The following is a 171,943-nucleotide window of genomic DNA, read 5'->3' as shown; positions in this document are numbered from 1 at the left end:
CTCAACAGAGCTTCGACGCGCAGAGCTCGCCGATCGCGCGCCGGAGCCGCTGAGAGACCGCCGACTTCGAGACACCGAGTCGGTCGGCCAGTTCGTCCTGGGAGATGCCGCGGGGAACGTCGAAGTAGCCCTCCTCGTGGGCGACGGCCAGCAGTTCCTCCTGTTTTTCCGTCAGAGCGACGACGCAGTCGTCCTCGTCGTCGGAGAGTCGCAGATGGTCGACCGTGACCGAGATGTCGCGGTCGCGGCAGTGGTTGTTGAACGAGACGAGATCGTCTCGGTTCGGGAACTGAAGCTGGACGCGCCAACCGTCATGGGAACTCGAGAGGTCCAGCAGTCGGCCGCCGACTTCGGCCGTCGCCGCGATGAACGTCACCGCTCGGTCGGTGAGTTCGACCCGGTAAACGCGCCGGTCGGGGTAGCGGTCCGCGAGCACCGGATCGGTGACCGTCGGATCCAGTTCGAGCGCCGACTCGAAGTCCTCGAACGAGTCGCCGGAGACGCTACAGAAGACGAGCGTCCGACCCGCGCCGACGGTGGTCCAGTATTCGGGCTCGACGGTGACGTCGGTCGCCCGTCGGAGGGTCGGTCGCAGGAACAGCGACGAGTGGTCGAGGCGGAGCTGGGTGACGATGCCGCCGTCGGCCTGGGACCGAACGCTCGTGCGATCGCTCTCGTATTCGGTGACGTCGATGCTCACAGGTCGATCCCTCCTCTCGGATCTCGGCTGTAATTCCTCGTTACCGCGAACTCGCTCATCGACTACTGAATTCGGCCGCGAGTACATGATGGTAGACGCTATACACGGAACCGGCGTCGGCGGGACCCGCTATATCTATTCACGCGTCGTCGTTCCGGTACGTTACCGAGTGGAAGAAATTGCGCCTTACGCTCCGATTCGTCGGTTTCGGGCCGCGGTAAGACACTAATACCCACACGAGGGTTGATACTATTCCTCGGCAGCGTCGGGTCGCTCGTCGAACAGCAACGCGAAGACCTTCCGCTGGGCCAGCCGCAGGTGGCGGCTGAACGTCGGCTGGGAGACGCCGAGCGAATCGGCGATCTCCTCGCCGGTGCTCTCGCGGGGCCACTCGAAGAAGCCGCCATAGTAGGCGGTCTCGAGGGTGCGGAGCTGTCGCTCCGAGAGCCGCGCGCGGAGTTCGGTGTCGAACGCGCGGGCGGGCTGAACCGATCGGTCGCGTTCGCGTCGGGCGACCAGATTCGCCCCCGGTTGGCGGCGCTCGATCAGGCCGACGAACGACCGGACGTCGACCGTGCTCGAGAGGTCGACGACGAGTCGGGTGCGATCGTCGACCGGAACGACGGAGCGCAACACGCCGCCGTGCTCGGCGAGGGTCGTCGCGAGCGTCGACGTCGTGAGGACGAGTTCGAGCAGCGACGCGTCCGGCCGCTCGCCGACGAGCCGTCCGGACTCGACGCCCGACACCGGTTCGACCGCCGCCCGGAGCGCGTCCTCGGTGACGTCGGTCGCGGTACAGAACACCGTCGAACCGGCCGAGGAGCGCGGGACGACGGCCTCGACGTCGAGTCGGCGCTCGAGTCGGTGGGCGACCGCCGACAGCGGCTCGTCGGCCCCCTGCAGGACGATCTCGAGTTCGGTGACGCGCTCGGAGAGCAGCGCTCGTTTGCGCTCGACGGCGGCGATCGCGTGACTGGCGACCGCCGCGAGATGGGTACAGACCGCTCGCGTGGCGTCGTCGAACGCCACCGGCTGCTCCGCGTAGACGGTGAGGGTCCCGTAACAGAAGTCGTCGATCGCCAGCGGGACGCTCAGCGCTGATCGGAACTCGCGCTCGGCGGTCCGGCGGTCCCACGCGCCGGTCGTCTCGTCCGCGTGATCGTCGGCGTCGATATCCACAGCGGCGGTCGGTTCGAGCGCCGTCGCCGCTCTCGCGGTCGGATGCGTCGACTCGTCGTCCCCGTCCATCGGAACCGACATCGACTCGATCGCGTCGCCGTTCCGCCCGGCCCAGGCGTCGGGCGTAATGTGGTCGGAGCCGGCCGAGACGTCACCGATCCAGGCCAGATCGATCGCCCCGGGTTCCTCGTCGAGCGAGAGGGAGACGAGCGCCTCGCAGAGCGAGGACTCGATCTCGCGGCGCGTCTCGCCGGCGAGCAGCGTCCGCTCGATCTCGCGGAGCCGGCGACAGCGGTCGACGACGTACTCGAGGCGTTCGAGGTCCGTCCGACACGATCGCACCGCCGCCGCGCCCTCGAGGGCCTCGAGGGCCGTCGCGGCCGCGGCGACGACGGTCTCGAGCGGGAGTCGGTCGCGCTCCCCGAAGGCCATCGGCTCGGTGCTCGTCGCGAGCACCACGCCGCGGTCGCCGACCGGAACGGCGACGACCCGTTCGGCACGGATTCCGGCGTTCGCGAGCACGGACTCGAGTTCCGACCGGTCGAATGCGACGGCGGGTCCGGCCGCGTCGGTATCGGTCTCGAATCCGGGCTCGTCCTCGGTCGCGGTCTCGGCCTCGGCGAGGCGCTCGAGCAGCTCGGTCTCGGCGGGATCGATCGGCGGCAGGTCGACCGAGCCGGCGGTCGACGCCGTCTCCACCGCCGCCGGCCTGAGGCGGTCGTCCTCGCGGAGGTACCACGCGGCGAGGTCGGCGCCCGCGCAGGTCAGCGCCGCGTCGACGGTCGCCCGCCGAACGGCGCCCGGCGAGTCGGCGGCCCGGATCGTCGCGACCGTCTCGCCGACGGTCGACAGCGCGGCCGCCGCCGAACGGCGCCTGTCGCGGACGACACAGAGGACCCGGTCGTCCGAGAGCGGCGTCACGAAGACGTCGACCGCTCGTCCGTCGAGGGCGAGCGTCCCCGAGAGCGGCTCCATCCACCTGGCGACCGTCGCCGACGCCCGCTCGCGGACCGCCGCGGCGAGCGCGTCGTCGAAGAGCGCGTCGAGTTCCCGGCCGACCAGCGGCTCCGCGTCGGCGGACTCGAAGAGACCGGCGCTGGCGAAGCGGATCGTCGACCCCTCGAGCACGACGAGTCCGTCCTCGACGGCGTCGACGACCGACTCGAGGAGGTCGAGCCGCTCGCGGTCGACGGGAGACGCCGCGGGGTCCGCCTCGCGCGCGTACACGGTGACGCCGTTCGCGCCGGGATGGACGGACACCGACAGCCGGCTCTCGAGCGACGAATACGGAGTCTCGAAGGTGACGACTTGCTCCGTCGCGGCCGCCTCCTGGAACCGTTCGGCGAACCGGCCGCGGACGGCGTCGTCGAGGAGGTCCCAGACGATGGTTCCGGGCTCGGCCGATCCGTCGGCGTCGAACAGTCGGTCGGCGGCCGCGTTGGCGTAGCGGAGCTCCCAGGCCGGCCCGAGGGAGAACACCGCCTCGTCGAACCGGTCGAGTGCCCGTCGAGCGGGGCCGTCCGATTCGCGGACCGACGCGGGCTCGAGCGTGCAGACGAGCCCGTCGACGTCGCGGTCACCGAGCCGGTTGGTACAGCGCAGGTCGTAGACGCGCCAGGTCCCGTCGGCGTGGCCGATCCGGACGGTCCCGCGCTCGGTCGTTCCGAACGCGGTCGCCGCCGCGGTCTCGAGGAGGTCGGTCGCCGACTCGCGGTCTTCGGGGTGGACGAGCCGCGTCAACGGCGTCCGCTCGAGTTCGGTCGGCGTGTACCCCAGTCGCGGTTCGACCGCCGAACTGACGGTCTCGAGGTCGCCGTCCGCGTCGACCACCCAGACGAGCGCGTCGGAGCGCTCGAGTACCGACCCGTCGCGGCGCTCCGGAGCGGTCTCGAGACGGTAGCGATCGGCCAGGTTCCTGACCCGCGTCGCGACGAGCGACGGCGGATCATCGGCCTCGACGACGTCGGTCGCGCCCGCCTCGAGGGCCGCTTCGGCGGCGCGTCCGTCGGCGGCCGCACCGTCGACGACGGCGACGACTGGCACCTCGCCGTCCCGGTCGCGGACGGCCGCGAGCGGCGACGGATCGGCCCCCGTCTCGAACGGACAGACGACGCAGTGGATCGCGAGTTGCGCGAGCCGCTCGAGGGCGGTCGCGAGCGTCCGTTCCCTAACGATCGAGATCGACTCGAGCTGCGAGGAGAGCGCGTCCGTCGCGGCGTCGACCCGCCGCGCGTCGCCGACGACGAGCACCCGAAGGACGTCGCCGGCGACGGTCGCGGTCCCGTCGCTCATCGTCCGACCGCCTCCGCCGGCGGACACGGGAGACTCGAGTTCTCGAAACCGAACCGGAGCGATCGGCAGCCCGGCCGATCGGCCGCCGAGCGCCCGCGGGTCGTCGGAAAACGTACCGCCACGATAGCGGGAATTCAGGATCGCGTGGGTTAATTATCGATGCCGTATCTGCGGGGTAATCCGCCATTAGCAGCGGGCGACCGCCCGGTTCTCGGCGAACGGCGGACGAAAGCCGTCTCGAGGGGGCCGCCGCGTGCGTTCTCGCCCGAGACGCTACGACTACTCGCGAACGGTGACGACCGGCACCGTCGCGTTCCGAACGACCTCCTCGGCGACGCTGCCGGTGACCAGGTGATCGAGTCCCGAGCGGCCGTGGGTCCCCATGACGATCAGATCGATCGCGTTCGTCTCGGCGACGTCGATGATCTCCTCCTGGGGGACGCCGTGACGGACGACCGTAGACGTGTCAACCCCGTGCGACGAGGCGGTCCGTTCGGCCTCCTCGACGGCCTCGTTGGCCTCCGCCTGGTGGTCCGTCCGCATCTCGTCCTGTTTATCCGTCGCCTGGGGGCCGTCCTCGGACACCGAGAGGAGGTGCAGCTTGGCTCCGAGCTGATCGGCGAGTTCGATCGCGTGTTCGGTCGCCCGACGAGCGGCGTCGCTCCCGTCGGTCGCGAGCAGAATGTTCTGATACATCGTGTGGCTGAACAGTCAACAGACAGGCGGTTACATATCGCACTTGCCGTTGCCGGCCAAGCGTCCCGACCGCCTCAGAGCTGGGGCTGCTCGCGCCGTTTGGGCTGTAGCGCGCCCCGGGTGGGCGAACTGAGCCGGTCGATGGACCCGCGGGAGAGGGCGACCTCGACGAGCAGATCGGAGAGGTTCACCAGCTCGGCGACGTACTCCTGGCGACGGCGCTCCCAGCGTTCGCCCGCGCCGTCGTCCGTGAGGATCTCGATCGAGCGGTCGCGAACCGCGGCGTAGTCGTCGAACTGCTCGGCGAGGCCGGCGCGCTCGAGTTCCTGAAATTCGCCGTACTCGTGGTCGTCGGTGCCCCGGAAGCGGAACGCGGGCGTTCCCAGAAGCGCGGCCTCGTTGACCATCGTCCCCGTGTCCGCGACTAGCAGGTCGGCCTCGGCCATCGCGTCGTGGATCATGGCGGGGTGGAGGTCGTACGGCCGCGCGGGGAGCTCGCTGAGATCCATCTCGTCGCCCTCGTCGGAAACGAAGACGGTCGCGTGTTCGCTCAGGCGCTCGATCAGGTCGCGGCGCTGCTCGGGCCGGAACCCCTCGAGGTCGGTGTCGTGGAGGGCGTCGAGGGCGTTGAACCGGACGAGGACGTACGGTTCGTCCGGATCGACGCCGAGGAACTCGCGGACGTTCGCGTCGGGTTCGAAGACGTCGGGGTGGAGGTACGCGCACTCTTTGAACCCCGCGAAGGTGTAGTGATCGTCGCCGAGATCGCGTCGCGTGACCGCAGGCGAGAGGATGCAGTCGGCGAAGGGTCGGGAGACGGTGTGGTTGAAGTCGCCCGGCTCGTCGTCGAGGACGAGGACGACCGGCGTTCGGGTCAGCGTCCCCGCGTACGCGGCGTAGGGGCCGCGACCGAAGACGACGTCCGGATCGAACCGCAGCGCCTCGCGACCGATCGTGTAGAACTGACCGCCGAGCTCGCGGGCGAATTTGGCCATGGAGTAGCCGTCGGTCTCGTGTTCGCCGTACACCCGATACGGCATGCCGAAGAACTCGAGTAAGTCCGTCGTACAGGCGTACTCCCGAGTCAACACGAGCACGTCGTGTCCCGCGTCCTCGAGGCGGTCGACGGCGTGTCGGTACAGATGGACGTGTGCGGGCGTATTGGCAAAGACGAGGATCCGCATCGACAGAACGTAGCCCGGAGCGACGCTTTGTAATAGGACGGCTACGTCGCTCGGGTCGGTGAGAGCGACGATCGTCGCCGTCGCGAGCCTCGCGGCGCGCTTCTCTCGGCGAACCGCGGCTCGCGGAATGTTGCGTACCGGGAAGGGGTGTGACGAGCACGCGAAATCAGTGATCGACTACCGATCCGGTGTCGATCCCGGCCCTCCGCAACGGACGGGTTCTGGCGGGTTGAAGGGGCGGTTTTGTGCCTCAGTACATCCGTGGAAAATATATAAGAGTAGATGAAGATAACTCGAGCGCTAGCGACCATTGCGTCGTCGGGGACGGAATTCTCAGGCCGATTACCGAACGTATACGGGGATTGATCGAGCCCGCGGCGCGGCTGACCGCTCTATAACAAAACGCCGCCGCCCGGTAGGTTCGGGGAGAGTCGGCAATGGACGTCCTCACCCTCACGGCGAACGCCGACGCACCGTTTATGAACCAGCAGATGGCGGCGCTCGAGGAGCGCGGCGTCTCCTTTACGACGCTGCCGGTCGCCGGGGAAGTCGCCGCCGACGTCGACCGCAGTCCGATCGACTACCTCCGGACCGTCCCCGACGTGATCCGCGAGGCGGGCAACGGCTACGACCTGATCCACGCCCACTACGGGCTGACGGCGCCGATGGCCCTCGCCCAACTGCGCACGCCGGTGGTGCTATCGCTGTGGGGATCGGACGTTCACGGCCCGGTCAAACCGGTCAGCAGCGTCTGCGCGCCGCTTTGCGACGAGGTCGTCGTCATGTCTCGAGAGATGCGCGACGAACTCGGCCGCGACTGTCGGATCATCCCGGACGGCGTCGATCTGGATCGGTTTCAGCCGGAACCCCGAGAACGGGCCCGCGAGAAGGTCGGGTGGGACGACGTCGGCGACGCCTATCAGGTGCTGTTCCCCTATCCCCCCGAACGCGGCGTCAAGAACTACCCGCGGGCGAAGCGGATCGTCAAGGCGGCCGACGACTTGCTCGAGCGACCGGTCGAACTCCGGACCGTCTACGGCGTCGACCACGACGCGGTCCCCGACTACATGAACGCCGCAGACGTCCTCCTGTTGACCTCCGACAGCGAGGGGTCGCCGAACTCGGTCAAGGAGGCACTGGCTTGCGACCTCCCCGTGGTCGCTCTCGACGTCGGCGACGTCCGGGAGCGGCTGGCCGGCGTCGACCCCTCCCGCGTCGCGACCGACGACGCCGAACTGGTCGAGGGCCTGGTGGACGTCCTGCGACGCGAGGAGCGCTCGAACGGCCGCGAGGCCGCCCGCGAGGTGAGCATCGAACGGACCGCCGATCGGATGCTCGACGTATACGAGACGGTCGCCGGCGAGCCGGTGACGACCCGGCCCGCTCGAGAGGCGCCGGAACTCGAGTGAATCGACGCTCCGAGGACGTACAACGGACTCGAAATTCTGGCAAAAGACGCGAACGAAAACCTTCCGTCGCCGCTGTCACTCGCCGATAGCTGCCGGCTTCTCCGTTCGGCGTGCCTACGCTTCCGTCCGGTACCACTCGAGTGTCTCCGGCAGGTGGGCCTCGATCGGCTGGTACTCGTAGCCCAGTTCCGCCTCGGCCTTCCGCGAGGTGTAGAAGAGCCGCTCGGTCGCCAGCCGGGCCATTTGGCGGTCGAAGGGGAACATGCGCACGTCGGCGACGGCGCTGGCCGCCTCGGCGACCGGGCCGGCGGCGTGGATCGCCGTCGCGGGCACCTGGATCCGGGCTGGAGAGCCGTCAGCCGCGTGGGCGATCCGCGAGACCGCCTGCCGGTAGGTGAGGTTCTCGCCGCCGAGGATGTAGTGGTCGCCGCTGGCGCCCCGCTCGGCGGCCAGCAGTAGGCCGTCGACGACGTCCGAGACGCCGACGATGCTCAGGCCGCCGGGGAGGTAGGCGGGCATCGTCGGCTCGAGCCCCATCGAGAGCAACTGGACGGTGAACTCCTCGTCGCCGGGGCCGAAGATCGACGTCGGGTGGACGGTGACGGCGTCGCCGCCGTCGGCCGCGTAGTCGTCGACCAGCCGCTCGGCCACCGCCTTCGACTCCTGGTAGGCGCCGATTGGTTCGGTGACGTCCGTCTCGTCGGCGAACGCCGCGTCGCCGTCGGGCCGGCGGGTCCCGGACGTGCTCGTGAAGACGAGTCGCCCGCAGTCGGCGTCCCGGCAGGCCGCGAGGACGTTCTCGGTGCCGTCGGCGTTGACCCGATAGACCGTCTCGGGGCCGGCGGTCCAGAGCCCCATTCCGGCCAAGTGGAAGACGACGTCGACGCCGTCAACGAGTTCGTGCAGCGTCGGGACGTCGAAGAGGTCCCCGACGTACCAGTCGATATCGGTTCCCTCGAGGTCGCCCCGGTCCGACGAGGGACGGCTCAGGGCACGAACGTCCCAGCCGTCGGCGAGCAGCCGCTCGCAGAGGTGCGTGCCGAGAAAGCCCGTCGCGCCGGTGACGGCTGCGGTTTGGCCTCCCGTCATCGCTGCTCGAGCTGTGGCGGAACGGCGTCGCCGGCCACTGCGGCGTACAGTCTGAAAGCGGTCGTGACGGCGGGATGGGTATCGTCCCGCGGCGGCAGTTCGCCCTCGGGCAAGCGGCGTCTGAGCGCCGTGAGGTCGACGTCGGACTCGGGATCGTCCGCGGCGCGTTCGAGGGAGACCGACGGCTCGTCGCCGTGTATCTGCCGAAGCACGGGGTCTTCCTCGATCGGTCGCTCGAGCAGCGACGAGCCGATCGCGTCGACCTGCGGCGTCGGCCCCGCGAACAGCGCGTCGGCCGCGGCCGGCTCGCCGCTGTAGACGGTCGTCGCGTCCAGTACGGAGAGGGTCGGCTCGATAGCCTGCGTCGCCGCGACGGCGGTGGGGTCGGCGTCGGCGACGCTGCTCACGAGCCGACCGAGCGCGCGGCTGCCGCCGGCGACGGGGCCGGCTTCGGTCGGCCGCAGCGTGGGCACGACGACGACGGTGCTCTCGACGAGTTGGTCGGGGACCGACACCGACACCTGCTCGTCGTCGACGGTGGCGATAATGTTGCGCCGGCCGCCGTCCGCGAGGTCGACGAGGTCGACGTCGAACCGGTCGGCGATGGCCGGATAGTCCAAGTAGGCGGCGGTCCGATCGAACGCGATCCGCTCGTCGCTCGCGCCCGCGATGGCGACGTCGGCGTCGGTCCAGATCCCGAGCTGTCCGGCGATCGAGCCGACGACCGCGGGGTCGGTGACCATCCCCGACGACGGATGGAACGGGTAGTGGGCGTCGGGGACGAGCGTGATCCGGTCGGCCGCCGTCAGCGAACTCACGTAGGGCTCGAGGACGGCTCGAACCGGCGACTCGAGGGTCGCCAGCCGGCGGTCGACGTCGGGCGTCCAGCCGCCGTGTCGGTCGGGATCGTCGACGCCGGTCACGTGGACGCTCACGGCATCACCTCCGGCGTCTCGATCTCGGCGTCGTCGCTCTCGGCGGCCAGTTCGTAGGCGGCCTCGGCGAGTTCCAGCGTCCGCCGGCCGTCGGCGCCGTCGACCGGGGGTGTCTCGTCGTTGCGGACGGCTTCACAGAAGTCTTCCAGCGCGTCGTAGTGGGCCTGCAGGTAGAAGGTGGGGCCGAAGACGTCGGGCTCGTCACCGGTAAACCGACTCGCGACGTTCGACAGGGCGGATTTGGCCGCACCCGCGTAGAAGTTGTTCGGGATGTGGTCCTTGTTGCTGACCGTCCCCGTCACGCCCTCGAGGCGCAGCCGGGTGTTGACCTCGGGGAGCTGTTCCCACTGGTAGGTGCCGCAGTGAAGCGTGATCGTCGTCTCCGTCTCCGGCGCCCGGAGTAAGACGGTCGCGGCGTCCTCGGCGGGAATTTCGAGGGTCTGTCCCATCGTCGCGTCCCGGACCTCGAGGTCGCCGAACAGCCACTCGAGGACGTCGAAACAGTGGACGCCGAGTTCGATCAGCGAGCCGCCGCCGGCGGCGTCGGGGTCCATCGGCCACTCCGGAGGCGCCTCGTCGGCCGGCGGCTTCCCCAGCGGGTGGTCGTTGAGCCGCGTGATCGAAGCGTAGGGGACGTGGCCGACGCTGCCCTCGTCGTACTCGTCTTTCACGCCGACCATGTCGGGCTGGTAGCGCAGCGTGTGGTCGACGCCGACGGCGATCCCCGCCTCGCGGGCCGTCTCGAGCATCCGGTCGGCCTCCTCGGTCGACCGCGCCAGCGGTTTCTCGACGAAGACGTCGACGCCCGCCTCGGCGGCGCGTTCGACCGCGTCGGCGTGGAGAAACGGCGGCAGGGCGACGATCGCTGCATCGAGGTCCTCGTGTTCGAGCAGCGTCGTGTAGTCGTCGTACGTCCGCGCGACGCCGGCGCTGTCGGCCCGGTCGCGGTTTTCCGGAACCGCGTCGGCCGCCGCGACGACGTCCACGTCGGGCATCGAAAGCGCCGACTTCAGGTGAACCATGCCGATGTTCCCGACGCCGAGCACGCCGAGTTCGAACGCGCTCGAGTCGGTCCATCGACTCAGAACTGTCGGTGGCATCTGCCCGAAAACGGGCCGGGAGCAGGCTTTGTTATCGTCGGCATACCCGCGGTCCGAGGACGGTAGCAGCCCCCTTCACGCGAGGGCCTCACGGCGGTACCGCGGTGGATCGGTCGGCGTCGGTCAGTTCGATCGAACCGTCGCCTGGCCGTCGACGCCGTCGGTGGCGCCGTCGATTCCAGTCTCGCTCGCTCGCCGGACGCGGCGCGCGACGTCGCCCATCGTTTCGACGGTGAGGTCGGTCTCCGATCGGCGCCGCTCGAGGTAGGAAAGGATCGACCGCATCCGCTGGTCGTCCCGCTCGCTCGTGAGGTTGTTCGGGTGGAGCCACATGTGGAAGACGCCGTCGGATCGGACCGCCTCGTCGATCCCGCGGCGGGCCAGTTCGAGCATGGGGTCCGTCCAGATCGACTCCGCGACGGTTCGGGCGGGCCCCTCGAAGCCGAAGAGGAACAGCGAGGCCGGCACATTGACCAGCCCGTGCTCGTCGGTTCGGGGGGTTGTCACCAGCGACTGATCGCGGACCGTCGAGTCGAAGACGCCGCGAACGCCGTCCCGGGTCGGCGACCGACCGCGGTACGCCGAGACGTCGTACTCGGCCAGCACGTCCCGATGGCCCACGTCGTTGCGTGGGTAGACGAACGAGTCGATGGACTCGCCCCACTCGGCGGCGATGTCCGTGGCTCGATCGAGCTCGGCGGCGGCGAGTTCCCGATCCGTCCTCGGATCACCGAAGAGGACGTGCGAGAAGGTGTGACTGGCGAGTTCGTGGTCGGCGTCGGCCTCGAGAACGCCCTCGACGAGGTCGGGACCGAACCGGAGGTCCGCCCGGTCGGCCCACGCGCCGCGCTCGCGATCGAACCAGCCCGGCGGCGCGGGATGATCCTCATGAACGCCGTCGCAGGACTCGAGCATGAGGTGACCGACGACGGCCCACGTCGCCGGAACGTCGAACTCGTCTAGCAACTCGAGCATCACCGACCAGCCGCGGCGGCCGGACTCGACGCGGTCGGCCGGCGGCTCCGGGAGATCGTGGAAGCCCCAGCCGAGTTCGGCGTCGAGGGAAACGACGACGCTACCCACGGCACCCACCACCGGTAGCCACTCGGATGCGTCTCATATACGATTCCTGATGAACGAACCGTTTTGTTATGGATCACCTGTTTGGGCTACGGCGGGACATAACGGCGTGTGTATGGTCAAGGTACACAAGCCACACCTGTGAAACTGGCCCCGAACGCGACACCGGGAATTCGACAGCGAACCGACCGTATCAGCCCGAATACTAGTGAAATCTCCCCATAACAAAGCCCCGAACCCATCATTCTCAGGACAGCAGGCGTCTTCGACGTCACACCTATCCAATCATGAGCAGGTCTTCCCCGACAGCCGAGCGCGCGTTCGTGCTCGGGTTCGACGGCGTACCGTGGAGACTTATCGACCAATGGAGCGAGGAGGGGGAACTCCCGAACTTCGCTCGGATGCGCGAGGAGGGCGCCGCCGGAACCCTCGAGAGCACCCAGCCAGCGACGACGCCGCTAGCGTGGCCGTCGATCGCGACCGGCGTCTGGCCGGACAAACACGGGGTCTACGGTTTTCAGAATCTCTCGTCGGACTACACCCACGAGATGTACACCAGCCACGATATCAAACAGCCGACCCTCTGGGAGCAAGTCACGCCGGCCCACGTCGGCAACGTCCCGATGACGTATCCGGCCCAGGAGATCGACGGCACGATGGTCACCGGGATGATGACCCCCTCGACGGACAAGGAGTACACCCATCCCCCCGACCTCAAGGACGAGATCGAGGCGCGGATTCCCGACTACGACATCAGTCTCGACTATCCCGACTACGCCGACCGACTCGACGAGTTCGAGGTGGCCGTCGACGAGATGCTCGAGACGCGCCGCGATCTGATGCGCCTCCAGATGGATCACGCCAGCGACGACTGGCGGCTGTTCTTCTTCGTCTTCACCGCTCCCGACCGGTTCCAACACCTCATCTGGGACATGGACCGGCTGCTGGCCCACTACAAGGAACTCGACGCGGTCCTCGGGGAGGTGATGGAGTACACGGACGAACACGACGCCGATCTCTACGTCGTCTCCGACCACGGGTTCGGCCCGATCGAGGAACTGGTCTACGTCAACACCATCCTGGAGCAGAACGGCTATCTCTTCGAACAGGAGGACGAGGGCACCCGCGGCGCGCTCGCGAGCCTGGGGATCTCTCGAGAACGCATCACCGACGCGCTCAACCGGGTCGGGATCTCCGAGGAGAAGATCGTCTCGACGCTGCCCCGGTCGCTCGTCGACACGGTCGCCGAGCAGATCCCGGGCGATCACGCGCTCTACGACGTCGACTACGACCGGACCGTCGCGTTCGTTCACGGCGCGGGCTGTCTGTACGTCAACGACACCGAGCGCTTCGGGAAGGGCGTCGTCGATCCGAACCAGATCCCCGCACTGAAGACCGAACTGACCGATCTGCTCGAGTCCGTCACCGACGAGGACGGCGAGCGGATGTTGAGCGTGTTCGACGGCGACGAACTGTTTCCGACCGACGACGAGGCGCCCGACCTGATCGTCATCGGGAACGGCGTCTACGAGGCGCGCAACGCCCTCACCGACTCGGTGACCGGCGACACCGGCACCTACGACGCCAGTCACCGCAAGGAGGGGATCGTCCTCTGTCGCGGGCCCTCGATCGACGCCGGCGCGGAGCTGCGGGGCGCTCGCGTCGTCGACATCGCGCCGACCCTGCTCCACGGGATCGGCGAGCCCGTCCCGAAAAACGCCGACGGTCGCGTCCTCTTCGACGCCTTCGACGAGGACGCGATCCCCGCATCGACGAAAGTCGAGCGGACCGGAGTCTCGAAGGAAGATCGCGACGGTGACGTCGACGACGACTTCGACGACGTCGAGGACCGGCTGAAGGGCCTGGGCTATATGGAGTGAGCGACCCGACTCGAGGCGTCATTGCGATCGGATCGACGTCGGAGACGGACGGCCGCTCGCGGCTGCGTTGTCGGTGAAATGCGCCATATTTTGACCGTAGCTGTCGACACACTGTCGGGGAAACGGATACAGCCTCGTAACTGACATCGGTCAACAGCGATTATCGACGTCCTGTAGCGTATTCAGGCTCAATCTCTTTTGGTCCGTCTCCTGAAATAGGAGTATCGAGCGCGCCGGGATTGCGACTGTCACCGGTGCGACGGGTCCGTCCATGAAAGATCTGACATCGAAGCCCTCGACGTCGTCGTGTCGGGTTCGCCCCTTCGAGCCGAGCGATCGGGCGGCGCTGCTGGGGCTGTACGAGCAGGTGTTCGGCCGGGAGCGAAGCGTCGACTGGTTTCGCTGGAAGTTCGAGGACAACCCCTACACCGACCACGTGCCGATCATCGTCACCGAACGGGACGGCGATATCGTCGGTTGCCGGGCGTTTTTCGCCCAGGAACTGCGCATCGACGGGACCGAACGGGTCGCGTTCCAGCCCTGCGATACGATGGTCCACCCGGACCACCGCAACGAGGGGCTGTTCAGCCGCATGAACGAGTACGCCCTCGAGCGGTACGCCGGAACCGACGGCCCGCCGGCGTGCTGTTTCAACTTCCCGAACGAGAACTCCAAACCAGGGAACCTCAAACACGGCTGGCGGGAGATCGGGACCGTTCCGGTGTACTACCGGCCACAGGATCCCATCGGGAGCGTCAAGGCGTTGACCGACGGTGAGGACGGTCCCGAGGGGAGCGACGGCGCCGCGACGCCCGACGGCTTCGATCGGAGCGCGAGCGGCGAGGAGTGGGTCGTCGCCGACGAGTTCGATTCGGGCGTCGACCGCGATCTGCCCGGCGGCTGCGATCCGTCCGAGGGCGCCGAGACGAGCGTCGCGGACGCGCTCGCCGAGATGATCACGAGTTCGCAGCGAGCGGGCGACAGACTCGTCACCGACTCCGACGGCGAGTTCGACGTCGTCCGGTTCGAGACGCCGCCCGCGGACGTCCTCGAGGAAATCTATCGACGGTCGATTCCGCCGGGAATCCACACGAATCGGACCGCCGAGTTCTACCGGTGGCGGTGTGCGAACCCGGCCCACACCTATACGGCGTACGTCGCGGTACGAGACGGCGAGACGCCGGTCGCCGCGCTGATCTGCTCCGAGGTCGACGAGCACTTGCGGATCGTCGAGACCCTGCCGCGGGAGATCGGGGCCGAGGCGACGGCGATCGACCGCCTGCTGGCGACGGTCCTCGCGGACCGGTCGGACAACCACTACGTCACCGCCTTCGGGGAGACGCTGCCGTCGCCGCTCCAGTACCGGTTCTATCCCGACACGCGCTTCCCGCTGTCGACGCTGATCCGACCGAGCGCGCGGACGCTCCTCGCTCGGGACTTCGGCGGCGCCGACGCGATCGAGGAGACAGCGGTGGACGACTGGGCGCTCTCGCGGCTCGATCTGGACACCTCCTGACCGTTCTCCCGTCGACGCGAGCAGAGACGGGCACTGTACCGAGCGATAGCCGAAGCAGTGTTCCCGCCACTGCAACTCCCGTGCCGTGATACCACGCCTCTACCGGGTCATATCGGCCGTTCGTATTCGTGCGATCCCGAACGAGACCTCCGCAGTTCGGTGCCTGACTGGGTATCCGTCCGGCTGTATTTCTCGAAAAGCTACCATTAATTCGACAAGAAAGCTTATACCGTGAAGGTCGGCTTATCGAAGTATGGCACGTGACACTCCGGTACAGAACGACGCTGCCAGTACAGACGCGGAACCACTCCCGAACCTCGTGACCATCGTCGGCCGGGGCGTCCCCTCGAGTTTCGAGATCACCGTCGACGGTGAGATCGAGATGGACGCGGCCGATCCCGTCGAGGAAGCGACGATCGTCTCTGGGAGCGTCGCGGAGGGAACGATCGACGTCGGCGTCCAGCGGTTCCGATTCGACGGGCAGGTGACCAACGTCCACGTCGTCGACTGGAACGGGAACGCGGTGCCCGAGTCGTCGAGCGTCCCGGACGTCCACGTCGATTACGGCGTTCCCCAGCGGTAATTCATCGAACCCGGGTAGGGGTGCGGTTTCTGCGGCCGTCGATCCGATCGCCCAGCGGTTGCTGTGGCGTGAGTCGATTCTCGAGGGGAGCAGTAGCGACGGCGCGCTCACGAACGCTCCGTCCTACGTCCCCGCTAGCGGCCGTGCCGAACGCGGCGCAGACCAGACTTCGCCGTCGCCCAGGCGGGATAGACGGCGTTGTAGACGCTGGCCGGAGCGTTTCGGGCGCCGGCGCGGAGGAGCCGATGCGACAGCGGCGGTTCGGACTCGGAGACGAGTTCGTCGAGATCGACCTCGTCGAGCCACGCGAAGAAGGCCGCCTCGGCCGGCGACGACGGGTCCGTCTCACGCGCGCGCTCGCGAATATCTTCCCACATGTACTTCTCGTCCTGACCGAGCACCCACCGCCCCTCTTCTAAGGCGGTCCGGATCTCGCGGTAGTCCTCGTCGCCGAACGGGTAGCCGTGGTCGGTCGGCTCGAGTCCCGAGAGTCGCAGGCCGACGGCCGTCCGGTAACACTTCTCGCACTCGCCGCAGTTGCCGTCCATGCGGTCGTTGCAGGTCTGCAACTGGAGGTCCGGCTCTTCCTCGCGGATGTAGTCGGCGATCGCGTCGATCCGCTCCTGACGGGTCAGTTCGTAGCCGTCGTGGTGACACCGCGTCCCCGCCCACCGGACGTGATCGTCGATGTCGGGACGCGACCCCCACTCGAGGTCGATTCCCTCCCAGTGGGTCGCGGCGACGTAGAGGTCCTCCATGCCCCGCGCGTAGGCCATCGGGGCACAGAGCCCGAGCAGGCCCAGCCCGTGGCCCACGGAGCTGTACCAGGCGCCGTCGACGTAGCGCTTGTAATGGGCCAGGAGCATGGGGTGGTCGAGGAAGGAGAGCATGTTCGACTCGACGAAGGCCGTCTCGAGGCCGTGCTCGTCGGCGAAACCGGTGACGCGCTCGCGGAGCGCGTCCCACTTCTCGTCGTCGGCGGAACTGGGCGTGATGGTCCAGCCGCGGATGCTGACCAGCGTCGGCTCCTCCTCGCGGTGGCGGACGTACGAACACGTCGAGTCGACGCCGCCGGTGAAGAGCAGGCCGCTCTCGCCGCTCACGTCGGGGTCGGCGTCGATCGTCTCCTTCGCGTAGAGGGTCCCGCCCTCGAGGAAGTCGTACATCTCCCGCAGCGACGCCTCGACGTCCCCCAGCGCTGCGGCGAAGGTGGCGTCGACCTCGTCGACGTAGACGTCGGCCCCGTTGGCCCACGCCACGGGACAGACCTGCGCGAGGACGGGGATCGCGAGCACCCCCTCCGGGACGTCCGCGATCGGGACGTCGTACTCGGTTCGGAACGATTCGGTGGTGAAGAACCGCTCGAGGTCGCCGGACGTTCGAACGTCCGCCTCGAGGGTCGTACCGTCGGCCTGGATGTGATCGATGACGATGGATGACATAGCGTATGGAAGTCGTGATCGGCTGTCGCTGCGGCGCGCTGTTCGTGTCGGTTCGACCGAGCACGAACGGGTACAAAAACCATCAGAACCGTTGATCGTTCGGAAATCGGGAATGCAACGCATATCGACCGGTCGCGATCGATAAGCGGTGATTACGGCCGGGCCGCCGGAAGCGGGACGGCCGACGCGACCGGCAATCGAACCGTACGCACCCGAGGACGGCGGCCCGACCCGGAGAGAGGCTCGAACGTCGCTGCGGGGCTCGAAGACCCCTGCGAACGGATCGGTCGATGGTCGTCGACGGCCACAAAGCGACGGGAGCGAATTGAGCGCTGACGAACGCTCCCGAGAAATGGCCCCAGTGGGATAGGAGCCGTATAACAAACGTCGCTATCGATGACCCTCCGGTCAACACATGCGTATCGACATTGGACCGGACCGTCACCGTCTCGAGCGAGCATGAAGCGGACGACGTTCAACGGCCTCGTTGCCGGCGGATTCCTCGCGGTCGCGATCGGGATCCTCGTCGCGAGAGCGAGCCCGGCGACGAGCTACGAACCGTCGATATACACGGGAACGCCGACGCTCACGTGGATCGGATTCGGGATCGCCCTCGCCGTCGCCGTCAGCGCGGCGCTCGTCTGTCGCGGCCGCGAGCAGGCGCTGGGAATCGCGCTCGGCGGGACGACGGTCACGGCGATCGTCAGCCTGCCGGTGATCAGGAACTATCGGTTCCTGGGGATGGGCGACGGACTCTCCCATCTCGGCTGGACGCGGGACATCGTCGCGGGGCAGATGGCGCCCCACGAACTGTTCTACCCCGCCGTTCACACGATCGCGGCGGCCTTTCACTACGTCGGCGGCATCCCGATCGAGCGCGGACTCCTGTTCAGCGTCGTCATCCTGTTCGTCCCGTTCCTGATCTTCGTCCCGCTGATCGTCCGGGAGATCGCCGGCGACGGACTGGCGATCGGGATCGCGGCGATCGTTTCATGGATGGTGTTACCAATCAACAACGTAGCGACGCACATGGGCGTGCACACGAACTCCAACGCCCTCTTTCTGGTGCCGGTCGTCGTCTTCGCGTTCGTCGCGTACCTCCGGCGCCGGGCGACGATCGAGCGCCTCCCGCTTGGGCTGTCGCCGTTCAGCCTCCTGATCTACCTCACGGGGCTCGGGCTCTTACTGGTCCACCCCCAGCACATGATCGGCGTCATCGTGTTGATCGGCTCGATCGCCAGCATCCAGTATCTCGCCCGGCGACGGTACGACGATCATCCCATGCTCGATCACCCCACGATGTACGCCCACACGGTCGTGCTCAGCGCCATCTTCACCGTCTGGGCCGTGAGCAACCAGCGGTTCCGCGACGCCTTCGCCGGCCTCATCATCGGCATCTTCGAGGAGGACATCGGCGGTGGAGCCGAGGTCGGACAGCGCGAGTCCTCCCTTCAGGAGATCGGCGGCAGTATCGCTGAACTGTTCGTTACGATGTTCCTCGAGCTGGCGATTATCGCGCTCGCCGTCGGCGTCTTCGTACTGCTGGTCTGGCTCGGGCGGACCGCGCTCGATCCGGAGACGAAATCCCAGATCAACTATCTCTCGCTCTCGCTGTTCCCGCTGACCGGACTGTTCTTCCTCTACTTCGTCGGGACGCCGACGATGGCGTTCCGGCAGGTCGGTTTCATCGCCGTCCTGCTGACGGTGCTGGCGGGCATCGCGCTAGCCCGCGGTGTCGGCGCGCTTTCGGGTGTCATCACGCGCCCGGGCGCCAGCGCCGTCACGGCGCTCCTCCTCGGCGGCTGTCTCGTCCTCGGGCTGATGACGGTGTTCGCTTCGCCGATCATCTACAGCCCCGGCCAGCACGTGACCGACGAGACGTTCAGCGGCTACGAATCCGCGCTGGACCACTCGAGCGAGGACACGCCCCTCGTCGGGATGGGACACAACCCGTACCGGTACGACCACGGGCTCAACGGTCTCGAGGGAGAGGGCACCCTCTCGGCCGGCTCGTCCACGACCGGGACCGTCGATCCGGAGACGTTCGAAGCGGGCGACTACGACGAGGCGTATCGCGGCATCGACTACAACTTCGTCGTCACCGAGTACGACCTCACGCGCGAGCTCGAGGTCTATCAGGAGCTCCACTACAGCGACGAGTCCATCGAGGACTTCGAGACCGACTCGAGCGCCAACAAGGTGATCTCGAACGACGAGTTCCGGATGTACACCGTCGACGGCGCGGAAGAAGAGTAACCGCACCGCTTTCCGAACCGTTCCGTCGAACCGGTCGCCGCTTCTCTCGCGCGCGTTAGTCTCTTTGGATGCAGACCGAGTCGATCAGCCCGGCCGTTCCGACCCGTCACTCGTTCGGCCGCGTCCGCGTTCGGCCCCGCACACGGGTTCGGCCGGTGGACGGCGACTCGAGAGCGCCCGCTGTCCGGACAGAGTGAGTTCGCGGTGCGAGCGGTCGCCGCGCGTATCGCCGGGGTAGTCACGTCCGCGACCACCGTGTCGATCGGCCGATCGAGGCGCCTCGGTACCGACGCTCGAACGAGTATCCCTGATCCGCGGTCGCTGCCGATCGACGAGACGGCATCATATTGTCATGAACGTCCGAATAATCGTCGAACAGTCGCGGCGGTTCGGTTCCGCCACGTCGAGTAACCAGTCAGATTTCGTGTCTCGAATCGACCGCTACAAGACCTCACACCCAGCGTAACGACGCATTTCCGCGCTAAAATCCTGTTACTGGACGGTCTATTACCCCGCCATCATTCATAATTTCTTGATAGAATAGCCATATATTCTGTCTTATTCGTCAGAGTTAGAAATATATTCTGTAAATTTAATCCATATCCCCAAGGAAAAGTTTATGAGTGCAAGCCCAGGTTACGCAAGTGTATGGCGCAGAACCCCCGTACGTCCGAAACGGACACCACGCCGACTACAGGCCGTAACGACGGATTAAGCCGCCGCAGCTACGTGCGCTCGGTCGCCGCCGCCGCCGCCGCGGTGACGTCGTTCGGCGCAGCCGGCACGGTTGCCGCCCAAGGCGACTACGAGGTTATCGAAGCCAGCGGCCAGACGATCACCGTCGGCGACGGTGAGACCTGGGAGAACAAACTCCTCGATCTGACGAACGGCCAAGACATCGTCGTCGTCACCGAGGGAAGTGACTGGACGATCCGAAACGTCGGCGTCAAAGGCCGCAACACCTCCGGGACCGGCTCCTCGATGTTCGGCATCTCCGACGCCGGCGGCTCGAGCACCATCGAGAACGTCTATCTCGGCGACGGCTCCGACGAGCGAAACGGGAGCTCGAGCGGCCACGGGCAGACGGCCTTCTGGGCCAACCCCGAACACTCCGGTCACATCGACATGAAGAACGTCAACATCCAGAACTTCGCGGACAACGCGGTCTACGGCTCCGCGCCGGGCAACGCCGGCGGCGGGACGATCCACATCGACCGCTGTTACGCCGCCAACTGTTACGTCTCCCACTTCCGTCTCGCGACCGAGGGGAGCAAGGTGACGAACTCCAGCGTCCTCGTCGACGACGAGGGCTACGCCGGCCGCGGTATCTGGGCCTGGGCGCCCGGCACGATCGAGGTCGAGAACTGCCAGATCTCGATGAACGGCCAGAACACCGCGATCGCCGCCGGCGCCAACGGCAAGGGGACCGAGGTCGTCCTCCGAGACACCGACTACGACGAGACCGCCGGCATCGCCGAACACGCCGGCTCGAACGTCCGACTCGAGGGCGACTCGGGCACCGACCCCGAGGCGTTCATGCCGAAGGGAACCCCGACCAGCGCCGAGGAAGCCGCCTCCGGTTCCAACTAACGCCCCTCGCTGACGCGACGCGACAGCCCCCTCCCCGATCGCCCCCACGATCGGTTCGCCGCCGCCTCCGCTGACGCCCCCTCCTTCCGCCGACGCAGCCGCCCCCTCCCCCGCTGACGCTTCCCCTCCGCTCACCCCGTTCGTTTTCCCCGCTGATTCGGCGTTTCGTTCCCGCGCGTTCGTCGACCTCTTCGTTCGACTCGAGTCGACGCGATCTGGATCAGGATCCTATATGTGACAAGTACTAGCACACATCAGAGTTCCTTCCGAACTCGAGCTTCCAAACACACCAGTGTCTCGGGACGAGCCGCTCGCCGAACGGCCGAAATAGGCCGGTAATACGGTATTACTCGCCTCTGAGTGGCCATCGAGAGCCGGTCAAAGTCCTTCAGAGTCGCTGCGTCGGTGGGTAATACACTGTTACTACCAGTCGAAAGCAAATATTCGATAATACAATATCGCACGTATTTCTCCGAATAGTTTTGTTGATTCACACTCACGAAATAACTATCGTCTGTAAATTTTAAGTATGTCAGAGGAGAAAGTTTATGGTGGTAGTATCGGATTACCTGATTGCATGGCACGCGACTCTTCGGTAGCGGACGACGATCGGTGCGTCGGCGAGGACGCGCCGACGACCGACGACGGATCGGACGGATTGCTCCACCGGCGATCGTACATGAAACTCGCTGGTGCAACGACGGCGGCAGCGACGTTCGGGACGAGTGTCAGCGCCGCCGAGGACTACGAGGTCATCCGCGCGAACGGACAGACCGTCCGGATCGGCCGCGGCGAGACGTTCGAGAACAAGCTGATCGATCTCACGACCGGGAACAGCTTTCTGCTGCTCGTCGAGGGAGCAAACTCCGTAATCCGAAACATCGGATTCGAGGGGCTCTACCGCGGCGACCAGTTCCTGATCTCGATTCAGGCCGACCGCGGCGACGTCCTCTTCGAGAACATCTACATGGGCGACGGCGCGACCAAGGAAGGCGCGGACTTCGTTCACGGACCCGGCGCGGTCTTCATGCACAAGGAAAGTCAGGCGAACCTGACGTTCCGCCGGTGTAACGTGCAGGGATTCCCGAACAACGGCTTCTACTGTTCCAACACCGCGTCCGGACCGAGCAGCGTCCACTTCGACACCTGCTTCGGCAAGAACAACGGCGTCACGACGTTCCGCTGTGCGAGCGGCGACGACGTGATCGAGAACTGCGTCGCGTACAACGACGACACGGACTACGGCCGCGGCTACGGCGGCTACACCGAGACCAACGGCCGCCCCGTCTGGGTCTGGTCGGGCGGCGACGTCACGATTCGCGACTCCCACTTCGCCGACGGCCCCTACCCCTACGCGATGGTTGCCGGCGCCAACGGCTCGGCCGGTCGCGCCACCTTCGAGAGCGGCGGCTACCGCGGCACGATCCAGCGAGCGAGCGGATCGACCGTCACCGTCGCCGACGCCGTCTCGAGCGATCCCGATCTCTCCGTCCCCGACGGCGTCCCCACATCGGCCGAAGCGGCCGCCTCGGGCGACTCGAGCGCCGCCTCGATCGGCAAAGCGAACGCCGAAAGCGCCGCGGGCGACGAGCAACTTCCCCACGTCGTGCTCGTCGACGGCGACGCCGCGGACGTGACGCGCTACGAATTCAGCGTCGACGGCGCGGTCGAGGCCGCGAACCACGAGGGAGCCTCGATCGACGTCGGCGACGAGATTACGGACGGGCAGGTTCACGGCATCGTCGCCGACTGGAAGGACGCCTTCCGGTTCGACGGCGACCTCGCGGAGCTCACCGTCGACGGCCCGGGAAGGGTCCTGGTCGACGGCGAGGAAGTCGATCCGACCGACTACGGCGAGGAGCACCCGCACGTCCTCGAGGTCGCGGGTCGCGGCGTTCCGACGAGTTTCGAGATTTCGGTCGAGGGCGAGATCGAACTCGACGGGGAGGACGACGTGACGACGATCACGGAGTCGACCGTCCAGAGTTCGGTCACCGACGGCACCCGGACGTTCCGGTTCTCGGGCGCGGTGACCGACGTGACGATAATCAACGGCGGCGCCGACGTCAGCGTCGACGGCGAAGAGATCGATCCGGCCGACTACGGCGACCACGAACTGCTCCCCCACGCGCTGGTCATCGACGGGACGGACGCCGACGAGCCGAGCGCCTACTCCTTCGAGACCGACGGCGCGGTCGTCAAGTCCACCCATAGCGAGGCCACGATCGACGAAGACGACGTGATCGAGGACCGAGCCGTTCGCGGCGTCGCCGGCAACTGGGCCGACGCCTACTGGTTCGACGGCGATATCGAGGACTTCACCCTGCGCGGTCACGCGACCGTCGACGTGCAGTACAACGTTCGCAAACAGTAATTCGCGCCGTCCGGTGATCGTCCCGTTCCGGATCGGTCGCGCGGGCGGCGGGGCGAGAACGGTCGCCCGCTCGCAGCGTATCGACGGCGGACGGTCGACGATCGAAGTTCATTTTGACTGTTGCATTCCTTGTTACTGACCGGTACGTATCGAGTACGTTCGGTACGAGCAGTATAACAATCCATTTGATAAGCCATCGTCGTGGTATGAACATCGGTTTCTACCACGATGCCGCCGGAACCCGCCACGCCGGCGGGATCGCCGTCTACACGCAGCAGATGGCGGCCGCACTCAGTCGATCGAACGACGTCTATCTCTATACGCAGCGCGGAGAGCCCGCACCGATCGTCCGCGAGTCGGACGTTACCGTCATCGAGACCCCGTCCTTCGACAGCGACTGGCCGGTCTCGCTCGAGGAGGCGCTCCCGCTCGGCTCCCAGGACTGGACGAAAGCCCGAATGACGCTGTGGGCCGAGCGAAACGGCGTCATCGACCACATCGACGACACCCTGGACGTGCTGTTTACCGCCCACTATCTCGACGATCTCCTCCTGTCGAATCTGGTCGACGTGCCCACGGTCTACACGTACCACCGGCTCTCGGATATCGGGGTCGGTGCGAAACTGCAACACGCGTTCTCCGCGACGGAGCTGATTCTGGCCAACTCGCCGGAAACCGCGGACCGAGTGGAATCGGCGTTCGACGTCGCGGTCGAGGAAATCGTCTATCCGGGCGTCGACACGGACCGGTTCCGGCCCGACGCCAAGCCCGTCATCTCGAGTTCCGATCCGATCATCCTCTTCGTCGGCCGACTGGTCGAATCGAAGGGGATCGACGAACTGCTCGAGGCGGTCGCCCGACTCGAGGGCGACCAGGAGCTTCATGTGGTCGGGCGCGGCGACCAGGAGCGGATCCGCCGGCGGGCCCGCGACCTCGGAATCGCGGAGTCGGTGGTGCTCCACGGCGAAGTTCCCCACCCCGAACTGCCGGGCTACCACGCCGGCGCCGACGTGTTCTGCCTGCCGAGTCACGACGAGAGCTTCGCGATGGCCAACGTCGAGGCGATGGCCTGCGGGCTGCCGGTCGTGACGGCCGATCTCGAGGCGATCCGGACGTACCTCGCCAACGGCGACAACGGACTCCTGGCTCGAGTCGGGGACTCACAAGACCTAGCTGACAAACTCAGGCTCGTACTCGAATCGTCGACGTTGCGGGCGCGGCTCGGCGAGCAGGCTCGTGCGGACGCGCAGGCGTTCGGGTGGCGAACGCAGGCACGTCGACTCGAGGCGTTCTGTTACGACGCCCTCGACATCGAGGAGTCGGTCGAAGAGGGTCGGCCCGACCAGCCACACCCGAGCACGGTTTAACCGGCGACGCCGCGGCTCGCCGAGCGCAACAGACATCGACGATACAATTTTTCCTCCCCCGAGCGGTGGTTTCGTCCCCTCGAGCAGCGGCGGTAACGTTTCGTGCGGCTCTCGAGCGAGCGTCGAGATGACTGTGAAGGTGGCTCCCGCGCCTGAATCGGAAACAGATGCTGGCACGCGAACTGCTCCGGTACGGATGACGGTCGTCGGGAGCCACTCGTCCGTTCGAGTGCCGTGAATAAAAGTCCTTCTTACCTGCCACCGAGAGAAGTCGTGACACCCGTTGTGAGAACCCGCAATCGTCGACGCCTCGAGAGAGCCGTCGACTCATTCCCGAACGAACGGTCACTCGATCCGCGATAACTTGCCGTCGACGTTCCGTTCGCGCCGTCGATTCGACACGGCGTGGGCCACCGAGAGAACGAAGAAGGCGACGACGACGACGCCGGCGAGCCCGAGCGTCGGGACGGCCGACAGCGGTGGAACGCTGAGGAACGCACCGGTGACGAGTGCCGCTCCAACGACGCTCAGGGCTGCGTACCACCGATCCCAGCGATCCTGCTGGTGGGTATCCGTGTCCAGATACATCATCAGCAGGTCGGCGTTGTCCGAAAGCGAGATCAGCCCCCGATCCTGGTCGTACTCGACGATCCCGGCGTCGTCCATCTTCGGCAGATGGGTCTGGTAAAGGGCGACGTACACGCGCTTGCGTTGGTCGGAGCTAAGCGCGCTGACTTCGGTATCGTTCTCCCAGGCCGCGATCTGTTCGGCGAGTTCGCCGAGGGTGACCGTATCGTCGGCCTCAAGTAAGTACGCGAGGACTTCGCGCCGACGCCGGTTCTTCAGGAGTTCGAAAATGATGTCTTTCGACAGGCGTTGCTCCTCGTCCGAATCGGCGACCGATGCGATCTCGTCGGGAAGGGACGTATCGATCGACGACATTACGATCGACCCCCTGACGCCGGGATCGTGCTCCGGTCCGATTCACACTGGTTACCGTACACGAAACGGCGGCCAAATTGTCGAATCGACGGAAGCCGCTGTCCGCTCGGTCGGCAAGTCGCAGTCACGATTGACACACCAAGTTGTACACCAATACTGAAACTCTTAAGGACGGCCACGTTTCGCACCGGCTGCAAAGCGGGTATGGAGCGACTTCGAGCGTTCGCTGACGGCGGAGGGCACAGAGGCGATGTCGGCCGATTTCGAGGATCGGACGGCGTGATCAGTATTGGACGATTGTTCGACTGTACCGGGCGCGTACGCGCGCGACCAGTGCGGTAGCGGAGGCGTGAGTGGGGCCGAGGGACTGAACTGAGACACGACACTGGTTCGAAACGTTTGGTGCCGGCGACATAAAGGCGAACGACAGTTCGCCGACGAAAGCTATATTTACGCGATGAACACGTGATTTACGTCCCGCTCGTGGGGAAACGATGGCCACGTTTCATGTAGTATGTTCACTATGGACACAGAGGGTGGCGGCGCGACGCGAAGCGCTGCGCCCGAACGCGACCGATGGGACACGGTCTCGACACGGTTCGATCGACGCCTCACAGCAGCATCGGCGGCGACGTGTCGCTTCTCTCATCTTCTCTCTCGCACTGACGAACGGCCGACTCGTAAGTCGGCGTTTCCCGCGAAACCATGTTAACCCCTTACAGTGCCGGCACCGATTCCTCCACTACTGATGACGCGGTCCATTATCGATCACACCACGAGCGAATCAACTGAGACAGAGACCGGTCTGTGTCCGGACTGCGAAACCGATACGATCGTCCACGACCCGGACCGCGGCGAGCGAGTCTGCGAGGAGTGCGGACTCGTTCTGACTGAAGATCCGATCGATTACGGCCCCGAGTGGCGAGCCTTCAACGCCCAGGAACACGACGAGCTCTCCCGAGTCGGCGCGCCGCTGACCCAGTCGATGCACGACCGGGGGTTGACGACGACCATCGACTGGCGCAACAAGGACGCCAACGGCCACTCGATGTCGGCCGACAAACAGGGCCAGCTCCACCGGCTTCGCGTCTGGCAGGAACGCATCCGCACGAAAAACGCCGGCGAACGCAACCTCAAGTACGCGCTCTCGGAAATCGACCGCATGGTCAGCGCGTTAGGGGTTCCAAAGCCCGTCAAAGAGACCGCAAGCGTCATTTACCGGCGCGCGCTCGAGCAGGATCTCATCCGCGGCCGGTCGATCGAGGGCGTCGCCACCAGCGCGCTGTATACGGCCTGTCGTAAGGAGGATATTCCGCGGAGCCTCGAGGAAGTAACCTCCGTTTCCCGAGTTGACCAGCGGGAGATCGGCCGGACGTATCGGTATATCGCCGACGAACTCGACATCAATCTGGAGCCGACCAATCCGCGCCAGTTCGTCCCCCGCTTCTGTTCGGAACTCGACGTCGGCAAGGACGTCGAGACGAAGGCCGTCGAGATCATCGACCGCACGACCGATCAGGGCCTGCACTCGGGAAAGTCACCGACCGGCTTCGCCGCCGCCGCCATCTACGCGGCCGGCCTGCTGTGCGACGAAACGATTCCCCAGCGGGCCGTCGCCGACACCGCCCAGACGACCGTGGTGACGGTTCGGAACCGGTACCGCGAACAACTCGAGGCGATCGACCAGCAGCCGGCGACGACGTGATCAGCCGCGGCCGCGATCACATGATCGAACGCTCTTCTTCTGGATGGAAGTCCTCCAGCGCGTGGAGGTTCGCGTACGGCACGAACGCGACGAACTCGTCGTCCTCGTCGTAGAGTTCCACGCCGTTCTCGGTGTGATCGTATCGGTCGCACTGGATCTGCCCTTCGGGGAGGATTGCGCGATACATACTCGGATAGACGCCGTCCACCCAGATATAGCTGGGCGGTGGTTTCGGTCGCAGGGAGCGGATTTCGCGTGTTCTCGCATCCGCCCGCAACCACGGCAACGAGCTGCTACCGTGAGGCAATCGTTACAGTGATGACACTACGGTGTCGAACGGAATTCAGAATGAGTGAGGATACCGAGGTCGACGTCGAAGTCCACGAGGACGTCACGTACGCGACGCGCGACGCCGGCGAGCTGGGGCTCGATCTGTTCGTCCCCGCGGTCGACGATCCGCCGCTGGTCGTCTACGTCCACGGCGGCGGCTGGGTCGCCGAGACCCGCGACAACGTTCCGGAGCCAGAACGGTACGCGGCCGAGTGGGAGTGTGCGATCGCCAGCGTGAGCTACCGATTGGCCGCGATTCCCGACGCCCTCGAGGACGGCGTCGAGTTCGCGATCGACCCGGCGAACGACACGCCGCGGGGCGTCTTCCCCGACCAGTTCGTCGACGTGAAGGCGGCGATCAGGTGGCTGCGGGCGAACGCCGACGAGTACGGCTACGACGCGACGGACGTCGCGGCGTGGGGCGCATCGGCCGGCGGTCACCTGGCCCTCCTCGCGGGAGTCGTCGACGACGTCGAAGCGCTCGCGGGGGACGCCTTCTCGGAAGCGGACCTCGAGAAGGCGGTCGCCCCCGACGAGTCGGGCGCCGTCCAGGCGGTCGTCGACTGGTACGGCGTCGCGGATCTCACGCTGGTCCCGGACGACCCGACCGATCCCGCCTCGCTGCTCATCGGCGGCCCGAAATCGGAGCACGAGGCCGCGTTCGCGCAGGCGAGTCCGGTGACCCACGTCTCCGCGGAGACGCCGCCGGTCCTCTGTATGCACGGTCGCGACGACACGGTGGTTCCGATCGAACACAGCCGCGTCCTGTTCGACGCGCTGGACGAGGCCGGCGTCGACGCGGCGCTGTACGAACTGCACGACCGCAACCACGTCTGGGTGACCGGCGGTGTCGAGGAGATCGAGTCGGAACGGGTGGCGATGGAGTTGCTGACCGCGGATCCGACGCCCGCACAGTCGATCACCGAGACCGTCCACCTCGAGGAAGGCGGCTCCGCGACCTCGCTCATCGACGGAACGCCCCCAGCGGGACCGGACGCGATCGAGCGGTTCCTCGAGCGTACGCTCGAGTAATCCGGAATCGGCGTCCGGTGGCTAAATCGGGAGCAGCGGACGCCGGTCGTATACGCGAGAGACGCTCCTTTCCCACTCCCCTGCGTCCGCATACTTCCGGACGGGAGCGCAGCCCCGTGAATCAGCGACGAGTCGGACACCCCGCTATCGATGTGTTCGGCGTTATTTGGTGAGACGGAGAGAGTGGATTTCGTGTGTTCTCGGTCTCGAGTTACACCTGATACCGAGTGACCTCACCAGGATTCCACCGATAGGTCGTTTATCAGCTGATTTGACGTGCTTTATACGAGGGTCAACGGGCAGACACACACCCGATACCGAGTGTAATGAAAGGAGACGCCGATCTCATCGAGCGCGGCGTTTTTCGAGGACAGGAAGAGTAGATTTCGTGTGTTCTTCTTCGCGCGTCCGAAGTCATCATACTTCACGGGGGGAATTTCGACTCGAGGAGCGATAAACACCTCACACCGAGTGAACCGGGTAGTATGAACCTATCAGACCGGTTATCGACTATTCCAGTTCTCATTATATTGGCTCGGACGGGAAAACACACACCCGATACCGAGTGTAGCAGACACTCCGCGATCGATATGTTTGATGTCTCTCCTCGAGACAAAGAGAGTGAATTTCGTATGGTCTCTGACTTGAATCGCACCATGTGAAAGGGATGAAATCGGAATCATGTGAGAGGCGAAGATAACAGACGAACCCCAGTTTTCCGTTCCTGTTTGCCCTCTGTTCTCATAATCAGTTATCGAATCGGAGAAAAGAACGAACCAACTGACGGCTATTCCGCTTCCTCGAGCGCCTCGAGAACAATTTCGGGGTCACGAAGCAATCGGTGTTCGAGATAGCTCCCTTCTCCTTGGCCTCCGCCCGTGTGTTCGCTCTCGGTAATGCCGAGGAACGACTGTTCTTTTAGCAGTCTCGAGACTCGGTCGTAAGACAGCGGATCAGTGGCTTCTTTCTCCGCAATCCGCGTATAGATGTCGTATATGCCCGCTGTCCGGAACTGCTCTCGGTCCTCTGATTTAGTAAGTAACGCTAGCGAGCGTAGTATCAGCCGCACGTGAGGCGTCTGCCCCTTCACGAGTTTCTCGAACCGGTTCACTTCCGCACGCTGAATCGCCGCATCGACGTGTTCCTCAGTAACCTCGTCAGAGCCCTGCTTCTCAGCGAGACGGCCGGCCTCGTAGAACGTGTCCACAGCCTTTCGAGCGTCTCCGTGCTCTCGAGCGGCCAGTGCAGCAGTTCGCGGGATAACGCTCTCCCCGAGAACGCCCTCGACGAAGGCATCCCGACGGTTCTCGAGGATGTTACGGAGCTGACCTGCGTCATAGGGATCGAACACTAGTTCATTGTCCTGCAGGCTCGAGTCGACTCGTTCGTTCAATCGCTCTCGATATTCGATCTTGTTACTGATACAGATAATTCCGATGTGCGTATCGATCTTCCCGCTTTCTCGCGCCCGCGAGAGACTTCGAAGGAGTTCGTCGTCGGAGAGTTTGTCGATCTCGTCGAGTATTACGACAAAGGCATCAGCATCCGTTTCTTCGAGCAATTCCCACGTAATATCCCGATAATCGGCGGCACTAATTCCAATTCGAGGGATCGATGTTTCCTCTCTCACGTGGTCATCGAGATCATCAACAACATTATCAAATAGCTGACGGGCCATCTCTCGACTCGCTTTCGCCTCCGTTTGATAGTCCGAGCAGTCAACGTATGCGTGTTCTAGGTCGACAGCGTTCTCTGCAGCGCGTTTACGGGCCTCTCTGGTTACACATCGTGAGACCAGTGATTTGCCCGTCCCCGTTTTCCCGTAGATAATCGTCGTCTCCGGGGGACCCCCATGGATCGCAGGACCGAGAGCAGCGCCGACCTCACGAACCTCTTCGTTTCGTCCCACGACGCGATCTAACTCCGGGACGTGACCAACTCGAACTAACTCCCGATTCGAGAAGATATTACCGACTTGAAATATGTCCTCCGAATCATCGAACGGGTCTGAATCAGCCATAGTTACAGTGTACTCGGTATGTTCAAAAACCTTCCCTTACCTCGTGCCGAGTGACCCCCTCAAAATATGACCTACAGGAGTTTCTACGGGCGATAAGCTATCCATTATATTTAGAAGGTAGAGAACAGACACACCTCATACCGAGTGTAAGCAACGATAGACCTCTCTCGCCCTTCAGAAGTCAACGAGAGATAGGTAGCGAGGACTCGTCAATCAGCAACCCACACCTCGTACCGAGTGTATTGTCGTAGAAGTACCGGCCCGAGATTAACCAACGAGAATTATCTTATAAATACTCGTTATAGAAACCGTTGGTTAGTCTAGGCCGCTATTCCATCTTGCGATGTCTGAAAGTAATATAGAAAAATTTATCTATAAGATTATTAACAGCTTCCAGTTAGCAACGGTGAAGAGATAGCTGTAATGGAACTGGGTCATCTTTCCCTTCTCTCTGGTTCTGTTCGAGAAGGATCCTCCTGTCTATTTCGTGCAAAGTACACTCGGTACGAGGTGTGTGAGTACTCGATACTGGCACTCCTTATCCCACTCTACACTCGGTACGAGGTGTGGGTATGAGTATGAACTTCCAGTCCGAAGTCCTCACCTGTTCACTCGGTACGAGGTGTGAACCAGTGCTACCGAGGTGGCGATTCATACATTTTCACTCGGTACGTGGTGTATGGCTTTCTAGTCCAGCGCCACTAAATACGACTCGACCGAATATTCCGATCGTTCACCATCCCGTGGACAGCCGTCGTCTCCGGCCAGCACTCGCTGGCCCGTCTGCGGGATCGACCGCCGACGACCGCTCGAGTGACGGACCCAGAACTACCGAACCCAAGCGAACACCCGCGAGCGGTTACATCGCGTGTCGGTGGAACCGTCTCGAGTCCCGGTCGGGGACTAGATCACCCGCGCTCGAGGGCGGGCGTGGTCGCGTGGACGGCGCTAGCCGTGGACGCCAGTTGTCTCCGGGTCCGGTCGATCCGACTCGCCGGCCTCGTCTCGGGTCGCCGTCGCGCCGTCGCGGCTCCCCGCGCCGGGGATCGAGGCGTCCGCGGGGAGGAGCAGCCGTCGTTCGGTGTACTCGAGGCCGTTCTTGCGTTCGGTCTGCCGGCGCACCGCGAGCCGGTTCTTCGAGAGGTCCAGGGCGGCGTCGATCGTCCGCGAGACGAGCTTCTTCGCGTAGCTCTCGGAGATGCCCGGCTCCCGGCGGCGGATCCAGTGTCTGAGGTCGCTGGCTTTCACGTACTCGGCGACGTCCTTGCAGCCGCGCTCCCACGGATCGTCGCCGACGCTCGGGTCGGTCCGGGCCCGCCAGAGCTTCGCGGCGAGCCTGGTGGGCATCGAGTTCGCCGCGGCGCGGCGGCGGTCGTCGTCCATCCGCGCGAGCTGCTGGATCGGGAGCAGGTCGCCGAAGGCCAGCGAGACGTCGCCGCCGCGCTCGAGCGGGTCGGCGCTCTCGGGGAGGCGGTAGTAGGCGTGCCCGTCGTCCTTCGCGATGCGCTCGAGGCGGCCGTCGGCGACGGTGACCGCGCACTCGTCGACGTTGTCGGTCTCGAGGTGGGCGCCCTTCTCGAGTTCGCGGGACTGGAGCTCCGCGACGCGCTCCTTGTTGGCGTTGGCCTTGTTGCACGCGGCTTCGGTGAGGCCCTCGAGTTCGGTGGTCTCGGTAGCGAGGTCGGTGGTTCGTTCCTCGAGAACAGCGGCCTCGTCCTCGAGATCATCGGTGCGCGCTTCGAGGTCCGCGTTTCGCTTCACGAGTTCGTCGACGGTCGCCGCGAGCCGATCGCGGTCGTGCTCGAGGTCCGCGATGCGGTCGTCCTTGCGCTCGAGTTCGGCCTCGAGGGACTCGAGGCGCTCGCGAAGTCGTTCGAACGCGCCGTTGTGGGCGGTCTGGTCAGGGTTGTTCGACGGCGATGCGTCCGTGTCAGGTGCTGACGATGGCATTGAACTGTCTGGTGTGGGGCTGGATGGTCGGACGGCGATACGACGGCTCGAGCGACGCTGCGGGCGGCGTCGAACTCAGGTCGAGTCCCGCAGCTCGTCGTCGGCGTGGGGGTGATCCCGAAGCGCGAGCGTCAGCGGGTGGAGCTGGGCCCGGATCTCGCGTAAGTGACGCCGCGCCCGTGCGCGCGTCGGCTCGTCGAAGGGCTCGGTCTCCGCGATCGACTCGAGCAGCCGTTCGGTCTCCGCGTCGAGCGCCTCCAGACGCTCGAGATACTGTCGGATGAGCATTGACTCGAGGCGCTCGCGATCGGTCGGGACCCGCGGCTCGTCGGTCATCAGCGGTCACCTCGCCGTTTGTGGGTGGTCGGGTCTCGAGAAGAAGTCCGATTGCTCGCGCGTGCGTGCGAGATGTAACAGTACGTTTTCAACGTGTAGTGCACGTCACCATCGTCGTGATGGACGGCCGCTACGCCTGACTCGTGAGCCCTACAGTTATGGGCCCGTGGGCTTTCTTGTCGCATGGCTTCTGAAGTCCCTGGTGTGGGATCGGAAGCCGTGTCCGACGTGCTCCAACACGTCGGGCAGTTCTCGACGAGTGCCCGAAGGACCGGCTTCCGTACGTCTCATTACAGCGTGACAATAAATAGCTTACTCACTATCTCTGCGTTATAGCGCAGGATTTCAGTCTAAGTGATCATGGTTCGTGAGTGTTTCACACACATCGTAGCGCATATGAATACACTTCGTAATACTGCAAGCGTGGTTCGACAACCTGCGGAATGGATGCAACCCGTCGACGACCGAATCCTCGAGATCTTCCGCGACCACGGAAATCTCACCCCCGCGGCAGTCGAGAAATTCGGTGGTCCCTCGAGTAGCCACGCCAGCCGCAGGTGCAAACAGTTAGCTCGGTACGGCCTCCTCGAGCAGATCGTTACCGGCCTCTATGCGATCACCGAAGAGGGAGAAGCGTATCTCGATGAGGAGTTCGATGCGAGCGAACTCGAGGTATCAGCCGAGACTTCGTAGCAACTTCCCGTGCGACGATTGAGATACTGTCTCTTTACTTCATATCGAATTTGTGATCACGAACCCGCTCTTTCCGATCATATCATCATTGGCATCTATGATATCGAGAGCTGGAAGTAGATAGAGAGGCCTCAGTTCTGGAGATAAACGGCAAATCGGAATATGAACACGGAAAACCCGTTCTCGTGTTCATATTCGGGAAATTGATCCTCCTGGTGTTCAACTACAGGGAGTCGTACCGAAACCTGGTTTCTCAGAGTTCTATTCAAGCAGAGCTAGTATAGACCCCGCGGTAAGTACAGATGCGAATGCAATACTGGACAGTGCTTAACTACGGCTGGTACGAAATCTCATCTATGAATGACGCTCCAAACGCACCGACTCCTCCAGAGGGGTTACCCGAACAACTCGTTTCGGACTTGAACGGACTCACCGTCGAGGAACTCCACAAGACGATTATTCACGCGCAGGAACTGCTCAATTTCCAAAACGAAGATCCCTTTGAGATTGAGCCGCAGCCCGGTGATGACATCCTTCAGGTCACCGAATACGACGGATATACCGAAGTGGTAAAACAGATGTACTGCGGCGAGAACTGTGACGACTGCCCGCACGGTCCGTACCTCTACCGCGTTACTCAGGAACGCCATCCCGATGGCACGACATCGCCATACTGGAGATTCATTGGGGACGTTCAACTTGACGACGAGTGAAGCAGGAACGGTCGATCGAACGCCGGATGACCAATCCGCCGAATCATTATAGTGTAGGATTCCCTCAAGTCTCGTATGAGCAACACGAGCGATTCCACTCAGCGTGATCTCCTCGCTCACGTTCTCGTCCCGGTCGCACACGAGGACGATGCCTTGAAGACGGCGAGAGCACTCGAACCGTACGATCCCAACCGTGTGACGGCACTTCACGTCGTCGAAAAGGGAGAAGGGGTGCCAGACAAAACACCCGTTGAGCAATCGGAGGAGTTAGCCGCGGAGTCGTACGCCGCCGTCCGGCAAGTGTTCCCTGACGCCGACGATCATACCGCTTACGCTCGCGACGTCGTCGGAGCGATCTTTGAGGCTGCCGACGATGTCAACGCGAGCGCCATCGCGTACCGTGCCCGCGGGGGTAACCGGATTATGCAGTTCCTCTCGGGAGACCTATCGCTTAAACTCATTACTCGGGGAAATCGGCCCGTCATTGCCCTGCCGCGAACAGAAACGAACAAGTAACGGCTAAACGATCGAAGACGCCATATTTCTCCTGAATCGCTTGTGAGAAACGATCAAAATTCGTAATGAGCGATCTCGTGTGACTTACAGAGGGGGCACTCGCCAATGTCTCTGTCGAGTTTTGCTCCGCAATCTCGGCACTCGTACAGGTCTGTCTTGCTGTGTGAGTGTCGCAGTGTTTTGAGTACCCCCATCCTGAGTAGAGATAGTACATCCACCAGCATTAATCCTGTTCACAATCACAGACCTGTGATAAATCCTTAGTCAACACTGAGCAATTCATAAGTCACCTGTACTTACCGCTTGAGCTGGTCTAGTTTTCACCCTCCTAAGCGGACTCGACAAGGTTGGTTATCGAGGTCCCATTGCATCCTACCAGTGAGGGAGCGCCGTTCTACCGTCTCAAATCCGCCAGTCTGTCTTTGCGTTAGCGCGGCGCGCGCTCTGCGCGCCGCGCAATTACCCTGCCCCCTTAGGGGCATTACGGCCGTCATACGGATATTTGATCATTCAATAATATACTGATATTGTATGGTCAGTGTAGACTTGCCTACGGCAGTAGTAGCTGTCCTAGTGAGTGTCTTTCTAGGATTTTTCAAAGATAATGCGACTGAGATAATACAGTACGGACTAAGTGAGAGAAGGCGGCAGAGAAAAGAGAAAATAGAGTGGTACAGGGAAGCTAAAGCCATTTGTGAGGAAATTGTCCTATTTTCGTCAATGATAAAATCGGAGTTTGACGCTATTCAAGAAGTGTCATCAGGACGGATGGATGAGATAATGACTGAACTTAATGAGATCAAAATGGAAAATGTAGATGATAAGGCCGACTTTGTAGAGAAACTGCAAAATGTAGGCGACAATATTGGGTTTGAGGTCCATGATGTACCAGAACAAGCTATCAGTTTTAATGAGGAGAATGGTGGGAGTACGGTCAACAAATATACTATAGAACTTAAGTCTCAAGAAGAATTTGCCCATTATCAGGAGAAAGTGAACGACAGGATTGAATCTGAAATGTATGACTATTACAAAGATCTAGTAACCCACTTTGCAAATAGGCCCTCTGGCGTTGGTGAGAACGTGTTTGATGCATATACTGGACTTATGATTAAATGCTTTTTTCAGGATTATGAGAAAGATGGATATGAAGAATACCATAGTGAACTATTTGAATTAGGTGGGGATTTAAAGGATATATGTGATGGTGAGATTGAACGGTTAGACAAAGATGGAACGTTCTAATTAGACATCACACCCCCGTTTCATGTGCTTCAACTGGAGTTCTGCTGTACAGAGGTAAGGGTGGAGCGCTGTAATTTTTTGGCGCTGTCCCCTTGGGGACACCTCAAACAAGTCAATACTATACAATCACCAACTCTCGTTGATGAGAGCTAACTTCGTGATCGGATGACGACGTACGGACTCAAGGACGAAGCCGAGAGTCTGCTTCGGCAAATCGCTATTGTAGTCAGGCAATGAATCCAGTGCCACAATTCCTCAACTACAGTGCGCGTTACTCATGGGGGGGATCGGGCACGATAGCCCTCTTACTTGTGGCCATTATATTCGACTATTCGAGCGCCTCGAGAGCGTTGCTGGTTGGACTCCCGACGACGATCGTCTGGTACGTTTTCGACCCTCGTCTCCTCGCTAACGCAGATTGAGCAACGACTCTCGGCCACACGGCCCAGTCTTCGTTCTCCGTCCTGGTCTGCTCCTGAGCGAATAATGATAGTGCGAAGACAGTTAGTAAGTCGTCTCGTAGATGTCGCATACGCTCGCAACTGCGATTTCACTGAGACCCCTCGAGGCGTATTTGACAACTACAGTTGTCGATATACCAACATATCCGACTAGCAGGGTCCACTCGTCTGGCGGGACGTCGAAACGGAGTCCCGACAGTTCGTTCCGGCCGATACTCCTCAGAGATCGCAGTAAGAACGGGTGTTACAGCAGCCCTAAGAATACTTGTGAGACAGGAAAACGAGAAATTCCGTTTAATTTGGATAGAACCATCAAATGCAGGCGAACTCGAACGAACCGAGATACGTCCTTTTAGCTGTATAGTCCGAAACCGGTGACATGGGTGAAGGGGCTGTGGAGAGCGTGGAGATCCTCTTAGTCGAGGATAATCCCGGAGACGTTCGGCTGGTCGAAGAGGCACTTCAGGGGACCGACAGTACCCTTCATATCTCGAGCGACGGGAGGGAAGCGCTCGACTTCCTTCACCGACGGGACGAATTCACGGACGTTCCGCGCCCGGACATCGTTCTGCTCGACCTGAACCTGCCGCAAGTAGACGGCACGCAGGTCCTCGACGAAATTCGAAGCGATCCCGAACTGAAACGGCTTCGAGTGACCGTCTTAACCAGCGTGCCCGAGGAATACGCCTCTCCCGAACTGGACGAGCTCGACGCGAACGACTTTTTCGCCAAACCGGCCGATCCTGACGAATTCATGGCCCTCGTCCGGTCACGTGTCGGAGATCTGTAATACGACGACTTCCTCGCCGGGACCGCGACGGCGATCGACGACGACTCTGTCACGAGTCGCCGAGCCGTCGCATCCGTTCGCGCCGCTGCTGCTCGTCCGTCTCGCGCTGCTCACGGAGACGATCGGCCTGCTCGTCCGCGAGGGTCCCGAACCCGTCGTCGAACTCGGACTCGGTGTCGTCCGGCACTCGCTCGAGGAGGTCGGTGTGACGCTCGATCGCTCGTGTTCGGCGCTCGAGGTCGCGTCGCACCCGTTGGCTGACGCGGATCTGCCCACCTGCAGAACCCATACGTTGGGGTCCCCGTATTGATGCTCCGTCGTCGTTTGCGCTGCGGGAGATAGCAGCGAATCGCGCCTGTAACATTTCTCGAAACCGCTTTATAAGTACTATTCGTGTTATGTTACACCGTGCTCCGGAGCAGCGAACTCGAGGTTCTCGCCACGATCGAACGAGGCGACACGATCGCCGATCTCGCGAATAGACTCGAGTACAGCGAGAGTTACGTCTCCCGCGTCGTGGCGGACCTCGCCGCGAAGAACCTGCTCTATACGGACCGCGACGGTCGCCGAAAGCGAGTCCGGCCTTCCGATTCCCGGGCTGTCGAGACGTACCGCGATCTCGTCCGGCAGTATTCCCACGTCGACTTCCCCGAGCTACTGACCGGGAAGACCCTCGAAGCGTGCTACTACCTCGATCGACCGCGAACGGTCGCCGACATCGCTGAGCGAAGCGACAACTACCGGAATACCGTCAATCGCGTACTCGGGAGCCTCCGGGACCGTGGGATCGTCGGCACCGACGACGGGCGCTACGGTTTCAACGGCGACTTCGATCGGCTCCACGAGTTTGCTCGCGCACTCGTCCACCACCTCCATCGACAGCGACTCGAGGCGGTCGCGCCGAGCGGGACGATTCTCTGGGAAGATCACGACGAGTTCCTGGCCCAGACCGCGACGGAGGTCGACGCCGACGGCTTTCACGAGACTGGCCTCGCACGATTCGCGGCCTTCGGCCTCCAGTTCCTGCTGCCCAACCGACGCTACTACTTCTACTCCGAAGGTCTGGAATCGATTCCGCCGGCGGACCTGTGCTGTCACACGCTCCTGATCGACGACGACACCCGTCACCGGTCCTATTGTCTGCTCCTGCTCAGTCGCGTCGACGTCGACGAGGACGACCTCCGGGAGCGAGCGGCGACGTACGGACTCGAGGACGAAATCGATGCCCTGCATCGGTATCTCGAGACCGGCGGCGATGTCAGGAACGCCCACCTCCCGGAGTGGTCCGAGTTCCGGGAGCTGGCGGCGGACTACGAGGTGACGCTCTCCGCATGAGACCGACGTTCGGACGTGAGTACATCGAAGGCGAGTTTCAGCGGATCGCCGACGGACTGTCGGATCCGCTCACCGTCTACCTGATCGGCGGCGGCGCGATGTCGCTCCGCGATCTGAAGGCCGCAACGAAGGATATCGACCTCGTCGTCCCCGACGGCGATGCGTACGGCCAGTTCTGGGCCGTGCTGATGGAGCTCGAGTATTCGGAGGTGCAGTCGCTGGATTCCGACTACCGGGCGCTCGGCGCGACGAGTTGCGTCGAGAACGACGACGGCTGTCGCCTCGATATCTTCAACCAGCAGGTCGCGAACAAGCTCGTGCTGACCGAGGGAATGGTCGACCGCAGCGAGCCGTTCCTCGAGACGGAGCCGTTGACCGTCCGCCTCGTCAGTAGCGAGGATATCTTTCTGTTCAAGCTGATCGCCGGCCGCGACGACGACATCGGGGACATGAATACGCTAGTGCAAACCGGCCTCGACTACGGCGTCGTCAGCACCGAGCTCGAGGCGCAAATCGACCGGCTCGGCGACGACCGGTTCGCTACGTTCGCGAACGACGCGCTGGTCGATCTCGACGAACGATACGGAGTCACTACGCCGATCGAGGATCGCGTCCGCGAACTGACGACCCGGTACTACCGCGGGCTCGAAGTACTCCAAGCGCTCGATGAACCGAAAACGATCGACGAGCTAGCAGGCGATCTCGAACTCGCCGTCGCCGAGATCCGGGATCGAGTCGCATATCTCGAGGAGTTCGATCGAGTGACACGGGAAAACCAGCGAATCAATCCAACGGAATAGCGCAGCAGACCCTAAGCGGGCGACTCGTCGCCACCCTCGTCCTCGAGTCCGCTCCCGATATCAGATCCAGCCCCGAGATCGATCTCGCCACCGAGCGATGCCCCGCTCTCGAGCACCACCGTCTCTCCAGCCGTCATCGAGTCACCGTTCTCCACCGAAATATCCTCGAGGTCCACCTCGGGCGGAAACAGCACGTCGACCCGACTCCCGAAGGCGATGTGACCGAGCCGCTCGCCGCGCTCGAGGTCGTCGCCGGGCTCGACGTAGGGGAAGATCCGGCGGGCGAACGCGCCGGCGATCAGCGTCACTTGGGCGTCGAAGGCCGGTTCGTCGGGCCTCGAGTGGGGGTCCTCGGCGTCCGCGTCCTCGAGATCGGCGCCGGCTTCGGACTCGGGCAGGTTCGACGACTCGGTCTCACAGCGAACGTGGACCCGCTCGTTGCGGTCGGACTCCTTCGAGAACGCCGGCCGGTTCGCGCCGGAGACGTGCTCGAGGTCGATCACCGACGCGTCGAACGGCGAGCGGACGACGTGGACGTGCCAGACGTTCATGAAGACGCCGAGTCGGACCCGGTCGCCCTCCTCGCGGAGGACGGAAACGGTCCCGTCGGCCGGCGAGACGACGCCCGTCGGCGGCGGGGTGCGGTCGGGATCGCGGAAGAACGCGAGCGTGCCGGCCCCCACCGCGAGGGCGATGAGGCTCACCGTCGCGCTGAACAGCAGCGCGAACGGCGCGGCGAGCAAGGCCGGAATCGCGTACTTCCAGGCCCCCGGAGCGAAGTTCATACCGAAATCAACGCGGTCGATTCGTATGGCCGTTACGGTGTCAGCGGCGGCTGCTCGCCGATTCCGAGCGCCGATAGCGGCCGACAGTCGATCGCCGAGAACCGATCGCCGGCGGCCGACCGCCGACGCTACGCGTCCGCGTTGGCTCGAGGCAGCGTAAACGAGAACGTCGCTCCCTCGCCGGATTCGCAGTCGACCCAGATATCGCCGCCGTGGCGCTCGACGATGCGCCGGCAGAGCGCCAGCCCGATGCCGGTGCCGTCGTACTCTTCACGGCTGTGCAGGCGCTGGAACACCTGAAAGATCCGGTCGGCGTCCTCGGGATCGATCCCGATGCCCTCATCTTCGACCGAGACCCGCCACGTTCGGCCACACCGTTCGGCCTCGAGGTGCACCCGCGGCGGCTCGTCCCCCGAGTACTCGATCGCGTTCGACAGCAGGTTCTGCAGTAACTGCCGGAGCTGCGTGGGATCGCCGCGGACGGTCGGCAGCGATTCGGCGGTGATCTCGGCGTCGGACTCCTCGAGCATCATCTGCAGGTCCGTCAGGACGTCCTCGAGAACGGTCTCGAGATCGACGGGCTCGAACGGTTCACCCTGCGTGTCGATCCGGGAGTACTCGAGCAGGCCGTCGATCATCTCGCGCATCCGATCGGCGCCGTCGACGGCGAACTCGATGAACTCCATCGCGTCGTCGTCGAGCTCGTCGGCGTACCGACTCTCGACCAAGCCCAGATAGCTCGAGACCATCCGCAGGGGCTCTTGGAGGTCGTGACTGGCCGCGTAGGCGAACTGCTCCAAGCGCTCGTTCGAGGCCTCGAGTTCGTCGACCGTCTCGCTCAGTTGGCGTTCGTACGCCTGGCGTTCGAGCGCGGTCGCGATGATCGTCGCGGCGCTCTCGAGGAAGTCGACGTCGTGGTCGGCGAACTCCCCGTCCCGGCCGTCGTAGGCGACGAGGACCCCCCACGGGTCGGTGATCGGACCGATCGTCACGCCGAGCCCGCTGTGGATCCCCTCGTCGGACAGGTGGGGCGCGTCGATCCGGTCGTCGGTCGCGACGTCTTCGACGACGATCGGCTCGTCCGACGCGAGCGTGGCGCCGGCCAGCGACTCGGTCGACGCCGATCGCTCGCACTCGCGTTCGAGCACGGCCTCGTCGCAATCGGTGGTCGCGCGAACCCGAAACGCGTCGCCGTCCGAGCCGGCCATCCGGATGCCGACGTCGGCCGTCGGAGCGCCCGATCCGACCGTCCCGGGGGCGGTTCCGATGCTGTCGTACTCGAAGGCGACGCAGCAGTCGACCTCGAGGGCCGCGCTGGCCAGTTCGGTCGCCTTCTCGAGGAGGTCGTCGGCGTCGCCCTCCTCGAGCGCGTGGCGGCCGAGGTAGGCGATCGACTCGAGCTGGGCGACCTTGGCCTTGAGCGTCCGTTCGGCCTCCTTTCGCGGCGATATGTCCCGGAAGAGCCCGACGAAGTAGCGGTCGCCGTCGTAGGTGAAGTCGTTGAGCGAGACGCCCAACGGGACCTCGTGGCCCGACTTGTGCTGTCCGGGCAGCTCCACGTAGGTCCAGTTTAAGTTCCGCTCGCCGGTCTCGAGGTAGTTCTGCAGGGCGTCGAGGTGGGCCTGGCGCAGGCGCGGCGGGATGATGTTGACCTTGCTCGAGCCGACGAGTTCGTCCGGGGCGTGGCCGAGAATCCGTTCGACGGCGGGGTTAGCGTACTGGACGTCGCTGTTCGTATCGAGGACGATGATGCCGTCCGGGAGCGCGTTAGCCAGCGCCTCGAACGTCCGACCGTAGGTGAGATCCGAGTCGGAAACCGACTCCGTGGAAGTCGGCCGCCGGTTGACGACCCCGGCGAGCCGGGGCCCGTCGTCGGTCTCGCGAACCTCGAGGTGGACGTCGACGGCGATCGACGTCTCCGCGTTCGTTCGGATCGAGACCTGCGCCGAGAGCGGGCCCGCCCCGGCAGCCTCGTCAACGAGCGACTCGAGCGTCGGATCGTCGGCCGCCGTGAGCTCCGAAAACGGCGTTCCGAGCAGTTCCGAGCGGTCGTGGCCGGTCAGCGACGCGAAGGCGTCGTTGACCGCGGCGATCGTTCCGTCCGCTCCGACGCGAAAGGCGGCGACATCCGCTGCGGCGAGCAACGCTCCGGTGCCGAACTCGCTCGCGGACGACTGAGAGTCCGTATTCCCGGCAGAGGGCGCCGACGGAGGACCCGATTCCATTGCCCGTCATTGGCCGGTCCAGATAATAAGGGCTGGGTTCGCGAGATCGCCGGCTCGTCGGAAATATAACTTCTTCGCTTCCGAAACGGAAGATCAGGAATATCAATCCAATGCGGCTCGAGCGCACCGCTTCCAACGAGTGACGGTCGAGATCCGGCTCAGTCCCAGAACGACTGCGTGCGCGCGTACTCGCGTTCCTTCGAGAGGATGTCGCGGTAGAACTCGTCCTCGTCCTCTCGGAGTTTGTTGATGATCTGGGCGGCGTTGTGCGGACCGACGCCGCGGGCCGCCATCGCGATGACGGCCTGCCTCCCGTGGCTCTGGACGAGACTCGCGCTCCGATAGGCGCGCTCGGTCATCTTCTCCTGTTCCTCGTCTTTCTCCGCGGCGCGAACCGCGTCGACGACCTCGTCGGCCCACGGGTTCAGCGCCGCGATCCGGGTCGAGCCGCACTCGCCGCACTCGGGCTGGTCGGCCACGCGGCGGACCTTCGTCTTCGCCTTCCACTCCTTGCAGTGGGTACACAGCAGGATGATCCGGTCGTTCTGCAGGCGCTCGCGGACCGTGTTGATGACGCTCGCGTCGGCGTTCTCCGGCGCCAGCAGCTCCTTCCCGCCCGACGAGCGGCCGCCCTGCCCGACCGGCGTCCGACCGCGGTGGGTCACCAGTTCGATCTCGCCCGACTGGATCCCCTCGAGGACCGCGCTCGCCCGCTCGACGTCCAGATCTTCGTGGAACACCTCGCGGATCGACTCCTGGTACATCGGCGTGTCCTCCAAGGCCGCGAGCAGTCGTTCGTTCGAGAGCCGACCGGAACCGTTGCTCTGCCAGCGCTTGAGCGCGCCGAACTTCGCCGAGACCTGCGCCAGCCGGAAGGCCAGCGCGTCAGAGTTCTTCAGTCCGAGTTCGACGATCGCCTCGACGTGGCCGGGATCGGTCTCCTCGAGCACCGCCAGAATGTCGCTGGTCGCGACCGAGTTCGGCACCTCGAGTTCGATCCGGTAGGGGTCGGTCTCCAGCCCCACGGAAGAGCCCGCCTGCTGGCCGAGCAGCGAGGAGAGCACGCGACCGAGCGTCTCGTTGGCCGTGTGCCCGAAGGGCGCGTTCAGGACGACGGTCCGACCCCGTCGCTCGAGGACGAGCCGATCCGCCGTCGGCATCGGCGTCTCCGCGTCGACCTGACGCTCGAGTTGCTCGCAGGCCTCGGTCAGCGTGTACTCGTCGCCCGGATACCGATGGGCCAGCTCGCGGCCGACCGCGGCGGCGTCCGCCCCCGCCGACAGCTGCGGCTCCGCGACGGCCCGAATCTCCCCCACTTCGCCCGCCACCGCAGCGGGGACGGGGATTTCCTGACCGATCCACGACGGCACCTCGCCGGCGGGATCCTCGATCGGACTCACCTTCACGCGGGCCTCTTCGTCGTCGATCTCGGCGATGCGCCACATCTCGCCGCGCTGGATGAAGACCTCGCCCGGCTGGGCGAAGTTGACCACGAACCGCTCGTCTAGGGTCCCGATCTGCTGGCTCGAGGCGATGTCGTGGACCTCGTAGGTCTCCTCGTCGGGGATCATCGAGAGGTTCGAGTAGACGTACTGCCAGGTGCCGCCGGTGGTCTCGAGGCAGTCCTCTCCCTCGTCGAACCAGATGATTCGGTTGCGGTGGAGCTCCGAGGCGACCTCGCGGACCGTCTCCTCGGGCACGTCGCGGAACGGATACGCGCGCGTGATCGTCTCGTAAGCCTCCCGAAAGCGGGTGTCGCCGCGGCTCTGGACGATCCCCGGAAGCTGGTTGGCCACGACGTCCAGGCTCCCCTCGTGGATCGCGGCCGGTTCGACCTCGCCGTCGCGGGCGCGGCGAGCGATCGAAAGCGCCTCGAACGTGTCGTCCGGCCGGGTCGTGACGATGGTGCCGCTCGAGACCTCGTCCTGCCGGTGCCCCGCTCGTCCGATTCGCTGCAGCAATCGCGTCACTTGCCGCGGGCTCTTGTACTGGACGACGTGGTCGACCCGGCCGACGTCGATCCCCAGCTCCATCGAAGACGTACAGAGCAGACCGTCGAGCTCGCCCGCTTTGAACCGGTCCTCGACCTCGATGCGGGCCTCCTTCGAGAGCGAGCCGTGGTGGACGCCGATCGGGAGGTCGAGTTCGTTGAACCGCGATCCCAGCGCCTCCGCAGTTTGGCGCGTGTTGACGAAGATCAGGGTCGACTCGTTCTCGGCGACGATATCGCGGATCAGCCGGACGTGGCTGGCCGTGTCCGGCTCGGTCATCAGTTCGCCCGCGAGCCGCTCGTCCTCCGCAGTGATCTCCGGATTACGGACGGCGACGTCGACGTTGCTGCCGACGTCGATCTCCCGGATCTCGCAGGGCCGGCCGCCGGTCAGGAACTGCCCGACCTCCCCCGGATCGCCCACCGTGGCCGAGAGGCCGATCCGCTGCATGTCGCCCGCCAGATCGTGCAGGCGCTCGAGGCCGATCGCCAGCTGTGCCCCTCGCTTGGAGGCCGCGAGTTCGTGCACCTCGTCGATCACGACGTGGGAGACGTCCTGCAACGCCTCGCGCAGACGCTCGCCGGTCAGCATCGCTTGGACGGTTTCCGGCGTCGTGACCAGGACGTCCGGCGGATCCTCGGCCTGTTTGCCCCGCTGATACTGCGTGGTGTCGCCGTGGCGGACGTCCACCTCGAGATCTAAGTACTCGCCCCACCACTCGAGGCGTTCGCGCATGTCGCGGTTGAGCGCCCGCAGCGGGGTGATATAGAGCGCTCCGAACCCCTCTGGCGGTCCGTCATCCGCAACCAGATGGTCGAAAACGGGCAACATCGCCGTCTCGGTCTTGCCGCTCCCGGTCGGTGCGATCACGAGCGTGTGCTGGCCGGCCGACAGCGGCGGAATCGCCAGTCGCTGCGGTGCCGTCGGCGTCGAGAAGCCGCGTTCGGACAGCGCCCCGCGAACGGTCGGTCCGAGGTGCGTAAACGCCGCGACGTCGCCCTCACTCATCACTGCGCGCTATGGGCGAGAACCGGATAAGCACCACGTTCCCGGTAGGACCGGCTGGCGTTCGGACGGCCGATCGAGGGATTCGAGCGCGAGTGTTCGAGACTCGGTTCGGGGACTCGAGTGGGTGATACCGACGTCGATTCGGGGACTCGAGCGTCCCGCACAGATTCGACCGAGGGGAGAACACGCGCCGTGCGTTCGATACACCGGCGAGCACCGCTACTCCTCGTCGACGTCCGATTCGTCCGTCGCCGACTCGTCAGTATCCGATTCGTCAGCGTCTGATTCGTCAGTCTCAGACTCGTCAGCGTCTGCTTCTTCGCCGTCCACGTCGTCGACCAGTTCCTCGACATCCTCGTCGACCGCCATCTCGCCCGGTTCGGCCGGTTTGTCCTGAATCTCCTCGCTGGTCCCCGAGGAGACCTTGGTAGGCGACGGCTCGTCGGCGAGATCGGCGTTGACGTCCGACTCGTCGATCGGTTCGGCGTCACCGCCGGCGTCGTCCTCCTCGGACTCACGGCCGCCGATCGGGATCGGCTGTGACTCGGTCGGAACGGCCGCTGCAACCCGCTCCTCGACCGCGTCCGGAACGGCCGCCGCGGTCCGATCGCGAACCGTCTCGAGCGACGCGTCGACCCCCTCGCCGTCGCCCGACGAGCGGAGTCGCGAGAGGACGTACGCGACGGCGGCGGTCCCGGCGGCGACGAACAGGAACGTTCGAAGGGGCGACGTACTCGAGGCGGATTCGGTCGCGTCCGGTGGCGATTCACGCGTCGATTGGTCGGCCTCGCCGGCGGCGGATCGAAAGCGCATCTGATAGCGTACGAACGCGATCCGGAAGTCGGTTCGGCCCGCGGACGCAAGCGGATCGAGACTATCAGTCAGCCGTATCGCCCGTCTCGGCGGCCGTACCGGCGTGGAGATCACCGACTACCGACCGGTAGGTGACACATATACAATCCTAACGTTCCGGTACGCAATTCATATAAAAACCGATGACTGTGGGAATCGAATTCGATGACACGGCCCCGCTTACACGCACCACGGCGGTCCCGCTCGAGGACTCGAGCGGACGAATCGCCGGTGTTCGGAGATGCAACTGACGAACGAGCGATGACGGTCGCGACTCGCGCGGAGGGCGGTGCATGATTCCGTCGAAAAACGCCGTCGCCGCCGGACTGGTCGCGCTCCTGCTGGTCGGCTCGCTCGGCGCGGTCGGGATGACCGCTGCGGCGAGCGGTGCTCCCGCGGCGGACGCGACCGCCGGCGCGAGCGCACAGGAGGACGACACGGCCCAGAACGTCTCGGAAGAGGCGTACGTCGAACCGGCGCCCGAAGAAGGCGAACTGTACTACGAGGCCAGCAACGGTGACTGGGTCAGCTACGTCAACCCGCGGGACGAGTACCGGTCGCCGTACCTCGGCGACGGCTCCGGGAAGATCGGCGTGACGCTGCTCAACGAGGCGGGCGAGCCGATCGTCGGCGAAACGGTTCCCAACACGACCGTCACGATCCCGACCGGCGAGACGACGTCGTGGCACTCCCACGCCGATCCGGTGACTGTCCAGCTTCCGCTGACCGAGCACTACGATCGACCGCTCGACGCCGATCAGTTCGGCACGACCGACGATCTCCCGCAGGGCGACGGCTACATGGACTCTCACACCATCGAGATGCACGGTCACCCCGAGGACGCGACGATCGAGTACGGCGAGGCGCAAGTCAGCGGCGAGCACGCCGACAAGATCGAGGTCGTCGGCTACATCCAGAAGGCCCACGACACGTGGGAGACCGACATCGACCCGCTCGAAGCCGCCGAGCCCTACGAGGAGGCCGGCGGCGGCTGGACCTACCGGCCGAACGCCTCGCACGGCCAGGTCATCGTCGTCCTCCAGCTCGATAGCGACGTGACGGGTGCCGACGGCGGCTCCGTCGTGGACGACGGTACGAACGACGGCGACGGCACCAATGCGACCGACGACAAGAATACCAGCGATTCCAACAACGAGACCGAATCGCCGCCCGCGGACGAGACGGACGGTGACGGAAGCGACGACGGGAGCAGCGAGATGCCCGGGTTCGGCGTCCCCGCGGTCGTCGTCGCGCTGACGGCCGCAGCGCTCGTCGCCGTCCGGCGGACGGGCTGACGACGAGCCGCTGGCGCAATTCCCGTCCGACCCCCAACCAGTGCGATTTTGACGGTGCGCTCGAGAGTAGCGGACATGACAGCTCCGAACGACTCGGACGACCCGCAGGTACCGATCGTCTGCCCCGAGTGCGAGACGACCTCGCGCGTGTCGCTGCCGGACGTCGCCGACGCGGTCGAGCGACACAACGCACAGCTCCACGACGGCGAGGACGTTGCGACCGTCGACCCCGACATCGCCGACCGCATCGCCGATCTGGCCGCCGACGATCTCGGATTGCTCGAGGAGCCGTAATCGTCCGTCTACCGCCGCAAAAGACTGCGCAGGCGTTCGAGCAGCGAATCGGAGCGAGACGTCGCGGACGAGTCGTCCCGTTTCGTCACGATCCCTTCTTCGCCGGGCGAGTCGTCCAATCGAACGTCGGGTCGTTTGGAATCCATCCTCCCCGCGTACGGGCACGAGCGCAACGACGGCTCGCCTTGCGTGTGAATGGCATCCGAGTCACGGAGCACGGCTGCGACTGGGGAACCACCCCGCCGACGATCAGATGACGTCGAGGACAACGACGGCGAGGTACAGCTGGCCGACTCCGGCGACGATCATGACGACGCCCGCGAGTCGCTCGAGGAGCCGACTGTGGGCGGCCAGTCGACCGGCGCCCGCGACCAGTCCCATTCCCGTCGCGACGGTCAGCGAGACCATCAACACGACGACGCTGCCGATGTAGGTGCCGACGATGAGCGCCGCCTCGAACGGCGGAAGCGAGAGCGCCTGCGCGACGACGCCGATAAACAGCGGCGCCACACAGCCCGCCGCTGCCAGCGCGTAGCCCGCGCCGAAGACCGCGAACCCGAGCACGCTCGAGCGGCGTTTGGGTAACGCCACCGAAAGCGAGGGCGCCCGATCGAGGACGATCAACGCGCCGAACGCGATCAGGATCGCGCCGACGATCGGTTCGAAGAGGACGATCCCCGAGAGCCTCGAGTGGCCGATCCAGTAGGCGGCGACCAGAAGCGCAGCGAACGTCCCGAGGACACCGACTCCGGCGACGAGACCGCGACCGAGCGCACCGGAAAGGGAGGCCTCGTCGTCCTCCGTCTGACTCACGTAGAACCCGACGTAGCCCGGCAAGAGAGGGTACGAACACGGCGAGAAGAACGTCGCGATCCCGGCGGTCAGCGCGAAGGCGATCGGCGTGAGCAGCGACGCGTCGGGAATCATGCCGATTCGACGTCGCTTTCCGCGATCGCCTGTTCGATCCCGGCGACGAGTTCGTCGGCGCTCTTGGTCCCCGTACTCGACCACTGAACCGATCCTCCGTCATCGATGGCGACGGCCCGGGGCACGCCACCGGGATATTCCGAGGAGAGTTCGGCCGCGGGATCGATACCCACCGTCCAGCTCCCGCCGTGCTCGTCCCACCAGTCGGCGAGCTCCGCCTCGGAGATCGACTCGTTGGTGACCGAACAGAACAGGACTTCGTCGCCGAACTGCGCGGCGGCCTCGCCGAGCGCGGGCATCTGTTCGATACAGGGGCCACACCAGGTGCCGAAGAAATCGACGAACGTCACGCGACCCAGGTCGGGGATCGGAACCGTTCCGGCGTCGCTCCCGGGCGCGTCGATCGTCTCGATCTCGATCGGCTCGCGCGAGTCGTCCTCGTTCTCGTCGAGGAGGCGATCGACCGACGGGAGTCCGTACACCGCGGCGGCGCCGCCACCGACGACTACGCCCGCGCTACCCAGCCCAGCGAGGAGTTCTCGCCGGCGCATCCTCACTCCACCCCGACGACCGTACCGACGTCCTCGAGGAGTTGGTCCTTGGTCACAGCCATTTCGGACTGGACGGCTTTCGGATAGGCGCGCTCGACGTAGCCGTCCTCGTTGACGAGCGTGATCCGTTTGCTGTGGATGATTTGAGTGTGACCGGCGTGGGCGCCGTCGCCGTGGCTCTCGTTGCCGTCGTGGCTCTCATTGCCGCTGTGGCCGCCGTCGTCGTGACTCTCGTTGCCGTCATGACTGTCGTCCTCGGAGCTTTCGTTGCCGTCGTCCGCTTCGTCGGCGGTCGTGATTGGCATGCCGAACTTCTCTTCCATGATCTGTTTCGCCTCCTTGTTAGTCTCGGGGCGGAGGAAGTGGAAGTTGTCGGCCTCGTAGTCGAGGTGTTGTCCCTCGGCGTGGTCTTTCAACGCCTCGGCGGTGTCGTTTTCGGGATCGAACGTGAACGCGAGCAGGGCGATATCGTCCGCGTAGTCGCGGTCGGCGGCGTCTTCCTGGACCCACTGCAGTCGCGTCAACAGCGCCGGACAGACGCCGTCCGGACACGAGGTGTAGAAGTACGTCAGCAGGAAGGAGCGCTCGCCGACGAAGTCCTCGAGCGAGACGGTCGTTCCGGCGACCGGGTCGGGGATCGAAAACGACGGGAACTCATCACCGTGGCTCGGATAGCTGGGATCGGACGGATGATCGTCGGCCGGTTGGAGGGCCGTGTTGCTGTCTCCGAGACCCAAACTGTTGAGACAGCCGGCGATACCCGCGAAACCTGCGACTCCGAGTGACCCGAGATATGTCCGCCGTTCCATACGAGGGACGTAGCAGCGCGCAATCAAAGGTTCGTTGGTTCACTCACCGAATACGGCGCACGACGACGCGCGGATGGACACGGATCAACGCGACACGCCGGCGGCGGATCGACCGACGCCGACGGGCTGATCGATACCGCGGACGACGCTGACGAGCCGACCGATACGCGCGTATGAAACAATAAGTGAGGGTGATGTGCCGTCGAAAAGCCTCGAATCCCGCGATTCGAGCGGTGAACCAACAGGGGTTTTGTCGCTGCTACCCCAAGACGGGACCAATGAACCGTCGGGCCTTTCTCCGTGGTACGGCCGTCGCCGGCACCGCCGCTATCGCCGGCTGTCTCGAGCGTCTGGGTTTCGAAGAGGAGTCGGCCTGGGACAACCCGCCGCTCGTGGAGGATCGCCCCGACGCGGTCTATCTGCCCGCGGGCAAAGAGGAGATGGGCCACTACGGTCGCGCGAGCGACGGCGAGTACGCCGTCGAACTCTCCTATACGATCCCCCACCGGTTCTGGACTGTCTCCGGCGACACCCAGCGGGTCGACGTGGACACCGACGACAGCATGCACCTCATGCTGACCGTCTGGGACGAGGAAACGGACACCATCCTTCCGGTGAATACCGACCTCGAACTCCAGCGTGAGGACGGCGAGGTCGTCGAGCAGCTGACGCCGTGGTCGATGCTCTCCCAGCGGATGGGGACCCACTACGGCGACAACGTCACGCTCCCCGAAGAAGGCGCCTACACCGCCCGCGTCCGGGTCGGTCCGGTCACGACCGACCGAACCGGCGCGTTCGAGGGTCGGTTCGAGGAGACGAGCACGCTCGAGGTCGAGTTCGAGTTCGAGCGCTCGGACATCCACGACCTCGAGTTCAACATGGTCGACGAGGAGCGGCGGGGCGCCCGCGAGGCCCACACACTGATGGACCCCAGTGGACACGACGGGCACGGGGATGGCGGGCACGGCGACGGCGAACCCGGACACGCCCCGACATCCGACGGGCCGCCGGTCGCGGAGCTTCCCGGCGACCGGCTCGGAACCGAACGCAGCGCGGACGCGAAGATCACCGCGATCCGGGCGAGCGCCGAACGGGTGGCCGGCGACGGCGACTATCTCGTCGTCTGTCCCCGAACGCCGTACAACGACGTGAGCCTCCCGTCCGCGACGCTGCGCGCTACGGTCGAGCGCGACGGAACGACCGTCCTCGAGGGTGAGTCGCTCGCAGAGACGATCGATCCCGAGTTTGGCCACCACTACGGACTCGATCTCGAGGCCCTCGAGAGCGGTGACGAACTCACCGTCGCCGTCGACCGACCGCCGCAGGTGGCGCGCCACGACGGCTACGAAACCGCGTTTTTCGACTTCGACGACGTGCGGTATACCGTGTCCTGACGCGATCGGCTGACGGACCGACTGCGATCCGTTCCGAACCGTTCATTTCGTGTAAATTCGATCCTACACCGGTGAAACGATTCAAATCCGACGCTGAAATCGTATATGGGTGGTATAACTATGCGGAATTCCCCCCAAATCCAGAGCTATGTCGCAATCAGACCGCTCAGAGATGCGTATCGGTTGTCCCGAGTGTGAGGCAACGGTCGACGCATCCGTCCCACCGGGGCCGGGAATCCACGACGATCACACTACGAACCGTCTCCAGGGTCGGGAGACGGCGTGTCGGAACTGCGGTCACGAACTCGAACTCTATTACTACTGAACGACGGCGGCGGCGTCGACCGACGTCCCGACGCGAGTAGTCGCCGCTCGATAGCCCACACACCACGTTTCCGGTGAAATTACACGTCGCTGAACCGTTGACTCTCGGTGCGGTGTCGCGCCGTGGTCAGCCTCGCAGAGACACACCATGTTTCCGGTGAATACGGACGATGCGACGGGAGACGATCGTGGAGAGGCAAACGGACGGTCGGTCGCGCCATCCACTCCACGAACACACCACGTTTCCGGTGAATGCGTGAGTAGCGGAGATTGATATCCAATTAAGTAGTGACATCGCGGCTCGAACCGACCCGGCTCGAACTGGCTCGGATCGATTGGGTCGTTCAAGGATGCGTATTGCTTCGGATTACGGATCGGAAACGTGAACAGCGGCGATCCGTGACGACAGGTCCTGTTGCTAGCGCGCGCACACCACGTTTCCGGTGAAACAGGGTGAGAGGGGGGGTGGGGTGGGAGGGAGAGCGAAGACACACACACCACGTTTCCGGTGAAACGGGGTCCGAAGGAGGGGGACCGGACTCAGAACTGCAGCGATTTCTGGAAAGAGAAAACACCGATAACGAGAGAGAAGATTGCCATCTCGACAGTATTAATCCATCTCCATAGAAGAAAACCCACACAGAACCGTTTCCAGACAATATTCTTAATTCCCATTGAGTGGTTCTCTAATCCTAGAGTTTCTCCTCGCTTTATCATTAGATATAAAATACTACACGGCAAAAAGTCCATTGAGTAGAACCAAAAAAGGAAGCCGACGTGAGTCGGCAACAACTCTTTCACCGGAAATCCTTCTGTCGCTCTCTCCCTCTGCCACGGAAGATTTCTCTGAAGCGTCGATAGAACCCTTCCTATGGATGGTTTCGACTGCCTACTCGTGTCTACCCTTCTTGGTCCTTTCTCGAGTCACATCGAGAACCAGTGATCTGACTCGAGAGAACGTCACGATCGGAGAGTTCCACAAATGCAAGCGTAACGAGAGTAGCGACTACCCGATACTCCCTACATAGCGGCTGTACTTCCGCTACTACCCCGATATAGTGACTACTCTAGTCGACTCCTGTCCGCCATGAGTTCGACACCACTCCGGGTTTCCGATGAAATAACCCCCGTTTCAACTGGAACCCCCATCCCCCGATTTTCCCCTTTCACCGGAAACGTGGTGTGTGTGTCTTCTCCCGCCAATTCCGCTACCCCAATTATTATATATTCGCTCAAAACCCTCTCTTCTCCCCGTAATTCACCGTTATGAGCGACGGAGCCACCTCGAGTCCAAACAATAAAGACGTTTCACCGGAAACGTGGTGTCTACGATCATGTCGAGTTCCGGCGACGACCTGTTTACCCGTGACGACCCGATCTTCGAGAACAAGGAGCTGCTCGAGATCAATCACCTCCCGGAGGAGGGGCGGATCGTCGGCCGGGACGACGAGATCTCCGATCTCGCCAACGCCGTCAACCCGGCGATCTTCGGGCAGAGTCCGAGCAACCTGCTCATCTACGGGAAGACGGGCACGGGGAAGTCTCTCTGTGCGAAACACATCTCCGAACGGCTGGTCCGCGTCGCGACGGAGGAGGGCGTCACCGCGGAGTTCGCCTACGTCGACTGCGCCCAGGACAGCACGGAGACGCAGGCGGTCCAGACGATCGCCTACTCGCTGAACGATCCCGAGCGGACCGATATCAAGATTCCCGACAAGGGGCTCAGCACGTCGACCTACTATAAGCGCCTCTGGACGGTGCTGGACTCCCAGTACGAGGTCGTCCTCATCATCTTGGACGAGGTCGATAAGCTCGACGACGACGACATCCTCATGCAACTCTCGCGCGCGGGCGAGGCCGGCAAACTCGATGACTGCAAGATCGGCGTCATCGGAATCAGCAACAAGATCAAGTACAAAGACCGAATGGACGAGCGGGTCAAGTCCAGCCTCTGCGAGCGGGAGTTCGTCTTCCCGCCCTACGACGCCAACCAGCTACGGGACATCATGCAGGCCCGCAGCGACGCGTTCAAGGACGGCGTCCTCGAGCCCTCGGTCATCCCTCGAGCCGCCGCCCTCGCAGCACGGGAACACGGCGACGCGCGGAAGGCGATCGACATCCTTCGCTACGCCGGCGAGATCGCCCAATCGAACGGCAGCGAGACGGTTCGCGAGGAGTACGTCGTGCAGGCCCGCGAACGCGCCGAGACCGATCGGTTCCGGGAACTCATTCGGGGCTCGACGCCCCATTCTCGGTACGTCCTGCAAGCTCTCGCGGTCCTCGCGCTCAACACGCCCGACGAGGACGGCTTTCGAACGACTAAGATCTTCGACGTCTACGAGGAGATCTGTCGACAGGAGGGGTCGGACACGCTCTCCTTGCGCCGCGTCCGCGACCTCCTGAAGGAACACGCCTTCCTCGACATCATCGAGCAGTCCCGCCAGAGCGGCGGCAGCGCCGAGGGGAGCTACACCGAACACCAACTGCTCGAGGACCCGGACGTCGTCCGGAAGGTGCTCGTCGAGACCGACGACGCGTAGTGCCCCGCTGTTCGACTCGACCCTCGCGATCGACGAGCGGAATCGTTCGCTCTTTCTCGAGGTCGTTCACCGGAAGCCCGGTGTCCGTTCCGGCGTCTTTTGGCGGTGGATTCACCGGAAACCCGGTGTCCGCTGCTACGAGTGGATTTCGCCGGTCTCCCACCCGCGGGACGACTCGTTCAGCCGCTCAGCGCCGTCCTCGGTGACGACGACCAGGTCTTCGATCCGGACGCCGAACTCGCCCTCGAGGTAGATCCCCGGTTCGACGGAGAAGACCATCCCGGGCTCGAGTTCGCGGTCGTTGTCCGCGACGATGTAGGGCGGTTCGTGGACCTCGAGGCCGACGCCGTGACCGGTTCGGTGGACGAATTCGTCGCCGTAGCCGGCGTCCTCGATGACCGATCGCGCCGCCCGATCGACCGCGCCGGCCGTCACGCCGGGTTCGACGGTCTCGACGGCGAGCTGCTGGGCCTCGCGGACGACCTCGTGTACCCGATCGTACCGCTCGTACTCGTCTGCGGGCTCGTCGCCGACGACGATCGTCCGCGTCTGGTCGCCGGGATAGCGGCCCGTCCCGTCCTCGAGGTCGGCGTCGACGAACGCCCCGAAATCCAGGACGATCGGGTCGCCGCGCTCGATCTCCCGGTCGCCGCTGTGGTGGTGGGGTCGGGCGCCGTTGGGTCCCGACGCAACGATCGTCTCGAACGCCGGCTCGCCGCCGCCGTACTCGGCGAGCAGCCCCTCGATCTCGTTCGCCAGTTCCGCTTCCGTTCGCCCGACCAGCTCGGTTCCACGGGAACGGATCTCGAGCGAGACGCGGTCCGCGATCTCGCCGGCCCGCCGGAGCGCCGCGAGTTCGACGTCGTCCTTCCGGATCCGGAGGTCCTCGAGGACACGACTGGCGAGGTCGAACGTCGCCGCCGGCGCGCACTCCCGCAGGTCCTGTGTGAACGTCGCCCACATGCGGTCGTCGACGAGAATCGTCGGCGCGTCGTCCCGAGACGAGCCGGATCGCTCGTCGTCCGCCGGCAGTAGCTCCGCCAGCACCGCCTCGATTTCCTCGAGCGGGTCGTCATCGTCGTCCCACAGCCGTACCGCGAGCGTTTCGATCGGCAGCGTCCGGAGCTGGGCGTCGTACATCGCCGGCGCGACGACGACCGGATCGCCGACCTGCGGGACGAACAGCAGCAGGTGTCGCTCCGACGGTGATTCCTCGAAGCCGGTCAGGTAGGTGAGATTCGGGCCCGGAACGAGGACGGCCAGCGCGGCGTCGGTGCGCTCGAGTCGGCGTTGACACGCCTCGAGACGGCGTTTGAACGGGGATCGCATACGCGAGGATTCGGTCGGCCGGGGAAAGAACGTTCGGTCGGAACGGCGACCTCGGTCTCGAACCGGCGCTCTCGAGATGGGGGAGCGACGCGAATCGATACCGGCCGCGACCGGCCCGAAATCGCCGTGCAGCGCCCGTCAACGGATATCGATAGGTAGCAGCGCGTATATGGCTTCCATGCGGTTGCAGGCCGCGGACCGACCCGCGACGAGGTTGTCAATAGCAGCGAATGCGATTTACCGATGCGCGGTTGCCGTCGACGCATCCGAGCAATCGTCAGTTACGGGCCGACGGATACGGCCGCTCGACCGCGGATTCGCGGTCTGACGGGTCCGTCTGTCCCGGTTCTCTAATCGTTGTTTCGAACCGCCAGCCGTACCGCCACGAGTACGATTCGGCGTTCGAGGACGCCGATAGCGACGACCGATCGACCGGCACATCGTCGATTACGGTCGACGAACCGACCGGCGGCCTGACGGCCGGTCTCGATCCCGTGGTCCAGGCCTCCGAGGGAACCTGGATCGCCTGGGGCGACGGCGAGGCCGACTTCGACGTCGCCGACGACGACGGCTGTATCGCGGTGCCGCCGGACGACGAGTCGTACACCCTCCAGCGGATCGATCTCTCGGAGGAGGCGGTCGACTCCTACTACTACGGGTTCAGCAATCGCGTGCTCTGGCCGCTCTGTCACGGCTTCGTCGATCTCGTCGAGAACCGGTCGAACGATTTCGAGTGGTACCGGACGGTCAACGAGCGCTTCGCCGACGCGGTGGCCGAACACGCCGAGCCCGACTCCGTGGTCTGGGTGCAGGACTATCACTTCGGTCTCGCGCCGCGGATGATCCGGGAGTCGGTTCCCCGATCGACGACCGTCGCCCAGTTCTGGCACATTCCGTGGCCGACGCCGGCCTCGTTCCAGCACTGCCCGGGCGGGCGGGCGATCCTCGAGGGCCTGCTCGGCAACGACTTGCTCGGCTTTCACATCGACCGCTACGTCGAACAGTTCCTCGACTGCGTCGAGCGATACCTGCCGGGGGCCGACGTCGATCGAATCCAGCGGACCGTCGCCTACGACGGGGGAACGACGCGGGTCGTCGCGACGCCGATGGGCGTCGACGCGCCGACTCACGACGGGAACGCGCGATCGGTCGAATCGGACCAGCTCTCGTCGCTGTTCGACCGCTACGACATCTCCCGCGAGAACGTCATCGGGCTCGGCGTCGATCGCCTCGATTACTCGAAGGGGATCCCCGAACGGCTGGCGGCGATCGAACGGTTCCTCGAGCGAAATCCGGGGTGGCACGGCGAGTTTACGTTCCTCCAGACGGCGACGCCGTCCCGGACCGATATCGACGCCTACCAGCGCCACGGCAACCTCGTCAGGAGCGAAGTGACGCGGATCAACCGGCGGTTCGGAACCGACGACTGGGAGCCGATCGTCTACACCGAAGACTACCTCTCGAACGAGGAACTGTCCGGGCTCTACCGCCGCGCCGACCTGATGGTCGTGAGCCCGCTAGTCGACGGGATGAACCTGGTCGCCCAGGAGTACGTCGCCGCGAACGTCGACGGGGACGGTGTGCTCGTCCTGAGCGAGGGAACCGGGGCCCACGATCGGCTCGGGTCGCACGCGCTGACGATCGATCCGACCGACGTCGACGGCTTCGCGTCGCAACTCGAGGCGGCGGTTACGATGGCGCCCCGCGAGCGCCAACACCGGATGAACACGCTCCGGAACCGGGTCTTCGACGGTGACCTCGAGTGGTGGATGGAGACCCAGTTCGACTGGATTCGCCGGATCCACGCCGACGAACGACGCGGCGGCGGGGCTCGCGGCTCCGACGCCGATTCCGATCGCGACCCTGATTCCGACGCCGGTTCGGATACCGACGCAGGCCGGAGCACCGACCGCGGAGGCGACTCTCGATCGGACTCTCGGTCAAGTTTGGACGGGGACACGAACGAACACCCCTCGACAGTGTGATGTCGGACGAAACCCCTCCCCGTCCAGTTGACGAGGCGCGGGACCGGATCCGTTCGCGACTCGACGCCGGCACGAGGCTGTGTTGCTGTCTGGACTTCGACGGCACGCTCGCGCCGATCGTCGAGGATCCCGACGCGGCGGCGCCGACGGCGGAAAACGAGGCGGCGGTCGCGTCGCTGGCGGCCGATCCGTCGGTCTCGACGGCGATCGTCAGCGGCCGCGCGCTGGCCGACGTTCGCGACCGCATCGACGGCCCGTCGATCTACGCTGGCAATCACGGGCTCGAACTCGAGCGAAACGACTCGCTCGCCGTCCACCCGGTCGCGCGCAAACGCGCGGCGCGCATCGACGAGGTGTGCGGGATCCTCGAGTCGGTCCTCGAGCCGATCCCGAACGCCCGGATCGAAAACAAGCGATTGACGGGGACGGTACACTACCGGTCCGTGCCGCCGGCGATGCGGCCGACCGTCCAGCGGCGGACGCACGCGGTGGTCGACCGCTTCGGCGGCGACGCCCTCGAGGTGTCGTCCGGGAAGCGCATCCTCGAAATCGGGCCGTCGATCCCGTGGGGGAAGGGGAACGCGGTCGCGTTAATCGCGGCTGATATGCCGCCGGGGGCCGTCCCGCTCTATATCGGCGACGACGTGACCGACGAATCGGCGTTTCGGACCGTCGAACCCGACGGGATCGGGATACGCGTCGGCGGCGACGAGCCGTCGGCCGCGTCCTATCGGCTCGACTCGCCGGACGCCGTCGCGCGGTTCCTCGAGTGGCTCGAATCGATCGCGACCGAAACGCTCGAGCGGAGCGTCTCGAAGGCGAGTGCGCCGGCCGAATCTGCGATCGGCGCTAGCGGATCGATCGACGGGCCGTTCCGAACCTGACGACCGACCGGCCGACCCGCTCCCGTACGGTTCATTTCCGCGGTCGTGGCGACTACCGACTCTCGCACGAATGTAGGCCGACTGACAATCAGATGGTTTGAAACGAAAGCCGTGTAAGTCGACGCTAATATGTTCGAATGCGTTCAATTATTCGGCTCTATATTCTGTTTTCAGTATCCTTTGGAACTGATAACCCAAACGGGAAAGCCGAAAGTATTAGTTACCACTGGAAATATAGTTCATCCCGAGAGTGAACGATAGTGAAACTGCGTCAACCTACTGATTTCTTGATCCTTGAGGCGCTCGAGGAGAAAGGCCGGAACGTCGCAACGAATCTCGCCGAACACACGGGGAAGAGTCGTAAGAACATCAACACTCGATTACCGGTACTCGAAGATTACGGACTGGTTCGCAAAATCGGTCCTGCCGAGCGGTCCGGGCTGTACGAGATTACGTCGACCGGAAAGGCGGCGCTCGTCTATCGCGATCAGTACGACGAGGTTGACGACTTCGACGCGCTCATCGAAGGCCCGAGCGCCGGCGGGGTCGACGACAACGGGGACCCACAGGCGAGTTTCGTCCGCGGCGAGGACGAGAGCGACGACGACGAGTAATCCGTTTCTGCCCCGGTTCGTCCGGACGATCCGTCTCGAAGCTGCGAGTAGCGTGGCGTTGTACCGCCGAGAGCCGGCGGTCGATCGTTGTCGGTGGCCGACCTCGAGGACGGTCGGAGACGATCTTCGGTTTCCGCGTTGCTGTTATCCTCTCCTCTCCTCATCTATCCTTGCTTATCCTCGCCTATCCGACCCTGCTGCCGCTGTACGCGGCGAGTTCGCGTCGCGCACACGAGGAGAACGCCAGACTGAGCTTTCGCGGGCCATCCGCTGGCTCCGGATACGATCGTCCGCACGCCGAGCGTTCGACGTCAGCGTCGCCGTTCCAGGCGTAGCTGCTCAGCATCGGCGTCGCGACGATCGCGTTGCCGTCCCGGAAGGAGATCCCGTGTTCGTGATCCAGCCCGAGCGCGTGGCCGATCTCGTGGACGAGCACCTGCATCGAGCGCGTCGCCGGTTCCTTCGGCACGATACCCCGCTCGGCGTTCGCCGCCGGCCTCGAGAGGAGGTCGTCGAACGACTCGAGCGAGGCGACGTGCCGGGCGCCGCCGACCGACGCGACGTGCGGGAGTCCGTATCCGGTCGGCGTCCGTCGCATCTGTCCGTCCGTGACGAGCAGGTTGACGTCGGCGACGGGGGTGACCGCGTGCGCTCCCACCGCGCCCGCCGCGAGCATCAGCGGCCACTCCCCGCTGCTCGTGACGCGCGCCCCGTCTTCGGTCGAGACGTCGACGGTGCCGCCGACCGAGCACTCGAGCGTCCAGTACTCGAGATCGCAGATCCGCTCGAGGTACTCTCGAATCCGCTCGCCGACGCCGTCGTACGCCGCGGCGCCCCTCGAGAGCCAGACGCGGATCTCGAGGGTTTCGACCGGCTCTCGAGTCGTATACGCTAACGTGCCGACGGAGGTAAGCGAGCCGACGGCCCCGAGAAACACGCGTCGCTTCACACCGACGGCTCTCGCGGCCGACGGCCAGTTCCTATCGGTTCACATATTCGCCGCTTATCGGTGACCCGCCGCAGCTGTCAAAATCGCTGGCGGCGACTACTTCGGCAGCGACCCGTTCGGGACCGGCCGCCGCGTGTCGACGACGCGAGCGCCACGGTCGTCGATTCGGAGCTCGGCCCACGCGGGGAGGTCGTCGGTCGGCGTCAGCAACAGCAGCGAGCCGTCGCGCGTTTCCACCAGTCGTCGGTCCGGATCGCGCTGTCGAATGCACGGCGCCCAGCGGTCGGTCCGAAGCCGCCGCCTGAGCTGACAGTCGGTGTAGTAGCGACCGTTCGACCCCTCGTAGAGTCCTTCGATCGGCACGTTCGCTGTCACGTCGTTGCACCCTCCCCTGAACAGCGGCTGCTTGCCGTCGGACTGCTCGTCGTTCCCATCGCAGTTGGAGGACGGCGACGCGCTCGCATCGTCGCTCGGGTTCATATGGATCTCCTTTACCATCTCGTGAGTATCGACATTCGTGACGTATTCGTCCTCGACTTCCGGTGGGGCCTACGCAGTGAGCGCGTCGATGACCGGTGGGTACCTCCGGTCGAGTGACGGTCGACATGCCGTCTCTGCTCCGTACCGGTACCTTTCGACCGCAAGGTCGGATTTCGGCTCGACACACCGAGTTTCCGGTGAACGAACGTGGTGACCGACCGCCGATCTTGCCGAGCGGTCCGCCGGTCGACTGCCGCTCAGTTCAGCTCCGGGCCGCCGCCGGCTTCGAAGAACTCCTCGAGGACCGCCTTCATCCCTTTCCGGAGGTGCTGGTGCATCGTCGGCGGCGAGACGTCCATCGCCTCGGCGATCTCTTCGCCGGTGCTCTCGCGGGGCCACTCGAAGAAGCCGCTGTAGTAGGCGAGTCGCAGCGTCGTCAGCTGTCGATCGGTCAGTTGATCGAAGACGCGATCCCGCCGCTGGGCGGCGGTTCGAACCGGACGGTCGATCTCGCGGCGCGCGACGAGTTCGGTGTTCTCGTAGATCACGGTCAACGCCTTCGCGATCTCGCGGACGTTCGCGTCCTGGGAGACCTCGATCAGACAGGTTCCCACGCCGTCGTCGACGGTGACCTCGCGGAACGTCGCGCCGTGGTTCGCGAGCGTCCGGACCCCCGACTTCGCGAGGCGCATCTCGACCGTGCAGCTCTCGCAGCCGTCGTGAATGAGCCGACAGTTCTCGATCGACGGGTGGGCGTCGGCCTCCTCGAGGACGGTCTCGCCGTCGAGGCCGTCGATCGTGACGTACTGGACGGTACGGCCGTCCGTCGTCGTCCCGGCCCACTCGAGCGAGACGGTACAGTCGTACCGCTCGGAGAGGTCGAACGAGAAGGTATCGCCGCCGTCGATCCGGAACTCGAGTTCGACGACCGTGTCGGAAAACAGCAGCTGGCGGTTCTTGACGGCCATGATCGTAAAGCCGATCGTCTCGCCGAGCAGGCCGAATCCGGATCGCTCGCTCTCTCCGAAGGCGTCTTCGCGGCCCGCGAGGACCGTCAGCACGCCGTAGACCGAGTCGTTGTGACTGATCGGAGCGGCGATCGCGGATCGGACGCCGTCCGCCCGGGCGGCCGCCCGAAGCGGTTCGGGTATCGAATCGCTCGTCGGAATCTTCGTCTCCGTTTGGATCTCGCCGGTCTCGACGGCCTGCTGGACCAGACACTCGTGGCCCTCCTCGAGTTCGTTCGCGCAGTCGAGGTGCGCGTCTACGTCGCCGGCGCCGGTTCGGAAGGCGAGGGTTCCCTCGCCCGTTCGCTCGGTGATCCAGGCCCCGCAGTACAGTTCCGACTCGACGAGCTGGTCGCAGACCTCCCGTTCGATGGCCTCCCGGGAGGGGGCCTCGACCAGCGTATCGATCACCCGTCCGACGACCGCGCTGATCCTGTTGAGCGTCTCGAGTTCGTCCCGTCGCGATCGCAGTTCCCGCTCTCGCTGGATCCGCTCAGTAATGTCTCTGGCGAGCCAGACGACGGCCTTCCGGCCGTCGATCGGTTCGTCGATCGGGACGACCCGCCCCTCGTACCGTCGGCGGCCGTCGGTCGTCTTCGCCGCATATTCGATCGACTGTATATCGCCGGTCCGGAGCGTTCGATCGATACACGCCTGTAACTCCTCGGCGTCGTCGTCGGGAAACACCTCCATGAGTGTCTTCCCGGGCAGTTCGTCGGCCGTCGTCGTGTAGAGATCGGCGGCGTCGGGCCGGACCTTCGCCTCGAGGTAGGTGCCGTCGGCGGCGATGACGAAGGCCTCGTCGGGTAACTCGTTCGCGAGGATGCGGTGGTACTCGCCGGTCGATTCCGTCGACGGCTGTCTCTCGACCGGGGCTGTGGAGGCGCCCACTGCCGGGCCTGCACCGTTCGCCGCCGTCGGTTCGCCGTCGCTCTCGTGGGCGCTGGCTGCCTCGTCGGCCGTCCCGCGAGGCGGTCGAATCGCGTCGAGGATTCGCTCGACCGGATCCCCGTCGCCGTCGAGGGGCGCGTACTCGTCGGCGTCGCCCCGCAGCGCCGCCGCCGCGAGCGCTTCACTGCCGGTCGGCGGAGCGACGACCGTCGGCGCGTCCAGCCACGCTCCGGACAGTCGCTCCAGGGCAGTCCGTACCCGTTCGGGAGACTCGAGTTCGAGGACGATCCCGACGGGAACCGACGGCTCCGCGTCGGACTCGTCTTTCGCCCTCGACTCGTCTCTCCCGTCGGAGACGGCCTCGAGATCGTCCTCGTGAGTCGTCGGTGGCATCGAGCGAACGTCAGATGGCGTCGCTTCGCGAAGCCGTTCTTGGAGCGACTCCGAGTGAGACGTCGAGAGGTGTATGATCGGGCCGGGACGGTTCTCGGGGGACATTCGATGAGGGGACGTGGATTTCGCAAGCGCCTGAAAGCGTCATTTCGGTAAAAGATCTCCACGGAATAAAAGCGTACTGGTACTGGATATCCCGAACGGTTACGAGGTCCGCACAGCGACTGCCGCGTTCGACGACCGCTGCGATCGGTGTCTCGAGGCGTTGCTCTCCTACCCGTCTCTCGACGATAGTGTTCGCTCTCGTCTGGCCGTCTCGGACGATTCATCCGCTCGCGCTCGCGATGAAGTATCGGCAGCACGAACACCGCTTACACATTCTAGACGGTGCACACATTCTAAACCGTGCTAGTGACCAGAACTACGCCTCTGCTACGCAGCGTTCGCTACTGTCCCGACTCAGCGAGAACCCGCTCGAACTCGCTAGAGCCGGCGCATGAACTTCGGCAGGATCCCGCGCTCGCTCGAGTCGGACGCGGCGGCCGGTTCGGCGCCCGGATGGTCGAACTCCGCCCCGTCTTCGGCGGGCTCGGTACCGGCGGGACTCGAGGCGGTACTAGTAGGGCTCGAGGTGGTTCCCGCGGCGGCCGTTCCCGGCGCTGTTTCGCCGGCGGCTGCCCCGGGATCGGCGACGTCACTATCGGCGGTTTCAGTATCGGCGGCTTCGGCGTCGACCGGCGATCCCGCGGCGACTTCGGTCTCGAGGACGGCCTCGAACTCCTCTTGGGTCCGCGGGCCGAAGTAGAAGGGCTGATCGGGCCGGAGGTACTCCCGGAACTGGTAGTTGGCGTACCCCGCCCCGGCCAGCGCGAGAACGACCAGCGGTTCGAGGCCGATTACGGTGGGGCCGGCGGTCAGAATGACGAGAAAGACCGACAGCGGCGAGTAGACGTAGTAGGCGAGCAGCCGAAACCAGGTGGCGACGTAGCCGTCGACGACGTAGGCGTACAAGCCGTAGGCGCCGACGGCCAGCCCCGCGTCGGCGTAAATGGAGACTAGCAGGCCGGCCTCGCCGGCGACGAAGATGTGGATGTGCGTCGCGAGCGCGCCCATCAGGACCGTCGTCCGGTTGACGTAGGTCTCGTCTAACGCCATGCCGACGACGAGCACCGCGAGCTGGACCAACGGCGCCGCTAACCACCAGGGGAGGGAACTGAGGATGAACCCGAGGGACACGTCGATCACAGCTGTTCGTCCGGAGGAATCCGTCCTGCGTCCTTTAACGTTCGTCCCGTTTCGAGATTCGATACGAACCGCGAGTTCGTCGCCAGCTCCTGTAAATGCAGACACAATTCTTCGAAACAATCATTAGTCCGCAGCGAACATCATAACGGTATGGCCAAAGATACCGTCAGGTACCCGGACGAGGTCGTCGAGGCGATCGACGAACTGGTCGACGACGGTATGTTCGAGAGCAAATCCGAGTTCTATCGCTTCTCCGCGGAGTACGTGCTCACGCTGCTCAACAACGATCACGATGTGAAGACGTTCAACTTCGACGAGATCAAGACCGAACTCGACATCTCCGAGGAGGATCACGCGAAGGCGCTGGGTGCCGACGGTGGAACCTTCTTCCTCGACGCCGTGATCACCGTGCGCAAACACGGGCTTCGAGGCGACTACGAGGCCGCCGAGCGGTTCATCGACACCCACTATGAGTCGACCGACCAGGAGTGTATCATCCTCGAGGAGCTGCTCGGAACCTACCGTTCGGAGCCGACGTAACCCGACGCGACGCCGTCGTTGTGTCGACGTCGCCCCGTCATCGCCGCCGTCCGTAGCGATTCGCTCGATTATCCGTGCCCAGACTCACGAGTCGAACGGCGGGCCGAGCGCCTCGAGAGCGATGTGCTCGCCGACCAGTGCCGCAGCGCGGTCGTACGGCGTCGATCCGGTCGTCTCACCGTTGCGACGCGGGCGGTCGATTCCCGCCTCCGACGCGACGGCCTCGAGAAACGCCGTTCGGACCGCCTCGTTGTCGAACAGGCCGTGGAGGTACGTCCCGAGCACCCGTCCGCGGGCCGCACTCGAGTCGCCGAGCGGGCGGGCGATTTCTTCGGTTTCTCCCTCGAGTACTCGCGTTCGTCCGGCGTGGATCTCGTAGCCCGACGCGGTGCCGTCGGCGCCGGCCAGCAGCGGCGACGCCTCGCCGTCGACGGGAACCGTCGTCTGCTCTAACCGCTTGGTCCCCTCGAACCGCGTTTCGACTGGCAACAGCCCGAGGCCCTCGACGACGGCATCGTCGCCGGTCCCCTCGAGATCCGCGTTCGTAATCCGTTCCCCGAGTAGCTGGTAGCCGCCGCAGACGCCGACGATCGGCCCGTCGAACGCTGCGAGCGCGTCGGCGAAGCCGGCCTCGTGGAGCGCCAGTAGATCGTCGACCGTGTTCTTGGTGCCCGGTACGACGACCGCGTCGGCGTCGACGGCCGCGAGGGGATCGGTACTGATCGCTCGCTCCTCGGCCGTCGGCCCCGCTTCGACCGGCACGAACGCGACCGAGACGCCCGGCTCCGCGGCCAGCGCCTCGAGGTCCGTCGCGTTCGAAATCCGGGGGAGTCGGGGGACGGCGATCGTGAGTCGGCGTTCGTCGGGAACGCCGTCGTCGTCGCCCAGCACGCCGCGCTCGCTCCGCGACGGCAAGCCGACGCTGTCCTCCTCGGGCAGGCCGGGGTCGTCGTATGGTAGCACGCCCAGAACCGGCACGCCGGTCTTCGACTCGATCTCCTCGATACCGGGCTCGAGCAGCGACCGGTCGCCGCGGAACTTGGTGATGACCGCGCCGACGACCCGCTCGCGCAGCGAGTCCGGCAGGAGCTCGATGGTGCCGTAGAGGCTGGCGAAGGCCCCGCCGCGCTCGATGTCGACCAGCAGGAGGATATCGGCGTCGGCGAACGCGGCGGTCTCGACGTTCGCGAGGTCCCGATCGTGGAGGTTGATCTCGCCGATGCTGCCGGCGCCCTCTGCGACGATCACCTCGTGGTCGGCCGCAAGCCGTCTGTAGGACTCCTCGGCGGCCTCGCGGGCCTCGTCCCAGAACTCCTCGTAGTACCGGCTGGCCGGGACGTGTTCGTGGGCCCGACCCTGCAGAACCAGCTGACTCTCCCCGTCGCCGCGGGGTTTGAGCAGGACCGGGTTGCAGTCGGTCGTAGGGGTGATGCGGGCCGCTCGAGCCTGCACGAACTGCGAGACGCCGATCTCGCCCCAGCGGTCGGCGTCCGTTTCGGTTCCGTCCTCGTTTTCGGTCGCGAGTTCTCCCGGCTCTGCGCCCTCGGGCCGGACGACCACTCGAGCGTTGTTGCTCATGTTCTGGCCCTTGAAGGGGGCGATGTCGACCTCGCGGTCGGCGAGCAACCGACAGAGGCCGGCGGCGACCGTCGACTTGCCGACGTGGCTCGCGGTTCCGGCGACGAGCAGCGTTCTGGTCATTCGTGTGGGTCTCATTCGCGCGGCGTTCGGTATCGTCCTATCGGTTCGGTTCGCTACTCGTCGTCCGATTCCAGCGGCGAGCCCCTCTCGAGGTCGACTTTCTCGCCACGGTGGTGTTCGATACCCCTCCGTGAAGCAGGGAGGGTTCTCCAACCACAGAGCAGTGACATACTCGGCACTCACGGATATTCTGGTAACGAGTGGAATCGAACACAGACACACACCAGCGCTGCAAGTGAAACCGTTTCCGAGTGCCCACCGACGTTCGCTATCCGACAGATCCGGGGTGGGGGAGAGGGAGGGGGTTCCAGTGTAAGCCCGATACATTCGACCGGTAGATACCGCTCAACCTGCTGGATTCATATTCAAGTGGTGAGTTCGCTTTCTCGGGCGGTTGAGCAGTTCTACTCGCATATCGAATCGGTCGTCGACTCGAGCGAACGGCTTCCACAGTTCTTGTCACTGCACCCTGAGAGATTATGAAGCACGAGAACCCCCAGTTCCAGTGTACGGGGGTATTCCAGTGTAGACGTTATCTGTTCATCTCGCGGAGAATTTCCGCGACGCTCTCGAGATGTGGGTCTTCTGCAAACGCTTCGATCGCGAGCTCGGGATCGATTAAAATCGAATAGAAGTTCGACATCCCGTGGCCCTGTCCACGACCGCGACGGGACTGAGACAGGATCTTCTGGTGGGAGAGATCGTTAAGTTTCTCTCGTACTATTCGCTGTGAGACTTCCCCCTATCGATTTTTGTCCTCTTACGAAGCACGGACCAACCACTGTCTAGCGAAAGTCTCTTCTAACGATCTCGCTTGGCAACACTAGGGTTCCCCTCTAATTGCTCACTGATGAGAGAGACACCACCCATCCAAACGTTTTCACATCTTTTCTAATATTACGTGTAGTGGGTATGTAGCCTCTCAACTGCAGATCTTCACTTGAATCCGTGGGGTGTCTGTTCCCGAAGGATTTCAGACTCGAGGAGAGCAAACCGATGTCGTGTCTGTCCACTCTACACTGGCAAACTGTCTTCGCGAATCGAAAGTTCCGGAAACAGTGTGTGTGTGGATTGGCGTCTTTCTGTATCCTTCTGAGAACAAAAGCTTCGGAAATAGTGGTGTGTGGCTGGTATCTTTTCGCGCCGTTCTGGAGGGCCAAAAGCTCCGGAAACAGTGGAGGGAGGGAGGGGATATCCGTGTCGCAGTTCCGTCAGGGGAGTCTTCTCACGAAGTAGTAGCAGCATCCAGAGAGACGGTTCCGCTATCTGAACCGCTCCCACAGTCGTTTTCTGCTCGCAGTCTCTCACAAAGCTACGTTGTAGAAATCGTCCACAGTACCGACTCAAATCCGGCGGCTTCACATGTAACGGTGGGGTGTCTCTTCGATGTAGCATCTAAAGAGTCGGTCTCCGCGATATCGATAGTCGATTCGAGCGGATGGGGATTCAGACCAACACTCACACACCACTTTTGCAAGTGAAGCCGTTCTGAATGGGATGTGATACCCGTCGTCGTAACACTCAGTGGGAGGGGGAAGGGGCTTTCCAGCGTAATTACGAGGATTTCCACCGATAATGACGGTCAGAACTCAGATTAGGAAATTTCCTATCTGCATAATCAGTCGAATTGATCGTCGATGGTGTAGATTTCGGCGGCTACGTCGGTAACTGGTTCCAACTGCTATGGCTTCGAACTATTCAGCCACATTACTATTACAAGTAAAAATTCAGATGGACCAATCGGAGAATAACCGGGTCGCTCGTATGATTATGTTACTCTAATCTATACATGTATATTATATAATATGTGCGCTGATTGGATGTAATAGTGGTGTGTTGTCTTCGGTGGATACTGCGTCAATGGCTTCACTTGCAAGAGTGGTGTGTCTCTGTTCTTCACTTGAACCAGATGAAAGAGTGGTTTTATATTACCTTAGTTGAATTCATTACACATGAGTCGGTTCGAACGTAAGAGAACGATATTCCGAAACAAAGACGCACTGGGTGAATCGTACCAGCCACCGGAGATCGAAGAACGAGATGAAGAAATCGCTGCGTACACAGACGCGCTCCAGCCGGTCGTAGATGGGTGGGAACCGAACAATATCTTCATCTACGGAAATACGGGCGTCGGGAAGACTGCTGTCACTGAGTACCTCCTTGAGGAACTCCAGACCGATATTGAACGGTACGATGACGTCGATCTCTCTGTTATTTCGATCAACTGTAAAACACTGAACTCCTCCTATCAGGTAGCAGTTCGGCTGGTCAACGAACTTCGTCCATCCGGCAGTGAAATCAGCTCGACCGGCTATCCGCAGCAGACGGTCTTCTCGAAACTTTACGACGAACTTGACGCTATCGGCGGAACGATCCTCATCGTTCTCGACGAGATCGACTCCATCGGTGATCGAGACGAACTCCTCTATGAACTCCCACGAGCTCGATCGAACGGCTATCTCGAGACAACGCGAGTCGGTGTCATCGGTATTAGCAACGATTTCAAATTTCGCGAGCAGCTCGATCCTCGAGTTCAAGACACGCTCTGTGAACGAGAACTCCAGTTTCCTCCGTACGATGCCGCTGAATTAGGGAATATCCTCGCCTCTCGAGCAGATATCGCGATCGCAGACGATGCGTACGAAAACGGCGTTCTCGAGCTTTGTGCTGCACTTGCCGCTCGCGACAGCGGGAGTGCGCGTCAAGCACTCGATCTCCTCCGGCTTGCCGGCGAAATCGCGGAAAGCACGGACGCCGATAGTATCCGAGAGGATCACGTTGAGGCCGCACGCTCGAAACTTGAACAGGAACGCGTCGAAGAGGGCATGCGAGAACTCACAACTCACGGTCGCCTTACACTTCTCGCAGTGATCTCTAAGGCAGCAAAGGATGAGACTCCGTGTCGTACTCGAGAGATTTACCAGGAGTATCTCGACCTCTGTGAGTCCTCTGAAACAGATTCTCTCGCACAGCGATCAGTTTATAATCACCTCTCTGACCTCCGTATGCTTGGGATCCTCTCGGCAGCAGAGAACCGCAGCGGGTCCCGTGGAAACTATTATAGTTATAGTCTCAATGTTCCCTTCACTAGCGCTATCGAAGCGATGGCTGATGTGCTGTATCTCGATCGGGAAATCAAAGTCATTCGCGATATCGCAGACATGAACGATATCTCCTGATCCGTTACGTCGAATACTGGGATGCAACATCTTGTCTGACTTCACTTGCAAAAGTGGTGTGTCTCTCCCAGCAAATCGTTCTCGACTCTTCGATTAGTGCTCGAAATAGCATCGGAAATAGTGGTGTCTTGGTGGTATCTCAGTTATTGATCTATCCGGTGGAATCGTCGCTATCAGGTCTTTTGCTTCCCGTCTTCACTTGCAAGAGTGGTGTGTCTCATTAGCCTCATTAGAATCCTCTGCCAGCGATACTCCTCGAGAGTGGGACCTGATATCTCTCAGTTTCACTTGCAAGGATGGTGTGTCTCTGTGTCGACTTGGAACGAAAACTACCCTTCAACGAGTATGGATCGTTCGTAGGTCGGACGCGGAAACTTGAGATATTCGGGCGGTAGACACCACTTAGTTTCTGTCTTCACTTGCAGCGATACTGCGTCCGAGTTGGCTATCGTAGCCACTGAAACGATTTACACACTAATCGCAACGACATCCTGCGATCAGATGTGCATTGACTTTCAGTGGCTACGATACTGTCTCTGATGGGGAGTGTTCCCCAACTTCGAATCAATAGTCGACTCAAGTGAGATCAGACTCCGTTGATTGACTACCCTGACACGCCATGAGCCATGAGAACCCCGGTTCCAGTGTACGGGGGGCTCCAGTGTAGACGTTATCCGCTCATCTCATAATCCAACGCCCTATCGCGATTCACCACGGCCGGAGCGTTCGGTTCTCGAGAGAACGGAGACAGGCGACCCTCACACACGACTGTTTCTGAAGTTAGTGAACGGTCTAGTATTCGATCGCTCTCGAGAAGTTCAAACTAAAAGATCAGAAAACGAGATATCGGTTGCTTACTTTACGCGACGAACTGCCTTCGAGATAGCTCCGGAAATAATGGTGTGTAAGTGGCACCTCGAATTCTGTCGATTCTTCGAAAGCAGTGGCGTAACAGAGGCTACCCACCCACCACCCGTTCAAACGTTTTTTCATACGATATTGCGCTCAGTGAGTGTTCGGTCTCTTAACTGCAGATCTTCACTTGAATCAGTGGGGTGTCCGTTCCCGGAGGATTTCGGACTCGAGGAGAGCAAACCGATGTCCTGTCTGCCCACTCTACGCTGGCAAATCGTCCTCGCGAACCGAAAGCTCCGGAAACAGTGGTGTGTGGGCGGTAGCTTTCCATGCCATTTTGGGAACAGAAGCTTCGGAAACAGTGGTGTGTGAGTGGGAGCTTTTTGTACCCTTTCGAGAACCGAAAGCTCCGGAAACAGTGGAGGGAGGGGAAGGATATCTGCGTCGTAGTTCCGTCAAGAGAGTCTTCTCGCGAAGTGACAGGCAGCATCCAGACGGACGATTCCGCTATCCGAATCGTTCCCACAGCTGTTTTCTTCTCGCAGTCTCTCACGAAGCAACGTTGTAGAAATCGTCCACAGTACCGACTCAAATTGCGTTCTTCACATGAAGCAGTGGGGTGTCTCGGAGGCGCTATCGAGACGTACTTCGACTACCGTTTTTCAGATAGCTGCAGCCTGAATCCGGCGGCTTCACGTGCAATGGTGGGGTGTCTCGAGTCCCGGCTGTTCACTTGCAAAAACGGTATACCCGGTCTCCGCTGTTGACAGCTCCCTCGCTTTCAGTCGCCATCTCGAGACCGCTGCTCCCACCGCGGTCCGGCCCGACTCGAGAGAACCAACCCGACGACACCGAATCCGACCCCACCAACACCCAGCGCCGCCGCGACGGCCCCGGTAGGCGGCACCACGACGAACCCGGCGACGAGCGTCGGCACGAGTGCGACAGCGACGCCGAGGGTGAACAGCGAGAACCGCACGGCGTCGAAGAGGAACTCGTTGGGATCGAAGCCGGCGATGTAGACGGTCAGCCCGTAGTAGTACAGCGCGTAGCCCGCGAGCAAGATCGCGCCGACGACTGCGTCGACCAGCGTCGCCTCGAACCAGAGCACGGCCGCGAGGTACGGCACCGCGACCGTCGGCGCGCCGACGAGGACGAATGCGATCCGTTTCGCCCGGAAGACGTCGTCGATCGAGACGGGATAGGCGAGGTAGGCCTCGAGCGAGTCGAACTGGGTCAGCCAGTTGTACGTGGTAAATGCGGTCAGCCCCAGCACGCCGCCGAAGAAGACGCCCGGTGCCGGTGCGATCCCGGTGATCGAGTCGACGACGCCGACGAGCGCGGCGACCAGCGCCAGCAGGATGGCTGCGGAGACGAACGGCTTCATGACGCCGCCCGAGGAACGGGCCAGATCGAGCAGCGTTTTCGAGACGAGCGCGCTGTCGGCGCCGACAACCTCGTCCGGCAACGCGTCGCTGAGGCTGGCGAACCGATCGCTGGCGGTCCGCGACGGCCGGCCGTAGGTCGGATCGTACAGGGCGAGCGACGCCGCGCCGACGACTCCGGTTCCGACCGCCAGTCCGAGCGCACTGGCTGGTTCCCCCTCGATCGGCACGAACGCGTTCCAGACGGCCCCGCCGGTTCCCGTCAGCCACGCCGCGCCGGCGACGACGACGGTCGCACCGGTAATCGCCCACGTCGGCACGCCGCGGGTCCGGACCGCGATCAGCGCGACGGTCAGGGCCATCCCGGCGGCGAACACCAGTGACAGCGAGAGCCACAGCGCTCCCACCGCGACTGGCGCCCCCGCGAGACGGTCGGCCAGTACGGCGTTCGAGAGCGCCATCGGCAGGACGAACGCGACCGCGTAGAACAGCGCGTCCTTCAGCAGAAAGACGCCCAGCAGGCGCCGTCGGGACAGCGGGAGCGTCGTCGACGACGAGAGGAGCAACGAGAGCTCGCCGAACACGTTCTCGAGCATATCCGAACCCGCGAACCCGGCGGTCCCGCTGTAGAGGCCGAAACCGAGCGCGAGGACGTGAAGCCCTATCAGGATCGTTCCGTCCGCAGTCCCCGTCTCCCGCAACGCCACCGTCGCACCCACCGCGAGCACGGCGATGACTTCCGGGAAGAGCGCGAACCGCCAGCCGCCGAACAGCTGGGTGTGGAGCCGCCACTCCTCGCGGAAGAGCACGCCGAGCAGCCGCCGCGCCGAGGGGCCCGATCGATCGGTCGTCGCTGTCCCGCTCATGCGTCGATCCGCTCGAGCGAGGGCAGGTCTCGGGCGTCCTCGCGTTCGACACGCTCGAGGAACACCTCGAGTAGCGATTCGTCGCTGTCGTGCTCGCCGTCCTCAACGCCGCCGTCTCCGCTGAGCGACCGCTCGGTCACGATCCGACCGTCGGCGACGATGCCGACCCGCGTACAGATCTCCTCGGCGACGTCGATGTTGTGCGTTGAGACGAAGACGGCGTTGTCGCCGGCGGCGTAGGAGACGAGAAACCGCTTGACCTGCTCCTGGACCAGCGGGTCGAGGTTCGCCAGCGGCTCGTCGATGAAGACCACGTCGGGCTCGTGGAGGAACGCCTGCGTGATCATTACCTTCTGCTGTTGGCCCCGTGAGAGGTCCGTGTGCAGCGTGTCGAGTTTGTTCTCGAAACCCAGGCGCTGAGCCCAGTCGGCCGTCCGCTCGGCGACCCGGTCGGAATCGAGGTTGCGGACGTCGCCGACGAACTCGAGGTACTCGCGCGGCGTGAGGAAACTCGGCGGCGACTGTTGCTCCGGCAGGATCCCGACTCGTTCCCGGGTCTCGGTCGGCTCGGTCGCCGGATCGGTCTCGAGAACCCGAACCGTCCCCGCGTCCGGCTGTATCTGGCCCGTCAGCGTCCGGATCGTGGTCGTCTTCCCGGCACCGTTCGGGCCGAGAAACCCGTACAACTCCCCGCACTCGACGGTGAAGCTCATGTCGGCCACCGCCTCGACGGCTCCGTAGGACTTGCCCAGTCCGTCTACCCGAATTGCACCCATTGAACGTCGATACGTTCTCAGGAATTGATGATAATTGTGTTGGTAGGTGAATAGTAACAGGATCGACGAAGCGGACGTTCGTTCGAGCGACCGTCGCTTTCGCGCAGAATCGCCGCTATCGCTCAGAACTCGGTTCCGCGCCGGGCCCGCTGGCCGTCGTCGATCGGATGTTTCACTTTGCGAACGTTCGTGACGAGATCGGCGCGGTCCTCGAGGTACGCCGGCTCCGCGTGGCTCCCAGAGAGCACCAACTCGAGGCCGTCGGGTTTCGCGCCGATGAGGCCGTGGACGTCATCCTCCGAGAGCAGGCCGCGATCCGCGGCGTAGAGCACCTCGTCGAGAATTAGCATGTGCATTCCCGCCTCCGGCTCCGCGTCGAGGCCGATCGGGGCCTCGAGATCGGCCTCCCCGGCCGCCTCGAGTAACTCGTGAGCGCGGTCGAGGCCCGCCTGGGCCTGGGCCGCGTGGTCTTCCTCGTCGCTGCCGTCTTCCATCCCGTGCCAGCCGTAGTGGCCGAGGTTCTCGTAACTGATCCCCGGCAGCGCCGCGATGGCGTTGTACTCGCCGCGGACGGCGTCGACGCTCGAGGCGCCGCCCTTCATAAATTGGAGCATGTGGACGCGGTAGCCGTGGCCCGCGGCGCGCATCCCCATGCCGAGCGTGGCCGTCGTCTTCCCCTTCCCGTCGCCCCACCAGACCTGTACGAGGCCGAACTCCTCGGGAGCCGCGGGTTCGATCCGTTCCGGTTCGGGCGTTCGTCCCTGCCCCGGCGTGTTCTCGACCGTCGAGTCGGGCGTCTCGTCGCTCATACGCGGCCCGTCGGGCCGATCCTACATGTAGTTGGCCCACCCGTCACGACTCGGGGCCGACACGTCCGGTGCTTTCGGGACCAAACGTGTCTTTAGGCTTCGCTCCTAACGTGGTCGCAGTCTATGCCACTCGAGTTCTCATCGTCCGACGACGCCGCCGATCTCGCGGGCGTCGTGGCCGTACTGGACGATGCTGACTGTCGGGAGATCATCGCGATTCTCGAGGCACCCAAGACCGTTCCCGAGATCGCCGAGGCGGTCGATCTCCCCCTCTCGACGACCTATCGCAAACTCGATCGGCTGACCGACGCCGGACTCGCCAGCGAAACCGTCGGCGTTCGGCGGGGCCGCCACCACGCGTCGCGGTACGTGGCGACGTTCGATCACATCGGAATCAGCCTCGACGACGACCACGAGTTCCGGGTCGATATCGACTGTTCGAACGATCAGTCGCTCGGCATCTGGTCGAACGTGCGCGAGGAGTTTTGAGTTTGAACGCGCCGGCTTCCAGTCTCGATTCTGATCCCGTTTGACGGGCTAGCGACGGCTCGCGGAACGACGCGGGACCTCCACCCGTCGCCGCCGTCGACCCACCGTCGTTAGGGACGCCGCTTACTCCGCTGGCGGTCCCAGTAGGTTCGATGCCAGACGTTGCCGTACTCGGCGGCGGAATCGGCGGTCTCACCGCGGCCCAGGAACTCGCTGAGCGGGGGCTCGAGGTGACCGTCTTCGAGGCCACTGACCGCTTCGGCGGCAAGGCACGGTCGATTCCGATCGACGACGGGCCGACGCCGTTGCACGGCGAACACGGCTTCCGGTTTTTCCCCGCGTTCTACCGCCACGTCATCGACACGATGGACCGCATCCCGGACGGCGACGGCACCGTCGCGGACAACCTCGTCGAGACCGAAGCAACCCTCGTCGCGAGCACGACCGGACCGGGGCGGATCGCCGAGACCCGAACGCCGGACACGGTACGGGGCTGGCTCGAGGCGCTGCGCCCGGCGTTCGCCGAGGACCTGCCCGCCGACGACGTCCGCTTTCTGCTCGAGCGGCTCCTGTACTTCCTGTCCGCCTGCGAGCGGCGTCGAATCGAGGAGTTCGACGACATCTCGTGGTGGGAGTTCATCGACGCCGAGAACCGCTCGCAGGCGCTTCGCGACCGGCTCGCCTACGCGACGCAGGCGCTCGTCGCGTTGCGGCCGCAGGTCGGCAGCGCCAGGACGATCGGCACGATCTACCTGCAGTTGCTGTTCGGCCAACTCGATCCGACCCGCCCCACCGAGCGGGTGCTGAACGCGCCGACCAGCGAGGCCTGGATCGACCCGTGGGTACGCCATCTCGAGTCCCTCGGCGTCGAATTTCGGCCGAACGCGCCGATTCGGCGACTCGAGGCCGACGGTCGCCGCGTCACCGACGCCGTCGTCGGCTCCGAGCGCGACTCCGGTGGAGACGCCGCCGAGCGGATCGAGGCCGACGACTACGTCCTCGCCGTTCCCGTCGATGTCGCACCTCAGCTGCTCACCCCCGAACTGACGCGAACCGCGCCCGCACTCGGTCGGATCGAGCGCCTCGACACCGCCTGGATGAACGGGATTCAGTTCTACCTGACCGAAGACGTCGCGCTGTCGCGGGGCCACCAGGTCTACGCCGACGCCCCGTGGGCGCTGACGTCGATCTCGCAGCGCCAGTTCTGGTCGGGTTCGGAGTACGACCTTGAGGACCGCGACGACGAGGTCGCGGGCGTCCTCTCGGTGATCGCCTCCGACTGGGAGACGCCGGGGATCCTGTACGAAAAGCCAGCCAGACGGTGCAGCCGTGAGGAGATCGCCGCGGAGGTCTGGGAACAGCTGAAAACCCACCTGAACGGCTCCGACGAGCGGCTGCGAGACGAGATGCTCGTCGACTGGTTCCTCGATCCGGCGATCGTCGAGACCAGCGTTGCGTCGGAGACGCAACGGGAAGACGGCGACGCCGTCGTCACCGGCGTCGAGAATCGCTCGCCGCTGTTGATCAACACCGTCGGCTCGCTGCGAAACCGACCGCCGGCCGACGTCGGTGTTCCGAACCTCGCGCTGGCCGGCGATTACGTCCGAACGAATTCGGATCTGGCCTCCATGGAATCGGCCAACGAGGCCGGTCGCCGCGCGGCCAACGCCGTCCTCGAGCGCCGCGGCGTCCGCGCGTCGCCGGCGCGAATCTGGGATCTCGAGGAACCCGTCGTGTTCGACCCGCTCAAACGGGAGGACCGGGTTCGCTACCGGCTCGGACTCCCGCATCCAGCGGAAGTGACGCAGTCGTTGCGGACGGTCACGCGCGGACTCGTCGGCGGTCGCTGACGCGATTCTCTAGGTCGCGGCCGATACCGACGTGTCAGCGACCGGCGCCGACGAGATCCGCGTCCGTCGGCCCCTGCCCGTCGAACTCGCGAACGTACTCGTCGAGCGTCGACGGCTCCGACGCGCCCGGGAGTTCGGTCGTCGCCGTGGTCGACTCGGCGTCGACGCCCAGTCGTTCGCAGACGAGATCCGCGGTCGCCTCGGCCATCCGACGGTAGGTCGTCAGCTTTCCGCCGACGATGCTGGCGAAGTTGTCGACGCCGTCGGACCCCAGCGCCGGTGGGGACGATTCATCGCTCCCGTCGGCGGCGTGATCGAGCAGATGGAAGCCCCGCGAAATCCCGCGCCCGCCTCGAGCGTCCTCCTCGGGTTCGTACAGCGGCCGCACGCCCCACCACGTCCGGATCCGTTCCGCCTCGGTGGCGGCCGGGAGGATCGTCGCACACTCCTCGATCGTTCGCTCGACCTCCCAGTCGGCCCGCTCGTAGTCGTCCGGATCGTCGACCGGAACGCTCGTCGTTCCCAGCACGGCCTCGTCCTCGTGGGGGACGACGATGTCGCCGTCTGCCGGATCGCGACAGCGGTTGAGCACGGGCTCGAGGCCGTCGTAGTCGACCGAGACCATGACGCCCCGCGTCGGGCGCATCGGAACGGTGACGCCGGCCATCGCCGCGGTTCGGCCGGCGTGGGCGCCCGTCGCGTTCACGACGTAGGTCGGTTCGATGGTCCTCCCGGCGTCGCCGCCGAGCGAGACCGACGCGATTCGGCCGTCGTCGACGGTCATGTCGGTGACGGGCGCGTGCGGCAGGATGTCGGCGCCGCGGTCGCGTGCGGCCGCCGCGTTGGCCGCGACCAGCCGCGACGGGACGACGACCGCGTCGGGGACCCACATCGCGCGTTCGACCTCGTCGCTGAGTCCCGGAACCGCGTCTCGAGCCGTCTCGCCGCCGATCACGTCGACCGAAATTCCGACGTCCTCGCAGGCCGCGCGCTTTGCCTCGAAGTAGTCCGGATCGTCCTCGGCCAACTGGACGAACAGCCCGCGGGTCTCGCGGACGCACGCGCCGCCGATATCGCGGAGGATGCGATTCTCCTCGAGGCACTCGCGGGCGCCCTCGGGATCGCTCTCGGCGTAGCGGGCGCCGCTGTGCAGCAGGCCGTGCGAGCGCCCGGAGGCGCCCGCCGAGAGCCCGTCGCGTTCGGCCAGCGTCACGTCTACGCCCCGCAGCGCGAGGTCCCTGGCGAGTCCCGTGCCGGTCGCGCCGCCGCCGATGACGAGGACGTCCGGATGGGTCGATCGACTGTTCATAGTCGGACCACGTGCTGGAGCGGGAGGTACCTTTCACCGTCCGGACGGCGGACGGAGCGACGCGCGGCGTCGGGACGGAAAAAACGAGGGCCGCTACGGACTGTAGTCGGGCGACTGGGCTTCGATCGTATCGGCGACGTTGTCGAGCTCCTCGCCAATTGTCGCGATCAGGTCGTCCAGCGTCGCGATCCCGGCCAGTTCGCCGTCGTCGTCGACGATCGGGAACCGGCGCACGTTGCGCTCTTTGATCGCTTCCGAAATCGCGAGCGGATCGTCGTCTTCGTGGACCGTCGCCGGGTCCTCCGCCATGATCTCCTCGACCGAGAGCGAGCCGACGTCGTCGTGATCGTGGATCGCGAGCGCGGCGTCGCGGTCGGTGAGCATCCCCACCGGCTCGTCGTCCTCGGTGACGACGAGCGCGCCGACGTTTTCGTTCTCGAGCGTCTGCGTGGCCTCCTCGAGGTTGCTGTCGGGGCTAGTCGTGACAACGTTTTCGGGGCCGAGTTTGCCGATTGACATGATCCGTCGGAACGGACGCCGAGAGGGGTATTCAATCTGGACCCTTCGAGTGAATACAGGCCGAGGCAGCCGCGCTGTGGTGGCGTCGGGTCTCGAGGGAGACGCCACCACGCGGCGACTACAGCCGTTGTACGGCAGCTACTGGCGCGTCCGAAGAAATAGTGACAGCCGAGGATTGTAGCATGGTGTCAGGGTTGGGTACCGGCGTGTCGTGGGATCCACAGAGGTACAGTGTCACAGGACCACGATGGGTACGTCGTGGTTATCGTTCGTCTCGGTATCTGTTATCATCACCACCTCGATTATGGCTATGGTCTATCCAATAATAAAGGTTTTTGACCGAGCAATACCTATATGTAGGTGGATATTTTGGAACGAATGTTTGGAAAACCTCCTATAGGGTTGATTGTTGATTTTGGGACTCGGGGAGGAGCTCTTCAGTGGTCGTTTTCCAAATTGGACTCCGGGCGGCTGCTCTCGGGACGATTCTATCGCAGCCGGCCTGCCGCGAGAACACAGTCGCTGGTGAGTGTGGGGGGGGGGGTGGGTCAGGTTACGGACACAAAATGCGGACACAGCAATTGGCTTCGAAGTTGTCCGGAGAGAGGGTCTTTTCCGACCTTCTAGCCGCTTCGCGACTCGAGTACCGAGCGTCGGTTCGGCGTCGCGACCGTTACGCCGACGTCGGTTCGCCCTCGACGTTCTCGGCGAACTTCTCCCGAACTTTCTCGACTTTCGGGGCCGCGTGCATCGTACAGTAGGCGTCGTTGGGATTCTTCTCGAAGTAGTCCTGGTGGTGCTCCTCGGCCTCGTAGAACGTCTCGAGCGGCTCGATCTCGGTAACGATCCCGTCGTAGAGGCCCTCGTTCTCGAGTTCCTCGGCGAACGCCTCGGCGGTCTCGAGCTGGTCGTCGTCGTGGGCGTAGATCGCCGACCGGTACTGGCTGCCGACGTCCGGGCCCTCGCGGTCCTTCGTGGTCGGGTCGTGGATCGTAAAGAAGACCTCGAGCAGGTCTACGTAGGCGATCGCGTCGGGATCGTACTCGATCTGGACCACTTCCGCGTGGCCCGTCTTTCCGGAACAGACCGCCTTGTACGTCGGGTCCTCGGTATGGCCGCCGGCGTAGCCGGAGGTGACCGACTGGACCCCCTCGAGTTCCTTGAACGCCGCTTCGACACACCAGAAACATCCGCCGCCGAACGTGGCTCGTTCCATGGACTCGAGTAGGGCGCGCTCGAGGAAAGATGTGACGGGTCCGGACTCGACGGTCGCTTTCGTTCGCGCTTGCGGACCGAGACTTCCGCGGTGCCAAGGGATTTCACCGGGGCCGATGAATCCCGGCGTATGTCCTGGCAGACCGTCGAACTCGAGTGGGACGGAGACGTGGCAACGATAACGGTCGACCGACCCGAGGCGCTCAACGCCCTGAACGTCGAGACTCTCGAGGCGATGGGCGAGGCCATCACCGAGGCCGCGGACGACGACGCCCACGCGCTCGTTCTGACCGGCGCCGGCGACGACGCGTTCATCGCCGGCGCGGACATCGGCTACATGCAGGATCTCTCGACCGCTGAAGCTCAGGAATGGGGCGCTCTCGGTCACGACGTCGCCGACGCGCTGGCGGCGTTCCCGGCGCCCACGATCGCCGCGGTCAACGGCTACGCGTTCGGCGGCGGCTGCGAGATGGCCATCGCCTGCGACCTTCGGGTCGCCAGCGAATCGGCCGTCATCGGTAACACCGAGATTGACCTCGGCATCATCCCGGGCTGGGGCGCGACCCAGCGCCTGCCGGAACTCGTCGGTGACGAGACCGCCCGCCGGATGATCTTCCTCGGCGAGCGATTGGATGCTGAATCCGCGGCGGAGGCGGGCCTGTTCGGCGAAGTGGTGGCCGACGACGCCCTCGAGGAGACCGTCGACGAACTGGCCTCGCGGATCGCCGCGAAGCCGGCCGTCGCGATGCGCGCCGCGAAACAGGCGCTCAATCAGCGCTACGAGGGGTCACAGACCAGTGGACTCCAGTACGAGAAGCGGGCCTTCGCGAGTCTCTTCGGAACGCCGGATCAGCGCGAGGGGATGGAGGCGTTCGTGGAGGATCGAGAGCCGGAGTTTGAGTAACCTCCCTGTTGGGTAGTATTCGTTCCCTCTCACACAGCGGTTTTCCTAAGTTATTGATCCGAAATCGGACCTCTCGAGTCGTGATCGGTTGCTGTCACTATCACGATGATCCTGTTTCTTTCCGGACGCTCCCGGGTCCCCCTCCCCCCGAGGACCTCCCTGTGCGAAACGACACACGAAAACTGGAGTGCGACGACCGGGAGCCAGCACTCAGTCCTCTACCGTCCACCGCAGCAAGGCCCCGTCGTCCAGTCGCTCGAGATCCTCGAGATGCAACAGCGGAAACTCCTCGACGAACCCCTCGCCGTCGGCCAGCGTCGGCGCGTCGCGGCCGCCGATTACTTTCGGGCCGACGAACAGCCGCAACTCGTCGACCAGTCCGGCCTCGAACAGCGAGAAGATGAGCTCGCCGCCGCCCTCGACCATGATCCGCTCGAGGCCTTGCTCCTCGAGCGCCGCGAACGCCCGCAGGAGGTCGACCCGGTCGTTGCCGGCGGTCACGAGCTCCGCGTGGTCGACCAGGTCCATCCGCGAACCGACGGGGGCGGCCTCGCTCAGGCAGACGTAGGTCGTCGCCGCGTCGTCCAGCACCGCGGCGTCGGTCGGGGTGCGCCCTTTCGAATCGACGACGACGCGGGCCGGCTGTTTCGGCTCGCCCCGCTCGAGGCGTTCGTCACACAGCGACTCGTCCTTCACCGTCAGGTGCGGATCGTCGGCGAGGACGGTGCCGACGCCGACGACGACGGCGTCGCTGTAGGCTCGGAGGCGGTCGACGCGCTCGAAGTCCGCCTCGCCGCTGATCGCGATCTGCTCGCGGCGCCGCGAGGAGAGTTTGCCGTCCGCGCTCGTAGCGGCGTTGACGACGACGTGCATAGGCCTCCTGCGTGGCGGACCGTAAAGAAACACCGTGTACTGACCGTGCCGTGCTCGAGCGACTCGACAGTCGTTTCGCCGGTCGCGACTGTCGTCGGTCACGACCGCTCTGTCGATCGATTACTGGACTTCGATATCGCCGTTCATCGTCGCTTGGTGGGGTTCGCAGACGTACTGTGCCATTTCGCTGGTTACCTCGTCGATCTCGAGCGTCTGGGTCTCACCTTCCTCCGACATGATCTCGGTCTCGTAGTCGTCGACGACCTCGTCATTGTCGTCGAGAATCTGGATGTTGTGGCCGGCGCCGTCCATGTTCTCCCACGTGATCTCGTAGGCCTCCCCCTCTTGGAGGGTAAGCGTCGGATTCTCCTCGCCGGCGATCTGTTCGGGGATGGCGCCCTGCCAGGCCTGCGTCTGGCCGCCGAGTCCGATCTCACCGGGTTCCAGCGCTCCGCTGCCACCGCCGCCTTCCGACTCGTTCGTTTCGTTGCCGCCTTCCGATTCGTTTGTTTCGTTGCCACCCTCTGTTTCGTTCGTTTCGTTGCCGCCTTCCGTTTCGTTCGTTTCGTTGCCGCCTTCCGTTTCGTTCGTTTCGTTGCCGCCCGCCGACTCGTTCGTCCCCTCCTCACCGTTACCCGATTCATTTTCCTCGCTGTCGTTTCCACCGGGACCCCCGCCGCCGCCACAGCCGGCGAGAATGGCCGCTACGGCCGTGCTTCCGCCGAGTTGAAGCACTTTCCGTCGTGACCGCGGATCGTCTCGAGACATGGATCCCTCTGTGATATGTTGACAAGTATTATAAGGCAATTCCCGGAAGATGCCGGGTCTCGGCCGATTTAGACCGCGAGCCCGACGTCGACGATGACCATCACGACGAAGCCGACGACGAACGTCAGCGTGGCCTCGTCGGCGTAGCCGTGGCCGTGGCTCGCGGGGATCATCTCCCGGAAGATGACCGCGAGCATCGTTCCGGCAGCGAAGCCGGCCGCCACCGGGAAGAGCCCGGTGACGACCGCGACGAGGGCGAAGCCGAGCGCGGCCGCGGCCGGTTCCGGGACCGCTCCGGAGAGCGTCGTGTAGAGGATCGTCTTCGGCTTCGAGAGGCCGGTCCGACTCGCTGGAATCGCCATCGCGAAGCCGTCGGGGACGTTCTGGACCGCGATCGCGATCGCCAGCGCGATCCCGACGCTCTCGAGGCCGCCCGCGAAGGCGATGCCGATCGCCAGCCCCTCCGGGACGTTGTGGATGGTGATCGCGCTGCCGACGAGGGCCGCCTGTCGGAAGTCGTCGTCCGGCGCGGGAACGTCGTCCTCGTCGTGCGCGTCCGCGCCGTCGGCTGTCCTCGCGTCGGAGGTCCCTCCGCCGGACGGCGACTTCGGCTTGGCCTCGAGTTCGACTTCCGACCCCGAGATCGGCGGGTAGGTCCCGTTCGCTTCGCCCGTGATGAGCAGGTGGATGTGGGGAATGAGTCGGTTCGCGGCCAGCAGGAAGACGCTCCCCAGGAGGACGCCGCCGACGACCTCCCACAGCGAGCCGAACTCGAGGCCGGGTACGACCAGCGCGAAGACGGCCGCGCCAAACATGATCCCGGCCGCGAGGCCGAGCGCGGCGTCGTAGAAGCGGTGGCTGATCCGCTCGGTCACGTACACCGGCAGCGCGCCGATCCCGGTCGCCGCGCCGGCCAGCGTTGCGATCATTACGACCTCTCCGAGCGTGCTCACGAGTACCTCGACATCGCGGTTGCTGGGGGAAAACGTTCACGATTGCTGAAACCCGCCGACCGAAGGCGTTCGGACGGGTCACTCGAGGCGACGGGGGTCATCGCTCGATCCGAGGAGGATCCGGTAGACGAGGTAGCCGATCAGCAGGGCGAAGGCGAACGTGGCGACGGTTTCGCCGAACAGGACGGCGGCGTACAGCGCTCGTGTCAGGATCCGAATGACGACGAGCCCGCCGAAGAGGGCGACGACGAACGCCGCGCCGCCCAACGCTGCGCCAGCGCGGTTCATACGACTCCGTTCCTCGAGTATCGAAATGAAGCTACTGCCGGCTCGTGACCTGCAGCTACTGCCGGCTTACGACTCGCGACTAGCGCGGCTGGCGACCCGCGGTGTCTCGAGTCCGAGGCGTCCGATATGGGCTCCGCTCGGGAACGCTTTTTACGGTCCCGTTCGAACTGCGAGTGATGGAACTCGATGATCATGCCGAGGATCTCGCCTCCGACCTCGGTGTCGACAAAGAGGAGGTCAAATCCGACCTGCAGAACTTGGTGGAGTACAGCGTTCCAGTCGACGAGGCCAAACAGAGCCTGCGCCGGAAGTACGGCGACGGCTCGAGCGGCGGCGGCGCTCCCTCGAGCAAGGATATCGCCGAAATCACGCCCGAAGACGGCAACGTCACCGTAACGGGCGTGGTCCTAACGTCCGGCAAGCGATCGATCCGCTACCAGGGCTCGGATCACGTCATCGTCGAAGGCCGACTGGCCGACGGGACCGGCGCGATCGACTACACCGCCTGGGAGGACTTCGGACTCTCGGCCGGCGACACGATCACCGCGGGCAACGCGGGCGTCCGCGAGTGGGACGGCGAACCCGAACTCAACCTCGGCGAGAGTACCTCGCTGTCGTTCGAGGACGAGTCGCTCGACATTCCCGCGGCCTACGCCGACGAGATCGGCGGCGACGCCCAGTTAGCCGATCTCCAGACCGGCGACCGCGCGGTGAACGTCGAGGTGGCCGTCGTCGAGTGCGAGCGGCGGACGATCGACGGCCGCGACGGCGAGACCGAAATCCTGAGCGGTGTCTTCGGCGATGAGAGCGGCCGGCTGCCCTTCACGAACTGGGATCCCGCTCCCGAAATCGAGGAGGGCGGAGCCGTCCGAATCGAGAACGCCTACGTACAGGAGTTCCGCGGGGTTCCCGAGGTCAACGTCTCGGAGTTCTCGACGGTCACCGCCCTCGACCGCGAGATCGAGGTCGGGGCCGATTCGACGACGATGGACGTCGGCGAGGCCGTCCGGACCGGCGGCATCTACGACGTCGAACTCGTCGGTAACGCCATCGCGGTCCGCGACGGATCGGGACTGATCCAGCGCTGCCCCGAGTGCTACCGCGTCATTCAGAAGGGCCAGTGTCGCACTCACGGCGACGTCGACGGGATCGACGACCTCCGCGTGAAGGCAATCTTAGACGACGGTACCGGCGCCGTCACCGTCGTCCTCGACGACGAACTCACCGAGGATGTCTACGGCGGGACGCTCGAGGACGCCTTAGAACAGGCTCGCGAGGCCATGGACCAGGAGGTCGTCGCCGACACGATCCGCGAGCGAATCGTCGGAAAGGAGTATCGCGTGCGCGGCCACCTCTCGGTCGACGAGTACGGCGCGAACCTCGACGCCGAGACCTTCGAGGAGAGCGCCGACGATCCGGAGGCGCGTGCGACCGCCTTCCTCGAGGAGGTGAGAGCATGAGCGCGAACGGCAACGGCGAGGACGACGAGGAGATTCCGGGACGCGAAGTCGCCTACCGACTGTTCGCCGCCGAGTACGACGACGCGTCGTTCTCCTACGCCGAGAGCGACGAGGAACGGGCACCAAACTACGTCATCTCGCCGACCGGCGCGCGGCTCAACCGCGTCTTCACCGTCGGAACACTCACCGAGATCACCGCGGTCAACGACGAGATGGTCCGTGCCCGCGTCGTCGATCCGACCGGCGCCTTCGTCGTCTACGCCGGTCAGTACCAGCCCGACGAACTCGCGACGCTCGAGCAACTCGAGCCGCCCGAATTCGTCGCGGTAACCGGGAAGGCCCGAACCTTCCAGCCCGACGACTCCGATCAGGTCTACACCTCGCTCCGTCCGGAGAGCATCGCGACGGTCGATGCCGACACCCGGGACCGCTGGGTCGTCAGCGCGGCCGAGCAGACTGTCGAGCGCGTCGGCACCTACGCCGCGGCCGCAGAAAGCGACGCGAGTGGAGACGCCCTGACCGACGCGCTCCTCGAGGCCGGCGTCGACAAGGGCCTCGCGGCGGGGATCCCGCTCTCTCAGGACCACTACGGGACGACGCCGGACTACCTCGCGGCCCTGCGCGACTGCGCCCTCGAGGCCGTCGAGGTCGTCGCGGGCGAGCGCGATCAGGTCGAGGCGTTCTCGCTCGCGCCCGACGGCTCGGGTCCCGACGCCGACGCCTCGTTCGCGTCGCTGGCCGACCTCGTCGACCTCGATCTCGGGGGTCTCGAGTCGGCCGCTGCCCCCGAGGCCGAATCCGCAGCCGAATCCGTGCCCGAGCCGGAACCGGCCGCCGCCACGGCCGGCACCGGTTCCGCCGCGGGGACGGCGACGAGCACCGACCGCGAGTCCTCGTCGGCCGACGTCGACGTCGACTCCGACAGGGCGGACGCCGCCGAGACGGAAACCGAGCCCGAGACCGAGACGGAGACGGAGCCACCGACGGAGTCGACTCCTGAGAGCGCCGAGCCGGCCGCTGAGACCACTGAGGCGACTGCCACCGGTACTGGGGTGACGGACGTCGAAGCAGATGCGACCGCTGACGTCGCCGATTCCGACGAACCGACTACCTCCGACTCCGAACCGGCCGAATCGACCGCCGCGTCCGACGAGACGGACGTCGGCGACTTCGAGACGACGAGCGACTCCACCGAGACCGATGCCGACCTCGAGACCGGCACCGAAGCCGACGACGAGGAACTCGGCGACTTCGAAGCCGACGACGTCGACGACGGCGGGATGTACGAGATGGACGAGGAGGAGCGCGAACAGCTCGAGGAGGAATTCGGCGCCGAGTTCACGACCGGCGCGGAGGTCGAGGAACCCGGTGAGGCCGACATCGACGTGCCCGAACCCGACGACGAGCCCGTCGACGAGTTCGAGACCGAAAGCGAGGCGGCTGCGGACGCCGCGACGACCGATGAACTCGACGCGTCCGACGAAGCTGCAACCAAGTCGGCCGACGACGACCTCGGTGCGCCGCCGGCGTCGGGACTCGAGGCCGACGCGGAACCCGCGGAACCGAACGAAGACGAGGAACCCGACGAACCGTCGGAGGGGGGATCCGAAGAGGCCACGGCCGACGAACCCGCGGACGAGGAACCCGCCGAGGACGTCGATCTCGAGGAGTACGTCGTCGAAACGATGGAGGACATGGACGACGGCGACGGCGCCGACCGGACCGAACTCGTCGAGCGAGTCGCCGACGAGACCGGCGCGTCCGAGGACGAGGTCGAGGACGCGATCCAGGACGCGCTGATGGGCGGGCAGTGTTACGAGCCCAACGACGAGACCCTGAAGGCGATCTGAGCGACGACTGATGTCCGACGAGCGCCGCCGTTCCGTTCCCGACGCGCCTCGCGGTTCGGCACCGCCCCGCGTCGAGCCCGTCCCCGGCGAACCGGCCGCGACCGCCACCGTTGGAACCGAGCGCGTCCTGCTCGTCGCCGACTACCACGCCGGCTACGAGGCCGGCCTGCGCTACGAACGTGGCGTCGACGTGCCCAGCCACGCACCCGAGCGCCGAGAGCGGTTGCTCCAGCTACTCGAGCGCACCGACCCCGACCGCCTCGTCGTCCTCGGCGATCTGATGCACTCGATCGGCGACCCGGGCGGCGCCGAGCGCGGCGAACTCGAGGTGCTCTTCGAGGCGTTCCCGCCCTCGTTGTCGGTGACGGTGGTGAAGGGCAACCACGACGGCGGGATCGAGGACTGGCTTACCCCCGAGAGCGAACGCGAAATCGCCGCTCTCGACTTCGACCCCGAAGCCGTGACGGTCACGCCCGGCGCCGGCGTCGCGCTCGGCGACGGCGCCGTCGGCGTCTGTCACGGCCACACGTGGCCCGCCCCCGAGGTGCTCGAGTGCGACGTCGTCTGTCTGGGCCACGAACACCCCTGCGTCCGCCTCGAGGACGAGGTCGGCGGCAGCCGCGTCGAACGGACGTGGCTGCGCGGCCGGCTCGAGCCGGCCCCGTTCCGCGAGCGTCCCGAGTACGCGGGGGTCTCGTGGCTCAAGGGGGACGACGCGCCGCCCCAGTCGCCGCGGGTCGTCGTCGTTCCCGCGTTCAACGACCTCGTCGGCGGCACGTGGGTGAATCTGGCGAATCAGTCGTTTCTCTCTCCGTTCCTGCCTGCGGGACTGGTCGACGGCGAAGCGTATCTGCTCGACGGGACGCGGCTCGGGCCGTACGACTCGGTGTAGTCGCTCCCAGAGTCGGCCGCGACACCGCCAGCGCATGTAGGCCGATCACCAACACGGGACCGTGCGAACGGGACGTCTGCCCATGCGAACGTACCGGCTCGAGTTGCGCGAGACGGGGACGAACGGGATCGATGCCGACGTCTACGCCGACGACGTGATCGAGGAATCGACTCGCGTCGCCTACGAGAACCACGACCTCGAGCCGCCGGAATCGCGGGACGAGGGCCCCTCTTACACCGAGGAAGTCACTGCGGACGTGACGACGCTGAATCTCCAGTACGAGCGCGACGACGGGGCTTCGAGTTCCGGCTACTGGGCGATCGAGACGAACTGACGCGCGTCCGAATCGACGACAAGGAGTGGAACCTGAACTGAGAGGTATACGTCTGCGATCGGTCCCGGCGACCGACCGGCGGCTCAGGCCCGCTGGGTTGGGTCGGGGAAATTGAGTTTCCGGGCGACGAGTTCGGCGAGCTGCTCGCTCAGCGGACTGCGGTCGATATCCGCCGTTCGGTGGTACAGAGCCTGGACGAAACAGGGAAGTGCGGCGGTGAGGCTCGCGATGCCGCTCACCGCCCAGACTGTGCCACCAGTCAGGAGCCACGCGAGGCTGCCGACGCCGACGAGACAGCAGAACGCGCCGCTGGCGGCGTACGCCCGCCAGAGTCGCGGCGCTCGAGCCTGCTGCTCGTCGGTGTACGAGCGCGTCTCGGAGGCACAGAAGACGCCGCCGACCACGAGGACGAGCGAGAGGAAACCGAAGAACACGTCGAGCATATCCGATCGTTCTTTTCGGGCCCACATAATTGTTCCCCGGCGAACACGTGGCGCCGCCGAAACCGGACGCCGTTTCGCGGGGCGGAATATCTCGCTCTCACCAACTGCCGTTCTTTCGTTGGACCGTCTTCGACTCGATCCGGTCTCCGTCACGCCACTGGTAGTAGTAGTAGGTCGTGCCGGCGATTTCCTTGACCGTAACCGTCGCTCGATCCGGGACGTCCTTGGGGTACTCGTGGTCGTCGCCGATCTCGTCACCGGCATCGCCGCTGCGGTCGCTCGCAGCCGGATCCGTCTCCGCTCGTTCGTCCGAATCGTCCGCGGCCGATTCCGTCCACTCCGCGAGTTCCTCGAGATAGGCGGCGATAGCGCGGAGGTCGTCGGCGTCTCGATCCTCGAGTCGCGCCAGCGCCTCCCTGGCGTCGCGGTCGAGATCGGACGGCAGCGTCGGGCGATCGCGATCGTTCGTCATCGGGTCGTCTCGAAAGTGGGTCGACACCCGTAAAACCCCCGTCGGTTCCGACCCGTTCCTCGACGGATCGGGCTTGGCCGCACCGATTCGGAGTCGCCTCGGTTGTCGATCATCATGTTTGCCATCACCAACCATATTTCCCGCTCGACGAAATTATATCGAACCCTGTACTGTACTCCTTTACTCGATATATACACAATCCACGTGTGGATTTATATACACGAATGGGGACGGCCCTGGTGACAATGAGTTCACAGAAGCAGCGATCGGAGCCCCGGATCGAACCGATTCCCGACGAGCTCGACTCCGCGCAGGCGAAACTCGTCTACCTCTGTCTCGAGGCGACGGGCGGCGCGACGGCCGACGATCTGGGCGACCTGCTGGCGATGAAACAGCTCTCGATCCTGAGTCTGCTGAACACGCTCTCGAGCGAAGACCTGATCGAACGGCGCGGTGAGGAGTACGTCGTCGCGAACTGAGCAGGACGTCGTGGCCCGTCGTTACGATCTCGATTTCGTGACGTCTGGTGGGTTTCTCCGACGGGTCGCTCTCGAACCCAGCCTCGAGTCGATACTCACGTCCCCATTCTCGCGAAAACCAGGTGAGGTGTACAGCCGACGCTCGAGACGGATCTCTCCGCTCGAATCCACTACTGTCCTCGAGACCGCTCGGACACCGACGACTGCAACAGCGACACGCGCTCGAGACAACCCGAGAAAAACAAGCGGAACGAAACTGAGGGCCGATGACGGTCGTCAGTACTGCTCGAGGTAGCGGTCGAGTTCCCACTGGGAGACGTCGACGAGGTACTCCTCGAACTCCTGGCGCTTGGCCTCGACGAACTTCGGCGCGACGTGCTCGCCGAGCGCGTTGTAGATGACTTCGTCCTCTTCTAAGGCCTCGACGGCTTCGCCGAGGTTCGACGGCAGCGTCTCGATGCCGTACTCCTCGCGTTTCTGTTCGTCGAACTCGTAGATGTTCTCCCGGACCGGGTCGGGACACTCGAGGTCCTGTTCGATGCCGTCGAGACCGGCGTGGATCATGACGGCGAAGGCGAGGTACGGGTTACACGAGGGATCCGGGGAGCGCAGCTCGATGCGCGAGGCCGCGGGGACGCGGGCGGCCGGCTTGCGGACCAGCGCCGAGCGGTTGCGGTCCGACCAGGCGACGTAGACCGGCGCCTCGTAGCCCGGCACCAGGCGCTTGTAGCTGTTGACCGTCGGGTTCGCGACCGCCGTGATCGCCGGCGCGTGCTCGAGGACGCCCGCGAGGTAGGAGTGGGCGGTGTCGGAGAGGTTGAACTCGTCGTCCTCGTCGTGGAAGGCGTTCTCGCCGTCCTCGGTCATCAGCGACATGTGCGTGTGCATCCCCGAGCCGTTGATCTTCGGGATCGGCTTGGGCATGAACGTCGCGTGCAGGTCGTGTTCGGCGGCGATGGCACGAACGACGGTACGGAAGGTGGCGACGTTGTCCGCGGTCGCGAGCGCGTCGTCATACTCGAAGTTGATCTCGTACTGGCCGCGAGCGACCTCGTGGTGGCTGGCTTCGATCTCGAAGCCCATGTCCTCGAGGCCGTAGATGATGTCGCGGCGGACGTCGCTGGCGAGGTCTTTCGGTGCGAGGTCGAAGTAGCCGCCGTGGTCGGCGGTCTCGGTCGTCGCGTGGCCGTCCTCGTCCTCCTCGAACATGAAGAACTCCGGCTCGGGCGCGAAGTTGACGTCGTAGCCCATGTCGTTGGCGCGCTCGATGGCCCCTTTGAGGACGTTGCGCGGGTCGCCCTCGAAGGGCTCGCCCGTCGAGGTGTTGTAGACGTCACAGATCATCCGGGCGGAGGCCCCGTCCTCGCGCTGTCTCCAGGGCAGGACGGCGAACGTGTCCGGGTCGGGAACCAGACGCATGTCCGATTCCTGAATGCGGACGAAGCCCTCGATCGAGGAGCCGTCGAAGTAGATGCCCTCGGTGAAGGCCTTCTCGGCCTGGCGGGCCGGCACGGAGACGTTCTTCACCGTCCCCAGAATGTCGGTAAACTGCAGTCGAAGGAAGTCGATATCCTGTTCTTCGATCTCGTTCAGTACCTCCTCTTCCGCGGACGTGAGATTTCCGCTTGTCATCTTCTGCTCGAATAGTGCATTGGATCATAGCACTAAAGTTCTAATGATGTTGGCGAATACTACTATAGCGGAGTAAAAATAGACGAATGTGGTTTAGTAAAGGGTGTATCAGGGGTTACGACTGACAACGACCGAAAAACGTCGGGGTAAACTGAATAGTCGTGTAGAGGCTACCGAGCGTCCGTGACGAACGGAGCGGAGACCGACACTGACCGGGACACCTATCCGACAGCGATCGAGACGCCACGCTGTGGCCGCACGTGAGTGGTAGGAGAACGACTGCGACTCACGGCGGTAGCCGACCGAGTTCGATCGACGTCAGCGTCGCAGTCGCTCGCCCGGCGTGACCGATATCGCCGCGACGCCGGTCAGTCCGATGTCGATGGTCGCTCGCCAGACCTGGATCGTGGTTCGAATCGTTCGCTGCCACGTCGCGGTCGGTCGAGCGGTCGATCGATCGGCCGACTCGTCGTCGGGAAGCGGCCGCTTCGTAAGCGTCGTCTCGCAGACGGGGCAGTCGTATTCGACGTGTCGGTCCCGCGTCCGACGAACCCAGTCGCCGTCGATCGGATTCGCGTGGTCGCACTCCCAGCAGAACAAGGTCGATTTCCGGGGTACTAACGGACTCTCGTCGGTGGTTGCGGGCCGAGTCATCGACTGATCCGACGAAGCCGGCGCGTAAAGCCATCGGTTACGGTTCGAATCGTCCACGCGAGTCGTCATCTGTATACGGACGATTTCGTGCGAAACGGTGCGATCCTCTCGGTTCGAAAACCGCCGCGTCGGCGGCGGCTGCGGAGCGGCTACGAGGACCGACGACATCCGTCGGCGCGGTCGCCTCGAGGCCGCGCTCCCGGAACGCTTCAAACGAATTCATCCGAGTAGATCGGCGGCGAGTCCGTTCATCGCGTCGGATCTCTCCGCTGACGCGTCCCGTCGTTCGCCGACGTCACCGATTTCAGCGCGAAGCCGATAGGACCGGTATGGACGACCCGACCAAACCGACGCACCTCGAGACCGGCGACGACCTCGACGCCTTCCTCGAGCGCCACGACGTTGCCCTCGTCGAGTTCTACACCAGCGGCTGTTCGCTGTGCCAGGCGATGGAACCGGTTCTGGGCAACGTCGCCCGTGCGACCGGGATACCGGTCGCGTTGATCAACCCTGGAGACGATATCGGACTCGTCGAGCGATTCGAGATCCGCTCGGTGCCGACGCTGATCCTGTTTTCCGACGGCGAGGAGATCGATCGCCGCGCCGAGGGGTTCGTCGGCGCCGACGACGTCGTCGCGATGCTCGAGGATGACGTTCCCGAGGCCGTCGACGCGGCGTAGCTCCGGCTTCTGCGAGGGCGTCCGTGCGTCACCGCGCCCTCGCGCCACCCGTCAGCCGCGCGTCACTCGTCCTCGGGCTCGAGATCGCTCGGATCGACCTCACCCTCGAGGTATCGCTCTCCCAACTCCGTGATGTCGTACATTCCGATGGCCTGTTTCACCAGCAGGCCGCGCTTGCTAAGCTCTCGACAGCGGTATGCGGCGTGGGGCGCGCGGCAGACGCCTTCCGTTTCGATGTGGTCGGGATCGAAAATGTAGCTCTCTCGCATCAACTCGAGGATTCTGTCGTCGACGGGGTCCATCCAGTCGGCGGCGACGTCCGGCTCCTCGTCGCCCTCGTCTGCGTCCGGGGTGTTCGCGTCAGGTACCCCGTCACCGTCGTCCGCGTTCGGGGTGGTTGCGCCCGGTTCCTCATCACCGTCGTTCGCGTTCGGTTCGGTCATGCTGGTTCTCCCCGTGAATACGATCGCGTTGGCCGGAAAAACGCAGTCGGGCTACAAGATACTGTTGCATCGCACTGTCACGCTCGAGACCGGGCGAGCTACGACCGTGACTCCTCGGGGGCGGCGTAGTCCACGTGGACGTTCGGGACGGCGGTCGGGGACAGGCCCGTGATCCGACGGTCGACGAGCGTCACGTCCACGAGGTCGCCGGTAAACCGGAACCGGAGCGTCCCGGATTCGATCGTCCCCTCGAGGGTCGATCCCGAGAGGACGGTCGCCGACTCGCTGTCGTCGTCGACCAGTTCGATCGTCCCGTCGACCGTAATTTCGAAACTCGAGGGGGTGCCGTGCCCGATGATCGTCAGCGCGTTCGCCGACGAGTCGGCATCTCGAGCGGTCGCGGCGATCGTCGCTGTCGTCGGTTCGGCCGTTGCCGCTGCGGGCGGTTGATCGGCCGGATCGACCGCGACCGATCGATCGTCGCCGGTGGACTGTGCGTCGCGGGTCGCAGACTTCCGTTCCATATACCGGATGAAGTAGAGTAGACATGCATAAACTTTCCCACCTAACTAACGATTGGATTTGGTGAAATATGCGCTTCTATTCCCGTTTCAATCGCTATTTTCATCTATGAGTGATGGTCGTGGTGCTTGACTAGACAGCCGATCGCGAAACACTTATGCCCGAATCGAAAGAAGCACTGGTAACTGAGTTCTATGTCACTCTCTCGCCTGCTCTCCGGTCTCTTTACCGGATCGGAGCCCACCACCGAGTCACCCGCGACGACACAGCAAAGCGGCGAGAGCGACCCGTCGCCGACGGTCATCTACGAGTGTCGCACCTGCGGAACGACCGTCTCGGCGGACACGGTCAGATGTCCGGCGTGCGAGGACGACGATATCGTTCGTTACTCGATCGACTGATCGGGCGTCTCGACCTCGGTTCTCGTGCCGCTGTACTCGTATCTGGTCGTCTCGAGTGATTCGTTTTCGTCGAAGTCGAGGTAGATCGCGAACCCGAGCGCGATCAGGCCGACCAGGAAGGCCACGAACGAGCTGATCGCCCCGGAGTACCCGTCCTTTCCGCGGAGGGTTCGCACGAGCGAGTTGCCGAATCCGGCGCTGCCGCCGAGGAGTCCGGTGGCACCGGCGCTGTAGAGGACGACGGCGGGATGGAACTTCTCGACCACGTAGCGGGTCTTCAGCCGCCAGACGAAACTCCGGAGCAACAGCAGCGAGACGAACCGCACGAACGGGACGTAGCGGATGCTGCTGTTTTCCTCGCCGTAGACGGCCGACATCGAGACGTCCGCGACACGACACTCGTTGACGTTCAGGTGCGTCAGCAGGTGGTTGAGAAAGCCGTACCGATCGGTGATCTCCTCGAGGTCGAGCCGTTCGATCGTCTCCCGCGAGATGGCGGTGTAGCCGTTCTGCGGATCGCCGACGGTCCAGTAGCCCGAGGCGAACTTCGAGAGGCCGGTGAGCAGGGCGTTGCCGAAGAACCGAAACGTCGACATCCCCTCGCGGTCCTCGGGATGGAGCAGCCGGTTCCCCTTCGCGTAGTCGGCCTCGCCCTCGACGATCGGATCGATGATCCGATCGAGGATCGCGGGATCCATCTGGCCGTCCCCGTTCATCACGGCGACGACGTCCATCTCGTCCTCGGCGGCGTGTTTGTACCCCGTCTTGACCGCCGCGCCGTAGCCGCGGTTCTCCTCGTGGCGGATCGGTACGACTCGCCGGGAGTCGCCGCCGTCGGCCAGCGCGAGCGCCGGCTCGGGCTCGGCGTCCTCGTTGATCCGCGCGGCGACGTGCTGGATCTCCTGCCAACTGCCGTCCGGCGAGGCGTCGTCGATGGCGTAGATCCGGTCGACGAAGTCCGGAACCGTCTCGATGACGGTCCCGACGAACGACTCCTCGTCGTAGGCCGTGACGACGACGCCGATTCGTTTGCCCTTATACATCGTCTGCCCCGGGGTTCTCGAGGGTGCCGCCGGTTTCCGTCAGTCGCTCGTCGGTGCCGCCGTCGGCGGTCAGCGAGCGTTCGTCCGCCGCGATCGCGTCCGCGCCGCCGTCGTCTCGCGGCGGCCGTCCGTCCGCCGTTCCGCCGAGGGTGTATCTCCGGTGTGGCGTTCCCGAGAGGTCGACCGCGTCCCGGCCGTCGACGACGACCATCGGCTCGAGGTCGGCCCACGGAATCGATTCGAACTCGGCGTGGGGCGTCACGACGACCGCGGCGTCGAACGACTCCGCTGTGAGGTCGTCGATGTCGACCGCTCGCGCGCCGTAGTCGGCGGGATCGACCAGCGGATCGACCCCGGCGACGTCCGCGCCGGCCTCCTGCAGCGCGTCGATCACGCCGATCGCCGGCGACGCGCGCGTCTCCTCGACGCCGGGACGGTAGGTAATTCCCAGCACGACCACGGACGCGTCCGCGAGGTCGTCGCCGGTCGCCTCGAGCTCCCGCTCGAGTCGGCCGACGGTGACGGCCGGCATCTCGTCGTTGAGTCGGCGGGCCGTCCGCGTCAGATCCATCGGCTCTTCGGCCTGCGAGAGCAGGAAGTGGGGGTAGAAGGGGATGCAGTGACCCCCAACGCCCGGACCGGGATCGTGGAGCTGGCACATCGGCAGATCGTTGGCCGTCCCGATCGCTTCGCGGACCGAGATGCCGAGTTCGTCGGCCAGCCGACCCAGTTCGTTGGCCAGCCCGATATTGACGTCCCGGTAGACGCCCTCGAACACTTTGACGGCCTCCGCGGTCGTCGCGTCCGAGACCGGGTGCACCTCGTTGCTCGAGAGTTCGTCGTAGACGACCGCGGCGGCCCGGGTGCTCTCCGAATCGATCCCGCCGACGACCTTCGGATACGCGCCGCGGATGTCCTCCAGCGCGCGGCCGCTCGACGTCCGCTCCGGACAGAACGCCAGTCCGAACTCGTCGCCGTCGAGACCGCTTTCCTGTTCCAGATGCGGCTGGATAACGTCTCGACAGCTCGTCGGCGGCAGCGTCGACTCGGCGATGACCAGATCGCCCGGCGCTAGTCCGGCAGCGATATCGTCGACGACCGACTCGACGGTCGCCAGGTTCGGATCGTCGTCGTCGTCCAGCAGCGTCGGCACGATGATCACGTGGATCCGCGCGTTCGCGGCCGCCTCGGGGCCGTCCGTCGTCGCCTCGAGCTGACCGGCGTCGACCTGCTCGGCGACGAGGTCGTCAAGTCCCGGCTCGCCGATGACGTGGCTCTCGCCGTCGTTGATCCGGTCGACGACGTCGGGGTCGATGTCGACGCCGGTGACGTTCCCGGTCGTCTCGGCGTAGACGCCCGCCAGCGGCAGCCCCATCTTTCCGAGGCCGTAGACGGCGACCGGAATCTCGCCGTCGGTGAGCAGTTCGCGCTGGCGTTCCGGCGCAATATCTGCGTCGTAGAGCCCAACGTCGCTCTCGTCGCCAGCGGAGTCCTCGCCGGCCATCAGGCCTCCACCTCCCGTTTCTCGGTCTCTTCGGTAACCAGCGAGTCGATCGACTGGACTATCTCGAGGGCCCGGATGCCGTCTTCGGCGGTGACGACCGGTTCGGATCCGTTCCGGGCGGCCTCGACGAACGCCTCGAGTTCGTGGCGAAGCGGCTCGCCGTTGTCGACGCGGGGACGTTCGACGACGCTCTCGTGGCGGTACCGACGCTTTCCGTCGTCGGTGAGGTACTCCGGATAGGAGTCGCGGTGGATCAGCACCGACTGCTCCAGATAGTCGACCTCGACGAGACACTCGCGAGCGGTGACGGTCAGCGTCCGGACTTTCTTCTGCGTGACGCGACTGGCCGTCAGCGAGGCGACGACGTCGTCGAACTCCAGCGTCGCCGTCGCGTACTGCCCGCCCTCGGTTCCCGTCGCGGTCACTGAGTCGGGCCGGTCGTCGAGCAGCGCGGCGACGATATCGAGATCGTGAACCATCAGGTCGAAGACGACGTTGCCCAGCGCGGTCCGATCGAGCGGCGGACCGAGCCGGTCGGCCTCAACGCTGATGACGTCGAGGTCCTCGACTAGGTCCGTCACCGTTTGGACGGCCGGGTTGAACCGCTCGATGTGGCCGACCTGAAGGACGAGGCCTCGTTCCTCGGCCAGTTCGGCCAGCGCGCGGCCCTCTTCGGTCGTTTCGGCGATCGGTTTTTCGACCAGAACGTGGACGCCGGCGTTCAGACACTCCGAGACGACGTCGTAGTGGGCCCGCGTCGGGACGGCGACGGTGACGACGTCACAGCGCTCGAGTGCGGTCTCGAACGCGACGGCGTCGGTGGCGTACGCGTCGGCGACTCGCTGCGCGAGCTCCTCGTCGTGGTCGGTGACGCAGGCGAGGTCGACGTTTTGTAGTTCACTGTACACGCGCGCGTGGTTCTCGCCCATGGAGCCGACGCCGATGACGCCGGCCCGAATCGGTTGTGAAGGTGTTCCGTTCATTGGGAGTGGAAGTGGTCGGTTACTGCTTCGACGACGGTTCGTCGATCGCGCTCCGAGAGGGTCGGATGCACCGGCAGCGAGAGCACGGTCTCGGCCGCCCGCTCGGCCTCGGGGAGCGTCGCCGCGGCCGTACTCACCGTCTCGTAGGCCGGCTGCCGGTGGATCGGCGTCCCGTAGTAGATCCCGGTGTCGACGCCTCGCTCGTCGAGCGTCGCCGCCAGCTCGTCGCGCTCGTCGGTCCGGATCGTGTACTGGTGGTAGACGTGTCGGTAGCCCTCGGGTTCCGTCGGCGTCTCGACCGGCAGCTCGGCCAGCCGCTCGTCGTAGTACGCGGCGTTTTCCCGACGCGCCCGGTTGAACTCGGGCAGCCGCTCGAGTTGCTCGCGGCCGATGGCGGCGGCGAGGCTCGTCATGCGGTAGTTGTGGCCGAGGTCGACGTGTTCGTAGCTGCCGCCCTCGCCGACGTCCCGGCCGTGGTTGACGAAGCTCGCGGCTCGATCGGCGAGGTCGTCGCGATCGGTCGTGATAATCCCGCCCTCGCCGGTCGTCATGTTCTTCGTCGGGTAGAACGAGAAGCAGGCTGCGTCGCCGAACGAACCGACTCGCTCGCGGTCGATCGCCGCGCCGTGGGCCTGGCAGGCGTCCTCGAGCACGAACAGGTCGCGCTCGTCGGCGATCTCGCGGAGCCGCTTCATGTCGGCCGCAAGCCCGTAGAGGTGGACCGGAAGCAGGCCGACGACGTCGTCGCGCTCCTCGAGGACCCCTTCGACGGCGTCCGGATCGAGCGTGTACGTCTCCGGATCGATGTCGGCGAAGACCGGCTTGCCGCCGGCGAGTCTGATCGCGTTCGCGCTCGCGACGAAGGAAAACGGCGACGTGAGCACCGCGTCGCCCTCCTCGAGGCCAAGCGCCTCGAGGGCCGCGTGCAGGGCGGTCGTCCCGTTGGAGGTCCCGACGGCCCGGTCGGTGCCGCAGTAGGCGGCGTACTCGTCCTCGAAGGCTCTGACTTCCGGCCCGTCGGCGAGCATGCCGCTCTCGAGGATCGATTCGACTCGCTCGACGGCGTCGTCGCTGAGCGTCGGGTTCGCGATCGAGACGGAGTCGCTGGTCTCGGCGCCCTCGTCGCTCGGCTCCGGCGCCGACGCGTCGCTCTCGGTCTCGGCCTCGGCGACGCCACCGTCGGCCTCGGTGACCGGCCCGGTATCGGCGTCGGTTCTGGACTCCCCTTCGCTGTCGGGATCGGTGTTCGGGTCAGTCATGCGATCTGGTTTGCTCCCTCGAGCGGTTCGGGCAACGCCTGAACCGTCGCCGGCGTGCCGACGGCGAGCGTGTCCGGCGGGACGTCCTCGGTGACGACCGCCCCGGCGGCGACGAAGGCGTTTTCGCCGATAGTGACGCCGGGCAACAGCGTCGCGTTCGCCCCGATCGATGCGCCGTCCTCGATCGTCGGCCCCTCGAGGCCGTTGTCCGTCCTGATCGGGTACTCGTCGTTCGTCAGGGCCGCGCTCGGCCCGATGAAGACGTTATCCCCGATCGTCGTCTCGGTCGGAATGTAGACGTTCGTCTGGAGGCTGACGTGGGAGCCGATCGTCGTCTGACCGTCGATGACCGTCTTGGTGCCGACGAGGACGTCGTCGCCCATCGTCGTCCCTTCCCGGACCAGGACGTCGTGACCGGTCGTGAACTCGTCGCCGATCGTCACGTCGCCGTAGACGATCGAGCCGGCCCTGATCGTCGCGCCGTCGCCGACTCGCGTCGGCTCGTCGAACTCGCCGTGTCCGACCGTCGCGTCGTCGTCGACCGTGCAATCCTCCCCGTGGACGAACCCGCTCACGGCGTCTCACCTCCGGAACCGTTCCTCGAGACCGTGCCGTGAGTACGGAACTGTCGTGTTGGATGATACATCGTTGAGTACTCGATACCCGCGTGGGCAATCGTGCTGATACAGCCGGTAGCACGGCTTTGTTATCCCTGCCCTGAGGCCGCCGTAGTCACGAACTATACACGAGATGGTGGTCGACGTGGCGAAATCACCTCGATAGAGGTGGCTCCGCCCGTGCTCAGTCGATCCGGACGGTAGTTCGCGGAGAAATGTCGGCTTAGATGTCAGTCACAGCCGGAAGCTGGTATAAATCCCTTTCGCACGGGTAGCCGAGTGATAGTAAAGTGCCAATCCGTCCCATTCGGTGACGTGAGGTATCCGAATAGCCCCGGAAACCGGATTCGGAAACCGGTTTGGGAACGCGAGGACGCCTATGTCTGAACACGAACTGACACAGGCCGAACTGTTCGACGTCTTCAGCAACGCTCGTCGGCGACGGACCGTCCAGTATCTCAAGCGGCAGGGCGGCGCCTGCGATCTCGCTCCGCTCGTCGAACAGGTCGCTGCCTGGGAAAACGACGTCGACCCGGACGAAGTAACGCGCACGCAGCGTCGGCGGGTGTACATCTCCCTCTACCAGACTCACCTGCCGATGCTCGAAGAACACGGAATCGTCGACTGGGACCCCGACGATCACACCATCGATCTCCTCCCCCACGAGGACGTCTTCGACCCCTACCTCGATCACCGACTCGAGGATCAGCGGGAGTGGCACCGGCCGTACGTGACGGTAACGGCGCTAGGCGTCCTCGGACTCGTGATCTCGTGGCTCTCGATCGGTCCCCTGACGGCGGCCGCCGCGCCGGTCGTCGCACTGACGCTTTGCTTGCTCGTTCTCGCCCTCGCAGTGGTCCAGCACGTCTCGCGGCGACCCGACCTCGAGTTGCCCCTTGGCTTGACGAGCTGACGACCGTTAGGCCTACGCCGCCCGACTGGTTCTACGCGTCAGTTGATCCCACTGAGACTCGCGTGTCCCGCTCCGGCCGGGAGCGCTCGCTGGCCTTCCGGTCTCCCGGTGCATCGTCGCGGTTCTCGCTCACTCTTCTCGCTCGCGCCGTCGCTCGGACCTCCGAACCCGATTCGCTCCCGTCCGTCTGCTCACGGCAGCGAGGCCGCCGGCCCTGTGCCGGCGCAACCAGTTGCGTTACCACGACCGCTCGCTCTCGTCCTCACGCACGATGCCGAGTATAAGACTGTATTACCACCTCATTTCGACAGCGCTCTCATTCTTTCTCATTGACTCGTCTCTCAGTGTGGACGTCGACGCTCCAGCGAGTACCCGCCGGCGAACGGCGAGGGATCCAGTGGACGAACGGTGACTGAAAAGCTCTCGTCGAGCGTACAGCGCCGATCGACGGCCGGCCGCCGCTCTCGACTGGTGGTCTCGGTTCGCTCTCGAGATACTCATCCCGGATCGGCTATCGAGACGCTCCCGAAGCAGTCGCGCTCCGGTCAAAACGGGATCGACGCAGTGCGGTCGGAGCGGAGCGTCCGATGACCGCTCCGTCACAGCGACGTGCCGTCGCTATCAGCGCTCGAGACTGATAGACGAATCGCGACCGTCGCGTCTCCGGCGTCGGAGACGCGTTACTCCTCGACGGTCACCCAGAAGTAGGTGTCTTCCTCGGCGTTCTCGTTCGTCGGCTCTTCCGGCGGCTCTCCCTCGTACAGGAGGACGCTAATCCGGACGGTTTCGCCCTCCGATGCCGTCGGCGTGACGCTCAGTTCGCCGGTCCCCGTCGTCCCGTCGTCGAGGGTGGTCTCGAGGTCCTCGAGCCGCGTCCGTTCGACGACGCTGTCGTCTTCGATCACCTGCTCCTGGACGACGACCGTGTAGTCGGTCACCTCGCCTTCCTGATTCGTGATCGAGACGGTCACCGGGACGGATTCGCCGGGCGCGACCTCGTCGGTGATGTTGCCGGCGACCAGCTCCTCGCCGCCGTCGTCGCTGTACAGCGCCAGTTCGGTGTAGCCGCCGGTAGACGGCGGCACGAGAAAGCCGAACAGGAGCGCCCCCGCCGCCGCCCCGATCGCGAGCACGACCAGTATCGAGGACGCCGTCGCGACGGCGCTCTCGTCGCGCCGGAGTCGCGCGAGCGACGCGAGCGGGGAGACGGTAAACCGCTCAGATGCCGGCGTTCGGAACCGCCTGATGACGCCGAGCTGGGCGAGCACGACGGTGACGACACAGAGCGTCGCCGCCGTCGAGACGGTCGTAAAGCCCCATTGGGTAAACGGCAGGGCGATCCCGACAATCGGCACGACCGCAAGCGAGAGCGCGACCGCGAGTCCCAGTCGTTCGAGGACGTCGATGCCGCGGGATTGTCGATCGAGCGGCGTCGACGTCGCTTCCCGCTCGCTTCGATCGGCCGCCGGGAACAGGACCGAGACCAGCGCATACCCCGGGAGGAAGAGCACCAGCGGGAAGGTGACGAGCAACCGCACCGCGTTCCCGTCCGGCGTGGCCGTTGCGATTCCGTACGCCAGTATCGCGGCGACCGAAACGACGGCGAGATCGAACGGATACTGGCGGATGACGCCGACTCCCGTCAGGCGACTCGTTCCGTGACTCATCGGTTAGCCACCGGGTGTTGATCGGGAGGGCGTAATCCGTTTGGAGACGACACGTAGAGCATTCTCGCTTCGTTCTCTCTGTCGGGAATCGCTTTGTTATGGTCGGGTTACCGCCTCGGCGGTCAGCTCGGCCGTCGATACCGGTCGCGTGCGTGATACGTTTTTGCAGGCCGACCACCGGCAGACCCTGGTCGGCTTCCCACGCGCGGCTCTCGGGAGTCTAGAAATCGACGTACTGCTCTTCCCACTCGCGACGCTCCTGGATTCGCTCGTGGCCCGTCTCCGTGATCGCGTAGTAGTTCGTCCGCCTGTCGAGTTCCCCTTTCTCGACGAGTTCCTTGTTGACGAGTGTATCGAGGTTGGGATACAGTCGTCCGTGATTGATCTCGGAGCTGTAGTACTTCTCGACTTCGTCTTTGACGGTCTGTCCTGACGGTTGATCTGCGCCTGCGATCACGTACAGGAGGTCCCGCTGGAAGCCGGTCAGATCGTGCATTGCTCAATCACAGTGACCATTCCCCTGAGTAGATATTTGTTATCCGTATCATACAGGGATGTTAGAACTCCTTTCAGGACATATTCGCGGAACTAAAGTGCACGTTCCGGCGATTCTCATTCCAGAGAGACGGTCCGTACCTGTGCGTCGGGCGACAGCTGTCGTTCACTTGCCTCCCGGCGCCCCCGTCGACCTACTCGGTCGGGCAGCCCCCACACTGTGATCGATTGCGTCGCCCGCACTCACTCGTCGGTGGACGGCATCGAAACGTCGATCCCGTCCGCACAGATCTCTACCTCGAGCGTTTCGATCGTCGCTTCGTAAGCCGTCGTATGCGAGCCGTCGTCGTCGAAGCGAACGCACTCCGAGAGGAGTCCGCTCTCGAGGAGGTTATTGATCCGTCGATACACCGTCGCCGACGAGCTGTCCGTCCGCTTCGTTAGCTCCTTTGCCGTCTTCGGACCGTCGCTCGTGGCGACGAGAATCATTCGTGCGCACTCGTCGCCGAGCACGTCGAGCTGGGCGGACGGGTCGGGCGCGGATTCCGTTCGTGTATCGCTTGCTTGCATTGACATCGTCGTATTCACTGAGTTCGTGGAGATCGACTTCGTTCGCTCTCGCGGGAGAGGGTTCGGTACGGATCGACTGGGCGTGGTCCATCCCGGTCGCGGACACCACCGTTACATTCCAGCACGACGATCGGTAAGCGATAGTGGTATTTTATAACGATGCACCTTATTCCGCGGAAATATCAGTATTCGACGCCGAAACTCGACGTTTCCTCCTCGAAATAATGAATTTCGATCCGGCTCGAGTCGCCCAATACGGTCTTTAAACGCCGAATGCGGGCAAAGCCATCTGAATTCACTGTCCCAATCGTCGGGACGAAATCCAGCCAGGCGGTTTCTCGGGGCCGTACGGCACGCTACGGGGCCGGAAACTGCGTATTTCGCGGTTCTCGAAACCGCTCGAGAGGTGAACGGTCTCCGTCCTTTATTCGTATCTGCTCCCCTCGATAGGATGTCGTTCGGACGAGTGCGATGGTCTCGCGGTCGGATCCGCCGCTATCGGCCCGTCTCGACGCGCCCCAATTCGGCGCGCCGATCGGACCGAGACGGCGACCGCCGCAGTGTACCACTGCTCGTCCGCGCACCATCCCCCAACCATGAAATCCACCCAACAAGACTGGAAGCCCATGGAATCGTCGACGGCAGGCGCTCGCTGTCGAAACTGCGGCACCCACGTCACACAGCAGTTCGCACGCGTTTTCGGTGATAACGGTGATATCGTCCACGGGTGTCCGGCCTGTACGACGTACCGCGAAATGCAGTCCGGCGGCCACCTCCCCGGTGAGTAACGCGCCGGGCTCCGGCTGCGACGTTCCGTCCGCGGTCGACTGTTTTCGGCGACGCGTTCCTCGAGATCACTAGTCCTATCGCCGGAGGACCCTCCCGAACTGTGGACCCGTTCGATTCCTCCGTCGGTGGCTCGGTGACACGAACCGACCGTACCTGAGAGAGACGTGATCGTGTCACGATACGACTGGGCCCCTCGAGTGCGACATTACGGTCCCGGTGTACCCTCGCCTTACTCGCTAGCCTGCGTCGCCGCGTGTCCTCGCCGCCGAACAGCGACTTCCTAGCCTGCAAAAGTTAAAGTCAGTGGTCTGCGAAAGGCAAGCGTGCATGGTAGCTGGTGGTGGACTGTTCGTGGAGCACGCGTTCGCTTTCTGATCGATGTCTGTCCAAACGAATCGAACTGAGTCGCTCGAGGAAAGTGAAGTATTTCACATTCTCGGGAACGACAGACGGAGAGCGATCGTACAGTTGCTCGCTGAAGAGGCCGGACAGGTCGACGTCTCGGATATCGCCTCGGAGATCGCTGCCAGCGAGACGGATACGACCCCCGTTCCGAACAACCTCTACAAGAGCGTCTACGTCTCCCTACAGCAGACGCATCTCCCGCAGCTACAGGAGGACGCCGTCATCGAGTACGACTCCGACTCGAAGACGATCACGCCGGGGCCGAACTTCGAGGACGTCTTGCAGTACATCGACGGCCACGGCGAGTTGCAGGCCTCGGTCCTGCAACTCCACCTGGCCTGCTGTATCGTCGGCCTCGCGATCATCGCGCTCGCCGGCCTCGGCATTCCGCTCATCTCGAGCATCGATCCCGTGCTCTCGAGTGTCCTTGTACTCCTGATCGTCGCCGCGAGCAGCCTGTATCGTCTGCTCAGCTGATTGTCCCGCCGATCTGCAAGGGTCCGTCGTCACTTCTCCTGTCGTCCGTTCGAAAAAAGTGCGGCCGCCTGCATCGCGCGACTCAGCTCAGTTCGCGGCGGTGATGCCGGCCGTCGCGTTGGTGCTCTCGTTGACGGTGACGTTGGTCTCTCCGTCGACGGTCGTGTCGTTCTCGAGGTCACCTTCACTCTCGAGGTCGCTGTCACCGCTCGTCGCCGCGGTGATCTCGATCGCGCTGACCTCGCCGGAGAAGTCAGTGAGGACCATGTGGACGTACTGTCCGGGCTCGATGTCGCTCGTGTCGACCTCGAACTCGACGTCAGTGGTCTCACCGGCTGCCAGCGTCGTTTCCTGCGCTTCGACTAAGTCACCGTCCAGACGGAACTGGACCGCTTCGGTTCGCTCCTCGTCCGTCGGGTTCGTGACCGTTGCCGTGACGGTGAGCGGCTCACCGGCCTCGGCGGTGGCGGGAGCCTGAAGGTTCTCGACCGTGAACGAATCAGCGGTTTCTTCGTCCTCAACTGGCTCTTCGGTTTCGTTGGGTTCCTCAACTGGCTCTTCGGTCTCGTTCGATTCCTCGATGATCGTCTCTCCGGTTTCTTCGTCCTCAACTGGCTCTTCGGTTTCGTTGGGTTCCTCAACGATCGGTTCTTCGGTCTCGTTGGGTTCCTCAACGACCGGCTCTTCAGTCTCGTTGGGTTCCTCAACGACCGGCTCTTCAGTCTCGTTGGGTTCCTCAACGACCGGCTCTTCAGTCTCGTTGGGTTCCTCAACGACCGGCTCTTCAGTCTCGTTGGGTTCCTCAACGACCGGCTCTTCAGTCTCGTTGGGTTCCTCAACGACCGGCTCTTCAGTCTCGTTCGATTCCTCGATGATCGTCTCTCCGGTTTCTTCGTCCTCAACTGGCTCTTCGGTTTCGTTCGGTTCCTCAACGATCGGCTCTTCAGTCTCGTTCGGTTCTTCGACCGGCTGTTCGGGGAGCTCGCCGGTGTCCCCGATGAACACGAAGACGGTCGCTTGCTCGATGACGATATCGGCGTTGCCGTTATCGGCCGCTCCGGGCTGTGCCTCGATCGGTGATTCGGTCTCGTTGGACTGCTCGTGGACCGACTCGCCCGTTCCGGCATGGTGATCACTCATTCCGGACTGGTGCTGGCTGACCGGAACGACCGTGACCTGGCCGAGCGTGACGTCTATCTGCTGCTCGCCCATCTCGAACGTGCCCTCAGTCGCAGCGCCGGTTTCGGTACTCGTATCGGTCTCGTTAGCAGTATCGGTACCGTTCTCGACGGAGATTCCGTCTGTGTTGCACCCGGAGTAGCTCTCATTGGCTGCGGGCATGTCCGGGTGGTCTCCGAGGAACACGAAGACGGTCACGTTTTCGATGTGGACGCTTATTCTGCCGTCATCGGTCTCGTTGGGCTCCTCGATGACTGGCTCTTCAGTTTCGTTCGGCACCTCAACCGGTTCTTCTTCTTCGACTGGTTCTTCGGTCTCGTTCGGCACCTCAACCGGTTCTTCGTCGACCGGTTCTTCGGTCTCGTTCGGTTCTTCAACCGGTACCTCGTCGACCGGTTCTTCGGTCTCGTTCGGTTCTTCAACCGGTACCTCGTCGACCGGTTCTTCAGTCTCGTTCGGCTCCTCGGCTGCCGGCTCGCCCACGGTGACGACAGCCTGATCGGTGACCGGATCATCCTCTGCCGTCAGGTACGGAGCGTCGGCTGCACCCTCGGTTTCGACGAAATCGTACGTCTCGTTCGCGTTCGTGTCGCGATGGGGCATCGCGATCAGCGTCTCGTCTTCCGTGAGCGGTTCGTCGAACGTCACTTCAACGTTCTCGTGCGTTCCCGCCTCGAGATATGCGGACGTCCCGATGACGCTCGAGAAGACGTTTTCGCCGCCGGCCAGCAGGCTGCTGTCGTGAATCACGACGAATCCACCGCTCGCCATGGTCACGTTATCGATGACGACCGTCTCGCCCTCGGTCGCCTGATCGCTGAAGTTGACGTAGGCGTCTTGCTCGCCGTCGACTTCCTCATCGATCAGTTCTTCCGACTGGTTTTCCTCCCCAGTCGGTTCTTCCGCATCGCTGTCGTTCGATTCCTCCGCGACACTATCGGTGGTGTCCTCGGCTGTCGATGTGTCGTTCCCTTCCTCGGGTACGTCGGTCTCATCGTCGTCGACCTGAGTGTGCTCGTCGACGGTTGTCGGTGCCGCACCGACGACCATCGCCCCGCTCGAGCACACCAGCATCAACGCGGTGAGTACCGCAAGTAGCTGATTGCGTGCGTTCATGTCTGTGCCGTGATGGCACCGATTACTCCGTCCGTTCGCCGCATAAACCGCCACAACCATTTCGTCACGTAACAGGAAACTACGGCCACAGGAGCCGGATTCCGGCTTCGAGCCGGCTCAGGAAAACAATGGTTGTTGATAGCTTCGCCTCTCTCATTCGCTTTTCGGCTTCTCGGGCGACTGGGAGGCCGTTGGTTCGTGGCCCGGCAAACAGACCAGGTTTTCGCGGCCGAGCCGGAGTTTCGTGATGCGTCCCTCCTCTTCGAGTTCGGCGAGCAGTCGGCTGACCTTCGCTTTCGACCAGTCGACGTCGTTGACGATCTTCGACTGTTTCATCCGCCCGCCGTTCTCGCGGATGAGCTGCTGGACGTGCTCGCGATCGGTGAGAAACTCCTCGCGGCGCGGTTCCGGATCGGCCACGAAGGCGTTCTGTTGATCGAACCGGTTACGGGCAACGAGGACGCCGCCCAGGAGTGCGAGCGCAACGATGCCCGCAAGCGCCGCGACGTGCGGGCTCCACTCGATCTGGAGTGGCCGAGTCAACGGCGTGACTCCACCCAGCGACTCGAGGGAGGGTGTTGATACGGGTGGCTCGATGCCGATGCTACTCGGTCCGAAGGCGGCGATCATCGCGAGACTAACTCGGAAGTGAATGCTCATGTGGATTGGATGGGACTTGATTCGCTCACGCTCACGTTTCCCTGTACCGTCGATACCGCTCCCCAAAATGTTTTTTATCGATCATTTATCGTTCCTGTAGGGTATTTCACGATCGGTGATGCGGTCGTTTGATCGGTGGCTCGTCAGGGTTCCCGCCGCGGTTAGCGATCCCTACACGCCCGGTGCACGCCTGTTCCAGCGTCCCGCCGGTCCGCGCGATTCCCCCGTGGACGGCCGTCGCAGCCGATCTGATCTCGGCTGCCGAACCTGTCGGCGAACCTGACGACGATGGGAGGCGCAACGGTGCTTCGAAGAGCCGTAGACCGAGGGTTCGAATAAACTCGGTCGGACGTTTGAAACGACTAGCCGGGATTCGTTCCGATTCAGCCGGTAAGCAATCAATTCGGTGATTGTCTCGAGAATCGGAATCAGTTGAACGCCGATCGATCGGAGTCTCGGGCCGCCTCCGCACCGATCCTGCGTGTGCCGTTTCTCTCACTCGAGTCGATCGAACAGGGTGCGACGAGACGACTCGTCGCGGGTCGTCCGAACACTCCTTTCGAGCAGTGCTCGAGACAGTCCCGTCTCCTGACAGTTCGAGCGAGTCGCGACGGAGACCGGAACATGCAGCTATGGGACCACTGTGCCACGAGTAGTATCGTGCCGCGAGAGTGCTACGGTGGAATTCAGTCGCGCTCGAGGTGATTCGCGCGAGGGCTCGACCGAGGTTGCGCGGAACGGCGGCGGACACTTATCGCGAGAGCGGACAGTCAAGCGACGACGCTGGCGCGGGCGGCTCTCGTCCGCTCTAGAAGCCCGGCACGCCGGCGGCCTCGAACCCGGTAACGCCGATGAGCGCGAGGACGTAGAGGACGACCAGGACCGACAGCCAGGCGACGATCGTAATCGCGGCGGCGTCGATCCAGCCGCCCGGATACCGGGCGTTGATCACCGCGAGGTAGGCGACGAAGACCAGGAGCGGGCCGAGCAGCGGAATCCAACCGAGGAAGAACCCGACGACGCCCCAGACGACCGCCCCGATCAACGCCGTGACGAGCGCGTACGTGTAGTCCTCGGCGTCGACGATCACCTTCGCGCCGACGTAGATGCCGATCGCGCCGATCAGCAGGCTGACGGCGAAGACGACGAGACTCTGTACGGGCGTTGCGCCGCTCTGGCCGGGAACCGTGGCGACGCCGGCGAGACTCTCGATCATACCCGTTCGTGAGGCGGCGTATTCCGTTAGTTATCTTTCACCTACACTCACGGAAACGCCGTTCTATCCGCTACTAACTCTGTTTTCGATCGTCTCTCGAGACAGGTGACGACTCCTTGGTAATTGGTACCAAACAATCTTCTGATAGCGTTTGCGAGCCCGCACGCCGCCTTCAGCTGATGGTTCGTTCTTCTCGACTCGATTCGACGTCGGTGTCCGCCGGCAGCAGCCGCGTCCCGTCAACGAGCGATTGGATCCCGCTCTCGAGGCTCACGCGCGGCTCGAACCCGAGCGTTCGCCTGGCTTTGGAGATGTCCGCGCCGCTGTGTCTGATGTCGCCGGGGCGGGAATCGCGGTGGACGATCGGCGAGTCGGAGCCGGTCGCGTCCGTGATAGTCTCCGCCAACTCCTCGATCGACGTCCGGCTTCCCGTGCCGATGTTGTAGGCCTCGCCGACCGCATCGGTCGTCGCCGCCTGGAGATTCGCCCGGACGATATCGCTGACGTGAACGAAGTCCCGAGTCTGTTCGCCGTCGCCCTCGATCGTAATCGGTTCGCCCGCGCGCGCCTGCTCGAGGAACGTCGAGATGACGCCGCTGTAGGGACCCTGCTGGCGCGGTCCGTAGGCGTTGAAGTACCGCAGCGCGACCGTCTCCAGATCGTAGAGATCCGCGTAGCGGCGAGCGTACTGGTCGACAGCGAGTTTCTGGATGCCGTAGGGCGAGGTCGGTTCGGTCGACGCGGTTTCCGAGACGGGGAGTTCGTCGGGGTGGCCGTACACCGCGGCGCTCGAGGCGACGACGACGCGGGCGTCCTCCTGGCGGGCCTGCTCTAAGACCAGCAGGCTCGCGTCGAGATTCGTCTCGTTGCTCCGCCGCGGAGCGTCGACGCTGCGGGAGACGCTGACGAGCGCCGCGTGGTGAAAGATGACGTCGACGCCGCGGGCCGCCCGCTGGAGGGCGATCGGATCGCCGATATCGCCCTCGACGACCGTCACGCTGTCGGGGAGGTGGCGCCGGTCGCCCGAGGAGAAGTTATCGAGGACCCGGACCTCGTTGTGCGGCGCCAGCGCCTCGACGAGGTGACTTCCGATAAACCCGCCGCCGCCGGTGACGAGCACCGTTTTGTCGCGAATCGCTGCTGTATCCATTGGACCGTTCTACCAGCCACCCGCTGTTTAGTATCCGATTCGTACCTTCGCGGTTCCGTCTGCTCGCTCCCGTAAACTGGTGCTTACGGGGACGGATCTGTCGGTCACGGTCCGGAATCGCATTGCCCGCTCCGGAGAATGGTGTGCGATGCACCCGGGATTCGCGGACCGGGCGCGATTCGTTTGGGGAAGCTATATGCGCGCCCCTCAGCAACCTCTCGGCAATGTCCGTTGATCTCGTCGTACGCAACTGTACCGTCGTCACGCCGGCGGGCCGCTCGCCTGACTCGGGCGTCGCCGTCGAGGACGGTGAGATCGTCGCCGTCGGCCGCAGCGACCGGCTTCCCGATGCCGAGCAGGTCGTCGACGGCGAGGGTAACGCGCTGGTGCCGGGGATCGTCGACGGCCACATCCACAACCGCGAGCCCGGCCTCGAGTACAAGGAAGACTGGGAGTCGGCCACGCGGGCCGCGGCCGCCGGCGGCGTGACGACCGTCGTCGGGATGCCCAACACGGATCCCGTCATCGACCGGCCGGAGCACCTCGAGTTGAAGTTCGAGCGCGGCGAGGCCTCGGCCCACGTCGACTTCCAGAGTTACGCGGTCGTCACGAGCGAGAACCTCGATACCATCCCCGATATCGACGCGGTCGGCCCGCTCGGGTTCAAGATCTTCCTCGGGTCGACGGTGGGCGACGTCCCGCCGCCGAACGACGGCGAGATCATCGAGGCGATGGAGACGATCCGCGAGACCGGCAAACGGCTGGGCTTCCACGAGGAGAACGGGGAGATCATCGACCACTACACGGAGCGGTTCAAGGCCGAGGGGCGAAACGACCCGATCGATCACTCCCACTCCCGGCCCGTGATTGCCGAACAGGAGGCCGTCGAGCGGATGATCACCTTCGCCGAGGAGACCGGCGCAAAGGTCCACATGTTCCACGTCTCCTCCGGCTCCGCGGCCGAGGCCGTCGCTCGCGGCAAGGAACGCGGCGTCGACGTCACCGCCGAGACGACGCCCCACTACCTCTGGTTCACCGAGGAGGTCATGCGCGAGAAGGGGAACCCGGCGCGGATTCAGCCCCCGATTCGGGACGCCGAGGAGCGCGAGCGGTTGTGGGAGGTCGGTATCGACGAGGGCGCGATCGATACCATCGCGACCGATCACGCCCCCCACACCCCCGAGGAGAAGAAAGTCGACGACCCCTTCGGCAACACCTGGGACGCCGTCTCGGGCTTCGTCGGCCTCGAGACCGAAATTCCGGTCATGCTCTCCTTTGTCGATCAAGGCCGGCTCTCCCTCGAGGAGTGGGTGCGACGGCACTCGGCCCGTCCGGCGCAGATCTGGGGGATGTACCCCCAGAAGGGATCGCTGCAGGTCGGCACCGATGCCGACTTCACGATCGTCGACCCCGAACATGCGTGGACGCTCGAGGATAGCGACGAACTGCACTCGAAGAACTGCGTGACGCCCTTTATCGGAGAGTCGTTCACCGGCAAGGCAGTGACGACCGTCGTCCGCGGCGAGGTCGTCTACGAGGACGGCGAGGTCGTCGGCGACTCCGGCTACGGGACTCGCGTCGCCGTCGACGACGTGTAGCGACGACGACTCCGCCGACGTCGAACAGTGACCGTACCTGTCGCTTTCGATTACGCCGTTCGTCTGGACGGGAACGGATGTCGTTGATACCGACGATTCTCATTTCGTGAAAGTGGCGGGGGGTTTATATTCACCGCCCGATCCATCGGATTCGATGAGGGTCACCACCCATGACCGAATCCGAATCCGAGGCAGACGAGGACCGAGAGACGGACGAGGCAGACAAGACGGCGGAGCTTCGGTCGGTGTACCTCTCCGTGACCGACGGTGACACCGATCCCGTCGTCGAGTCCCAACAGGAGGACTCGACCTCCCGCGAGATCCGTGAGGAACGCGCCGACGAGGCCGTCGGCCCGGCGGAACTGCACGGACTCGACGACGCGATCGACGACGCCGAACCCGCCGACTAACCGTCGGCGCCGCCCCCGTTCGGCGTGAGTCGCCCGTCGCTACGGTGGACCGCTATATCCGCCGCAGCGGATGCTCCCCGCTACGCCCGTTCCGCGAGGGCCGCCCTCGCGACTCGAGGATCATAGCCATCGGTCCGCGCCGCGACGCTACTCGAGATCGGCGCCGACCGCGTCCTCGACCGACGAGAATCCGTCGCGCTCGAGCAGGTCGACCAGTCCCTGGTTGATCCGCCCGGCCGTCGACGGCCCCCGGTAGACGAACCCCGTATAGAGTTGCACGAGCGACGCGCCCGCGCGAATCTTCTCGTAGGCGCTCGCGGCCGAATCGACGCCGCCGACGCCGACGATCGGGAGTTCGCCGTCCGTGTGCCCGGCGATCGTTCGGATCACGTCGGTGGATCTGTCTTCGATGGGGGCGCCGCTGAGTCCGCCCCACTCCTCACGGGCGGGCGACTCGAGCCCCTCGCGAGCCGTCGAGGTGTTCGTCGCGACGATCCCGTCCAGACCGAACTCCTGAACGATATCGACGAGATCCAAAATCGCGTCCTCGGGCTCGTCGGGACCGATCTTCACCAGCATCGGCACGTTCCCGTCGTTCTCGGCCTCGAGGGTTTCGAAGATCGCCCGCAGATGCTCGGGCGAGGCCTCGTTGAACTCGTCGGGCGTGTTCGGACAGGAGACGTTGACGACGACGTAGTCGGCGAACGGCGAGACCCGATCGAAGACCCGTCGGTAGTCCTCGATCGCCTCCCGTTCGGTCGAGGAGTTCATCTTCCCGATGTTGACGCCAAGCGGGAATCCCGGCGTGCCGTCTTCCTCGAGTCGTTCCTTGACGGTCTCCATTCCCTGCCCGTTGAAGCCCATCCGATTGATCATCCCCTCGTCCTCCCGCAGCCGGAATAGCCGGGGACGGTCGTTGCCTTCTTGCGGATAGGGCGTGACGGTGCCGATTTCGACGAACCCGAAGCCGAGCGCCTCGAGGGCGTGGGTCACCTCGGCGTTCTTGTCGAAGCCGGCCGCGATCCCCACCGGGTTCGGAAACGTCGAGTCGAACAGGTCGACCTCGAGCGCGGGATGGTCATACCGATAGGCCGCGGCGAGGGCTCGCCGCGTCGGCCACGTCGACTGGGCCGCCCGGAGCGTTCGCTTGCCGAGGTCGTGGGCCGTCTCGGCCGGCAGCTTGAACGCGAGGGGGCGAACCCGCGAGTACAGCGTCATTTGCTGGTAGTCGGAACGGCCGATAAGTAAACGTCTCGAAGACGGGACCGTCGACTGAGGTCTCGAGCCACGATCGGTCCGGAGGGACGGTTTCCGTTCGGTCGTGGCGGGTGCGTTCGGACGCGATCAGTAACTCTCGAGCAGTCCCATGATCGCGCCGCCACCGCCGATGCTCATCCCGACGAAGCCGCGCTCGATGTCGGGATCGTCACGGAGCTGGTAGGCGAGACTTGCCGCGAGCATCCCGCCGGAGGCGCCGATTGGGTGGCCGAACGCGACCGCGCCGCCCTGCGGATTCATCTTCTCGCGCGGGATGCCGACGCGATCCATGACGTAGACCGCCTGCGCGGCGAAGGCCTCGTTGATCCAGTAGGCGTCGACGTCGTCGACCGCGAGGTCGTTGCGCTCGAGGAGGTTCTCGACGACGTCGCCGACGGCCTCGTTGAACCGGTCGGGATCGCGGTAGGCGGTGGCGTAGTCGACGAGTCTCGCCACTGGCTCGAGGCCGCGTTCGTTGGCAGCGGCTTCGTCGGCCAGCAGCACGGCACCCGCGCCGTCGCTGAGTTTCGAGGCGTTACCCGGCGTGATCGTCCCGTTCTCGTGGAACGAGGTCGGCAGTTCGGCGAGTTCCTCGAGCGTGGAGTCGGGTCTGGGACCCTCGTCGGTCTCGACCGTCTCGCCGTCCGTCTCGACGGGAACGATCTCGTCGTCGAACGCGCTCGAGTCGATCGCCTCGGCGGCCCACTGGTGGCTCTCGAGGGCGTACTCGTCCTGTGCCTCGCGGGAGACTCCCTCGCGGTCGACCATTCCTTCGGTAATCTCGCCCATGTGGACGTCGAGGTTGACGTCCCACAGCGCGTCCAGCAGCATCGAATCCTTGATCTCGACGTCGCCGTACCGGCGTCCTGTCCGGTAGTCGGGGAGGATCCACGGCGCGTTCGTCATCGACTCGAACCCGCCCGCGACCGCCAGGTCGGCGCGGCCGGCGTCGATCCGATCCGCCGCGAGCGTGATCGCACTCATTCCGGATCCCGAGGCCTCGTTGATCGTCGTCGCACGCGTCTCGTTGGGCAGCGCGGACTCGACGACGACCTGTCGGCCCGGCACCTGACCGATTCCGGCCTGGATGGCGTTCCCGAGACCCACCCAGTCGATATCGCCTGCGTCGATGTCGACGCGCTCGAGGAGGCCGTCGATCGCTGTGCGGCCGAGTTCGACCGCCTCGACGCCCGCGAGCGAGCCGAGCAGCGTTCCGTGGGGTGTTCGCGCGCCGTTGACGAGGATAACGTCGGTATCAATCCCGGAACCGGACATGGGAGAGCAGTCCACACGGACCCAGATTAACCTTGGTCGTGGGTCGCAATTCGCGTGGGAGAAACGGTCGTGCTCGAAACTCGAGGGCCAGTCTCGGATCTAGCGAAGAACTGCCGACTGTAATTCCCCATTCTAGACATATATCTAGTTATAAGCTAGCAAATTAGACATATGAACACAAAGTATTTATTGGACTGGACGACAGAATCGAGTGACAGTCACGGATGTCTGTATTAATCGACCTCTTGAATTGGATCGGCGACGCTCGGAGCGGCGCCGAACGGACCAACGTCCATTACGAGTGTCGTCGCTGTGGAACGACGCTCTCGACAGACGAAGCGAACTGCTCCTCCTGTGGCTCCACAGAGATCGCTGCTATCCCCCTGTAGAACGGACTCGGACGCCGCCGCCCGGGCGCAATACGTGTTCGATTTCTCGCTCGAGTTCCCTGGTGTCGTGAACACGTCGCCGGCGCCGTCCCCGAGACTGCACACCGGCTCGGCCGCGAACTCGAGTGCATTCGATCTGCTCTCTCCTGCTGTTGTGCCGTTGGGTGGCGCCTATTCCGCTGTCTCGTGAACGACGACGACGGTCATCGGGGCGCGTCGCACGACCGTTTCCGCGACGCTTCCGAATAGCAATCGATCGACGCCGTGCCGGCCGTGGCTCCCCATTACGATCTGATCGAAGTCGTTCGTCACGGCGTATTCGACGATCTCTCGCGCCGGATCGCCCATCTCTATCGTCGTTTCGATCGGATGGTCGACCGACGCTGCGCGCTGCTCGGCCGCGTCGAACAGTTCGCGAGCTCGCTCCTCCGCTCGCTCGTGTCCCGGGAACTCCGCCTCCGATTCGACGAACAGGGACCAGTATCCTTCCGGGAGCTGAACGACGTGTAGCACGGTGATTTCTGCGTCCGGGAACTCCTTGAGCGCGTACTGAAGCGCCGCTTCGGCCTGCGGTGACCCGTCGACCGGAACCAACGTCTTCCGCGTCATGTGTCTACACACCACTCAATATCTCTTAAGATGGATTCATCGGAAACTGCTAATACACGGCCGACAGGATGTCACTCCGGGACGCTGCAGGGCTCGAACTCTCCGCCAAGGCTCGAGAATCACTGCAATAGTGACCGTACGAACGCGTTGGAACAGAAAAACCGTCGCGTCGCGAGGAACGTGGCTCGACTCCGTCGTACCGCGAGAGCGCGAGCGACCGAGCCTCACTCGTCGGCCGACGGATCGTCCGTTCGTCGCCGATACTCCTCGCCAACCCGTTCGGCGTCGGGTCCGAACTCGGTCTCGAGCAGGTCGGGCACCTCCGCCGGCCGGACGTCCGAGTACCACTCGTCGCGGGGCTGGATCGCGATCGCCGTGCCGTCCTCGCTGCACAGGCCCAGACAACCGGTTTCGATCACCGAGATCGGGTTCCAGAACGCGTCGCGCTCGCGCAGCCAGTCAGTGACCGCCTCGAGGGTCGCCTGCCCGCCGACGTCGGCACAACAGACGTACTCGGAGTCGCGGTCGTTCGTACAGACGAACACCTGTGCGGCGAGTCGGTCGCGCTGTCGGTCGGTTTGGCGTTGCATCTCGAAAACTTAGGGATTCGTCGTCAGCTGGTCGCGTGAGTTCGCGTCCGATGCATCCGTGGCGTCGACCGCGGGTTCGGCCCGCCGCCGGAGCCGATTGAACGTGCCCGCGATCAGCACCCAGATCGCGGCCTGGCTCAGCGCGGCCAGCGCCTGGTACGCCGTGACGAGCTCGCCGGCGACGTCGGGCTGGGTGACGACCGTCGGCGTGACCAGCGGCAGCACGATCGCAACCGCGGCGATCGGCACTGCGGCGGCGAGCACGCCGAGTGCCGGATTCCGGGGTGCCTCTCGCCTGTACGCGAGGATCGCCGCCGCCGAGACCACCGCACCGAGACCGACGAGACCGACGTAGATGCCGATTCTCGCGTCAACGCCGTAGAGGTGGTCGGCGCCCGGCGCTGCGGGCGGGACGACCAGCCACGGCGTCGCCGAGACGGTCAGGAACCCAGCGCCCGCGAGGACGTACGACTCGAGTCCGTCGCGGCCGGGCAGCGCCGGTTCGAAGAGGTACAGCGCAACGGCGAAGAGCCCGCCCAGCAGGATCGCCCAGAGGACGCCGCTGCCGACGCTGACGAGGGCCGTCGTCGTCTCGGAGACGACGTGTTCGGCGCCCTCCTGTGCGTGGCCGTGATCGCCGGCGCCGTGGTCGTGACCGTGTCCGGCGTGGTCGTGGCCGGCGTCGTGGACGTACTCGGTGAGGGGGTTCGCGACGAAGGCAATGTACAGTCCGTACGCGAGGCCGGCGACGACTCCCGCGAGGACGCCGCGTTGCAGATAGTCTGAGAGCATCGCTCAGTGACAGACGATGCCGGCGCCGTGGCGGAAGTTGTGCATCGCGTCGTGGGCGAGGGGATCCTGAAGGAAGAGCAACGTGAACGCGATCGCCGCCGCGAACAGCAGCCCCGTCGCGACCTGCATCGGCGTCAGTTCGGTGCGTGCGGTCTCGATCCGACCGTAAACGGTCTCGTTCGTTGCCGTCATGAAATTCGAATTGCGATAGAACAAGTATAGTTGTAAAAGTATCGGTCGGGCGGTTGGCCCGTCGTTTGACCGGCGTCACAACCGCAACAGAAAATACGGTCGTTCGTCATGAACAGCCCGTGAAAACCCAGCAAATCGGCCGGCAGTCTGGCAGATAACGAAATCGTTTTCCTACAGGTGACGCTTGACTCGACTAACGACGAGTCTCATGAATATCCATCGACGGTCACCGGGAGTGATGTGCCGTGGCGGCTGAACGCGTACTCGTACCGCTGTCGGACACCGTGACCGTCCGGCAAACGGTCGGCTACGCGGTTCAGTCGGGCCTCGAGACGGCCGACTCCCTCGAGTGTCACCTGGTCATCGCACTCCCCTACGATGTCGATCTGCCCGAAGGGAAGCGGATGAGCGACGGGGCAGAGGAGCTGCTCGAGCGGGCGGAAAACTGGGTCGAGGAGGACGCCGACGGGGCCGACGTGACGATCGAAACGGCCGTCCTCGGGACCGACGAGTACCTCTTCGGTCCCCGGGATTACGCCGAGATCTTCCGGGCCTACGCCGACGACCACGGGATCGATCGGCTCGTGCTCGATCCGGAGTACAGTCCGGGCGTCACCGCGTCGATGCTCCAGCCCTTAGAGCGGGAACTCGACCGCGTCGGGATGTCCTACGACGAGGCGCCAGTCGAGCGGGCGGCCCGTCACGGTCGTCTCGTCCTTTCCCACACGGGGTTCGATCGCCTGTTCGCGACGTTCTGGATCTCCTTCGGCTTCTATCTCGTCCTCGGAGATCCGTTCTACTGGTTCGATCTCCTCACCGGCGCGGCGGTCGCCGGCATCGTCTCGGTCTCGCTGGCCCACGTCACCTTTTCGATGCCCTTGGACAGGGTCCAGTCGCCGCTGCGGGCCGTCCGGTTCGTCTTCTATATCCCGTATCTGCTCTGGGAGATCGTCAAGGCGAACATCGCCGTCTCGGCCGTGATCCTCCGGCCGTCGATGCCGATCGAGCCGACGCTGACTCGAGTCAACGCGCGGGTCCGCAGCGGCCTCCCGCTGCTCGCGCTGGCCAACAGCATCACGTTGACGCCGGGGACCCTGACGGTCCGGGCCAACGACCAGCAGCTGCTGGTCCACACGCTGATCCCGTCGGCTCGCGAGGACCTCTTCGACGGCGGCCTCGAGAAGGCGATCCGCTTCGTCTTCTACGGCCGCGAGTCGGCGGCGATCCCGTCGCCGAAAGAACGCGACGACGCCGAGATCGTCGGAGGTGACGAACTGTGACGCCCGTTCCGCTCGAGGACGTCTTCCTCGCGGCGGCGGCGCTGTTCGTCGTCCTCGCGATCGTGCTGTTCTACCGCGCGATCGTCGGCCCGACCACGCAGGATCGGCTGCTGGCGGTCAACGTCATCGGGACGAACACGGTCGTCATCCTCGCCCTGCTGGCGGCGGGGCTCGATCAGTCGTGGTTCCTCGACGTAGCGCTGATCTACGCCCTGCTGAACTTCCTGATGTCGATCGCCATCTCGAAGTTCACCGTCGACCGGGGTGGTGTGCTGTGATCGAGCCGATCGCGCTCCAGTCGACCCTCGAGACCGTTCGGTTCTGGGCGATCGTTGCCTGTCTCGGACTGGGCGTGTTCTTCACGCTCGTTTCGACGGTCGGCGTCCTCCGGCTCCCGGACATCTACGCTCGGGCCCACACCGCCTCCCAGACGGACACGCTCGGTGCCGGCTTCGCGCTAGCCGGCGTCGCGCTCGCGTTCGGCTGGCAGCACGCGGCGGTCTACACCGTCTTGCTGCTGTTTTTCGTGTTCATCACGAATCCGACGGCGGCCCACGCCATCGCCCGCTCCGCGGCGGAGTTGGACGTCGAACCCGTCCTCGCCGAGGACGGGGGAACGGACGACACCGAGGTCGAAGCCGGAACGGAGGGCGAGACCCGATGAGCCTGTTCGCCTACTCCCTCGCGGTCTTCATCCTCGTGACGGCCGTCGCGACGGCGCTGTTCCGCGACGTGCTGTCGGTGATCATCGTCTTCGGCGCCTACAGCCTCGGGATGGCCATCCTCTATACGTTCCTGCTGGCGCCCGACGTCGCCATGACCGAGGCGGCGATCGGCGCCGGCGTGACGACGCTGCTGCTGTTGCTGACGATCGCGCGCACGACTCGACCCACGACCGACCGGCTCAGAGAGCGCATCCACGTGCCGGGCGTCGTCGCCGTCGGCGCGTTCGTACTCGTGCTCTGTACCGTCGTGCTCCCCGAGATGTACCCCGTCGGGAGCCTGGAAACGCCGGTCTGGTCGAACCCCGAGGTGACCCAACACTACATCACGGAGACCTACGAACAGACCGGCGTCGAGAACGCGGTCACGTCCGTCCTCGCCGCCTACCGTGGGTTCGACACCTTCGGCGAGGCGGTCGTCGTCTTCGCCGCCGGCGTCTCGACGCTGGTGGTCCTGAAACGCGAGGTGTTCGCCTAAATGCCCGAATCCTTCGACGATACCTACACCGAGAGTCAGGTGATCATGACCGCCGTCAAGATCATAGCACCGTTCACGCTCACCTACGGGCTGTTCATGACCTTCCACGGGGGCGACGCCCCCGGGGGCGGCTTCCAGGGCGGAACCATCGTCGGCGTCACGATCCTCATGCTCGCGTTCGCCTTCGGAATCGAACCGACCCGCCAGTGGCTGCGAAATTCCCTGCTCGTCGGCCTCGTCACCGGCGGCGTCATCATCTTCGGTGCGATCGGCCTCGGGATGGTCGCCCTCGGCGGGGACTTCCTTGAGTTCACCATGCTCAAAGAGGTCTTCCACATCAAGCCCAAGTGGGGGCTCGAGGCCGTCGAGATCGCCGGCATCTCGCTGATCGTCTCGGGGGTCATTATCACCCTCTTCTTCGCGATGGCGGCGGGGTTCGAACCCGACCGTCCGAGCGGTACCGGCGGTCTCGAGAATCGCCACGACTCCGCCGACGGGGAGGTGAGCGACGATGATTGAACTCCTCGCGAGCCGCTACACGTACGTGTTGATGTTCGTCCTGCTGGGCATCGGGATCTACATGGTGATCGCCAGCGAGAACCTCGTGAAGAAGCTGATCGGGGTGAACCTCTTCCAGACGGCGATCTTCCTGTTTTTCATCTCGATGGCCTACATCGACGCCGACGGCGCGTCGGCGCCGATCGTTCCCCACCACGGCGAGCCCGGGGAGGTCATGGTCGCGAGCCCGCTGCCCCAGGTCATCGTCCTGACCGCCATCGTCGTCGGCATCGCGCTGACGGCGGTCGGGCTGGCGCTGATCATCCGCATCTACTCGGAGTACGGAACGCTCCGCGAGGATACCCTGCGGGAGGTGCGTGCCGATGAATAGCAGTGTCGTCGAACTACTCCCGCCGCTGCTGATCGTCGCCCCGATTCTCGCGGCGACGCTCCCGATCGCGCTCGGCCTGCGGTTCGACCGCACCGGGTGGTCCGTCGCCGCGATCACGACGGCCGCGCTGTTCGTCGCCGCCGGCTACCTCGCGAGCGCCGTCCACGCCGGCGGCAGAGTGGTCCACACCCTCGGCGGCTATCCCCGAACGTACGGGATCCAACTCGTCGCCGACCAGTTCTCGATACTGGTCGTCCTGCTCGTGACCGGGGTCGCCACCGGTGTCCTCGCGTACACGCGACGCGGGGGCCCGCGCGGGAACACGTTCTACACCGCCTACCTACTGTTGGTCGGCGGACTGCTCGGTATCTCGCTGACTGGCGACGTCTTCAACCTGTTCGTCTTCCTCGAGATCTCGAGCCTCGCGACCTACGCGCTCGTCGCCAGCGGCGACGGCCCGGAATCGGCGGTCGCCGCCCTGAAGTACCTCATCTTGGGGACCGTCGCCGCGTCGATGTACCTTATCGGCGTCGCGTTCGTCTTCATGGCGACGGGGACGCTCAACATGGTCGAGTTGGCCGAGGCGATCCCGAACGCGGAACGCCAGACCCTGATTCAGGCCGGGTTCGCGTTCATCGTGGTCGGCTTCGCGACCAAGGTCGCCCAGTGGCCGCTACACACGTGGCAACCGAGCGCCTACGAGCAGGCCCCCGACGGAGCGACGCCGCTGATCGCGGCGCTGGTCTCGACGGCCTCCGCGTACGCGTTCGGGCGGCTGATCGTTACCGTCTTCGAGGTCGACTATCTCGCCTCGATGCCGCGGGCGGCCTCGATCGTCCTCACCGTCGGCTGCGTGAGCGTCCTCGCCGGGACCGTCCTGGCCGTGATCCAGCGCGAGGTAAAGCGGATGCTCGCCTATTCGTCGGTCTCGCAGTTCGGCCTGGTGATCGCCGCCTACGGCGTCGTCATCGCTGGCGGTTCCGAGACGGCGTTTACCGGTGCCGCGATCCACCTGGTCGGCCACGGGATTCTCAAGGCCGGCCTCTTCCTGTCGGCGGCGATCGTCGCGACGAGCTACGGCGCTCGCACCGTCAACGAGTACGCCGGCCTCGCCGAGCGGCGGCCGGTCGTCGCCGGCGCGATGGCCGTCCTCCTGTTCGCGCTGGTCGGCGTCCCGCCGGCCGTCGGCTTCGTCGGCAAGTGGTACATCGCGCTTGGCGCCGTCGAGGCCGAACTGTGGCCCGTCGCGGCCGTGATCTTCCTCAGTACCATGCTCACCTTAGCCTACGCCGCTCGCCTGCTCGAGAAGATGTACTTCACGCCGGCCCCCGGAGTCGAGTCTACCCACGGACACGGGCCGGGAGCGGTCGCGACCGACGGTGGCGACGAGAGCGCTGGCGATGCTCGCGAGAATCCAGCGTCGGACGACGGCGCGATCGAGACCCCGCTCGCGGCCGGCGTCTCGTACGATCCGTCCGGCGGTCCCGGTCGTGACGGTCACGGCCGATCGACGGACCCGGTCTCGAGCGGGATGGTCGCGGTGGTCGTCATCGCGGCGATCGTCGCGGTCGCGCTCGGCTTCGCTGGTGGAGCGTTCGCCGACTTCCTCGAGCCGTTCCTCACGGAGGTGTTCAACTAATGGTTGCAGACCTACGACCGCTCGCCGCCGTGTTGGTGTCGGCGGTCGCGATCGTCCTGATTGTCGCGTCGCATCGCCGTCCGAATCTCCGCGAGGGCTGGTCCGTACTGGCCGCGCTCGGCAAGTTCGGAATCGTCGCCAGCATGCTCCCCGCGGTCATGTCCGGTACCGTCTACTCGTGGAGCCTCTACGAGAGCACGGGGCTTCGGTTCCTCCCGGGCGTCGACTTCGCGCTGCGGGCGGATCCGCTGGGGATCCTCTTTGCCTTGCTGGCGAGTTTCCTCTGGATCTTCACGTCCTTCTACGCGGCGGGCTACATGCGCGGGCTCGACGAGCACGCCCAGACCCGCTTTTTCGCCTCGTTCGCGGCGAGCCTCTCGGCCGCGGTCGGGATCGCCTTCGCCGCGAACCTGGTGACGATCTTCGTCTTCTACGAGCTGCTGTCGCTCGTAACCTACCCGCTGGTCGCCCACAACGAGGACAACGAGGCCCGGATCGCCGGCCGGAAGTACCTCACCTACACGTTCTTCGGCGGCGGGGTCTTCCTGCTGGCCGGGACCGTGATGGTCTACTGGCTGACCGCGTCGATCAACGGCGATCCGACGCTGGCCTTCGAGTCCGGCGGGATGGAGGCGCTCGCGACGGCCGCGCAAGCCGAACCCGGCTTCGCGCAGGCCGCGTTCTTCCTGCTGATCGCCGGCTTCGGCGTCAAGGCGGCGCTGATGCCGCTGCATTCGTGGCTCGCGGACGCGATGGTCGCGCCGACGCCGGTCTCCGGGCTGCTCCACGCGGTCGCGGTCGTCAAGTCCGGCGCCTTCGGCGTCGCGCGGGTCATCTTAGACGTCTACGGACCGGGACTGATCCACGACCTGCCACTCGACGTTCCGGGGATCGGCGAGGTCGGGCTCAACATCCCCGTCGCGATCGTCGCCGCGTTCACGCTGACCGCGGCCTCTATCATCGCGATGCGCAAGGACCACCTCAAGCGCCGGCTGGCCTACTCGACGACCGCACAGCTGTCCTACATCGTGCTCGGGCTCTCGATGTTACACCCCTACGCGATGGTTGGCGCCTTGTTCCACATCCCCGCCCACGCGTTCGCGAAGCTCACGCTGTTCTTCTGTGCGGGGGCGATCCACGTCGAGACACACACCGACTACATCAGCGACATGGCCGGCATCGGCAAACGGATGCCGCTGACGATGGGTGCGTTCACGATCGGCGCGGCCGGGATGGCCGGCCTCCCGCCGATCGCCGGCTTCGTCAGCAAGTTCTACATGCTGATCGGCTCCGGCTACATGGGCGGCGAGTACTGGATCTTCGCCGGCACGCTGCTCCTCTCGGGCGTGCTCAACATCGCCTACTTCTGGCCGGTCGTCTACACGGCCTTCTTCGAGAGCGAGGACCGCCACGACGCCAAACCGGTCCTTGAGTTCCCGCGCGGCGGGATCTTCGAGTCCTACGGTGACACCGCTCGGGGCCAGAAGGAAGGCGTCGCCACGGACGGCGGCGCCGATCGGTCCGAGCGGGAAGCCCCGGCGGACGTGGACGACGAGGGCGCCGACGCTGACGCGGCTGCCGTCGACGACGAGAACGGGAACGAGGACTACGAGTACGCCGTCGATCAGTATCCGAGCGACCACACCGTTCCCGACAACGAGCAGGGCGAACACGTCAGCTCCGTCGACCACCACGGCGACCACGACGACCACCTCACCGGCGGACCGCCGGCCGGCGGCTGGCAGCGACAGTCGCCGTTCGGCGAGAGCACGTGGCTCATGCTGGCGCCGATCGCGATCATCGCGACCGGCGCGGTCGTCCTCGGGGTCGTCCCCGACCACGCCGTCTTCCTCGACCTGATCACGCACATCGTGGAGGGCGTCTTCGGCGTCGACTCCTTCGACCAACTGCAGGGCCTGTCCCTCGAGGAGGCCCTGGAGGTGATGTCCGAATGATCGAAAGCGATCTCCTGACGATGGCTTACCCGCCGCTGCTGGTGTTCGCGGCGGCGTTGCTCGTGCTCGTACTGCCCCGAATCGCCGGCTTCGCCGCCGGCGCGCTGAGCCTCGCGGGCGTGTTGGCGATCTCGGTGTACGCCCCCGAAGGGAGTTACCTCACCGGCACCTTCCTCGGGTTCGACGTCGTCGCCTTCCACGTCGACGGCTTCTCCCAGATGATCGGCATCGGACTGGGCTTCCTCGGGATCTGTTCGGTCATCTACGCCTACTCGAGCGGTGCCAGCCGCGAACTGGTCGCGATCGCGCTCACCTACGTCGCCTCCTCGCTCGGGGCGGCGTTCGCCGGCGACTGGCTCGTGCTCGTGTTCATGTGGGAGCTGATGGCCGTGACGAGCACGCTGGTCGTCTGGCACTACGGCGGCGACGCCGTCCGGGCCGGCTTCCGCTACGCGTTGTTCCACGGCACCGGCGGCGTGATCGTGCTGCTTGCCGTCGCCGCCCACTACGTCGAGGCCGGGACGTTCGTCTACGACGGAACCGGGATCGCGTCCGGGCTGCCGGCGATGCTCGCGGTGCTCGGAATGGGCGTCAACGTCGGCTTTATCGGGCTCCACACGTGGCTGCCCGACACCTACCCGCGGCCGCACTTCGCGGCGTCGGTGTTCCTCTCGGTCTACACCACGAAGACGAGCGCGTTCGTCCTCTACCGGGCGTTCCCCATCGGCGCCGAGAGCGAACTGGGAATCTACATCGCGTACATGGGCGGACTGATGTCCGTCTACGGGGCGACGTTCGCCCTGTTGCAACACGACATGCGGGCGCTGCTGTCCTACCACATCCAGGCCCAGCTGGGCTACATCGTCGCCGGAATCGGGATGGGCGCCTGGATGGTCGAAACCGAGATCGCCACCGCTGGGGCGATGAGCCATCTGTTCAACAACATCCTGTTCAAGAGCCTGCTGTTCATGGCCGTCGGCGTCGTCATCTTCCGCACCGGCGAGGAGGACCTCTACAAACTCGGCGGGCTCTGGCGCGAGATGCCGCTGACGGCGATCGGATTCGGCCTCGGCGCGCTCTCGATCACCGCGATCCCCGGCTTCAACGGGTACATCAGCAAGGGAATGCTCTTCGACGCGGCCGATCCCCACTACTACGGGGTCCACGAGTTCGAGGCGCTGTACTGGCTGCTCTGGATCGGCGCGATCGGGACCCTCCTGTCGTTCATCAAGCTCGGCTACTACGTCTTCTTCCACGGAGAGAGCGACATCTCGGTGCCCGACGCCAGACCCGGCCAGACGATCGCCATGCTCGGACTGGGTGGGGCCTGCCTGCTCTTCGGCGTCTGGTGGCAGGGACTGGCCGACCTCGCGCCGACGATCCACGCCCACGGCGGTGAGTTCTCGTTCGTCTACCCGAACGACGGCGAGGGCCACCTCCACCCCTATAGCTCGAGCCACCTCGAGACGGCGGGAATTCTGACGGCAGTCGCGCTCGTCACCTTCGCCGTCGTCCGCAAACCGCTCTCGAAGCTCGATCTGGGCGATCCGGCGCGGGTCGTCTTCCCCGCGGGCTACTACGTCGGCCGGTGGTCGATGCTCGCGACGACCGAACTCTACCGGGTCGTCGACGCCGCGGCCGTCGGCCTCGTCAAGCGCTGCTACTGGATCGGCAACAACCCGGTGCTGGCCGTCGACGCCGCCGCTCGCCGCGTTCCCGGGGTCGACGTCGAGGATCGGCAGCCGACCGATGGCGGTCGACCGTCGACGATTCACCTCCGGGCGAGCATCGGGACCACCGTCCTCCTGCTGACGGTCGTGCTGACGGTGATCCTCCTGTTGCTCCTCGTCTAAGGCCCCTCAGGGAGCTATCTGTTCTCGAGAAAAACGCCAGCGCAGTCGACTCAACCGTTTTCCGATGGATCGTCTTTCCCGCTCGAGTCGATCGGATCGACGTCGATCACGACCGGCTGTTCTTCCGGGACGGCGATCGCCTGCTCGAGTACCGACGCGCGTAGTGCTGGTTTCGCGTCGGTCGCTTCGCGCCGATAACCGGTGGCGTCCTCGCCGTCGCCGGTGCCACGGACGCCCCGCGGCGTCAGGTAGTCGCCGTCGACGTCGACATCGGCGGCCTCGCAGAGGCGTTTGAGCACCGAGCGGGCGCCCTCGGTCGTGATCGCCGGCGGGGCGATCGTCCGCTCGCGGGCGAGTTGCGTCGCCGTCCGCTCGTCGAGCAGCGATTCGATCCGTGTCTCGTCGTGGCCGCGCTCGGCCAGCACTTCCCTGACTCGGCGAGCGATCGAGGGCGCGTGACGGGTCGGAAAGAGGGGCCAGTCGTTCGACGGCGGATCGAGGACGACACGGTACCGTCGCAGCGGCGTCCGGGCCGGTGCCGGCAGCGGCACGTCCTCTAAGCGCTGGGACTTGCCCAGCACGCGGACCGTCCCGGTATAGAAGTCGACGTCGTCCCACGTCGCCCCCGTCCGACGCTCGTCGTCGGGGACGCGAAACAGCTCGGAGCCCCGAACCCCGGAGTGAGCCAGCAGCGCCACCAGCGCGTACTCCCGGAGTCGGTTACAGCGTTCGTCGCGGTCGATCGGCTCCGTCGCGGCCTCGAGGGCTCGCTCGCGGACGTGAGTCTCGAGGCGCCGGCGCTGGTCGGCCGTCCAGAACTCGCTGTCGGGTCGCTCCTCGGCGGTCGGCAGGGCGGATTCGGCCGCGTCGGTCGCGGCCGGGTTCGTCTCCAGGATCCCGCCGCGGACGCACCACGAGAGAAAGGCCCGGACGACCGCGTAGTAGGTGCCAGCGGTAGAGGCGGCGTACTCGCCCCGGTCGGCTCGGGCCCGCAACTCGTCGGCGTACGATCGCATGTGCTCGACCTCGAGAGCGAACAGCGACCGGACGCCGTGTTCGCCCTCGAGCCAGTCGGCCCAGCGGCGCAGGATCGATTCGGCGTTCGAGGCGTAGGTGCCGGCGCCCGGGCCGTCCGGGTCGCCGACCGCCTTCCGCTGGAGGTAGGCGTCGACCGCGTCGATCACGGCGACGTCAGTATCGGCCTCCGTCTCGGTGTCAGCGCCGGAGTCGGTCACGACTCGATCACCCGCAGCAACCGCCTCGTGAGATCGCCGCCGCTGATCATCTACTCGTACGATACTGCGCCACCGCCCTAAATCTGTGTTTCGGTCCCACAGAGTCGAACCACTCGCGGCGCCGTCAGTTCGTCACGCCGAACCGGCGCACGTCGGCGTAGTCGCTGATCAGCCCGTCAACGCCGGCCGCCGCCAACTGGTCGGCCTGGTACCAGGTCTCGAGGGTGAAGACGTTCACGTCCCGCCCTTCCTCGTTGGCGACCGCGAGGAGGTCGATCTCGTCCCAGCCGGCGTCCTCCGCGTAGTGCTGGTCGGCGTAGAACGGCGTATCGCGGATCATATCGTACGGCGGATGGATCGCCTCGGCCTCGTAGCGGCGGGCGACCTCGAGGCCGGCTTCGACGGAGTCCCAGAGCAGCGGCGCGACCGGGTAGTCCGACGCCTCGCGGGTCGTCGCTAGCGCCGCCTCGTAGAACGACGAGAAGAGGTACTCGTGGTCGAAGTCGTCGACGACCGCGAGCACGTCGGTGACGAACGGCTGCCAGAGCTCTTTCTGCCCCGCGAGTTCCTCGCTCGAGAGCGACTCGGCGAATCGAACGTCGAACGAGCCCGGGTTCTTCAGCTCGACGTTGACGCCGACGTGGGACGGAATCGCCGCGAGAGTCTCGCGCAGTCGGGGAACGGTCTCGCCGCTCTCGAGCACTTCGGCGCTCGTGACGGTCTCAGTGTCGGTCTCCCAGACGACGCCCTCGGTGTCGGTGAGGCCGCGCTCGCCGCCGTCGCGCTCGGCGAGACGGTCGTCGTGGAAGACGACGACGTCGCCGTCGGCGGTCGGAACGACGTCGATTTCGATCATGTTCGCCCCGCGGGACGGCGCGTACGGCGACCGGATACCGCGGGCCGACGCCTCGACGGCGCCGACGGTGTTCTCGGGGTAGAGTCCGGCGAATCCGCGGTGGGCGATCAGATCCGGCTCGTCGGTCCGATCGACGAACCCGCGTTCGCGCGATCGGTTGCGCTGTCGATTGTCGGAGCCGGCGGATCGATCGCGCTCGGTCCCGCGGCCGCGATCGGCGCTCGCAGCGCCGACCATGCCGATCGCCGACGCCCCCGCAGCGGCGATAACGGACCGCCGCCGGAGCGCGGACCCCGAGGTGTCTGGATGGCCGGTTCGTCTCTCGTCGCCGTTGGGATCGGACATCTGTACGTCAGCGGACCTGAAACACAACTAATACATCTTATATTTCTAATTCGTACTAACCCGTGGCAGTATCCGTGTCAACGTCACGCACTGGGACGCCGGGAAGAGCTATGATCGTCCACGGGATGAACTGCGGATCGAGCGGAAGTCGACGACCGATCGGAGCGGCTGACTGTCGGTCCGACCGAACGCTCTCCGCCGGTGACTGTCGCCATTATATCGGCCGATGAAGTACGTCAGAGTATGACTCCCACGACATCGCGACGGTCGATCCTGGCTGGGATCGCCGTCGGGACCGTCGCAGGGGTGGCCGGTTGTCTCGCGGACGGCCGCGATGTCGAGGAATCGGTCACCGAAACGCACTCCGCGAGCGACCTCTCCGCGGTGTCCGTCTCGACGGCCATCGGCGACGTCGACGTTCGCTCGACATCCCGAGACGAGGTCGTCGTCGACGGCCGAAAGGCCGCCGTCAGCCCGGACGACCTCGAGACGATCGGGCTCGAGACGGTCGCCGACGGCGACTGCCTCGAGGTGGCGGTCCAGCGGGACGACTCGCGGATGCTCTTCGGTCTCCGTCCCGTTCCGGTCCTCGATCTCTCTGTCGTGGTCCCCGATCGCCTCGCGGTCCGCGACGTCGACACGAGGACGGGTGAAATCGACGTCAGCGACGTCCGCGGCGATCTCACCGCGGTCACGGAAACCGGCGACGTCCGCATCGAAGCCGTCGACGGAACCGTCTCGGCGACGACCGACGCCGGAACGATCGAACTTGTCGATCCAGCGTCGATCGAACACCTCGAGACCGACTCCGGCGACGTTACGGCGACACTGCCGGATATCGAACGGGACGCGACGATCGAGACGTCATCCGGCGACGTCGAACTCCGCCTGCCCGATCGACTGGATCTGACGCTCGACATCACGACCGATTCGGGCAATATCTCCGTCTCCGGCGTAGCGGATCTACCGAAGATGGCCGGCGATTCGCTGATCGAGGCCGTCGTCGGACAGGGAACGCATCGACTCGAGGTGCGGACGGAGACGGGGACCGTGACGGTGACCGGGCGGGAATAATCGGCTGAGTAGCGCGGCGCTCGTCGTTATAGTAATCGCGCCTCTCGAGCAAAGTTCCGGACTACTTCTGGATGGTCCCGGCCGGCGCCTCTGGGACGAAAATTCCGTATATCGATATATGGTTTATTTCTACAACGCATCAATAGGATCAGATTTCTCCAATCCGGGTTGTCTCATGCAGACAACGCAGTCACCAGTAGTTTTACGGTATTGTCAGTTGTAGCGAAACGTGTGAAAACGAGGGTCTTAGAATACTCCCAACTCGGAGCAAACGGCCTTCTCGAGTGGGTGAGACGATGAGTAGCGGTGAGACGATCAACTGGTCTCGGATGGATCTCCGAGAACTCCAAGCGTTTTGGAACACGGAGATCGAACCCGTCCTCGCTCGAGAGGGGCTTGACCTCGAGACGCGACCAACCTACACGGAGATCGCCGAAGCCGGCTACTCGGGAATCACCTACGCGCTTCGAGAACATCACGAGCTGACGCTCGCACAGTTCCTCGCGACGGTCGGCTATCCAGACCCCGATACTGACGACGACTACCCGTGGGGTATCGACGATGAAACCACCATCCACGAACTCGAGTTGTACCTCGAGACCTACCTTCGCCGGCAGAACCTCGCGGACAGTACGATCGACTCGAAACGCGCCCGCCTCGCGAAATACGTCCGAACCTACGGCGACCTCCACAGCCGGGACGATATCGTCACTCCGCTCCGGAACGACGACGAACCACGGCGAGACGAGAAACAGCGGGTGCGGGACGTGTTCGACGTACTCGACGGCGACCTCTCGAGCGCCGAATCGAAGTACAAACACCTGACCGACGTCCGACAGTGGTACGAGTGGCTGGCCGGCGATCGCGACGCTGCGTACAATCCAGCCCGCGGCGCTCCACACGAACGCGCATGGAGCGAGGAGACGCCCGACGCCGAGGACCGCAACCCGGACGCACTCGAGCCCGACGACGTTCGGGCGCTCGCCGACGCCTGCGAAGCCGTCAGCGACCGCCTGCTAGTCGTTGCGACGTGTGCATGGGGCCTTCGTCGCGGCGAGGTCGCGGCGCTGTCGACGGCCCAGTTCGAACCGCGGACCGACGATGGCGGATTCGACTTCGACGCCGACGACCCGCGGATCGTCTTCGAGACGCGAAAAAACGGACCCGGAACGGTCTCAGTACACTACGGCCTCGAGACGCTGGCCGATCGGTGGGCGCAACTCGCCGACCGCGACGAGTGGGACGGCGAGTATCTGTTCCCGAGTACCGCGGCTGCGAGCGGCCACGTCCGGCCGGACACGGTCACGAATCGCTTCAAGCGACTCGCAAAGCGAGCTGGTCTGGATGACGGCGATGAGACGCCGACGCCTCAGTACGGCCGCCGGTTCTGGTATCGGACCTACGCCGACGCCGTCGAACGCCTCTCGAGGCAGATCGAAGCGGTTGCGGACGAACAGGGCAGCGACGACGCGCAGGTCGTCGTCGAGAACTATCTCGGCGAAGAAGAGGCCCGGCGGCGTCGCCGGGAGTTCATGCGGGAGGAGCTTGCGGACGCGTTTGAACGGTGATTACAATGTGGACGATTCAATTCAGAAAGCGACTCTCAGGATTGATTTGGCCCCCTCACGGACCGCGTTCTCTGACCGGGTAGCGACACGCCCCCGTGGGATAACTGGCGATCAGATTCAGCTCTGGACCTAAGCGAGTCGACTCGTATCCCTCGAGTAACATCACTGTGAGGACTGCTGTATCCGCGGTCGCTCTCGAGTCGTTCGAGTCCCGGACGAACCCGTGTCCGTCCGGCGAGGTCTCCGATTCGACGGTCGGGAGGGACCGATGACCGACGCCGAAATCAGACGCAGTTGGCTCGTCTCCGCCGCATCGCTCGCGCTGTGGGCCGTCAGCGCCCTGTCGCTCGTCGGGTACATGCTCGCTATCGGCCCCGCGAGCGTCCAGCGACAGGTCCCTAACGGACTTTCCCGGAGCGCCCTCGAGTCGGGTGTCGAACCGCTGGTCGTCCTGTTGGGAGCGACGGTCGCACTCGGCGCGCTCGCGGTGGTCTCGCTGCTGTACTACAGCTACGCGCAGTGGCGACACGTGGAGCGGCGTCGGCGTCGACTCGAGTCCGAATCGACGTCTGACTCCGACCGCGGTGTCGAACGGGCGTAACGCGACGCCCGAAACGTCTCAGTCGTCCTGCTCCGGGCCGGCGGTCGCGTTTTCGTCGTCGCTGTCGTTCTCCTCGCTCTCGTTGGCGTCCGGGGCGTACCCCGTCGGCTCGCCTTCTTCTTCCATGTCGTCACCGACCTCGTCCGGGTGTTCGGCCTGTTCGTCGTCACTCGCGTTACCGTCGCCGTCGCTCTCGTTGGTCTCGGTCTCGTTCTCGTCACCTGACCCGCTGTCGCTACAGCCAGCCAGTAGCGCCATCGATCCGACCGCGCCGAAACCCAGTTCGAGCGTCCGTCTGCGGGAACAATCCATCGTCGTCTCTCGGGGAATATTCGGGACGGGAGTATATCGACGATGCTTGCGATACCGTCCGAATGCCGTCACGTCGTTGTTTCGGACCCGCCGACGTGAGCCGAATCGGACGGCCGCGTTAGGACGGGTGCTGGTGTCTGACCTTCTCGGCGATCTGTCCCGGCACTGGCGTCCCGCAGTCCGTACACTTCCAGCTGGGCGTCGCGATTCCCGGCTCCTTTTCGAGGTCCTGCTTGAACTCGAGGAGGGCGCCGCAGGTACAGCGGTAGGTCGTGCGGGTCATAGTCGATAGATTGCGCCGATCGGAAGTAAATGGTTGGCCGATGGCGGTCCTTCGCCCCGCTCGAGACCCACAACCGGCGTGAAACGGCAACGCATACGGTCGCGACCGTCCTGCGATCGACCGATGACCGAAACGGAACACCGCGTCACCGTCGCCGACGGGGAGACGGTCGCCGCCGTCCATCACGAGGCCCCCGGCGACGACTGGATCGTCTTCTGTCACGGCTTTCTGAGCGACAAGACCGGGAGTTACGAACGCCGGTGTCGGCGGGCGGTCGAGCACGGCTACAACGCCGTCCGGTTCGACTTCCGCGGCTGCGGGGCGTCCGACGGCCGGTTCGTCGACCAGACGCTGAGCGACAAACTCGCGGATCTGCACGCCGTCCTCGAGTACGTCGCGCCGCCGTCGATCGTCCTCTTCGGCTCGAGTTTCGGCGGCAAGGTCGCGTTCCACGCGGCCGTCGACGACGAGCGAGTCGAAGCTGTCGCGACGAGAGCGCCCGTGACGTACAACCGCGCGTTCGACGAGTATCGGGCGATCGTCGAGCGCGAGGACGAACCGAGTGGGACCTCGAACAGGCGAGCGGGAGCGAAGCGACACGCGAGCCGCGAGGGTCCCGATGGAGCGAGCGGTGAAACCGCGAGCGAGGAGCGACACGCGAACTGCGCGGGTATCTACGAGTTCGAAACCGGTGACCGAATCGACGCGCGATTCTTCGACGATTTCGAGACCTACGAGTTCGACGACGTCGCCGCCTCGCTGTCGGTCCCGGTCGCGATCTTTCACGGGCGCGACGACGACTCCGTCGACATCGGAGACAGCGTCGACGCCGCGGCCGCCCTGGAGACGGACGTCCTCCTCGAGGCGTTCGCGACGGAGGGCCATCGGTTCTCGGCCGACGCGGAGGATCGGCTGCTCGAGCGGCTGTTCCACTGGCTCGAGACGCAGTGATTTCGGACGTCCTCCTCGACTGTTTCGGGGTGGCACGATCTGTGGTAAACCTTATATCGGTATATAGAATGGGTGCTGTCGAGACGACAGCGGTTGGACGCGGCTCCTACATATCGATTCACTCGAGAGCGAATTTTCTCGATCAGAAAAACCGGACCGTTTTTGATACTAATAGGGAAACGAACAGGTAGCAGTGAGTGAGGATACCGATTTATCGACGGTGCTCGCCGTGCTCGACGACGAGTACGCACGTGACATCCTCACCCATACGAGCGTCGAACCCATGTCTGCTAGTACCCTGAGCGAACGGTGTGATGCGTCCCTGCCCACGATCTACCGACGGCTCGATCGTCTCGAGGAGTGTCAACTCGTCTCCGAAGAGACCGAACTCGCCCCCGACGGCAACCACTACAGCGTCTACAGCGCGAACCTCGAGTCGCTGGAACTCTCCCTCGGCGACGGCGAGTTCGAACTCGAGGTTACGTACCAGGACGAAGAGGACGTCGCCGACAAGTTCACCCGCATGTGGGAGGGGATGCGATGACCCGGGACGTCGTGCGAATCGATCAGGCGCCCCTGTTCGAATTGTTGACCGTCGCGAGCCTCTTCCTCGTCGCGCTGATCGGGACGCTCATCGCGTACCAGGCCTACCGCGGCTACCGCCGCAACGACGCGTCGTCGATGCTCTATCTGGCCGTCGGCCTGCTCTTTCTCACCCTCTGTCCGTTTCTGATCAACCTGACGGTGACGACCGCGTTTCAGGCGGACCAGGTCGTCACGGTCTTTCTCGAAAACGTCAGTCGACTCGTCGGATTGCTCGCGATCATGTACTCGCTGTACGGACAGCATTAAGGGTTCGACGCGGCGGAAATCTATCAGAACGCGATCCTCCGTGGGCCGAAGCGAACTGCGGGGAGAGGGGACGGATGGATCAGGACGGCCCGGATGGGGAAGGCCGCCTGACGATCAGGGTGGGGCTAGACGATGGGGATGGGATGATCGGATTCGACGGGGAGAGTGCCGTCGAGAGTCGGGTGCTCCGCCCCAGTCACTCCTTTCGGCTGTCCCCTAATAGTGCTACGAGTGCGTTTTCTGGGTCGGAAAATCCTCACCAGTCGGTATCCTGACGACGGAGACTGGTGGTAGCACGGTCGCTGACGGCTCGAAAGCCGTTCCACAGATTCTTTGGACCGCCGCTCGAGGAATCCGATATGCACTATCTCGTCGGAACGACGTCCGTCCACACGGCGGCAGCGATCTGTGACTACCTCGACGAGCGGGCGACGGCCGACGACACCGTCTCGGTCGTCGCCGTCGCGCCAGCCGACGACGCGACGGCCCGTCGGGACGCACGGGAGGCGCTGAACGTCGCTCCCGTCAGACTGGCGACTGTCGGGGAGGTCCGGACGGAGCTCCGCGAGGACGATGACGGGGACGACCCGGCTGCGGTCCTGCTCGAGGAAGCGGCGACCGCCGAGGCCGACGAACTCCTGATCACGCCGCGCGAGGTGGCCGCAGACAGTTCCTCGGGCGTCGGAACGACCGCTCGCGCGCTCCTCGAGGAGTCATCGCTACCCGTCGTCGTCGTTCCGGCACCCGAACTGTAACGCACAGAGCGAACGCGAGCGACGGTCGTGACGCCGGAACGCGGATCGGCGTCCGCAGCCGTTCGCTTCGTTTGACTCTCATAACTCTCGAAACGAGTGCCTTCGCCGCGGTAGCGGACGGCTACTTAATCCATTCTTCCGTGAATCGGGCACGTAATGAGCGACGAGATTCCGCTATTCGAAATCCCGTGGGACGAAACCGACGTGACTAACGCCGTCGATTCGCTCACTCGAGGCTCGTACTGGGCAAACGGGCCGTACATCGAGGAGTTCGAGCGCGGCCTCGAGGAGTATCTCGGCATCGAGCACGCGATCACGGTCAACTCCGGGACGACGGCCCTGGTCGCCGCGCTGACGGCCCACGGGATCGGCGAGGGCGACGAGGTGATCGTGCCCTCGTTTACGTTCATCGCGACGGCGAACGCCGTCCGACTCGTCGGCGCACGGCCGGTATTCGCCGACATCGAGCGGGAGACGTACGGGATCGATCCGGAACACGCCGCGACGCTGATAACCGACGATACGGCCGCGATCGTCCCCGTCCATCCGTACGGCGCCCCCAGCGAGATCGGACTGCTCGAGGATATCGCCGCCGACGCGGATCTGACGCTGATCGAGGACGCCGCTGAGGCGTTCGGCTCCGATTACCGCGGTCGAACGCTGGGAACGATCGGCGACTCCGCCGCGCTGAGCTTCTGTCAGAACAAGATCCTGCCGACCGGGGAGGGCGGAGCCGTCGTCACCGACGACGACGACGTCGCTCGTCGACTCGACCGGTTTCGCTCACACGGTCGTGCCTCGGACGACTACTTCGACTCGAGCGACAGCGGCGAGTACGTCAGCCTGGGAACGAACGTCCGAATGTCGGACCTCGTCGCGAGCATCGGCTGTTCGCAACTCGAGAGGGTCGAAGACCACATCGCGGACCGGCGGCGCGTCGCAACGCGCCTCTCGGAGGGACTCGCGGACGTCGACGGCGTCGAACCACACACGGCGGCCGGCCGCGGCCGACACGTCTACCAGCTCTACACCGTTACCCTCGCGGAAAGCATCGATCGAGACGTCGTTATCGACACGTTATCGTCCCGGAATATCGCGTCGAAGATCTACTGGGAGCCGGCCGCTCATCTGACGCGGAGCTACCGCGACGAGTACGGCTACCAACGGGGTTCGCTCCCCATCACGGAGGAAATCGGGGGACGCGTCCTCTCGTTACCGATGCATCCGGAACTCGCCGCGGACCAGATCGACCGTATCACGTCGGCCGTCGAAGCCGGCGTCGAACGCGGGCGGGAAGTCGGGACGGTGGATCGGCCCAATCCGACGAACTGACCACTTCTGGGCGCTGTTTCGAGGCGACGACCGTCTTGAGACGAGGACACTGAGCGGACGCGGCGCTCGTTCGAGACCGACTGACTGTCTAGAAAACCGATCCATAACAAAGGGGAACAATCCGGTCTGGATGAGTAGGCCGCGCTGACGTCGGTGCGAGACCGCGGACGCTGCGGCAGTTGGGGTCAAAGTCACCTATGAGATGGCCAGTTACAGCCGATGCAGGGACGTCGATCCGGACGGCGATCGCGCGGATCGACCGCTCCGAGTACAGAGGTATCGTTGTCGTCGACGACGACGACCGACTTGTCGGAACGGCGACGGTCGATCGACTCAGAGGAGCCCTCCGCGACGGCGCCGCGCCCGACGCACCGGTTGCGACTGCCGTCGACGAGGAGCCGACCGTCGTCGATGAAGACGGGACCGTCATCGACGTCACGACCGCCGAGCACTTCGACGGATCCGCGGCCGACGCCGAACCGACGGCTACCGGCGTCGAGCGGGTGCTCGTCGTCGGCGGCGCGGGATACCTCGGCTCCGTCCTCTGTCGACAGCTCCTCGACGACGGGTTCGACGTCCGCGTCCTCGATCCGCTGTTTTACGGCGACGCCGGGGTCGCCGAGCTTACCGACGACGATCGGTTTACGCTCTACCAGGGTGACGCGCGATCGGTCGACGCGGTCCTCGAGGCGATCGACGGCGTCGACGCGGTCGTTCACCTCGGCGGGATCGTCGGCGATCCGGCCTCTGAAATCGACCCCGAGAAGACCCTCGAGTACAACCTCCACTCGACGCAGCTTCTGGCGTCGCTGTGCAAGTACCACGGCATCACGCGGTTTATCTTCGCCTCGACCTGTAGCGTCTACGGCCGCTCCGACGGCGACGCCGGACGGCTCGCCGAGGACGACGCTCGCAACCCCGTCTCGCTGTACGCCCGGCTGAAGATCCAGTCCGAACGCGTGCTCCGGGAGTTCGCGGACGAGCACTTCGCCCCGACGATCCTTCGGATGGCGACGGTCTACGGCCGGTCGCCGCGGATGCGGTTCGACCTCGTCGGAAACATCCTCCCTGTGAAAGCCTACTCGGAAGGTGTCGTCCCCGTCTTCGGCGGCGACCAGTATCGGCCGAACGTCCACGTCGCCGACGCCGCTCGCGCGTACGTCGAGTGTCTCACGGCGCCGATCGAGGACGTCGGCGACACCGTCTTCAACGTCGGCTCGAACGAGCAGAACTATCGGATCGACGAACTCGCGACCATCGTCGAGGACTGTTTCCCCGACGCGTCGATCGAATACCACGACGAACTGACCGATGAGCGGAGCTACCGCGTCGCGTTCGACAGGATCCGATCGGTGCTGGACTTCGAGCCGGAGCGAACGGTCCGCGATCACTGTCTCGAGTTACGAGAGGCGTTCGAAGCCGGGCTGTACGAGGAGTATACGGCCACCAGGTACAACAACTACGAAACGCTCGATCAGGCCCCGAGCTTCGAAAACACGACGGCCGTTCTCGAGTCCGTCGACGACGAGCCGACGACCGAGCGCCCGCACGAAAAACTCCCCTCCGGAGAAGTGTAGTCCGATCGAAGTGGCTCCAGCCACCGGCTGCGAACTGTCCTAATAGCTGTTGAGTGGACCCTCCCCTATACGCCCGGATGTTGCGTGGTGAACCGTTTCACACGATAGTGTCTAAAAAGTATGGACAATGGTAACAAAATCCATCCGTCGGGGCTGGAACCGGTATCGTTCGGTACCAATCGTCTACCGCATCGGCGCAGCGTTCGTCCTCGGGTCGGTAGTCGGCCTCGTCGTCGGCGAACCGGCGACCGTGCTCGAGCCGCTCGGCGAGCTGTTCGTTCGATTGCTGAGCATGATCGTCGTCCCCATCATCATCTTCACGCTGTTGATGGGGATCAAGCAACTCTCTCCGACGTCGCTCGGCAAGATCGGCGGGCAGGTCGTCGCGATCTACATGCTCACCACGGTGATCGCGATCACGATCGGGCTAACCGTCGCGAACCTCATCGACCCCGGGGCGGGCCTGACGTTGTCGAACGCGGAGTTCGAAGCCGAAGAGGCGCCGAGCTTCGGCGAGGTCTTTCTCGGAATCGTCCCGGAGAACCCCATCGACGCGATGGCGTCCGGCGATATCCTGGCGACGATTTTCTTCGTGATCGTCTTCGGACTCGCGCTCGTTCTCCTCCGCGAACGCACCACCGACGAGAGCGTCAGAAACGGCGTCGAGACGTTCTTCGATCTCGCCGAAGCGGGCTCGGAGGCGCTGTTCACGCTCGTCTGGGGGATCATGGAGTACGGCGTGCTCGGCATCTTCGCGCTCATGGCCGTCGCGTTCGCCGAGGCCGGCGTCGACGTCTTCACCACCTTCGCGATGCTGGCGCTGACGCTGGTCCTCGGCGTCGCGATCCACATCACCGTCGTCTACCTCGGCGTGATGATCCTGCTGTTGACCCGGCAGTCGCCGATCGCTTTCCTCGCCGGAATCAAGGACGCGCTAGTGACGGCGCTGAGCATCAGCTCCTCGAGTGCGACGCTGCCGGTGTCGATGTCGAACGCCGACGAGAACCTCCACGTTAACGAGGGAATCTACAGCTTTTCGCTCCCGCTGGGCGCGACGATCAACATGGACGGAACGAGCATGTACCTGGGTATCGTCGCCGTCTTCGCCGCGAACGTCGTCGGCGCCTCGTTGACGCTCGTCGAACAACTCACCGTCGTCTCGATCGCCGTCCTCGCGGGGATCGGAACCGCGGGCGTCCCGAGTGCGGGCCTGATCCTGATGACGCTCGTCCTGACACAGGTCGGACTCCCCGTCGAGGTCGTCGGCTTCATCGCCGGGATCGATCCGCTGCTCGACCGTCTGCGAACGATGACCAACGTCACCGGCGACCTGGCCGTCGCGACGCTCGTCGGTCATCTGAACGGCGGGGTCGACTTCTCGAGTGGCTCGTGGAGTAGCGAGACGGGGCCGGTACCGAGTGACGATTAGCGGCGACGCTCGCTCCTCGAGATCGGATCTATCGTCACACCCGAGACGGCGTCTAAAAACGGTCTCTCAACTACCGATTCTCCCGCTGCTCGACTCAAGCGGGTCGTGCCTCCTGTTCAGACCGTGGCGATTTTTCACAAGATGACTCTATGTGATTACGTCTCTTAGAGGAATGAGGGTGAACCACCCATGGCAGAAGCAACGCCACCAGACACGGGAGAGGAGATGGAAACAGTCACGTCCGCAGACGGGACTGAGATTGCCTTCGAACGGACGGGGAGCGGGCCACCGCTCGTGCTCGTTCACGGAAGTGTCTGTGACCACAGGTTCTGGGAGTTATCCGACGTCCGTGCCACCTTCGCGGACCACTGCACGGTCTATGCGATGGATTGTCGTGGTGTCGGTGAGAGCGGCGACGTCGCCGAGCGAAGCTCGGCTGGCCAACCGGAAGCATCCGCTTCCGGTGACGCCGACGAGTATGATCTGGAACGGGAGTTCGAGGACGTGGCTACGGTCGTTGAGGCGATCGACGAACCTGTAACTCTCCTTGGGCACTCATCGGGAGCACTCTTATCGCTTGAAGCGGCCCTGCGAACCGATAACCTACATAAACTCATCCTGTACGAGCCACCCATTACGTTCGACGATTACGAACTCGACTCCGATGAGGTGCTCGCGGAAATGGAACGGCTGCTGGACGACGGTGAAAACGAACAGGTGCTCGTTCTGTTCCTGCAAGAGATCGCCCAATCCACGCCGAAGGAAATCGACGCGCAACGCTCGGCCCCGGACTGGCAGGACCTCGTGGACGCGGCACATGTCTGGCCCCGCAGCTTATCAGCGGTCGGCGAGTACGAGTTCGATGCAGCCCGGTTCGCCGACATGACGACGCCGACGTTGCTGTTGTCCGGCAGCGAGAGCCCTCCGTTCTTGAAAGATGCGACGGGCCCGATTCACGACGCGCTCCCGAACAGCCGGATCAGTACCTTCGATGGGCACGCACACGAGGCGATGCTCACCGCGACAGACCGCTTCACGGAAGAAGTACTCGCATTCATCCGGTGAGAGAACTAACGACCTGCGATTGGTCACTCTATCATTTCCAGCGTCCCTTCAATACGCAGTCGTACGTGACGGCTGATTCATATATTCAACTCCGGATAGAGATAGTGATCTGTGCTGAGTTCATCCTCTGTATGCAGCACGCGACTCCCATCAGCTGAAGATTTAACGACGCTGATTCTCGTGACGCAGCGACCAGGTAGCGATTCCCGCAAATAGACGGACCCGTGAGCGGATGCCCTCGAATATTTCGTCAGTTGCCGCGAGGTCATTTTTGAATTCAGCGCCCGAGACGGCTATGGAACTAGTGAGATCCACCATGCTATCTGCTGAAATCAGCTCGTCTACCGTACTCAACCTATGAAAATCACCGTCTTCACACTAGCTATTTCATATCCAGTGCCGAGGTAGTTGACACGTGGTCACAGCATGGCTAAACGAGAACGCGAAACGGCTGGATGGCAACTTGAACAGAGTGCCCCTGAAGCATACGAGCGGTATCTCGTTCCCGCCATGTTCGCGCCGTGGGCCGAGCGACTTATCGACGAAGTCGACTTAGAGAGCGATGACAGGGTTCTGGACGTGGGTTGTGGCACCGGCATCGTGGCACGACGTGTTGCCGACCGAGTAGGTGGCGCGGGAACCGTGGTGGGTCTGGACATCAATGAGAAGATGTTGGAAGTCGCCGAGACGACCGCTGCGGAGAGCCGACTGGAGGTCGAATGGCGACACGGAGACGCAACCGATCTTCCGTTTTCCGACGGAACCTTCGATGTCGTCCTTTGTCAACAGGCGCTCCAGTTCGTTACTGAACCCCCAACCGCGTTTCAGGAAATGCACCGCGTGTTGAGTCCGGGCGGGCGCATCGCGGTGAGCGTCTGGCGTCCGCTTGAGTACAATCCCGGATACGTCAAACTCGCCAAAGCGCTAGAGAGCCACGTCGGTGACGACGCCGAGGCAATGATGCGCTCGCCGTTCCCTGAATGGAACGGGGACGACCTCGGTACTCTCGCACGGGACGCGGGGTTCGATAAATGGTCGCTCACCATCGAAATCGGCTCAATGCGCTATCCCTCGGTAGAGGAGTTCGTTCGCCGAGAGGCGGCTAGCTCACCGCTATCGGAGCCACTCGGAAACGTCGAATCGGAAGTCCGAGAAACTCTGGTTGAAGAAGTCAGGAGTGCGCTGGAGGATTACACCGACGATGAAGGTGTCGTCTTTCCGATGGAATCGTATTTCCTTGTCACACAGCAGTGAATCAAATTATAGAGTCTGCAACTATTCGTCTCTGGCGAACTAACTGAACAGCGACCAGAGGAAACCCGATCACTAATCAAGCGGTAGATGCACTCATATACGCGTTTAGCGCGATCTCTGATCTCTTTGGTGAACTTGTTCAGGTAGCTGGAATCCGTGACGCGACCTACCGGAACGAACTACCGGTTCTCTCGCTGTTCGACCTTGTTCAGTTCGATGAGCAGTCGGAAGATCGCCTTCACGAGGTTGGCGTCGACGTCGAACTGTTCGGCGTTCTCGCCGGCCCGCTCCATCACCTGCTGTTCCTGTTTCTCGTCGGTTGTCGGCAGGCCCTGTTCGTCTTTGACCTGGGCGATGGTGTCGGCGACGTAGGTGCGCTGGGCGATCAACTCGACGATCTCGCGGTCGATCGTCTGGATCTCCTCGCGCAGTTCGTCGAGGCTCATCTCGTCAGGGATTCGGTTCTCTGTCCCACCGTCCGTGGCTGTCTCGGAGTTGCGAGTCATGTCGTTTGTGTTCCGTCCGTTCGCGTCGTCAGTAATCGTGTCGTTCCGTCTCGGTCGTCCCACCGGTCTCGGACCGCCTCGAGCGTCGATCGCTCGCCGACGGCGACGTAGCTCGGTCCCGTCCCCGACAGCGAGACGCCCGCAACGTCGGGCATGACGTCGACCATCGGTCCCGTCGGGAACTCGAGGGCGGCCGAGAAGGCGAAGCCGTTGACGGTCATGGCCTCGCCGTAGCGACCGTCGAGAGCGAGTTCCGCGACGAGGTCGGCCATCGGCGCGACGCGCTCGCAGGCCGAGATATCGGCATCGGCGCTGAAGGACTGCTCGGGTGGCGTGTAGACGAGCGCGTCCCAGTCGACCGTCTCTCGGGCGAGCAGTTCGTCGGTCGTGTTGTCGGTGACGGTGACGCCGCCGAGCATGCTCGCGCTGGCGTCGTCGAAGGCGCCCGTCGCGGTGACGCCGGCGTCGCGGGCCGCGCGGACGCCCAGGCGACAGGCGTCGATCCGGTCGACCGTGTCGGCGATCTCGAGGGCGTCGAGCGTCGCGAGCACGGTCGCGTTCGCCGCGGCGCTGGAACTCTTCAGCCCCGCGGCCATCGGCACCTCGCTGTCCGTTCGAACTCGAGCGCCGACGGTCGATGCGTCAAGGCCCGCCGCGTCGGCGTGCTCGGCGAGCGTCATCGCGACGCAGCGCTTGATGAGCGTCGTGTCGGCGTCGGGCTGCCCGGTGATTTCGGCGTCGATCTCGCCGTCATCGGTGAGTTCGACGGTAGCTGTCGTCTCGAGGTCGATCGCAAACGCCGAGCCGGTCCCGGTCGCAAGCGCGTTGAGAACCGTTCCGGCTGCTGGGGCGACGGCGCGGCCGTCCATGGGCATACTCTCTCAGACCGCGTACTTACGGCTGACGGTTCGTCGGATCTGCGGGCTCCCGCCGCCTCGAGGTCACGGACGCGGTCGTTCCGACGAGAGCCATCGGCCCGCGTCTCGCAGCAACGGATCGACGACGGAACCGACCGCTTTTCCGGGATCCGCCCGAACGAGCGACCAATGAGCGCGCGCAACAACGTCGCACCCAGCACGATTGCCGTCGACTTCGTCGAGGGCGGCGTCGTCGTCGAATATCTCGACGGTCGGGACGTCTTCTATCACGGTCCACCGAAACCCGTCGAGGGAGCGATCACGACGCCGCCGGGGAAGGAAGTGCACGTCCTCGTGACCGACCCCGACGGCGTCGAGGGCGTCATGACCTACGTCAACGACCGCAACACCCACGACGACATCCTCGAGTCGACCGGCGTCGGCCGCGTGATGCTCGAGCGCGACGACGAGGAGGAGCTGTTCCCCGGCGTCACCGTCGCCACGGAGGGCTACTCGATCCGCGTCGAGGCCGACCTCTCGGCGGTCGACGGCCGCGTGTTCGTCTTCGCCGAGGACGAGATGAGCGAACACGCCTACGAACTCGTCGAACACGTCGACTCGAGCGACGGAGACGTGGACGGAAACGACGGTACGGATACTACCGACGCCGAGACCGATGATAACGGCTCCGGCACGAACTGGGGCTAAGCGATGCCGCTACAGAAACCCTGGCGGGACCTCAACCGGGACGCGGTCTCGAGCGCGCCCGATCGGCCCGGCGTCTACGAGTTCGGCGACGGGTCGGGGACGGTCCAGGCGGTCGACCACGGCGTCCTCCGCGACGAACTCAAGACGGCACTGGCCTACGGCGACGCCGACCGCGTGCGGTGGACCGAAACCCACACGCTCGAGCAAGCCCGCGAACTCGCTGCCGACCATCGCGACCGACTCGAGTAACGGAGCGTTCGGTATCGGGCGCGCTGTGAGATGCTCCTCGTTCTCGTTCGATGACGGCTTTTCTCCGGGACTGATCCACATTGGCAGAACTTTCCGGAGTCTGAACGACTCTCCGTCGGGTCAACAGCTGTTAGTACGAGTCGGCACGCTCGTCGCTACCCATCGAAACGGTGCGGACGTTAATATCCGGTAAAAGAGAAACGAGATCTCCTCAATAGCGAGGAGTCCTGTTAGAGAGCGTCATCCATCGATTCTAATCGTCCCCCACCTCTTTCTGCTTTTAGTAGTCTCCGTGTTTCTTGTGGCCCTTACCGCGTTTCTTCTTCTTCTTGTGACCCTTGCCTTTACCGCGTTTCTTCTTCTTCTTGTGACCCTTGCCTTTACCGCGTTTCTTCTTCTTCTTGTGACCCTTGCCCTTACCGCGCTTCTTCTTCTTCTTCTTCTTCTTCTTGTGACCCTTGCCTTTACCGCGCTTCTTCTTCGGCTTGTGGCCCTTCTTTTTGCCTCTCCCCCTCTTGCTGGCCTTTTTATTACCGCGCTCCCCGCTTTGCTTCGATTTGTGACCGGGCGGCGTTTTCTTTTCGTAGTCGTCCTTTCCACTTGCCGAAGCGGCGCCGGTGAATCCGATCGCGGCGAGACTCGCCGTCCCCACGGTTCGGAGGATACCCCGGCGGTCGCTGGTTTTCTTGTCTTCAGTCATTGTCATTCTCGGGCGAGTTCCGCCCGTCAGAGGCCACTTTGAGGATCTGTATTAACGGCTACAATCGTTACAACCGTCGGCTACAACTGTTACAATCGTTTCAAGATATCAATTCTACATACTAACTATTCCCGATTGGGTGAATAAATCCGGGAAGATTCGATGAAATTTAACGACGTTTATTCATTCTAGGGAAAGTAACTTGATCTCGGTAATTAGACACGGGCCCAGACACGAGCGATCGTCGAAGGCGGCAAACCGCGTCGTAACCGGGCCGATAATTTCGATCGGTGGGAAGGGCCGATTTATGGTTCCCTCCATACTGGTTCAGTTGCAGTTCGTTACTAGCGAGACGTTTCGATATAGCGCTCGAGGGCAACTGAGACGGCTGAGTTGATTTCGGACGGAACGCTACGTTCAGCGTGCGCGGTACTGAGGTAAACGATCGGTAGCACCGTTTCAGCGGCCGATGTCGCGTATTTGTTCCGGCCGCAGTGACGAGTGGCGGCTCGCTGAGTATTCCGCTACGTGATTAGCGAGGAAAACGTATCGCGTGAGTACCAGTAGTCTGGATCAGACACGCGTAAAAGTGCGTTCACTGGGCCCCGTGTTGGATCGCCGTGATTCCGGTTTTCGGGTCAGCGGTACTACGTGTGCTATCTGGTGATTGTTCTCAGCGCCTACCTCCGAGCGACTGCTCTCGAGAATCGGGAGCCGGGATAACCGTTTGCCGTTTCAACCGCTACTATTCGTAACCAATCGCGGGTTACCTCATAGCGACACATTTCCACTTTTGATAACGGTATCCCATCAGATCAATACAGTTCCATTTCTGGCAACGTTATCCCATAGGGGAAGAGTACTCTCAACACGTTCGAGCGCTATCGTAGGTGTGATGGTACCCCAGCCCGAGGACATCCCCCACGTAACCAACGGGCGTGCGCTGACGACGGACCGCGACAGACGGCACCTCGCCCGCGCCGGTGATGCGGACGACAGCGACCACTATCAGGCCGTCTCGAGGGTTCGCCGACGGATCCGCGAGAACATCGACGAAGACGTCGAGCTGCTCCAAGAGTACAATCCGCGTCTGCTCGAGGAGCTACAGGGCATTGTCTGTGAACCGACGGAAGACGACGGTCCGTTAGACGAGGCCATCGAGCACATGATCGACGCCCTCGAGAGCGTAAACCGCGTTCGCAGTCGGCAGTACGAGGCCGGAACACAGGACGACCGAGATCGGTCGGTCGACAGCGACGAAGACGATGATGACGACGGGGGCCAATCCGGAACCGAGGACGTTCGGCTCGAGACGGCACTGGATCACATCGACGCCGCCCGACGAGCGCTCGTCGCCGAGACCGAGGAATCGATATCCGAGGCCGAACGGGACCCGGACCAGTGAAAGCACGCCTGCACCCCGTGCAGGCGGCACGCATCAGGTACCGGCTCCGCGCCTCCGGCCGTTCTCGCTCTTCGTTCGTCACCGCTCTCCGTTCGTCGCCATCGAGCTCGAGCTGCAGTCATCTCCACAATAACACGTGTGCCGCTGAACGACCTATTCCAGACTCTCGGGTTCAAATCACACGTTCGACTCGAGTGACCGCCATCGAGCGTCGACGCCGGTCGCTTACTGGATGTACGACGGGTCGGAGTCGTCGCAGTGGTTCTCGTGTTCGGTGGCGTCCGACTTCTCGTCGAACAGCAGCCCGCAGGTCTCGCACTCCCACCAAGTCGCGTCGTCGCGCTCCGTCTGGAGTACCATACGGGAGGAGTCACCGCGAACGACAAAATGCGTTTCTCCGAATTCGGTCGGGCGGCGGCTGATTCTCCCGCGCCGAGAGACGAGCGTCTCGTCGACGGGATGCGAATCAGTTTCGATGCTCGTCGGCGTCGATTTCGATGCTCGTGTGGGTTCCCGACCGCGACTGCGCGTCCGCGGCGTCGTCGTCGTCCAGCAGTCGCTGCATCTCGCGCTCGAACTCCGCCTCGCTGATGTCGCCCGCGACGTACTGCTCTTTGAGTTCCTGTCTGCGATCCTCGGTCGTCGGCTCGACTCGCTCCGAGACGTCGAACTGCCGCAGGATCGGGTACTCTCGCTCGAGGCGCTCGACGATCGACACCAGTCGATCGCTTCGAGGGAGCGATTTGTCCCGGAGCACGGAGACGACCGTCGCGGCCAGAAACACGAGCGCGAGTAGCCCGAGAACGAGACCGATCACGACCCACTCAGCGGCCGCCCCGAGCATCGCCAGCAGGAGGACCTCCTCGCTGTAGGTCGCGCCCCCGGAAAGCACAGAGAGCGCGTCGAAGAGTGCCATCAATCCGACGCCGACCAGTAGAATCCCGCTGACGACGAAGCCGCCAAAGTACAGCCAGTGACGAGAGCCCATGGCGGATACTTCGCGGCGAACCGAATTAAGAATACAGGATCGACCAACCGAGCCAGTTCACCGATCGAACGCCGTTACCGGCGGCGTTAGGCGTCGAGTTCGGTCAGTTCTTCGACGTCCGGAATCTTCGCGCTCGCGGTCGTGATCTGTCGCATGCGCTGTTCGTGTTTGGTATACGCGTACTCGGCGAGGTCCGACGGGCTCGGACCGGGCCCTTCCTCGGTGCTGGCCCCGCCCTCTCCGGCGAGGCTGTCCTGGACGAGCGGCACCAGTTCGTCGACCGTGTCACGGAGCACGTCGGGGTCGACCTCGCCGTCGATCACGAGCGACTTGAGCTGGGCCATCCCGAAGCCGACGTGGCGCCCCTCGTCGCTGCGGACCAGTTTGAGCCCCTCGACCAGCCCCGGTAGATCGGGAAGATCGGGCTCTTGCTCCCCGTAGGCGAGGGTCAGCCCGTAGTAGCCCGTCTGCGCGAGGATGCCCTCGATCGTTAGGTGGTAGTGACAGTGGGCCTTCGCGCGGTTTTTGGGCGTGTCCTCCTCGAGCAGCTGGACCATCGCCCGCTCGTTGCGCTCGAACAGCTCGTCGTAGGGTTCGTTGAACCACTTCTCGTCGGCCGGCGACGATAGCTCCTGGCCGCGGCGCTCCTCCTCCGCGTGGATCACCTCCCGCCAGTAGCGGTCGAAGAAGTCGGTGTGTTTCGACTCCTCGTAGAGCTGGGTCGTGATGAACAGCTGGTCCTCGATGTCCTCGAGGACGACCGCCAGCGGCGCCAGATCCTCGGTTACCGACTCTTCGCCGGCGCCGAACAGCGCCAGCGACTGTTTCAGCCCCTCGAACGCCGGGTCCGGAAGGTCGGTGGCGCCCTCACGGTCCGCCTCGAGATCGATCTCGTGGGGATCCCAGTGCTTCTCGACGGCGTTCCGGTAGTAACGATGGGAACGCGTCGACGAATCAAGTCGCATCCCGGGCTGTGTCTCGCGTGACATTTCCATACGAGTGTACGCTCGGAATTCCGATGAGGCTGTATCTCACACAGTAGGGTGTTTAAGTCGTACCGGACGAACGTGATCCCATGGGACTCATCGCGGAGTTCCGGCTGACGTCGCTCGATCTCCCGCTGACGGACACGGTCGCGGCCGTCCCCGGGATCACGGTCTACATCGAACGCATCCTCGTCGTCGATCCCGACCGACCCGCCGTCCTCTGTCGGGTCGTCGACGACCGTGACGGCGAATTCGGCGCCGCGTTGGCCAACGACCCCACGGTTGCAGAGCAACTTCCACTGGACAAATCGAGCGGGAGCACACTCTACCGGATCAAACTGCGTGATCCGCCGGTCCCGATCTACCGGAAGTACGTCGAACTCGGCACCACGCCGCTGGCCGGCATCGTGACCGTCGACGGCTGGTGGGGACGCGCCCGATTCCCCGACCGCGAGGCGCTGGCCGAGTTCCGCACGTTCTGCGTCGATCGGGGCGCGTCCTTCCAGCTCGAGCGCCTCACCCGGGAATCGACGGCGGACGATCCACCCTTCGGCCTCACGCGGGAACAGTACGAGGCGCTCGTCGCCGCCCGAGATGCGGGCTACTTCGCGGTACCGCGGAAGGCCTCGACCGAGGAGATCGGCGAGCGACTGGGGATTTCGGGACCGTCGGCTTCCGAGCGTCTTCGCCGGGGAATCGATCGATTGCTCGAGAACGCGCTATAGCGGGGACGACCGCCGACCCGACGACGGTACCGATTTCAACGTCGATTGACAGGACAATTCTCAAGGCGACGCGGGCGAAAGAGCACGTCATGAGCGAGTCGGATTCGGACGGCGTTTCGCTGACGGTTCGGGCCGCCGAAAAGCGAGACGCCGGGCGTGGCGTCGCACGGATCCCGGAGCTGGCGCGGCGCCAACTCGGCGTGTTGAGCGGTGATACGGTCGTCATCGACGGCCAGACGGCGACCGTCGCGAAGATGTGGCCGGCCGATCCGTCGGTTCCGGAAAACGTCATCCAGATCGACGGCGACACGCGCGCGAACGCCGGCGCCCACGTCGGCGATACGGTCACCGTTCGCACGAAGGATACGTCGACGATCGCCGAGGCCGAGCGCGTCACGCTGACGCCGCCGCCGACGCTGACGGACGACCAGGTAGCGGCCGCCGAACGCGAGGCGACCAAGACGCTCCGGAACCGGCCCGTGCGAGCCGGCGAACAGATCCGGATCGAGGGCGTCGATCAGGAGCCGTTCCGCGTCACCGATACCGACCCCGACGGCGACGTCCGTATCACGAGCACGACGACGGTCCGAATCGTGGGCGGCAACACAGGAGCAAGCGGCGGGGCCTCGAGGACCGGCCGGAGCGACGGACGAAATCGCGATGAGGGGACGAGCGGTTCGGCGACGGACGGTACGGCCGCGACCGCGCCAACGGAACCCACCTCCGGCGTCACCTACGAGGACATCGGCGGATTGGACGAGGAACTCGAGCTCGTCCGAGAGATGATTGAACTCCCGCTCTCCGAGCCCGAGCTGTTCCGCCGGCTCGGTGTCGATCCGCCCTCGGGCGTCCTCCTGTACGGCCCGCCGGGCACCGGGAAGACGCTGATCGCTCGCGCGGTCGCCAACGAGGTCGACGCCAACTTCGAGACGGTCTCCGGGCCGGAGATCATGTCGAAGTACAAGGGCGAGAGCGAGGAACGGCTCCGCGAAGTGTTCGAGCGCGCCGAGGAGAACGCGCCGACGATCATCTTCTTCGACGAGATCGACTCCATCGCCGGCCAGCGCGACGACGACGGCGACGCCGAAAACCGGATCGTCGGCCAACTGCTGACGCTGATGGACGGCCTCGACGCCCGCGGCGAGGTGATCGTCATCGGCGCGACTAACCGCGTCGACACGATCGATCCCGCGCTCCGGCGGGGCGGCCGCTTCGATCGCGAGATTCAGATCGGCGTTCCCGACGCGGAGGGTCGCCGGGAGATCCTCGAGGTCCACACCCGCGGGATGCCCCTGGCCGACGACGTCAGCGTCGACGCGCTCGCCCGTCGAACGCACGGGTTCGTCGGCGCGGACCTCGATTCGGTCGTCAGCGAGGCCGCGATGGCGGCGATCCGCGGGCGGCCGACCGAAAGCGACGAGCGAGCGGAATGGAATCGGGAACCGACGGTCCATAAGCGTCACTTCGACGAAGCGCTGGCCTCGATCGAACCCTCCGCGATGCGCGAGTACGTCGCCGAATCGCCGAACACCGACTTCGCGGACGTCGGCGGCTTAGAGGAGGCCAAACAGCTGCTTCGGGAGTCCGTCGAGTGGCCGCTGACCTACGACCGGCTGTTCGAGGAAACCAACACCCAGCCGCCGTCGGGCGTGCTCCTCCACGGGCCGCCGGGGACCGGAAAGACGTTGCTCGCACGTGCGCTCGCGGGCGAGACCGACGTCAACTTCGTCCGCGTCGACGGCCCCGAGATCGTCGACCGCTACGTCGGGGAATCGGAGAAGGCGATCCGCGAGGTGTTCGAGCGCGCCCGCCAATCTGCTCCGTCGATCGTCTTCTTCGACGAGATCGACGCCATCACGAGCGCCCGCGGCGAGGGCAACGAAGTCACCGAGCGAGTCGTCTCTCAGCTGCTGACGGAGCTCGACGGGATGCGCGAGAACCCCAACCTCGTCGTGCTGGCCGCGACGAATCGCAAGGACCAGATCGATCCCGCCCTGCTCCGTCCCGGCCGACTCGACACCCACGTCTTCGTCGGCGAACCCGACCGCAAGGCCCGCGAGAAGATCCTCGCGGTCCACACTCGCGGCAAGCCGCTGGCCGACGATGTCGACGTCGCGGAACTGGCAGGCGAACTCGAGGGCTACACCGGCGCGGATCTCGAGGCGCTCGTTCGAACGGCCTCGATGCAGGCGATCCGGGAGGTCGCCGGGCAGTACGACCCCGAGGACGCCAACGAACGCGCAGACGAGGTCGTCATCGAGCGCCGGCATCTCGAGGCGGCGCGAGAGAACGGCGCGCCGACGCGGTAGCGGGGTCACCACACCACCGTGTCCGCCGTTCTCGTGTCTTAGAAGTCCGATGCGACGCGGATTTCGGGGTTGGGCTGCTCATCGATGTAGTTGCTGTCCGACGGCGGGATCACCTCGAGTTCGAGCGTCCCGATATCTTGATCGGCACGGAGACTCTGGTCGCCGTCGAACTCGAGGAGCGCCTCGTGGTCCTCGAGACCCGTCCCGTTGCCCGTCTCGGCTTCGACGACGCCGTCGAGTTGTGCCGAACCGGCCGTCGCGATCACCCTCGCGTCTTCGACGTTGTTACCGTTCTCGTCGATGACCGAGACTTTGACCTCGCCGTCCGTCCCGGTCGCGTCCGCCTCGACGAGTTCGTCTTCGATCTCGACGGATACCTCCGTATCGCCGACGTCGCCGATGCCGCCGAGCATGTTCAGCATGAGCGCCAGCGCGGCGACGCCGACGACCAGAGCGATGACCAGCCGAATCGGGAGGCCTTCGATCGCGCGGTCGTCCCCGCCGAACGAAAGCCGCGAGCGATGCGTCCTGTCGGCGGCATCCGCCGCCGGTCGGTCCGAGACCATACGCCCTCTGGTCCCGGCTTCGCACTTAAACTACAGACCGACGGTTTACGTACGAAGGGGCGGCCAGATGAGCCGTGATCCGCTACGTCCTCGCGGCCGTGCTCGCGCTCGCGCTGCTTGCGGCCGCCGTCCCCGCGCTCGAGTACGGTGCCGCAATGAACACCGAACGAACGCTCGATGCGGGTATCGAGGACCTCGACCGAGCGGCGACGTCGCTCGTCTCAAACGACGATCCCACGCCCGACACGCATCCGGATCCGCAGCGAGTCGTCACCGTCTCGCTGCCTGAACGGTCGCTGATGACGGCGGGCGTCGACCACTTCGAAGTCGTCCCGCACGAGGACGGTGACTTCAGCGCCGCGCGGTACGTCCTCGAGGACGGCACGACCCGGACGGCCACCATCGACGAGCGGATCGTCTGGCTCGACGCCACGGGTAGCGAGCCAGTCGAACTCGACGGTGCCGGGGAACGAGAGCTCGTGTTGACGCTGGAAACGGACGCGAGCGACGATCCAGTTGTCGTCGCACAGCGGGCGTGAGTTTATACCGGAATGCGCGGCCAGTGGCCTCCATGACGGGAGACGGAGCCGCGGGCGGCCTTCGATCGGTTATCGACGGATTCGGCGTCGATCGCGTGTTCGACAGCCTCGAGCGATTCGGCGACGCCGAGCCGCCGGACGCGTGTTCGTGTGGCGTCGCCACAACGGGCGAGACCCTCGTCCTCGACGCCGGCGACTGCGACGGCGACCTCGCGACCGCGCTCGCGTGTCGCCGGACGGCCGTCGACGCGCTGACCGACCGCGATGCCCGCCAGATCGTCGTTCGAACGAACGGCCTCGAGTACCAGTATCGCGGCCGCGGCGTCGAACTGCTCGCCGCGGCCGGGCAGTTCGTCGACCGACTGGGAGACCGGAACGAAGCGTTGCTCGCGACTGCACGGCGGGATCCGCTCGCGATCGCCGACGAACTCGGACCGCGAACCGGCGTCGATACCGACATCGTTCGCGAATCGACGCTCGTCGATGTCGCACGAGGGATCGAGAACTACGATGCAGTGCTGTCCCCGACGGTCGGACTCACGATCGGCCACTACCGGATCGATCCGACGATCCCGGACGACACGCGGTTGCGGGACGGTCGGTCGCTCGAGACGGGCAGCGACGTGCGGATCTACGACCGACCCGGCGGCGTCACGGAGTACGCGCTCGACGTCGTCGATCTGACCCTTTCGGCGACCGAACGGTCGCGTCTCCTCGAGGGCTACGAGGCCGTCGCCGAGGGCGTGGTCGACGGCGAACGCGCGGCCCCGCGGGCGATCGAACACGTCACCGACGGTCCGGCCGATTCACTGGAGATGGACATTCTGACGAAGCATACGAGCGGGTACGGAATTCTCGAGGACCTGTTCGCCGATCCCCGGCTTTCGGACGTCTACGTGACGTCGCCCGTGGATCGAAACCCGCTCCGCGTCGTCGTCGACGGCGAGTCGATGGCGACGAACGTCTATCTGACGTCCGAGGGCGCACGCGCGCTCGCGTCCCGGGTGCGACGGACGAGCGGCCGGGCCTTCTCGCGTGCGAATCCGACGGTCGACGCGACGGCGGTCCTCGAGAACGGCACCGGCGTCCGCGTCGCCGGCGTCACTGATCCCGTCGCTGACGGCGTCGCCTTCGCGTTTCGGGAGCGAACGGACGATCGGTTCACGCTCCCCGAACTCGTCGCGAACGGGACGGTGCCGGCGGAAGCAGCGGCGTTCCTCTCGATCGCCGTCGAGCGAAACGTCGCCGGCCTGATCGCCGGCACCCGCGGCGCGGGAAAGACGACGCTGCTCGGGACCCTGTTGTACGAACTGCACCCCGAGACGCGAACGGTCCTGCTCGAGGACACGCCCGAACTCCCGGTCGCCGCGCTCCAGTCGGTCGGGCGAAACGTGCAGGCGCTGCGTACCGGCAGCGAGGATGGGCCGGAGATCACCCCGACAGAGGCACTCAGAACCGCGCTTCGACTTGGCGACGGCGCGCTCGTGGTCGGCGAGATCAGGGGCGAGGAGGCCCGCGTGCTCTACGAGGCGATGCGAGTCGGTGCCAACGCCAACGCCGTGTTGGGAACGATCCACGGCGACGGGGCCAGCGAGGTCTACGAACGCGTCGTCTCCGACCTCGGCGTCGCGCCCTCCTCGTTCGGCGCGACGGATCTAATCGTCACCGTTCAGTCCCGGCGCACGGCCGAGGGCCGACGACGGCGGCTCGCCCGCATCGAAGAGGTCATCAGTGACGGCGCCGATCACTGGTTCGAACCGCTGTACGAACTCGAGGACGGAGTCGCCACGCCGACCGGCCGGATCGATCGCGGCGAGAGCCGACTCGTCGATCGACTCGCCGGACCGGACGAGACCTACGCCGACGTTCGCCGTGCGCTCGAGACGCGAACGAACCAGCTGGCGGCGCTCGCCGCCGACGGGCGGACGAGCCCGCGCGAGGTCGCCACGGCCTGCGCCGAACGGCAGTACGACGGGTGACCAATCGATGGCTCGTTCATCCGACTCCGCGACCGTCTCCCGCGTCGGCACGACGGAGATCAGGGACGGCGCCGGAATTACGGACGAACGCTCCGATACCGCGCCCGATGGCTGGCGCGCGACGCTCGTTCGTTCGCTCGCCACACTCTATCCCGCCGCCGTCGAACCGTCCGACGACCTCGAGGAAGCGCTATCGTTCGTCGGTTCAGCCCACAACGCCGAGACGATCGTTCGAGCGGGATACGGGGCCGGTATCTTAGCAGTAGTGCCGCCACTCCTGTTGCTCCCACTGGGAGCGCCGCTCTCGTTCGTTCTGTTTTTCACTCTCGTGGCGCCGGTCGCGACGATCTACACAGTTCGGTCGCTCCCGCGTCTCCAGGCCGCGTTCCGGCGGACGGAAGCGCTCGGCGAGACGCCGAACCTCATCGGTCGCGCCGTCCTCCGCATGCAGGTCCAGCCGTCGCTCGAGAGCGCCGTCCGGTTCGCGGCCGACACCGGAACGGGCCCGCTCGCCGCCGATCTCGCGGCACACATCGACCGCTCGATCGGGACGCCGGAGACGGGGATACTCTCGTTCACCGAGGTGTGGGCCGATCGATTCCCGGCGCTTCGGCGCTCGGCGCATCTGCTCGCGGCGGCCCAGGACGCGCCGGCAGGCGAACGCGAGCGGACGCTCGATCGGTCGCTCGCAGCGGTTCTCGACGGAACACGCAACCAGATGGCGGAATTTACGGCCTCGATTCGGACGCTGACGACCGGGCTGTTCGCGTTCGGGATCATGATCCCGCTGGCGCTGATCGCGCTCGTCCCGACGGTTCCGATGGTCGGCGTCTCGATCAACATCTGGGTCCTGGTCTTCCTCTACAACGTCGTGTTGCCAGCCTGTCTGGTCGTCGCGGGGCTGTACCTACTCGTTCGTCGACCGGTCGCGTTTCCGCCGCCGACGATCGGGCGTGACCATCCCGACGTTCCCGACCGGCTGTGGCTCCGGGCACTGTGGGGCGTCCTCGCCGGGATCGGCGTCTACGCGATCGTAGACGCGGTCGGCCCCGCACATCTCGCGCCGATCGTCGCCGGCGGCTTCGCGGTCGGTGTCGCGCTGCTGGCCGTCTACGGCCCGATCCTCGCGGTCCGTCACTACGTTCGCGAGGTCGAGGACCACCTCACCGACGCCCTCTACATCGTCGGCCGGCAGGTCTCCGACGGCGAGTCCGTCGAGTCGGCGGTCGACCTCGCGGCGACCCGCGTCCCGGGGGAGACCGGCGCCGTCTTCGAACGCGCCGCCGGACTGCAGCGACGCCTCCAGATCGGCGTCGAATCGGCGTTCCTCGGCCCCCACGGCGCGCTCGAGGACGTTCCCAGTCCCCGCGCTCGAGGCACGGCTGCGCTGTTGGCGATCGCGTCGAAGGAGGGCAAGCCTGCTGGACGGGCGATCGTCTCTATGGCCGACCACTTAGAGGAGCTATCGGAGGTCGAAGCCGAGACGAAACGGAATCTCGCAAAGGTGACGGGAACGCTCGACGCCACGGCCGCGTACTTCGCGCCAATGGTCGCTGGTGTCACCGTCGGCATGGCCGCGATGATGGCCAGCCAGAACGTATTCACCTCGAGCGAAGTCGACGCGGCCGCGTTCCCCGCCGAACCCCTCGCGATCGTGATCGGGATCTACCTCGTCATGCTGTGTTTCATCCTGCTGCCGCTCTCGATCGCCCTGCGCCACGGCGTCGATCGGGCGCTGATCGGCTACCACGTCGGCCGCGCCCTGACGACCTCGATGGTGCTGTACGCGGTGACCGTCGGACTGATAGACGTCTTCCTCTAGTTCCCGTCGCGGCGGACGCGATTCGCAATCGAGTCGAACGAAATCGGTTTACCCGCACCGCCGTTACGACCGGCCAGTGACCGACGAACGTGCTTCGGAAGCGACCGGTGGCGAGAGCCAGCGACCCGAGGATCCAGCGGCCGACGGGGACAGCGATCCCACCGGAGACGAGCAGGACGACGAGCAGTTCACGCTCGCGGACTTTCACGACGCATCGCAGGAGGCAGGGCGACCGGTGCTCACCGCCGCCGCACTCTCCCGGGCTCTGGATATCACTCAGGAACGGGCCCGCAAGGAACTCGAGTTCCTCGCGGACCGAGAGGCCGTCCAGCGCCTCGCCGTCGAAACGGATCCCGTCGTCTGGTATCCCAGCGAACTCGAGGACCTCACGGACCGGGAGCGCGTCGTCGTCTTCCCGAAGCGCCGCGAGATAATCGTCGATCGACCGGACCAGTTTACCCGCGCGCAACTCGCCCAGTTCGCCCACCTCGCGGACGGGAACAGCGAGCAGGGGTATCGCTACGTCGTCAGGCCCGAGGACATCTGGCAGGCGCCCCACGACTCCTGGGAGGCGCTGGCCCGGACGATGCGCCAGGCGCTCGGCCAGCGCTCCGAGGGACTCGAGGAGTGGGTCCGGAGCCAGTGGGATCGGGCCCACCAGTTCCGGCTGACGACCCACGAAGAGGGCTATACCGTCCTCGAGGCCAAGAGTCCCGAGATTATGGGCAACGTCGCGCGGCAGAAACTCGACGAAGAACACGTCCACGCGCCGATATCTGACACCGAGGACTGGGTTCGTGAGGGCTCGGAGGCCGCGATCAAGCGAATCCTCTACGAGGCTGGCTACCCGGTGCAGGATCATCGCGAGCTCGAGTCCGGCGAGGAGCTTCCCGTCGACCTCGAGGTTCGACTGCGAGACTACCAGCGAACGTGGGTCGACCGCTTCGCGGAGGCCGGCGAGGGCGTCTTCGTCGGGCCGCCGGGAAGCGGGAAGACCGTCGCCGCGATGGGGGCGATGGCTCACGTCGACGGCGAGACCCTGATTCTGGTGCCGAGCCGCGATCTGGCCCGGCAGTGGGCCGACACAATCCTCGAGTACACCTCGCTCGAACCGGAGCAGATCGGCCAGTACCACGGCGGGCGCAAGGAGGTCCGGCCGGTGACGATCGCGACCTACCAGATCGCGGGGATGGATCGCCACCGCTCGCTGTTCGACGACCGCGAGTGGGGGCTGGTGATCTTCGACGAGTGCCAGCACGTCCCGTCGGACGTCTACCGCCGAAGTACCCATTTGCAGTCCAAACACCGACTCGGCCTCTCTGCCAGCCCGATCCGTGAGGACGACCGCCAGCAGGAGATCTTCACCCTCGTGGGTCCGCCGATCGGTACCGACTGGGAGGCGCTGTTCGAGGCCGGCTTCGTCGCCGAACCGGAACTCGAGATCCGCTACGTCCCGTGGGGTGACGACGAGCAGGGCAACGCCTACGCCTCCGCGGACGGCCAGGAGAAGTACCGGATCGCCGCGAAGAATCGCGGGAAGGTCGACGAGGTGCGCTACCTGCTGTCGGCCCACCCCGACTCGAAGGCGCTGGTATTCGTCGACTACTTAGAGCAGGGGAAGGACCTCTCGGCCGCCCTCGATGTTCCGTTCCTCAGCGGTGAGACGCCCCACCACGAGCGCCGGCGACTGCTCGATGAGTTCCGGCGGAACGAGCGGGACCTCCTCATCGTTTCGCGGGTCGGCGACGAGGGGATCGACCTCCCGACGGCCGATCTGGCGATCGTCGCCTCGGGACTCGGCGGCTCCCGACGGCAGGGAACCCAGCGAGCCGGGCGGACGATGCGCCCCGCCGGTGGTGCGCTCGTCTACGTGCTCGCGACGCGAGGGACCCGCGAGGAGGACTTCGCCCGCAAACAGCTCCAGCACCTCGGCCGCAAGGGGATGACGATCCGCGAGCAGAACGTCGAACGCGACGAGGGTTCCGAAGCCGACGACGCCGATGAAACCGATGAAAAGGACGGAAACGGCACAAGCGACGGGGATGACGAGATCGACGGGAGCGTTGGCGACGAGTAGCTACTCCTCGCGGGCCTCGAGAATCTCGTCGATCACGCCCTCGGTGTCCGCGGCCGCGAGCCGGAAGACGGCGTCGTAGAACTCGCGACCGGTCAGATCGCGAACGTCGTGGTCCGTTCGCAACTGCGCGTCGACCAACGCGCGCGCGTCGTCTAGATCGGCGAGCGTCTCCGGGCGGACGTACACCGTCTTCTTCTCGGTCGCGTCGAACGGGAACGCCGTCGGGTCGTCAGTGTTGGCGTCATCAGCGCTGGCGTCGTCAGCGGTATCGCCATCGACATCGGGTTCCGCCGTCTCGGCGCTCGAGTCGCCATCGGTCTCGGATTCGGGTGCAGACGCATCGTCTCCGGTCGTCGTCGAATCGGTCTCCTCGCTCGAGGACTCGGCAGCCGCCGATTCGGCGCTCGATTCCTCGTCTGAATCGTCCTCGACGGCATCGCTCAGTCCAGCGAAGCGGTTGTCATCGGGCATCGGCGACACCTCCGCGCTCGACGATGGCGGCGAGTTCGTCCAAACGATCGAGCATGTCGTTGTCAGGGTCGTATTCGGCGAGCGGGACGCCCTCGCGCCAGGCCCGACGGAAGGCGATCCGCTCGCGCAGGCCGGGGCCGGGCGAGTCTGGATCGTCGAAGTGCTCCGAGCGGGCGAACTGGGGCAGGAACTCGCCGAACTGGGACTCCTCTAAGTCGGTGATGATACGCTTTTCCTCGTTGTCGCCGGCCAGCGAGTTGGGGACGATCGCCATGATGTCGAGGTCGATCTCCTTGCGGATCGGGCCGATCTGCTGGGTGTACATCCGCTCGAAGCCGCTGACGCTGGGTTCGCTCATCCGCAGCGGGACGATGACGTTCTGGGTGGAGATGAGCGAGGCGTCGGCCAGCGGCCCGAGGTTCGGCGGCGAGTCGACGACGACGTAGTCGTAGGTGTCGCCGAGGACCGGATCGACGATCTCGTTTCGGATCCAGAGTTCGCCGAAGGTCGCGCTGCGGATGCTGTTCTCGACGCTGTCTAAATCCTCGTGGGCCGGTAGCACGTCGAAGGCGCCCGCCGAGCGGATCACGTCGCCGAGCGTCGTCTCGGTGCCGTCTTCGAGAATATCTCCGATATGGACGTCGCTCGTGTAGGCGTCGCTCAGGCCGACGCCTTCGGTGGCGTTGCCCTGCTGGTCTAAGTCGACGAGCAGGACGTCGTTGTCGCGGTTGGCGAGTCGTTCGGCGAGGTTGATCGCGAGGGTCGTCTTGCCGACGCCGCCCTTCTGCAGGGCGACGCTGACGGCGCGTGGGGTGTCAGTCGTCATGTGTGGGAAGGTCCGTCGCCGCGGCCGATCTCGAGCGGGAGCGGTGCGAACGGTTCGAACGTCGAAGACCGCTTCCACCGTGTACACCGTGTAGAATGTGCAAACCGTCTTGAATCTGCGGGCTAGCGGCTCCGATCAGTGCGAGCAGGATTCCGCGAACGACGTTCCGCGGTCGACGTGGGACGGATCGTCCACGGTCCGAACGTCGGAAGCAGTCGAAACGGTTCGGACCTCGAGCACAGTTCAAACGGTATGCACAGTTTGAACGGTGTCGAGAGGATGGAACGGGAGTGGGAGCCGCCCGTGCGAACGTTTCCCTAAGTGGAAAGCGTCTACACAGTGGAGACATCGGATCAGTCATGGGTCGAGATCGACGCGATCGGACGCGGCGAGTAACACGTCTATCATTCGGATAAGATAACTTAACAGTAGTGGAAACAGTCTACACATTCTATACGGTGTGAACGGTGTACCGATTCAGATAACCCGACGAAGTGTAGACGGTGTAGTTCTGGGACGGTTTTCAAGTAGTATATCGGCTGTAAAAGCCGTTACTGTATTTCGATGATTCTCACACAGTTTAGACATCGTACGAAGTGTAGACAGTGGAAGAATCGTTAACGGTGCACACGTCCTACAAATTATTCACCGTGTTCTCACGGCGGGAACCTGAACTGAAACGCGAGGCGGTCGGCTCATATCGGACGAACTCGAGACCACCCGATGCACTGTTTAGAATGTATCACTGGTCAAACTGTCCACTCTTCCGAAGAGTACGCCGTACCTCACGACTCGAGCGGATGCAGTCGGTCACGACGGGAGGGTCGATAGCAGTTGAGTGTGATTTGTTCACGCAAAAGACGTATCACACGGTGTAAACGGTCTACACGTTGTGCACTGTCTCAACTGTGAAGAGACACAGCGATCGATCCAGCAGAAACACCCGAATCCACCGGACGAGGCCAATATTCAAGGTGCCGTGTTCGGAGTGTACCCATATATGAATTCGTCGCGCGCGCTCGAGGTGATGCGTTGGTGAGCGACCAGCGCCAGATTCTGGTCGGCGAAACCGACGATGGATCGGAGCTGCGGCTCCCGGTCGTCGAACTGCTGACCGGCCGCGGGTTCGTGACCGGCAAGTCGGGCTCGGGGAAGTCGAACACCGCGTCGGTCATCGCCGAGGAGTTACTCGAGGCGGGCTTTCCCCTCCTGATCGTCGACACCGACGGCGAGTACTACGGGCTCAAAGAGGAGTACGAGATGCTCCACGCCGGCGCCGACGAGGAGTGCGACATCCAGATCGGGCCCGAACACGCCGAACAGATGGCGAGCCTCGCGCTCGAGGAGAACGTTCCGATCATCTTAGACGTCTCGGGCTACCTCGACGAAGAGGTGGCCGACGAACTGCTGCGCAAGATCGCCCGCCAGCTGTTCGTCAAGGAGAAGAAGATGAAGAAGCCCTTCCTGCTCGTGGTCGAGGAGGTCCACGAGTACATCCCCGAGGGCGGCGGCGTCGGCGAGACGGGGAACCTGTTGATCAAGATCAGCAAGCGCGGGCGCAAACACGGCCTTGGCATCCTCGGCATCAGCCAGCGGCCCGCGGACGTCAAGAAGGACTTCATCACGCAGGCCAACTGGCTCGTCTGGCACCGGCTGACCTGGGACAACGACACCAAGGTCGTCGGGCGGATCATCGACACCGAGTACTCGGAGCTCGTCTCCGAACTGAACGACGGGCAGGCGTTCGTCCAGACCGACTGGACCGAGGTCGATGTCCGAAAGGTCCAGTTCCGCCGCAAGCGGACCTTCGACGCGGGTGCGACTCCCGGCCTCGACGACTTCGAGCGCCCCGAGCTGAAGTCCGTCTCGGACGCGCTGGTCGGCGACCTCGAGAACATCTCCGAGCGTAAGGAGCGCGAACAGGACCGGATCAACGAACTCGAGAACGAACTCGAGAAGAAGGAGAAACGGATCGAGACCCTGGAGGACGAACTCGAGTCGGCGCGGGACGTCTCGTCGGCGGCCAAGCAGATGGCCGACGCGCTGACCCGGAAGGAGACGGTTCAAACGGAACTCGGCGGCGGCAGCGACGAGGAACTGCGTCGCCTCCACGACGAGATCGTCGACCTCGAGGACGAGCGCGACGAGCTTCGGGCGGAACTCGAGGAGCGAGACGAACGCATCGAGACGCTCGAGACGACGCTCGAATCGCGAACGGAAACGGTGGAACGGCTCCGCGAGGAAAACGAGCGGCTTCGGGACCGCGTTCGCGAACTCGAGGAGAGCGAGCCCGAGCCCGAGACGACCCCGACGGAGTCGGACGACGAGATCGTCCACGCCGGCGGTGACGCGGTCGAGTTCGGGTTCACGTCGATCCGCGAGGAACTCGAGAAGCGGGACGAGGCGACGAGCGATAGCGACCGCGACGAGACGACGCGAAACGACACCGGGCGGACGGAGGTCGAACGGGACGAGTTCGAGCGAAACGAAGTCGAGCGAGACGAGCGGACGACGACCGCGAGCGAACGCCCGTCGTTCGAGGCCCTGTTCGAGGGCGACTGGATCGACGACCGACTCGAGACGGCGGCCGGACAGTCTCAGTGTACGGCGGCGACCGGGCGACGCGCGCTGGCCGTCCTGGCTCGAGACGGGCCCCTCGAGACGGCGGTCCTCGCCGAACGGGTCGATCGATCGACGGTCGCCGTCCAGAGTCTCCTCTCGGAACTGCGGACCGAAGGGGTCCTCGACCGGCCCACCGAGCGGACCTACACGCTCAGCGACGACGTTCGCGGGGAACTGACCGCCGCGGCGCGGATCGACTAGCGGTCGTGGCACGCCGCCGGAGTCGATCGTCGACGGCCTCGATCGCGATGGGATCGACTCCCTGGTGGACCGGCAGGACGACGGTCTCTCGAGCCAGTCGCCGCGCGACCGCGTAGGCCGGATCGTCGCGGACGGTCGCGGCGAGTCGCGGCCACGTGTGCGCGGCGACCCCGCACCGCTCGAGCGCCGCGACCAGTCGCTGGGGCGACCCCGTTCGAAGGGGGAAGACCTGCGGACAGATTCCCTCGGGAAGGGTTTCGTGATAGGCTTCGACACCGGACCGGGAGTCAAAGCAGCGTCGCCACGCGAGGTAGTTGGTCCGACGGGCGCGCCGGATCGCCGTCGGATCGGCGGCGGCGACGACGGCCGCCGAGAGTCTTGACATCGGCGTCTTCGCGGCCTCGTACCGCGCCTTCGGATCGGGGACCGACACCGCTCGCTCGGCGACCAGCCGCTCGACCGCCCGGCGAACCGTCGCGTTCGTCCCGAGGAGATCGCCGGCGAGCGACTCGAGGACGTACCGGCAGTCGTCGACCCCGAACCGGTCGCGGACGCCGGCGAACGACAACGGCTCGAGTCGCGCGGCGACCGAGTCGTCGTTACAGTAGAGGACGGCACCGTCCGGAATCGGCAACAGCTTTCGGAGGCTCGTGACGCCGAGGTGACCGCGGGTTCCGAGCAACGTGCCGTCGTCGACGCTGAGCGGCGCGTGCGCGTTGTCGTCGACGTGATAGCAGTCGCGGTCGGCGAGCAGCGACGCGACCGCCTCGAGCTCGGGCTGTGGAAACCCGAAGTAGTCGACCGTCACGACCGCGGCCGTCTCGTCGTCGAGCCGTTCAGCGAGGTCGGCGCGATCGGGTGCGAGCGTCTCCCGAACGCGGTAGTACCGGGGCTCGAGTCCGAGGTCGCGAAACGGTTCGACGACCGCGTCCGGCAAGTACGCGGGAACGAGGACGTTCTCGCCGGGGGTGACGAGTCCCGCGAGCCCGTCGTAGAGTGCCGCCTTTCCGGAACCGTAGAACGCGAAGTTGGCGGTGTAGCGCTCGAGAAACGGTTCGATTCCCGTCGCCCGCCGGTCGAGCAGTGTCCGGGCGGATAGCGACGGATGTTCACTGATCATGGCCATATCGCGGGAGAGTACCGTTTTGAATCGACTCCACCATCCCAACGGAAACGCTACGATCGACGGTATAGTGATTGGGACGATATCTCATGGCACGTGATAGGCAACCAATGATTACTCGGAGAGCCGAGGCCAAATGCGCGTCATTGCCATGAGCAATCCGAACATACGGCGGCCAAACTAATCGAATAACAAAACAGAGGTATCCCCTCTCTCGTCTCCATGGGAGCTTCGGCAACCGAAACCGAACTCGAGCTGCTCGTGGTCGGGCTCGACGGGAGCTGTCGGTCGGTGCTCGAGCCGCTGTTCGAGGCGGACGAGATTCCGACGATCGAACGACTGATCAAGACCGGGACCAGTGGCCCGCTGGAGTCACAGATCCCGCCGTGGACGGCGAGCGCCTGGCCGTCGGTCTACACGGGGAAGAATCCGGGAAAACACGGCGTCTACGACTTCCTCTCGTTCGACGGCTACGACTGGGACGTGGTGAACGCGACCCACGTTCGGGAGCGGCCGATCTGGGAGTTGCTCAGTGAGTACGGCCTCTCGAGTGTCGTGGTCAACGTCCCCGTCACCCATCCGCCGCGGGAGTTCGACGGCGCGCTGATTCCGGGCATGACCGCGCCGGAGGATCCGCCCTGTCATCCGGAGGGGATCCTCGAGGACGTGAAACTGGCCGGTGACGGCTATCACGTCTATCCGCAGGGGACCGACGCGCCGGACCAGTCGATCGAGGGCTACGAGCGCACGATCGAGGACCGCGGCTCCGCGTTCCGATACCTCGCGCGACGGATCGAGCCCGAGTTCGGATTCCTCCAGTTTCAGGCGACCGACACGGTCTTCCACGAGCGGCCGGGCGACAAGGCGGCCGTCGAGGCCGTCTACCGGGCGGTCGATCGACAGCTGCGGGAGACGCTCGCGGAAACCGACCCGGAGAACGTCCTGCTCGTCAGCGATCACGGGATCGGCAAAGTGACGGGCCACGAGTTCCGCGTCAACGAGTTCCTGCGCGAGCAGGGGTCCGTCGCGGTCGAGAGCGGCGGCGGCATGCCGAACTGGTCGACGACGTGGGAGAACGAACTGCTCGAGGGGGAGAGCGGTGGCGACAGCGAGGCCGCCGACGGCGGGACGAGCGCGCTCGAGCGAGCGATGAACGCCGCCGCGAAGGCCGGGATTACGACCCAGCGAGTCGCCGCCGCGCTCGAGCGGGTCGGACTGAAGGAGCCGATCGGCGAGCGAGTTCCGAACGGGATGATTCGGGCGGCGAGCGAGCGGGTCGACTTCCCCGAGTCGACGGCGTACGTCCGCTCGAAGAGCGAACTCGGCGTCCGGATCAACCTCGAGGGTCGCGAGCCCAACGGGCAGGTGCCCGAATCCGACTACGAGGCGGTCAGATCGGAGCTGATCGACCGGCTCTCGGCCGTTCGAACGCCCGACGGAGAGCCGATGTTCGAGGCCGTCGAGCCCCGAGAGACGTACTTCGAGGGACCGTACGTCGACGAGGCGCCGGACATTCTGACGGTTCCCGCAGACTTCGACAACGCGATCGTCGCCGACGTCGGAACCGAGCAGTTCGGCGAGCCGATGGAGCCGTGGAACCACAAGCGAACCGGCATCGTCGCCGCCGCGGGCAGCGACGTCGACGAATCGGCCTCGCTCGAGGGGGCGACGATCTTCGACGTCGCGCCGACGGTCTGTGCGCTGTTCGACGTGCCGGTCGACGCCGAGATGGACGGCACGACCTTGCCGGTCGTCGACGCCGGAGAGGAGACGACGTACCCGGATTACGAACCCGATCCGATCCGCGCGACCGACGACGGGGCCGTCGAAGACCACCTCTCGGATCTGGGGTATCTCTGACGATGAGTATCGAAGTAACGACGCTCGATCCGCGGGCCGACGCCGACGAGTGGAACCGATACGTCGAGCGCTCGGACGGGACGAACCCGTTTTACCGAGCCGAAGCGCTCCGACTGCAGGCGACGGACACCGGGTCGACGCCGCACCTGCTCGTCGGGTTTAAGGGCCAAGAGCCGGTCGGGCTCTTCCCCGTCTTCGAGTACGCCAAGGGACCGATCACCGGAGCGTTCTCGCCAGCGCCGTTCTCGTGGTCGTGTTACCTCGGACCGGCGCTGTTGAACGTCGACAAACTCAAACAGCGCAAGGCCGACCGCCGAACGCGGCGGTTCCTCGAGGGTAGTCTCGCCTACATCGATCGGAAAATCTCGCCGGTGTACGCCAAGTTCGTCACCGCCGAGTTCGACGACCTCCGGACGTTCGCCTGGAACGAGTACACCGTCGAGCCGGGCTACACCTACGTCGTCGACCTCGAGGGAAGCGAGGACGACCTGTTGAAGCGGTTCAGCAGCGACGCGCGGAGCAACGTCCGTAACGCCGATCCGGACGCGTACGTCGTCGAAGAGGGCGACGGGGACGACGTCGATCGCATCGTCGAGCAGGTCGCGGCCCGCTACGAGAGTCAGGGCAAGCCGTTCCAGCTGAGCACGGCGTTCGCCCGTTCGATGTACGAACGGCTGCCCGACGGCGCGATCCGGCCGTACGTCTGTCGCGTCGACGGGGCGTTCGTCGGCGGCATCCTCGTCGTCGAGTCCGAGCGGACCCGCTACCGGTGGCAGGGCGGCGTCAAACCCGACACCGACGTCGATGTCCCGATCAACGACCTGCTCGACTGGCACGTCATGCGCGACGGTCTTCGCGACGGGCTCGAGCGATACGACCTCGTCGGCGCCGGCGTCCCGAGCATCAACCGGTACAAGGCGAAGTTCAACCCGCGCCTCGAAACCCACTACGAGATCACGGCGGGCTCGTTCGGAATCGATCTGCTGATCGATCGCTACCGAAAACACAGCTGAGACCGCGATCGGGAATCAGCGGCGTTCGGACGCTCGGACGCTCAGTCCGCGAGCTGATACTTCGACTGCCGGGCGTCCTCGAGGTGGACGCGGCTGGTGACCAGGCCCGCGTCCTCGAGTTTGCCGAGCGCGTACCGGACGGTCCGAGCGCAGAGCCGGGACTCGGCGGCGATCTCCTCCTGGGTCATCGACCCCTCGTACTCGATAACTTTGTAGACGAGTTTCGAACTGGGCGGGAGTTCGGTCAGCGATTCGTTCGGGTCCGGGCTGTCGGCCTCGGAGTCGGGTTCGGTCGCGCTCATCGCTGGCCCCGAGCGGTCGACTCGCATCGCGTTGTGCGGGCGATACCCGGACCGAACGGCGGATCGGCCGACGGTCGGTCCGCGACTGCGGCGGTCCGATCGGACCGGCGGCCGGAAAACGGACGAGCTGTCTCCATTCGTACCCGGATCAAAACGGGCGGTTCGTATATACGATATCGACAGTTCAGAAATCTAGGGGGCGGCTAACCCGGATACCGACAGAATAATCGGAAGCGAACGCTCGACCACGCACCGGATCGATCGGTCCCGTCGGGGCGGAGACGAGGAACAGTAGTCGTCGGCTTCGACGGACCATGGACGCCGGACGCCGGGCAGCCTCCGTCCGGTTCGGCGCATTCGGTCGGCCTCGCAGCCTCGTCGCGGCCCGATGGGAGTGGAATGGAAGTGGGTGTAGGAGTTGGCGGCGGTATCGGGATCGGAACCGACAGTTGGCGGTCCGACTGCTCGCGGAGACGGTCGATCGGTCGAGAACGGACGCGGTACCTGACGAACAACGAACGAAATCAGCGGGCTTCCTTCGGGATGAAATCCGAAGTTTTCATTTCGCGGTACGTCGCACAGTCAGGACAGGCGTGAACGACGTCGCGGTTGTCCCCGAAGACGCGGGCGAACTGACGCGTCACCTGGTTCCCGCAGTTGACACAGCGGGGGGCGGTCGTTTCCTGGCCGGACGTCATCGGCGTCCACTTCGCGTCGGTTGGTTCCGTCGACATCAACAACTCGTAGCGACAGAACGGTATTTACTATAGACTGCATAATCCCGCCGCTCGGCCGTTCGCACGGATATCGGTCGAGAAAATCAGCTCATCGTGACAGTCCGGTAAACAGCAGTGTCACCCTCTCTCACGGCAGAAATTCAATATTTCTTTGTATTAACCGACTGTTTTACCCGCCGTGAGCGCCGGTTCGGCGGCCAGTCCCGACGACGCGTCACGCGAGCGATCGCGGCCGCCCTCGAGCGGGAGTCGGCCGACGACGAATCCGTCGGCTGCAATCGGGCGATAGCGGGCCTCGTCGGGGCGGAATCCGACGGAAACGACCGGAAAACCGCCCGACGGCAGTAGTAGCTGTATAATTATCCGGCGAATCCCGGAAGGGACCGTCAATGCAAGCCGTTGTTCTTGCGGCGGGTGAGGGAACGCGAATCAGACCGCTCTCCGCGGAGTTGCCGAAGCCGATGCTGCCGGTCGCCGACCGGCCGCTGGTCGCCCACACCGTCGACGCGGCCGTCGACGCGGGGGCGGACGAAATCGTCCTCGTCATCGGCTACGAGGCCGAGACCGTTCGCGACTACTTCGGCGACGAATACCGAGGGGTCCCGGTCTCGTATGCGGTCCAGACCGAACAGGCCGGGACGGCCCACGCCGTCGCCGCCGCCAAAGACCATATCGACGGCCCCTTCGCCGTCCTGAACGGCGACAACCTCTACGATCCGGCGGCGATCGACCGACTGTTCGCGAACTGTCCGGCCGTCGGCGCGGTCGAAGTGGCCGAGCCGCGGAATTACGGCGTCCTCAGCACCGAAGACGGGGTCGTCGACGACATCACCGAGAAGCCGACCGAGCCGCCGACGAACCTCGCTAACGCCGGCGCCTACGCCTTCCCCGAACGCGCTCGCGAGTGGCTCGAGGTCCCCGAAAGCGAGCGCGGCGAACACGAGATCACCGACGTCCTCGCGACGGTGCTCGACCGGTTCGCGGTGACGCCGATCGCCCTCGACCGGTGGCTCGACGTCGGTCGACCTTGGGAACTCCTCGCGGCCAACGAGTGGAAACTCGCCGACCTCGATCGGCGGATCGACGGCCGGGTCAGCGACGACGCCCACCTCGAGGGCGACGTGGTCGTCGAGGACGGCGCGACGGTGAAATCGGGCACCGTCATCGAGGGACCGGTCCTGATCCGTTCGGGGGCGACCGTCGGGCCGAACGCCTCCGTCCGCGGCGCGACGCTGATCGGCGGGGACGCGTCGGTCGGCCACGCCGTCGAGATCGAGAACAGCGTTCTCTCACGCGGCACCTCGGTCAGCCACCTCTCGTACGTCGGCGACAGCGTCCTCGGGCGCAACGTCAACGTCGGTGCCGGGACGACGGTCGCGAACCGCCGCCACGACGGCGCGATCGTCGAACTCTCCGTCAAGGGCGAACGGGTCCCGACGGGTCGACGCGAGTTCGGCGTCGTCGCCGGCGACGGCGCCAAGACCGGCATCAACTCGAGTCTGCTCCCCGGACTGAAACTCGCCGCGGGAGCGACCACGCGACCCGGCGAGGTCGTCGAACGCGACAGGTAGCCTACAGCGAGCCGTCGGCCGGTTGCTGATCGGACCCGCAGCGTCAGAACGGCGTATAGAGCGCTAGAACCATCGGTAGCAAGTGGGGGCTTTATATCACGGCGAATCGCTAGAGCGGGTGGAGGGAATCGATCAGACCCGATACGATCGCGGCAGTCCCCTCCAGCGCGGTTTCGACGGTTCGAGTGCGGGTCGCGGGTCGGATCCCGACGGCGCCGTTCGGAGCCGGAACTATGGGGGTGGTTTCGGTTCCCGCGGCATCGCCGACTCGTACTCTGAACTCGACGCGTTCGACGTTTTCAAACCGAGAGCGGCAGGGACGGACGGGGACCGCGTTCCGTTCGATTTCGAGCCGGACACGTTCGGCTATTCGAGAGAGCGATCCGAGAAAACGAGCGACGGTCGGCCGCAAATCGGCGGCCTATTCGACGGTGACGCTTTTGGCCAGGTTGCGGGGCTTGTCGATCGGCCGGTCGAGGAGGTCGGCCGCGTAGTAGGAGACGAGCTGCAACTGGACGTTCGCGAGCAGTCCCGCGAGGTCGGCGTCGGTCTCGGGAATCTCGAGGTGGGCGTCCGCGACGTCGACCGCCCGGTGGCCCTCGGGGCAGACGGCGATCACGGGCGCGCCGCGAGTCTGTGCTTCCTCGGCGTTTTTCAGCGTCTTCTCGTCTTCCTGACCGGTAAAGATCGCGAAGACCGGTGTGTCGGGCGTCACCAGCGCCAGCGGGCCGTGTTTGAGCTCGCCCGAGGCGAAGCCCTCGGCGTGCTCGTATGTGATCTCCTTGAACTTCAGCGCGCCCTCAAGGGCCACCGGAAAGCCGAGTCCGCGACCGATGAAGAAGTACGATCGGCTCCCGTGGTAGCGTTCGGCGATGGCCTCGGCGTCGGTCTCCGCGAGCAGGTCGTCGATCGCGTCGGGCATCGCGGCCAGGTCCGGCAGCAGCGTCTCGAGGTCGGCCGACGGTTCGCCGTGCCGATCGGCGGCGATGCGCTGGCCCAGCAGCGTCAGCATGACGGCCTGGGAGGAGAACGTCTTCGTCGCGGCGACGCCGATCTCGGGACCGGCGCGGATGAACAGCGCCTCGTCGGCCTCTCGAGCGGCGGTCGAGCCGACGACGTTCGTGACCGTGACGGTCATCGCCCCCTCGGCCTCGGCCTGGCGAAGGGCGTTCAGCGTGTCCGCCGTCTCGCCGCTCTGGGTGACCGCGACCACGAGCGTGTCGTCGTCGACCGGCGGCGCCGAGACGCTGTACTCGTTGGCCAACAGAGCGGTCGACTCGATACCGGCCTGTTTCAGCGCGAGCGAGCCGTACAGCGCGGCGTGGTAGGAGGTTCCGCAGGCGACGAACTGCACGCTGTCGACGTCCGCGAACGTTCCCGGCTCGAAGTCCGCGAGCGCGATCCGGGCGTTCTGGGTATCGATCCGCCCCTCCAGGGCCTGGCTCAGGGCGGTCGGCTGCTCGTGGATCTCCTTTAACATGAAGTGATCGTACTCGCCCTTTCCGGCCTGTTCGGGGTCCCACTCGACGGTCTCGGGTTCGCGCTCGATCGAATTTCCGTCGAGGTCGGTGAACTCGACGCCGTCGTCGTCGACGATGACGACGTCGCCGTCCTCGAGGTAAACAACGCTGTCGGTGTACTCGAGGAACGCGGGGACGTCGCTGGCGAGGAAGTATTCGCCGTCCTCCATACCGACGACCAGCGGCGATCCCTGACGGGCGGCGTAGAGGACGTCCTTGCCGGAGAGCATCGCCGTGACGGCGTAACTCCCCTCGAGTTCGTCGATGGCGCGACGGAAGGCCGTCTCGTTGTCCATCCCCTCGTCGAGATAGAACTGGATGAGATGGGGGATGACCTCGGTGTCGGTGTCGCTGGTGAACTCGTGGCCGTAGTCGGCCAGTTCGGACTTGAGCTCGGCGTAGTTCTCGATGATCCCGTTGTGGACGACGGCGACGTCTTTCGTCTCGTCGGTGTGCGGGTGGGCGTTCTCGTCGGTCGGCGGGCCGTGGGTACTCCAGCGCGTGTGCCCGATCCCGACCGAGCCCTCCAGCGGCGTGTCGTCGATCGACTCGCGCAGCTCGTCGACCTTGCCGGAGCGTTTCTCGACGTTGATTCCAGACCCGTTCTGGACGGCGATGCCGGCCGAATCGTAGCCGCGGTACTCGAGGTTCTCGAGGCCGGTCAGCAGCGGTTCGAAGGCGTTGCCGTCGCCGACGCGGCCGATAATTCCACACATCGACGGTCACCCCCCGTACGGTCGTTCGGGAGAGCGGCCCCCCCGGAACGCCACAGCGGTTATCGAACGGGACGTCGCAGTTGCGGAGACGGGAGATCGAACGGCCGCTCGCGATAGCGCCATCGATCGGTGCGCTTCCGGGGCGACTGTTCGAGACGACGGGCGGTACACGGACATATTGCATCCCTTCCCAGCAGCACCCATTACTATAGACGGGCTACTAGAGGCGGTAGTTGACGGGTAACGGTCGGCCTCCGCTCTCCCTCCCCGATATTCGAATTCGGGACACTCATCGGCACGACCACGTTTCTAACGTGTCTGTGCGATTCGCGTCGAAAATCCGTCGATAGTTCGTCGAAACCGGATTCGAGAACCGGTATGTCAACCGAAAATCGAACAGTAACTGCGTACGGGACCGCGGCCGAGCGAGCGAACCGGGACTGACGAAAATCGCGCGGAGCGCGCCGACAGTAGCGATTTCGGATCAAACGCTCGTGAGTCCTCGCGAGCGAGCGTGATCGGTTCCCCTACTGATAGCGGGAGCCGTAAAGGAAACACTATCGAGAATGAATCGATCGGTCGGGACGTCCGGTCCTCGAGCGTCGCCGGTCCCGTTCGTCTCCACTGGAACCGACCGCGCTGGGAGATGCGTCGGAACCCACGAAGCACGACTCGAAGTCGGGACCGACCGGCGAACACACCGGGGTTCCGGTCGAAACCGCCGGCGGGCGCGCCGGCGGCGGCGGTCCGGAAACGCGGTCAGCCAAACCGGTCGGAACGAACATATTGACGATCCGAACTGTGAGGATCCGCTGCGGGGACGTATCGAATCGGCACACCTTTGGCAGTGGCTGATGAAGTGAGTGTATGGGTTTTGGTAGCTACGACGAATCCGAGCAACAGCAGCAGACGGCGGACGACGAGGACGATGTCGAAGCCGTCAACGTCCACGAAAACGATCATGACGGTCAGCTGTCATTCGAGTCCGACGCCTCGACCGACGAGCTCGTCTCGCAGCTCGGCTCGATGAAAGACGACGAGGACGAGACCGAGGAGTAACCTCGAGGACTAGCGTCGTCACCGTCTCGTGATCGGAGAGACGCGACGACGACGACGAACGGAGCCGGGTCGGCGAGTGGACCTGACTCGGAGACGGATCTTTGCATTTTCGTGCGCGCGTATCGCGAGAGTACGAGAAGGGACAGCAGAAGAGAATACACAGCTGCCGGCTCAGTACGAGACGGAGTGACAG

Annotated in this window: 155 protein-coding genes; 76 read left to right on the top strand and 79 right to left on the bottom strand. The window is 64.6% G+C overall.

Features of this window, described 5'->3' with window-relative positions; all coding sequences use genetic code 11:
• Nucleotide 1: 1 nt before the first annotated feature.
• From HTUR_RS24840 to HTUR_RS24825, 4 genes are all read right to left on the bottom strand, one after another.
• Nucleotides 2–700, bottom strand: coding sequence for a helix-turn-helix domain-containing protein (locus tag HTUR_RS24840; protein WP_049942157.1), 699 nt, complete (start codon nucleotides 698–700; stop codon nucleotides 2–4).
• 249 nt (nucleotides 701–949) lie between these two features.
• Nucleotides 950–4,171: a bacterio-opsin activator domain-containing protein gene (locus tag HTUR_RS24835; RefSeq protein WP_012946134.1), complete on the bottom strand. Its 3,222-nt coding sequence runs from the start codon at nucleotides 4,169–4,171 to the stop codon at nucleotides 950–952.
• Nucleotides 4,172–4,450: 279 nt separating this feature from the next.
• Complete coding sequence (locus HTUR_RS24830; RefSeq protein WP_012946133.1) at nucleotides 4,451–4,867, bottom strand: universal stress protein; 417 nt, start codon at nucleotides 4,865–4,867, stop codon at nucleotides 4,451–4,453.
• A 74-nt stretch (nucleotides 4,868–4,941) separates the two neighbouring features.
• A complete protein-coding gene (locus HTUR_RS24825; protein ID WP_012946132.1) occupies nucleotides 4,942–6,051 on the bottom strand; it encodes a DUF354 domain-containing protein in 1,110 nt (369 codons plus the stop codon).
• 437 nt (nucleotides 6,052–6,488) lie between these two features.
• Here HTUR_RS24825 and HTUR_RS24820 point away from each other — a divergent pair, with 437 nt between their 5' ends.
• Nucleotides 6,489–7,460 (top strand): glycosyltransferase, encoded by a 972-nt coding sequence (locus tag HTUR_RS24820; RefSeq protein ID WP_012946131.1) that lies wholly within the window; start codon nucleotides 6,489–6,491, stop codon nucleotides 7,458–7,460.
• A 114-nt stretch (nucleotides 7,461–7,574) separates the two neighbouring features.
• Here the strand turns inward: HTUR_RS24820 and HTUR_RS24815 are convergent, their stop codons facing one another.
• The 4 genes from HTUR_RS24815 to HTUR_RS24800 form a co-directional block, all read right to left on the bottom strand.
• Nucleotides 7,575–8,549: an NAD-dependent epimerase/dehydratase family protein gene (locus tag HTUR_RS24815; RefSeq protein WP_012946130.1), complete on the bottom strand. Its 975-nt coding sequence runs from the start codon at nucleotides 8,547–8,549 to the stop codon at nucleotides 7,575–7,577.
• Nucleotides 8,546–9,484, bottom strand: a complete 939-nt coding sequence (locus tag HTUR_RS24810) for a hypothetical protein (protein WP_012946129.1) — start codon at nucleotides 9,482–9,484, stop codon at nucleotides 8,546–8,548. Before HTUR_RS24810 ends, HTUR_RS24815 begins: the two co-directional genes overlap by 4 nt.
• Complete coding sequence (locus HTUR_RS24805) at nucleotides 9,481–10,584, bottom strand: Gfo/Idh/MocA family protein (protein WP_012946128.1); 1,104 nt, start codon at nucleotides 10,582–10,584, stop codon at nucleotides 9,481–9,483. Before HTUR_RS24805 ends, HTUR_RS24810 begins: the two co-directional genes overlap by 4 nt.
• 123 nt (nucleotides 10,585–10,707) lie before the next feature.
• Nucleotides 10,708–11,667, bottom strand: coding sequence for a polysaccharide deacetylase family protein (locus tag HTUR_RS24800; RefSeq protein ID WP_049942163.1), 960 nt, complete (start codon nucleotides 11,665–11,667; stop codon nucleotides 10,708–10,710).
• Nucleotides 11,668–11,951: 284 nt separating this feature from the next.
• Here HTUR_RS24800 and HTUR_RS24795 point away from each other — a divergent pair, with 284 nt between their 5' ends.
• The 3 genes from HTUR_RS24795 to HTUR_RS24785 all read left to right on the top strand — a co-directional run bounded on the left by HTUR_RS24795 (nucleotide 11,952) and on the right by HTUR_RS24785 (nucleotide 15,643).
• The gene (locus HTUR_RS24795) at nucleotides 11,952–13,544 is read left to right on the top strand and encodes an alkaline phosphatase family protein (protein WP_012946126.1); all 1,593 of its coding nucleotides are present in this window, start codon (nucleotides 11,952–11,954) and stop codon (nucleotides 13,542–13,544) included.
• 271 nt (nucleotides 13,545–13,815) lie between these two features.
• On the top strand, nucleotides 13,816–15,060 hold the full coding sequence (locus tag HTUR_RS24790) for a GNAT family N-acetyltransferase (RefSeq protein WP_012946125.1): 1,245 nt from the start codon (nucleotides 13,816–13,818) through the stop codon (nucleotides 15,058–15,060).
• A 253-nt stretch (nucleotides 15,061–15,313) separates the two neighbouring features.
• The gene (locus tag HTUR_RS24785) at nucleotides 15,314–15,643 is read left to right on the top strand and encodes a hypothetical protein (protein ID WP_012946124.1); all 330 of its coding nucleotides are present in this window, start codon (nucleotides 15,314–15,316) and stop codon (nucleotides 15,641–15,643) included.
• Nucleotides 15,644–15,777: 134 nt separating this feature from the next.
• Here HTUR_RS24785 and HTUR_RS24780 read toward each other — a convergent pair whose 3' ends face one another.
• Entirely contained in the window at nucleotides 15,778–17,085 is a 1,308-nt protein-coding gene (locus HTUR_RS24780) for a hypothetical protein (RefSeq protein WP_012946123.1), read from the bottom strand.
• 459 nt (nucleotides 17,086–17,544) lie between these two features.
• Here HTUR_RS24780 and HTUR_RS24775 point away from each other — a divergent pair, with 459 nt between their 5' ends.
• From HTUR_RS24775 to HTUR_RS24760, 4 genes are all read left to right on the top strand, one after another.
• Nucleotides 17,545–19,341 carry a hypothetical protein gene (locus HTUR_RS24775; protein ID WP_012946122.1) on the top strand — a complete coding sequence of 599 codons (1,797 nt, stop codon included), beginning with the start codon at nucleotides 17,545–17,547 and terminating at the stop codon, nucleotides 19,339–19,341.
• A gap of 648 nt (nucleotides 19,342–19,989) precedes the next feature.
• The gene (locus HTUR_RS24770) at nucleotides 19,990–20,931 is read left to right on the top strand and encodes a hypothetical protein (protein WP_012946121.1); all 942 of its coding nucleotides are present in this window, start codon (nucleotides 19,990–19,992) and stop codon (nucleotides 20,929–20,931) included.
• 577 nt (nucleotides 20,932–21,508) lie between these two features.
• Nucleotides 21,509–23,305: a hypothetical protein gene (locus tag HTUR_RS24765; protein WP_012946120.1), complete on the top strand. Its 1,797-nt coding sequence runs from the start codon at nucleotides 21,509–21,511 to the stop codon at nucleotides 23,303–23,305.
• A 206-nt stretch (nucleotides 23,306–23,511) separates the two neighbouring features.
• A complete protein-coding gene (locus HTUR_RS24760) occupies nucleotides 23,512–24,672 on the top strand; it encodes a glycosyltransferase family 4 protein (RefSeq protein WP_012946119.1) in 1,161 nt (386 codons plus the stop codon).
• 345 nt (nucleotides 24,673–25,017) lie between these two features.
• On the opposite strand, the gene HTUR_RS24755 is transcribed toward HTUR_RS24760, so the two are convergent.
• On the bottom strand, nucleotides 25,018–25,614 hold the full coding sequence (locus HTUR_RS24755; RefSeq protein WP_012946118.1) for a DUF7344 domain-containing protein: 597 nt from the start codon (nucleotides 25,612–25,614) through the stop codon (nucleotides 25,018–25,020).
• 748 nt (nucleotides 25,615–26,362) lie between these two features.
• Here HTUR_RS24755 and HTUR_RS24750 point away from each other — a divergent pair.
• Complete coding sequence (locus HTUR_RS24750) at nucleotides 26,363–27,319, top strand: transcription initiation factor IIB (protein WP_012946117.1); 957 nt, start codon at nucleotides 26,363–26,365, stop codon at nucleotides 27,317–27,319.
• A 16-nt stretch (nucleotides 27,320–27,335) separates the two neighbouring features.
• Here the strand turns inward: HTUR_RS24750 and HTUR_RS27785 are convergent, their stop codons facing one another.
• Nucleotides 27,336–27,506, bottom strand: a complete 171-nt coding sequence (locus tag HTUR_RS27785) for a hypothetical protein (protein WP_012946116.1) — start codon at nucleotides 27,504–27,506, stop codon at nucleotides 27,336–27,338.
• A 161-nt stretch (nucleotides 27,507–27,667) separates the two neighbouring features.
• Between HTUR_RS27785 and HTUR_RS24740 the strand changes: the two genes are divergently transcribed.
• On the top strand, nucleotides 27,668–28,681 hold the full coding sequence (locus HTUR_RS24740; protein ID WP_012946115.1) for an alpha/beta hydrolase: 1,014 nt from the start codon (nucleotides 27,668–27,670) through the stop codon (nucleotides 28,679–28,681).
• Nucleotides 28,682–29,468: 787 nt separating this feature from the next.
• Here the strand turns inward: HTUR_RS24740 and HTUR_RS24735 are convergent.
• From HTUR_RS24735 to HTUR_RS24725, 3 genes are all read right to left on the bottom strand, one after another.
• A complete protein-coding gene (locus HTUR_RS24735) occupies nucleotides 29,469–30,701 on the bottom strand; it encodes a Cdc6/Cdc18 family protein (RefSeq protein WP_012946114.1) in 1,233 nt (410 codons plus the stop codon).
• A gap of 948 nt (nucleotides 30,702–31,649) precedes the next feature.
• Nucleotides 31,650–32,651: a hypothetical protein gene (locus HTUR_RS24730; RefSeq protein ID WP_012946113.1), complete on the bottom strand. Its 1,002-nt coding sequence runs from the start codon at nucleotides 32,649–32,651 to the stop codon at nucleotides 31,650–31,652.
• Between the two features lie 75 nt (nucleotides 32,652–32,726).
• The gene (locus HTUR_RS24725) at nucleotides 32,727–32,987 is read right to left on the bottom strand and encodes a hypothetical protein (RefSeq protein ID WP_012946112.1); all 261 of its coding nucleotides are present in this window, start codon (nucleotides 32,985–32,987) and stop codon (nucleotides 32,727–32,729) included.
• Nucleotides 32,988–33,434: 447 nt separating this feature from the next.
• Between HTUR_RS24725 and HTUR_RS24720 the strand changes: the two genes are divergently transcribed.
• The 5 genes from HTUR_RS24720 (at nucleotide 33,435) to HTUR_RS24700 (ending at nucleotide 37,405) form a co-directional block, all read left to right on the top strand.
• Nucleotides 33,435–33,680 (top strand): PhiH1 repressor, encoded by a 246-nt coding sequence (locus tag HTUR_RS24720; RefSeq protein ID WP_012946111.1) that lies wholly within the window; start codon nucleotides 33,435–33,437, stop codon nucleotides 33,678–33,680.
• A 356-nt stretch (nucleotides 33,681–34,036) separates the two neighbouring features.
• Nucleotides 34,037–34,393, top strand: a complete 357-nt coding sequence (locus HTUR_RS26520; RefSeq protein ID WP_148225492.1) for a hypothetical protein — start codon at nucleotides 34,037–34,039, stop codon at nucleotides 34,391–34,393.
• A 75-nt stretch (nucleotides 34,394–34,468) separates the two neighbouring features.
• Nucleotides 34,469–34,909: a universal stress protein gene (locus tag HTUR_RS24710; RefSeq protein WP_012946109.1), complete on the top strand. Its 441-nt coding sequence runs from the start codon at nucleotides 34,469–34,471 to the stop codon at nucleotides 34,907–34,909.
• A 531-nt stretch (nucleotides 34,910–35,440) separates the two neighbouring features.
• Nucleotides 35,441–36,154 (top strand): hypothetical protein, encoded by a 714-nt coding sequence (locus tag HTUR_RS27105; RefSeq protein ID WP_148225491.1) that lies wholly within the window; start codon nucleotides 35,441–35,443, stop codon nucleotides 36,152–36,154.
• 840 nt (nucleotides 36,155–36,994) lie between these two features.
• Nucleotides 36,995–37,405, top strand: a complete 411-nt coding sequence (locus HTUR_RS24700; protein ID WP_012946107.1) for a response regulator — start codon at nucleotides 36,995–36,997, stop codon at nucleotides 37,403–37,405.
• A gap of 49 nt (nucleotides 37,406–37,454) precedes the next feature.
• Here the strand turns inward: HTUR_RS24700 and HTUR_RS24695 are convergent, their stop codons facing one another.
• Complete coding sequence (locus HTUR_RS24695) at nucleotides 37,455–37,694, bottom strand: hypothetical protein (protein ID WP_012946106.1); 240 nt, start codon at nucleotides 37,692–37,694, stop codon at nucleotides 37,455–37,457.
• Nucleotides 37,695–37,813: 119 nt separating this feature from the next.
• Between HTUR_RS24695 and HTUR_RS24690 the strand changes: the two genes are divergently transcribed.
• Both HTUR_RS24690 and HTUR_RS24685 read left to right on the top strand, forming a co-directional pair.
• Entirely contained in the window at nucleotides 37,814–38,740 is a 927-nt protein-coding gene (locus HTUR_RS24690) for a MarR family transcriptional regulator (protein WP_049942151.1), read from the top strand.
• Entirely contained in the window at nucleotides 38,737–39,540 is an 804-nt protein-coding gene (locus tag HTUR_RS24685) for a DUF6036 family nucleotidyltransferase (protein ID WP_012946104.1), read from the top strand. The genes HTUR_RS24690 and HTUR_RS24685 overlap by 4 nt, the downstream gene beginning before the upstream one ends.
• An 11-nt stretch (nucleotides 39,541–39,551) precedes the next feature.
• On the opposite strand, the gene HTUR_RS24680 is transcribed toward HTUR_RS24685, so the two are convergent.
• From HTUR_RS24680 to HTUR_RS24665, 4 genes are all read right to left on the bottom strand, one after another.
• A complete protein-coding gene (locus HTUR_RS24680; protein ID WP_012946103.1) occupies nucleotides 39,552–40,325 on the bottom strand; it encodes a protein sorting system archaetidylserine decarboxylase in 774 nt (257 codons plus the stop codon).
• A gap of 128 nt (nucleotides 40,326–40,453) precedes the next feature.
• A complete protein-coding gene (locus HTUR_RS24675) occupies nucleotides 40,454–42,550 on the bottom strand; it encodes a PAS domain-containing sensor histidine kinase (RefSeq protein WP_012946102.1) in 2,097 nt (698 codons plus the stop codon).
• A gap of 158 nt (nucleotides 42,551–42,708) precedes the next feature.
• Entirely contained in the window at nucleotides 42,709–45,549 is a 2,841-nt protein-coding gene (locus HTUR_RS24670; RefSeq protein WP_012946101.1) for a DEAD/DEAH box helicase, read from the bottom strand.
• 219 nt (nucleotides 45,550–45,768) lie between these two features.
• Complete coding sequence (locus HTUR_RS24665) at nucleotides 45,769–46,362, bottom strand: hypothetical protein (RefSeq protein ID WP_012946100.1); 594 nt, start codon at nucleotides 46,360–46,362, stop codon at nucleotides 45,769–45,771.
• 332 nt (nucleotides 46,363–46,694) lie between these two features.
• Between HTUR_RS24665 and HTUR_RS24660 the strand changes: the two genes are divergently transcribed.
• Entirely contained in the window at nucleotides 46,695–47,696 is a 1,002-nt protein-coding gene (locus HTUR_RS24660) for a PGF-CTERM sorting domain-containing protein (protein ID WP_012946099.1), read from the top strand.
• A 75-nt stretch (nucleotides 47,697–47,771) separates the two neighbouring features.
• Nucleotides 47,772–47,990, top strand: coding sequence for a hypothetical protein (locus HTUR_RS24655; protein WP_012946098.1), 219 nt, complete (start codon nucleotides 47,772–47,774; stop codon nucleotides 47,988–47,990).
• Between the two features lie 249 nt (nucleotides 47,991–48,239).
• Here the strand turns inward: HTUR_RS24655 and HTUR_RS24650 are convergent, their stop codons facing one another.
• The 3 genes from HTUR_RS24650 to HTUR_RS24640 are packed head-to-tail and all read right to left on the bottom strand — an operon-like array spanning nucleotide 48,240 to nucleotide 50,277.
• Nucleotides 48,240–48,917 (bottom strand): cytochrome c biogenesis CcdA family protein, encoded by a 678-nt coding sequence (locus tag HTUR_RS24650; protein WP_012946097.1) that lies wholly within the window; start codon nucleotides 48,915–48,917, stop codon nucleotides 48,240–48,242.
• On the bottom strand, nucleotides 48,914–49,468 hold the full coding sequence (locus HTUR_RS24645) for a TlpA family protein disulfide reductase (protein ID WP_012946096.1): 555 nt from the start codon (nucleotides 49,466–49,468) through the stop codon (nucleotides 48,914–48,916). Before HTUR_RS24645 ends, HTUR_RS24650 begins: the two co-directional genes overlap by 4 nt.
• 2 nt (nucleotides 49,469–49,470) lie before the next feature.
• Nucleotides 49,471–50,277 carry an SCO family protein gene (locus HTUR_RS24640; RefSeq protein ID WP_012946095.1) on the bottom strand — a complete coding sequence of 269 codons (807 nt, stop codon included), beginning with the start codon at nucleotides 50,275–50,277 and terminating at the stop codon, nucleotides 49,471–49,473.
• 278 nt (nucleotides 50,278–50,555) lie between these two features.
• Between HTUR_RS24640 and HTUR_RS24635 the strand changes: the two genes are divergently transcribed.
• Entirely contained in the window at nucleotides 50,556–51,671 is a 1,116-nt protein-coding gene (locus HTUR_RS24635; RefSeq protein ID WP_012946094.1) for a twin-arginine translocation signal domain-containing protein, read from the top strand.
• Nucleotides 51,672–53,329: 1,658 nt separating this feature from the next.
• Nucleotides 53,330–54,535, top strand: coding sequence for a Cdc6/Cdc18 family protein (locus tag HTUR_RS24630; RefSeq protein WP_012946092.1), 1,206 nt, complete (start codon nucleotides 53,330–53,332; stop codon nucleotides 54,533–54,535).
• 135 nt (nucleotides 54,536–54,670) lie between these two features.
• Here HTUR_RS24630 and HTUR_RS24625 read toward each other — a convergent pair whose 3' ends face one another.
• Nucleotides 54,671–55,864, bottom strand: a complete 1,194-nt coding sequence (locus HTUR_RS24625; protein ID WP_012946091.1) for an aminopeptidase P family protein — start codon at nucleotides 55,862–55,864, stop codon at nucleotides 54,671–54,673.
• A gap of 230 nt (nucleotides 55,865–56,094) precedes the next feature.
• On the opposite strand from HTUR_RS24625, the gene HTUR_RS24620 reads away from it, so the two are divergent.
• From HTUR_RS24620 to HTUR_RS24610, 3 genes are all read left to right on the top strand, one after another.
• A complete protein-coding gene (locus HTUR_RS24620) occupies nucleotides 56,095–57,849 on the top strand; it encodes an alpha,alpha-trehalose-phosphate synthase (UDP-forming) (RefSeq protein WP_012946090.1) in 1,755 nt (584 codons plus the stop codon).
• Nucleotides 57,849–58,733 (top strand): trehalose-phosphatase, encoded by an 885-nt coding sequence (gene otsB / locus HTUR_RS24615; RefSeq protein ID WP_012946089.1) that lies wholly within the window; start codon nucleotides 57,849–57,851, stop codon nucleotides 58,731–58,733. The genes HTUR_RS24620 and otsB overlap by 1 nt, the downstream gene beginning before the upstream one ends.
• Nucleotides 58,734–58,993: 260 nt before the next feature.
• Nucleotides 58,994–59,347: a winged helix-turn-helix domain-containing protein gene (locus HTUR_RS24610; protein ID WP_012946088.1), complete on the top strand. Its 354-nt coding sequence runs from the start codon at nucleotides 58,994–58,996 to the stop codon at nucleotides 59,345–59,347.
• Nucleotides 59,348–59,531: 184 nt separating this feature from the next.
• Here HTUR_RS24610 and HTUR_RS24605 read toward each other — a convergent pair whose 3' ends face one another.
• From HTUR_RS24605 to HTUR_RS24590, 4 genes are all read right to left on the bottom strand, one after another.
• On the bottom strand, nucleotides 59,532–60,296 hold the full coding sequence (locus HTUR_RS24605; protein ID WP_049942150.1) for a peptidase M10A and M12B matrixin and adamalysin: 765 nt from the start codon (nucleotides 60,294–60,296) through the stop codon (nucleotides 59,532–59,534).
• A 96-nt stretch (nucleotides 60,297–60,392) separates the two neighbouring features.
• Nucleotides 60,393–60,776, bottom strand: coding sequence for a hypothetical protein (locus HTUR_RS24600; RefSeq protein WP_049942149.1), 384 nt, complete (start codon nucleotides 60,774–60,776; stop codon nucleotides 60,393–60,395).
• Nucleotides 60,777–61,033: 257 nt separating this feature from the next.
• Nucleotides 61,034–63,172, bottom strand: a complete 2,139-nt coding sequence (locus HTUR_RS24595) for a bacterio-opsin activator domain-containing protein (RefSeq protein ID WP_049942148.1) — start codon at nucleotides 63,170–63,172, stop codon at nucleotides 61,034–61,036.
• Nucleotides 63,173–63,550: 378 nt separating this feature from the next.
• Nucleotides 63,551–64,312: a hypothetical protein gene (locus HTUR_RS24590; protein WP_012946084.1), complete on the bottom strand. Its 762-nt coding sequence runs from the start codon at nucleotides 64,310–64,312 to the stop codon at nucleotides 63,551–63,553.
• A gap of 150 nt (nucleotides 64,313–64,462) precedes the next feature.
• Between HTUR_RS24590 and HTUR_RS24585 the strand changes: the two genes are divergently transcribed.
• A complete protein-coding gene (locus tag HTUR_RS24585) occupies nucleotides 64,463–64,852 on the top strand; it encodes a ribbon-helix-helix domain-containing protein (RefSeq protein WP_012946083.1) in 390 nt (129 codons plus the stop codon).
• Nucleotides 64,853–64,936: 84 nt separating this feature from the next.
• On the opposite strand, the gene HTUR_RS24580 is transcribed toward HTUR_RS24585, so the two are convergent.
• Nucleotides 64,937–66,553, bottom strand: a complete 1,617-nt coding sequence (locus HTUR_RS24580; protein WP_012946082.1) for a cobyric acid synthase — start codon at nucleotides 66,551–66,553, stop codon at nucleotides 64,937–64,939.
• A 1,952-nt stretch (nucleotides 66,554–68,505) separates the two neighbouring features.
• Between HTUR_RS24580 and HTUR_RS24575 the strand changes: the two genes are divergently transcribed.
• Nucleotides 68,506–69,732 (top strand): orc1/cdc6 family replication initiation protein, encoded by a 1,227-nt coding sequence (locus tag HTUR_RS24575; protein WP_012946080.1) that lies wholly within the window; start codon nucleotides 68,506–68,508, stop codon nucleotides 69,730–69,732.
• A 1,636-nt stretch (nucleotides 69,733–71,368) separates the two neighbouring features.
• Here HTUR_RS24575 and HTUR_RS24570 read toward each other — a convergent pair.
• The 3 genes from HTUR_RS24570 to HTUR_RS24560 all read right to left on the bottom strand — a co-directional run bounded on the left by HTUR_RS24570 (nucleotide 71,369) and on the right by HTUR_RS24560 (nucleotide 74,423).
• Complete coding sequence (locus tag HTUR_RS24570) at nucleotides 71,369–72,838, bottom strand: hypothetical protein (protein ID WP_012946079.1); 1,470 nt, start codon at nucleotides 72,836–72,838, stop codon at nucleotides 71,369–71,371.
• Nucleotides 72,835–73,614 carry an ABC transporter ATP-binding protein gene (locus tag HTUR_RS24565; RefSeq protein WP_012946078.1) on the bottom strand — a complete coding sequence of 260 codons (780 nt, stop codon included), beginning with the start codon at nucleotides 73,612–73,614 and terminating at the stop codon, nucleotides 72,835–72,837. The genes HTUR_RS24570 and HTUR_RS24565 overlap by 4 nt, the downstream gene beginning before the upstream one ends.
• Before the next feature lie 122 nt (nucleotides 73,615–73,736).
• A complete protein-coding gene (locus tag HTUR_RS24560) occupies nucleotides 73,737–74,423 on the bottom strand; it encodes a cob(I)yrinic acid a,c-diamide adenosyltransferase (RefSeq protein WP_012946077.1) in 687 nt (228 codons plus the stop codon).
• A gap of 123 nt (nucleotides 74,424–74,546) precedes the next feature.
• On the opposite strand from HTUR_RS24560, the gene HTUR_RS24555 reads away from it, so the two are divergent.
• Both HTUR_RS24555 and HTUR_RS24550 read left to right on the top strand, forming a co-directional pair.
• Complete coding sequence (locus HTUR_RS24555; RefSeq protein ID WP_012946076.1) at nucleotides 74,547–74,912, top strand: helix-turn-helix domain-containing protein; 366 nt, start codon at nucleotides 74,547–74,549, stop codon at nucleotides 74,910–74,912.
• 152 nt (nucleotides 74,913–75,064) lie between these two features.
• A complete protein-coding gene (locus HTUR_RS24550) occupies nucleotides 75,065–76,762 on the top strand; it encodes a hydroxysqualene dehydroxylase (protein WP_012946075.1) in 1,698 nt (565 codons plus the stop codon).
• Nucleotides 76,763–76,796: 34 nt separating this feature from the next.
• Here the strand turns inward: HTUR_RS24550 and HTUR_RS24545 are convergent, their stop codons facing one another.
• The 3 genes from HTUR_RS24545 to msrA form a co-directional block, all read right to left on the bottom strand.
• On the bottom strand, nucleotides 76,797–78,071 hold the full coding sequence (locus HTUR_RS24545; protein ID WP_012946074.1) for an FAD-dependent oxidoreductase: 1,275 nt from the start codon (nucleotides 78,069–78,071) through the stop codon (nucleotides 76,797–76,799).
• A 93-nt stretch (nucleotides 78,072–78,164) separates the two neighbouring features.
• A complete protein-coding gene (locus HTUR_RS24540) occupies nucleotides 78,165–78,590 on the bottom strand; it encodes a CBS domain-containing protein (RefSeq protein WP_012946073.1) in 426 nt (141 codons plus the stop codon).
• 673 nt (nucleotides 78,591–79,263) lie between these two features.
• A complete protein-coding gene (msrA, locus tag HTUR_RS24535; protein WP_012946072.1) occupies nucleotides 79,264–79,806 on the bottom strand; it encodes a peptide-methionine (S)-S-oxide reductase MsrA in 543 nt (180 codons plus the stop codon).
• Between the two features lie 129 nt (nucleotides 79,807–79,935).
• On the opposite strand from msrA, the gene HTUR_RS24530 reads away from it, so the two are divergent.
• Nucleotides 79,936–80,709: an enoyl-CoA hydratase/isomerase family protein gene (locus tag HTUR_RS24530; protein WP_012946071.1), complete on the top strand. Its 774-nt coding sequence runs from the start codon at nucleotides 79,936–79,938 to the stop codon at nucleotides 80,707–80,709.
• A 210-nt stretch (nucleotides 80,710–80,919) separates the two neighbouring features.
• Here the strand turns inward: HTUR_RS24530 and HTUR_RS24525 are convergent, their stop codons facing one another.
• From HTUR_RS24525 to HTUR_RS24510, 4 genes are all read right to left on the bottom strand, one after another.
• Complete coding sequence (locus tag HTUR_RS24525) at nucleotides 80,920–81,582, bottom strand: 2,5-diamino-6-(ribosylamino)-4(3H)-pyrimidinone 5'-phosphate reductase (RefSeq protein WP_012946070.1); 663 nt, start codon at nucleotides 81,580–81,582, stop codon at nucleotides 80,920–80,922.
• Nucleotides 81,583–81,702: 120 nt separating this feature from the next.
• Nucleotides 81,703–82,350: a cupredoxin domain-containing protein gene (locus HTUR_RS24520; protein ID WP_012946069.1), complete on the bottom strand. Its 648-nt coding sequence runs from the start codon at nucleotides 82,348–82,350 to the stop codon at nucleotides 81,703–81,705.
• A 68-nt stretch (nucleotides 82,351–82,418) separates the two neighbouring features.
• A complete protein-coding gene (locus HTUR_RS24515) occupies nucleotides 82,419–83,303 on the bottom strand; it encodes a ZIP family metal transporter (protein ID WP_049942147.1) in 885 nt (294 codons plus the stop codon).
• Nucleotides 83,304–83,381: 78 nt separating this feature from the next.
• A complete protein-coding gene (locus tag HTUR_RS24510) occupies nucleotides 83,382–83,591 on the bottom strand; it encodes a hypothetical protein (protein WP_012946067.1) in 210 nt (69 codons plus the stop codon).
• 176 nt (nucleotides 83,592–83,767) lie between these two features.
• On the opposite strand from HTUR_RS24510, the gene HTUR_RS24505 reads away from it, so the two are divergent.
• The 4 genes from HTUR_RS24505 to HTUR_RS24490 all read left to right on the top strand — a co-directional run bounded on the left by HTUR_RS24505 (nucleotide 83,768) and on the right by HTUR_RS24490 (nucleotide 88,127).
• Entirely contained in the window at nucleotides 83,768–85,051 is a 1,284-nt protein-coding gene (locus HTUR_RS24505; protein WP_012946066.1) for a Single-stranded DNA binding protein, read from the top strand.
• Nucleotides 85,048–86,901: a hypothetical protein gene (locus HTUR_RS24500; RefSeq protein ID WP_012946065.1), complete on the top strand. Its 1,854-nt coding sequence runs from the start codon at nucleotides 85,048–85,050 to the stop codon at nucleotides 86,899–86,901. The genes HTUR_RS24505 and HTUR_RS24500 overlap by 4 nt, the downstream gene beginning before the upstream one ends.
• 10 nt (nucleotides 86,902–86,911) lie before the next feature.
• Complete coding sequence (locus tag HTUR_RS24495) at nucleotides 86,912–87,793, top strand: metallophosphoesterase (RefSeq protein ID WP_012946064.1); 882 nt, start codon at nucleotides 86,912–86,914, stop codon at nucleotides 87,791–87,793.
• Nucleotides 87,794–87,875: 82 nt separating this feature from the next.
• Nucleotides 87,876–88,127 (top strand): hypothetical protein, encoded by a 252-nt coding sequence (locus HTUR_RS24490; RefSeq protein WP_012946063.1) that lies wholly within the window; start codon nucleotides 87,876–87,878, stop codon nucleotides 88,125–88,127.
• 83 nt (nucleotides 88,128–88,210) lie between these two features.
• Here the strand turns inward: HTUR_RS24490 and HTUR_RS24485 are convergent, their stop codons facing one another.
• Nucleotides 88,211–88,570 carry a hypothetical protein gene (locus HTUR_RS24485; protein WP_012946062.1) on the bottom strand — a complete coding sequence of 120 codons (360 nt, stop codon included), beginning with the start codon at nucleotides 88,568–88,570 and terminating at the stop codon, nucleotides 88,211–88,213.
• A gap of 97 nt (nucleotides 88,571–88,667) precedes the next feature.
• On the bottom strand, nucleotides 88,668–89,042 hold the full coding sequence (locus HTUR_RS24480) for a hypothetical protein (RefSeq protein ID WP_012946061.1): 375 nt from the start codon (nucleotides 89,040–89,042) through the stop codon (nucleotides 88,668–88,670).
• Between the two features lie 245 nt (nucleotides 89,043–89,287).
• On the opposite strand from HTUR_RS24480, the gene HTUR_RS24475 reads away from it, so the two are divergent.
• Nucleotides 89,288–89,521 (top strand): hypothetical protein, encoded by a 234-nt coding sequence (locus HTUR_RS24475; protein ID WP_049942146.1) that lies wholly within the window; start codon nucleotides 89,288–89,290, stop codon nucleotides 89,519–89,521.
• A gap of 276 nt (nucleotides 89,522–89,797) precedes the next feature.
• Here HTUR_RS24475 and glnA read toward each other — a convergent pair whose 3' ends face one another.
• A complete protein-coding gene (gene glnA / locus HTUR_RS24470; protein WP_012946059.1) occupies nucleotides 89,798–91,153 on the bottom strand; it encodes a type I glutamate--ammonia ligase in 1,356 nt (451 codons plus the stop codon).
• Between the two features lie 318 nt (nucleotides 91,154–91,471).
• Nucleotides 91,472–91,807 (bottom strand): hypothetical protein, encoded by a 336-nt coding sequence (locus HTUR_RS24465; protein WP_012946058.1) that lies wholly within the window; start codon nucleotides 91,805–91,807, stop codon nucleotides 91,472–91,474.
• Between the two features lie 329 nt (nucleotides 91,808–92,136).
• Between HTUR_RS24465 and HTUR_RS24460 the strand changes: the two genes are divergently transcribed.
• Nucleotides 92,137–92,487: a thioredoxin family protein gene (locus HTUR_RS24460; protein ID WP_012946057.1), complete on the top strand. Its 351-nt coding sequence runs from the start codon at nucleotides 92,137–92,139 to the stop codon at nucleotides 92,485–92,487.
• A gap of 62 nt (nucleotides 92,488–92,549) precedes the next feature.
• On the opposite strand, the gene HTUR_RS27780 is transcribed toward HTUR_RS24460, so the two are convergent.
• Nucleotides 92,550–92,930, bottom strand: a complete 381-nt coding sequence (locus HTUR_RS27780) for a hypothetical protein (protein ID WP_012946056.1) — start codon at nucleotides 92,928–92,930, stop codon at nucleotides 92,550–92,552.
• Between the two features lie 98 nt (nucleotides 92,931–93,028).
• Nucleotides 93,029–93,454, bottom strand: coding sequence for a hypothetical protein (locus HTUR_RS24450; protein WP_012946055.1), 426 nt, complete (start codon nucleotides 93,452–93,454; stop codon nucleotides 93,029–93,031).
• Between the two features lie 192 nt (nucleotides 93,455–93,646).
• Here HTUR_RS24450 and HTUR_RS24445 point away from each other — a divergent pair, with 192 nt between their 5' ends.
• Nucleotides 93,647–93,853 (top strand): hypothetical protein, encoded by a 207-nt coding sequence (locus HTUR_RS24445; protein WP_012946054.1) that lies wholly within the window; start codon nucleotides 93,647–93,649, stop codon nucleotides 93,851–93,853.
• On the opposite strand, the gene HTUR_RS24440 is transcribed toward HTUR_RS24445, so the two are convergent.
• From HTUR_RS24440 to HTUR_RS24420, 5 genes are read right to left on the bottom strand one after another with little or no spacing between them, the layout of a single operon-like run.
• A complete protein-coding gene (locus HTUR_RS24440) occupies nucleotides 93,838–94,896 on the bottom strand; it encodes a glycosyltransferase family 2 protein (protein WP_012946053.1) in 1,059 nt (352 codons plus the stop codon). The two genes, HTUR_RS24445 and HTUR_RS24440, sit on opposite strands and share 16 nt — an antisense overlap.
• Nucleotides 94,889–96,400, bottom strand: coding sequence for a nucleotide sugar dehydrogenase (locus tag HTUR_RS24435; protein WP_012946052.1), 1,512 nt, complete (start codon nucleotides 96,398–96,400; stop codon nucleotides 94,889–94,891). Before HTUR_RS24435 ends, HTUR_RS24440 begins: the two co-directional genes overlap by 8 nt.
• The gene (locus tag HTUR_RS24430) at nucleotides 96,400–97,383 is read right to left on the bottom strand and encodes a Gfo/Idh/MocA family protein (RefSeq protein ID WP_012946051.1); all 984 of its coding nucleotides are present in this window, start codon (nucleotides 97,381–97,383) and stop codon (nucleotides 96,400–96,402) included. Before HTUR_RS24430 ends, HTUR_RS24435 begins: the two co-directional genes overlap by 1 nt.
• Complete coding sequence (locus tag HTUR_RS24425) at nucleotides 97,380–98,642, bottom strand: DegT/DnrJ/EryC1/StrS family aminotransferase (RefSeq protein ID WP_012946050.1); 1,263 nt, start codon at nucleotides 98,640–98,642, stop codon at nucleotides 97,380–97,382. The genes HTUR_RS24430 and HTUR_RS24425 overlap by 4 nt, the downstream gene beginning before the upstream one ends.
• Nucleotides 98,639–99,217, bottom strand: coding sequence for an acyltransferase (locus HTUR_RS24420; protein ID WP_012946049.1), 579 nt, complete (start codon nucleotides 99,215–99,217; stop codon nucleotides 98,639–98,641). The genes HTUR_RS24425 and HTUR_RS24420 overlap by 4 nt, the downstream gene beginning before the upstream one ends.
• Nucleotides 99,218–99,638: 421 nt before the next feature.
• On the opposite strand from HTUR_RS24420, the gene HTUR_RS24415 reads away from it, so the two are divergent.
• Nucleotides 99,639–100,172, top strand: coding sequence for a DUF7344 domain-containing protein (locus tag HTUR_RS24415; RefSeq protein WP_012946048.1), 534 nt, complete (start codon nucleotides 99,639–99,641; stop codon nucleotides 100,170–100,172).
• A 680-nt stretch (nucleotides 100,173–100,852) separates the two neighbouring features.
• Here HTUR_RS24415 and HTUR_RS24410 read toward each other — a convergent pair.
• From HTUR_RS24410 to HTUR_RS24400, 3 genes are all read right to left on the bottom strand, one after another.
• Nucleotides 100,853–101,839: a DUF1616 domain-containing protein gene (locus HTUR_RS24410; RefSeq protein ID WP_012946047.1), complete on the bottom strand. Its 987-nt coding sequence runs from the start codon at nucleotides 101,837–101,839 to the stop codon at nucleotides 100,853–100,855.
• Between the two features lie 220 nt (nucleotides 101,840–102,059).
• The gene (locus HTUR_RS24405) at nucleotides 102,060–102,335 is read right to left on the bottom strand and encodes a PadR family transcriptional regulator (RefSeq protein WP_012946046.1); all 276 of its coding nucleotides are present in this window, start codon (nucleotides 102,333–102,335) and stop codon (nucleotides 102,060–102,062) included.
• A 242-nt stretch (nucleotides 102,336–102,577) separates the two neighbouring features.
• Complete coding sequence (locus HTUR_RS24400; protein ID WP_012946045.1) at nucleotides 102,578–102,910, bottom strand: winged helix-turn-helix domain-containing protein; 333 nt, start codon at nucleotides 102,908–102,910, stop codon at nucleotides 102,578–102,580.
• Between the two features lie 620 nt (nucleotides 102,911–103,530).
• Here HTUR_RS24400 and HTUR_RS26515 point away from each other — a divergent pair.
• On the top strand, nucleotides 103,531–103,692 hold the full coding sequence (locus tag HTUR_RS26515) for a DUF7563 family protein (RefSeq protein ID WP_008895653.1): 162 nt from the start codon (nucleotides 103,531–103,533) through the stop codon (nucleotides 103,690–103,692).
• Nucleotides 103,693–104,071: 379 nt separating this feature from the next.
• Nucleotides 104,072–104,575: a DUF7344 domain-containing protein gene (locus tag HTUR_RS24395; protein ID WP_012946043.1), complete on the top strand. Its 504-nt coding sequence runs from the start codon at nucleotides 104,072–104,074 to the stop codon at nucleotides 104,573–104,575.
• Between the two features lie 87 nt (nucleotides 104,576–104,662).
• Here the strand turns inward: HTUR_RS24395 and HTUR_RS27775 are convergent, their stop codons facing one another.
• The 4 genes from HTUR_RS27775 to HTUR_RS24375 form a co-directional block, all read right to left on the bottom strand.
• Nucleotides 104,663–106,870 (bottom strand): DUF7282 domain-containing protein, encoded by a 2,208-nt coding sequence (locus tag HTUR_RS27775; protein WP_012946042.1) that lies wholly within the window; start codon nucleotides 106,868–106,870, stop codon nucleotides 104,663–104,665.
• A gap of 153 nt (nucleotides 106,871–107,023) precedes the next feature.
• Nucleotides 107,024–107,530, bottom strand: a complete 507-nt coding sequence (locus tag HTUR_RS24385) for a helix-turn-helix transcriptional regulator (protein WP_012946041.1) — start codon at nucleotides 107,528–107,530, stop codon at nucleotides 107,024–107,026.
• An 808-nt stretch (nucleotides 107,531–108,338) separates the two neighbouring features.
• Entirely contained in the window at nucleotides 108,339–108,746 is a 408-nt protein-coding gene (locus HTUR_RS24380; RefSeq protein ID WP_012946040.1) for a hypothetical protein, read from the bottom strand.
• Between the two features lie 172 nt (nucleotides 108,747–108,918).
• Nucleotides 108,919–109,896, bottom strand: coding sequence for an NAD-dependent epimerase/dehydratase family protein (locus tag HTUR_RS24375; protein WP_012946039.1), 978 nt, complete (start codon nucleotides 109,894–109,896; stop codon nucleotides 108,919–108,921).
• A 224-nt stretch (nucleotides 109,897–110,120) separates the two neighbouring features.
• On the opposite strand from HTUR_RS24375, the gene allB reads away from it, so the two are divergent.
• A complete protein-coding gene (allB, locus tag HTUR_RS24370; protein ID WP_012946038.1) occupies nucleotides 110,121–111,494 on the top strand; it encodes an allantoinase AllB in 1,374 nt (457 codons plus the stop codon).
• Nucleotides 111,495–111,664: 170 nt separating this feature from the next.
• A complete protein-coding gene (locus HTUR_RS24365; protein WP_012946037.1) occupies nucleotides 111,665–111,904 on the top strand; it encodes a hypothetical protein in 240 nt (79 codons plus the stop codon).
• Nucleotides 111,905–112,051: 147 nt separating this feature from the next.
• Here HTUR_RS24365 and HTUR_RS24360 read toward each other — a convergent pair whose 3' ends face one another.
• The 6 genes from HTUR_RS24360 to HTUR_RS24335 form a co-directional block, all read right to left on the bottom strand.
• A complete protein-coding gene (locus HTUR_RS24360) occupies nucleotides 112,052–113,122 on the bottom strand; it encodes a quinone-dependent dihydroorotate dehydrogenase (RefSeq protein ID WP_012946036.1) in 1,071 nt (356 codons plus the stop codon).
• A gap of 126 nt (nucleotides 113,123–113,248) precedes the next feature.
• A complete protein-coding gene (locus HTUR_RS24355; protein ID WP_012946035.1) occupies nucleotides 113,249–114,436 on the bottom strand; it encodes a thiolase family protein in 1,188 nt (395 codons plus the stop codon).
• Nucleotides 114,437–114,996: 560 nt separating this feature from the next.
• Nucleotides 114,997–115,434, bottom strand: a complete 438-nt coding sequence (locus HTUR_RS24350; protein ID WP_012946033.1) for a universal stress protein — start codon at nucleotides 115,432–115,434, stop codon at nucleotides 114,997–114,999.
• Nucleotides 115,435–115,658: 224 nt separating this feature from the next.
• A complete protein-coding gene (locus HTUR_RS24345; RefSeq protein ID WP_012946032.1) occupies nucleotides 115,659–116,024 on the bottom strand; it encodes a (2Fe-2S) ferredoxin domain-containing protein in 366 nt (121 codons plus the stop codon).
• 9 nt (nucleotides 116,025–116,033) lie between these two features.
• Nucleotides 116,034–116,816 carry a CbtA family protein gene (locus HTUR_RS24340; protein ID WP_012946031.1) on the bottom strand — a complete coding sequence of 261 codons (783 nt, stop codon included), beginning with the start codon at nucleotides 116,814–116,816 and terminating at the stop codon, nucleotides 116,034–116,036.
• Between the two features lie 3 nt (nucleotides 116,817–116,819).
• A complete protein-coding gene (locus HTUR_RS24335) occupies nucleotides 116,820–117,008 on the bottom strand; it encodes a CbtB domain-containing protein (RefSeq protein ID WP_012946030.1) in 189 nt (62 codons plus the stop codon).
• A 245-nt stretch (nucleotides 117,009–117,253) separates the two neighbouring features.
• Between HTUR_RS24335 and HTUR_RS24330 the strand changes: the two genes are divergently transcribed.
• The 9 genes from HTUR_RS24330 to HTUR_RS24290 are packed head-to-tail and all read left to right on the top strand — an operon-like array spanning nucleotide 117,254 to nucleotide 125,824.
• Nucleotides 117,254–118,288 (top strand): monovalent cation/H+ antiporter subunit E, encoded by a 1,035-nt coding sequence (locus HTUR_RS24330; protein WP_012946029.1) that lies wholly within the window; start codon nucleotides 117,254–117,256, stop codon nucleotides 118,286–118,288.
• The gene (locus tag HTUR_RS24325) at nucleotides 118,285–118,566 is read left to right on the top strand and encodes a cation:proton antiporter (protein ID WP_012946028.1); all 282 of its coding nucleotides are present in this window, start codon (nucleotides 118,285–118,287) and stop codon (nucleotides 118,564–118,566) included. Before HTUR_RS24330 ends, HTUR_RS24325 begins: the two co-directional genes overlap by 4 nt.
• Complete coding sequence (gene mnhG / locus HTUR_RS24320; protein WP_012946027.1) at nucleotides 118,563–118,952, top strand: monovalent cation/H(+) antiporter subunit G; 390 nt, start codon at nucleotides 118,563–118,565, stop codon at nucleotides 118,950–118,952. Before HTUR_RS24325 ends, mnhG begins: the two co-directional genes overlap by 4 nt.
• A complete protein-coding gene (locus HTUR_RS24315) occupies nucleotides 118,949–119,488 on the top strand; it encodes a DUF4040 domain-containing protein (protein WP_012946026.1) in 540 nt (179 codons plus the stop codon). Before mnhG ends, HTUR_RS24315 begins: the two co-directional genes overlap by 4 nt.
• Nucleotides 119,489–120,007, top strand: a complete 519-nt coding sequence (locus tag HTUR_RS24310; protein ID WP_012946025.1) for an MnhB domain-containing protein — start codon at nucleotides 119,489–119,491, stop codon at nucleotides 120,005–120,007.
• A complete protein-coding gene (locus HTUR_RS24305) occupies nucleotides 120,000–120,377 on the top strand; it encodes a cation:proton antiporter subunit C (RefSeq protein ID WP_012946024.1) in 378 nt (125 codons plus the stop codon). Before HTUR_RS24310 ends, HTUR_RS24305 begins: the two co-directional genes overlap by 8 nt.
• A complete protein-coding gene (locus tag HTUR_RS24300; RefSeq protein ID WP_012946023.1) occupies nucleotides 120,370–122,016 on the top strand; it encodes a monovalent cation/H+ antiporter subunit D family protein in 1,647 nt (548 codons plus the stop codon). Before HTUR_RS24305 ends, HTUR_RS24300 begins: the two co-directional genes overlap by 8 nt.
• Nucleotides 122,016–123,971 carry a proton-conducting transporter transmembrane domain-containing protein gene (locus HTUR_RS24295; protein ID WP_012946022.1) on the top strand — a complete coding sequence of 652 codons (1,956 nt, stop codon included), beginning with the start codon at nucleotides 122,016–122,018 and terminating at the stop codon, nucleotides 123,969–123,971. The genes HTUR_RS24300 and HTUR_RS24295 overlap by 1 nt, the downstream gene beginning before the upstream one ends.
• Nucleotides 123,968–125,824, top strand: coding sequence for a Na(+)/H(+) antiporter subunit D (locus HTUR_RS24290; protein WP_012946021.1), 1,857 nt, complete (start codon nucleotides 123,968–123,970; stop codon nucleotides 125,822–125,824). Before HTUR_RS24295 ends, HTUR_RS24290 begins: the two co-directional genes overlap by 4 nt.
• Nucleotides 125,825–125,874: 50 nt before the next feature.
• Here the strand turns inward: HTUR_RS24290 and HTUR_RS24285 are convergent, their stop codons facing one another.
• Together HTUR_RS24285 and HTUR_RS24280 are read right to left on the bottom strand one after the other, a co-directional pair.
• On the bottom strand, nucleotides 125,875–127,059 hold the full coding sequence (locus HTUR_RS24285) for a tyrosine-type recombinase/integrase (RefSeq protein WP_012946020.1): 1,185 nt from the start codon (nucleotides 127,057–127,059) through the stop codon (nucleotides 125,875–125,877).
• Between the two features lie 124 nt (nucleotides 127,060–127,183).
• Nucleotides 127,184–128,260: a glycerophosphodiester phosphodiesterase gene (locus HTUR_RS24280; RefSeq protein WP_012946019.1), complete on the bottom strand. Its 1,077-nt coding sequence runs from the start codon at nucleotides 128,258–128,260 to the stop codon at nucleotides 127,184–127,186.
• Between the two features lie 243 nt (nucleotides 128,261–128,503).
• Here HTUR_RS24280 and HTUR_RS24275 point away from each other — a divergent pair, with 243 nt between their 5' ends.
• From HTUR_RS24275 to HTUR_RS24265, 3 genes are all read left to right on the top strand, one after another.
• Complete coding sequence (locus tag HTUR_RS24275) at nucleotides 128,504–129,334, top strand: DUF4097 family beta strand repeat-containing protein (RefSeq protein WP_012946018.1); 831 nt, start codon at nucleotides 128,504–128,506, stop codon at nucleotides 129,332–129,334.
• Between the two features lie 296 nt (nucleotides 129,335–129,630).
• Nucleotides 129,631–130,902: a tyrosine-type recombinase/integrase gene (locus HTUR_RS24270; protein ID WP_012946017.1), complete on the top strand. Its 1,272-nt coding sequence runs from the start codon at nucleotides 129,631–129,633 to the stop codon at nucleotides 130,900–130,902.
• Nucleotides 130,903–131,170: 268 nt separating this feature from the next.
• Entirely contained in the window at nucleotides 131,171–131,503 is a 333-nt protein-coding gene (locus HTUR_RS24265; RefSeq protein ID WP_012946016.1) for a hypothetical protein, read from the top strand.
• Nucleotides 131,504–131,521: 18 nt separating this feature from the next.
• Here the strand turns inward: HTUR_RS24265 and HTUR_RS24260 are convergent, their stop codons facing one another.
• Complete coding sequence (locus HTUR_RS24260) at nucleotides 131,522–131,815, bottom strand: hypothetical protein (RefSeq protein ID WP_012946015.1); 294 nt, start codon at nucleotides 131,813–131,815, stop codon at nucleotides 131,522–131,524.
• Between the two features lie 118 nt (nucleotides 131,816–131,933).
• The gene (locus HTUR_RS27770; protein ID WP_008895522.1) at nucleotides 131,934–132,098 is read right to left on the bottom strand and encodes a hypothetical protein; all 165 of its coding nucleotides are present in this window, start codon (nucleotides 132,096–132,098) and stop codon (nucleotides 131,934–131,936) included.
• A gap of 123 nt (nucleotides 132,099–132,221) precedes the next feature.
• On the opposite strand from HTUR_RS27770, the gene HTUR_RS24255 reads away from it, so the two are divergent.
• The 9 genes from HTUR_RS24255 (at nucleotide 132,222) to HTUR_RS24215 (ending at nucleotide 141,313) form a co-directional block, all read left to right on the top strand.
• On the top strand, nucleotides 132,222–133,049 hold the full coding sequence (locus HTUR_RS24255; protein ID WP_012946014.1) for an alpha/beta hydrolase family protein: 828 nt from the start codon (nucleotides 132,222–132,224) through the stop codon (nucleotides 133,047–133,049).
• 193 nt (nucleotides 133,050–133,242) lie between these two features.
• A complete protein-coding gene (locus HTUR_RS24250; RefSeq protein ID WP_012946013.1) occupies nucleotides 133,243–133,593 on the top strand; it encodes an ArsR/SmtB family transcription factor in 351 nt (116 codons plus the stop codon).
• A complete protein-coding gene (locus tag HTUR_RS24245) occupies nucleotides 133,590–133,901 on the top strand; it encodes a DUF7521 family protein (RefSeq protein WP_012946012.1) in 312 nt (103 codons plus the stop codon). Before HTUR_RS24250 ends, HTUR_RS24245 begins: the two co-directional genes overlap by 4 nt.
• Nucleotides 133,902–134,260: 359 nt before the next feature.
• Nucleotides 134,261–134,656: a hypothetical protein gene (locus tag HTUR_RS24240; RefSeq protein WP_012946011.1), complete on the top strand. Its 396-nt coding sequence runs from the start codon at nucleotides 134,261–134,263 to the stop codon at nucleotides 134,654–134,656.
• A 156-nt stretch (nucleotides 134,657–134,812) separates the two neighbouring features.
• Nucleotides 134,813–135,988 carry a DegT/DnrJ/EryC1/StrS family aminotransferase gene (locus HTUR_RS24235; protein ID WP_012946010.1) on the top strand — a complete coding sequence of 392 codons (1,176 nt, stop codon included), beginning with the start codon at nucleotides 134,813–134,815 and terminating at the stop codon, nucleotides 135,986–135,988.
• Nucleotides 135,989–136,185: 197 nt separating this feature from the next.
• On the top strand, nucleotides 136,186–137,565 hold the full coding sequence (locus HTUR_RS24230; protein ID WP_012946009.1) for an NAD-dependent epimerase/dehydratase family protein: 1,380 nt from the start codon (nucleotides 136,186–136,188) through the stop codon (nucleotides 137,563–137,565).
• A 127-nt stretch (nucleotides 137,566–137,692) separates the two neighbouring features.
• On the top strand, nucleotides 137,693–138,994 hold the full coding sequence (locus HTUR_RS24225) for a dicarboxylate/amino acid:cation symporter (RefSeq protein WP_012946008.1): 1,302 nt from the start codon (nucleotides 137,693–137,695) through the stop codon (nucleotides 138,992–138,994).
• Nucleotides 138,995–139,183: 189 nt separating this feature from the next.
• Nucleotides 139,184–140,059: an alpha/beta fold hydrolase gene (locus HTUR_RS24220; RefSeq protein ID WP_012946007.1), complete on the top strand. Its 876-nt coding sequence runs from the start codon at nucleotides 139,184–139,186 to the stop codon at nucleotides 140,057–140,059.
• Nucleotides 140,060–140,485: 426 nt separating this feature from the next.
• Nucleotides 140,486–141,313, top strand: a complete 828-nt coding sequence (locus HTUR_RS24215) for a class I SAM-dependent methyltransferase (RefSeq protein ID WP_012946006.1) — start codon at nucleotides 140,486–140,488, stop codon at nucleotides 141,311–141,313.
• Nucleotides 141,314–141,492: 179 nt separating this feature from the next.
• Here HTUR_RS24215 and HTUR_RS24210 read toward each other — a convergent pair whose 3' ends face one another.
• A complete protein-coding gene (locus tag HTUR_RS24210; RefSeq protein ID WP_012946005.1) occupies nucleotides 141,493–141,819 on the bottom strand; it encodes a chorismate mutase in 327 nt (108 codons plus the stop codon).
• A complete protein-coding gene (locus HTUR_RS24205) occupies nucleotides 141,816–142,688 on the bottom strand; it encodes a shikimate kinase (RefSeq protein WP_049942143.1) in 873 nt (290 codons plus the stop codon). The genes HTUR_RS24210 and HTUR_RS24205 overlap by 4 nt, the downstream gene beginning before the upstream one ends.
• 177 nt (nucleotides 142,689–142,865) lie before the next feature.
• On the opposite strand from HTUR_RS24205, the gene HTUR_RS24200 reads away from it, so the two are divergent.
• Complete coding sequence (locus HTUR_RS24200) at nucleotides 142,866–143,384, top strand: DUF5796 family protein (RefSeq protein ID WP_012946003.1); 519 nt, start codon at nucleotides 142,866–142,868, stop codon at nucleotides 143,382–143,384.
• Nucleotides 143,385–143,387: 3 nt separating this feature from the next.
• Entirely contained in the window at nucleotides 143,388–143,633 is a 246-nt protein-coding gene (locus HTUR_RS24195; protein WP_012946002.1) for a DUF7508 domain-containing protein, read from the top strand.
• Nucleotides 143,634–143,913: 280 nt separating this feature from the next.
• On the opposite strand, the gene HTUR_RS24190 is transcribed toward HTUR_RS24195, so the two are convergent.
• On the bottom strand, nucleotides 143,914–144,333 hold the full coding sequence (locus HTUR_RS24190; protein ID WP_148225489.1) for a hypothetical protein: 420 nt from the start codon (nucleotides 144,331–144,333) through the stop codon (nucleotides 143,914–143,916).
• An 895-nt stretch (nucleotides 144,334–145,228) separates the two neighbouring features.
• Here HTUR_RS24190 and HTUR_RS24185 point away from each other — a divergent pair.
• Entirely contained in the window at nucleotides 145,229–145,738 is a 510-nt protein-coding gene (locus HTUR_RS24185; RefSeq protein ID WP_012945999.1) for a hypothetical protein, read from the top strand.
• A 225-nt stretch (nucleotides 145,739–145,963) separates the two neighbouring features.
• On the opposite strand, the gene HTUR_RS28515 is transcribed toward HTUR_RS24185, so the two are convergent.
• From HTUR_RS28515 to HTUR_RS24170, 3 genes are all read right to left on the bottom strand, one after another.
• Entirely contained in the window at nucleotides 145,964–146,098 is a 135-nt protein-coding gene (locus HTUR_RS28515) for a DUF7128 family protein (RefSeq protein WP_008895538.1), read from the bottom strand.
• Nucleotides 146,099–146,204: 106 nt separating this feature from the next.
• Nucleotides 146,205–146,726, bottom strand: coding sequence for an SHOCT domain-containing protein (locus tag HTUR_RS24175; RefSeq protein ID WP_012945998.1), 522 nt, complete (start codon nucleotides 146,724–146,726; stop codon nucleotides 146,205–146,207).
• A gap of 86 nt (nucleotides 146,727–146,812) precedes the next feature.
• The gene (locus HTUR_RS24170) at nucleotides 146,813–147,721 is read right to left on the bottom strand and encodes a ribonucleotide-diphosphate reductase subunit beta (protein WP_012945997.1); all 909 of its coding nucleotides are present in this window, start codon (nucleotides 147,719–147,721) and stop codon (nucleotides 146,813–146,815) included.
• A gap of 80 nt (nucleotides 147,722–147,801) precedes the next feature.
• Here HTUR_RS24170 and HTUR_RS24165 point away from each other — a divergent pair, with 80 nt between their 5' ends.
• Nucleotides 147,802–148,437 (top strand): helix-turn-helix domain-containing protein, encoded by a 636-nt coding sequence (locus HTUR_RS24165; RefSeq protein WP_012945996.1) that lies wholly within the window; start codon nucleotides 147,802–147,804, stop codon nucleotides 148,435–148,437.
• Between the two features lie 89 nt (nucleotides 148,438–148,526).
• Nucleotides 148,527–150,746 carry an AAA family ATPase gene (locus HTUR_RS24160; RefSeq protein ID WP_012945995.1) on the top strand — a complete coding sequence of 740 codons (2,220 nt, stop codon included), beginning with the start codon at nucleotides 148,527–148,529 and terminating at the stop codon, nucleotides 150,744–150,746.
• Between the two features lie 38 nt (nucleotides 150,747–150,784).
• On the opposite strand, the gene HTUR_RS24155 is transcribed toward HTUR_RS24160, so the two are convergent.
• On the bottom strand, nucleotides 150,785–151,312 hold the full coding sequence (locus HTUR_RS24155; RefSeq protein ID WP_012945994.1) for a DUF7382 domain-containing protein: 528 nt from the start codon (nucleotides 151,310–151,312) through the stop codon (nucleotides 150,785–150,787).
• Between the two features lie 74 nt (nucleotides 151,313–151,386).
• Here HTUR_RS24155 and HTUR_RS24150 point away from each other — a divergent pair, with 74 nt between their 5' ends.
• From HTUR_RS24150 to HTUR_RS24135, 4 genes are all read left to right on the top strand, one after another.
• Entirely contained in the window at nucleotides 151,387–151,851 is a 465-nt protein-coding gene (locus tag HTUR_RS24150; protein WP_012945993.1) for a DUF7311 family protein, read from the top strand.
• Between the two features lie 32 nt (nucleotides 151,852–151,883).
• Nucleotides 151,884–153,830 (top strand): type II/IV secretion system ATPase subunit, encoded by a 1,947-nt coding sequence (locus HTUR_RS24145; protein WP_012945992.1) that lies wholly within the window; start codon nucleotides 151,884–151,886, stop codon nucleotides 153,828–153,830.
• Between the two features lie 7 nt (nucleotides 153,831–153,837).
• On the top strand, nucleotides 153,838–155,652 hold the full coding sequence (locus HTUR_RS24140) for a type II secretion system F family protein (protein ID WP_012945991.1): 1,815 nt from the start codon (nucleotides 153,838–153,840) through the stop codon (nucleotides 155,650–155,652).
• A 76-nt stretch (nucleotides 155,653–155,728) separates the two neighbouring features.
• A complete protein-coding gene (locus HTUR_RS24135) occupies nucleotides 155,729–157,729 on the top strand; it encodes a DEAD/DEAH box helicase (RefSeq protein ID WP_012945990.1) in 2,001 nt (666 codons plus the stop codon).
• Here HTUR_RS24135 and HTUR_RS24130 read toward each other — a convergent pair whose 3' ends face one another.
• Both HTUR_RS24130 and HTUR_RS24125 read right to left on the bottom strand, forming a co-directional pair.
• Nucleotides 157,730–158,200: a hypothetical protein gene (locus HTUR_RS24130; RefSeq protein WP_012945989.1), complete on the bottom strand. Its 471-nt coding sequence runs from the start codon at nucleotides 158,198–158,200 to the stop codon at nucleotides 157,730–157,732.
• Nucleotides 158,190–159,026: a ParA family protein gene (locus HTUR_RS24125; RefSeq protein WP_012945988.1), complete on the bottom strand. Its 837-nt coding sequence runs from the start codon at nucleotides 159,024–159,026 to the stop codon at nucleotides 158,190–158,192. The genes HTUR_RS24130 and HTUR_RS24125 overlap by 11 nt, the downstream gene beginning before the upstream one ends.
• A 1,035-nt stretch (nucleotides 159,027–160,061) precedes the next feature.
• Between HTUR_RS24125 and HTUR_RS24120 the strand changes: the two genes are divergently transcribed.
• Complete coding sequence (locus HTUR_RS24120) at nucleotides 160,062–161,849, top strand: helicase HerA domain-containing protein (RefSeq protein ID WP_012945987.1); 1,788 nt, start codon at nucleotides 160,062–160,064, stop codon at nucleotides 161,847–161,849.
• Here HTUR_RS24120 and HTUR_RS24115 read toward each other — a convergent pair.
• Nucleotides 161,800–162,969: a DegT/DnrJ/EryC1/StrS family aminotransferase gene (locus HTUR_RS24115; protein ID WP_081443554.1), complete on the bottom strand. Its 1,170-nt coding sequence runs from the start codon at nucleotides 162,967–162,969 to the stop codon at nucleotides 161,800–161,802. The two genes, HTUR_RS24120 and HTUR_RS24115, sit on opposite strands and share 50 nt — an antisense overlap.
• 225 nt (nucleotides 162,970–163,194) lie before the next feature.
• Between HTUR_RS24115 and HTUR_RS24110 the strand changes: the two genes are divergently transcribed.
• Together HTUR_RS24110 and HTUR_RS24105 are read left to right on the top strand one after the other, a co-directional pair.
• The gene (locus tag HTUR_RS24110) at nucleotides 163,195–164,832 is read left to right on the top strand and encodes an alkaline phosphatase family protein (RefSeq protein ID WP_012945985.1); all 1,638 of its coding nucleotides are present in this window, start codon (nucleotides 163,195–163,197) and stop codon (nucleotides 164,830–164,832) included.
• Nucleotides 164,833–164,834: 2 nt separating this feature from the next.
• The gene (locus tag HTUR_RS24105; RefSeq protein ID WP_012945984.1) at nucleotides 164,835–165,845 is read left to right on the top strand and encodes a lipid II:glycine glycyltransferase FemX; all 1,011 of its coding nucleotides are present in this window, start codon (nucleotides 164,835–164,837) and stop codon (nucleotides 165,843–165,845) included.
• A 41-nt stretch (nucleotides 165,846–165,886) separates the two neighbouring features.
• Here the strand turns inward: HTUR_RS24105 and HTUR_RS24100 are convergent, their stop codons facing one another.
• The gene (locus tag HTUR_RS24100; RefSeq protein WP_012945983.1) at nucleotides 165,887–166,147 is read right to left on the bottom strand and encodes a winged helix-turn-helix domain-containing protein; all 261 of its coding nucleotides are present in this window, start codon (nucleotides 166,145–166,147) and stop codon (nucleotides 165,887–165,889) included.
• A 524-nt stretch (nucleotides 166,148–166,671) separates the two neighbouring features.
• Nucleotides 166,672–166,881: a DUF7563 family protein gene (locus HTUR_RS24095; RefSeq protein WP_008895556.1), complete on the bottom strand. Its 210-nt coding sequence runs from the start codon at nucleotides 166,879–166,881 to the stop codon at nucleotides 166,672–166,674.
• Between the two features lie 392 nt (nucleotides 166,882–167,273).
• Here HTUR_RS24095 and glmU point away from each other — a divergent pair, with 392 nt between their 5' ends.
• The gene (gene glmU, locus HTUR_RS24085) at nucleotides 167,274–168,455 is read left to right on the top strand and encodes a bifunctional sugar-1-phosphate nucleotidylyltransferase/acetyltransferase (protein WP_012945982.1); all 1,182 of its coding nucleotides are present in this window, start codon (nucleotides 167,274–167,276) and stop codon (nucleotides 168,453–168,455) included.
• A gap of 421 nt (nucleotides 168,456–168,876) precedes the next feature.
• Here the strand turns inward: glmU and glmS are convergent, their stop codons facing one another.
• Entirely contained in the window at nucleotides 168,877–170,691 is a 1,815-nt protein-coding gene (gene glmS, locus HTUR_RS24075; RefSeq protein ID WP_012945981.1) for a glutamine--fructose-6-phosphate transaminase (isomerizing), read from the bottom strand.
• An 867-nt stretch (nucleotides 170,692–171,558) separates the two neighbouring features.
• Here glmS and HTUR_RS24070 point away from each other — a divergent pair.
• The gene (locus HTUR_RS24070) at nucleotides 171,559–171,750 is read left to right on the top strand and encodes a DUF5786 family protein (RefSeq protein ID WP_008895559.1); all 192 of its coding nucleotides are present in this window, start codon (nucleotides 171,559–171,561) and stop codon (nucleotides 171,748–171,750) included.
• Nucleotides 171,751–171,943 lie beyond the last annotated feature (193 nt).

The sequence above is a fragment of the Haloterrigena turkmenica DSM 5511 genome (assembly GCF_000025325.1).
In the GTDB taxonomy this organism is placed as follows: domain Archaea; phylum Halobacteriota; class Halobacteria; order Halobacteriales; family Natrialbaceae; genus Haloterrigena; species Haloterrigena turkmenica.
The sequence above is the reverse complement of the archived record's forward strand: the minus strand, read 5'-3'. Positions and strand labels throughout refer to the sequence as shown.

What these genes read in the sequence shown, in the direction of transcription:
- HTUR_RS24105 (WP_012945984.1), top strand. Translation starts at nt 164,835, where the DNA reads ATGAGTATCGAAGTAACGACGCTCGATCCGCGGGCCGACGCCGACGAG.
- HTUR_RS24395 (WP_012946043.1), top strand. Translation starts at nt 104,072, where the DNA reads ATGTCTGTCCAAACGAATCGAACTGAGTCGCTCGAGGAAAGTGAAGTA.
- HTUR_RS24115 (WP_081443554.1), bottom strand. Translation starts at nt 162,969, where the DNA reads ATGATCAGTGAACATCCGTCGCTATCCGCCCGGACACTGCTCGACCGG.
- HTUR_RS24510 (WP_012946067.1), bottom strand. Translation starts at nt 83,591, where the DNA reads ATGAACCGCGCTGGCGCAGCGTTGGGCGGCGCGGCGTTCGTCGTCGCC.
- HTUR_RS24575 (WP_012946080.1), top strand. Translation starts at nt 68,506, where the DNA reads ATGAGTCGGTTCGAACGTAAGAGAACGATATTCCGAAACAAAGACGCA.
- HTUR_RS24450 (WP_012946055.1), bottom strand. Translation starts at nt 93,454, where the DNA reads ATGGAACGGAAGTCTGCGACCCGCGACGCACAGTCCACCGGCGACGAT.
- HTUR_RS24550 (WP_012946075.1), top strand. Translation starts at nt 75,065, where the DNA reads ATGCCAGACGTTGCCGTACTCGGCGGCGGAATCGGCGGTCTCACCGCG.
- HTUR_RS24425 (WP_012946050.1), bottom strand. Translation starts at nt 98,642, where the DNA reads ATGACTGACCCGAACACCGATCCCGACAGCGAAGGGGAGTCCAGAACC.
- HTUR_RS27785 (WP_012946116.1), bottom strand. Translation starts at nt 27,506, where the DNA reads ATGTATCGCGCAATCCTCCCCGAAGGGCAGATCCAGTGCGACCGATAC.
- HTUR_RS24235 (WP_012946010.1), top strand. Translation starts at nt 134,813, where the DNA reads ATGAGCGACGAGATTCCGCTATTCGAAATCCCGTGGGACGAAACCGAC.
- HTUR_RS24740 (WP_012946115.1), top strand. Translation starts at nt 27,668, where the DNA reads ATGAGTGAGGATACCGAGGTCGACGTCGAAGTCCACGAGGACGTCACG.
- HTUR_RS24710 (WP_012946109.1), top strand. Translation starts at nt 34,469, where the DNA reads ATGAGCAACACGAGCGATTCCACTCAGCGTGATCTCCTCGCTCACGTT.
- HTUR_RS24700 (WP_012946107.1), top strand. Translation starts at nt 36,995, where the DNA reads ATGGGTGAAGGGGCTGTGGAGAGCGTGGAGATCCTCTTAGTCGAGGAT.
- HTUR_RS24750 (WP_012946117.1), top strand. Translation starts at nt 26,363, where the DNA reads ATGACGCGGTCCATTATCGATCACACCACGAGCGAATCAACTGAGACA.
- HTUR_RS24460 (WP_012946057.1), top strand. Translation starts at nt 92,137, where the DNA reads ATGGACGACCCGACCAAACCGACGCACCTCGAGACCGGCGACGACCTC.
- HTUR_RS24600 (WP_049942149.1), bottom strand. Translation starts at nt 60,776, where the DNA reads ATGAACCCGAGCGACGATGCGAGCGCGTCGCCGTCCTCCAACTGCGAT.
- HTUR_RS24780 (WP_012946123.1), bottom strand. Translation starts at nt 17,085, where the DNA reads ATGTCATCCATCGTCATCGATCACATCCAGGCCGACGGTACGACCCTC.
- HTUR_RS24695 (WP_012946106.1), bottom strand. Translation starts at nt 37,694, where the DNA reads ATGGGTTCTGCAGGTGGGCAGATCCGCGTCAGCCAACGGGTGCGACGC.
- HTUR_RS24200 (WP_012946003.1), top strand. Translation starts at nt 142,866, where the DNA reads ATGAGCGCGCGCAACAACGTCGCACCCAGCACGATTGCCGTCGACTTC.
- glmU (WP_012945982.1), top strand. Translation starts at nt 167,274, where the DNA reads ATGCAAGCCGTTGTTCTTGCGGCGGGTGAGGGAACGCGAATCAGACCG.
- HTUR_RS24155 (WP_012945994.1), bottom strand. Translation starts at nt 151,312, where the DNA reads ATGGTCTCGGACCGACCGGCGGCGGATGCCGCCGACAGGACGCATCGC.
- HTUR_RS26515 (WP_008895653.1), top strand. Translation starts at nt 103,531, where the DNA reads ATGGAATCGTCGACGGCAGGCGCTCGCTGTCGAAACTGCGGCACCCAC.
- HTUR_RS24790 (WP_012946125.1), top strand. Translation starts at nt 13,816, where the DNA reads ATGAAAGATCTGACATCGAAGCCCTCGACGTCGTCGTGTCGGGTTCGC.
- HTUR_RS24310 (WP_012946025.1), top strand. Translation starts at nt 119,489, where the DNA reads ATGCCCGAATCCTTCGACGATACCTACACCGAGAGTCAGGTGATCATG.
- HTUR_RS24720 (WP_012946111.1), top strand. Translation starts at nt 33,435, where the DNA reads ATGCAACCCGTCGACGACCGAATCCTCGAGATCTTCCGCGACCACGGA.
- HTUR_RS24525 (WP_012946070.1), bottom strand. Translation starts at nt 81,582, where the DNA reads ATGCACGTCGTCGTCAACGCCGCTACGAGCGCGGACGGCAAACTCTCC.
- HTUR_RS24230 (WP_012946009.1), top strand. Translation starts at nt 136,186, where the DNA reads ATGAGATGGCCAGTTACAGCCGATGCAGGGACGTCGATCCGGACGGCG.
- HTUR_RS24655 (WP_012946098.1), top strand. Translation starts at nt 47,772, where the DNA reads ATGACAGCTCCGAACGACTCGGACGACCCGCAGGTACCGATCGTCTGC.
- HTUR_RS24445 (WP_012946054.1), top strand. Translation starts at nt 93,647, where the DNA reads ATGTCACTCTCTCGCCTGCTCTCCGGTCTCTTTACCGGATCGGAGCCC.
- HTUR_RS24635 (WP_012946094.1), top strand. Translation starts at nt 50,556, where the DNA reads ATGAACCGTCGGGCCTTTCTCCGTGGTACGGCCGTCGCCGGCACCGCC.
- HTUR_RS24490 (WP_012946063.1), top strand. Translation starts at nt 87,876, where the DNA reads ATGCGAACGTACCGGCTCGAGTTGCGCGAGACGGGGACGAACGGGATC.
- HTUR_RS24400 (WP_012946045.1), bottom strand. Translation starts at nt 102,910, where the DNA reads ATGTCAATGCAAGCAAGCGATACACGAACGGAATCCGCGCCCGACCCG.
- HTUR_RS24665 (WP_012946100.1), bottom strand. Translation starts at nt 46,362, where the DNA reads ATGCGCTTTCGATCCGCCGCCGGCGAGGCCGACCAATCGACGCGTGAA.
- HTUR_RS24275 (WP_012946018.1), top strand. Translation starts at nt 128,504, where the DNA reads ATGACTCCCACGACATCGCGACGGTCGATCCTGGCTGGGATCGCCGTC.
- HTUR_RS26520 (WP_148225492.1), top strand. Translation starts at nt 34,037, where the DNA reads ATGAATGACGCTCCAAACGCACCGACTCCTCCAGAGGGGTTACCCGAA.
- HTUR_RS24630 (WP_012946092.1), top strand. Translation starts at nt 53,330, where the DNA reads ATGTCGAGTTCCGGCGACGACCTGTTTACCCGTGACGACCCGATCTTC.
- HTUR_RS24095 (WP_008895556.1), bottom strand. Translation starts at nt 166,881, where the DNA reads ATGTCGACGGAACCAACCGACGCGAAGTGGACGCCGATGACGTCCGGC.
- HTUR_RS24265 (WP_012946016.1), top strand. Translation starts at nt 131,171, where the DNA reads ATGACCGACGCCGAAATCAGACGCAGTTGGCTCGTCTCCGCCGCATCG.
- HTUR_RS24660 (WP_012946099.1), top strand. Translation starts at nt 46,695, where the DNA reads ATGATTCCGTCGAAAAACGCCGTCGCCGCCGGACTGGTCGCGCTCCTG.
- HTUR_RS24145 (WP_012945992.1), top strand. Translation starts at nt 151,884, where the DNA reads ATGACGGGAGACGGAGCCGCGGGCGGCCTTCGATCGGTTATCGACGGA.
- HTUR_RS24670 (WP_012946101.1), bottom strand. Translation starts at nt 45,549, where the DNA reads ATGAGTGAGGGCGACGTCGCGGCGTTTACGCACCTCGGACCGACCGTT.
- HTUR_RS24545 (WP_012946074.1), bottom strand. Translation starts at nt 78,071, where the DNA reads ATGAACAGTCGATCGACCCATCCGGACGTCCTCGTCATCGGCGGCGGC.
- HTUR_RS24195 (WP_012946002.1), top strand. Translation starts at nt 143,388, where the DNA reads ATGCCGCTACAGAAACCCTGGCGGGACCTCAACCGGGACGCGGTCTCG.
- HTUR_RS24465 (WP_012946058.1), bottom strand. Translation starts at nt 91,807, where the DNA reads ATGACTCGGCCCGCAACCACCGACGAGAGTCCGTTAGTACCCCGGAAA.
- HTUR_RS24245 (WP_012946012.1), top strand. Translation starts at nt 133,590, where the DNA reads ATGACCCGGGACGTCGTGCGAATCGATCAGGCGCCCCTGTTCGAATTG.
- HTUR_RS24210 (WP_012946005.1), bottom strand. Translation starts at nt 141,819, where the DNA reads ATGACTCGCAACTCCGAGACAGCCACGGACGGTGGGACAGAGAACCGA.
- HTUR_RS24175 (WP_012945998.1), bottom strand. Translation starts at nt 146,726, where the DNA reads ATGGGCTCTCGTCACTGGCTGTACTTTGGCGGCTTCGTCGTCAGCGGG.
- HTUR_RS24350 (WP_012946033.1), bottom strand. Translation starts at nt 115,434, where the DNA reads ATGACGCGGAAGACGTTGGTTCCGGTCGACGGGTCACCGCAGGCCGAA.
- HTUR_RS24540 (WP_012946073.1), bottom strand. Translation starts at nt 78,590, where the DNA reads ATGTCAATCGGCAAACTCGGCCCCGAAAACGTTGTCACGACTAGCCCC.
- HTUR_RS24835 (WP_012946134.1), bottom strand. Translation starts at nt 4,171, where the DNA reads ATGAGCGACGGGACCGCGACCGTCGCCGGCGACGTCCTTCGGGTGCTC.
- HTUR_RS24300 (WP_012946023.1), top strand. Translation starts at nt 120,370, where the DNA reads ATGAATAGCAGTGTCGTCGAACTACTCCCGCCGCTGCTGATCGTCGCC.
- HTUR_RS24215 (WP_012946006.1), top strand. Translation starts at nt 140,486, where the DNA reads ATGGCTAAACGAGAACGCGAAACGGCTGGATGGCAACTTGAACAGAGT.
- HTUR_RS24410 (WP_012946047.1), bottom strand. Translation starts at nt 101,839, where the DNA reads ATGAGTCACGGAACGAGTCGCCTGACGGGAGTCGGCGTCATCCGCCAG.
- HTUR_RS24595 (WP_049942148.1), bottom strand. Translation starts at nt 63,172, where the DNA reads ATGTCCCCCGAGAACCGTCCCGGCCCGATCATACACCTCTCGACGTCT.
- HTUR_RS24435 (WP_012946052.1), bottom strand. Translation starts at nt 96,400, where the DNA reads ATGGCCGGCGAGGACTCCGCTGGCGACGAGAGCGACGTTGGGCTCTAC.
- HTUR_RS24760 (WP_012946119.1), top strand. Translation starts at nt 23,512, where the DNA reads ATGAACATCGGTTTCTACCACGATGCCGCCGGAACCCGCCACGCCGGC.
- HTUR_RS24100 (WP_012945983.1), bottom strand. Translation starts at nt 166,147, where the DNA reads ATGAGCGCGACCGAACCCGACTCCGAGGCCGACAGCCCGGACCCGAAC.
- HTUR_RS24140 (WP_012945991.1), top strand. Translation starts at nt 153,838, where the DNA reads ATGGCTCGTTCATCCGACTCCGCGACCGTCTCCCGCGTCGGCACGACG.
- HTUR_RS24555 (WP_012946076.1), top strand. Translation starts at nt 74,547, where the DNA reads ATGCCACTCGAGTTCTCATCGTCCGACGACGCCGCCGATCTCGCGGGC.
- HTUR_RS27780 (WP_012946056.1), bottom strand. Translation starts at nt 92,930, where the DNA reads ATGACCGAACCGAACGCGAACGACGGTGATGAGGAACCGGGCGCAACC.
- HTUR_RS24730 (WP_012946113.1), bottom strand. Translation starts at nt 32,651, where the DNA reads ATGCCATCGTCAGCACCTGACACGGACGCATCGCCGTCGAACAACCCT.
- HTUR_RS24480 (WP_012946061.1), bottom strand. Translation starts at nt 89,042, where the DNA reads ATGACGAACGATCGCGATCGCCCGACGCTGCCGTCCGATCTCGACCGC.
- HTUR_RS24160 (WP_012945995.1), top strand. Translation starts at nt 148,527, where the DNA reads ATGAGCGAGTCGGATTCGGACGGCGTTTCGCTGACGGTTCGGGCCGCC.
- HTUR_RS24190 (WP_148225489.1), bottom strand. Translation starts at nt 144,333, where the DNA reads ATGACTGAAGACAAGAAAACCAGCGACCGCCGGGGTATCCTCCGAACC.
- HTUR_RS24185 (WP_012945999.1), top strand. Translation starts at nt 145,229, where the DNA reads ATGGTACCCCAGCCCGAGGACATCCCCCACGTAACCAACGGGCGTGCG.
- HTUR_RS24675 (WP_012946102.1), bottom strand. Translation starts at nt 42,550, where the DNA reads ATGGAATCGGGTCCTCCGTCGGCGCCCTCTGCCGGGAATACGGACTCT.
- glnA (WP_012946059.1), bottom strand. Translation starts at nt 91,153, where the DNA reads ATGACAAGCGGAAATCTCACGTCCGCGGAAGAGGAGGTACTGAACGAG.
- HTUR_RS24775 (WP_012946122.1), top strand. Translation starts at nt 17,545, where the DNA reads ATGAAGCGGACGACGTTCAACGGCCTCGTTGCCGGCGGATTCCTCGCG.
- HTUR_RS24365 (WP_012946037.1), top strand. Translation starts at nt 111,665, where the DNA reads ATGACCGAATCCGAATCCGAGGCAGACGAGGACCGAGAGACGGACGAG.
- allB (WP_012946038.1), top strand. Translation starts at nt 110,121, where the DNA reads ATGTCCGTTGATCTCGTCGTACGCAACTGTACCGTCGTCACGCCGGCG.
- HTUR_RS24270 (WP_012946017.1), top strand. Translation starts at nt 129,631, where the DNA reads ATGAGTAGCGGTGAGACGATCAACTGGTCTCGGATGGATCTCCGAGAA.
- HTUR_RS24485 (WP_012946062.1), bottom strand. Translation starts at nt 88,570, where the DNA reads ATGCTCGACGTGTTCTTCGGTTTCCTCTCGCTCGTCCTCGTGGTCGGC.
- HTUR_RS24295 (WP_012946022.1), top strand. Translation starts at nt 122,016, where the DNA reads ATGGTTGCAGACCTACGACCGCTCGCCGCCGTGTTGGTGTCGGCGGTC.
- HTUR_RS24305 (WP_012946024.1), top strand. Translation starts at nt 120,000, where the DNA reads ATGATTGAACTCCTCGCGAGCCGCTACACGTACGTGTTGATGTTCGTC.
- HTUR_RS27105 (WP_148225491.1), top strand. Translation starts at nt 35,441, where the DNA reads ATGGTCAGTGTAGACTTGCCTACGGCAGTAGTAGCTGTCCTAGTGAGT.
- HTUR_RS24340 (WP_012946031.1), bottom strand. Translation starts at nt 116,816, where the DNA reads ATGCTCTCAGACTATCTGCAACGCGGCGTCCTCGCGGGAGTCGTCGCC.
- HTUR_RS24680 (WP_012946103.1), bottom strand. Translation starts at nt 40,325, where the DNA reads ATGAACTTCGCTCCGGGGGCCTGGAAGTACGCGATTCCGGCCTTGCTC.
- HTUR_RS24520 (WP_012946069.1), bottom strand. Translation starts at nt 82,350, where the DNA reads ATGTCTCGAGACGATCCGCGGTCACGACGGAAAGTGCTTCAACTCGGC.
- HTUR_RS24110 (WP_012945985.1), top strand. Translation starts at nt 163,195, where the DNA reads ATGGGAGCTTCGGCAACCGAAACCGAACTCGAGCTGCTCGTGGTCGGG.
- HTUR_RS24560 (WP_012946077.1), bottom strand. Translation starts at nt 74,423, where the DNA reads ATGAGCGACGAGACGCCCGACTCGACGGTCGAGAACACGCCGGGGCAG.
- HTUR_RS24375 (WP_012946039.1), bottom strand. Translation starts at nt 109,896, where the DNA reads ATGGATACAGCAGCGATTCGCGACAAAACGGTGCTCGTCACCGGCGGC.
- HTUR_RS24650 (WP_012946097.1), bottom strand. Translation starts at nt 48,917, where the DNA reads ATGATTCCCGACGCGTCGCTGCTCACGCCGATCGCCTTCGCGCTGACC.
- HTUR_RS24765 (WP_012946120.1), top strand. Translation starts at nt 21,509, where the DNA reads ATGGCACGCGACTCTTCGGTAGCGGACGACGATCGGTGCGTCGGCGAG.
- HTUR_RS24440 (WP_012946053.1), bottom strand. Translation starts at nt 94,896, where the DNA reads ATGTATAAGGGCAAACGAATCGGCGTCGTCGTCACGGCCTACGACGAG.
- HTUR_RS28515 (WP_008895538.1), bottom strand. Translation starts at nt 146,098, where the DNA reads ATGGTACTCCAGACGGAGCGCGACGACGCGACTTGGTGGGAGTGCGAG.
- HTUR_RS24070 (WP_008895559.1), top strand. Translation starts at nt 171,559, where the DNA reads ATGGGTTTTGGTAGCTACGACGAATCCGAGCAACAGCAGCAGACGGCG.
- HTUR_RS24495 (WP_012946064.1), top strand. Translation starts at nt 86,912, where the DNA reads ATGTCCGACGAGCGCCGCCGTTCCGTTCCCGACGCGCCTCGCGGTTCG.
- HTUR_RS27770 (WP_008895522.1), bottom strand. Translation starts at nt 132,098, where the DNA reads ATGACCCGCACGACCTACCGCTGTACCTGCGGCGCCCTCCTCGAGTTC.
- HTUR_RS24500 (WP_012946065.1), top strand. Translation starts at nt 85,048, where the DNA reads ATGAGCGCGAACGGCAACGGCGAGGACGACGAGGAGATTCCGGGACGC.
- HTUR_RS24815 (WP_012946130.1), bottom strand. Translation starts at nt 8,549, where the DNA reads ATGACGGGAGGCCAAACCGCAGCCGTCACCGGCGCGACGGGCTTTCTC.
- HTUR_RS24415 (WP_012946048.1), top strand. Translation starts at nt 99,639, where the DNA reads ATGTCTGAACACGAACTGACACAGGCCGAACTGTTCGACGTCTTCAGC.
- HTUR_RS24240 (WP_012946011.1), top strand. Translation starts at nt 134,261, where the DNA reads ATGCACTATCTCGTCGGAACGACGTCCGTCCACACGGCGGCAGCGATC.
- otsB (WP_012946089.1), top strand. Translation starts at nt 57,849, where the DNA reads ATGTCGGACGAAACCCCTCCCCGTCCAGTTGACGAGGCGCGGGACCGG.
- HTUR_RS24335 (WP_012946030.1), bottom strand. Translation starts at nt 117,008, where the DNA reads ATGACGGCAACGAACGAGACCGTTTACGGTCGGATCGAGACCGCACGC.
- msrA (WP_012946072.1), bottom strand. Translation starts at nt 79,806, where the DNA reads ATGGAACGAGCCACGTTCGGCGGCGGATGTTTCTGGTGTGTCGAAGCG.
- HTUR_RS24620 (WP_012946090.1), top strand. Translation starts at nt 56,095, where the DNA reads ATGCGATTTACCGATGCGCGGTTGCCGTCGACGCATCCGAGCAATCGT.
- HTUR_RS24585 (WP_012946083.1), top strand. Translation starts at nt 64,463, where the DNA reads ATGGCCAAAGATACCGTCAGGTACCCGGACGAGGTCGTCGAGGCGATC.
- HTUR_RS24580 (WP_012946082.1), bottom strand. Translation starts at nt 66,553, where the DNA reads ATGACCAGAACGCTGCTCGTCGCCGGAACCGCGAGCCACGTCGGCAAG.
- HTUR_RS24360 (WP_012946036.1), bottom strand. Translation starts at nt 113,122, where the DNA reads ATGACGCTGTACTCGCGGGTTCGCCCCCTCGCGTTCAAGCTGCCGGCC.
- HTUR_RS24735 (WP_012946114.1), bottom strand. Translation starts at nt 30,701, where the DNA reads ATGGCTGATTCAGACCCGTTCGATGATTCGGAGGACATATTTCAAGTC.
- HTUR_RS24290 (WP_012946021.1), top strand. Translation starts at nt 123,968, where the DNA reads ATGATCGAAAGCGATCTCCTGACGATGGCTTACCCGCCGCTGCTGGTG.
- HTUR_RS24530 (WP_012946071.1), top strand. Translation starts at nt 79,936, where the DNA reads ATGTCCTGGCAGACCGTCGAACTCGAGTGGGACGGAGACGTGGCAACG.
- HTUR_RS24385 (WP_012946041.1), bottom strand. Translation starts at nt 107,530, where the DNA reads ATGAGCATTCACTTCCGAGTTAGTCTCGCGATGATCGCCGCCTTCGGA.
- HTUR_RS24640 (WP_012946095.1), bottom strand. Translation starts at nt 50,277, where the DNA reads ATGGAACGGCGGACATATCTCGGGTCACTCGGAGTCGCAGGTTTCGCG.
- glmS (WP_012945981.1), bottom strand. Translation starts at nt 170,691, where the DNA reads ATGTGTGGAATTATCGGCCGCGTCGGCGACGGCAACGCCTTCGAACCG.
- HTUR_RS24830 (WP_012946133.1), bottom strand. Translation starts at nt 4,867, where the DNA reads ATGTATCAGAACATTCTGCTCGCGACCGACGGGAGCGACGCCGCTCGT.
- HTUR_RS24170 (WP_012945997.1), bottom strand. Translation starts at nt 147,721, where the DNA reads ATGGAAATGTCACGCGAGACACAGCCCGGGATGCGACTTGATTCGTCG.
- HTUR_RS24785 (WP_012946124.1), top strand. Translation starts at nt 15,314, where the DNA reads ATGGCACGTGACACTCCGGTACAGAACGACGCTGCCAGTACAGACGCG.
- HTUR_RS24820 (WP_012946131.1), top strand. Translation starts at nt 6,489, where the DNA reads ATGGACGTCCTCACCCTCACGGCGAACGCCGACGCACCGTTTATGAAC.
- HTUR_RS24205 (WP_049942143.1), bottom strand. Translation starts at nt 142,688, where the DNA reads ATGGACGGCCGCGCCGTCGCCCCAGCAGCCGGAACGGTTCTCAACGCG.
- HTUR_RS24625 (WP_012946091.1), bottom strand. Translation starts at nt 55,864, where the DNA reads ATGCGATCCCCGTTCAAACGCCGTCTCGAGGCGTGTCAACGCCGACTC.
- HTUR_RS24355 (WP_012946035.1), bottom strand. Translation starts at nt 114,436, where the DNA reads ATGTCCGGTTCCGGGATTGATACCGACGTTATCCTCGTCAACGGCGCG.
- HTUR_RS24795 (WP_012946126.1), top strand. Translation starts at nt 11,952, where the DNA reads ATGAGCAGGTCTTCCCCGACAGCCGAGCGCGCGTTCGTGCTCGGGTTC.
- HTUR_RS24770 (WP_012946121.1), top strand. Translation starts at nt 19,990, where the DNA reads ATGGCGCAGAACCCCCGTACGTCCGAAACGGACACCACGCCGACTACA.
- HTUR_RS24505 (WP_012946066.1), top strand. Translation starts at nt 83,768, where the DNA reads ATGGAACTCGATGATCATGCCGAGGATCTCGCCTCCGACCTCGGTGTC.
- HTUR_RS27775 (WP_012946042.1), bottom strand. Translation starts at nt 106,870, where the DNA reads ATGAACGCACGCAATCAGCTACTTGCGGTACTCACCGCGTTGATGCTG.
- HTUR_RS24345 (WP_012946032.1), bottom strand. Translation starts at nt 116,024, where the DNA reads ATGCAACGCCAAACCGACCGACAGCGCGACCGACTCGCCGCACAGGTG.
- HTUR_RS24225 (WP_012946008.1), top strand. Translation starts at nt 137,693, where the DNA reads ATGGTAACAAAATCCATCCGTCGGGGCTGGAACCGGTATCGTTCGGTA.
- HTUR_RS24125 (WP_012945988.1), bottom strand. Translation starts at nt 159,026, where the DNA reads ATGACGACTGACACCCCACGCGCCGTCAGCGTCGCCCTGCAGAAGGGC.
- HTUR_RS24570 (WP_012946079.1), bottom strand. Translation starts at nt 72,838, where the DNA reads ATGAGCGGGACAGCGACGACCGATCGATCGGGCCCCTCGGCGCGGCGG.
- HTUR_RS24565 (WP_012946078.1), bottom strand. Translation starts at nt 73,614, where the DNA reads ATGGGTGCAATTCGGGTAGACGGACTGGGCAAGTCCTACGGAGCCGTC.
- HTUR_RS24280 (WP_012946019.1), bottom strand. Translation starts at nt 128,260, where the DNA reads ATGTCCGATCCCAACGGCGACGAGAGACGAACCGGCCATCCAGACACC.
- HTUR_RS24165 (WP_012945996.1), top strand. Translation starts at nt 147,802, where the DNA reads ATGGGACTCATCGCGGAGTTCCGGCTGACGTCGCTCGATCTCCCGCTG.
- HTUR_RS24805 (WP_012946128.1), bottom strand. Translation starts at nt 10,584, where the DNA reads ATGCCACCGACAGTTCTGAGTCGATGGACCGACTCGAGCGCGTTCGAA.
- HTUR_RS24380 (WP_012946040.1), bottom strand. Translation starts at nt 108,746, where the DNA reads ATGATCGAGAGTCTCGCCGGCGTCGCCACGGTTCCCGGCCAGAGCGGC.
- HTUR_RS24475 (WP_049942146.1), top strand. Translation starts at nt 89,288, where the DNA reads ATGAGTTCACAGAAGCAGCGATCGGAGCCCCGGATCGAACCGATTCCC.
- HTUR_RS24255 (WP_012946014.1), top strand. Translation starts at nt 132,222, where the DNA reads ATGACCGAAACGGAACACCGCGTCACCGTCGCCGACGGGGAGACGGTC.
- HTUR_RS24755 (WP_012946118.1), bottom strand. Translation starts at nt 25,614, where the DNA reads ATGTCGTCGATCGATACGTCCCTTCCCGACGAGATCGCATCGGTCGCC.
- HTUR_RS24645 (WP_012946096.1), bottom strand. Translation starts at nt 49,468, where the DNA reads ATGCGCCGGCGAGAACTCCTCGCTGGGCTGGGTAGCGCGGGCGTAGTC.
- HTUR_RS24220 (WP_012946007.1), top strand. Translation starts at nt 139,184, where the DNA reads ATGGCAGAAGCAACGCCACCAGACACGGGAGAGGAGATGGAAACAGTC.
- HTUR_RS24725 (WP_012946112.1), bottom strand. Translation starts at nt 32,987, where the DNA reads ATGACCGACGAGCCGCGGGTCCCGACCGATCGCGAGCGCCTCGAGTCA.
- HTUR_RS24685 (WP_012946104.1), top strand. Translation starts at nt 38,737, where the DNA reads ATGAGACCGACGTTCGGACGTGAGTACATCGAAGGCGAGTTTCAGCGG.
- HTUR_RS24825 (WP_012946132.1), bottom strand. Translation starts at nt 6,051, where the DNA reads ATGCGGATCCTCGTCTTTGCCAATACGCCCGCACACGTCCATCTGTAC.
- HTUR_RS24130 (WP_012945989.1), bottom strand. Translation starts at nt 158,200, where the DNA reads ATGCCCGATGACAACCGCTTCGCTGGACTGAGCGATGCCGTCGAGGAC.
- HTUR_RS24430 (WP_012946051.1), bottom strand. Translation starts at nt 97,383, where the DNA reads ATGAACGGAACACCTTCACAACCGATTCGGGCCGGCGTCATCGGCGTC.
- HTUR_RS24315 (WP_012946026.1), top strand. Translation starts at nt 118,949, where the DNA reads ATGAGCCTGTTCGCCTACTCCCTCGCGGTCTTCATCCTCGTGACGGCC.
- HTUR_RS24405 (WP_012946046.1), bottom strand. Translation starts at nt 102,335, where the DNA reads ATGCACGATCTGACCGGCTTCCAGCGGGACCTCCTGTACGTGATCGCA.
- HTUR_RS24260 (WP_012946015.1), bottom strand. Translation starts at nt 131,815, where the DNA reads ATGGATTGTTCCCGCAGACGGACGCTCGAACTGGGTTTCGGCGCGGTC.